The 230,031-nt window shown below is 59.5% G+C and carries 206 protein-coding genes and 2 pseudogenes (2 of these 208 only partly in view); 88 read left to right on the top strand and 120 right to left on the bottom strand.

What is annotated here, in order from left to right; translation table 11 throughout:
* Positions 1-2,328: the 3' portion of an autotransporter outer membrane beta-barrel domain-containing protein gene (locus HKK53_RS20945; protein ID WP_169372408.1), read on the top strand. The gene continues 630 nt to the left of window position 1, outside the view; the window shows 2,328 of its 2,958 coding nt (coding positions 631-2,958); the start codon falls outside the window, past its left edge; it ends in the stop codon at positions 2,326-2,328.
* 200 nt (positions 2,329-2,528) lie between these two features.
* The gene (locus HKK53_RS20940) at positions 2,529-4,847 is read left to right on the top strand and encodes an autotransporter outer membrane beta-barrel domain-containing protein (RefSeq protein WP_169372407.1); all 2,319 of its coding nucleotides are present in this window, start codon (positions 2,529-2,531) and stop codon (positions 4,845-4,847) included.
* A gap of 160 nt (positions 4,848-5,007) precedes the next feature.
* Here the strand turns inward: HKK53_RS20940 and oadA are convergent, their stop codons facing one another.
* On the bottom strand, positions 5,008-6,816 hold the full coding sequence (gene oadA, locus HKK53_RS20935) for a sodium-extruding oxaloacetate decarboxylase subunit alpha (protein WP_169372406.1): 1,809 nt from the start codon (positions 6,814-6,816) through the stop codon (positions 5,008-5,010).
* 11 nt (positions 6,817-6,827) lie between these two features.
* Complete coding sequence (locus HKK53_RS20930; RefSeq protein ID WP_169372405.1) at positions 6,828-8,243, bottom strand: acetyl-CoA carboxylase biotin carboxylase subunit; 1,416 nt, start codon at positions 8,241-8,243, stop codon at positions 6,828-6,830.
* 205 nt (positions 8,244-8,448) lie between these two features.
* Between HKK53_RS20930 and HKK53_RS20925 the strand changes: the two genes are divergently transcribed.
* Positions 8,449-9,396, top strand: a complete 948-nt coding sequence (locus HKK53_RS20925; protein WP_166655962.1) for a LysR family transcriptional regulator — start codon at positions 8,449-8,451, stop codon at positions 9,394-9,396.
* Here the strand turns inward: HKK53_RS20925 and HKK53_RS20920 are convergent.
* The 3 genes from HKK53_RS20920 to HKK53_RS20910 all read right to left on the bottom strand — a co-directional run bounded on the left by HKK53_RS20920 (position 9,338) and on the right by HKK53_RS20910 (position 13,759).
* The gene (locus HKK53_RS20920) at positions 9,338-9,550 is read right to left on the bottom strand and encodes a PA3496 family putative envelope integrity protein (protein WP_169372404.1); all 213 of its coding nucleotides are present in this window, start codon (positions 9,548-9,550) and stop codon (positions 9,338-9,340) included. The genes HKK53_RS20925 and HKK53_RS20920 overlap by 59 nt on opposite strands.
* Before the next feature lie 195 nt (positions 9,551-9,745).
* Positions 9,746-10,612: a transcriptional regulator HexR gene (gene hexR / locus HKK53_RS20915; RefSeq protein ID WP_008027445.1), complete on the bottom strand. Its 867-nt coding sequence runs from the start codon at positions 10,610-10,612 to the stop codon at positions 9,746-9,748.
* Between the two features lie 273 nt (positions 10,613-10,885).
* Entirely contained in the window at positions 10,886-13,759 is a 2,874-nt protein-coding gene (locus HKK53_RS20910) for an EAL domain-containing protein (protein ID WP_169372403.1), read from the bottom strand.
* A 259-nt stretch (positions 13,760-14,018) separates the two neighbouring features.
* Here HKK53_RS20910 and uvrD point away from each other — a divergent pair, with 259 nt between their 5' ends.
* The 4 genes from uvrD (at position 14,019) to HKK53_RS20890 (ending at position 18,372) form a co-directional block, all read left to right on the top strand.
* Complete coding sequence (uvrD, locus tag HKK53_RS20905) at positions 14,019-16,202, top strand: DNA helicase II (protein WP_169372402.1); 2,184 nt, start codon at positions 14,019-14,021, stop codon at positions 16,200-16,202.
* A gap of 127 nt (positions 16,203-16,329) precedes the next feature.
* Entirely contained in the window at positions 16,330-16,770 is a 441-nt protein-coding gene (locus tag HKK53_RS20900; protein ID WP_169372401.1) for an EamA family transporter, read from the top strand.
* 179 nt (positions 16,771-16,949) lie between these two features.
* Complete coding sequence (locus tag HKK53_RS20895; protein ID WP_169372400.1) at positions 16,950-17,816, top strand: Tim44 domain-containing protein; 867 nt, start codon at positions 16,950-16,952, stop codon at positions 17,814-17,816.
* A gap of 148 nt (positions 17,817-17,964) precedes the next feature.
* Positions 17,965-18,372, top strand: coding sequence for an SMI1/KNR4 family protein (locus HKK53_RS20890; RefSeq protein WP_007943369.1), 408 nt, complete (start codon positions 17,965-17,967; stop codon positions 18,370-18,372).
* 147 nt (positions 18,373-18,519) lie between these two features.
* Here the strand turns inward: HKK53_RS20890 and HKK53_RS20885 are convergent, their stop codons facing one another.
* A complete protein-coding gene (locus HKK53_RS20885; RefSeq protein WP_169372399.1) occupies positions 18,520-20,283 on the bottom strand; it encodes a cation:proton antiporter in 1,764 nt (587 codons plus the stop codon).
* Positions 20,284-20,486: 203 nt separating this feature from the next.
* Between HKK53_RS20885 and HKK53_RS20880 the strand changes: the two genes are divergently transcribed.
* Positions 20,487-20,969, top strand: a complete 483-nt coding sequence (locus HKK53_RS20880) for an acyl-CoA thioesterase (RefSeq protein ID WP_169372398.1) — start codon at positions 20,487-20,489, stop codon at positions 20,967-20,969.
* Between the two features lie 115 nt (positions 20,970-21,084).
* On the opposite strand, the gene pdxY is transcribed toward HKK53_RS20880, so the two are convergent.
* The gene (gene pdxY, locus HKK53_RS20875) at positions 21,085-21,957 is read right to left on the bottom strand and encodes a pyridoxal kinase PdxY (protein WP_169372397.1); all 873 of its coding nucleotides are present in this window, start codon (positions 21,955-21,957) and stop codon (positions 21,085-21,087) included.
* Positions 21,958-22,076: 119 nt separating this feature from the next.
* Between pdxY and HKK53_RS20870 the strand changes: the two genes are divergently transcribed.
* Entirely contained in the window at positions 22,077-22,490 is a 414-nt protein-coding gene (locus HKK53_RS20870) for a DUF3301 domain-containing protein (RefSeq protein WP_054048264.1), read from the top strand.
* Between the two features lie 11 nt (positions 22,491-22,501).
* On the opposite strand, the gene HKK53_RS20865 is transcribed toward HKK53_RS20870, so the two are convergent.
* Positions 22,502-23,467, bottom strand: coding sequence for a CobW family GTP-binding protein (locus HKK53_RS20865; protein ID WP_169372396.1), 966 nt, complete (start codon positions 23,465-23,467; stop codon positions 22,502-22,504).
* 27 nt (positions 23,468-23,494) lie between these two features.
* Here HKK53_RS20865 and HKK53_RS20860 point away from each other — a divergent pair, with 27 nt between their 5' ends.
* On the top strand, positions 23,495-23,851 hold the full coding sequence (locus tag HKK53_RS20860; protein ID WP_169372395.1) for an NADH:ubiquinone oxidoreductase: 357 nt from the start codon (positions 23,495-23,497) through the stop codon (positions 23,849-23,851).
* On the opposite strand, the gene HKK53_RS20855 is transcribed toward HKK53_RS20860, so the two are convergent.
* Together HKK53_RS20855 and zigA are read right to left on the bottom strand one after the other, a co-directional pair.
* A complete protein-coding gene (locus HKK53_RS20855) occupies positions 23,848-24,480 on the bottom strand; it encodes a DUF1826 domain-containing protein (RefSeq protein ID WP_169372394.1) in 633 nt (210 codons plus the stop codon). The two genes, HKK53_RS20860 and HKK53_RS20855, sit on opposite strands and share 4 nt — an antisense overlap.
* Complete coding sequence (gene zigA, locus HKK53_RS20850) at positions 24,480-25,685, bottom strand: zinc metallochaperone GTPase ZigA (RefSeq protein WP_169372393.1); 1,206 nt, start codon at positions 25,683-25,685, stop codon at positions 24,480-24,482. Before zigA ends, HKK53_RS20855 begins: the two co-directional genes overlap by 1 nt.
* A 191-nt stretch (positions 25,686-25,876) precedes the next feature.
* Between zigA and HKK53_RS20845 the strand changes: the two genes are divergently transcribed.
* Positions 25,877-26,254, top strand: a complete 378-nt coding sequence (locus HKK53_RS20845) for a glutamine synthetase (protein ID WP_169372392.1) — start codon at positions 25,877-25,879, stop codon at positions 26,252-26,254.
* On the opposite strand, the gene HKK53_RS20840 is transcribed toward HKK53_RS20845, so the two are convergent.
* Positions 26,251-27,441: an N-acetylmuramoyl-L-alanine amidase gene (locus tag HKK53_RS20840; RefSeq protein WP_169372391.1), complete on the bottom strand. Its 1,191-nt coding sequence runs from the start codon at positions 27,439-27,441 to the stop codon at positions 26,251-26,253. The genes HKK53_RS20845 and HKK53_RS20840 overlap by 4 nt on opposite strands.
* Positions 27,442-27,527: 86 nt before the next feature.
* Between HKK53_RS20840 and folE2 the strand changes: the two genes are divergently transcribed.
* The 7 genes from folE2 to HKK53_RS20805 are packed head-to-tail and all read left to right on the top strand — an operon-like array spanning position 27,528 to position 33,662.
* Positions 27,528-28,427, top strand: coding sequence for a GTP cyclohydrolase FolE2 (gene folE2, locus HKK53_RS20835; RefSeq protein ID WP_169372390.1), 900 nt, complete (start codon positions 27,528-27,530; stop codon positions 28,425-28,427).
* Positions 28,424-29,092 carry a metal ABC transporter ATP-binding protein gene (locus tag HKK53_RS20830; RefSeq protein WP_169372389.1) on the top strand — a complete coding sequence of 223 codons (669 nt, stop codon included), beginning with the start codon at positions 28,424-28,426 and terminating at the stop codon, positions 29,090-29,092. The genes folE2 and HKK53_RS20830 overlap by 4 nt, the downstream gene beginning before the upstream one ends.
* Positions 29,092-29,958, top strand: coding sequence for a metal ABC transporter permease (locus HKK53_RS20825; RefSeq protein ID WP_169372388.1), 867 nt, complete (start codon positions 29,092-29,094; stop codon positions 29,956-29,958). The genes HKK53_RS20830 and HKK53_RS20825 overlap by 1 nt, the downstream gene beginning before the upstream one ends.
* A gap of 11 nt (positions 29,959-29,969) precedes the next feature.
* Positions 29,970-30,845 carry a metal ABC transporter substrate-binding protein gene (locus tag HKK53_RS20820; RefSeq protein ID WP_169372387.1) on the top strand — a complete coding sequence of 292 codons (876 nt, stop codon included), beginning with the start codon at positions 29,970-29,972 and terminating at the stop codon, positions 30,843-30,845.
* The gene (locus HKK53_RS20815) at positions 30,842-31,402 is read left to right on the top strand and encodes a gamma carbonic anhydrase family protein (protein WP_169372386.1); all 561 of its coding nucleotides are present in this window, start codon (positions 30,842-30,844) and stop codon (positions 31,400-31,402) included. The genes HKK53_RS20820 and HKK53_RS20815 overlap by 4 nt, the downstream gene beginning before the upstream one ends.
* A 2-nt stretch (positions 31,403-31,404) precedes the next feature.
* Positions 31,405-32,742, top strand: a complete 1,338-nt coding sequence (locus HKK53_RS20810) for a dihydroorotase (RefSeq protein ID WP_169372385.1) — start codon at positions 31,405-31,407, stop codon at positions 32,740-32,742.
* Positions 32,743-32,768: 26 nt separating this feature from the next.
* Positions 32,769-33,662 (top strand): His/Gly/Thr/Pro-type tRNA ligase C-terminal domain-containing protein, encoded by an 894-nt coding sequence (locus tag HKK53_RS20805; protein WP_169372384.1) that lies wholly within the window; start codon positions 32,769-32,771, stop codon positions 33,660-33,662.
* Positions 33,663-33,737: 75 nt separating this feature from the next.
* Here the strand turns inward: HKK53_RS20805 and HKK53_RS20800 are convergent, their stop codons facing one another.
* Positions 33,738-34,259: a DUF3617 domain-containing protein gene (locus HKK53_RS20800; protein ID WP_169372383.1), complete on the bottom strand. Its 522-nt coding sequence runs from the start codon at positions 34,257-34,259 to the stop codon at positions 33,738-33,740.
* Positions 34,260-34,390: 131 nt separating this feature from the next.
* On the opposite strand from HKK53_RS20800, the gene cls reads away from it, so the two are divergent.
* The gene (gene cls / locus HKK53_RS20795; protein WP_169372382.1) at positions 34,391-35,830 is read left to right on the top strand and encodes a cardiolipin synthase; all 1,440 of its coding nucleotides are present in this window, start codon (positions 34,391-34,393) and stop codon (positions 35,828-35,830) included.
* On the opposite strand, the gene cfaB is transcribed toward cls, so the two are convergent.
* The 5 genes from cfaB to hflK (HKK53_RS20770) form a co-directional block, all read right to left on the bottom strand.
* Complete coding sequence (gene cfaB / locus HKK53_RS20790; protein ID WP_169372381.1) at positions 35,827-37,011, bottom strand: C17 cyclopropane fatty acid synthase CfaB; 1,185 nt, start codon at positions 37,009-37,011, stop codon at positions 35,827-35,829. The two genes, cls and cfaB, sit on opposite strands and share 4 nt — an antisense overlap.
* Positions 37,012-37,237: 226 nt before the next feature.
* A complete protein-coding gene (locus tag HKK53_RS20785) occupies positions 37,238-39,148 on the bottom strand; it encodes a heavy metal translocating P-type ATPase (protein ID WP_169372380.1) in 1,911 nt (636 codons plus the stop codon).
* Positions 39,145-40,203 carry a protease modulator HflK gene (gene hflK / locus HKK53_RS20780; RefSeq protein WP_169372379.1) on the bottom strand — a complete coding sequence of 353 codons (1,059 nt, stop codon included), beginning with the start codon at positions 40,201-40,203 and terminating at the stop codon, positions 39,145-39,147. The genes HKK53_RS20785 and hflK (HKK53_RS20780) overlap by 4 nt, the downstream gene beginning before the upstream one ends.
* The gene (hflC, locus tag HKK53_RS20775) at positions 40,200-41,240 is read right to left on the bottom strand and encodes a protease modulator HflC (protein ID WP_169372378.1); all 1,041 of its coding nucleotides are present in this window, start codon (positions 41,238-41,240) and stop codon (positions 40,200-40,202) included. The genes hflK (HKK53_RS20780) and hflC overlap by 4 nt, the downstream gene beginning before the upstream one ends.
* Complete coding sequence (gene hflK, locus HKK53_RS20770; RefSeq protein ID WP_169374270.1) at positions 41,237-43,198, bottom strand: protease modulator HflK; 1,962 nt, start codon at positions 43,196-43,198, stop codon at positions 41,237-41,239. The genes hflC and hflK (HKK53_RS20770) overlap by 4 nt, the downstream gene beginning before the upstream one ends.
* A 224-nt stretch (positions 43,199-43,422) precedes the next feature.
* Between hflK (HKK53_RS20770) and lpdA the strand changes: the two genes are divergently transcribed.
* Positions 43,423-44,823 carry a dihydrolipoyl dehydrogenase gene (lpdA, locus tag HKK53_RS20765; protein WP_169372377.1) on the top strand — a complete coding sequence of 467 codons (1,401 nt, stop codon included), beginning with the start codon at positions 43,423-43,425 and terminating at the stop codon, positions 44,821-44,823.
* A 43-nt stretch (positions 44,824-44,866) separates the two neighbouring features.
* Here the strand turns inward: lpdA and HKK53_RS20760 are convergent, their stop codons facing one another.
* Complete coding sequence (locus HKK53_RS20760; RefSeq protein WP_169372376.1) at positions 44,867-45,343, bottom strand: Lrp/AsnC family transcriptional regulator; 477 nt, start codon at positions 45,341-45,343, stop codon at positions 44,867-44,869.
* 145 nt (positions 45,344-45,488) lie between these two features.
* Between HKK53_RS20760 and HKK53_RS20755 the strand changes: the two genes are divergently transcribed.
* Positions 45,489-46,118 (top strand): LysE family translocator, encoded by a 630-nt coding sequence (locus HKK53_RS20755; RefSeq protein ID WP_169372375.1) that lies wholly within the window; start codon positions 45,489-45,491, stop codon positions 46,116-46,118.
* 3 nt (positions 46,119-46,121) lie between these two features.
* Here the strand turns inward: HKK53_RS20755 and HKK53_RS20750 are convergent, their stop codons facing one another.
* From HKK53_RS20750 to HKK53_RS20725, 6 genes are all read right to left on the bottom strand, one after another.
* A complete protein-coding gene (locus HKK53_RS20750; RefSeq protein ID WP_169372374.1) occupies positions 46,122-48,263 on the bottom strand; it encodes a hypothetical protein in 2,142 nt (713 codons plus the stop codon).
* Positions 48,250-49,446 carry a DUF3142 domain-containing protein gene (locus HKK53_RS20745; RefSeq protein WP_169372373.1) on the bottom strand — a complete coding sequence of 399 codons (1,197 nt, stop codon included), beginning with the start codon at positions 49,444-49,446 and terminating at the stop codon, positions 48,250-48,252. The genes HKK53_RS20750 and HKK53_RS20745 overlap by 14 nt, the downstream gene beginning before the upstream one ends.
* Before the next feature lie 134 nt (positions 49,447-49,580).
* Entirely contained in the window at positions 49,581-50,402 is an 822-nt protein-coding gene (locus HKK53_RS20740) for a class I SAM-dependent methyltransferase (RefSeq protein ID WP_169372372.1), read from the bottom strand.
* On the bottom strand, positions 50,396-51,550 hold the full coding sequence (locus HKK53_RS20735; protein WP_169372371.1) for an acyltransferase family protein: 1,155 nt from the start codon (positions 51,548-51,550) through the stop codon (positions 50,396-50,398). The genes HKK53_RS20740 and HKK53_RS20735 overlap by 7 nt, the downstream gene beginning before the upstream one ends.
* On the bottom strand, positions 51,547-52,851 hold the full coding sequence (locus HKK53_RS20730) for a glycosyltransferase (RefSeq protein ID WP_169372370.1): 1,305 nt from the start codon (positions 52,849-52,851) through the stop codon (positions 51,547-51,549). Before HKK53_RS20730 ends, HKK53_RS20735 begins: the two co-directional genes overlap by 4 nt.
* Positions 52,845-54,422 carry a glycosyltransferase gene (locus HKK53_RS20725; RefSeq protein ID WP_169372369.1) on the bottom strand — a complete coding sequence of 526 codons (1,578 nt, stop codon included), beginning with the start codon at positions 54,420-54,422 and terminating at the stop codon, positions 52,845-52,847. Before HKK53_RS20725 ends, HKK53_RS20730 begins: the two co-directional genes overlap by 7 nt.
* 441 nt (positions 54,423-54,863) lie before the next feature.
* Here HKK53_RS20725 and HKK53_RS20720 point away from each other — a divergent pair, with 441 nt between their 5' ends.
* Genes HKK53_RS20720 through HKK53_RS20685 form a run of 8 tightly spaced genes read left to right on the top strand, consistent with a single transcriptional unit; the run spans position 54,864 to position 63,849 of the window.
* Positions 54,864-55,778, top strand: coding sequence for a GDP-mannose 4,6-dehydratase (locus HKK53_RS20720; protein ID WP_169372368.1), 915 nt, complete (start codon positions 54,864-54,866; stop codon positions 55,776-55,778).
* Positions 55,775-56,746: a GDP-mannose 4,6-dehydratase gene (gmd, locus tag HKK53_RS20715; RefSeq protein ID WP_169372367.1), complete on the top strand. Its 972-nt coding sequence runs from the start codon at positions 55,775-55,777 to the stop codon at positions 56,744-56,746. Before HKK53_RS20720 ends, gmd begins: the two co-directional genes overlap by 4 nt.
* A 3-nt stretch (positions 56,747-56,749) precedes the next feature.
* Positions 56,750-58,192: a mannose-1-phosphate guanylyltransferase/mannose-6-phosphate isomerase gene (locus tag HKK53_RS20710; RefSeq protein ID WP_169372366.1), complete on the top strand. Its 1,443-nt coding sequence runs from the start codon at positions 56,750-56,752 to the stop codon at positions 58,190-58,192.
* A complete protein-coding gene (locus HKK53_RS20705) occupies positions 58,193-58,990 on the top strand; it encodes an ABC transporter permease (RefSeq protein WP_169372365.1) in 798 nt (265 codons plus the stop codon). It abuts the gene before it with no gap.
* A complete protein-coding gene (locus HKK53_RS20700; RefSeq protein WP_169372364.1) occupies positions 58,990-60,240 on the top strand; it encodes an ABC transporter ATP-binding protein in 1,251 nt (416 codons plus the stop codon). Before HKK53_RS20705 ends, HKK53_RS20700 begins: the two co-directional genes overlap by 1 nt.
* Entirely contained in the window at positions 60,237-61,604 is a 1,368-nt protein-coding gene (locus tag HKK53_RS20695; RefSeq protein ID WP_169372363.1) for a glycosyltransferase family 4 protein, read from the top strand. Before HKK53_RS20700 ends, HKK53_RS20695 begins: the two co-directional genes overlap by 4 nt.
* Entirely contained in the window at positions 61,588-62,718 is a 1,131-nt protein-coding gene (locus tag HKK53_RS20690) for a glycosyltransferase family 4 protein (RefSeq protein WP_169372362.1), read from the top strand. The genes HKK53_RS20695 and HKK53_RS20690 overlap by 17 nt, the downstream gene beginning before the upstream one ends.
* Positions 62,719-63,849 (top strand): glycosyltransferase family 4 protein, encoded by a 1,131-nt coding sequence (locus tag HKK53_RS20685; RefSeq protein ID WP_169372361.1) that lies wholly within the window; start codon positions 62,719-62,721, stop codon positions 63,847-63,849.
* 118 nt (positions 63,850-63,967) lie between these two features.
* On the opposite strand, the gene HKK53_RS20680 is transcribed toward HKK53_RS20685, so the two are convergent.
* The 3 genes from HKK53_RS20680 to HKK53_RS20670 form a co-directional block, all read right to left on the bottom strand.
* Positions 63,968-65,998 carry a 2Fe-2S iron-sulfur cluster-binding protein gene (locus HKK53_RS20680; RefSeq protein ID WP_169372360.1) on the bottom strand — a complete coding sequence of 677 codons (2,031 nt, stop codon included), beginning with the start codon at positions 65,996-65,998 and terminating at the stop codon, positions 63,968-63,970.
* A gap of 49 nt (positions 65,999-66,047) precedes the next feature.
* Complete coding sequence (locus tag HKK53_RS20675) at positions 66,048-66,674, bottom strand: glutathione S-transferase family protein (protein WP_169372359.1); 627 nt, start codon at positions 66,672-66,674, stop codon at positions 66,048-66,050.
* A gap of 131 nt (positions 66,675-66,805) precedes the next feature.
* Positions 66,806-67,708, bottom strand: a complete 903-nt coding sequence (locus HKK53_RS20670) for a LysR family transcriptional regulator (protein ID WP_169372358.1) — start codon at positions 67,706-67,708, stop codon at positions 66,806-66,808.
* Between the two features lie 147 nt (positions 67,709-67,855).
* Between HKK53_RS20670 and HKK53_RS20665 the strand changes: the two genes are divergently transcribed.
* The 8 genes from HKK53_RS20665 to pbpC all read left to right on the top strand — a co-directional run bounded on the left by HKK53_RS20665 (position 67,856) and on the right by pbpC (position 81,822).
* Positions 67,856-68,479 (top strand): CDP-alcohol phosphatidyltransferase family protein, encoded by a 624-nt coding sequence (locus HKK53_RS20665; protein WP_169372357.1) that lies wholly within the window; start codon positions 67,856-67,858, stop codon positions 68,477-68,479.
* A 42-nt stretch (positions 68,480-68,521) separates the two neighbouring features.
* Positions 68,522-70,279, top strand: a complete 1,758-nt coding sequence (locus HKK53_RS20660; protein WP_169372356.1) for a bifunctional alpha/beta hydrolase/class I SAM-dependent methyltransferase — start codon at positions 68,522-68,524, stop codon at positions 70,277-70,279.
* On the top strand, positions 70,279-71,592 hold the full coding sequence (locus tag HKK53_RS20655; protein WP_169372355.1) for a phosphatase PAP2/dual specificity phosphatase family protein: 1,314 nt from the start codon (positions 70,279-70,281) through the stop codon (positions 71,590-71,592). Before HKK53_RS20660 ends, HKK53_RS20655 begins: the two co-directional genes overlap by 1 nt.
* Positions 71,582-72,037: a hypothetical protein gene (locus HKK53_RS20650; RefSeq protein ID WP_169372354.1), complete on the top strand. Its 456-nt coding sequence runs from the start codon at positions 71,582-71,584 to the stop codon at positions 72,035-72,037. The genes HKK53_RS20655 and HKK53_RS20650 overlap by 11 nt, the downstream gene beginning before the upstream one ends.
* 11 nt (positions 72,038-72,048) lie before the next feature.
* Positions 72,049-72,669, top strand: coding sequence for a lysophospholipid acyltransferase family protein (locus HKK53_RS20645; protein WP_169372353.1), 621 nt, complete (start codon positions 72,049-72,051; stop codon positions 72,667-72,669).
* A gap of 1 nt (position 72,670) precedes the next feature.
* Positions 72,671-73,603: a phosphatidate cytidylyltransferase gene (locus HKK53_RS20640; protein ID WP_149659352.1), complete on the top strand. Its 933-nt coding sequence runs from the start codon at positions 72,671-72,673 to the stop codon at positions 73,601-73,603.
* Between the two features lie 78 nt (positions 73,604-73,681).
* A complete protein-coding gene (locus tag HKK53_RS20635; protein WP_169372352.1) occupies positions 73,682-79,507 on the top strand; it encodes an alpha-2-macroglobulin family protein in 5,826 nt (1,941 codons plus the stop codon).
* Positions 79,508-79,524: 17 nt separating this feature from the next.
* The gene (gene pbpC / locus HKK53_RS20630) at positions 79,525-81,822 is read left to right on the top strand and encodes a penicillin-binding protein 1C (RefSeq protein WP_237150582.1); all 2,298 of its coding nucleotides are present in this window, start codon (positions 79,525-79,527) and stop codon (positions 81,820-81,822) included.
* A 597-nt stretch (positions 81,823-82,419) separates the two neighbouring features.
* On the opposite strand, the gene HKK53_RS20625 is transcribed toward pbpC, so the two are convergent.
* The 8 genes and pseudogenes from HKK53_RS20625 to HKK53_RS20595 all read right to left on the bottom strand — a co-directional run bounded on the left by HKK53_RS20625 (position 82,420) and on the right by HKK53_RS20595 (position 91,447).
* A complete protein-coding gene (locus HKK53_RS20625) occupies positions 82,420-83,667 on the bottom strand; it encodes an MFS transporter (protein WP_237150581.1) in 1,248 nt (415 codons plus the stop codon).
* A 2-nt stretch (positions 83,668-83,669) separates the two neighbouring features.
* Positions 83,670-84,650, bottom strand: coding sequence for a HesA/MoeB/ThiF family protein (locus HKK53_RS20620; RefSeq protein WP_169372350.1), 981 nt, complete (start codon positions 84,648-84,650; stop codon positions 83,670-83,672).
* Entirely contained in the window at positions 84,643-86,076 is a 1,434-nt protein-coding gene (locus HKK53_RS20615) for a hypothetical protein (RefSeq protein ID WP_169372349.1), read from the bottom strand. Before HKK53_RS20615 ends, HKK53_RS20620 begins: the two co-directional genes overlap by 8 nt.
* A 39-nt stretch (positions 86,077-86,115) precedes the next feature.
* Positions 86,116-87,348: a hypothetical protein gene (locus tag HKK53_RS20610; RefSeq protein WP_169372348.1), complete on the bottom strand. Its 1,233-nt coding sequence runs from the start codon at positions 87,346-87,348 to the stop codon at positions 86,116-86,118.
* A gap of 180 nt (positions 87,349-87,528) precedes the next feature.
* Complete coding sequence (locus HKK53_RS20605) at positions 87,529-88,500, bottom strand: cupin-like domain-containing protein (RefSeq protein WP_169372347.1); 972 nt, start codon at positions 88,498-88,500, stop codon at positions 87,529-87,531.
* 89 nt (positions 88,501-88,589) lie between these two features.
* Positions 88,590-88,736: a hypothetical protein gene (locus HKK53_RS20600; RefSeq protein WP_169372346.1), complete on the bottom strand. Its 147-nt coding sequence runs from the start codon at positions 88,734-88,736 to the stop codon at positions 88,590-88,592.
* Positions 88,737-89,426: 690 nt separating this feature from the next.
* Positions 89,427-89,708, bottom strand: a pseudogene (locus HKK53_RS32675) (transposase); the annotation flags it as partial.
* An 8-nt stretch (positions 89,709-89,716) separates the two neighbouring features.
* Positions 89,717-91,447 (bottom strand): ABC-F family ATP-binding cassette domain-containing protein, encoded by a 1,731-nt coding sequence (locus HKK53_RS20595; protein ID WP_169372345.1) that lies wholly within the window; start codon positions 91,445-91,447, stop codon positions 89,717-89,719.
* 491 nt (positions 91,448-91,938) lie between these two features.
* Between HKK53_RS20595 and HKK53_RS20590 the strand changes: the two are divergent.
* Positions 91,939-92,494: pseudogene (locus tag HKK53_RS20590) on the top strand (efflux RND transporter permease subunit); the annotation flags it as partial.
* A 513-nt stretch (positions 92,495-93,007) separates the two neighbouring features.
* Here HKK53_RS20590 and glmS read toward each other — a convergent pair.
* The 21 genes from glmS to rpmH all read right to left on the bottom strand — a co-directional run bounded on the left by glmS (position 93,008) and on the right by rpmH (position 113,293).
* Positions 93,008-94,843: a glutamine--fructose-6-phosphate transaminase (isomerizing) gene (gene glmS, locus HKK53_RS20585; RefSeq protein WP_169372344.1), complete on the bottom strand. Its 1,836-nt coding sequence runs from the start codon at positions 94,841-94,843 to the stop codon at positions 93,008-93,010.
* Position 94,844: 1 nt separating this feature from the next.
* Positions 94,845-95,621 (bottom strand): DeoR/GlpR family DNA-binding transcription regulator, encoded by a 777-nt coding sequence (locus tag HKK53_RS20580; RefSeq protein ID WP_169372343.1) that lies wholly within the window; start codon positions 95,619-95,621, stop codon positions 94,845-94,847.
* A gap of 199 nt (positions 95,622-95,820) precedes the next feature.
* On the bottom strand, positions 95,821-97,188 hold the full coding sequence (glmU, locus tag HKK53_RS20575) for a bifunctional UDP-N-acetylglucosamine diphosphorylase/glucosamine-1-phosphate N-acetyltransferase GlmU (protein WP_169372342.1): 1,368 nt from the start codon (positions 97,186-97,188) through the stop codon (positions 95,821-95,823).
* Positions 97,189-97,305: 117 nt separating this feature from the next.
* Positions 97,306-97,734, bottom strand: coding sequence for a F0F1 ATP synthase subunit epsilon (locus tag HKK53_RS20570; RefSeq protein WP_169372341.1), 429 nt, complete (start codon positions 97,732-97,734; stop codon positions 97,306-97,308).
* 45 nt (positions 97,735-97,779) lie between these two features.
* Positions 97,780-99,159: a F0F1 ATP synthase subunit beta gene (atpD, locus tag HKK53_RS20565; RefSeq protein WP_123408561.1), complete on the bottom strand. Its 1,380-nt coding sequence runs from the start codon at positions 99,157-99,159 to the stop codon at positions 97,780-97,782.
* 27 nt (positions 99,160-99,186) lie between these two features.
* Positions 99,187-100,047, bottom strand: coding sequence for a F0F1 ATP synthase subunit gamma (atpG, locus tag HKK53_RS20560; RefSeq protein ID WP_123515499.1), 861 nt, complete (start codon positions 100,045-100,047; stop codon positions 99,187-99,189).
* Positions 100,048-100,097: 50 nt separating this feature from the next.
* Complete coding sequence (gene atpA, locus HKK53_RS20555) at positions 100,098-101,642, bottom strand: F0F1 ATP synthase subunit alpha (RefSeq protein ID WP_121732610.1); 1,545 nt, start codon at positions 101,640-101,642, stop codon at positions 100,098-100,100.
* 21 nt (positions 101,643-101,663) lie between these two features.
* Positions 101,664-102,200 (bottom strand): F0F1 ATP synthase subunit delta, encoded by a 537-nt coding sequence (locus HKK53_RS20550; RefSeq protein ID WP_059403768.1) that lies wholly within the window; start codon positions 102,198-102,200, stop codon positions 101,664-101,666.
* A gap of 12 nt (positions 102,201-102,212) precedes the next feature.
* Positions 102,213-102,683 (bottom strand): F0F1 ATP synthase subunit B, encoded by a 471-nt coding sequence (locus HKK53_RS20545; protein WP_008027535.1) that lies wholly within the window; start codon positions 102,681-102,683, stop codon positions 102,213-102,215.
* Between the two features lie 56 nt (positions 102,684-102,739).
* On the bottom strand, positions 102,740-102,997 hold the full coding sequence (gene atpE / locus HKK53_RS20540) for a F0F1 ATP synthase subunit C (RefSeq protein ID WP_002555987.1): 258 nt from the start codon (positions 102,995-102,997) through the stop codon (positions 102,740-102,742).
* 134 nt (positions 102,998-103,131) lie between these two features.
* Positions 103,132-104,001: a F0F1 ATP synthase subunit A gene (gene atpB, locus HKK53_RS20535; RefSeq protein WP_169372340.1), complete on the bottom strand. Its 870-nt coding sequence runs from the start codon at positions 103,999-104,001 to the stop codon at positions 103,132-103,134.
* 16 nt (positions 104,002-104,017) lie between these two features.
* On the bottom strand, positions 104,018-104,425 hold the full coding sequence (locus HKK53_RS20530; RefSeq protein WP_054048155.1) for a F0F1 ATP synthase subunit I: 408 nt from the start codon (positions 104,423-104,425) through the stop codon (positions 104,018-104,020).
* A gap of 148 nt (positions 104,426-104,573) precedes the next feature.
* Positions 104,574-105,446 carry a ParB/RepB/Spo0J family partition protein gene (locus HKK53_RS20525; RefSeq protein WP_123408557.1) on the bottom strand — a complete coding sequence of 291 codons (873 nt, stop codon included), beginning with the start codon at positions 105,444-105,446 and terminating at the stop codon, positions 104,574-104,576.
* A 9-nt stretch (positions 105,447-105,455) separates the two neighbouring features.
* Positions 105,456-106,253: a ParA family protein gene (locus tag HKK53_RS20520; RefSeq protein WP_092275719.1), complete on the bottom strand. Its 798-nt coding sequence runs from the start codon at positions 106,251-106,253 to the stop codon at positions 105,456-105,458.
* Between the two features lie 18 nt (positions 106,254-106,271).
* Positions 106,272-106,916, bottom strand: coding sequence for a 16S rRNA (guanine(527)-N(7))-methyltransferase RsmG (gene rsmG, locus HKK53_RS20515; RefSeq protein ID WP_123515490.1), 645 nt, complete (start codon positions 106,914-106,916; stop codon positions 106,272-106,274).
* Complete coding sequence (gene mnmG / locus HKK53_RS20510) at positions 106,913-108,811, bottom strand: tRNA uridine-5-carboxymethylaminomethyl(34) synthesis enzyme MnmG (protein ID WP_169372339.1); 1,899 nt, start codon at positions 108,809-108,811, stop codon at positions 106,913-106,915. The genes rsmG and mnmG overlap by 4 nt, the downstream gene beginning before the upstream one ends.
* 550 nt (positions 108,812-109,361) lie before the next feature.
* Positions 109,362-110,732: a tRNA uridine-5-carboxymethylaminomethyl(34) synthesis GTPase MnmE gene (gene mnmE, locus HKK53_RS20505; RefSeq protein WP_169372338.1), complete on the bottom strand. Its 1,371-nt coding sequence runs from the start codon at positions 110,730-110,732 to the stop codon at positions 109,362-109,364.
* Between the two features lie 79 nt (positions 110,733-110,811).
* The gene (gene yidC / locus HKK53_RS20500; protein ID WP_169372337.1) at positions 110,812-112,500 is read right to left on the bottom strand and encodes a membrane protein insertase YidC; all 1,689 of its coding nucleotides are present in this window, start codon (positions 112,498-112,500) and stop codon (positions 110,812-110,814) included.
* A 2-nt stretch (positions 112,501-112,502) separates the two neighbouring features.
* Positions 112,503-112,748: a membrane protein insertion efficiency factor YidD gene (gene yidD, locus HKK53_RS20495; protein ID WP_080761984.1), complete on the bottom strand. Its 246-nt coding sequence runs from the start codon at positions 112,746-112,748 to the stop codon at positions 112,503-112,505.
* A complete protein-coding gene (gene rnpA / locus HKK53_RS20490; RefSeq protein WP_202027651.1) occupies positions 112,741-113,142 on the bottom strand; it encodes a ribonuclease P protein component in 402 nt (133 codons plus the stop codon). The genes yidD and rnpA overlap by 8 nt, the downstream gene beginning before the upstream one ends.
* Before the next feature lie 16 nt (positions 113,143-113,158).
* A complete protein-coding gene (rpmH, locus tag HKK53_RS20485; protein ID WP_003213577.1) occupies positions 113,159-113,293 on the bottom strand; it encodes a 50S ribosomal protein L34 in 135 nt (44 codons plus the stop codon).
* A 567-nt stretch (positions 113,294-113,860) separates the two neighbouring features.
* Here rpmH and dnaA point away from each other — a divergent pair.
* The 4 genes from dnaA to gyrB are packed head-to-tail and all read left to right on the top strand — an operon-like array spanning position 113,861 to position 120,077.
* The gene (gene dnaA / locus HKK53_RS20480) at positions 113,861-115,381 is read left to right on the top strand and encodes a chromosomal replication initiator protein DnaA (protein ID WP_169372335.1); all 1,521 of its coding nucleotides are present in this window, start codon (positions 113,861-113,863) and stop codon (positions 115,379-115,381) included.
* 39 nt (positions 115,382-115,420) lie between these two features.
* Positions 115,421-116,524, top strand: a complete 1,104-nt coding sequence (gene dnaN / locus HKK53_RS20475) for a DNA polymerase III subunit beta (protein WP_054048133.1) — start codon at positions 115,421-115,423, stop codon at positions 116,522-116,524.
* Between the two features lie 20 nt (positions 116,525-116,544).
* Complete coding sequence (gene recF / locus HKK53_RS20470) at positions 116,545-117,648, top strand: DNA replication/repair protein RecF (RefSeq protein WP_169372334.1); 1,104 nt, start codon at positions 116,545-116,547, stop codon at positions 117,646-117,648.
* Positions 117,649-117,653: 5 nt separating this feature from the next.
* Positions 117,654-120,077, top strand: a complete 2,424-nt coding sequence (gene gyrB, locus HKK53_RS20465; protein ID WP_169372333.1) for a DNA topoisomerase (ATP-hydrolyzing) subunit B — start codon at positions 117,654-117,656, stop codon at positions 120,075-120,077.
* Between the two features lie 79 nt (positions 120,078-120,156).
* Here gyrB and HKK53_RS20460 read toward each other — a convergent pair whose 3' ends face one another.
* Positions 120,157-120,876, bottom strand: coding sequence for a response regulator transcription factor (locus HKK53_RS20460; protein ID WP_169372332.1), 720 nt, complete (start codon positions 120,874-120,876; stop codon positions 120,157-120,159).
* A 176-nt stretch (positions 120,877-121,052) separates the two neighbouring features.
* Here HKK53_RS20460 and HKK53_RS20455 point away from each other — a divergent pair, with 176 nt between their 5' ends.
* Positions 121,053-122,585 (top strand): sensor histidine kinase, encoded by a 1,533-nt coding sequence (locus HKK53_RS20455; protein WP_169372331.1) that lies wholly within the window; start codon positions 121,053-121,055, stop codon positions 122,583-122,585.
* A gap of 170 nt (positions 122,586-122,755) precedes the next feature.
* Here the strand turns inward: HKK53_RS20455 and HKK53_RS20450 are convergent, their stop codons facing one another.
* The 4 genes from HKK53_RS20450 to glyQ form a co-directional block, all read right to left on the bottom strand.
* Positions 122,756-123,535 (bottom strand): lysophospholipid acyltransferase family protein, encoded by a 780-nt coding sequence (locus tag HKK53_RS20450; protein ID WP_169372330.1) that lies wholly within the window; start codon positions 123,533-123,535, stop codon positions 122,756-122,758.
* An 81-nt stretch (positions 123,536-123,616) separates the two neighbouring features.
* The gene (gene gmhB, locus HKK53_RS20445) at positions 123,617-124,150 is read right to left on the bottom strand and encodes a D-glycero-beta-D-manno-heptose 1,7-bisphosphate 7-phosphatase (RefSeq protein ID WP_169372329.1); all 534 of its coding nucleotides are present in this window, start codon (positions 124,148-124,150) and stop codon (positions 123,617-123,619) included.
* Between the two features lie 6 nt (positions 124,151-124,156).
* Entirely contained in the window at positions 124,157-126,211 is a 2,055-nt protein-coding gene (gene glyS, locus HKK53_RS20440; protein WP_169372328.1) for a glycine--tRNA ligase subunit beta, read from the bottom strand.
* Positions 126,208-127,161, bottom strand: coding sequence for a glycine--tRNA ligase subunit alpha (glyQ, locus tag HKK53_RS20435; RefSeq protein WP_008155694.1), 954 nt, complete (start codon positions 127,159-127,161; stop codon positions 126,208-126,210). The genes glyS and glyQ overlap by 4 nt, the downstream gene beginning before the upstream one ends.
* Positions 127,162-127,242: 81 nt before the next feature.
* Here glyQ and tag point away from each other — a divergent pair, with 81 nt between their 5' ends.
* The 3 genes from tag (at position 127,243) to HKK53_RS20420 (ending at position 129,044) form a co-directional block, all read left to right on the top strand.
* On the top strand, positions 127,243-127,800 hold the full coding sequence (gene tag / locus HKK53_RS20430) for a DNA-3-methyladenine glycosylase I (RefSeq protein ID WP_169372327.1): 558 nt from the start codon (positions 127,243-127,245) through the stop codon (positions 127,798-127,800).
* A gap of 40 nt (positions 127,801-127,840) precedes the next feature.
* Positions 127,841-128,728, top strand: coding sequence for a lysophospholipid acyltransferase (locus tag HKK53_RS20425; protein WP_169372326.1), 888 nt, complete (start codon positions 127,841-127,843; stop codon positions 128,726-128,728).
* Between the two features lie 76 nt (positions 128,729-128,804).
* Positions 128,805-129,044: a PilZ domain-containing protein gene (locus HKK53_RS20420; protein WP_169372325.1), complete on the top strand. Its 240-nt coding sequence runs from the start codon at positions 128,805-128,807 to the stop codon at positions 129,042-129,044.
* On the opposite strand, the gene HKK53_RS20415 is transcribed toward HKK53_RS20420, so the two are convergent.
* From HKK53_RS20415 to def, 5 genes are all read right to left on the bottom strand, one after another.
* The gene (locus HKK53_RS20415; RefSeq protein WP_169372324.1) at positions 129,045-129,359 is read right to left on the bottom strand and encodes a tetratricopeptide repeat protein; all 315 of its coding nucleotides are present in this window, start codon (positions 129,357-129,359) and stop codon (positions 129,045-129,047) included.
* 133 nt (positions 129,360-129,492) lie between these two features.
* On the bottom strand, positions 129,493-130,866 hold the full coding sequence (trkA, locus tag HKK53_RS20410; RefSeq protein ID WP_169372323.1) for a Trk system potassium transporter TrkA: 1,374 nt from the start codon (positions 130,864-130,866) through the stop codon (positions 129,493-129,495).
* A gap of 24 nt (positions 130,867-130,890) precedes the next feature.
* Positions 130,891-132,201, bottom strand: coding sequence for a 16S rRNA (cytosine(967)-C(5))-methyltransferase RsmB (gene rsmB, locus HKK53_RS20405; RefSeq protein ID WP_169372322.1), 1,311 nt, complete (start codon positions 132,199-132,201; stop codon positions 130,891-130,893).
* On the bottom strand, positions 132,198-133,157 hold the full coding sequence (fmt, locus tag HKK53_RS20400) for a methionyl-tRNA formyltransferase (RefSeq protein WP_169372321.1): 960 nt from the start codon (positions 133,155-133,157) through the stop codon (positions 132,198-132,200). Before fmt ends, rsmB begins: the two co-directional genes overlap by 4 nt.
* Positions 133,158-133,214: 57 nt before the next feature.
* Complete coding sequence (gene def, locus HKK53_RS20395; RefSeq protein WP_046056612.1) at positions 133,215-133,721, bottom strand: peptide deformylase; 507 nt, start codon at positions 133,719-133,721, stop codon at positions 133,215-133,217.
* A gap of 167 nt (positions 133,722-133,888) precedes the next feature.
* On the opposite strand from def, the gene HKK53_RS20390 reads away from it, so the two are divergent.
* The 3 genes from HKK53_RS20390 (at position 133,889) to HKK53_RS20380 (ending at position 136,707) form a co-directional block, all read left to right on the top strand.
* Positions 133,889-134,914: a LysM peptidoglycan-binding domain-containing protein gene (locus tag HKK53_RS20390; RefSeq protein WP_169372320.1), complete on the top strand. Its 1,026-nt coding sequence runs from the start codon at positions 133,889-133,891 to the stop codon at positions 134,912-134,914.
* 79 nt (positions 134,915-134,993) lie between these two features.
* Positions 134,994-136,094, top strand: a complete 1,101-nt coding sequence (gene dprA / locus HKK53_RS20385) for a DNA-processing protein DprA (protein WP_169372319.1) — start codon at positions 134,994-134,996, stop codon at positions 136,092-136,094.
* 55 nt (positions 136,095-136,149) lie between these two features.
* Positions 136,150-136,707, top strand: coding sequence for an L-threonylcarbamoyladenylate synthase (locus tag HKK53_RS20380; RefSeq protein WP_169372318.1), 558 nt, complete (start codon positions 136,150-136,152; stop codon positions 136,705-136,707).
* A 126-nt stretch (positions 136,708-136,833) separates the two neighbouring features.
* Here HKK53_RS20380 and HKK53_RS20375 read toward each other — a convergent pair whose 3' ends face one another.
* Complete coding sequence (locus HKK53_RS20375; RefSeq protein WP_169372317.1) at positions 136,834-137,811, bottom strand: NADPH:quinone reductase; 978 nt, start codon at positions 137,809-137,811, stop codon at positions 136,834-136,836.
* A 164-nt stretch (positions 137,812-137,975) separates the two neighbouring features.
* On the opposite strand from HKK53_RS20375, the gene hemF reads away from it, so the two are divergent.
* The gene (gene hemF, locus HKK53_RS20370) at positions 137,976-138,905 is read left to right on the top strand and encodes an oxygen-dependent coproporphyrinogen oxidase (protein WP_169372316.1); all 930 of its coding nucleotides are present in this window, start codon (positions 137,976-137,978) and stop codon (positions 138,903-138,905) included.
* On the top strand, positions 138,905-139,726 hold the full coding sequence (gene aroE, locus HKK53_RS20365) for a shikimate dehydrogenase (protein ID WP_169372315.1): 822 nt from the start codon (positions 138,905-138,907) through the stop codon (positions 139,724-139,726). The genes hemF and aroE overlap by 1 nt, the downstream gene beginning before the upstream one ends.
* Positions 139,727-139,756: 30 nt before the next feature.
* Here the strand turns inward: aroE and HKK53_RS20360 are convergent, their stop codons facing one another.
* From HKK53_RS20360 to betC, 3 genes are all read right to left on the bottom strand, one after another.
* Positions 139,757-141,325 (bottom strand): SulP family inorganic anion transporter, encoded by a 1,569-nt coding sequence (locus tag HKK53_RS20360; protein WP_169372314.1) that lies wholly within the window; start codon positions 141,323-141,325, stop codon positions 139,757-139,759.
* A gap of 168 nt (positions 141,326-141,493) precedes the next feature.
* Complete coding sequence (choX, locus tag HKK53_RS20355) at positions 141,494-142,411, bottom strand: choline ABC transporter substrate-binding protein (protein WP_169372313.1); 918 nt, start codon at positions 142,409-142,411, stop codon at positions 141,494-141,496.
* 16 nt (positions 142,412-142,427) lie between these two features.
* The gene (gene betC / locus HKK53_RS20350; protein ID WP_169372312.1) at positions 142,428-143,942 is read right to left on the bottom strand and encodes a choline-sulfatase; all 1,515 of its coding nucleotides are present in this window, start codon (positions 143,940-143,942) and stop codon (positions 142,428-142,430) included.
* Between the two features lie 114 nt (positions 143,943-144,056).
* Here betC and HKK53_RS20345 point away from each other — a divergent pair, with 114 nt between their 5' ends.
* Positions 144,057-145,007: a choline sulfate utilization transcriptional regulator gene (locus HKK53_RS20345; protein ID WP_169372311.1), complete on the top strand. Its 951-nt coding sequence runs from the start codon at positions 144,057-144,059 to the stop codon at positions 145,005-145,007.
* On the opposite strand, the gene HKK53_RS20340 is transcribed toward HKK53_RS20345, so the two are convergent.
* Positions 144,994-145,665, bottom strand: coding sequence for an NAD(P)-dependent oxidoreductase (locus tag HKK53_RS20340; RefSeq protein ID WP_169372310.1), 672 nt, complete (start codon positions 145,663-145,665; stop codon positions 144,994-144,996). The genes HKK53_RS20345 and HKK53_RS20340 overlap by 14 nt on opposite strands.
* An 85-nt stretch (positions 145,666-145,750) precedes the next feature.
* Here HKK53_RS20340 and HKK53_RS20335 point away from each other — a divergent pair, with 85 nt between their 5' ends.
* Positions 145,751-146,077, top strand: a complete 327-nt coding sequence (locus tag HKK53_RS20335) for a DOPA 4,5-dioxygenase family protein (protein WP_169372309.1) — start codon at positions 145,751-145,753, stop codon at positions 146,075-146,077.
* Here HKK53_RS20335 and HKK53_RS20330 read toward each other — a convergent pair whose 3' ends face one another.
* Entirely contained in the window at positions 146,078-146,479 is a 402-nt protein-coding gene (locus HKK53_RS20330; RefSeq protein ID WP_169372308.1) for a GFA family protein, read from the bottom strand.
* Between the two features lie 320 nt (positions 146,480-146,799).
* On the opposite strand from HKK53_RS20330, the gene HKK53_RS20325 reads away from it, so the two are divergent.
* The 9 genes from HKK53_RS20325 to HKK53_RS20285 all read left to right on the top strand — a co-directional run bounded on the left by HKK53_RS20325 (position 146,800) and on the right by HKK53_RS20285 (position 157,196).
* Positions 146,800-148,107, top strand: coding sequence for a CitMHS family transporter (locus tag HKK53_RS20325; protein WP_149659308.1), 1,308 nt, complete (start codon positions 146,800-146,802; stop codon positions 148,105-148,107).
* A gap of 85 nt (positions 148,108-148,192) precedes the next feature.
* On the top strand, positions 148,193-148,960 hold the full coding sequence (locus HKK53_RS20320; RefSeq protein ID WP_169372307.1) for a TerC family protein: 768 nt from the start codon (positions 148,193-148,195) through the stop codon (positions 148,958-148,960).
* 214 nt (positions 148,961-149,174) lie between these two features.
* Positions 149,175-150,833 carry a Na/Pi cotransporter family protein gene (locus HKK53_RS20315; protein WP_169372306.1) on the top strand — a complete coding sequence of 553 codons (1,659 nt, stop codon included), beginning with the start codon at positions 149,175-149,177 and terminating at the stop codon, positions 150,831-150,833.
* Between the two features lie 52 nt (positions 150,834-150,885).
* Positions 150,886-152,274, top strand: coding sequence for a M16 family metallopeptidase (locus HKK53_RS20310; protein WP_169372305.1), 1,389 nt, complete (start codon positions 150,886-150,888; stop codon positions 152,272-152,274).
* Between the two features lie 312 nt (positions 152,275-152,586).
* On the top strand, positions 152,587-153,615 hold the full coding sequence (locus HKK53_RS20305; protein WP_169372304.1) for a DUF5924 family protein: 1,029 nt from the start codon (positions 152,587-152,589) through the stop codon (positions 153,613-153,615).
* Positions 153,616-153,669: 54 nt separating this feature from the next.
* Positions 153,670-154,818 carry an ABC transporter permease gene (locus tag HKK53_RS20300; RefSeq protein WP_169372303.1) on the top strand — a complete coding sequence of 383 codons (1,149 nt, stop codon included), beginning with the start codon at positions 153,670-153,672 and terminating at the stop codon, positions 154,816-154,818.
* On the top strand, positions 154,815-155,618 hold the full coding sequence (locus tag HKK53_RS20295; RefSeq protein ID WP_054048044.1) for an ABC transporter ATP-binding protein: 804 nt from the start codon (positions 154,815-154,817) through the stop codon (positions 155,616-155,618). The genes HKK53_RS20300 and HKK53_RS20295 overlap by 4 nt, the downstream gene beginning before the upstream one ends.
* Before the next feature lies 1 nt (position 155,619).
* Complete coding sequence (locus HKK53_RS20290) at positions 155,620-156,558, top strand: MlaD family protein (protein ID WP_169372302.1); 939 nt, start codon at positions 155,620-155,622, stop codon at positions 156,556-156,558.
* Positions 156,555-157,196 (top strand): ABC-type transport auxiliary lipoprotein family protein, encoded by a 642-nt coding sequence (locus HKK53_RS20285; protein ID WP_169372301.1) that lies wholly within the window; start codon positions 156,555-156,557, stop codon positions 157,194-157,196. Before HKK53_RS20290 ends, HKK53_RS20285 begins: the two co-directional genes overlap by 4 nt.
* Before the next feature lie 138 nt (positions 157,197-157,334).
* Here the strand turns inward: HKK53_RS20285 and HKK53_RS20280 are convergent, their stop codons facing one another.
* The 5 genes from HKK53_RS20280 to HKK53_RS20260 form a co-directional block, all read right to left on the bottom strand.
* A complete protein-coding gene (locus HKK53_RS20280) occupies positions 157,335-158,564 on the bottom strand; it encodes a nucleoside recognition domain-containing protein (RefSeq protein ID WP_169372300.1) in 1,230 nt (409 codons plus the stop codon).
* Between the two features lie 210 nt (positions 158,565-158,774).
* The gene (gltP, locus tag HKK53_RS20275; RefSeq protein ID WP_169372299.1) at positions 158,775-160,106 is read right to left on the bottom strand and encodes a glutamate/aspartate:proton symporter GltP; all 1,332 of its coding nucleotides are present in this window, start codon (positions 160,104-160,106) and stop codon (positions 158,775-158,777) included.
* A 701-nt stretch (positions 160,107-160,807) separates the two neighbouring features.
* Complete coding sequence (locus tag HKK53_RS20270) at positions 160,808-161,272, bottom strand: inhibitor of vertebrate lysozyme family protein (protein ID WP_169372298.1); 465 nt, start codon at positions 161,270-161,272, stop codon at positions 160,808-160,810.
* A gap of 2 nt (positions 161,273-161,274) precedes the next feature.
* Positions 161,275-161,439, bottom strand: a complete 165-nt coding sequence (locus tag HKK53_RS20265; protein WP_003177151.1) for a DUF1328 domain-containing protein — start codon at positions 161,437-161,439, stop codon at positions 161,275-161,277.
* 97 nt (positions 161,440-161,536) lie between these two features.
* The gene (locus tag HKK53_RS20260) at positions 161,537-161,824 is read right to left on the bottom strand and encodes a hypothetical protein (protein WP_123513275.1); all 288 of its coding nucleotides are present in this window, start codon (positions 161,822-161,824) and stop codon (positions 161,537-161,539) included.
* A 439-nt stretch (positions 161,825-162,263) separates the two neighbouring features.
* On the opposite strand from HKK53_RS20260, the gene algB reads away from it, so the two are divergent.
* Together algB and HKK53_RS20250 are read left to right on the top strand one after the other, a co-directional pair.
* Positions 162,264-163,610: a sigma-54-dependent response regulator transcription factor AlgB gene (gene algB, locus HKK53_RS20255; RefSeq protein ID WP_169372297.1), complete on the top strand. Its 1,347-nt coding sequence runs from the start codon at positions 162,264-162,266 to the stop codon at positions 163,608-163,610.
* Positions 163,611-163,620: 10 nt separating this feature from the next.
* Positions 163,621-165,405 carry a KinB sensor domain-containing domain gene (locus tag HKK53_RS20250; RefSeq protein ID WP_169372296.1) on the top strand — a complete coding sequence of 595 codons (1,785 nt, stop codon included), beginning with the start codon at positions 163,621-163,623 and terminating at the stop codon, positions 165,403-165,405.
* Positions 165,406-165,412: 7 nt separating this feature from the next.
* Here the strand turns inward: HKK53_RS20250 and HKK53_RS20245 are convergent, their stop codons facing one another.
* From HKK53_RS20245 to HKK53_RS20215, 7 genes are all read right to left on the bottom strand, one after another.
* On the bottom strand, positions 165,413-167,026 hold the full coding sequence (locus tag HKK53_RS20245) for an EAL domain-containing protein (protein WP_169372295.1): 1,614 nt from the start codon (positions 167,024-167,026) through the stop codon (positions 165,413-165,415).
* Between the two features lie 76 nt (positions 167,027-167,102).
* The gene (locus HKK53_RS20240; RefSeq protein WP_169372294.1) at positions 167,103-167,885 is read right to left on the bottom strand and encodes an N-acetylmuramoyl-L-alanine amidase; all 783 of its coding nucleotides are present in this window, start codon (positions 167,883-167,885) and stop codon (positions 167,103-167,105) included.
* A 103-nt stretch (positions 167,886-167,988) separates the two neighbouring features.
* Complete coding sequence (locus tag HKK53_RS20235) at positions 167,989-170,055, bottom strand: diguanylate cyclase (protein WP_169372293.1); 2,067 nt, start codon at positions 170,053-170,055, stop codon at positions 167,989-167,991.
* Positions 170,052-170,930, bottom strand: coding sequence for an endonuclease/exonuclease/phosphatase family protein (locus HKK53_RS20230; RefSeq protein ID WP_169372292.1), 879 nt, complete (start codon positions 170,928-170,930; stop codon positions 170,052-170,054). Before HKK53_RS20230 ends, HKK53_RS20235 begins: the two co-directional genes overlap by 4 nt.
* A 14-nt stretch (positions 170,931-170,944) precedes the next feature.
* Positions 170,945-171,589, bottom strand: a complete 645-nt coding sequence (locus tag HKK53_RS20225) for a thiol:disulfide interchange protein DsbA/DsbL (RefSeq protein ID WP_169372291.1) — start codon at positions 171,587-171,589, stop codon at positions 170,945-170,947.
* A 200-nt stretch (positions 171,590-171,789) separates the two neighbouring features.
* Positions 171,790-172,401 carry a c-type cytochrome gene (locus HKK53_RS20220; protein ID WP_169372290.1) on the bottom strand — a complete coding sequence of 204 codons (612 nt, stop codon included), beginning with the start codon at positions 172,399-172,401 and terminating at the stop codon, positions 171,790-171,792.
* A gap of 46 nt (positions 172,402-172,447) precedes the next feature.
* On the bottom strand, positions 172,448-172,738 hold the full coding sequence (locus HKK53_RS20215) for a c-type cytochrome (protein ID WP_169372289.1): 291 nt from the start codon (positions 172,736-172,738) through the stop codon (positions 172,448-172,450).
* Between the two features lie 191 nt (positions 172,739-172,929).
* Here HKK53_RS20215 and yihA point away from each other — a divergent pair, with 191 nt between their 5' ends.
* The gene (gene yihA / locus HKK53_RS20210; protein ID WP_169372288.1) at positions 172,930-173,571 is read left to right on the top strand and encodes a ribosome biogenesis GTP-binding protein YihA/YsxC; all 642 of its coding nucleotides are present in this window, start codon (positions 172,930-172,932) and stop codon (positions 173,569-173,571) included.
* A gap of 295 nt (positions 173,572-173,866) precedes the next feature.
* Here yihA and polA read toward each other — a convergent pair whose 3' ends face one another.
* Positions 173,867-176,641, bottom strand: a complete 2,775-nt coding sequence (gene polA, locus HKK53_RS20205) for a DNA polymerase I (RefSeq protein WP_169372287.1) — start codon at positions 176,639-176,641, stop codon at positions 173,867-173,869.
* Between the two features lie 74 nt (positions 176,642-176,715).
* On the opposite strand from polA, the gene HKK53_RS20200 reads away from it, so the two are divergent.
* Both HKK53_RS20200 and HKK53_RS20195 read left to right on the top strand, forming a co-directional pair.
* Positions 176,716-177,006 (top strand): DUF2782 domain-containing protein, encoded by a 291-nt coding sequence (locus HKK53_RS20200; protein WP_169372286.1) that lies wholly within the window; start codon positions 176,716-176,718, stop codon positions 177,004-177,006.
* 60 nt (positions 177,007-177,066) lie between these two features.
* Entirely contained in the window at positions 177,067-178,017 is a 951-nt protein-coding gene (locus HKK53_RS20195) for a homoserine kinase (protein ID WP_169372285.1), read from the top strand.
* 114 nt (positions 178,018-178,131) lie between these two features.
* Here HKK53_RS20195 and znuA read toward each other — a convergent pair whose 3' ends face one another.
* Entirely contained in the window at positions 178,132-179,052 is a 921-nt protein-coding gene (gene znuA / locus HKK53_RS20190) for a zinc ABC transporter substrate-binding protein ZnuA (RefSeq protein WP_169372284.1), read from the bottom strand.
* Between the two features lie 66 nt (positions 179,053-179,118).
* On the opposite strand from znuA, the gene zur reads away from it, so the two are divergent.
* From zur to HKK53_RS20170, 4 genes are read left to right on the top strand one after another with little or no spacing between them, the layout of a single operon-like run.
* Complete coding sequence (gene zur, locus HKK53_RS20185; protein ID WP_169372283.1) at positions 179,119-179,601, top strand: zinc uptake transcriptional repressor Zur; 483 nt, start codon at positions 179,119-179,121, stop codon at positions 179,599-179,601.
* Positions 179,601-180,386, top strand: coding sequence for a zinc ABC transporter ATP-binding protein ZnuC (gene znuC, locus HKK53_RS20180; protein WP_169372282.1), 786 nt, complete (start codon positions 179,601-179,603; stop codon positions 180,384-180,386). Before zur ends, znuC begins: the two co-directional genes overlap by 1 nt.
* A complete protein-coding gene (znuB, locus tag HKK53_RS20175; protein ID WP_054047998.1) occupies positions 180,379-181,167 on the top strand; it encodes a zinc ABC transporter permease subunit ZnuB in 789 nt (262 codons plus the stop codon). Before znuC ends, znuB begins: the two co-directional genes overlap by 8 nt.
* Before the next feature lie 37 nt (positions 181,168-181,204).
* The gene (locus HKK53_RS20170; protein WP_169372281.1) at positions 181,205-181,921 is read left to right on the top strand and encodes a PA5502 family lipoprotein; all 717 of its coding nucleotides are present in this window, start codon (positions 181,205-181,207) and stop codon (positions 181,919-181,921) included.
* 114 nt (positions 181,922-182,035) lie between these two features.
* Here the strand turns inward: HKK53_RS20170 and katE are convergent, their stop codons facing one another.
* Positions 182,036-184,174 carry a catalase HPII gene (katE, locus tag HKK53_RS20165; protein ID WP_169372280.1) on the bottom strand — a complete coding sequence of 713 codons (2,139 nt, stop codon included), beginning with the start codon at positions 184,172-184,174 and terminating at the stop codon, positions 182,036-182,038.
* A gap of 264 nt (positions 184,175-184,438) precedes the next feature.
* Here katE and HKK53_RS20160 point away from each other — a divergent pair, with 264 nt between their 5' ends.
* The 3 genes from HKK53_RS20160 to HKK53_RS20150 all read left to right on the top strand — a co-directional run bounded on the left by HKK53_RS20160 (position 184,439) and on the right by HKK53_RS20150 (position 186,968).
* Positions 184,439-185,446: a methionine ABC transporter ATP-binding protein gene (locus HKK53_RS20160; protein WP_169372279.1), complete on the top strand. Its 1,008-nt coding sequence runs from the start codon at positions 184,439-184,441 to the stop codon at positions 185,444-185,446.
* The gene (locus tag HKK53_RS20155) at positions 185,446-186,120 is read left to right on the top strand and encodes a methionine ABC transporter permease (RefSeq protein ID WP_169372278.1); all 675 of its coding nucleotides are present in this window, start codon (positions 185,446-185,448) and stop codon (positions 186,118-186,120) included. Before HKK53_RS20160 ends, HKK53_RS20155 begins: the two co-directional genes overlap by 1 nt.
* Before the next feature lie 77 nt (positions 186,121-186,197).
* A complete protein-coding gene (locus tag HKK53_RS20150) occupies positions 186,198-186,968 on the top strand; it encodes a MetQ/NlpA family ABC transporter substrate-binding protein (RefSeq protein WP_169372277.1) in 771 nt (256 codons plus the stop codon).
* A 114-nt stretch (positions 186,969-187,082) separates the two neighbouring features.
* Here the strand turns inward: HKK53_RS20150 and HKK53_RS20145 are convergent, their stop codons facing one another.
* From HKK53_RS20145 to HKK53_RS20125, 5 genes are read right to left on the bottom strand one after another with little or no spacing between them, the layout of a single operon-like run.
* Positions 187,083-187,718, bottom strand: coding sequence for an SCO family protein (locus tag HKK53_RS20145; protein WP_169372276.1), 636 nt, complete (start codon positions 187,716-187,718; stop codon positions 187,083-187,085).
* Positions 187,715-188,614 carry a heme o synthase gene (cyoE, locus tag HKK53_RS20140; protein ID WP_169372275.1) on the bottom strand — a complete coding sequence of 300 codons (900 nt, stop codon included), beginning with the start codon at positions 188,612-188,614 and terminating at the stop codon, positions 187,715-187,717. Before cyoE ends, HKK53_RS20145 begins: the two co-directional genes overlap by 4 nt.
* Positions 188,602-189,681, bottom strand: a complete 1,080-nt coding sequence (locus HKK53_RS20135; RefSeq protein WP_123408482.1) for a COX15/CtaA family protein — start codon at positions 189,679-189,681, stop codon at positions 188,602-188,604. Before HKK53_RS20135 ends, cyoE begins: the two co-directional genes overlap by 13 nt.
* A gap of 10 nt (positions 189,682-189,691) precedes the next feature.
* The gene (locus HKK53_RS20130; RefSeq protein ID WP_169372274.1) at positions 189,692-190,285 is read right to left on the bottom strand and encodes a hypothetical protein; all 594 of its coding nucleotides are present in this window, start codon (positions 190,283-190,285) and stop codon (positions 189,692-189,694) included.
* Positions 190,251-190,991: an SURF1 family protein gene (locus HKK53_RS20125; protein WP_169372273.1), complete on the bottom strand. Its 741-nt coding sequence runs from the start codon at positions 190,989-190,991 to the stop codon at positions 190,251-190,253. The genes HKK53_RS20130 and HKK53_RS20125 overlap by 35 nt, the downstream gene beginning before the upstream one ends.
* Before the next feature lie 70 nt (positions 190,992-191,061).
* On the opposite strand from HKK53_RS20125, the gene HKK53_RS20120 reads away from it, so the two are divergent.
* On the top strand, positions 191,062-191,265 hold the full coding sequence (locus HKK53_RS20120) for a twin transmembrane helix small protein (protein ID WP_133835164.1): 204 nt from the start codon (positions 191,062-191,064) through the stop codon (positions 191,263-191,265).
* Between the two features lie 4 nt (positions 191,266-191,269).
* Here HKK53_RS20120 and HKK53_RS20115 read toward each other — a convergent pair whose 3' ends face one another.
* From HKK53_RS20115 to coxB, 4 genes are all read right to left on the bottom strand, one after another.
* The gene (locus HKK53_RS20115) at positions 191,270-192,157 is read right to left on the bottom strand and encodes a cytochrome c oxidase subunit 3 (protein WP_169372272.1); all 888 of its coding nucleotides are present in this window, start codon (positions 192,155-192,157) and stop codon (positions 191,270-191,272) included.
* A 25-nt stretch (positions 192,158-192,182) separates the two neighbouring features.
* Positions 192,183-192,734 carry a cytochrome c oxidase assembly protein gene (locus HKK53_RS20110; RefSeq protein ID WP_169372271.1) on the bottom strand — a complete coding sequence of 184 codons (552 nt, stop codon included), beginning with the start codon at positions 192,732-192,734 and terminating at the stop codon, positions 192,183-192,185.
* A gap of 27 nt (positions 192,735-192,761) precedes the next feature.
* On the bottom strand, positions 192,762-194,351 hold the full coding sequence (ctaD, locus tag HKK53_RS20105) for a cytochrome c oxidase subunit I (RefSeq protein ID WP_169372270.1): 1,590 nt from the start codon (positions 194,349-194,351) through the stop codon (positions 192,762-192,764).
* An 82-nt stretch (positions 194,352-194,433) separates the two neighbouring features.
* Positions 194,434-195,561, bottom strand: coding sequence for a cytochrome c oxidase subunit II (coxB, locus tag HKK53_RS20100; RefSeq protein WP_169372269.1), 1,128 nt, complete (start codon positions 195,559-195,561; stop codon positions 194,434-194,436).
* A 371-nt stretch (positions 195,562-195,932) separates the two neighbouring features.
* On the opposite strand from coxB, the gene HKK53_RS20095 reads away from it, so the two are divergent.
* Positions 195,933-196,583, top strand: coding sequence for a hypothetical protein (locus tag HKK53_RS20095; RefSeq protein WP_169372268.1), 651 nt, complete (start codon positions 195,933-195,935; stop codon positions 196,581-196,583).
* A 94-nt stretch (positions 196,584-196,677) separates the two neighbouring features.
* On the opposite strand, the gene HKK53_RS20090 is transcribed toward HKK53_RS20095, so the two are convergent.
* The 6 genes from HKK53_RS20090 to HKK53_RS20065 all read right to left on the bottom strand — a co-directional run bounded on the left by HKK53_RS20090 (position 196,678) and on the right by HKK53_RS20065 (position 204,243).
* Positions 196,678-198,204, bottom strand: a complete 1,527-nt coding sequence (locus HKK53_RS20090; protein ID WP_169372267.1) for a SulP family inorganic anion transporter — start codon at positions 198,202-198,204, stop codon at positions 196,678-196,680.
* An 89-nt stretch (positions 198,205-198,293) separates the two neighbouring features.
* Positions 198,294-199,025 carry a carbonic anhydrase gene (locus HKK53_RS20085; protein ID WP_169372266.1) on the bottom strand — a complete coding sequence of 244 codons (732 nt, stop codon included), beginning with the start codon at positions 199,023-199,025 and terminating at the stop codon, positions 198,294-198,296.
* 243 nt (positions 199,026-199,268) lie between these two features.
* A complete protein-coding gene (locus HKK53_RS20080) occupies positions 199,269-200,327 on the bottom strand; it encodes a PA0069 family radical SAM protein (protein WP_169372265.1) in 1,059 nt (352 codons plus the stop codon).
* 70 nt (positions 200,328-200,397) lie between these two features.
* The gene (locus tag HKK53_RS20075) at positions 200,398-201,702 is read right to left on the bottom strand and encodes a c-type cytochrome (RefSeq protein ID WP_169372264.1); all 1,305 of its coding nucleotides are present in this window, start codon (positions 201,700-201,702) and stop codon (positions 200,398-200,400) included.
* Positions 201,703-201,714: 12 nt separating this feature from the next.
* A complete protein-coding gene (locus HKK53_RS20070) occupies positions 201,715-203,499 on the bottom strand; it encodes a GMC family oxidoreductase (RefSeq protein ID WP_169372263.1) in 1,785 nt (594 codons plus the stop codon).
* A gap of 3 nt (positions 203,500-203,502) precedes the next feature.
* Positions 203,503-204,243 (bottom strand): gluconate 2-dehydrogenase subunit 3 family protein, encoded by a 741-nt coding sequence (locus HKK53_RS20065; RefSeq protein ID WP_169372262.1) that lies wholly within the window; start codon positions 204,241-204,243, stop codon positions 203,503-203,505.
* 302 nt (positions 204,244-204,545) lie between these two features.
* Here HKK53_RS20065 and HKK53_RS20060 point away from each other — a divergent pair, with 302 nt between their 5' ends.
* The gene (locus tag HKK53_RS20060) at positions 204,546-205,193 is read left to right on the top strand and encodes a phosphatase domain-containing protein (RefSeq protein WP_169372261.1); all 648 of its coding nucleotides are present in this window, start codon (positions 204,546-204,548) and stop codon (positions 205,191-205,193) included.
* Between the two features lie 50 nt (positions 205,194-205,243).
* Here HKK53_RS20060 and HKK53_RS20055 read toward each other — a convergent pair whose 3' ends face one another.
* Together HKK53_RS20055 and prlC are read right to left on the bottom strand one after the other, a co-directional pair.
* Positions 205,244-205,531: a YheV family putative zinc ribbon protein gene (locus HKK53_RS20055; protein WP_123408468.1), complete on the bottom strand. Its 288-nt coding sequence runs from the start codon at positions 205,529-205,531 to the stop codon at positions 205,244-205,246.
* Entirely contained in the window at positions 205,528-207,606 is a 2,079-nt protein-coding gene (gene prlC, locus HKK53_RS20050; RefSeq protein ID WP_169372260.1) for an oligopeptidase A, read from the bottom strand. Before prlC ends, HKK53_RS20055 begins: the two co-directional genes overlap by 4 nt.
* A 62-nt stretch (positions 207,607-207,668) precedes the next feature.
* Here prlC and HKK53_RS20045 point away from each other — a divergent pair, with 62 nt between their 5' ends.
* The gene (locus tag HKK53_RS20045) at positions 207,669-208,214 is read left to right on the top strand and encodes a gamma carbonic anhydrase family protein (RefSeq protein ID WP_169372259.1); all 546 of its coding nucleotides are present in this window, start codon (positions 207,669-207,671) and stop codon (positions 208,212-208,214) included.
* 28 nt (positions 208,215-208,242) lie between these two features.
* Positions 208,243-208,893 (top strand): HAD family hydrolase, encoded by a 651-nt coding sequence (locus HKK53_RS20040; protein ID WP_169372258.1) that lies wholly within the window; start codon positions 208,243-208,245, stop codon positions 208,891-208,893.
* A gap of 82 nt (positions 208,894-208,975) precedes the next feature.
* Here HKK53_RS20040 and HKK53_RS20035 read toward each other — a convergent pair whose 3' ends face one another.
* Positions 208,976-210,067, bottom strand: a complete 1,092-nt coding sequence (locus HKK53_RS20035) for an aminopeptidase (protein ID WP_169372257.1) — start codon at positions 210,065-210,067, stop codon at positions 208,976-208,978.
* Positions 210,068-210,127: 60 nt separating this feature from the next.
* On the opposite strand from HKK53_RS20035, the gene HKK53_RS20030 reads away from it, so the two are divergent.
* Both HKK53_RS20030 and HKK53_RS20025 read left to right on the top strand, forming a co-directional pair.
* Entirely contained in the window at positions 210,128-210,550 is a 423-nt protein-coding gene (locus tag HKK53_RS20030; protein ID WP_169372256.1) for a PA0061/PA0062 family lipoprotein, read from the top strand.
* A gap of 40 nt (positions 210,551-210,590) precedes the next feature.
* A complete protein-coding gene (locus tag HKK53_RS20025) occupies positions 210,591-211,010 on the top strand; it encodes a PA0061/PA0062 family lipoprotein (protein ID WP_169372255.1) in 420 nt (139 codons plus the stop codon).
* A 5-nt stretch (positions 211,011-211,015) separates the two neighbouring features.
* On the opposite strand, the gene HKK53_RS20020 is transcribed toward HKK53_RS20025, so the two are convergent.
* Both HKK53_RS20020 and HKK53_RS20015 read right to left on the bottom strand, forming a co-directional pair.
* Positions 211,016-211,255 (bottom strand): DUF1161 domain-containing protein, encoded by a 240-nt coding sequence (locus HKK53_RS20020; protein WP_169372254.1) that lies wholly within the window; start codon positions 211,253-211,255, stop codon positions 211,016-211,018.
* A gap of 178 nt (positions 211,256-211,433) precedes the next feature.
* Positions 211,434-211,865: an OsmC family protein gene (locus HKK53_RS20015; RefSeq protein ID WP_008152515.1), complete on the bottom strand. Its 432-nt coding sequence runs from the start codon at positions 211,863-211,865 to the stop codon at positions 211,434-211,436.
* A 240-nt stretch (positions 211,866-212,105) separates the two neighbouring features.
* Between HKK53_RS20015 and HKK53_RS20010 the strand changes: the two genes are divergently transcribed.
* Positions 212,106-213,107 (top strand): LLM class flavin-dependent oxidoreductase, encoded by a 1,002-nt coding sequence (locus HKK53_RS20010; protein WP_169372253.1) that lies wholly within the window; start codon positions 212,106-212,108, stop codon positions 213,105-213,107.
* Positions 213,108-213,174: 67 nt separating this feature from the next.
* Here HKK53_RS20010 and HKK53_RS20005 read toward each other — a convergent pair whose 3' ends face one another.
* Positions 213,175-213,396, bottom strand: coding sequence for a DUF1161 domain-containing protein (locus HKK53_RS20005; protein WP_169372252.1), 222 nt, complete (start codon positions 213,394-213,396; stop codon positions 213,175-213,177).
* Between the two features lie 122 nt (positions 213,397-213,518).
* Positions 213,519-213,734 (bottom strand): dodecin, encoded by a 216-nt coding sequence (locus tag HKK53_RS20000; RefSeq protein ID WP_054047931.1) that lies wholly within the window; start codon positions 213,732-213,734, stop codon positions 213,519-213,521.
* Between the two features lie 157 nt (positions 213,735-213,891).
* Here HKK53_RS20000 and HKK53_RS19995 point away from each other — a divergent pair, with 157 nt between their 5' ends.
* Positions 213,892-214,218, top strand: a complete 327-nt coding sequence (locus HKK53_RS19995; RefSeq protein WP_169372251.1) for a DUF883 family protein — start codon at positions 213,892-213,894, stop codon at positions 214,216-214,218.
* On the opposite strand, the gene HKK53_RS19990 is transcribed toward HKK53_RS19995, so the two are convergent.
* Positions 214,215-215,108: a LysR family transcriptional regulator gene (locus tag HKK53_RS19990; protein WP_169372250.1), complete on the bottom strand. Its 894-nt coding sequence runs from the start codon at positions 215,106-215,108 to the stop codon at positions 214,215-214,217. The genes HKK53_RS19995 and HKK53_RS19990 overlap by 4 nt on opposite strands.
* A gap of 112 nt (positions 215,109-215,220) precedes the next feature.
* Between HKK53_RS19990 and trpB the strand changes: the two genes are divergently transcribed.
* From trpB to HKK53_RS19975, 3 genes are all read left to right on the top strand, one after another.
* A complete protein-coding gene (gene trpB, locus HKK53_RS19985; protein WP_169372249.1) occupies positions 215,221-216,441 on the top strand; it encodes a tryptophan synthase subunit beta in 1,221 nt (406 codons plus the stop codon).
* The gene (gene trpA / locus HKK53_RS19980; RefSeq protein ID WP_133835136.1) at positions 216,441-217,253 is read left to right on the top strand and encodes a tryptophan synthase subunit alpha; all 813 of its coding nucleotides are present in this window, start codon (positions 216,441-216,443) and stop codon (positions 217,251-217,253) included. The genes trpB and trpA overlap by 1 nt, the downstream gene beginning before the upstream one ends.
* A gap of 122 nt (positions 217,254-217,375) precedes the next feature.
* The gene (locus HKK53_RS19975; protein WP_169372248.1) at positions 217,376-217,834 is read left to right on the top strand and encodes an anti-virulence regulator CigR family protein; all 459 of its coding nucleotides are present in this window, start codon (positions 217,376-217,378) and stop codon (positions 217,832-217,834) included.
* A gap of 184 nt (positions 217,835-218,018) precedes the next feature.
* Here the strand turns inward: HKK53_RS19975 and HKK53_RS19970 are convergent, their stop codons facing one another.
* The 10 genes from HKK53_RS19970 to HKK53_RS19925 all read right to left on the bottom strand — a co-directional run bounded on the left by HKK53_RS19970 (position 218,019) and on the right by HKK53_RS19925 (position 227,896).
* Positions 218,019-219,980: a DUF7844 domain-containing protein gene (locus HKK53_RS19970; RefSeq protein WP_169372247.1), complete on the bottom strand. Its 1,962-nt coding sequence runs from the start codon at positions 219,978-219,980 to the stop codon at positions 218,019-218,021.
* Entirely contained in the window at positions 219,977-220,297 is a 321-nt protein-coding gene (locus HKK53_RS19965) for a DUF2388 domain-containing protein (protein ID WP_149661885.1), read from the bottom strand. The genes HKK53_RS19970 and HKK53_RS19965 overlap by 4 nt, the downstream gene beginning before the upstream one ends.
* Before the next feature lie 27 nt (positions 220,298-220,324).
* Positions 220,325-220,642: a DUF2388 domain-containing protein gene (locus HKK53_RS19960; RefSeq protein ID WP_169372246.1), complete on the bottom strand. Its 318-nt coding sequence runs from the start codon at positions 220,640-220,642 to the stop codon at positions 220,325-220,327.
* A gap of 107 nt (positions 220,643-220,749) precedes the next feature.
* Positions 220,750-221,067 (bottom strand): DUF2388 domain-containing protein, encoded by a 318-nt coding sequence (locus tag HKK53_RS19955; RefSeq protein WP_169372245.1) that lies wholly within the window; start codon positions 221,065-221,067, stop codon positions 220,750-220,752.
* A gap of 389 nt (positions 221,068-221,456) precedes the next feature.
* Entirely contained in the window at positions 221,457-221,672 is a 216-nt protein-coding gene (locus HKK53_RS19950; RefSeq protein WP_030129620.1) for a DUF1127 domain-containing protein, read from the bottom strand.
* A gap of 318 nt (positions 221,673-221,990) precedes the next feature.
* Entirely contained in the window at positions 221,991-223,484 is a 1,494-nt protein-coding gene (locus HKK53_RS19945) for an acetyl-CoA hydrolase/transferase family protein (RefSeq protein ID WP_169372244.1), read from the bottom strand.
* Between the two features lie 180 nt (positions 223,485-223,664).
* A complete protein-coding gene (locus HKK53_RS19940) occupies positions 223,665-225,101 on the bottom strand; it encodes an NAD(P)(+) transhydrogenase (Re/Si-specific) subunit beta (RefSeq protein WP_169372243.1) in 1,437 nt (478 codons plus the stop codon).
* On the bottom strand, positions 225,101-225,424 hold the full coding sequence (locus HKK53_RS19935; protein WP_007947884.1) for an NAD(P) transhydrogenase subunit alpha: 324 nt from the start codon (positions 225,422-225,424) through the stop codon (positions 225,101-225,103). Before HKK53_RS19935 ends, HKK53_RS19940 begins: the two co-directional genes overlap by 1 nt.
* Positions 225,425-225,439: 15 nt before the next feature.
* Positions 225,440-226,561 carry a Re/Si-specific NAD(P)(+) transhydrogenase subunit alpha gene (locus tag HKK53_RS19930; RefSeq protein ID WP_169372242.1) on the bottom strand — a complete coding sequence of 374 codons (1,122 nt, stop codon included), beginning with the start codon at positions 226,559-226,561 and terminating at the stop codon, positions 225,440-225,442.
* Between the two features lie 435 nt (positions 226,562-226,996).
* Complete coding sequence (locus HKK53_RS19925; RefSeq protein WP_169372241.1) at positions 226,997-227,896, bottom strand: LysR family transcriptional regulator; 900 nt, start codon at positions 227,894-227,896, stop codon at positions 226,997-226,999.
* 157 nt (positions 227,897-228,053) lie between these two features.
* On the opposite strand from HKK53_RS19925, the gene HKK53_RS19920 reads away from it, so the two are divergent.
* Positions 228,054-229,235 (top strand): acyl-CoA dehydrogenase, encoded by a 1,182-nt coding sequence (locus tag HKK53_RS19920; protein WP_133835126.1) that lies wholly within the window; start codon positions 228,054-228,056, stop codon positions 229,233-229,235.
* A gap of 13 nt (positions 229,236-229,248) precedes the next feature.
* A protein-coding gene (locus HKK53_RS19915; RefSeq protein WP_169372240.1) for a CaiB/BaiF CoA transferase family protein crosses the window boundary here: on the top strand, positions 229,249-230,031 show its 5' portion. 438 nt of this gene lie beyond the right edge of the window; only the first 783 of its 1,221 coding nucleotides appear in the window; its start codon is at positions 229,249-229,251; its stop codon lies beyond the right edge, outside the window.

Below are 230,031 nucleotides of genomic sequence, written 5' to 3'. Positions count from 1 at the left end.
GTGACCAACTACGGCACCATTTCCGCCGGCCGCCACGGCATCACCACCGACCTCGGCGCCACGCTGGTCAACTACGGCCAGATCACCGGGCGCAACGGTTCGGGTTTTGGTTCCGACGGCGACGGCACCGTCATCAACCACGGCACGATTACCGGCGCCTACTCGGGGCTGCAACCCAACGGTGACGGCGATGGCGTGGACATCGACCACATCGCCCACATCGAAAACTACGGCACCATCCAGGGCGTCGGCGCGGGCGGTGTGGACAAGGGTGGTTTCGCCAACGGCAGTGAAGGCATCGCGTTGGGCGGAGGCACGGTAGTGAACGCCAAGGGTGCGCTGATCAGCGGCGCCAACAGCGCCATCCTGGTGGATGATGGCAGCGGCGGCTCAGGCGTGGCGGCGACGACGCTGGAAAACTTCGGCACCATCCAGGGCCTCGACGGTTTCGGCGTGAAGTTCGTTGGCGAATTTGCCGACAACGTGATCAACGGCGGGACCCTCAGCAGCAGCAACGGTCTGGCGCTGGACCTGGGTGGCGGCAACGACAGCCTGACCCTGCGCAACGGCAGCCGCTTCGTCGGCGTGGTCGATGGCGGCAGCGGTTACGACCGGGTGGTGATGGACGATGTGGCGGGCGGCAGCTTCGGCGCCAGTCGCAATTTCGAATGGCTGGAAGTGAAGCAAGGGGCCTGGACGCTGACCGGTAGTGGTGATTTCAGCGATGGCGGCGTTGTGCGCAATGCTGCGACATTGCTTAACCAGGGCAGCATTGCCGGCACGCTGACCGTGGATCAGGGCGGCGTGTATGCCGGCGGCGGCTCGGTGGGCAATCTGCTGGTCAACGGTACGTTGCAGACCAATACGCAACTCGGCACTGCAACCATCACTCACGATTTGACCTTCGGCAGCGGCGGCACCCTGGCCTATGGCGTGAATGCCGACGGTTCGAGCGCCCCTGTAATGGTCGGCGGCGTCGCCAACCTGAACGGCGCGACCCTGGCGGTGAACCCCGGCAGCGGCGCTTACCCATGGCAAAGCCATTACACCGTGCTGCAAGCCGCGAGCATCAACGGCACCTTCGGCAAGGTCACCAGCGACTACGCCTTCCTCACGCCGACCCTCGCTTACACCCCGACCCAAATCGATCTGACCTACACCCGCAACGACATCACCTTCAACGAGTTCGCGGCCACCGGCAACGGCAGCAACGCCGCCAACAGCCTGGCCTCAATGGGCAAAAACAACGCGCTCTACAACGCCTTGCTCAACACCACAAACGCCACGGCCGGCGCGGCCATCGAGCAGCTGGCCGGCGCGAGCAACGCCAACCTGACCAGCGCCACCCTCGGCGCCAGCAGCCAGGTCGGCAGCAGCATGCTCTCGGCGATGCAGCAAATGGGCGGCGGTTCAGGCTTGCTGGTAGGCCTTGATCAGCGGGACACACCAGGCCTCGCGTCCACCGGCGTGCCGTCCGAAGCGCGCAACCTCAACGACCCGAATGCCCAGGGCCGACTCTGGCTGCAAGCCATCGGTGGCTACGGCAAGCTCGACGGCGAACATGGCAACAGCGGTCTGGAACAACGCACCAAAGGCAGCGTGCTCGGTGCCGATTGGGCGCTCAATCCGCAATGGCGCCTGGGCGTGTTGGGCGGTTATTCGAAAACCGACCTGGATGCCACCGGCGTCGACGGCAATGTCGAGAGCTGGCACGCCGGGGTCTACGCCCTGCGCCAAAGCGGTCCGTTCGCGTTACGTCTCGGCGCCGCCTACAGCGGCCATCAAGGGGAAAGCAAACGCACCGTCGCCTTCAACGGTTTCAGTGATCGACCAAAAGGCGACTACGACGCCGACAGCCAACAAGCCTTTGCCGAACTGGGCTACGCGATGGGCAGTGGCCGCTTTAGCGCCGAACCCTTCGCCAACCTCGGCTATCAGCGCTACCACCGCGACAGTTACAAAGAGAAAGGAGGCGTCGCCGCATTGCAGGTCAACGAGCAAACCCAGGACAACTTCAACAGCACCTTCGGCGTACGCCTGGCGCACCTCAGCACCCTGGACAACGGCATGAGCCTGACCCCGCGCATGACCGCTGGCTGGAAGCATACCTATGGCGATGTCAGCAGCTCGACGCGCCAGGCCTTTGTGGTCGGAGGTACGGCGTTCAGTGTCGATGGCAGTTCGCTGGATCGTGACAGTCTGGTGCTGGAAGCCGGGCTGGATCTGGGCATTTCTGCGCGGCATAGCGTCGGCGTTGCCTACAGTGGCGAGATCGGCAGTAACAGCCGCAATCACGGGTTGATTGGACAGTGGCAGATGAGTTTCTGAGTTTTCGCCAATCGAAGCTTCCGGGATTGTTGTAGGGAAAGACGCCTGATGGATGGGTGAAAACGTGCTTGGTCGAATCTCACTGTTGATTCGGCTACAGGCGACGTCTCAACGCCTTGCGCAATGCCCGGAAATGCCCGGCATCCGCAAACCGCATCGAATTTTAGAGTTTGGCCTCCGCTCAATAGAGGTTGAACACGATGCTTATCCGACACAGTTTTCGTCCCCACTGCATGGCCCTGGCCATATCCCTCGCCCTTGGCCATGCAGGTTCCGTGATTGCTCAACAACCCACCTCCACCCCGCCATTGCCGGACGAGCAGCTGGCTCGGCTGGAAGCATTGATCAACGATCCGGCGACCATCAAAACCCCAGTCATCAAGACAGAAACCGGTCCTGATGGTGTGGCATTGAAACTGGGAGATTCCAACGATCTGGTCACTGTCAGCCGACGCGGCCGTTTCGACGGAGTGGTTGATGGCGGTGGCGGCAGCAACGTTCTGCAACTCGATACCGTGAACGGCGGCGAACTCGGGCAAAGCCGCAACTTCGATTTTCTGCACATAAAGCGAGGCCAGTGGGCGCTGACCGGGACAGGTGATTTTCATGACGGCGCCGTAGTGGCGAACAACGCCGCGCTGACCAACCGTGGAAGTATCGTGGGCCAAGTGTCCGTGGATAAACGAGGGACCTTTCGCGGTAACGGCCAGGTCGGTCACCTGAAGGTAGAAGGCAACCTTGAGGTCAACGCCTTGCACGGAGCCCCGCGGGTCAGCGGCAATCTGGATCTGCACAAAACCGCTGTATTGGCCTACGAGGTCAATGCCGATGGCCGCAGTGAAACGATAACAGTCGATGGCACCGCCCACCTCGGCGATGCCACGCTGAAGATTGTGGCGGTGACGGGCGATTACCCGTTGGCCAGCCAGTACAGCGTTATTGAGGCCGGTAAGGTTGAGGGCGAATTCGGCAAGGTCCTAAACGACCTGGCCTTTATGACGCCGGCCGTGCAATACAACGAAAAGACCGTTGGCCTGACCTACGCTCGCAATGACGTTTCGATCGAAAGCGCCGCCACAACCGAAAACGGGCGAGCGTTTGCCCAAGGCATCATCGAGGAGTCAGAAGAAGTTCCGCCAACTCAGTTGCCCGCCGATACGCCAAGCGATGTCACCACGGCTTCGAATTCAATCGACGCCATTGAGCCCTCTGGCGCTGCTCCGATTGCAATGCCTGACATAGAGGTCTTCGTTGCAGCCTCAACGCCAACGACCGTCACTGAAACCGTCGTCACGGCCCCAACACCAACCCCCGTCACTGAAATCTCCGGCCCGGCTGTTGCGCAAACTAACGCCACTGGCCTGGCGCCCTCTGCGGCCACTGCAACCTCAACCAGTGCGTCAGGTACAGCGCCTGCCACCGCTCAAGTGCGCCCTCCGGCCGGCCCGGCAGCGGTCGCCGCTTCACAACCAGCCGCTTCACCGAACGCCGCCATCAACGCCCTGCTCGGTACCGATAAAACCACCGCAGGCCGAGCGATCGAACAACTGGCCGCAGGCAGCAATGCCAATCTGGTCAACGCCACGTTAAGCAGCGTTAATCCCGTCAGTACCAGCATGCTGTCAGCCATGCGCCAGCTGGATAACACCCAGGGTCAAAGCGCTCAGACACCGCGCGTCACGGCAGTCAACGAAACTGGCGCCAGGGTCTGGGTACAAGGGTTGAGTAATGGCGGCACACTGGACCGCAGCCGGGGGAGCAGCGCCTTGCAACATGCCTCCCAAGGGTTGGTAGTCGGTGCGGATTGGGCGCTCGATGAGCAATGGCGCATGGGCGTCATCGGCGGAAAATCGCAGACCCGCCTCGACGGCAACGACATGGACGGTGATTTGAATAGTTGGCACCTCGGCGCCTATGCCCTGTACCAAAATGGCCCACTGGCGATGCGCTTGGGTGCTACACACGGCAACCACGACGGCAGCACCAAACGGCGAGTGGCGTTCAACAATTTCAGTGACCGCCCAAAGGGCAGCTACGACGCCAGCACTCAGCAAGCTTTTGCAGAGGTGGGCTACAACCTCGCCAGCACCAACATCAGCGCCGAACCCTTTGCCAACCTCGGTTACCAGCGCTATCACCGCGATAACTACACCGAGAAAGGCGCGGCCGCGGCCTTGCAGGTTCATGGGCAAACACAGGGTAACTTCAGCAGCACCTTCGGCCTGCGCGTCGCGCAGCTCAACACCCTGGATAACGGCATGCAACTGACGCCGCGCTTCAGTGCCGGCTGGAAACACACCTACGGCGATGTCGATAGCAGGACGCATCAACGACTGGTAACCGGCGGCAAGACTTACACCGTCAAAGGCGCCGCACTGGATCGCGACAGCCTGACGCTCGATGCAGGTCTGGACCTCGCGGTTTCGACTCGGCATACGCTGGGTGTCGGCTACAACGGTGAGGTCGGAAATGACAGCCGCAGCCATGGCGTCATGGGGCAGTGGCGGATGGCATTCTAATCATCGCCTGATTCACCACACACCATTGTAGGAGCGAGGCTTGCCCGCGAAGGCGATGTGTCATTCAACATTGTGGTGTGTGGTGGCCTCAAACGCCGGGCAAAAAAAGGGGAGCACATGCCCCCCCGAGGTTTAAAGCGGTGTTATCTCGGTTGTTAAATCAACCTTCGATCTCGATCAGGATTTCGCCCGGGTTCACCCGGTCGCCCTTGGCCACATGGATGGCGGTGACTTTGCCGGCGATGGCGGCCTGCACTTCGGTTTCCATCTTCATCGCTTCGGTGATCAGCACGGATTGCCCGGCTTTCACGGTGTCGCCTTCCTTGACCAGCACATCGACGATGTTGCCCGGCATGGTGGTGCTGACGTGGCCCGGCGCCGTGGCTTGCTTGCGCTTGCTGCTGCCGCCGCTGACGAATTCGTTGAGCGGTTCGAACACCACTTCTTCCGGCATGCCGTCGATGGACAGGTAGAAGTGGCGCTTGCCTTCGGCCTTGACGCCGACACCGGTGATGTCGACGCGGTAGGTCTCGCCATGGACGTCGATGACGAACTCGGTCGGCACGCCTTCGCCACCGGCCGAGGTCACGCCGCCGGCTTCAGGAATCGGCAGCAGCACTTCTGGTGTCAGGGTGCCGGCGTTGCGTTCCTCGAGGAACTTGCGGCCGATGTCCGGGAACATGGCGTAGGTCAGCACGTCTTCTTCGGACTTGGCCACGGCGCCGATTTCGGCACGCAGCTTGGTCATTTCCGGCTTCAACAGGTCGGCCGGACGAACGTCTATCACCTCTTCGCTACCGATGGCCTGACGGCGCAGTTTTTCGTTCACGGTGCCCGGCGCCTTGCCGTAGCCGCCTTGCAGGTAGAGCTTCACTTCGTTGGTGATGGTCTTGTAGCGCTCGCCGGCCAGCACGTTGAAGAACGCCTGGGTGCCGACGATCTGCGAGGTCGGGGTCACCAGCGGCGGGAAGCCGAGGTCTTCGCGAACTCGCGGGATTTCGGCCAGCACTTCGCTCATGCGGTTGAGTGCGCCCTGCTCTTTCAGCTGGTTGGCCAGGTTGGAAATCATCCCGCCCGGCACCTGGTTGACTTGCACGCGGGTGTCGACGGCGGTGAATTCGCTTTCGAACTGGTGGTACTTCTTGCGCACGGCGTAGAAGTACAGGCCGATCTCTTGCAGCAGTTCCAGGTTCAGGCCAGTGTCGAACTCACTGCCTTTAAGGGCGGCGACCATCGATTCGGTGCCTGGGTGGCTGGTGCCCGAGGCGAAGCTGGAAATCGCGGTGTCGATGTGATCGGCGCCGTTTTCGATGGCTTTGAGTTGGCACATGGTGGCCATGCCAGCGGTGTCGTGGGAGTGAATGAACACGGGCAGCGACTGCTCGGATTTCAATGCCTTGACCAGTTCACCAGTGGCGTACGGGGTCAGCAGACCGGCCATGTCCTTGATCGCCACCGAGTCGCAACCCATGGCTTCCATTTGCCGGGCTTGCGCCACGAACGCGTCGATGGTGTGCACCGGGCTGGTGGTGTAGGCGATGGTGCCCTGGGCATGTTTGCCCGCCGCTTTTACCGCTTCGATGGCCACGCGCAGGTTACGCACGTCGTTCATCGCGTCGAAGATGCGGAACACGTCGATGCCATTGACCGCGGCTTTGGCGACGAAGGCTTTAACCACGTCGTCGCTGTAATGCCGATAGCCCAACAGGTTCTGGCCACGCAGGAGCATTTGCAGGCGTGTGTTAGGCAGTGCCGCACGCAATTGGCGCAGACGCTCCCACGGATCTTCCTTCAGAAAACGTACACAGGCGTCGAAGGTCGCGCCGCCCCAGCATTCCAGCGACCAGTAGCCGACTTTGTCGAGCTTGTCGCAGATCGGCAGCATGTCTTCGGTGCGCATGCGGGTGGCGAGCAGCGATTGGTGGGCGTCGCGCAGGATTGTGTCGGTTACATGGATTTTCTTGGACATTTTGTTATTCCTCACAGGCCTGCGTGGGCGGCGATGGCGGCAGCGATGGCCAAGGCCAGCTCTTCGGGTTTGCGCTTGATCGAGTAGTTGGTCAGTTCAGGGTGAGCTTCAACGAAGCTGGTGTTGAACTGGCCGCTACGGAATTCCGGGTTACGCAGGATTTCCTGGTAGTACGCGGCGGTGGTCTTGACCCCTTGCAGACGCATGTCGTCGAGGGCGCGCAAGCCACGGTCCATCGCCTCTTCCCAGGTCAACGCCCACACCACCAGTTTCAGGCACATGGAGTCGTAGAACGGCGGAATGGTGTAGCCGGTATAGATCGCCGTGTCGGTACGTACGCCGGGGCCGCCGGGTGCGTAGTAACGGGTGATCTTGCCGAAGCTCGGCAGGAAGTTGTTTTTCGGGTCTTCGGCGTTGATCCGGAATTGCAGGGCGAAACCGCGGTGCTGGATGTCTTCCTGCTTCACCGAAAGCGGCAGGCCGGAGGCGATGCGGATCTGCTCACGGACGATGTCGATGCCGGTGATTTCTTCGGTGATGGTGTGTTCCACCTGCACCCGGGTGTTCATCTCCATGAAGTACACCTCGCCCTCGGCGAGCAGGAACTCCACGGTGCCGGCGTTCTCGTAGCCCACGGCCTTGGCTGCACGCACCGACAGGTCGCCGATGTAGGCGCGCTGTTCCGGGGTCAGTTGCGGGCTCGGCGCGATTTCGATCAGCTTCTGGTTGCGGCGCTGGATCGAGCAGTCGCGCTCGAACAGGTGCACCACGTTGCCAAAGCTGTCGCCGAGGATCTGCGCTTCGATATGTTTCGGGTTGACGATGCATTTTTCCAGGAACACTTCCGCCGAACCAAAGGCCTTGGTCGCTTCGGAAATCACCCGTGGAAAGGCTTGTTCAAGATCTTCTCGGCTGTCGCAGCGGCGAATACCCCGGCCGCCACCACCGGAGGTGGCCTTGAGCATGACTGGATAACCAATGCGGTCGCCTTCAACCAGGGCTTCGGCGATGTCTGCGACATTGCCTTCAGTCCCTGGGGTGACCGGCACGCCCGCCTTTATCATGCTGCGACGGGCTTCAGTCTTGTCGCCCATGCGGCGAATCACTTCAGCCGACGGGCCAATGAACTTGATGCCGCGCTCTGCGCAGATATCGGCCAGTTCAGCGTTTTCCGAGAGGAAACCGTAACCGGGGTGCAAAGCATCGCAACCGGTTTCTACCGCCAGATTCACTAACTTGCGCGCATTCAGGTAACCGGCCAGTGGGTCGGCACCGATGCTGTGGGCTTCGTCCGCACGCTTGACGTGCAAGGCATGCCGGTCGGCGTCGGAGTAGACCGCGACCGAGCGAATGCCCATCTCGGCGCAGGCACGCACGATTCGTACGGCAATCTCACCACGGTTGGCGATCAGGATCTTTGTTATCACTTGGAGGTTCCCTTGAGCCGGTGGTACCCACGACCTGCTAGACCAGGTCGACGCGTGACTAAATGTTTCGATTTAGTCGCAGCCCCACACTAGCCCCCATGAGGGATTAACAAAAATGATTAATTATTGGGTCAGGCATAAGTAAAGACTTATAGTTGGCGCACCAGCCTGCGGTGAGAGCGCCTATAAAATGCGTAAGTCATTGATGCGTATGACATTGCGTCAATTGCAGATCTTCAATGAAGTCTGTGATCTGAGGTCCTACAGCCGCGCGGCTGAGGAAATGTCCCTCACACAACCTGCCGTGAGCCTACAGATTCGTCAACTTGAGGAGCTGATCGGTCAACCTTTGTTCGATTACGTCGGCAAAAAGCTCTACATGACCGAGGCAGCGGAAGCGCTTCAGCGCGCCAGCCGGGACATTTTCGGCCGCCTGGAAAACCTCGATATGCAGCTGTCGGACATGCAGGGCTCGTTGCAAGGTCAGCTGAAACTGGCGGTGGAATCCAGCGCCAAGTACTTCGTGCCGCACCTGTTCGCCGCATTCAAACGCCAGCACCCGGAAGTGAACCTGCACCTGACGGTGGTCAACCGTGGTCAGGTCATCCGGCGCCTGTCGGATAACCGCGACGACCTGGTGATCATGTCGATGGTGCCGCAGGACATGGGCCTGGAGTTCCTGCCCTTTCTGAACAATCCGATTGTGGCGGTGGCGCCGCCGGACCATCCGCTGTGCCACATGGGACCGCTGCGTTTGCAGGATCTGGAGCCTTACACGCTGTTGATGCGCGAGCCAGGTTCCGGTACGCGGATGGCGTGCGAAGAGTATTTCAAAGAGAAGCGTGTGCACTTCACCCAGACCCAGGAGGTCGCGTCGGCGGAAGCCCAGCGTGAGTGCGTGTTGGCGGGCCTGGGCCTGGCGCTGTTGACGCGCCACGCCCTGAACCTGGAGTTGGCGACCGGCGCCCTGATTGAGCTGCCGGTCGAAGAGCTGCCGCTGTATCGCAGTTGGTGCCTGGTGCAGGCCAAAGCTAAACGCCTGTCACCGGTGGCGCACGCCTTCCTGGCGTTTATCCGCAGCGAACGGGTGCAGATCAGCGCGTTGGTTGAGCGTTTCGACGGGAAACTACCGGTGCTGCCTGCCAGTAATTGAGTTCCAGCTCGTCAGGAAAATCGCCAATCTCGGCCAGAAGCTGGCGGCGTTCGCAGCGATCTTCGATAGCACGGCGAAATTCCATGCGGCGCTGGTCTTCTTGCTGGCGACGGGTTTTGAGGGCGCTGTTGCGTTCTTCGTAGGGCTGGGCCATTGCAGGTCTCCCAAGTCGAGTACGGGAGTTACACGATGAACGCTGGGGATGACGGTTTGGCGGCGGGTGGGTTACAGAGAGATGAAAGTTGTCGTATTTGAGGACGCCTTCGCGGGCAAGCCTCGCTCCTACAGTTATCGCGTACCTGTAGGAGCGAGGCTTGCCCGCGAAGAGGCCCTCAAGACAAATAAGGAATCAATCGTCCAGCGCTTTCACCGATTTAGGCGAAAGCCGCAAGCTGCGCAGGCTGCGCTTGACGCTCTTGAGGTGGTTGACCAGGCTCGGCCCGCGCGCCATGGCCACGCCCATCGCCAACACGTCGATCACCACCAGGTGGGCGATGCGCGAGGTCAGCGGTGTATAGATTTCGGTGTCTTCGTGCACGTCGATCGCCAGGTTGACGGTCGACAGCTCGGCCAACGGCGTCTGGCTCGGGCACAAGGTGATCAGCGAGGCGCCGCTTTCGCGCACCAGATTGGCGGTGATCAACAAATCCTTGGAACGGCCCGACTGGGAAATACAGATCGCCACGTCGGTCGGCTTCAGGGTCACGGCCGACATCGCCTGCATGTGCGGGTCGGAATACGCGGCTGCCGTCAGCAGCAATCGAAAGAACTTATGCTGAGCATCCGCCGCCACCGCACCCGACGCGCCAAAGCCATAGAACTCGACCCGCTGCGCTTGGGACATCAGCGACACCGCCCGCTGCAATTCCACCGGATCGAGCTTCTCGCGAACCTCCATCAAGGTATGCAACGTAGTGTCGAAAATTTTCAGGCTGTAGTCAGCGACCGAATCGTCTTCATGAATCGCGAACTGCCCGAAACTCGCACCGGCCGCCAGGCTCTGCGCCAGCTTCAGCTTCAAATCCTGGAAACCCGAGCAACCGATGGCGCGGCAAAAGCGCACGATGGTCGGCTCGCTGATGCCCACGCTGTGGGCCAGGTCAGCCATGGAGCTGTGCATCACCGCCGCAGGATCAAGCAGCACGTGGTCGGCGACCTTGAGCTCCGACTTGCGTAACAGGTGACGGGACTGGGCGATGTGTTGCAGCAGATTCAAAGGGGTCGACTCTTTGTTATTGGCAGTTGCCGGGGATGTAGCACGCTTGTAGTTATACTACATGAATCGGCTTTTTGCCTGCTCAATGCGTAACTCAATGTCCCCATTCCACGCGTCGCGCGCTCCATGTAGCACCTTTGGCCCTTGTAGCAGCTGGCGCAGCCTGCGTTCGGCTGCGCAGCAGTCGCGAAACCTGAATACCAAATTTCCCTATTCGATCGCATAACGTCCATTCACGACTGCTTCGCAGCCGAACGCAGGCTGCGCCAGCTGCTACAAAGGGTTTGCGTCCGTGCGCAGCAGCTCACCCAGATCAGCCGCTTCCACCGGCCGACTGATCAAATAACCCTGCACTTCATCGCAGTGCTCGGCTTGCAGAAACTCCAGCTGCTCGACACGCTCCACGCCTTCGGCCACGACTTTGAGCGACAAGCCGTGGGCCATGGCAATGATCGCCCGGGTAATCGCCGCATCCTCGCCACCCTCCCCCAAGCCACGGATAAACGCCTGATCAATCTTCACGTAATCCACCGGGATGCGCTTGAGGTAGCTCAGGGATGAATACCCGGTGCCGAAATCGTCGATCGCCAGCTTCACCCCCAGATCGCGCAACTGTTGGAAGGTCGCGATGATGTGTTCGACGCTGTCCAGCAATTGGCTTTCGGTCAGTTCCAGCTCCAGGTAATGCGGCGCCAGGCCGGTTTCCTCCAGTACCTGACGCACCAGGCTGACCAGTTTGCCCTGGCGTAATTGATGTACCGACAGGTTGACCGATACACGGATCGGCTCAAGCCCCTGGCGCTGCCATTCGCAGGCTTGCCAGCAAGCCTGGCGCAACACGAACTCACCGATCGGGCCAATCAACCCGGTTTCCTCGGCCAGGCCAATGAAATCGTTGGGCGGCACTCGCCCCATGGTCGGATGATCCCAGCGCACCAGCGCTTCGGCAGCGTTCAATCGGCCAGTGGCGAGGCACAGTTTCGGTTGGTAAAACACCTTCAGCTGTTTTTCTTCGATGGCTTTGCGCAGCTGGTTTTCGAGCTGCAAACGCTCAAGCGTGCTGGCTTGCAGACTGTCGGTATAAAACTGGAAGTTGTTGCCGCCCAAGTGCTTGGCGTGCTGCATGGCCATGTTCGACTGACTGACCAACGCGGAAATCTCCCGCGCATTGTCCGGCAACAGGCTGATGCCCATGGACGCGCTGACCACCAGCTCATGCCCTTCAACCGTAACCGGCAAACGCAGTTTGCTCGACAAGCGGGTCGCCACTCGGGCCAGGCTCGACAGGTTGCCGTAGGCATCGAACAACACCGCGAACTCATCGCCGGAAAGCCGTGCGATGGTGTCCGCTTCCGGCAGCGCATTGACCAGCCGCCGGGCCATTTTCTGCAATAACTGGTCGGCGATTTCATGGCCGAGGCTGTCATTGAGCAGCTTGAAACGATCGAGATTGATGTGCAGCAATGCCAAACTGCGTCGCCCGCCCTGTCGCACCCGTTGATGCGCCTCGCGCAGCCGTTCGCGGAACAGCGAGCGGTTGGCCAGGCCGGTGAGTTCGTCGTAATGGGTCAGGTAGCGCATACGCTCTTCTGATTCACGCCGCGCAGAGAGATCGGCGAAGAAGCCGACAATATGGCTGACCTTTCCTCGACTATCGCGCACTGCGTTCAATTGCAGCCATTGCGGATACAGCTCGCCGTTCTTGCGGGTTTCCACCAGTTCGCCTTGCCAACTGCCGTGCTGCTCAAGGGCTTGGTGAATGGTGGCGTAATGTCGACGAGCATCGCGACTGCACGGCAACTCGACGACATTGCGCCCGAGCATGTCGTCGATGTCATAACCGGTGACGCGGCTGAAGGCTTGGTTGACAGCGATCAACGCGTAATTCGGGTCGAAAATCACGATGCCTTCGCTGGCCGCTTCGAACACCGTCGCCGCCAATTGCCGCTGTTCTTCCTGGCCTTTACTGGCGCTGATGTCGCGGCGGGTACCGACCATGCGCACAACCCGGCCGCTTTCGCTGCGCTCAACGGCGCGGCCTCGGTCCTCGATCCAGACCCAATGGCCATCGCCATGGCGCACCCGGTATTCGATCTGGTAATCCTCGCTGCGGCCCTTCAAATGTTCGACCAGCGCTCGTTTGAGGGGCGGCACGTCGTCGGGATGCAGCCGCGGCCGAAGGTGGCTGAGCATGGCGGTCACGTATTCCGGCGCCAGGCCGAACAGTTCCTGGATCTGCGTGTGATGGACTTCGTCGGTTTGCAGGTTCCAATCCCACAGTCCCAGCTCACTGGCCTTGAGCGCCAACGCCAGACGCGCTTCGCTCTTGCTCAAGGCTTGGGTGGCGGTGCTCAGTTCCTGGCTACGCTGGGCAACGCGGTTTTCCAGTTCGATCTGGGCTTCACGCAATTCTTCTTCGGCGCTGCGGCGCTGATCGATTTCCTTGGCCAGTTCGTGATTGAGTTGGTCGCCCTGGGTTTGCGCAAGCTGCAAATGCTCGATCAACGCCTGATTCTGGAAGCGCCGCAACAAGCCACGGTCAATGAGCCGATTGACCTGCCAGGCCACCACGCTCAAGGCGCCCAACAGAATCAGCCCGAACCAGCCCCACCCCTGCTGCTGCTCATCGCCGCCCCAGAACATATATCCGATGGCCGGCAACAGACAGGGCAAAGTAAAGGAGAGAAATGCGGGCAGGCTCACGGCGTAGGCCACGCTGGCCGAAAGCGCCGCCGCGCCGATCAGGCCGAAGACCCAGGCTTGTTGAATGAACGTGTCGGCGGGTACCAGAGCAATGCCGGCACCGGCGAGGGTCAGACCGGTCATGGCCGAACCCAGCAAAAACATGCGAATCCAGATCGGATGGGCCTGGCGGTTGGGGATCGCCGAATCGAAGGCCGCCACTTGAATCACCCGCAGCGCCACCAGTGACAACAACCAGACCAGCCAGACGCTGACCAGGAAGTAGCGCTGCGGGCTCCAGAGCAGACCGGCGCAGACCAGGCCATTGATCAGCATGAACAGCGTCGGCAACAGCGAACCCTGGTACAGCAGGCGCGTGCGTTCGACCGCCATTTCCATGGCGTACTGTTTGCGGATAACCCGGGGCTCTACAGAGGGGCCCGACAGGTCGGAGCTGAGGGTCATAGGCAATATTCTTGTTCTTATAATGAGCGTTGTTGAGCCCGAATTGTGCACGGAGCATACACAAGCAAGGGGCTGGACCAAACAGCTCCAGATCACAAAGTAGACCAAAGTATCGACCGCCGGCATCGCTGAAAAAGCGCCCGAGCGAGCCCCGCCGCCGCTTGCAGCCAGTGACCGACCGGTCGTCCCCCGTCGATCTTTCATCGGCTAATTCAAAGCGATGTTTGCCCGGTGTGGCGCCGCCCCCTAGAATGCCCCGATGCGCGATGATCTCTCCCTTTTGCTGAACTCCCTCAACGATGCCCAACGTCAGGCCGTAGCTGCCTCCGTGGGTCGTCAGTTGGTCCTGGCCGGTGCTGGCTCCGGTAAAACCCGAGTGCTGGTGCACCGTATCGCCTGGTTGATCCAGGTCGAAAACGCCTCACCCCACTCCATCCTGTCGGTGACCTTCACCAATAAGGCTGCTGCGGAAATGCGTCATCGCATCGAGCAGTTGATGGGGCTGAACCCGGCCGGCATGTGGGTCGGCACCTTCCACGGCCTGGCGCACCGATTGCTGCGGGCGCACTGGCAGGAAGCCAAGCTGAGCCAGACCTTCCAGATTCTCGACAGCGACGACCAGCAACGGCTGGTCAAGCGGGTGATCCGCGAGCTGGGCCTGGACGAACAACGCTGGCCGGCCCGTCAGGCCCAATGGTTCATCAACGGGCAGAAAGACGAAGGTCTGCGCCCGCAACACATTCAAGCCAGTGGCGACCTGTTCCTGGCCACCATGCGCAGCATTTATGAAGCCTACGAGGCCGCATGCGTGCGCGCTGGCGTCATCGACTTCTCCGAACTGCTGCTGCGCGCCCTCGACCTGTGGCGCGACAATCCAGGTCTGCTGGCGCATTACCAGAAGCGCTTCCGGCACATTCTGGTGGACGAGTTCCAGGACACCAACGCCGTGCAGTACGCCTGGTTGCGCCTACTGGCCAAGGGCGGCGACAGCCTGATGGTGGTCGGCGACGACGACCAGTCGATCTACGGCTGGCGCGGGGCGAAAATCGAGAACATCTATCAGTACTCCGACGACTTCCCGGACGCGGAAACCATTCGTCTGGAACAAAACTATCGCTCCACCGCCGGCATCCTCAAGGCCGCCAACGCCCTGATCGCGAACAACACCGGGCGCATGGGCAAAGAGTTGTGGACCGATGGCGGCGAAGGCGAAGCCATCAACTTGTACGCCGCATTCAACGAGCACGATGAAGCACGCTACGTGGTGGAAACCATCGAAAGCGCGCTGAAAACCGGCTTGGCCCGCAGCGATATCGCGATTTTGTACCGCTCCAACGCCCAATCCCGCGTTTTGGAAGAAGCGTTACTGCGCGAGCGCATTCCGTATCGCATTTATGGCGGTCAGCGCTTCTTCGAGCGGGCGGAAATCAAGAACGCCATGGCGTACCTGCGCTTGCTGGAAGGTCGTGGCAACGATGCGGCACTGGAGCGGGTGATCAACGTTCCGGCTCGCGGCATCGGCGAGAAAACCGTCGAAGCGATTCGCGACCACGCCCGTCACAGCGATGTGTCGATGTGGGAAGCCATGCGCCTGTTGGTCGCCAATAAAGGCCTGACCGGTCGTGCAGCCGGTGCGCTCGGGGCGTTTATCGAACTGATCGAGAACCTCGCCGCCAAGTGCATGGACATGCCGCTGCACTTGATGACCCAGACCGTCATCGAGCAGTCGGGGCTGATTGCCTATCACGAAGCGGAAAAAGGCGAAAAAGGCCAGGCTCGGGTAGAAAACCTTGAGGAACTGGTCAGCGCCGCGCGCAACTTCGAAAACGCTGAAGAAGACGAAGACCTGTCGCCGCTGTCAGCATTCCTCGGCCATGCGTCGCTGGAAGCTGGCGACACTCAGGCCGACGAGCATGAAGACAGCATTCAGTTGATGACCCTGCACAGCGCCAAAGGCCTGGAATTCCCTTACGTGTTCCTGGTGGGCATGGAAGAAGGCCTGTTCCCGCACAAGATGAGCCTGGAAGAACCCGGTCGTCTTGAAGAGGAGCGCCGCCTGGCCTACGTCGGTATCACCCGGGCCATGCAGAATCTGGTGATGACCTACGCTGAAACCCGACGCCTGTACGGCAGCGAGACCTACAACAAGGTCTCGCGTTTCGTACGGGAAGTGCCGAAAGGCCTGATCCAGGAAGTGCGGCTGTCCAACAGCGTCAGCCGTCCGTTCGGCGGCGGTCAGCAGCAGAGTTCCAGCAGTCTGTTCGGCGGCAGCGAGATCCCGGACACCGGTTTCAGCCTGGGCCAGGCCGTGCGGCATTCGGTGTTTGGCGACGGCGTGATCCTGAACTTCGAAGGCGCCGGAGCCCAGGCTCGGGTGCAGGTGAATTTTGGTGAAGGCAGCAAGTGGTTGATGCTGGGTTACGCGAAGCTGGAAGCGATCTAGTACAGCCAGATCGTTCCCACGCTCTGCGTGGGAATCCATCCCGTGGCGCTCCGCGTCACAGTGAACGCAGAGCGTCCATGGCGGCGTTACCACGCAGAGCGTGGGAACGATCAATGGAGGAACACTCATGGGATCAGGCTTTTTTTCCTCCTGGACATTCTGGGCCCTGTTGTCGGCGGTATTCGCTGCCATGACCGCCATCTTTGCGAAGATCGGCATCGAAAACGTCAATTCCGACTTCGCCACGCTCCTGCGCACAATGGTGGTGCTCGTCAGCCTGGCCTTGATTTTGTATGCCACGGGCCAATATCAGTCATTAGGATCAATCTCTGCCAGAAGCTATCTGTTCCTGCTGCTGTCGGGGCTGGCGACCGGTGCGTCATGGATCTGCTACTTCCGTGCGCTCAAACTCGGCCCGGCCTCGTTGGTCGCTCCCGTCGACAAACTCAGCGTGGTGCTGGTAGCGGTGCTTGGGGTGATCCTGCTGGGCGAAAGACTTGACCTGCGCCAATGGGGCGGCATCGGGTTGATCACGGCCGGTGTGGTCATGCTAGCGCTGCGACGCTAGGTTTCCTTCCTACAAAGCTTATCCACTTGTCCTACGGACGAAAGGTAAAAGGCCCTATTGCGCTGACTGAAGCTGAACGCAACCTGTCAGGCAAAAGCCCGAAACACTCTGCCGCTAGCCAGTGACACTTCAGCTGTGCAACATGGCCCGCGTGCAATCCACAAATGGGAATTCCCCTTATGAAACGTTTTCTTAGCATCGCCATGGCGCTGTGTATCGGCCTGACGATGAGCCTCGACGCCAATGCCAAACGCTTTGGCGGCGGCAAAAGCGCCGGCGCTGCGCCGACCCACCAGACCAGCCAGATGGCGCCTTCTTCGGCTGCGGGCGGCGCTGCTGCTACCGCAGGTGCTGCCGGTGCCGCTGGCGCTGCGGCCAAGGCCGGCGGTGCTTCGCGCTGGCTCGGCCCTCTCGCCGGTCTCGCGGCCGGTGGCCTGCTGGCCTCCATGTTCATGGGCGGCGGCTTCCAGGGCATGCAGATCTTCGACATCCTGATCATGGCTGTCATCGCCTTCCTGATCTTCCGTTTCATCGCCGCACGTCGCCGCAAGCAACAGGAGCACCTGGCTCCGGCCGGCGCGCCGATGCATCGCGAAACGTTCGAGAACAAGCCGGCCGGCGGTTCGATCTTCGGTGGCTCGGCAGCTCCTGCCGCTCGTCCGGTGATCAACGCTCCCGCCTGGTTCAATGAACAGAACTTCATCGAAGCGGCCCGCAACCACTTCCAGTCGCTGCAGCAGCACTGGGACGCCAACGAAATGGACAAGATCGCCGAGTTCGTGACCCCGCAAATGCTGGAGTTCCTCAAGCGCGAACGTGCCGATCTGGGCGACGGTTTCCAGTCGACCTACATTGATAACCTCAATGTTCAACTGGACGGCGTGGATGATCGTGCGGACAAGACCATCGCCACCCTGACCTTCAGCGGTGTGTCGAAAACCTCGCGTTTCGACCAGGGCGAAGTGTTCAGCGAAAGCTGGAACATGGAGCGTGCACAGGGCGAGAACCAGCCTTGGCTGGTCGCCGGTATCCGCCAGAACGGCTGAACCGACGCGCGTTAAGCCTGTCGCAATGTTATCCCCATAAAAAGCCCCGGCCTCGGCCGGGGTTTTCTATTTCGCGGTTGCATCTATAGCGAGCTACTGTATAAACCGCCCCAACTAAACCGCGCCATCAAGCAAGAGGATCCCGGACGTGGAAGAAATCATCGAACAACTGCGTGAAGCCAACGAACCGGTACCGGTCCCCTTGGAGTTGCCCGACGAAGATCAGATCGTGGAAATCGAAGAACAGCTGTTCATCGACATCCCGTTCGTCTTCAGAGAATTTTTGCTGACCGTCAGCGATGTGGTCTACGGCAGCCTGGAGCCGGTCACCGTGACCGACCCGCAATCCCACACCTACCTGCCGGACGTTGCCGCCAACGCCTGGGACGCGGGTGTTGACCGCAGCATGATCCCGATCTGCCAGGACGGTGACGACTACTACCTGGTCGAAGAAGACGGCACCGTGGTGCTGTGGCAAGCCGAAGAAGAACTGATTGCCGAAGAAACCTGGGAATCGGTTTGGCACTGGGCGCGGGACGTCTGGCTGGAAAGCTGATCATTCCGACTTGCACCCTGTAGCAGCCGCCGAAGGCTGCGTCCGGCTGCGAAGCAGTCGTAAGGTTTACCTGGAACACCGCGCTGACTGATTTTACGACTGCTGCGCAGCCGGACGCAGGCAGCGCCAGCTGCTACAGGTCTGACTTCAATGCCCGGACGCATCCTTGTGGTTGTCCAGGGTTTCCAGCAAGGCCACCTGCATGCGCGTGTGCACGCGGATGAACCAGCGCCAGAGCAGCGCCGCTACGGCGGCCGTGACCACGGCGATCAGCACCAGCAACTTGTTGGTCGGCAGAATACTGGCCGACAAGGCTGCCAGCAGCAGGAAAATCACCAGCAGCGAGAGGATCGGGATCACTTCGGCGATTACCCGGCGCACTCGCTGCGTGTGACGGCCAGCCATCTCCGGTTTCACGCCCATCTCCGCCAACAGCATCGACAGCGCCTTGAGCTTGCGATAGGCAGCGATCAGGAACGGCAGCGACAACAGCAACGCCCCGCCCCAGATCAACGCTTTCTGCCAACTCGGCTCGCTGATCCAGGCTTGCAGGTACACCGACATGCGCTCGGCGAAAAACGCGCCCGAAAAGAAGATCGCGATCACCAGCGCCAGATTGACCCCCACCTGCAACAGAATCCGCCGAATCATCGACGCCAGCAGCGCGCCCTCGCCTTGCGGCTGAATGCTGCGCAGCCATTCGCCATACATCCCCAGCACGCGGCTCAGGCGCCCCGGCATGACCGCTGCGAGCTTGATCGACAGTGGGTCGGCGGCGCGGATCAGGTATGGCGTCAGCAGCGTGGTAATCACCGACACCGCCACGGCCACTGGATAGAGGAAATTGCTGGTGACCTGCAGCGTCATGCCCAACGCGGCAATGATGAAGGAAAATTCGCCAATCTGTGACAGACCCATCCCGACACGCAGTGAGGTGCGTCCGTCATTGCCGGCGATAAAGGCGCCGAGGCCGCAGGACAACATCTTGCCCAACACCACCGCCACGGTAATCACCGCGATCGGCCAGGCGTATTGCAGCAGGATCAGCGGGTCGAGCATCAACCCGATGGCGACGAAGAAAATCGCGCTGAACAGGTCGCGAACCGGCTCGATCAAGCGTTCGATTTTCAGCAATTGCCGGGATTCGGCCATGATCGCGCCAATCAGGAAGGCGCCGAGGACCATGCTGTATTCGAGCTTGACCACCAGCAGGCAGAAGCCGAAACACAGGCCCAGTACAGTGATCAGCAACATCTCGTTGCTTTCGAATTTAGCCACGTAGGCCAACAGCCGCGGCACCAGCAGGATGCCGATGACCAGTGCGACGATCATGAACAGCGAGAGTTTGCCGACCGTGGAGAACACTTCGCCCGAGCTGACGGTGCCGCTGACGGCGATGCTCGACAGCAAGGCGATGATGCCGATGCCGAGGATGTCTTCGACAATCAGCACGCCGAAGATCAATTGGGCGAAACGCTCGTTCTTCATCTTCAGGTCGTTGAGGGCCTTGACGATGATAGTGGTTGAGGAAATCGCCAGGATCGCGCCGAGGAACAGCGAATCCATGGTGTTCCAGTCGAACCAGCGGCCGATTTCATAGCCGATCCAGATCATCAGCACGATTTCCAGGAACGCCGCGATAAACGCTGTGGCGCCGACCTTGAACAGTTTGCGCAGGCTGAACTCCAGGCCCAGGCAGAACATCAGGAAAATCACCCCGAGTTCGGCGAGGGTCTTGATGGTCTCTTCATCGTGGATCAGGCCGAACGGCGGTGTGTGCGGGCCGATGATGAAGCCGGCGACGATGTAGCCGAGGACCACCGGTTGCTTGAACCGGTGAAAGAGCACGGTCACCACACCCGCGACCAACATGATCACTGCCAAATCCTGGATGAAACTGATGGCATGCATGGTATGGGGCTCCTTGAAATCGACTTCCCGGAGCGTAACACCGCGACTTCCGGCAGAAAGGCGGTGCAATATATGGAAACAGATCGATCCGCGCGTGACGGCAGCCCCCTGCCCGGCGTCCCGATAACTGTTGGTTTTGAAAAACCGACCACGCACCCGCAGAGGTGCGCTCCCGAAATCCTGCCTTGACCCGTGAGAACGCTATGGAACCCGGAAACGCCCAACTGTCGATGACGGTATTGATGACCCCCGACATGGCCAACTTCTCTGGCAATGTCCACGGCGGCACCCTGCTCAAATACCTCGACGAAGTGGCCTACGCCTGCGCCAGCCGTTATGCCGGCCGCTACGTAGTGACCCTGTCGGTGGACCAGGTGATTTTCCGCGAGCCGATCCATGTCGGTGAACTGGTGACCTTCCTGGCTTCGGTCAACTACACCGGCAACACCTCCATGGAGGTGGGCATCAAGGTGGTGACCGAGAACATTCGCGAGCGCTCGGTGCGCCATACCAACAGTTGCTTCTTCACCATGGTCGCGGTGGATGACCAGCGCAAACCGGCCGTCGTCCCGCCGCTGCAACCGCAGAACAGCGAGGACAAGCGCCGGTTTATCCAGGCTCAGCAGCGTCGGCAGATTCGGCAGGAACTGGAAAAGCGGTATCAGGAGATCAAGGGCGACGCCTGATTTGTTTGACCTTTAGATCGGCATCGCGGGCAAGCCTTGCTCCACGGATTTGAGTCGTACACGCAATAGGCGTACGACTCGGACCCGTAGGAGCAAGGCTTGCCCGCGATTGCTTTTAAAGACTGATCGGCGTTGCTTCGAACCGCACCCGCGGATGCGCGATCCGGTCCTGCGCCCGCACCAGTTCCAGCTCATAGCTGGCACAAGCCTGGGTTTCCAGCAGCACTTCATGCACGGCGGCTGCGGTGAATTCGAACGCCGCCACCAGGCTGTCCCCCAACAGAATACGGGCCAGGAACAACCCGGACGTCAGGTCACCGACACCTACCGGCTGACGCGGGAACGCCAGCAACGGCCTACGCAAATGCCAACTTCCCTCAGCGGTCACCAGCAGCATCTCGAACACCTCTTCAGGCTTGCCGGGATAATCCAGGTGTTTGACCAGCACCGCCTTCGGACCGCGCGCCAACAACGCTCGCGCCATGGCCAGGCAATCGAACAGCGACTGTGGCTTGCGCCCCGAGAAGCTGTCCAGCTCCAACTGATTCGGGCACATGAAGTCTGCCACGGCGGCCGCTTCCTCCAGCAGGAAGTCACTGACCTCGGCCGGCACGCTGCAACCCTTCTCCGGGTGGCCCATCACCGGGTCGCACAGGTACAGCGCCTTCGGGTTGACCGACTTGATCCGCGCCACGCCCGTGAGGATCGCCCGGCCCTGCGCCGCACTGCCAAGATAACCGGACAGCACTGCATCGCAGCTGCCCAACTCGCCAATCGCCGCGATCCCTTCCACCAGTTCGGGGATTTGATGAGGCGGCAATATTTCACCCGCCCATTGCCCGTATTGCGTGTGATTGGAGAATTGCACAGTGTTGAGCGGCCAGACATTCACCCCGACCCGCTGCATCGGGAAAACCGCGGCGCTGTTGCCAGCGTGGCCGAACACCACGTGGGACTGGATGGCGAGCAGATGGGGCGTACGTTTCATGCGGTGAGTTTCCGTAAAACGATTGAAATTCGAGCCGCGCAGTATGCGACTAAACACAGCCTGTACGACAGACCGGCGACACAGTTAAGCTGGCACTATCTTGTTGGAGCACTTTGTTGATGCTGACCCTTGGAAATATCTTCGTGCTGATGCTGCTCGCCACTGGCGCCGCATGGCTGTGGCATAACCATGGCTTGCGCGAGCGCGCGCTGGAGCGGGTCAAGCAGCATTGCGCCAAGCTCGAAATCGAGTTGCTCGATGGCAACGTGGCGCTGAAAAAGATCGGCTTTATCAAAGATGCCAACGGTCGTCGACGGCTGGCGCGGGTGTATAACTTCGAGTTCACCGTGACTGGCGAAACCCGTCATACCGGGACCATTACCCAATTCGGTGCGCACAGCGCGCAGATTGAGCTGGCACCCTACCCGATGCCGTTTGACGACACGCCGCCAGTGGTCGAGGTGGTGAAACCGCGGGGTGAAGTGATTGAGATGAGTCAGTGGCGGCAGGAACACACGAAGTGGCGTCCGTGATCTTTTGACCTTCAACCCATCCGGCAATTGGCCAAATCTCTTTGCAGCGACGCAACATCCTGCGACTCACTAAAAATCAGCTCAATTCGCGAATCCTGCCGCCATTCACTCGTCTGCCAATCCAACACCGAGTTATCCACCGCATTCACTGAAACCCAACCGCCGCCACTGTGGATAACCAGCTTCGCCCGTCGCCAGGCTAGGCTCTCAAGCCATTGAGCAACGAGCGCGATATCGAATATCTGACCCGGATGCCAGCGCCAACCAATACTCCAGCCACCCTCCTGTGCCTGGCTCAAGCAAATCGGAAACGCGGGATCAGTCCAGATCGCCGGCATCTGCGCCAATCCCTTAGGGACGACGAAGTTATCCACACCCACGACAGCCTGACTCTCAAGCCCCGGCAACTCGCTCAATGGCAAGACCGCTTGTTGCGTCCAGTACAGGGCGCGCGCCGGTAACTGCGCGGCGATTCGCTGACGATCAGCGTCATCGAGGTTTTCTGACTTGTTCAACAGCAACAACCCCGCGCTGTTCAACGCCTCCTGTTGCGCCGCCGGCAGCGGTTTCCCGGCCGCCAGCGCCTGGGCATCCAGCACCAGCACACAAGGCTGCACCGCCAACACCCCAAGCCATGGCGCCTCGCTCAACTGCCGCAACAACTGGGCAGGATGCCCCAGCCCGGAGGGCTCTATAAACAGCCGATCCGGCCGCGCCTTGCGCAACAACCGCCCGAGGCCGATCTGGAACGGCGCGCCATTGACGCAACACAAACAGCCCCCGGCCACTTCACCCAGTGCGATACCATCGGCGTCCTGGGTCAGCAACGCGGCGTCGAGGCCGATCTGGCCGAACTCGTTGATCAGCACCGCCCAGCGCTCATTCGCCGGCCGCTGCGCCAGCAGGTGCTTGATCAGGCTGGTCTTGCCGGCGCCCAACGGGCCGGCAATGACGTGAGTGGGGATGTTCTGCAACATGATCGAAGGTTTCTGAGGAGGTAGAGGATGCGGTTGATGGGATTGTCGTTGCTATTGGCATTGACGTCGGGCGAGGTGTTGGCCCAGGCGTGTGTGGTCCATAGCACGGCGGAACGGCTCGATGTGAAAGTCTGCCAGCAGAACCGCAACATCCCGGAAAAACTTTTCGCTGACGGCTTCTGCCAGCCGAATCTTCCCGGGCAGAAAGTCGAGGTGCAATACGTCGACCAATGCCCCACCGGCGCTTTCGGGGTGTGCAGCAACGCCCAAGTCGCCAATATGCCCTACCGCCAGGATATTCACTATTACGGCGTGGCCACCGATGCGACGTATTTGCAGCCGTTTTGCGAGGCACAGAGCCAGGGTCACTGGCTCAAGCCCTAGTTGAGCCAGTCGAGTGTCAGGATCAACCGACGCTCGCCTGGTGCCGGTTCCGGCGAGCGATGGATCAAACCGAAACCTTCATTGCCGTGCCATTTCTCGCCTTTGAGTAGCGCCACATCGCCGCTGCTGACTTGCTGAATCTGCGACTGCGGTTCAGCTTCCGGTTTGCCCAGTTGCCGGCGATCCATCGCGCCTTCTTTCAGCCACTGGCTGCCGACGCCGGCATAGGTGGTGATCAGCCGAACCGGCACGTGATCGACATGGAAGCGTGGGCACATGGCCTTGTCCAGCACTCGCAGGCGCAGGCCGATGCGCTTTGCACCCAACAAACAGGCGAAGGCGCTGACCAGCCAGGAGACGTCGGCGATAAAGCCTTCGTAGCCTTCGAGGTCGCTGAAACTTGAGGCCAGTCCTTTGAGGTTGGGCGCAGCGTCTTCATTGGCGAGTTCCAGAGACAACGCCTCAGCCAATGGTTCGTTCAGTGACAGCAGCAAACGGCCGAAATCGGCGATATGCACCGGAAGTTGGCGCTGCCAGACGGCGAGATTGGCGTCGTCTTGCAGGATTTTTGTCAGCACTTTCGGGCTCGCGTCGTGGTGCTGCCGTATTGGCCGAGTCAGGGTCAGCATCAGGCCGCCTCTTCGTGCCAAGGGCCAAACGGATCCGGCAACAGGCGCCAGCTCTCGATCCCTTGGGCCATTTCATCGTCGGTCAGCAGGCAGTTGTCGAGTTCGGCGGTGAGTTGCGCGAAGTCGATGTTCTGGCCGATGAACACCAGTTCCTGACGGCAATCACCGGTGCTGGCGGTCCAGTTTTCCATGATCCCGGCAGTGCTTTCTTCATCCTGCGGCCATTGGGTTTTCGGCACGAAACGCCACCAGCGTCCGGCGAATCCGTGGCGCATCAAGCCACCAGCCTGGGACCAGCTGCCGGCGTCCATGTGCTTGCTGGCCAGCCAGAAAAAACCCTTGGAGCGCAGTAGTTTGCCGTTGACCCATGGGCGGTCGATAAAGCTGAAAAAACGCTGGGGATGAAACGGCCGACGCGCGCGATAGGCCGTCGAGGCGATGCCATATTCTTCGGTTTCCGCCACGTGTTCGCCGCGCAATTCCTGCAACCAGCCTGGCGCCTGGGCGGCTTTTTCGAAGTCGAAGCGGCCGGTGTTGAGGATCTTTTCCAGCGGAATTTCGCCCATGACCATCGGGATGATTTCCGCCTGTGAGTTAAGCCGTTCGAGGATCGCGATCAGCTCCTGGCGCTCGCTGCTGCTGATCAAATCGATCTTGCTGATCAGGATTACATCGGCGAATTCGATCTGCTCAATCAGCAGGTCAGTGATTGAGCGTTCGTCCTCCTCGCCCAGGGTTTCGCCGCGGGACGCGAGGCTTTCGGCGGCCTGGTAGTCGAGCAGGAAGTTCATGCCATCGACCACGGTGACCATGGTGTCGAGCCGCGCGATGTCGGCCAGGCTCTGGCCTTCTTCGTCGCGGAAGGTGAAGGTTTCCGCCACGGGCAGCGGCTCGGAAATGCCGGTGGATTCAATCAGCAGGTAATCGAACCGACCGTCCCTGGCGAGTTTGCTGACCTCCTCCAACAAGTCTTCGCGCAGGGTGCAGCAAATGCAGCCGTTGCTCATTTCCACGAGTTTTTCTTCGGCGCGGTTCAGGCTGACATCGCGTTGGACTTCGCTGCCGTCGATGTTGATTTCGCTCATGTCATTAACGATCACGGCAACGCGCAGGTTTTCGCGATTACGTAGTACGTAATTGAGCAACGTACTCTTGCCGGCGCCGAGAAAGCCCGACAGGACGGTCACGGGAAGACGATGGGGCATCAGGTATTCCTCACAGGATGTGGCCGGTCGAATCGCCGGTGGATGGCGTTCGCGCAGCTCTTCACGTTCTTGGGGCACAAGGGATGGCGTGTTTTTAATGTTATAGTATAACAACACAAACAAGCCACTCCCTCTTGTCCGCCATGACGAAGAGCACGATGCTTGAACCTGTTCGCTCCTTGAGAAATGCCATGGGAAACGTACTGAAGTGCGCGCTGTTGAGCCTTTCGCTAGTAATCGCCGCCGATGCCTGGGGACAAATCCCGAGCCTGGCCAAATGTACCCGCAGCGCCAATCTGCTCGCGTGTGTCGATCCCGATGGCAACGCCTACAGCGTCAACACCGTCGGCAGCACGATCTACCTGCGAGGTTTTGAGGTGACCGGCAAACGCTATTGGGCGCAGACCAGCAGTCGCTATGGGCAGCTGACATTTTTCACCGGCCTCGCCTCCGATGGCGAAGCCTGGGTCGGCTACAGTCGCCGGGTTGGCTGGACCACCATCAATCGGTTTTCCAGCTCCGGCGGCAGCAGTGGCAAGTTCACGTGTAGCCGGATTACTGGTTGCTAGACCTGCGCCTTTTTCTGCTCCTGCTGCCAGGCGATGTAGCTGTTCATCGGCGGATTCTTCTGGAAATAGCGCTGCAAACCTTCGAACAAACCGTCCGCCACGGCCTGCTGGTGCCGCGCTGTCACCAGCCGCTGACTGTCGCGGGCGTTGGAAATGAAGCCGGTTTCTACCAGGATCGACGGCACGTCCGGCGATTTCAGCACGGCAAATCCGGCCTGTTCCACGCGTTTTTGATGCAGTGTGGTGATGCCCGCCAGGCTGCCGAGCACGGTGCTGCCCAGTTGCAGGCTGGCGGCGATGGTCGCGTTCATCGACATGTCGAGAATCACCCCGGCGAGCATCGGATCCTTGTCCTTGAGATTGAGCAGGCTGGTGGCGCCCAACAGGTCCGCGCCGTTCTCGCGCTGCGCCATGAACCTGGCCGTGGCCGAGGTCGCGCCACCTTCGGACAGGCAGTACACCGAGGCGCCGGACGCGGTGAGCCGTGGCGCGGCATCGGCATGCACCGAGATGAACATGTCGGCATTGTGTTTGCGCGCGATCTCCACGCGTTTGCGTAGCGGCACGAAGAAGTCGTCGTTGCGCACCAGTTTCACGTCGAAGCCCTTCTCGCGTTTCAGTCGTTTGGCCAGCAACTGCGCGATCGACAGCACCACGTCTTTCTCCCGCTCACCTTTGGCGCCGATCGCACCGGGGTCTTTGCCGCCGTGGCCGGGGTCGACCACCACGATGATGTCGCGCTTGGGGTGGGCCTTGTCGATGATCGGCGCAGCGGCGATTTGCAGTGGAGCAGAGGCCTTCAGATCGAGCACCAGCCGATGACCCTGCCCGTCCTGGGGCGGCAATAAAAAGCTGTTGAGCTGCACCGGCTCGCTAAGATCCAGGACGATCCGCGTGTCGCCATGCCCGTAATGCCCGGAGCGAATGGAACGGATCACCGTGTTGTTCAGTGACAGCTGACTGAAATCACCACTGAGGTTCGCGCCACTCAGATCGATGATCAGCCGTTCGGGCGCGCTCAGGGAGAACGTCTTGAATTGCACCGGCCCGCTCAGATCGAACACCAATCGCAACTTGTCATCCGAACGCCAGAGCCGGGCGTTGCGAATCTGCGTGGCCGAAACACTAAAGGGCAAAGCGAAGGCCGCGCTGGCCAGGATCCAGTTGAGCAAGTGACGTCTGTGCATGGTGAAAGCCCGCTCGTGAAAAAGGCATCGTCGATTTGTATGTAATAATATAACATGCCAAATCAACTCCCACGATGGACCTGCTCATGAATGCGCTGACTCTGCCGGATATCGCCGCGCAGGCCTCACGCCAAGCCCTGCCACTGGAGTGGGTGGGCATGTGCGGCATTGCTCTTCCTGTTTTATTCGATGGCCAACGGCTGAGTGCGAAGGCGGATGCTGGCGTCAGTCTCGACGACGGTGAGGCGCGCGGCATTCATATGTCGCGGCTGTATCTGGCGCTGGAAGTGCTTGAGCAGGGAAACCTCACGCCGGGATTACTGCGTAGCGTGTTGCGGCGTTTTCTCGACAGCCATGAAGGATTGTCCTCCAGCGCTTACCTGAAAATTCACACCGATTTGCTGCTAAAAAGGCCGGCGTTGATCAGCCCATTGGCTGGCTGGAAAAGCTATCCCGTGACCATCGAGGCGCGATTAAAAAACGACATGTTCCACGTGGAACTAAAAATCGACGTGCCTTATTCCTCTACGTGCCCGTGTTCAGCCGCGTTGTCGCGCCAACTTATTCAACAACAATTCATCGATGATTTCGCCAATACGCCACTGCAACACGCCGACGTTTTAGCCTGGCTCGGTTCGACAAAAGGCATTGTCGCTACACCTCACAGCCAACGCAGTACCGCGCATTTGCAGCTGCGCCTGGACGATTACCTCGACGATTTACCGTTGATTGCGGTCATCAACGACGCCGAAGCCACCCTCGGCACAGCCGTGCAAACAGCGGTAAAACGCGCCGACGAACAAGCCTTCGCCTTGGCCAACGGTCAAAACCTGATGTTCTGCGAAGACGCGGCGCGGCGCTTGAACCTGGCCTTAAAACGCTCTCCAGGCATCAACGGATTTCACCTGCGAGTCGTGCACGCGGAAAGCCTTCACGCTCACGACGCCGTCGCCGAAAGTCGCTGGAACTGGGAGTCAGCCACATGATCCGTTGCCAATCCCTCCGCTGGGGCGCACCCGGTCAACCGCTAACGCCTGCCTTGGATTTCGAGCTATCCAAGGGCAGCCTGACCGCCGTAATTGGTGCCAACGGATCTGGCAAAAGCAGCCTGTTGAAAGTCATCGCCGGGCTGCAAAAACCCCTGGCCGGGAAAATTGAGCTGGGTGTTCCCCGCAAGGGAAGCCTGTCGTTCCTGCCCCAGCAACAACACCTGGACCGGCAATTCCCCATCAGCCTGCAAGAGCTGGTGGCTGCCGGATTCTGGGGCAGCAAACAACCCCCGGAAGTCCGCAGCCAACGCCTTACAAACGCCCTTGGCGATTGGTGCCTGAGTGGCCTGGAACATCGCCCATTAATGGCCCTCTCCGGCGGCGAATTACAGCGCGCCCTGCTCGCCCGATTAAGCCTCGCCGAAGCCCCCCTGCTGCTACTCGACGAACCCCACGCCGCCCTCGATGAACTCGGCCAGGAGCTACTGTGGAAACACATCCACACCTGGCACGCCGACGGTCGAACCCTGGTCGTCGTATGCCATGACCTCGCCGCCGTTCGCCAACACATCCCACACTCCCTGCTGATCAAAAGCAGCGGCTGCATCCTCGGCCCAAGCACTGAACTGATCCGCCAACAACCGCGAACGCAGGTGGCCTGATGCTCGCCGCCGCGCAACTTTGGCAACCGTTCCACGAGTTCGTATTCATGCGCCGGGCGCTGATCGGCGGTTTGGTTCTGGCGTGCAGCACCGCGCCGCTTGGCGTTTTTCTGATCCTGCGCCGCATGAGTCTGATCGGCGATGCGGTCGCCCACGGCATCTTGCCCGGTGCGGCATTGGGCTTCTGGTTCGCTGGGCTGAGTCTTCCTGCACTGACCATCGGCGGCCTCGGCGCCGGCCTGAGCATGGCCGGACTCGCGGCATGGATCACCCGCCGCACCGGCCTGCGAGAAGACGCCAGCCTCGCGGCGATCTACCCGATTTCCCTGGCCAGCGGCGTGCTGATTCTCGGCATCGCCGGCAAGCGTCTCGACCTTTTGCACCTGCTGTTCGGCTCCGCACTGGCGGTCGATGGCCCGACATTGACCGGCATGTTGTGGGTCTCCGGCTTCAGCCTGATCGCCATGGCGTTGATCTACAAGCCGCTGCTGCTGGACACCCTAGACCCGCTTTTCCTGCAAACCGTCAGCCGTCTCGGGCCACTCGCCCATGGGGTGTTTCTGACGCTCGTGGTGCTGAACCTGGTGATCGGTTTCCAGGCCATCGGCGCGCTGATGGTGGTCGGTTTGATGATGTTGCCCGCGGCTGCTTCGCGATTCTGGAGCCGACGATTACCGGTGTTGATGGCGATCGCCGCCCTGCTCGGCTGCCTCTCGGTGTGGTTCGGTTTGCTGCTGTCGTTCTACTACTCGCTGCCTAGCGGCCCGGCCATCGTGCTGGTGGCTGGGGGTTTGTATCTGCTGTCCGTGGTGTTCGGTCCGGTGCACGGCTTGCTGCGCCGCCCGCCTTTGCTCACATCCCAATGAGGTGTTTCCCGATGCGCGCTTTACTCGTGCTGTTCAGTTTGATGCTGTCGATGTCGCTGTCTGCCGCGGAAAAACTGCAGGTGGTCACCAGTTTCAGCATCCTCGCCGACATGACCCATCAGGTCGGCGGCGAGCATATCCAGATCACTAACATGGTTGGCCCGGACGCCGATGCCCACACCTACGAACCGACCCCGGACGATGCCAAAGCGCTGCTCAAGGCCAAGCTCATCATCAAAAACGGCCTCGGCTTCGAACCCTGGCTGGATCGCCTGGTGACCAGCACCGAAACCAAAGCGCCGGTGATTAGCGCCAGTCACGGCGTGATCCCTCGCTCGCTGGATGAAGACGGCGAAACCGTGCCCGACCCGCACGCCTGGCACAACCTCGCCAACACCGAGTTGTACATCGCCAACATCACCAAAGCGCTGATCGCGGCCGATCCGTCGAACAAGGCCGACTACCAGCGCAACAGCCAGGCCTACCTGAAACAGATCTACGCCCTGCTCGCCGAAGCCAAGGCCAAGCTCGGTTCGCTGCCACCGGGCAACCGCAAGATCGTCACCTCCCACGATGCGTTCGGCTACCTCGGCCAGGCTTACGGCATCGACTTCATGGCGCCGCAAGGTCTGTCCACCGAGCGTGAACCTTCCGCTGCGGAAGTAGCGGCGCTGATCACCCAAATCCGCCAAGCGAAAGTCAAAGCGGTGTTCATGGAAAACATCAAGGACGCGCGCCTGCTCAAACAGATTGCCGATGAAAGCGGCGCGCACATTGGCGGTACGCTGTACTCCGATGCACTCGCTGCGACTGGTCCGGCCAGCACCTTCGCCGGGTTGTTCGAATACAACCTCAACACCCTGTACGACGCGCTGAGCAAACCATGATCCGCAAGAATCCATCAGGTGATCTGCCGCTGATTGCGGAGTCCGCGTACGTGGATAAAACCGCGATCATCTGCGGCAAGGTGGTGATCGGCGAGAACGTCTTCGTCGGCCCCTACGCGGTAATCCGCGCCGACGAAGTCGATGCCTCGGGCGAGATGGAGCCGATCTCAATCGGCGCCAATTCGAACATTCAGGACGGCGTGGTCATCCATTCGAAGTCCGGCGCAGCGGTGACCATCGGCGAGTTCAGCTCCATCGCCCACCGCTCCATCGTCCACGGTCCCTGCACCGTCGGCGACCGGGTGTTCATTGGCTTCAACAGCGTGCTGTTCAACTGTTCGGTGGGTAACGGCTGTGTGGTGCGGCACAACTCGGTAGTCGACGGCCGGGACTTGCCCGCAGCCTTCTATGTGCCGTCCACTACTCGCATCGGCCCCGGCACCGACCTGTCGCAGTTCCCGCCGGTGAGTGTCAGCGCCTCGGAGTTTTCCGAGGATGTGGCGCGCACTAATGTCGATTTGGTGCGCGGCTACAAAGCGCTGCAGAACGAGTTCTGACCATGAGCAGCGTGCTGATTCGCAATGCCCGGTTGGTGAACGAAGGTCGCGCTTTCGATGGCGATCTGCTGGTGAGCAATGGTCGTATCGTCAAGATCGCCGGCAGCATTGAAGGCGAGAAGGCGAACGTGGAAATCGATGCCCGAGGTCAGTGGCTGCTGCCAGGCATGATCGACGACCAGGTGCATTTCCGTGATCCGGGGGCGCCGGACAAAGGCAGTTTCTACACCGAATCCCGAGCCGCAGTGGCCGGTGGCATTACCAGTTTCATGGACATGCCCAACACCAATCCCGCCACCCTGACGCTTGAAGCGCTGGTCGATAAAAAGCGCCGGGCGGCCATCAACTCCGTGGCCAATTACGGCTTTCACTTTGGTGTGAGCAACGACAACCTCGACACGGTTGCCGCGCTTAATCCTTGCGAAGTCGCCGGGGTGAAGGTGTTCATGGGCGCGTCCACCGGCAACATGCTGGTGGACGATCCGCGGATTCTCGAGCGGCTGTTCGCCGAAGTGCCGACGATCCTGTTGGCCCACTGCGAACACACGCCCAGCATCGACGCCAACGCGGCCACCCTGCGAGCGCTGTACGGTGAAAACATTACGGCCGAAGCCCATCCATTGATCCGCAACGCTGAGGCCTGCTTTCGCTCCTCCTCAATGGCCGTGGACCTGGCCAAACGTCACGGCACCCGCCTGCACGTTTTGCACCTGACCACGGCGCTGGAACTGGCGTTGTTCGAAGACAAACCACTGAGCCAGAAACCCATCACGGCCGAAGTCTGCCTGCACCATTTACTGTTCGATGATCGCGATTACCCGAGCCTCGGCAACCTGATCAAGTGCAACCCTGCGATCAAGTCCCGGACCGACCGCGATGCTTTACGCCAGGCTTTGTTAAGCAACCGATTGGATGTGATCGGCAGCGATCATGCGCCCCACACCTGGGCCGAAAAACAACGGCCGTACAACCAGGCGCCGTCCGGTCTGCCGCTGGTGCAACACGCCCTCCCCGCACTGTTGGAACTGGTGGCGGATGAAGTGCTGCCCATCACTACCCTCGTGGCCAAGACCAGTCACCGGGTTGCCGATCTGTTCGCCATTCCCGATCGCGGCTATCTGCGTGAAGGCTATTGGGCCGACCTGGTGCTGATCAAACCCGAGCCCGACGGTGTCGCCGTGTCCCAGCAACCGATCCTTTCGCAGTGCGGCTGGACGCCCTTCGCCCAGCAGCGTTTTCGTCACAGCGTCAGCACCACGCTGGTGTCGGGGCAAATTGCCTGGCACGCCAATCGTCTACATGACAGCTGCCAGGGTCTGCCCCTGCGCTTCATGCGCTAACCACCCAAGCCCCGAGAACAGCGATCATGATCCACATCACCCTGCCCGACGGCTCTTTGCGTGAATACGATCAACCACTGTCGGTCTATGAACTGGCGGCGAGTATCGGGCTCGCACTAGCCAAAGCGGCTGTGGCCGGGCGAGTGGACGGGGTGTTGGTGGACTGTGGGTTCATAATCCAGGGCGATGCGCGGGTCAGTATTGTCACGCCTCAGGAGCCGGATGGGCTGGAGATACTGCGCCGCTCCTGTGCGCTGATGCTGGCCATGGCGGTCAAGCAGCTCCATCCCAGCGTCCTGTTGCTCAAGGGCTCGGCAATGGGCGACGGGTTCTTTTATGAGTTTGCGTTGCAGCGGATGTTAACGGTGGCTGACCTGACGCCGATCGAGGCGCGGATGCGCACGCTGGCGGCGACCAACCACTCCATTCGACAGCGGCCATTATCCGCAACCGAACAGCATTCGGTGTACTGCCTCGGCGACGGCGAGTACTTGTCCAAGGGACCGCACGTTCCTGCCACCAGAGTGCTGCAAGCCTTTACCCTGGATCATGTCGGCGGCACGTCGCTGCAACGGATATACGGCACTTGCTGGCCCAGCCAGGAAGAGTTGCAGCATTGGCGCGCACCACCGCACGTGATGGTCGTGAACATTGATGAGCACCAGATCGATTACACCCAATCGGTGACTGAACAGCTGCGACGCAGCGGGGTGCGCGCCCATGCGGATCTGCGTAACGAGAAGATCGGCCACAAGATTCGCCTGCACAGTGAACGCAACGTGCCCTATCTGTTAGTCGTCGGAGCGAAGGAAAAGGACGGCGGGTTTGTCAGTGTGCGCAGTTGTGGCGGGGAGGATTTTGGGCGGATGCGGATTGATGAGGTGTGCGGGTTTTTACATCCGAAAGATTGTGGGGTTTGAGCTGACGCTTTCGCGGGCAAGCCTCGCTCCTACAGACGGTGATCTCCGTAGGAGCGAGTCTTGCCCGCGAAGCTTTTAAGCTCTTGGCTTAACAGTCCCGCAATCCTGCCCCAGCCAAACCGCACGGGTATCCAGACTGCCCTTCTGCTGAATCCCGGTCGCATTGAACGTGCCGTTGACCTTGGTGGTGAACTCACGATCACTGAGGAACGTAGCCACACCCGCACCTTGCGCTTTCGGGCAGCTGAAGCGGAATTTCCACTGGTTGCCGGTGCGGTCAGTGATTTCCTGCTTGCAGCCCGATTGCGGATCCGTCAGCGGAATATTATCGGAGGCGACTTGAGCCTGCGTCAGGCACGCACGAATTCCTTTGCCGCCCATGGTGATGCCCTGCTTTTCCAGTTGCGCCCGTTGTTCCGGGGTCATCTGGCTTTGCAACTGGCCGAGGATCAGTTGCAGATCCGGCAGGTTTTGGTTATCGACCTGCATGTTGCTCGTGGTCAATTCCCACAGACCCGGCTGCAGCATCTGCGCCTGAGCAGCCACGGGGAGGGACAAACCAAGGGCCATGGCCAAACCCAGCAGACGAACGTTCATCGAGTAACTCCTGATCAATAGTGGCCGTTAGACGTCAGCCATGTGCTTCGGTTCATGGGCCAATTAAATAGCGACATTCTGCACGGAACATGGTCTTTTACGTATTGAATCTTCAGGAGCAAGGTTGCCCCATGGATTATTTTGGACCGCATGTTTTCGGTTATCTGATCGCACTATTGCACTCGCTGGGCCTGATTGCCGCCATTCACGCCGTGCTGACCGTTCGGACCGCCCAAGGCTCGATCGCCTGGGCCCTGTCGTTGCTGTTCATTCCCTACCTGACACTCATTCCTTACCTGGTCTTCGGCCGTAGTACCTTCGATGGCTACATCAACGCGCGGCGCCAGGCCAACGAAGAAATGCGCAAGGCCATCTCCGAGCTGAACTGGCGTCCCTGGGTCGAAGAAGCCCTGACCGCCCGCGCTTCCAATGCCTACGCCTCCTTGAGAGCGATGCCGAAACTGGGGCGCATGCCGTGCCTGGCGAACAATGAAGTGCGCCTGCTGATCAACGGCACGGCCACCTTCGAAGCGATTTTCGAAGCCATCAGCAACGCGAAGGAAGCAGTGCTGATCCAGTTCTTCATCATCCACGACGACCGCCTCGGCCAGCGTCTGCAAACCCTGCTGCTGAAAAAAGCCGCCGAAGGTGTGGCGGTTTATCTACTTTACGACCGCATCGGCAGCCACTCGTTGCCCCACAGCTACGTGCAGCCATTGCGTGACGCCGGCGTCGAGGTCAAAGCCTTCGCCACCCGCAGCGGCTGGCTCAACCGCTTCCAGGTCAACTTCCGTAATCACCGCAAGATCGTGGTGGTGGACGGTGTGCTCGGTTTTGTCGGCGGGCACAACGTCGGCGACGAATACATGGGCGAGAAACCACCCCTGGCGCCGTGGCGCGATACCCACGTGCAAGTGCGCGGGCCGGTGGTGGCGTGCATGCAGGAATCCTTTGCCGAAGACTGGTTCTGGGCCGCGCGCTCACTGCCGCCGTTGATCCTGCCGGACGTTTACCCGGACGACGGCGTACTGTGCCAATTACTCGCCAGCGGTCCGGCGGATTCCTACGAAACCTGTTCACTGTTCTTCGTCGAAGCCATCCATGCCGCGACGGAACGGGTGTGGATCACCAGCCCTTATTTCATCCCGGACGAAGCCGTTTTCGCTGCCTTACGCCTGGCGGTGCTACGCGGCGTCGATGTGCGATTGCTGCTGCCGTCACGACCGGATCACCGCATCGTCTACGCCGCGTCCAGCCTCTACGCTTTCGAAGCCGTGCGCGCAGGCGTGCGCGTGTTCCGTTACGAACCCGGATTCCTGCATCAGAAAGTGGTGTTGATCGACAGTGAGATCAGCGCCATCGGCAGCGCCAACCTGGACAACCGTTCATTCCGGCTGAATTTCGAAGTGATGTTGCTGACCGTCGACAGCGCGTTTGCCGCCGAGGTGGAGCAGATGCTCAACGATGACTTCGCCCAGGCCCATGAGATCGCCAAAGAAGAAAGCCGGGAGACCCACCGCCTGCAACAGATCGGCATGCGGGTCGCCCGGCTTATATCCCCGATACTTTAAGGGGTGTAGATGTCGTCGCGGGTCCAGGGCAGTTCATGGCTGCCATCCGGATGCGCTTTGACCGCGAGAATCTGGTGCAGGTTGATCCAGCCCTTGGCGAACGCATAAGCGCAGCCGGCCAGGTACAGTCGCCAGATCCGCAGCGCCTGTTGCGGCACCTCTTTGGCGGCGGCTTCCAGGTTGTCTTCCAGGCGTTCGCTCCAGTGGTCGAGGGTGCGTGCGTAATGCAGGCGCAGGCTCTCGACATCGACGATCTCCAGCCCGGCTTCGCTGATCTCGGCAGAGATCATCGACAGGTGCGGCAGCTCGCCGTTGGGGAACACATATTTCTCGATGAAATCGCCGGCACCGCGTCCCACCGGACGGCCATCGGTGTATTTGGCGGTGATCCCGTGATTCATCACCAGACCGCCCTCCTTCACCGCGCCGAACAGGATTTTGCAGTACTCGGCCAGGTTCGCATGACCGACGTGTTCAAACATGCCGACGCTGACCACCTTGTCGAAACGACCGTCCTGGGGCAAATCGCGGTAGTCGAGCAGTTGCAGCTCAATCAAATCCTCCAGGCCTTCTTCTTTAACCCGTTCCCGGGCCAGGGCCAGTTGCTCTTTACTCAGGGTGATCCCGAACACTTTCGCGCCAAATTCCCGGGCCGCATACCGCGCCAAACCGCCCCAGCCGCAACCGACATCCAGCAGGTACTCGCCCGGTTGCAGCCGCAACTTGCGGCACAAGTGCCGGAATTTAGCTTGCTGGGCTTGCTCCAGCGTTTCACTGCCGGTCTCGAAATAGGCGCAGGAATACGCCATGTCGCTGTCGAGCCACAACTGATAAAACGCATTGGAAAGGTCGTAGTGGTAGGAAATCGCCTTGGCGTCGGTTTCCTTGTCGTGGACGAGGCGAACCGGTTGACTGTCGGCGTCACCCAGCAATGCCTGGCTCCACTCATCGCAGACGCGGATCACATCGCTGATGGAGCCTTCCAGCTCAAGTTTGCCTTCGACAAACGCCGCTCCTAGCGCATCAAGGCTTGGATGGGTTAACTGGGAAACCATTTGTGGGTCCTTTACCACAATGGTGACGCTGGGCGTCGGGCCCAGATTGAATTCATGGCCGTCCCAGAGTCGCAGGCGAAGCGGTAACTGCAGATTCTGTAACGCCGGTGGAAGTTGCGCGAGCATGGAAAATCCCCCTTATTTCAGACGTCTGATGTGAGGGTAGACCATCCTAGAAAAATAGCTGGCTATCGATTTAATAGCCTTTTTCTATATAGCTCGCGACGCTTCAACCCGCCGTCGTGACTCTGAAAAACAATGGTCCACACCTAGATGACTACGCAGTGAGCACACAGTTCTAAAAAGTTTATGTCGACGATATCTCCCGGTTTAGAGCGTTCGCTACCGTATATCAGGCTTCATCTTTCAATTTGAGTAACGGCTCCTGAAATCGCAACAAACGCCCGGCGTTGCCCAAGACCAACAGCGTGCTCAAATTGTGCAGCAACGCGGCAATCATCGCCCCCGCTGCGCCGAGCCAGCCGAATGCGGCGAAGGCGACAATCGCCAGGGTCCAACCCAGGCCGATGATTACATTGACCTGCAACGTCTGGCGGCATTGGCGACTCAAGCGCACGCAGGTGCCGAGCCGCCGCAGGTCACTGCCGATCAACACGATGTCCGCAGACGCCAGCGCAATGTCTGCCCCACCGGCGCCCATCGCCACGCCGACGACGCCGGCCTTCAGCGCCAGGGAGTCGTTGATGCCATCGCCGACCACCATCGGCCGGAAGCCGTTACCGATTTCCATCATCACCCGATTGAGTTTGTCTTCCGGCAAAGCCTGGGCTTCAACATCGCTGATACCGACATCCCGGGCCAGGGTATGCGCAACGCTTTGCCGATCCCCCGTGAGCAGCAACTGCCGTCCCAAACCGAGCTCGCGCAATTCATTCAAGGCAAAGCGTGCTTCCGGTTTGATGGTATCGGCCAGCAACAGCCAGGCGAGGAATTCACCGTTCAATGCCAATCCGGCAATCGGCCCGTCATGTTCCGGAACGGCCGAAGTGACAATACCCAATTGCGCGAACAGTTCGGGTCGCCCGAGCGCCGCCTCGCCCTGCTCGGTCATCGCCACCACGCCCAAACCCTGGCGCTCGTGAATGTCCGAGAGCAGCAGGAAATGCTCCTGAGTGACCAGGCTGGCCAACGCGCGACTGACCGGGTGACTGCTCGCCGAGCCAAGACTGGCAGCCAGTTTGAGGACGTGACTGCGGTCCTCCAACGGACTGTCGATGGATTGCAGGCGCAACGTGCCGAAGGTCAGCGTCCCGGTTTTATCCACCACCAGTGACGTCAGGTCCGCCAGCTCTTCGAGGAACGCCGAGCTGCGAATCAGGATCCCGTGACGCGCCGCCACCGCGACCCCGGCAATCGCCGTGGCCGGTGCCGACAACACCAGCGCACAGGGGCAAGCGGCGACCAACACCGCGAGCATCGCCTGAGCATCATTGGTGACGAACCAGGTTACCGCCGCCAGCAACAACACCAGCACCATGTAGCTGCCGGCGTATCGCTCGAGCAAACGGGTGATCGGCGGCTTGGAACGCTCGGCGCTTTGCATTAGCGCGATGACTTTGCCGAGGGTCGATTCGTTGCCAGTACGGGTCACTTCAATGCGCAGTAGGCCATCGAGGTTGATCGCGCCGCCGAATACAGTCATGCCGACCACCGCTTCCAACGGCACTGACTCACCAGTGATCGATGCCGTGTCGAGACTCGCTTGACCGGACAACACGCGGCCATCCGCCGGCACTCGATCACCGGCGCGCACCTCAACGAGGTCGCCAGCCTTGAGTGTGCCGTTATCGACTTCGATGATCACGCCATCAGCCTGAACCTTGCGCGCATGGCTGCGGGTCAGTTTGCCGAGGGCATGAATCGCTTCCTGGGAACCGATCACACTGCGCTCCTCCAGCACGTGGCCGAAGATCATGATGATCGGCAGCAACGCGGCGGTCAGCAAATCACCAGTGGCCCAAGCACCGAGCATCGCCAAGGCAATCAACTGATCGGTGATCCCGTGCAGGCTCGGATATCGCAAGCTGTACCAGGCCGAGCGCATCACCGGCACGGCCACCAGGATCGATGCAAAACCCAGCAGCAATTGGCTGACGCCGGTTTGCTCCGGCGACATCCAGCGCCAGATCAGACCTAGTGCGAGCAAGCCCAGAGCAAGCATGGCCAGGGTCAGTTGGCGCGCGGCGCTGCGTTGCTCGGCCGAGGACAACATGCTCGGTGCGGCGGCGGTGTGGGCGGTCATTGTGCAGCTCCCTGAATGATCAGGCGGGAATCGTCTTTCGGATCGACCGTGGTTACCGAGCCGGCCTGGCCGAGAATTTTCGGCATCCGCTCACGGTAAATGCGCAGCAGCATTTGTGGGTCAGTGCCCTGCTGTTGCGCGTTAGCCAGGCTCAATACTGTCGCGGTATCCGCCGAGGCTTTGGCCAGCCGTTCACTGGCTTGGGCGTGTGCAACTTGCAGCGCTCGGTCGGCTTGTTCGTTGGCGGCTTGGGTGAGTTTCTCGGCGTCGGTGCGAGCGTTAGCCACGGCTTTGTCGGCCTGCTGACTGGCGGTGAGTACGGCGTTGAATGCGTTGACCGCAGGGCCGGGCAGACTCGATTGCACATCGACTCGCGCGACTTCGATGCCGATCCCCTGCCCGGTCGCGGTCAATTCGGCGAGGCGTTGGTTGATGCCTTGCACCAGATCACCGCGCAGGCGTTCACGACGTTCGGCGGCTTTGTTACCGGCGCCGATCAGCTCGGGACGGGCCACTAGAATGGTGTCCAGATCTCGCGCAGCCGTGAGCGCCACAGCGCTGCGCGTGACCAGACGATCCAGCGCCGGCAGTACATGTTCACCTTGCAGCACGAAGTCGTACGGCGCAGTGACTTTATAAAACACCCGCACATCCAGTTGCACCACACCGGCATCACCGGTCAACAAATAACCGGAGCCGGCGAGCGCATCACTGAGCGGCGTGGCAAATGTCGCCACGCGATCCGCCTGCAACGCCACATCACTTCGCAGCAGATTTTCCACTCGACGCTCAATGACGCGATCCGCTGCCGGCAACAAAATCACCTGCTCAAATGGGCGCGGCCACGCCAACAACAGACCGGCATTTTGAATGCGATCCAGCGCACCAAAGTGCAAAACCACGGCGCGATTCTGCGGATCAATCTGCCGCACATTGGAGAATGCCCAAGCCAAAGCAGCCAGCACTGTGACCGCGTAAAGCGCCAAAAAAGCCAGACGCCCGGCCTGGATCCAGGGACTGCTTAACTCATTTGTTCCACGTGGAACCAAATTCATGGCTGCGACCCGGACTTGTTTTCGAGGCTCGGCGGACCGTCAACCAATACGCGGAACGGCGCGGCATCGGTGCGCAGAATCAATTTGGTGCCCGGTGAAACAATCGTGCCCAAGGTGTCGAGGGAGCGCAGCAGGTTGTAGAGCTGCGGCGATCCGGCATAGGCACGGCCGTAAATTTGCGCAGCTTCGACGCGGGATTGCGCTTCAATGTCGGCGGCTTTTACCGTGGCATCAGCCTGCACGATTCGCGCATCACGCTCGGCGGCGGAACGGATTTGCGCCGCTTCACGTTTGCCGATAGCCGTGCGTTCGGTGGCGATTGTTTCACGCTCGGCGCGCATGCGATCGACGGTGGCGGTGAGCGTTACCGATGGCAGCGTAAGACGTTCGATGCCAACTTGCAGTACGCGCACGCCATAAGTGGTGAGCAACTGCTGATCGATCTGCTGGCGCAACTGCGCTTCGAAATCGGCGATGTGCACTTGATTGGCATCGGTGTTCACCAGGTTCGCCAGGTCAAAACTGCTGGCGGTGGTTTCCAGCGCCGAACCGACGAAGGTGCGAATCTGCCGCGCCGCTTCATCCGGCTGGTTCTGCACGGCGCGCATAAAGCGCTGCACGTTGTCCGGATCACCCTGCACCTGCCACGCCACGTACGCCTGAACGATGATGCGCAAACCGTCCCGCGTGCCGACATCCTGCAAACCGCTGGACGTGGTTCGCAAGCGCAGGTCCACGGGAATCGCCGCTTCAAACGGCGCCGGCCAACGCCAGCCCAGGCCCGGCTCCAGCAATACCCGCGACGGATTGCCAAAACGGGTAATCACCGTGGCCTCCCCCGACCGCACTTGCACCAGGCTTGCCGCCGCGACGGCGAACGCCACCAGCAACGCCGCCCAGCCCATGCGTCGCCACGGAAATGGACCGGCTTCTTGTGGATCGCCATGGTGGTGATGGTGATGACCGTGGTGATGCCCGCCATGGCCGTGATCGTGGCCAGTGTGGTCATCGTGATCGTGAGTGTGGGACTGGCTCAATGGGTGGCTCCTGGCTGAGCGGTGTTACGCGGCGACGCGGGGTCAGCCGGCAGCGTGAACGTACGCAGGTCAATGGTCGGCGCATTGCTGCTGCCGCCCAGGCGATGATCGAGCACCAGTAGCTTGGCGTTCGCCAGGCCCTGGGTCAGTTGACTGAAATATTGCTCCAGCACAAAGGCCTGGCCAGCGCTGGCGTAAGCCTTGCGCTCGGCGCTGAAGCGCAGGTCCGATGCCTGCGCGGTCGCGTTGATTTCACGGGCATTGGCGGTGGCTTGATCGTGGGCGATGCTGGCCTGCAACTGCGCCTGATTGGTCGCCTCCGCCGCCGCACCGCGTTCACGGGAAATCAACGCCTGGGCGCCAATCTGCGCAGCCTGCACACCGTGATAGGCATTGGCAGCACCGGCCGGTGGATGAATCGCTTCGACCACGGTGGCGAGAATTTCCACGCCGCTGTCGAGTTTTTGCAGGTCCGTTTGTACGGCGCGACCGATCTCTTCGCCCAGCCCTACCCTGTCCTCGCCGAGCAAACCATCAAGCGTTCGCGAAGCAAAATCGTGCACTAGAATCCGGCTGGCGGTGCTGCGAATCAGCGTCGGCACATCAGCGCTGTTGTAGGTCGCGGCCAACGCATCCTTATCGCTGAGGCCAATGCGATAGACGAAACGCACGTCCATGTTGACGATCTGGAAGCTCTGTTTGTCGGCACGACTGCTGGCGATGACTTGGGATTTATCGTTCACATGACTGGCATCCCACAAGCGATTGGCAATCGCCGGGGCCGGACCTTCTGCCGGTTCGGTCACCACGGGTGCGGTGGCTTCACTGCTGGTGGCCAACTCATGGACCACGCCGTTCTCGACGCTCAGCACCCGACCCCACGGCCATGGCAAACCCGCATGCAAACCTGGGCCGAACACCTTGACCGGCTTACCGAAACGTTCATAGATCCCCCGTCCTTGCAGCGGTATTTCGTGAATACCGGTCAGCGCCCAACCGACAATCGCCACCACCGCCAGCACCGGAAAAAACGCCCGGCGCATGTAGGTGAAGGCCCAGATTTGTCGCAAGTCGATGCCGAAGCGGTTATGCAATTCATGCTGCAACGCCAGCAAGGGTTGCGGCGGCCAGCGCAGCATGTCGGCGACGAAGCTGCGCGCCAGCAATGACGGCTCAAGTTGTTCACGTTGCGGACTGAACAGCGACAGCACCGCGCGCAACAACAGTTCGACGGCCACCAACCCCGGCAGTAAACCAATCAGCACCGCCAGACGTACGGGCCAGACTGAGGCGTCATTGCCGAACAGCAGGCACAGCGCGCTCAGTACCAAACAAATAATCGCAACACGTGTGAGCTGCGCCAACGCCCCGGCCTCGGGCCATTCGGCGGTGTTTTCCTGGGCCAGTTGACGCTCCAGCACCAGCAAACCAAACGCCAGCAGCAGCGACAGCGCCGCGCCAATGCTGGCGGATAAACCCAGCGTGTCCGGCGTCAGCCCCAGGTTCCAGAACTGTTCGATGCTGAACAACGTCAACAACGCCCATCCCGCCAGCCAAAACGTCGGCGCACCAATCTGCGCCAGCATGTGCAGCCAACGCTGACTGAGCCGATCCAGCCATCGTTCGTACCAGCCCACCGGTGCGACCATTTCTTCGTCGACGACGACCGGCACCGACACGCTCGGATGCATCGCCTGCGCGCGCCATTGAGTTACCCACCACGCCGATTGCAGCCCAGCGACCAGCACCAGCAAACCGGCGCTCTGACTCACCAGCAGCGCAGCCCATAGCGACTGCGGCGCAAACAGCCCGGTGAAAAACGCCAGCAACAGCCCTACCGCCGCCACGGCGCTCAGGCCGATTGCGTACTGACGCAGCCGTCGCCCGTGAAACAGCGCTTGCTGAAAGCGCGGCAACCCGGCTACTTGCGTTCCATCGACATCAAGATCGACTTGCATACCACCCCAGTGTTTATCGTTGCTGACGTCGAACCCCGTCACATCTCGTTACCTTATAACGAAAGTGGTGAAATTTTCGTTCTAAATAGCTGTATCTAAAAGCGCGCAACCTGTCGATTAGCTGAAGCCTTGACCGAAATACCGCGCAACGCACATATTACGCTCGTAATTTTTATCAACAGCTACGGTTATCGATCCGGTCCCTTCACTCCAGGAGTAACAGCATGAGCACCTATGACATCGTGATTCTGGGCGGAGGCCCGGGCGGTTATAACGCGGCGATTCGCGCCGGCCAGTTGGGCCTCAAAGCCGCTTGCGTCGAAGGCCGCGTCACCCTCGGCGGCACCTGCCTGAACGTCGGCTGCATGCCGTCCAAGGCGCTGCTGCACGCCTCTGAACTGTATGACGCAGCCATGGGCGCGGAATTTGCCAACCTGGGGATCGAGGTCAAACCGACCCTTAACCTCGCGCAAATGATGAAGCAGAAAGATGAAAGCGTTGCCGGGCTGACCAAGGGCATCGAGTTTCTGTTTCGCAAGAACAAAGTCGACTGGATCAAAGGCTGGGGCCATATCGACGGGCCGGGCAAGGTCACTGTCACCGACAGCCAGGGTGCCAAGACCGAGCTGAGCGCCAAGGACATCATCATCGCCACCGGCTCGGAGCCCACTCCCCTGCCCGGCGTGGACATCGATAACCAACGCATTCTCGACTCCACCGGCGCGCTTTCCCTGGCTGAAGTGCCGAAGCATCTGGTGGTGATCGGCGCCGGGGTGATCGGCCTGGAGCTGGGTTCGGTCTGGCGGCGCCTGGGCGCGCAGGTGACGGTGGTCGAGTTTCTCGACCGGATCTGCCCCGGTGTCGACGGCGAGGCCGGTAAAACCCTGCAGCGCTCGCTGGCCAAGCAAGGCATCAGCTTCAAGTTGAGTTCGAAAGTCACCAGCGCCACCACCTCGGCCAACGGCGTGCAGCTCAGCGTCGAACCCGCCGCCGGGGGCACCGCCGAGTTGCTCGAAGCGGATTACGTGCTGGTGGCCATCGGGCGCCGGCCTTACACCCAAGGCCTGGGGCTGGAGAACGTCGGCCTCGCCACCGACAAACGCGGCATGCTCGCCAACAAAGGGCACCGTACCGAGGCGGCTGGCATTTGGGTGATCGGCGACGTCACGTCCGGGCCGATGCTCGCGCACAAGGCCGAAGACGAAGCCATGGCCTGCGTCGAGCAAATCGTCGGCAAGGCCGGCGAGGTCAATTACGACCTGATCCCCAACGTGATCTACACCAAACCGGAGCTGGCCAGCGTCGGCAAGACCGAAGAACAGCTCAAGGCCGAGGGCCGCGCCTACAAGGTGGGCAAGTTCCCGTTCACCGCCAACAGCCGGGCGAAGATCAATCACGAGACCGAAGGCTTCGCCAAAGTGCTGGCCGATGAGCGCACCGATGAAATCCTCGGCGTGCACCTGGTCGGCCCGAGCGTCAGTGAAATGATCGGCGAATATTGCGTGGCCATGGAGTTCAGCGCCTCCGCCGAGGACATTGCCCTGACCTGCCATCCGCACCCGACCCGCTCCGAGGCGTTGCGCCAGGCGGCGATGAATGTGGAGGGGATGGCGACGCAGATGTAATTTTTCGCAGATGATCGTTCCCACGCTCCGCGTGGGAACGATCCTAGCTCGCGGGTAAATGTTCTAAAGGCAACGCCCCTGGCGTCTTCACCGTGTGAATCGCAAAGTTGCTGCGGATATCACTCACCCCGGGCAACTTCAGCAACCGCCCGGTGAGGAACCGGTCATAGGCGCGCAGGTCCGGCACCACCACTTGCAGCAGAAAGTCCGATTCCCCGGACACCAGAAACGCCGAAATCACCTCCGGCAGCGCCGTCACCGCCTCGCGAAACGCGTCCGCCTGTTCATCGTTGTGCCGTTCGACCTTGACCCCGACAAACACCGTCAGCCCCAGCCCCACTTCGTCGCGATCGAGGTTGGCTTGATAGCCGCGAATCACCCCAGCCTCTTCGAGCATCCGCACTCGGCGCAAGCACGGTGAAGCCGACAAACCGATCTCATCCGCCAATTGCACATTGCTCAGGCGCCCGTCCCGTTGCAGAGCGGCGAGGATCTTGCGGTCGTAGGCGTCCAGTTTCATGGTTTGGCAGATTCCGATAGTCAGTGCGTCATAACGTGGCAGGTTATGCCAATCCAAACGGTTTTAGAAGCGAACTACGCAAGCACCTGCCCTGCCCTCCCGCCCTAGACTGACCCTACCAAATCGACAACGAATGGGGTGCAACGTGGCGGGACTCTGGCTGTTTTTCATGGCGCTGGCAGTGGTGTATCTGTTGCCCGGGCCGGACATGATCCTGCTGCTGCAAACCGGTGCCCGCCAGGGCAAAGGCGCGGCGCTGGCCACGGCGATTGGCCTGGGGATTGCGCGGGGTTGTCATGTGGCGTTGGCGGCGCTGGGGCTGGCGGCGCTGTTCAAAGCGGCGCCCTGGACGTTTGATGTGGTGCGCCTGGCCGGGGCCGCGTACCTGTTGTGGATCGGCATTCAATGCCTGCGCAGCACGATGCTGCCGAACCTGAATGGCGCTGGCACTACGGCCGAAAAACCACGCTGGCGCGAATCGATCCAGCGCGGTTTGCTGACCAACCTGCTCAACCCCAAGGCGTTGCTGTTCTGCTCGGTGTTGCTGCCGCAGTTCATCAATCCCCAGGCAGGGCCGGTGCTCGCGCAGTTCGCTACCCTTGGCGTGATGCTGGTCGGCGTTGGCTTGCTGTTCGACAGCGCCTACGCACTGGTCGGCGCCGCGCTGGGCCGCTGGCTGCAACGCAGTCCATCGGCCCAACGGGTCCAGCAATGGCTGTTCGGCAGCCTGTTGATCGGCTTCGCGGTGAGGCTGACCTTTGTTCAACAGGCTTGAACGTTACTGCGCCTTACGGCGACGGCGGTTGATCAGCAACAAGGCCGCCGCCACCACGATCACCACTGCGCCAATCTGCACCGGCTTCTTGTACGGCCGCAGCGTCGAACGCACGGAATCCGTGGCCTGGGTCACGTAGCGTTTGCTGGCGTTTTGAAAGTCCGGAGAAGGGCACTGATGGCCAAAGTCTGCGGCCCAGGTCACGTAAGGGCCTTCCTTGACGTAGCGTTGATAGAACGCGCTTTGCTCCTCAAGACTGGAATTCCACCCCGACGCCGCGCACAGCACTGCGGCGAAAGCCTGACTGGTGTGGGGTAAATTGTCGGCGGCGCGACTGGCCAAGGCCGTGGCGACGAATCGGTAGTGAAAGCGCACGTCTGGCTGAGCCGCGCTGGCCTGTTGGCGCTGGACTTCGCCCTCGGACACTAGCGGTCCGACTTTGAGCTCGGCAGTCTCCAGGCTGTAGTTACCGCCGAACAAACTGGCGTAATCCGGCGACATCTCATAGCCGAGGATCTCCATCCCCCACTCCCGCGCCAAGGCACCGGCGTTGAACAACGCGGCGGCCCGAGTGGTGGGCCACCAGGCAGCGTCGGCCTCTTGACGTAACTGTGCGTAGGCCTTGGCCTTGTTCTGCAGATCGACGTTGTCGAAGTAGCCCGGCGCTTCGTCGTAACGCTCCTCACGCAACAACCGCCGCCCGAGCAAATCGCGCAGGCTCGCGGCCACCGGCAACGGCACATAGTTGTCGCGTTCCGCCTGGGTCTGCGGCGGTACGGCCGGCACTTGCGTGTCGACGTAATGCTTGAGTTCATCCACGGTCAGCACTCGCTCGGCAACGGTGGCCGCATCGAGCCAGTAGATGCCCTTGCTGCGATAGAGCTGATCGAAGGCTTGCAGGTAATCACCGCGCTGCAAGGCGAGGATCGCGCTCTCACCCTCGACCCGGCATTTGGGCTGGACGATGATGCCTTCAAAATCCCAATCAGGCGTGGGCCGCTCGCCCCAGGATTCATTCTGCGGGAACGCCTGGGCCGCTTTCGCATAGGCTGCGGTGGCCGCGGTTTTGTCGCCCTCGCGCAGCGCCAGTTTGGCCCGCACCCACCAGGCCAGGCCGCCGTCGCCGGCGTGTTCGACGAAGGCCTTGGCGCTGGCGTAGTCGCCCTGTTGATAATTCAGGGCGGCCAGGCGATCGGCATTGTCGAGGCTGCCGCGGGTGCTGCCTTGCAGCAATTGAATGAGCTTTTTCTCGCCCGGCGGTTGTTCACCAAATGACCAGCCAACGCGACTGAGCAACGACGCAGTGACCAATTGCTGCACGGTTTTGCCTTTGAGCAACGCAGTCAATTCAGCATCGGGCAATGCCGTGAGTTCGCCCATCAACTGCTTGAGCGAGGCGTAACCCACCGCCGAACCGTGGATGTTTTGCGTGGCATAGAGTTCGATCGCGCGGTTCCAGTCACCCGCGGTGCGCACGACTCGCGCTTCTTCGCCGAGACTGGCGACGCCCAGTTCCAGCGGATCGCTGAAGCCATCGATGCTCAGCTGGCGAGTCTGCTCGAAGGCTTTTTGCGCCTGGGCCAACAGATCTGGCTCGGCGTCTGCCTCAGCACTCATTTCATACAGCGCCCGACCCAATGAATACGCCGCCCAAGTGCTGCGCAACGGCCGTTGCTCCGCCGGCAGGGCCAGCACTTTCTGGAAATACTCGGCAGCGACCTGATGATCCCCGGCGTTGAACGCCACGGCGCCTGCCAGGTACAGCCGCAGATCAACCGGCAGGCTCGCGCCCTGAACTTCCACCTGATGCGCATCGGTCAGGCTGCGCAACTGCTTGACCAGCGCCTGTTGTTCAGCGCTCAAACCGGTTTGCTCGGCGTTGTCCCGTTGCGCGGTGTAGGACGGCGTCTCGCCGTAGCCGTTGTCCGGGGTGTTAGTGGCGGTCGTGACATTTTTCAGCCCGGCGATGGCATGCCCGAGGCGATTGATCTCGAATTTGAAGTTACCTTCCGGCAACTCCGCCAGTGACTCGGCCCGGTCATCCAGCAGGCGCATCGGGAAATCCGGCCCGCAGGCCAGCGCCGAACCCAGCGGCAAACCCAGGCTCAGGCAGAGCAGATGGCGGGGCCAGTTACGGGTGAACATTCGAAGCTCCTTGATCAATATGAGTGCAGCGTGCCCAACCGATAGCGCGTTGTCCGCCGGCGGCAATTCGACCGTCGCGCAGCCGGGTGAAGGTAAGCAGATCCGGGCTTTGTTGCAACGCATAACCGGCCAGCGCATCGGCGCCGTCACAGCCTTGCACCGCCAGTGTCAGGCGTTCGGGCCAGGCATTGTCGAGATTGCCCTGGTTGGTGACGGCGATGTCATAGAGGCCGCCCTGTTCGGAGAGTTGCAGGCGCAGGCGACTGTCGAGGGCATCGCCGCGGGCCACGGCGCCGAGGGTGGTCAGGCTCCAGGCACGGCGATCACCAGCCAACGGCAGGCGGAACCAGATCAGCCCGGCGAGGTGCGGCGGCGGATCGTTGCGCAAGTCCAGGGCCAGCGTGCTCAATTGCAGCGGATCGGCCAACAGCTCCCGGCGCTCACCACCGCGTTCGATGGGCACTTCGCTTTCCACGACCGGTGCGCCGCTGGCCCCCGGCAACAACGCCACACCATAGGCCGGCAGGGCCAGATAGAACGGTTTAACCGTAACGCGGCCCCAGGCCTTGGCCCATTGCCGGGCCTGATCCGCGTCGAACAAACCCCGACGCGGATCACTGACCGCATGCACCTGCAAGACGCTGCTATCGACTGTCGCCAACAACCCGGGCAGTTCCGGGCTGTCGAGCCAGGCCGGCAACGCGGTGATGCCCAGCGGTAAGGAGGCTGGCAGTGCGGCGCGCAGCTGCGTGAGGAAGGCTCGATAGGCCGGCAGTCGAGCGTTGCCGGCATCGTGGTCGATTTCCACGCCGGCCACGGTCAAGCCTTGGGTTTGCCAGTCGCCAAGCACTTGCCGGACTTGCGCAATGACCTCGTCCTGATCCAGCGCCTTGAGCTGGCCATCCAGGCGAATCACCGCAATCAGCGGCCGCGCATCCTGTTTGAGCAACGCCGGATCGATCCGCGCCCGCTTCCAGCCTTCCTTGGGAAAAGCCTGCAACGCCAGCACGCGTAAGGTCGAGAAATCGGCACGACTGTCCCGCAGTGCGGCTTCGTGGGCCGGGGTCCATTGCCGTTGCCAGACATAGAGTTGTTGATCGAGTGGCGCGGCGTTGTGTTGCTCACAACTGTTCAGCAACAACATCGCAGCCAGCAGGGCCGAGAGGCGAACGAAAAACGACATGAAATCCCTGACCCTTACAAAACAGGGCTACAGGGTAATGCAGTCTCAGGTCAGACAGATAACCTGTGGCATGAGGGCTTTTGTGGCGAGGGGGGCAAGCCCCTCGCCACAAAAGCGCCCACAGTGAATCGCCGCTAGGGCTTACGGGCGATGATCACCTGACTTTTCGCCACCACCGCATCCAGCGCCTGCTTGATCTGCGCGCCCCGTGGCGAATCGAGGATCGCCTGCCAAGTATTGGCCCAGTGGTTGAGCAGCGGGTGGTCGGCGTTGCTGAAATCGACCTTGGCTTCCCAGAACAACAGCATCCACATCGACCAGTAGAAGCCGTACTGGCTATGGCTCAGTACTTCCAGCCCGGCGTTGCTGACCATTGCCTTGAACTGTTCTTCGCTGATGATGCGAATGTGGTTGGGCTTCTGGAAGTACTCCGGCGCGGCGATGTCCTTTTGCAAATCCTCGGAGCTTGGGTGCGGGACGCTGAGCAAGTACAGCGCCCCCGGCTTGCCGACCCGCACCAGCTCGGCGAGGAACTGTGCCGGATCGTCGACGTGCTCGATGACTTCGGTGGACACCACGCGCGTCGCGGTCGCATCAGCGATCGGCAATGGGTTGCAGTCGGTGACGTGGCATTCGACGCCGCGGGCCGGGGTGTCGCCCAGGCGCTGGCGAGTCGCTTCGACCTTGGCCCCATCGATGTCGGCAATGATGATTTTGGCCCCGCGCATGCCGCAGAAATGCACGTTGCCGCCGTCACCGCAGCCGACGTCGAGCAAGGTGTCCTCGGCCGTCACCGGGAAACCGGTGAACAGCTCGCCGGTTTCCTGGTTGAACCAGCCGCTGAGCATCGCATCGTGCAGGCCGAGCATATACGGGTCGACCTTGTCGGCGACCGGTGCCACGGGCTGCGCGGGAGCGGGCGCGCCCGCCGTGAGTTTCTTCAAAATACTCAGCATGAGGTAGCTCCAGAGGATGTGACGGCAGTTCGGGACGTGCTCAGGCGTTGCACCAGCGAGGCGCCGCGATTGCGCATGGGCATTTCGACGAAGCGGTAATTGAATTCGCTTAACAGGGCGATCAGCCCGCCAGCGATCAGGATGGTCAGGATCGGATGGCCGCCCGGGCTGGGCAGACCGGCCGCCTGCAAGCGGAAGATCAGCTCGCGCACCAACGAATAGGCGGGAATGTGGATCAGGTAAATCCCGTAGGAGCGACTGCCGACCCACACCATCAGATTTTTCAACAGGCCCCGTGGCAACAGATAGTCACGGTCGTAGGACGCGACCCACACCAGCACCGCGCCGAGCACGGCAATCGCGCCGATCCGGTAATGAGTGAAGGTGAAGCGATCAGTGGCCATCACACTCAGCGCCAACGCCATCAGCACCAGGAACGACACCCCGGCCCAGGGCCGGCGCAAGAAAGTCGGCTCCCAGCGCACATAATCCGGGCGTGCACTCCACATCGCCAACAGGATGCCGAGGGCCAATGCGTCGGTGCGCACCACCATCAGGATCGGCGTGCGCAAGGTCAACAACTGCACCGCGACCAACGCCAGCAAGGCCCAGACCAGATGCTTGCGACACAGCAGGATCAGCAACGGGAACAGCAGGTAGAACTGCTCCTCCAGCGACAGGCTCCAGTAAACGAAACTGGTGCCGTACTCATAGTTATAGAAGCTGTCGGCAAAGCGGAAGTTGGCGTACTGCGCGACCCCGGCCAGCGTCGCCTGCAGGTTGGCGTGCAACGTGCCGAACGCCCCGGAACGGTTGATCAACACGCAGGCCAGCAGCATCAGCGCCAGCCACAGCCACGCCGACGGCAACAAGCGAAAGGCCCGGCGCAGCCAGAAGTTGCGCGTCTGCTGCCAGTATTCCTGGCGTGTGCGGCAACCTTGCAACGCCGGGATCAGGCTGCGGGCGATGACGAAACCCGAGATCGCGAAAAACAGATCGACGCCCCACCAGGGCTGCCCCCAGCCGTGGATTTTTTCCAGCAGCGGCACCGGGTCGGTGAACAGACTGCCCGTCAGGTGATGGAACAACACGCCGAGCACCGCAATGCCGCGCAACAGCTCGATGTCCATGATCCGTTTGCTGGTCATGTCTCGGGGGTTTCCACGGCAGATGCAGCGCGGGTTTCGAACAAATCGGCAAAAAAGACGTTCAGGCGTTGCTCGGCGGTGGCCTGGCTGCAGAAGGTCTTGAGACTGGCCACCGCATGGGCGGACATCTGTGCATAACGTTCGGAATCACCCTTGGCCACCTCATAGCTGGCCCGGTACGCCGTGCACAACGACGCCCAGTTGGTGATGTAGCGCAACGTGCGAAAGGCCCGGCGCGGGTCGTGGGGCCAGGCCGTCAGTTCGTCCGTGGTGTCGATGAGGAACGCGTTGTCAGCATCCAGGTAATCGAGCATCGCCGTCGTGCGCGGCGCTACCGCCGGTTTGCCGCAGGACATGAACTCCATCAGCGGCAGGCACTGGCCTTCACCATAGGCGGTGTTGACCACGTAGCTGGTGGCCTCGACCAGGCGCTCGTAATCCGCATCCGCCAAGTAGCCATAGATCAGCACGATGCGGCAGCGGTAAGACTGGTTTTTGTACAAGTGATGAAGGATGTCGGCCAGCGCTTCCTCGGCATCGTGGTGGGTCAGTTTGAGCACCAGGGTCGCGTCTTGCGCTTCGCGGAAGGTCACGCAGAAGGCACTGAGCATGTCTTCCCAATTCTTGCGCCCGTCGCTGGGGTTGAACACCGAGGTGTAGATCACGCCGTCGAGGACGATCTCGTGTTCGCTGGCCGGCGCCTCGAAATCGATGCCCTCGCCGCTGCGCAAGTGCTCCGGGCCGAAGGCTTGCAGATCGAGTTGACGGCTGTCCGCCACCACCCCTTTGATCTTCAACGCCACCTGACGGGCCAGCGGCTGACGCTGCAACTGCGCGCCACGGGCGGCGAAACGGTCCCACACCGGCGCGGGCACGGCGACGATCGGATAATCCGCGCCCATCGCCTCGCGCACGGCGTTAACCGTGTAGCTGGAGTGCGTGATGGCCGCGCCTGAAGCCCGCAACACGGTGCGCCAGTCATTGCGCGGCTCACCGGCGAACGGTTCGTTGGGAATGGTGCTGAACTCCCAGGCGAACACCGCCAGGGTCGGACAGGCCAGATGTACCGGCGTGCGATGGGGCGGCGAGAACGACAGGAATACGCAGTCTTCGCCGCGAGCCAGGCAGTCGAGGTACAGGGCATCGACTTCGGTTTGCGGATCGCTGACTTCGATGACCTGCCCCAATCGTTCCAGCACAGGCCGGTATTCCTTGAGCACGAAGTAATAGCTGTACTCCGAACGACCGAGATTTTTGGCGATGGTGTGCCGGTTGGTTTCCGAATGAATGATGATCAGCATGAGGCGTTATCCATCACGGTTGCCGACGTCGATGCCTGTGGCGCCAGCCCGAAGAAATCCGCCAGGCGTTGCTGCACCGGGGCGAACCCGCAGTAATCGTGCATGCGCTCGACAGCGGCCCGGGACATGCGCTGGTAGTCCTGCGGTTGCGCCTTGGCCATCCGGTAGCTGTGTTCGTAGGCGCTTTTCAGCGAGCCCCAGTCCGGCCGATAGCGCAGGGTGCGGTAAATGATGCGAGTGTCTTGCGGCCAGATGGTCAGCTCTTCGCTGGACTTGAGCACAAACGCCACGTTCTCGTCGATGTAGTCCTCCATGGCCGTGTGGTTCGGGGCGATCACCGGTTTGCCACTGGCCATGAACTCCATCAGCGGCAGGCACAGGCCTTCGCAACGTGAAGCATTGACGTAAAAACTCGCCGCTTCGTAGAGCCGGGCGTACTGCGGATCGTCCAGGTAGCCGTGCATCACCACCACCCGACAGGCGAACGGCGACAACTGCGCGAGCAACGTCATGAGTTCGTCGTAGTAGGACGACAGATCGCTCTGGGTAATCTTCAACACCAGCGTGGCGTCATCCGTTTCGCGGAAGGCCCAGCAGAAGGCGGTGATCAGTTGATGCCAGTTCTTGCGACCGTCCCTGGGATTGAACACGGTGGCGTAGACCACGCCATCGACCCGGGTTTCGACTCGGGCGGTGGTGTCCGGCCACACTCGTGGTTCGGGCTCGGGCACGGCAATCGTCTGCGGGCCGGCGATGGCCGGCAGGTACTCGGCCAGTCGCGCATGGGCGGTGTCCGACAGTAGATCGCGGACGCCTTCCCAATACCACTGGCTCAGGAAGTGCGTGCGATGGACCGGGATCGGCAGTGATTTGCCCATGTCCCGACGCCACATATGCAGGTAGTGGCGGGCAATGACGAAGCGCCGTTTCAGGGTCAGCGGTGGCGGCTTCGCCGCTTCCAGTTCGGCTTCCCGCGCCGCCAGTTCCTCGGCGGTCGGCGGCACCGGAATCAGCGCATCGGCACTGAGCCCGAGGGTGCGGGTGTCGAAGATGCAGCCCTTGATGTCCAGGGTCGAACCGGGGTTCACCGGTGCGCTGGTATGTCGACTACGAATGTCGGCGAAGTTTTCCCACAACGGCGTCGGCAAGACCAGCACCGGGAAGTCTTCGCCCATGGCCCGGCGAATCGCCCGGGCGGTATGACTGGAAAGCGTAATGACCCGCCCCTGGCGCGCGAGCATCTGCGTCCAGTCCTGGCGGGGGTCGTTGTCCCACTGCTCATCGGGAATCGAGTCGAACTCCCAGGCCACCACGCAAATCGTCGGGCATTCCAGGTCGTCCGGGGTTTTCTGCGGTGGCGTGAAGGACAGGAACAGGCTGTCTTCGCCAGCGGCGAGCAGTTGTCGATAGAGGGGGTCGACCTCGGCGACAGAGGACACCACATGGACCCGTCCCAGGCTTTCGAGCACCGGCCGGTACGCCTTGAGCACGAAGTAGTAACTGTATTCGGGACGACCGAGGCTCTGGCTGATGGAACTGTCGTTGACGTCCGAGTAAAGAATGAAATTCATGGCATCCCACGATGAAACCGCCAACCCGGCGGCCCCACTCTATGACGGCAAAGCCACGGATCGAGTCGGTACTTACCGGCCGTCGTCCATCGTCTTCTTGCCCGTCTACGTTCTTGTTTTAATGGTCAGCTTCGCGGGGTCTGGAAACGACTTTCGTAACACCCCGGACGAACGCTGGATAATCGTGACGAGGGGCATTCTAAACACATCCGTTGAGGATTCGTGAACCGCCCGGCGAGAATAAATCAAGCTACGCTGACGAGAACTGACCAGTCACGGTTGGACCTGTTGAAATTGCCGAGCAATTGGCACAGATTGGCTACCAAACAACTACAACAAATCACTTCGCCTGCCTTTCGACCAGGAAATCCACCCGGTCTGACAGACATCTCCGTAAAGCCTGTGGGGAATGGACGAAGTGAATGACCAAGGGGCCGCTGTTTGAAAAAGCGTCTGTTCGTTACGGGTCTCAGTGGATTCGTAGGACAACACATCCAATCCCGTCTGAAGGCTGATGCCGCGGAATGGGAACTTCTGCCGGTTCCGTCCCGGTACGATCTCGGCGAGCCCGGCAGCCTCGAAGGCCTGTGGCCCGAGATGCCCGACGCGGTCATTCACCTGGCCGGCCAGACGTTCGTTCCCGAAGCCTTCCGGGATCCGGCGCGCACGCTGAACATCAACCTGCTCGGCACCCTGAACCTGCTGCAAGCCCTCAAGGCTCGCGGGTTCAACGGCACCTTCCTGTACGTCAGCTCCGGCGACGTCTACGGCCAGGTCAGCGAAGCCCAATTACCCATCACCGAACTCCAGCCGCCCTGCCCGCGCAACCCGTATGCCGTGAGCAAACTGTCGGCCGAATTCCTCAGCCTGCAATGGGGCCTGAGCGAAAGCTGGCCGGTGCTGGTCGCCCGCCCGTTCAACCACATCGGCACCGGGCAGAAAGACAGCTTCGTCATCGCCAGCGCCGCGCGCCAGATCAGTCGAATCAAACAAGGCCTGCAAGCGCCACAACTGGAGGTCGGCGACATTGATGTCAGCCGCGACTTCCTCGATGTCGGCGATGTGGTCTCCGCCTACCTGGCGTTGCTTGAGAGGGGCACGCCGGGACAGGTCTACAACATTTGCTCGGGGCGCGAGCAAAGCATCCGCAGTCTGATTGAACAGCTAGGGGACCTCGCCCAGGTCGACATGCAATTGATTCAGGACCCTGCGCGTCTTCGCCGCGCGGATCAGCGTCGCGTTTGTGGCAGCCATGCCAAGCTTGCCCAGACCACAGGATGGACGCCTGAAATCACAACACAACAATCCCTGCGGGCGATCCTGTCCGACTGGGAGAAACGAGTAAAAGAACAATGACTAAAAGTGCACTGATCACAGGGATCACCGGCCAGGATGGCGCGTATCTGGCCAAACTGCTGCTCGACAAGGGCTACAAGGTCCATGGCCTGGTCGCACGGCGCAGCAGCGATTCGCGTTGGCGCCTGCGCGAGATGGGGGTCGAGGGCGACATCGTTTACCTGGACGGCGACATGGCCGATGCCTGCTCGGTACAGCGCGCGGTGATCAAGTCGGCGCCGGATGAGGTCTACAACCTGGCGGCGCAAAGTTTCGTCGCCGCGTCCTGGGACCAACCGGTGACCACCGGCATCGTCGACGGCCTGGGGGTGACTCACCTGCTGGAAGCGATCCGCCAGTTCAGTCCACACACGCGTTTCTATCAAGCGTCCACCAGCGAAATGTTCGGCCTGATCCAGGCCGAGCAGCAGGACGAGAACACGCCGTTCTACCCGCGCAGCCCTTACGGCGTGGCCAAGCTCTACGGCCACTGGATCACCGTGAACTACCGCGAAAGCTTCAACCTGCACGCCAGCAGCGGAATCCTGTTCAATCACGAATCGCCGTTGCGTGGCATCGAGTTCGTGACCCGCAAGGTCACCGACGCTGCCGCGCGCATCAAGCAAGGCAAACAGCACGAGCTGCGCCTGGGCAACATCGACACCAAGCGCGACTGGGGCTTTGCCGGTGACTACGTCGAAGCCATGTGGCTGATGCTGCAACAGGACAAGGCCGACGACTACGTGGTCGCCACCGGCGTGACCACCACCGTGCGCGAAATGTGCCGCATCGCCTTCGATCACATTGGCCTGAACTACCGCGACTACGTGAAGATCGACCCGGCGTTTTTCCGCCCGGCCGAAGTCGACGTGTTGCTCGGCAATCCGGCCAAAGCCCAGCGTGTACTGGGCTGGAAGCCAAAAACCGATCTGGATACCTTGATCCGCGCAATGATGGATGCGGACATGAAACGCGTCGCCAAGGAGTAGGCCATGCTGATTCCTGTGATCCTCTCCGGCGGTGCCGGGACCCGTTTGTGGCCGGTATCGCGTGAAGGCCATCCGAAGCCGTTCATGACCCTGCCCGACGGCCAGTCGCTGCTGGGCAAGACGTATCGGCGCGCGGCAGGCCTGCTCGATGGCTGGGGCGACATCGTCACGGTGACCAACCGCGAGTATTACTTCCAGAGCAAGGATCACTATCAGGACGCGCAACTGGCCCGCCATCGCGGCCACTTCCTGCTGGAGCCGACGGGCCGCAACACGGCCCCGGCCATCGCCGCGGCGGCGTTGTCGCTGCAAGCGCTGCACGGTGACGAGGCGATCATGGTGGTGATGCCGGCCGATCACCTGATCGTCAATGTCGAGGCGTTGCAGAGCGCGGTCGAGCATGCGGTGACGCTGGCCAAATCCGGGCATCTGGTAACGTTTGGCGTGGTGCCGACGGCGCCGGAGACCGGCTTCGGTTACATCGAGACCGGCGCCCCACTGGACGACAAAGGCGCGGCCAAGGTCCAGCGTTTCGTCGAAAAACCCGACCTGCAAACCGCGACCCATTACCTGGAAAGCGGCAACTTCCTGTGGAACTCGGGGATGTTCTGCTTCTCGGTGGCCACGTTGCTGGCCGAGTTGCAGGTTCACGCCCCCGAGTTACTCGAACAGACCCGTGCCTGCATGGACGTCAGTGCACCGGTGGAAACCGGTGGCTGCCTGCAACAGGAGCTATCGCCGGCGCTGTTTGCCGAAATCACCGACATCTCTATCGACTACGCCTTGATGGAGCGCTCGGACAAGGTGGTGGTAGTGCCCGCCGGTTTCGACTGGAGCGATATCGGTTCCTGGAGTGCGCTGGCCGCGTTGATACCACCGGATGCGCAAAACAACCGCGCCAGCGGCGACGCCGTGTTTGTCGACAGCCACAACAACTTCGTCCAGAGCGAAGGCCGGCTGGTCGCCGCCGTGGGTGTGGATAACCTGATCATCGTCGATACCGCCGACGCGGTGCTGGTGGCCCATGCCGACCGGGCCCAGGATGTGCGCCGGGTGGCCAAGCAACTCAAGGACAAGCAACACGAAGCCTATCGCCTGCACCGCACCGTCAGCCGGCCTTGGGGCACCTATACCGTGCTCGAGGAAGGCAAGCGTTTCAAGATCAAGCGCATCGTGGTCAAGCCGGGCGGCAAGTTGTCGCTGCAAATGCACCACCACCGCAATGAACACTGGGTCGTGGTCGAAGGCATGGCCAAGGTCACCAACAACGGCACCGGCACCCACCTGGTGGCCAAGAACGAATCGACCTTCATTGCCGCCGGGCACAAGCATCGGCTGGAGAACCCGGGGGTGATCGACCTGGTGATCATTGAAGTGCAAAGCGGCGAATACCTGGGAGAGGACGACATCGTCCGCTTCGAAGATCAATACGGCAGGACGGTTTAAATGCTGCTTTCCCTGTACCGCTCGCTGTGGGGTTATCGGGGGTTCATCCTCGGTAGCGTCCAGCGAGAGTTTCAAGCGCGTTATCGCAATTCGCTGTTCGGGGCCCTGTGGCCCGTGCTCAATCCGCTGTCGATGATCATCGTCTACACCGTGGTGTTTTCCCAGATCATGCGCGCGCGCCTGCCTGGGGTGGATGACGGCATGGCCTACAGCGTTTACCTGTGTGCCGGCCTGCTCGCCTGGGGACTGTTCACCGAAATCACCCTGCGCAGCCAGAACATGTTTCTGGAAAACGCCAACCTGCTGAAGAAAATCAGTTTCCCGCGGATCTGCCTGCCGGCGATTGTATTGATCAACGCCAGCATCAACTTCGCGATCATCATGAGCCTGTTCCTCGGCTTTCTGCTGATCACCGGACGCTGGCCGGGCACGGCGATGCTGGCACTGATACCGTTGATGGCGTTGCAAATGATGTTCTGCGCCGGGCTGGGGATGGTGCTTGGCGTGCTGAATGTGTTCTTCCGCGATGTCGGGCAACTCTTCGGCATCTGCCTGCAATTCTGGTTCTGGCTGACGCCCATTGTGTACCCGATCAGCATCCTGCCGGACTGGGTCCAGCGCCTGCTGCAACTCAATCCGCTGACCAACCTGATCGCCAGTTATCAAAACCTGTTCCTCTACGGGCAATGGCCGGTCTGGAGTTCGCTGCTGCCGATTTTCATCACCGGTGTGGTGTTCTGTCTGATCGGATTGCGGCTGTTTCGCCAGCGGGTCGGCGAAATGGTGGATGAACTCTGATGGGGCATATTCGCGTCACTGGCCTGGGCAAGGCCTACAAGCAATACCCGAACCGCTGGAGCCGACTGGCCGAGTGGCTGATCCCGTTTTCTCCTCTGCGCCACCACCAGCACTGGGTGCTGCAAGACGTCGAGTTCGAGATTGCCTCCGGTGAAGCGGTGGGCATCGTCGGGGTTAACGGTGCGGGCAAAAGCACCCTGTTGAAGATGATCACCGGCACCACCCAGCCCACGTGCGGCAAGATCGAAACCGTGGGCCGCGTCGCGGCGCTGCTGGAACTGGGCATGGGCTTTCACCCGGACTTTACCGGTCGCCAGAATGCGTTCATGGCCGGGCAACTGCTGGGCATGCAGGTCGCCGAGATTGAAGCGCTGATGCCCGAGATCGAGCACTTCGCGGAAATCGGCGACGCCATCGACCACCCGGTCCGCACCTATTCCAGCGGCATGCAGATGCGCCTGGCCTTCAGCGTCGCCACCGCGCGGCGCCCGGACATCCTGATCGTCGACGAAGCGCTGTCCGTGGGCGATGCCTACTTCCAGCACAAGAGCTTCGAACGCATCCGCAGCTTCCGCAAGGCCGGCACCACCCTGCTGATCGTGTCCCACGACCGCTCGGCGATCCAGTCGATCTGCGATTCGGCGATCCTGCTCAAGGACGGTCGCATGGCCATGCACGGCAAACCCGAAGCGGTCCTGGACTATTACAACGCCTTGATGGCCGAGCGCGAAGGTCAGGTCGTGCGCCAGGAAATGCTCGCCGGCGGCGAAGTGCAAACCGTCTCCGGTACCGGTGAAGCTGGCATTCTCAGCGTGCGCCTGCTGGACGAAAACGACCGCTCCATCGACGCCGCCGAGGTCGGGCAAGCCGTGGTGCTGGAAGTGCAGGTCGAAGTGCGCCAGAACATCGAGCGCCTGGTCCTGGGCTTCATCCTCAAGGACCGCCTGGGCCAGATGATGTATGGCATCAACACCCATCGCCAGGACAAGGCGCTGACCGATCTGCACGCCGGCGAACGGTTCACCTATCGCTTTGCCTTCGTCATGGGCCTGGGCAAGGGCAACTACTCGGTGTCCCTGAGCCTGTCGCGGCTGGACTCGCACCTGGATCGCAACTACGAATGGCGCGATTACGGGCTGGTGTTCCACGTGATCAACAACCGGCATGAAGACTTCGTCGGCTGCTCGTGGCTGGCGGCGAAAACCACCGTTGCCCGCACCGACTCGACTGTCACGGAACGTTCGCCATGACCCGTCTACTGGTGGAGTGCACCCACGTGTTCCAGCACCCCAAGGTCAACTCGGGCATTCAGCGGGTGGTGCGCAATGTCGTCAATCAACTGCCGCCCAGCGTGGACGGGGTGGAGTGTATTCCGGTGGTGATGCTCAAGGGCAAGCTCTATCGAGTGCTCAAGCTCGGGGCCTTGAACATACCGTTTTTCGATCATTTGATGATCTTTGGCGGGCGTCTGGGTCGGCTGGCCCATCGTTTCTGGCAGTTGCACCAACGCCTGCACAACCGCAGCCATTCGCGGGTGATCAAGCGTTTGCTGCACGTGGCCTACCGCGTCACCGCGATCACTTGTTTCAGCCTGCCGTTGCGCCTGATCGACGGCCTCAACCAGTACCAACTGCCCAAGCGTTGTGCGCCGCTGCAACATCAACCCGGGGATCAACTGGTGTTGCTGGATTCCTCCTGGCATACCGACTTCTTCCCGTTTGCCGAACAGCTCAAGCGCGAAGGCGTAGGCATTGTGTCGGTGATCTACGACTTGATTCCCCTGACTCACCCGCAGTTCTACGACACACGGCTGGTGCAGGTTTTCAACGAGTGGTTCGACTGGATCATTAAGACCGCCGATGGCTATGTGGCGATTTCCGCCACGGTGCGCGACCAGGTGCGTGAAGAGTTACAACGGCGGATCGGCCCGGCGAAAGCCGACGCCTTGTGGTTCGACTATTTCCACCTCGGCTCCGAACTCGACCTGCGCGAAGCCAATGCTGCCGTCGAGCCGCGCCTGCGGCGAATGTTCGACTCCCCGGAGCCAGTGTTCCTGATGGTCAGCACCATCGAACCACGCAAGAACCACGACTACCTGCTGGACGCCTTTGAACTCGCCTGGGCGGCGGGTTCCAAAGCCCGGTTGTGCATTGCCGGGCGCATCGGCTGGAAGTGCGACGCCCTGCTCGCCCGGGTGCGCAATCATCCGCAGTTGAATAAACGGTTATTCATGTTCAACGACCTGAGCGATACCAGCCTCGAATACGCTTACGCCCACGCCCGTTCGCTGGTGTTTCCGTCTTGGGTCGAAGGCTTCGGCTTGCCCCTGGTGGAGGCCATGCAGCGCGGTTTGCCGGCGATGGGCAGCGATATCCCGGTGTTCCGCGAAATCGGCGGCGAGTTCATGGCTTACTTCGACCTGGCCACGCCGCAAAGCCTGGCGGACCTGGTCACCCGTTTCGAAAGCAGCGGCCAATTCCCGGCCGCCCGCCACGTCGCAGACTGGTACTGGATCAGCTGGCGCGAAGCCAGTGCGCAACTGGCTGAACGGACCCTGCGTAACCTGGAAGCACTCCCGGCCGAGTCAGAGAGGCAACATGCAAATTGCCCTTAACGCCCGGATCCTCCAGGCCCCGCGCACCGGCATCGGCCACTACGTCGCCGAGCTGGTAGGCGCCCTCGCCTGCGAGCCGGACGTCGAGCTGGCGTTGTTCCACGGCTGGGGCTGGAGCTCTACGCTCCCCGACGCGGCCATGCCCGGCTATTCGCGACTGACTCCATTGCTGCGGCAAATTCCCGGGGCCTACCAGGCGCGACGCTGGCTGGCGCAGAAACGCTTCGATCAAGGTCGCCCGCCGTCGATCGACCTCTATCACGAACCCAGTCTGTGGCCGCTGTCGTTCGACGGCCCGACGGTCATCACCTTGCATGACCTGACACACCTGCATTACCCCGAGACGCAACCACCGGCACGCCTGCGCGAAATCGAACGGCGACTGGCTGAAGGCGTGCAGCAGGCGCAGTTGATTCTGACCGACTCGCAGTTCATTGCCGACGAGGCCCAGGACTTTTTCGCCCTGCCGGCCGAGCGTTTCATCGTTGCACCGTTGGGTGTGGCGGCACGTTTCCATCCGCGCGACGTCACCGACATCGACGCGGTGCTCAAGGCCCATGGCGTCGAGGCGCGGGAATATTTCCTGTGCGTCGGCACTCTGGAGCCGCGTAAAAACCTGACCCTGGCCCTGCGCGCCCACGCCTTGCTGCCGGAGGCGCAGCGCCAGCAATTTCCGCTGTTGATCGTCGGCATGGCCGGGTGGCAGCGTGAGCAATTCAGCGAAGAGTTGCGTCAGGCGCTGGCCGCCGGTCACGTGTGTTTGCTCGGTTATCTGCCGGACGAGCATGTGGCACAACTACTGGCCGGGGCGCGGGCGCTGATTTTTCCGTCGATTTACGAAGGCTTCGGCCTCCCCGTGCTGGAAGCCATGGCTAGCGGCACCCCGGTGATCCTGGTGCGACATTCGGCGATGCCGGAGGTCGCCGGCGCGGCGGGCAACTATATTGAACCCGACGATCCACAAGGCTTGCGCGATGCCATGAGCCGACTGATCGACGATAAAACGCATTGGCAGGTATGCCGAGAAGCGGGACTGCAACAAGCGAAGCTTTTTTCCTGGGAGCGTTGCGCGAAGATCACAGCTCGCGCCTACCGCCAGGCTTTGGGAGGTTGAATGCGCGTACTTCATTTTTTCAAGACGTACTTGCCCGACTCCGTGGGGGGTATCGAACAAGTCATCTTCCAGCTCTGCGAAAGCGGCGCCCAACACGGCATCGAGGGTCAGGTGCTGACGCTGAGCACCGACCCGACACCGCCAGTGGTGCAACTCGGACAGCACGAAGTGCATCGAGCCAGACTCGATATTCAGTTCGCCTCCACCGGGTTTTCCTGGAGCGTGTTCAAACAATTTCGCGAACTGGCGGCCGAAGCGGACGTGGTCAATTACCACTTCCCCTGGCCGTTCATGGACCTGGTGCATTTCGCCAGCGGCATGAACAAGCCCTGCGTGGTCACCTACCACTCGGACATCATTCGCCAGAAACACCTGCTCAAACTCTATCGGCCACTGATGAACCGCTTTCTCGCCAGCGCCGACCGCATTGTCGCGGCCTCGCCCAACTACCTGCACACCAGCGATGTGTTGCAGCAGTTCCAGGACAAGACCCGAGTCATTCCCTACGGCTTGAACAAGGCCGGTTATCCACAGCCCGATAGCGCGCGCATGGACCATTGGCGGCAGAAGCTTGGGGATAAGTTTTTCCTGTTCGTCGGCGTGATGCGTTACTACAAAGGCCTGCACATTCTGCTCGACGCCTTGAAAGACGTGGACTACCCGGTGGTGATCGTCGGCGCAGGACCGCTGGAAGCAGAACTGCACGCGCAAGCTGCGGCATTGGGTCTGCGCAACATTCACTTCCTCGGCCGGTTGGGCGATGAAGACAAAGTGACGCTGCTGCAACTGAGCTACGCCATCGTGTTCCCGTCACACCTGCGTTCCGAAGCGTTCGGTATTTCGCTGCTGGAAGGCGCGATGTATGGCAAGCCGATGATCTCCAGCGAGATTGGCACCGGCACCAGCTACATCAACATCCACAACGAAACCGGGCTGGTGGTGCCACCGAGCAATCCACTGGCGTTCCGCGAGGCGATGCGAACCTTGTGGGAAAACCCCGTTCGCGCGGCGGAGATGGGGGTGAAGGCGGAGGCGCGGTATCGGCAGTTGTTTACCGCCGATGAGATGGGGCGCAAGTGGACGGCGCTGTATCAGGAATTGCTGGAAGAGAAATCGCTGTCCTATGCCTGAACCCGCCACAACCTGTAGGAGCCGAGCTTGCTCGCGATGGCGGCTCCAGATGCACCATGGTTGTCGACTGATACACCGCTTTCGCGAGCAAGCTCAGCTCCTACAAGGGATCAACGGGTTATAAGTCCAGCACCAGTGGCTGCGAACTCTGGGCCGGAATCGCACAACAAATCAGCACCTGCCCGGCATCCGGCACCTCCGCCGGGGGCTGTGGATAATTCACCTGGCCGCTGATCAACCGGGTCTTGCAGGTCCCGCACGAGCCGCCGCGGCAACTGAATTCCGGACGCAAACCCCGGCTCTCCGCCAGCTCCAGCAAACTGCCGCCGTCCGGTTGCCAGCGAGCCTCCTTGGCCGAGCGCTGGAACACCACCGGCACCGATGTGGTGGCAGCAGGCGGTTGTTCGATGACGATGGCGTCCGGGTCCGGCCGCCGACGCAATGTCGAGGGGCCAAATGTCTCGGCGTGAATCCTCGAATCGCGGACATCCAGCTCCCGCAAGCCGTCGTACAGCCCTTGGGTGAATGCCCCCGGCCCGCACAGGACAAAATCCACTTCATCGAAGTCTTCGACCTCAAGCATGCCGTGCAGCAACGCGGTGTCGATGCGTCCGGTCAGGTCGAAGTCCTCGCCCTCCCGTGCCTCGGGTTCCGGCTGACTGAGCAAGCGCAGCACGCGCACGGTATCGCCAGCGCCTTCCAGCAAACGGTCCAGCTCTGAACGAAACGGTTGATCGGCCAGGGTCCGCGAACTCTGGAAGAACCAGGTCGGCCGAATGTGCCGCGTGCGCCAGCCCTGATAAACCACCTCGCGCACCATCGACAGCAACGGCGTGATGCCAACGCCGGCGGCCAACAACACTAATGGCCGCCGCTCGTGGGGCGCCACGGTGAAGTGCCCCTGGGGTGCGCGGGCTTCCAGCACATCGCCGACGCGGATCTGTTCATGCAGGTGCGAAGAGACCAAGCCGTCGCGCTTCACGCTGATGCGGAAAAAGTCATCGGACGGCGCACTCGACAGGCTGTAGGTGCGGATATGCACCTCATTGCCAATCTTGAAGCGCAGCGGCAAATGCTGCCCAGCCTGGAACACCGGCAATCCGGCGCCATCGGCGGGCTCCAGATAGATCGAACGGATGTTCTGGCTTTCCGCTTCGATGCGCGTCACCCGCAGTGGCCGCCAGGCATCACCCAGGGCTTGTGCTTGCAGACGAGCGGCGGCCTGTTCCCAGGTGCCGGTCATCAAACTGTTGGGCGACATACCGTCGAAACGCCAGCGCAGGGCCAACGCCGCAGGCCGGCGCACGACGCGTTCAACGTCCAGCGTCCACAACCGCTCGGCGCCCTGGAAGGCCTCGATCTGCGGGCCGTCGAGGATCACTTCGGTACGCCCGCTGAGCTGCAGCAGGTCGCCGGAATTGAAGTCGATGAACAGCAAACCGGCCTGCGGATTGACCAGCAGATTGCCCAAGGTATTGAAAAACAGGTTGCCGGCAAAATCCGGAATGGTCAGGCGATTGCCTTCGATGCGGACGAAACCGGGCTGGCCACCGCGATGGGAAACGTCCACCGAGCGTTGGCCATCGACGTCCACGTAACTGGCGACAAACAACGTATCGGCCTGGCTGATCATGGCGCTGGCCGCATCATCCAGCGCGTTGAGGTGCTGGGCGACGCGGGTCGACGGATCGGCCAGCGGCACCGAGCGAAACTGCCGCAGTTGAATGTATTGCGGGCAGTTGCCGAAGGACTGTTCCACCAAAACGCCGAAGCCGCCCGTGGTCATGGCGCCGACTCGACCGTTGAGACGATTACGCCGCCGTGTGTGCAATTCGATGCCCAGCAGGCCAATCGCGGCCCCGGCCTGCAACTGTGCCGGATCATCGGCCGCCGGCAAGCGCTCGAACTGCAACCCGGCAGGCGCAGGAGAATGCGCGAAACCCGGCGGCCCTTCGAGGATGCTTGCCCACGGGTGACCGTCCGCATCCACCGCGCCGTACAGCATGAACGGCAGTTGCTGATAGAACTGGCGATGCTGGTCCGGCATCTCGCTGCGAATCACCCTGCGACCCAGGGTTTCCATGCGCTCGGCAACACCCACTTGCTCCTGCAACTGTTTCTCGCCGGCGTGCCACGGTGAATGTTCCATCACAGCCTCTCCCTTGCGCCCAAGGCGCAGTGTGAACAGCTCAAGAAGGTCAGGCGGTTTGTTGCAGGCCAGCGACGGTGCGCGGCATGCCGACAAACCCGGGCAAGGCTTCGATCCGTGCCAGCCAGGCACGCACGTTGGCGTAGTCCGCCAGGGACACATTGCCTTCCGGGGCATGGGCGATGTAGCTGTAAGCCGCGACGTCGGCGATGGTCGGCTCGTTGCCCACCAGATACTCGGCGTTGGCCAATTCCTGATCGATGACCTTGAGCAGGTCATGGGCGCGGGCGATCGCTTCTTCAGCGTTGTAAGGCGCACCAAACACGGTGATCAACCGAGCTCTCGCCGGGCCAAAGGCAATCTGCCCGGCCGCCACCGACAACCAGCGCTGCACTTTGGCCGCGCCGACCGGGTCGGCGGGCAACCAACGGCCGTTGCCATACTTCTGCGCCAGGTACACCAGGATGGCGTTGGAGTCGGCCAGTATCACGCCTTGATCATCCAGCACCGGTACTTGGCCAAACGGGTTGATCGCCAGGAACTTCGGCTGTTTATGCTCTCCTTTGGCCAGATCGACCAGGATCAGCTCGGTCGGCAGTTGCAGCAACGACAGCATCAACTCGGCACGGTGCGCGTGGCCGGAGCGGGGGAAGTTGTAGAGTTTGATGGCGTGCATGAGCGGCTCCGCTGGGTGATTGCGCCGTTCAGACCTTGAACAGCAACGATGGGGGCCATCATCTACCCATCGCCAAAACAACAGAATCACCAGCCAATGCAATCCATTATTTCAGCCAGCGCAATAAACCGTCAGCCTTGCAAGGCCGGGTGCTCACGCAGGGCCTTCACCGCAAAATCCACAAAACTGCGAATACGCGCCGGGGCTTTGCGTCCGCCCTGGTAGACGATGTGGATCGGCAGCGGCGGGAGTTCAAAGTCCGCCAGGACGATTTCCAGTTCCCCGGCCGCGACTTTGCGCGCCACTTGATAGGACAGAACGCGGGTCAACCCCAAGCCCAGGCTTGCTGCATTGATGGCCGCCTGATTGGACGTCACCACCAGCCGCGACTCCGGACGCACGCCGAGCGGCTGCCCGCTATCGAGAAAGGGCCAGGTCCTTAGCTGCCCGATGGCCGATGTGGCAACGACCGGCACGCCGTTTAAATCCTGGGGATGACAAGGTCGACCATGGGCATCCAGATACGTCGGCGATGCACAGATCACCCGCCGTACCTCACCCACGCGAATCGCGTGCTGGTTGCTGTCGGGCAACTCACCAATGCGCACAGCGACATCGATGCCCTCCTCGACCATGTTGACGATGCGATCCACCAACACCCCGTTGATCGTGACATCGGGAAACTGGTTGAGGTAATCGACCATCACCGGCGTGACAAACAACTCGCCGAACAACACCGGCGCCGTCACGGTCAGTTGCCCACGGGGTTGCGCGTGACTGCCTGCCGCCGAATCCTCGGCTTCCTGCACCTCGGCGAGAATTCTCCGACAATCCTCCAGATAACGCTGGCCCGCCTCGCTCAAATGCACGCTGCGGGTGGTGCGCGTCAGCAGCAGCGTGCCGATGCGTTGCTCCAGCGCCGCCACTGCGCGGGTGACGCTGGCCGCCGACATGCCCAAGCGCCGCGCCGCCGCCGAAAAGCCCTGGTCCTGGGCGACGGCGGCGAAGACCTGCATTTCCTGGAAGCGGTCCATCGATGAACTCCTGAGCGCTGAAAAACCCGAGGCCGAGTGTTCACGATTGGCCCTGGATTCGCGGGAAGATGGTTTTTGCTGGCATTCTGATTATTGTGACGTATAACCCTGAACGTTCGCGCTTTCAATTATTGAGACCGTCTCCCGATGCCTTCCATTTACCAGCTCAAACCTGCCTTCCAGAATCTGTTGCGCCCGCTGGTGCAACGATTGTTCGATAACGGCACCACCGCCAACCAAATCACCGTGCTGGCCGCCGTCATTTCGGTAGCGGTGGGCGTGGCGATTGCCAGTTTCGCCCAGCACCCGTGGGTGTTTATGTTGATTCCGGTGTGGATGATCCTGCGCATGGCGCTGAACGCCATCGACGGTATGCTCGCCCGTGAGTTCGGCCAGCAGTCGCGCCTGGGTGCCTACCTCAATGAACTGTGCGATATCGTCGCCGACTGCGCGCTGATCCTGCCGTTTGCGCTGATTCCCGAGGTGAATCTGCTGGTTGTGTTGTTGGTCACGCTGCTGGCATTGTTCAGCGAGTACAGTGGCGTGCTCGGGCCGATGGTCGGCGCTTCGCGCCGGTATGACGGGCCGATGGGCAAAAGCGATCGCGCGTTTGTCCTCGGTGTCGTGGCCACCGGCATTGCCATTGGCTGGTTCAGCGCGTTGTGGATTAACGTTGTGTTTGGGGTGGTCGCCGTCCTGCTGGCATACACCTTGGTCAACCGGGTCCGTCAGGGCCTCAAAGAAGTGCAGGAAACCGCTCCCTCGGCATAAGGCCTCTTCAGCATAAGGCCGCTCTAGCATAAGGAAAGTGCAATGCGTGAACCCCAGCAGCAGACCTTCACCACCCACGACGGCGTCGAGCTGTTCTACCGTCACTGGCCGGCCACCGCCGCCAATCCCGACGAACCGCGCAAAGCCGTGCTGCTGTTTCATCGCGGCCATGAACACTCCGGGCGTATCGCCCACCTGGTGGATGAACTGGATCTGCCGGGGTTCGACTTCTTTGCCTGGGATGCCCGTGGCCATGGTCAATCGCCCGGTGCGCGCGGTGACAGCCCGAGTTTCGCCACCAGCGTGCGCGACGTGCAGACCTTCTGCGATCACCTGAGCGCCGCCCACCAGATCGACGAAGAAAACATGGCGGTGATCGCCCAGAGCGTCGGCGCCGTGATCGTCTCGACCTGGGTCCACGACTACGCGCCGCGCATCCGTTCGTTGGTGCTCGCCTCGCCCGCGTTCAAGGTCAAGCTCTACGTGCCGTTCGCCCGCTCGGGCCTGGGGCTGATGCGCAAGTTTCGCGGCAATTTTTTCGTCAACAGCTACGTCAAGGCCAAGTTCCTCAGCCACGACCCGGAACGCGTGGCGTCCTACGACAGCGACCCGCTGATCACCAAAGCGATTTCTGTGAACGTGTTGCTCGGCTTGTACGAAGCCGCCGACCGCGTGGTGGCCGATGCCCAGGCGATCCAGGTGCCGACCCAGTTGCTGATTTCCGGCTCGGACTTCGTGGTGCATCGCAAACCCCAGGAGCAGTTTTTCGAACGCCTGGGCAGCCTGAAGAAGGAAAAACACATCCTCCCTGGCTTCTTCCACGACACCCTCGGCGAACGTGATCGCGCCGTGGCGGTGGCCAGCGCCAAGCGTTTTATCCTGCAAAACTTCGACTATCCGCTGGACCGCGCTTCGCTGCTCGATGCCGACAAGATCGGCCTGACCTGCGCCGAATCCGAATCCCTCGCCGCCCCGCTGCCGCGCAACTCGTTGCGTGACCTGTACTGGCGCATGACCCGCGCCAGCATGCGTTTGGGCAGCAAAGTGTCCGAGGGCGTGAAGCTCGGTTTCGACACCGGTTTCGACTCCGGCAGCACCCTCGACTACGTGTACCGCAACCAGCCCACCGGCAAGGGCGGACTCGGGCGGATGATCGACCAGAACTACCTGAACTCGATCGGCTGGCGCGGCATTCGCCAACGCAAACTCAACGTCGAAGAACTGCTGCGCCTGACCATGGCCAAACTGCGCGACGAAGGTCGCCCGGTACGCATCGTCGACATCGCCGCCGGCCATGGCCGCTACATTCTCGAAGCCTTGCAAGGCGTCAGTCCGCTGCCGGAATCGATCCTGCTGCGCGACTACAGCGACATCAACGTGCGGGATGGCGGTGCGCTGATTCGCGATAAAGGCCTGGGCGACATCGCGCAATTTGTGAAGGGCGATGCCTTCGACCGCGCCGACCTGGCCGCGCTGGAGCCCAAGCCAACGCTGGCAGTGGTCTCCGGCTTGTATGAATTGTTTGCCGACAACACCATGGTCGGCGATTCGCTGGCAGGTTTGGCCGAAGCGGTGGAACCCGGCGGTTATCTGGTCTATACCGGCCAGCCGTGGCACCCGCAACTGGAACTGATCGCCCGCGCCCTGACCAGTCACCGTCAGGGCCAGGCGTGGGTGATGCGTCGGCGCAGCCAGGCGGAAATGGATCAACTGGTCGAAGCCGCAGGTTTCCGCAAAATCACCCAGCGTGTGGATGAATGGGGGATCTTCACTGTGTCCCTCGCGCAACGGGTGCAATGATGCCGGACGCCTCAAGCGCAAGAGAGCCGGGGTTGCTGAAACCGGCGGTGCTTTGGTTGCTGCTGCTGGCGCCGTTGTTTTTCGCCAGCTACGGCTTTGCCACGTGGTATACGACCCAGCGCAGCGATGTCAGCACCTTCGTTTTCGAGTGGGAAAGCGCCATGCCCTTTTGGGCGTGGACCATCGTCCCCTACTGGACAATTGATCTGCTGTACGGCTTTTCGCTGCTGCTGCCCAACAGCCGGCATGAACTCAAACGCCATGCCTTGCGCTTGCTCAGCGCCCAGGTGATTTCGGTCAGTTGCTTCCTGTTGTGGCCGCTGCGCTTCACCTTTGAACGGCCGGAGCTGGACGGAGTATTCGGCTGGCTGTTCGCGGTGCTGGCAGGGTTCGACAAGCCGTTCAATCAGGCGCCGTCGCTGCACATCGCACTGCTGGTGATTCTGTGGGTGATGTACCAACGACACTCGCAGGGCGTGTGGCGCTGGGTGGTGCATGGCTGGTTCGCACTGATCGGGATTTCGGTGCTGACCACTTATCAACATCACTTTATCGACTTACCCACAGGCGCCCTCGCCGGTTGGCTGTGCGTGTGGTTGTGGCCGCTGGATCGGTCTAGCCCGTTGAACAGCCTGCGGTTGGCCAAGGACCCGAAACGCTGGAGCCTGGCCGTGCGTTATGGCCTCGGCGCCGCCGTGTTCGCCATTCCAGCCTTTGGCCTGGGCGGCGGATGGTTGTGGTTGATCTGGCCCTCCGTGGCGTTGCTGTTGGTGGCGCTGAATTACGCAGTGCTCGACGCTGCCGGGTTTCAGAAACGCGCCGACGGCCGTCTGAGCCCGGCCGCCCGCTGGTTGTTTGCGCCTTACGTGGCGGCGGCGTGGATCAATTCACGGCTGTGGACTTACAAGCATCCACAGCCCAATGAGGTTGTGGATAACGTTTGGCTAGGCAGGCTGCCGAGTGCCGAGCAGTTGACGCCGTTTAAAGCGGTAGTCGATCTGTGCGCTGAGCTGTCGCTCGATCCCCGAGGTCGCGCTTATCAAAGCATCCCGGTCCTCGACCTGACGGCACCCAACGCAGAGCAATGTCTCGCCGCCGCCCAGGCCATTGAACAACTGCGCCAGCAAGGCCCGTTGCTGGTCTGCTGCGCGTTGGGTTATTCGCGCAGTGCCACGGCGGTGGCGGCGTGGTTGCTGCACAGCGGCCGCGCGAGCACGGTCGATGCCGCCGTGGCGATGATCCAGGCCGCGCGTCCGCGAGTGGTATTGCACCCGGCCCATCGTCAAGCGCTGGAGACTGCCTATGCCGGTTGATATGGAACTGCAGGTGGTCGCCAGTCTGCTGCGCCGAGGCCGTTCCCTCGATCAGTTGTCCACAGTGCTGACCGTCCTCGGGGTGTTGTTCGGTCTGTTGCAATTGCTGCTGATCACTCCGGTGACGTTCGGCCTGTTACTCAGTGCCTGGCTGATCGTCACGGGTTTGTGGCAAAAATATTGGGCGTTTCGCGTCGCCTTCGACGCGGATCTTTTTACCCTGATGGCTCGCGATGCTGACGCCTTGCCGGACCGCACTCAAGCCCTCGACCACGCCCTGCAAAGCCTCGGCCTGCAACCGGCCAACCGTGCCGGGCGGCCCTGGGCCGAGCGCCAGCGCGGAGCGCTGAGCCTGCTGCGTAAACAAGCTGTCCTACTGGCCGTGCAGGTGCTGCCGACATTGGCGGTGATCCTGGCCAGCCCTTGGCTGTCCTTCGCCGGATAAGGAAATCATTCATGTTCGAACCTGTGGTTGCCACCCTCATCACCTCCATGGCCCGCACCGTCACTGGCGCCCGCAGCCTGTGGATGGGCTGCGCGCCGGAACCGGTGCAGCGGATCTATTTCGCCAACCACAGCAGCCACGGCGACTTCGTGCTGCTCTGGGCCTCGCTGCCTCCCGCCCTGCGCAAACTCACGCGCCCGGTGGCCGGCAGCGACTACTGGAACAAAAGCGCGATCCGCCGCTACATCATCAACCGGGTGTTCAACGGCGTGCTGATCGACCGCGAGCGCAAAGACCCTGTGGATAACCCCTTACAGCCGATGCTTGATGCCTTGGCGACGGGTTATTCGCTGATTATCTTTCCCGAAGGCACACGCAATCCGGAAGACGGGCTGCTGCCGTTCAAAAGCGGGCTGTATCACTTGGCCAAAAGTTATCCACAGGCCCAAGTGATCCCGGTGTGGATCGCCAACCTCAATCGGGTCATGCCCAAGGGCCGAGTGCTGCCATTGCCGCTGCTGTGTACCACCAGTTTCGGCACGCCCCTGCAATTGGAAGAAGACGAGAGCAAAGAGCATTTCCTGACACGCAGCCGCGACGCGCTGCTGGCCCTCGCCCCGGAGCATTCCTGACATGGATAGACAAACCCTGATGCTGTTCGGCGGGATCGGCCTGATTCTGGTGCTGGCTTCGCTGATCGGCCTGATCCTCAAGTTGCGCACCCGCGGCACGCCGAACCCGGTTGTGGATAACCTCAACGCCCGCATCAATGCGTGGTGGGTGATGGTAGTGGTGATCGGCCTCGCCTTCTGGCTGGGCACCGGCGCGGTGATCCTGCTGTTTTACGCGGTGTCGTTCTATGCGCTACGGGAATTCCTCACCCTTACGCCGACGCGACGCAGCGACTATCCGGCGCTGGTGGCGGCGTTTTACCTGGCGTTGCCGCTGCAATACCTGCTGATCTATTTCGATTGGTACGGGCTGTTTTCGATCTTTATCCCGGTGTACGTGTTCTTGCTGCTGCCGATCCTCGCCTCGCTGGGCGGCGACAGCACGCACTTCCTCGAACGGGCGTCGAAAGTGCAGTGGGGCTTGATGATTGCAGTGTTCTGCGTGTCGTTCGTGCCCGCCCTGCTGACCCTGGACATCGCCGGTTATGAAGGCCGCAACCTGTTGCTGATCGCTTATCTGGTGATCGTGGTGCAGCTGTCGGATGTGTTGCAGTACGTGTGCGGCAAGTTGTTCGGCAAACACAAAATTGCACCCAACCTATCGCCGTCGAAAACCGTCGAAGGCTTTGTCGGCGGCGTGCTGCTGTCCTCGTTGATTGGCGCGGCGTTGTGGTGGACCACGCCGTTCAACCCGTGGCAGTCGTTCCTGATTGCCCTGCTGATCAACCTGCTGGGGTTTGCCGGCGGCATCGTGATGTCGGCGATCAAGCGCGATCGCGGCGTGAAGGATTGGGGGCACATGATCGAAGGCCACGGCGGCATGCTGGATCGGCTGGATTCGGTGTGTTTCGCGGCGCCGATCTTCTTCCATCTAGTGCGCTACTGGTGGACTTGAGAGCCTTGATCTAAAAGCCCCGTAACACTTTTCAGGTTCACGTGTAGGATATGCCGCACTTTGCCAAGGATGCGCACCATGTTCGACACGTTCAAAAAAACCTGCCGCCGTTTTTTCGGCGTTTTTTTAACCGTGATGGGTGCGCTTTTCAGCCTCATGGGCTGGCTGCTTAAAGCGGTCTTTGGCCAATGGCAGCCGCCGTCCTGGATGGCTGCCCTCGGCAAACGCCTGGTCGCGCTGGGGCACAAGGCCCGGCCCTATCCAAAGCAGATTGCGGCGGCTGTGCTGGGTGTTGCCCTGCTGGTGGCGGCCGGTGTGTATGGCTGGCACTGGTATTCCCACCTACCGCAACCGCACACCGTGACCTACTCGGTGCAATCGCCGAGCCTGACCAACTACGCCGTAACGCCGCCCACCTTCAATAACGTGCGAGTGCGCTTCACTGAATCCGTGGCGCCGTTGCAGGACATCGGTAAACCGGTCACCAAGGGCATCACCCTTAAACCCGCCGTCAAAGGCGTCTGGCGTTGGGAGGATGATCGCAACCTGGTGTTCGTGCCGGATCAGGATTGGCCGATCAACGCCGAATACAACCTCGACCTCGCGAAGAAAGGCCTGCTGGCTGGCGGCGTGCTGCTGAACCAGTACAGCAGCAAGATTGCCACTGACGCTTTCCGCGTGCGTTTGGTCCAGAACGAGCTGTACCAGGATCCGGTCAACCCGACGCTTAAACAGCAAGTCACGACCTTCGGCTTCACCCATCCGGTGGACGAAGACAGCGTGCGCAAACGCGTGACCGTCACCCTGGGCAAAGGCCTGGCTTACCGCGATACCCAGGCTCCGAACAAGCCTGAAATCACCTTCGACGAACACAAGATCAACGTCTACATCCGCTCCGCCGCCCTCGCCACACCGCTGGAAAGCGTGGCGGTGGCAATCAAGCTCGATGAAGGCATCAAGGCCCGGGACGGCGGCAATGCCAGCCCTGCTCCGCTGAGCGCTGAAGTCACCGTACCCGGCCGCTATCGCCTGACCTTCGGCAACGCCGACGTGCAGTTTGTCGACAACGAACGCGGCGAGCCGGAACCGGTGCTGATGTTCAGCAGCTCCAGTGCCGTGGCCGATGAAATGCTCGCCGGCAAGGTGCAAGCCTGGCTGCTGCCGGAAAAACCCGCCGACGATCAAACGCCCTGGTACGGCCAAGACATCGACGAAAAACTGCTGGCCCGCAGCACCAAGGTCGCGCTGACCCACGTCCCGAGCATCGAACCGCTCAATACCCAGCACGCCTTCAAGTTCAAGGCGCCGGCGGGTCGTGCGTTGTACATCCGCGTCCCGGCCAACCTCGAAGCCATCGGCGGTTACCTGGCGAAGAATCCTACGGTGTCGCTGGTCAGCATGCCGGCCTATCCGCGCAGTTTGCGCTTCCTGTCCGACGGCGCACTGCTGAGCCTCACCGGCGAGAAACGCCTGGGCTTTATGTCCCGTGGCGTGCCCGGCGCCCATGTGGAAATCGCCCGTTTGCTGCCCAACCAGTTGCAACACCTGGTGGACCAGAGCAGCGGCAGCTTCGCCCGGCCCAACTTCAGCAATGACTATTTCGACCGGATGGTCGAGCGTATGTCCCTCGACATCCCGCTGAACGCCGCCGACCCGTCGAAAACCGTTTACGACAACGTCGACCTCAGCCGCTACCTCAACGCCAATGGCGGGCGTCGCGGGATTTTCGTGCTCAAGTTGAGCTCCCAGGATGATCAGTCCGAGCGCACCTTCGACCGCTATTCCGACAACACCACCAGCGACTTGCGCTTCATTGTGGTCACGGATTTGGGAATCATCGCCAAGCGTTCCAGCGACGGCAGCCATGATGTCTACGTGCAGTCCATCGGCAATGGCTCGCCGGTAACCGAGGCACAGGTCGACATCATCGGGCGCAACGGCTTGCCGGTAAGCAGCGGTAGAACCGACGCCGAGGGCCATGTGCACTTCGCCAAGCTCGATGAGTTGCGTCGCGAAAAAACACCGCTGATGTACGTGGTGACCCGTGGCAACGACCAATCTTTCCTGCCAATCGCCCGCCAGTCCCAGCAACTCGACCTGTCGCGCTTCGACATCGGCGGCCTGGAAGAAGACGGCGCCACCGAGCGTCTTAGCGCTTACCTGTTTACCGATCGCGGCCTCTATCGTCCCGGCGAAACGGCGCACTTGGGCATGATCGTCCGTAGCGGTAACTGGAAAGGTGGTTTGCAGGGCCTGCCGGTGGAACTGAAAATCCTCGACCCACGGGGCATGGAAGTCATCCGCCAGCCGCTCAAACTGTCGGCTTCGGGCTTTGAAAGCTTTGATTTCGCCAGCAGCGAAGTCGCGCCAGCCGGGGATTACAGCGCGACCCTGCAATTGATCGGCGAGAAACAGTCGCGCACCGACCTGGGCAGCGTCAGTTTCAAGGTTCGCGATTTCGAGCCGGACCGCATGAAGGTCAGCCTGACCCTGCACGACACACCAGTAGTCGGCTGGATCCCGCCCGACCAAGTGGTGGCCAAGGTCACCGCCCTGCACCTGTTCGGTGCCCCGGCGACGGGCCGGCGGGTGACGGCAAAAATGTCCCTGAACCCGACGGCGGCGGCGTTTGACCGTTACCCGGATTATCGATTCCACCTGCGCGATTCCCTGGAAGAAGCCAGTTCCGAAGACCTGGCGGAAGCCGAGGCCGACGATAACGGTCAGGCGGTGCTCGACCTCGACCTGCAACGTTTCGCCAACAGCACTTATCGCCTGCAAGTCATGACTCAGGTCTATGAGGCCGAAGGTGGCCGTAACGTCGCGGCCCAGAGCAGTCTGCTGGTGTCCTCCGCGCCGTATCTGGTGGGTGTAACCAGCCCGGATGCCCTCAACTACGTCGCCAAGGACGCCCCGCGCCAGGTGCAATGGCTGGCCATCGCGCCGGACCTCACGCCACGGGCCGTGGATGGCCTGAGCACCGAACTGGTGGAGCATCGCTACGTTTCGGTACTGATCAAGCAAGCCAACGGCACCTTCAAATACGAGTCGCGGGTCAAGAACATCAGCCAGCCTGCCGTACCCCTGACTTTGGGCAAGGCCGGCGCCAAGCAGACGCTGAACACCACCACCCCGGGCGATTACACCCTGAAATTGAAGGACCCCAACGGCAACGTCATCAACGCCATCGACTACAGCGTCGCCGGGCGAGCCAACACCTCGCGCTCCCTGGAGCGCAACGCCGAACTGCAACTGCGCCTGGACAAGCGCAGCTACGCCACCGGCGATGAGATTGCCATCAGCATTCGCGCGCCTTACACCGGCGCCGGGCTGATCACCATCGAACGCGACAAGGTCTACACCCAGCAATGGTTCAAGGCCGACAGCACCAACAGCGTGCAGCACATCCGTGTACCGGCCGGGATTGAAGGCAACGCCTACATCAACGTGCAATTCGTGCGCGACATCGGTTCGTCCGAGGTCTACATGAGCCCGCTGTCCTACGGGGTGGTGCCGTTCAGCATCAACCTCGATGCGCGGCGCATGGCGCTGAAGGTCGAAGGCCCGGCGAAAATCGAGCCGGGGCAAGTGCTGGATATCAAGGTCACGGCGGATCGGCCTTCCCGTGCCGTGGTTTACGCGGTGGACGAAGGCATCCTGCAAGTCGCGCGCTACAAGGCGCCGGACCCGCTGAGTTTCTTCTTCCAGAAACGCGCGCTGGAGGTCAACACCAGCCAGATCCTTGACCTGATCCTGCCGGAATTCAGCCGTTTGCTCAGCGGCGCAGCACCGGGCGGCGATACCGAAAACGCCCTGGCTTCGCACCTCAACCCGTTCAAGCGCAAACACCAGCCACCCGTGGCCTGGTGGTCGGGGCTGATCGACCTGCCGGCCGGGGAAACCGTGCTGCATTACCAGGTACCGGACAGCTTCAACGGCAAGTTGCATCTGTTCACCGTGGCCGTGGATGCCGACAGCGTTGGGGTCAGCGAGGCCGCCACCGAGGTGCGCGGGCCATTGGTGATCACGCCGAACGTGCCGGCGTTTGTCGCGCCGGGCGATGTGTTCAGCGTCAGCGCCGGGGTGTTCAGCAACCTCGACACGGCCGCCAAGGTGAAATTCGAGCTGCAAACCAGCAGCGGCCTGAAAGTCGAAGGCGCTCAGGACAACACCCTGGAACTGCAACCGCGCAAGGAAGGCGTGGCGCAGTTCCGCATCAAAGTCCTGGAAAACCTCGGCTCGGCCGACCTGCGCTTTATCGCGGTACTGCCGGACGGCAAACGGATCCAGGTCGCGGAAACCACCTCGATCCGCCCATTGACCGAACACCGGGTAGCCCTCAGCCTCGGCCGTTTCGACAGCGCCAGTAAAGAGCTGAAGCCGACTCGCGACCTGTTCGGGCAACTGCGCAATGTGCAAGTGGGTGTCGCCGCCTCGCCGCTGGTCTGGGCCAATGGCCTCAAGCATTACCTGGATGACTACGGTTACGCCTGCACCGAGCAATTGGTGTCCAAGGCCATGCCGGCGTTGATCTGGGGCGGCACCGCACCCGAAGCCGAACAAGCCTTTACCGGCGCGGTACGGATGCTCCGTCAGCGGCAGAATCAGGCCGGTGGTTTTGGTTTGTGGGCGGCCAACCCGGACGTCGCGCCTTACGCCAGCCTGTACGCCACCGACTTCCTGATCGAAGCCAAGGAACGTGGTTTGGCAGTACCGGAAGACCTGCTGGTGCGCGCCAACGCTTACCTCACCGACCTGGCCAACGGCCCGAGTGAAGGCTTGTCGGAGTTGCGCAACCGCGCCTACGCCAGCTACTTGCTGAGTCGTCAGGGGATTCTGGTCAGCGGCGCCGTGAGCGATATCCGCGAGCGTTACGAGACCTACTTCAAAGCCACCTGGACCAACGACCTGGGCGCCGCTTACCTCGCCGCCAGCTACAAATTGCTCAAGCAGGATCGCCAGGCCGATGCGCTGTTCCGCAAGATCCCGTGGCGCTCCGTCGCCGATGCCTGGGACAGCGACGGTTTGTATTACGACCCGCTGGTGCATGACGCCGAGCACCTGCATTTGCTCAGCCGCCATTTCCCCGAGTTGCTGGACGATGTGCCGGTGGCCTTGCTGGATAAACTCGGCAAGCGCCTCAACGAGCAGCGTTACAACTCGCTGTCCGCCGCGCTGTTGTTGCGTGGCCTGGACAACTACGGCCAGCGCGCGCAAAGCGACATGACCCTCAAGGCCTCGGCCTGGTTGGGCGACAAACAGCAACAACTGTTGGAGATGGCCGGTCAGCCGCCGCGCGCCGCCGTACCGGTCGGCACCAAGAAACTGCTGATGGAAAAAACCGACGGCCCGGCCGCGTTCTACATGCTCAGCGAGGCCGGTTTCGATCGCGGCACCCTCAAGCCAATCAGCAATGGCCTGGAGATCATCCACGAATACCTCGACCTGGACGGCAAAGCGGTCAGCAAGGTCAGTGTCGGCGATGAGTTCCTGGTGCGCCTGCGCCTGCGCGCTACCGATCGCGACCAAGTGCAGCAAGTGGCTGTCGTCGATTTGCTGCCGGGCGGGATCGAGCCGGTGTATCGCCTGCCACCGGAGCCGAAAGCTGCCAGCGAGGAAGACGATGAGTCGCAATACAGCGAAGACAGCGAAGAAGCCGAAGCCTGGCAACCCCCGGTCGGTGAAAGTGCATTGAGCGACTGGGCGCCGAACTACATCGATGTGCGCGATGACCGCGTGGTGTTCTACGGTATGGCGCGGCGCGATGTCGGCACTTTCGTTTATCGGGTGCGCGCCACCAATGCCGGGACCTTCAAGACGCCACCGGCCTACGCCGAAGGCATGTACGAAACCACCCTGCAGGGCCGTGGCAAAGTCGGTCAGCTGGAAATCGTCAAACCTTGAGGAAACCGGGGCGACGATTGAAACGCCTGCTGGCCGTTGGATTGACGGCGGGGGCGGTGTTGCTGGGGCTGAGGCTGTGGCCCCATGCGCCGCTGAGCGAAACGACGTCATCGTCACGCCAGGTGTTGGCGGACGATGGCTCGCTGCTGCGCATGACCCTGGCCGCCGACGGCCAGTATCGGCTTTGGCTGCCGTTGGAGCGCCTCTCGCCGACGTTGGTCGAAGCACTGCTGCTCAAGGAAGACCGTAACTTCTTTTGGCATCCGGGGATCAATCCTCCGGCGCTGCTGCGGGCGGCCACGGCGACTTACAGCGGTGGCCAGCGTCAGGGCGGCTCGACGCTGAGCATGCAACTGGCGCGGCGTCTGTGGGACCTCAACACCCGGCAGATCCCCGGCAAGCTGCAACAAATGGCCCTGGCCTTGTGGCTGGAGGCGCGCTACGGCAAACACGAAATTCTCGAGGCTTACCTCAATCTGGCGCCGATGGGCGGCAACATCGAAGGCGCGGAGGCGGCGAGCCGGATTTACTTCGGCAAACCGGCGGCGCAGTTGTCGCTATCCGAAGCCCTGGCTCTGGCGGTGATCCCGCAGCAACCGGGACGCCGCGCCAGTTTCGGGCCCTCATTGCAGAACGCGCGACTGCGCTTGATGGCAGAGTGGCGCGACACCTACCCCGATGACCCACGTAACAGCAGTTTGCTGGAGCTGCCGCTGGAAGCGCGCAACCGCCAGCAGATTCCGTTTCTGGCGCCGCATTTGAGCGAGCAGTTACTGGCCGCCCAGACGGGCAATGAGCTCAACAGCACGTTGAATTTGCCCTTGCAGCAGTTACTGGAACGGCTGATTGGCGGATTCATTGCCGAGCGCAAAAGCACCGGTGTCGAAAACGCTACGGCGATCCTGATCGACAGTCGCGACCAGAGCGTCAAGGCGCTGGTCGGCTCGGCGGACTACTTATCCACAGCGCTTCACGGCCAGGTCAACGGCATTCTGGCGCGGCGCTCGCCAGGTTCGACCCTCAAGCCGTTCCTTTACGGGCTGGCGTTGGACCAGGGGCTGATCCATCCGATGAGCATCCTTAAGGACATGCCGAGCAGCTTCGGCTACTTTCAGCCGGAAAATTTCGACGGCAGTTATGTCGGTCCGCTGACCGCCCGCGATGCCCTGATCCGCAGCCGCAACATTCCGGCGGTGTGGCTGGCTAGCCAGGTCAAATCCCCATCGTTGTACGGCTTTTTGCAGCAGGCCGGGATCAAGGGCATGCGCGGCGAAAGCCATTACGGTCTGGCCTTGGCCCTGGGCGGCGGCGAGATGACGCCCGAGGAGTTGGCGCGGCTGTACCTGATGTTGGCCGGCGACGGCCATTTGCGGCCACTGCGTTACTTGAGCGAACAACCGCAGAGCAGCGGCGATGCATTGTTGACGCCGCAAGCCGCGTTCATGGTCCGCGACATGCTCAGGCGTAACCCACGCCCCGACGGCCTGCCCGCCGACAGCCGTGGCCGGCATTGGCGCACCGCGTGGAAAACCGGCACCTCATGGGGCTTTCACGATGCCTGGAGCGCCGGCATCGTCGGGCCCTACGTGTTGGTGGTGTGGGTCGGCAACTTCGACGGCCGCCCCAACCCGGCGTTCATTGGCGCAAAAACCGCGGCACCGCTGTTCTTTCGTATCGCCGATGCGCTGCCCCTGGCCTTACCCACGGTGGCGGATCGAGTCGACAAACCGCCCACGGGCCTCACGCGCATCGACATCTGCGCCGCTTCCGGCGAGTTGCCGAACCGCTGGTGTCCGTTGACCCGCAAAACCTGGTACGTCCCCGGCGTCTCGCCGATCCGCGTGTCCAACCTGCACCGTCCGGTGCTGATCGACACCCGCACCGGCAAAGCCGCCTGCGCGCCGTTCGATCCGCAGTACACCCGCGAAGAAGTCTTCGAATTCTGGCCCAGCGACGTACAACGCCTGTACCGCGCCGCCGGCCTGCCCCGGCGCACACCGCCCAACGTGGTCAAGAACTGCCAGCCCAACCCCTCCGGCGGCCAGAGCGAAGCACCACAAATCAGGTCGCCACTCACCCAGGTCAGCTATCAGCTACGGCTTTCCCAGCCACAGGACAGCATCTCCCTGAGCGCCAATGCCGCCAGTGATGCGTTAAAGCTTTATTGGTTTGCCGACCAGACCCTCATCGGCCAAGGCCCGCCGCAGACCACGTTGAACTGGCGGCCGGGCAAGTCAGGGCAGTATCAATTACGCGTCACTGATGATCAGGGCCGCAGTGCGAGCAGAGGGCTGCGGGTGGAGTTTGTGCCTTGAGCGGCTGTATTGAACAGCCGCTCGATTAAGGCACTGCGTAGTAACCTCTATAGTGATCTAAGGAATAAAAACTTTCGCAGCCCTCCAGCCACCTGACTTCCGAATCACCAACATGCCATAGACGGGTGGTGTGGCGGATCAGACATCATGCCGATAGCCAAGGCCACGAAGGTCGAAATCCCCAATTTCTTGGGGACATCGCACAGGTGTACTGAGCATGAGCCGGATACGACTAAACCGCCCCCGCCGCTGAACCCAAGGCGCCGCCGATAAAGTAGACCACCATAAACACCGTGTTGAGGCGGCTGGTGGCGGACGGTTCCAGCGCCAAGACGCAGAGCTGGTTGGCCAATTGGTTGATACGGTTACCCAGGTCAAGAAAGGTCGCCGCGATCAGAATCGGCCATCACAAGCCGCTCGGCCCGAGGGTGTAGATCAGGATAAACGCCACCAGCACGGTGGTAATCCCGACGCGCTCGAGCAAACGCCCATGGCGCCGGGAACGACGCTAGGGTTACCAATATCCAGCTGCCACCGGTAGCGTTTTAAACGCTTTACGCAGTGAGTCTGGAAAGCGTCTAGAAAATTCGAGACGATTTAAGCTTCTTGTTTTTTCAAATGGACTTTTTGCCCACCTAACAGCAATGTTGTACCTACGCCAAATAAGCCAACAAAACAAGTGGCTGCAACTATAATCAAAGTCAACGAGAAACCATATAGGTCTAATAGTCCACCGAAAACAGTATAGGAGATGCCGATAATAACTGAGTTAACTAGGTTTGCTACAGAGAGGCAAGATGCTCGGATACGTGACTCAACATTATCATGAATATAGGTTTCATATGAGGTCTCATAGATGGCGGGGAGCGACATGATTAACAGAAAAGTGACAACTGAAGTAATGATTCCAATATTCAATGACAAAATGAAAAGAAGAAAAGTAACAACAACAGTAGTAGTGAAAGCAATGATACCGAGAGAGAATCTAGTACATATAAAGCCGGCAGCCACAAACATGCCAGCAGATATAGCTTCAACGGCAGCATAAATACCAGCAATGATAGGGACCTCTAAGCCTTGCATGGAAAAAAATGGCTGCCCATAAATAAACAAAGGGATTGTTGAAAGTTCGAATAAGGCATACCCAATAAATAAAGGCATAAGAAAAGCGCCTTTTTTAGAGCGGAAAAAATTAATTAATAAAGTAAAAATCCCCTCTGTTTTTTTGTCGCTCATGACGCTTATTTTATTGGCGTTCAGTGAAATAGACGGGAGCTTGATTTCGGGAATGAGTGTTACAACAATAGCGCCAACAAGCTTTGATATCGCAAAGAAAATATATACAGTATTCCAAGACCAAGTGTCTTGTAATACGCCACCCAATAGCATAGACAAACCTAATGACACAGCACCAATGGCACGGGCACGCGATAATATTTTAGGATACTCTTCTGCTCGATTTTCAGCTAGTAAGTTATCATACAATAACGCCCTGTCTGAACCGGAGCCCATAGCAATACTAGCGCCGAATAAGCAAAATATAATTGCGAAAGGAATAAAAGATGAAAACAGCAAAAAACCAATACCACTTATAAATAACCCTAAAAAACCGATTATAAGAGAGATTTTTCGACCATATCGATCTGCGAGTAAACCAGATGGAATTTCTAACGCTACGGAAGAAAAGAATAGAAACGATTGAAGAATACCTATCTCTCCTTGTGTGATGCCAAGTTGCAGCAAGTAAAGCACAAACAAACTTCTCTGAACATCCAAATTCATAAAAATCGACAAGGAATAATATAAGTTATCGTTCTTATTTTTGAAAAAATTTAATGCGCCCATTTTTATTCAAATACCTGTTTTTTTGTAAATTCAAAAGAATTGAAATTTAAGTTCAAGGTACATGCATCTGTTTTTGAAGGCCCCATTTTTGCCAAATACTGAAAAGCTTCCCACGCGATAAGGTTAGCAACAATGGAATTTGTTATTCCATTGGACGGAAAACGTGCAGGAACAATTGTTTTTTTACAAACGCTGCGCACCTCTCTAATCCAGCGTAGATAGGCCTGAAATGAAGATCTCTCTCTAAGAAGCGGCCCAAGTATACCGTTGTTAATACCAACGGCACCGAACAGCGCCGATGTGCCTGCTTTTACTGCTGCGTTAGCGACGTAACTTTGAATAGCTCCTTTAGGTTCGTCAGCGCAACAGATTATTAAATCCGCGCCCTTCGCTAACTTCGCCAACTGTTTACTAGACGTTATCTCAGCTATAACGGATGTAGCGTCTACTACTTTTTGATTTTCTATTAATCGCTGAGCAAGTATATCTGCTTTATATTGACCAATATCGTGTGCACCAAAAACAAATTGACGATTAAGATTGTTCATGCTCACCTTGTCAAAATCAATCAAAACAAAAGACCCCACACCTGAACCGGCAAGGCTTTGTGCAACTAAAGCTCCTGTACCACCGCATCCAACAACTACTATGGATGAGTTTTTTAGCTGCTGACTCATTTCTTGATTTGGTGCAACAGCTTCATTCCACGACCATTGCATAGTCTGTAACGGCGTCATCCCATAAGGCGGGGCAGTATGAATGAGATTAGCATCTTTTAGTTTCCGAAGAAGGCTTCCGTCTGGCTCTTTATCAACTTCTACTGCTACGCCTACTGTACTCAGTAGATGAAGTAATTTCGCAGTATCTGAATTAGGGGGCTTGATACTTTTTATGCCATTCTCTGTGATCAGCTTAAGTTGATTGTCATCACTAAGGATAACAACATCACCACGTAATACCCACAGGCTTTCTTTTTTAAGCAAGGCGGGAATCCTCTGCTACATTCGTATCACTTATATTTTTAACAAACATAGCCATAGGTCTATAAACCGTTTCAGCCAACATCATGGGTAAAACTTCATTGCTGGACTTGGAATAAAGCTTTAGAAAAATAGCTTTAATAAAGCTTATGGACTCAGCGGAGGTATCCAAGCCAGATATTTTTCTTTGAAAGAGCGCCAGACGCAAACTTTTCTCACTGGCGGCATCTACAATTAACGTCTTCAATATTTTCTTTTCTTCATTTGTGAGCTCTTGCCAGAGTTGACTGCACTCCATATTGAGGTGAAGTGATTTTTTTTTATTTTTTTGTCGGGGCTCAACAAATGCTTGAAGCAAGGTCTCTGCGTGGCTCATTGTTTCAAACGGGCTATTTAACCGTTGATAGCTTGCAAGAATAGGGAAAGAGTAATATGAAGAAAATGCAGACCAGGATAATAGTACTTTTGTGTTGGCGTTAGGAATGACATCTAATGCCTTCGTTAGTCCAATGCCGCGATACTGTGGATGTACAATGACCCGGAATGATTGCAATACATATTTATTGATTTCTGAAAACTCAGGAAATATGTCAAATGCTTTTGGCCACGGGCGAATACACAAATTAACACCCACCAACTCTCCTTTAGAGTAAGCGGTGACAACATGATCAACTAGAGGTGCTAACATATCAATGTCGTTCGGGTTGTCATTTTCATAATGATAGCGAGAAAGTTTTTTATAATCGTCTATAGTGCCTTTTTTAATTTTTATTTCCAGACTTTTTAATATATTCGTGCTTTTTGGTTTTTTATTAAAAATACGGTGCTTCCCATTAGAGCACAGTTTAATATGAACATCAGGGTTCAAGAAGTCGACAATGTCATCATGGCAACTTGCAATAAAAGCACTTTGTTTATTGGAGCGAAGAATTTTCCCTAAATTCATGGCTACAATTAGAGCTGTGCGCCTGTCCAATCGTGTAGTAAATTCGTCAAGGATAAGTGGTCCTACTCCCTGGAGTAAAGCTAACGCAATAAGGAAGCGTTCTTTTTGTCCATCAGAAAGGTGAGAAAAAGGACCAATCAGGATACGTGGTTCTCCCAACCCAAATTTTGAAAGATAACGGATGACGTCACCTGCATCTCCATAAGATATAATTTCCGCGATAGATTTCTCTTTATCAATATCATTTGTTATTTCTCTTATATCTGAAAAATGTCGAGAAATATCTCTTAATAGTAGACTTTTACCAACACCACTTGCCCCTGTTATTAGAACAACCCCATCTGTAGGAATGTCTAAATTTGATAGCGACTCCATCCACCCTTCTTCGGACAGGCCAAAAGTTTTAATTATATCTTCGCAAACCTTGCTCGAACTATTTAGCGGGGGAATATGTAAATCTACTTTTGTATGTATCATATTCATAGCTTGGCCCTCATTAGCTGAATAGTTGCAATGGATATATCAATTTTTAAAATTAACATTGCTCAAGCAAATGCTTGGAATAGCACCAATTATCACACTTGGACATAAATCATCTAATAAATCATCAAGCAATTGTCTATGCGCATTACTAAACACAGATGACTTTAATGTATTAACATATAATTGTTGCGCTTGTGATTCACTTCGCCAGGCTGGGCATAATATTAATGATGCATATCTACCCCAAGCATCATCAGTTGGCCCAGAAACTATCATTAGTCGCATAGCTGCTTTAACTTTAGGCGCTGAATAGCTGTCAGAAACGGGAGTGCACGGTATGCCATTTTGATGAAGAGTCGTTGCAATAGACCAAGCTACTGTGGCATTAGGATAATAATCGGAAAAAGCTAGAGTAAGACCATTTCTCGAGGCTATCGGCGACCAATCTAAAGGTATTAAATTTCTTAGCGGTACTGGATCATCAAATGGTGTAGAGGCTGTTGCCCAACCTACGTGTTCTCCGCAGTTGGTTTTTTCTATAATATTTTTAATTTCTTTGCGAATTGATTTTTTGTCATCTCCAATAAGCTCACCTGAGAAAACAATAATAGCTCTAAGAGATGTTTTTTTAACGATACGCTTTCCATTTGCTGATGGCATTGAGTTAAATGGAGTAGCGGTGTCTGCAGTCTGATTAATGATTCCCTTTTCGTAAAGAGTGATATTCTCTTCAGGGTTACGAACAACTTCTATAAGAATAGAAGGGACGCTGTCTTGAGGGCAAAAAGCCTCCCACCGATTAGGGGCAATTTCACAGACTTGTCGGGCTCCTGGCCATTTATCAGTACGAAACGGTATCCAAGCGGGGGAGGATAGCAATCCTTCAAAGGCTGAAACTTTTTCCTTAAATCTGATAATAGCACTGCCATCTTGTGTTAACCCTAACGTTGCTTTACTCATGATTAGATGACGGACAATGAGATCATGGCTAGCTAGATAATTAAGTCCGTTTAAATAATCTTTTCCTGAAATATTATCCAGGTTACGGCTGCTATTAGCGTTGGGAGAAAGGATGTAGGTATGCCCCTCATCTTCAATATTTATATCACAGCCGCCTTCTATACTCACGTTTGGGAGTGGCGTAGACAATGGTGCTCGTGGAGGAAGCGCTCCCAAACTGGCTAACTGTAGCGCCCCATAGTTGCGAGGAGATTTTAATGATCCAGGAGGTGCATCCACAGCAATTCTAATTAATTTATCTTTCTCCGTCACACAGCCTCCTTACTTAGTGCCAGTTTTCCAGGAACATTTAATTATTAATTTTTTGTGGAGCGAGTCATCTGAGGGTGATTTAGATAACATTTACCGCAAACTAGCGTACCAAAAGATCATTTAGTTAATGCGTTGTCAATGTAGGTCTTATGAATCCGTTGTTCCTTAACCACTAGAATTCTACTGATGATAACCACTTAGGTAATCTTCAGATTTTTTTGCTGATTTTTTAAGAAACATAATATAATTTTTTTCATGCTCAACAAACGCCCCGATCTTATGAGATAAGGGTGGGGATAGTGTCTTTTCTGCTTTAAATAATTCTTCCCTAGCCTCCCTCCCTAAATCTTCGATTTTACTTAATAGGGGTAGAACGAATCCACGCATTTGTTGTTCAAAAAGTGGAAATCTATAAGTGTCTACATGTAAATTTTGAACAGCTATAGTGAATCCACAGTTGATTACGTTATGCCACCAACCAGGGGGAATATATAATGCATCACCTGCCGATATTGCACCTTCAAAAATATCGGCACCGTGCTTCAGTACCTCATTAGCAATGTCAGAATTAAATAAATCTTGTCCATTCGAAACTGCAAACGTGTGAGATGGCGATACCAAGCGTGCTTTTTTTTCACCCACAATCATTGTTAATACAGAATTAACAAAAAAAGAATCTGTATGGAGAGGGCTTGATACATGTTGATAGCCGATAAGCAAATTTGTCGGTGGTATTGAAATCGAAGACGGTAGTTTGTATAACCAATTATCAGGAAAACAAGGTAGGGTCATGTCTATATCATCTAGAAGCTCAGGAAACTCTTTATGATAAATCCATCCACCCAAATAGGGTAACTCAGCGTTATTATCAAAAGCGTTATTTCTTTCTGCTAAATATATGTATTCTCCCAGAGTCATTTTAGTTTGGTCTTTATAAAGTTCTTGCCGTTTTGTCTTGTAGTAACAGACAGGCACTTTAACGTGCCCATAAGTATTTCTGAAAAAATCTGCAGACCAGCGCCTAATGGCAGGCCAATCCTTTCCCATTCCTTTTAGAATGACTGGCTTTTCATTCATGAGGTAATTTTTTTGAAATGACATTGCGTCACTAGCATCAATGCTCTCAAGAAGAATTATATTTTTATTTTCCAAAGGAATAATCCTTGCTCAATAGATTGCTATTGGTATAAAAAAGGTCAAACATAATGAATGACCTTTTTTATCATAGTCCTAGCGAACTATTAACAGCGGCCGAAAACAGCTTGAAGCATCAGTTCATCATCTGCTAAATCCATGAAGAAAGAGACATCTTCATTCTCAGTGGTAGCAGAAAAAGCATTAGGGTTGTCTGATTCCAATACATATTCAATCACTTCTTCATTTTTCATTTTGTATTCTCATTAGTTAAAAGATGAGGTAGTAACAATTTTAGATTTAGCAGCCACTGATTAGTTTGGCTTTTCGGTCCGGAATCAAGCAGGAGGTCCTGTTTTATCAGAGAGAAGCCGCGTAATGTCGGAACTAATCAGCGCCTCTCTGAATAAAGACCATGTTCCAGTATTACGCAAATGTACTCTTTGTAAGTGTATGTGTCAGTCCATCCGTAATAGGAGAAATAGCTGCTGTAATTCGCCCGCAGCGGTAAAAAAACATGGCGGCCGCAGAGACTGAGTGCAGCACCCGACCTTTCCGATACGGTGCTGCGACATTTCTCGTCACGAACTGAGCGCAGAAAAGCGCGCCACCATTTAAATCGGTGATGTCCAGGGCCTCAGCGTCGGATTGCATAGATCGACCATCAACCGCGAGTTGCAGCAAAACCGAGAGGTTTGTGGTCGTTACTTGGTTTCCGGGTGGTGCTAGAAGGCTCCAGTTTCAATGAGGTTCAGTTGGCAGAGTATGGTCGGTACAAAGACCTGTATGTTGAGCAGATCAAGGTCTATCGTTGCACAGTCTGCAGCGCTGGCAGCATTGCGGGGAGGATCGGCGTCCATCGGTACCACGAGCGGCTGCGCGGTCGTAGTCACCCACCAACGAAGTGAGCACTGACGTCCCATGTTGTCGATGATCCGAAACGACTATGGTGAACACACACCGCGTTTCAAGCGGATTGATTCCACAGCGTGTTGCAAGTACCTCTTGGTCAGCATCAGTTTGGCAAAACCGAACAGGCTGAATAATTGCGCTGTATTCTTTTCCAATCCGTGGTGACCAACGTTGCGGTGATTGAAGCGCGCCTTAATCACCTGGAAGAGTTGCTCGACCTTGGCAACGCAGTTGCGCCTTGGCGTATTCGAATTGCGCCTGACCCAGAACAGCACACTGTCTTTGTCGTGATGTTTATAGCTGCTTGGCCGTGCTCTACCCTCTACCCTAAATCTAGCAGAACGCCGAGCTGAGCAATCTGTTGCTGCCACTCGCGCTGTAACTCAGGCTTCTGGTGCTTGACTTTTCGAGCTAGGTCCTCCTCCAGTTTACTTTCCAGATCCAACAGAGTCGCCAGTAGGAGTTCTTCTGTTTCTGGCAATACAAACGATCGTTCATCCTGTAACGGCGCGGCTAACATGGCGGGCACATGAGCATTTGCCAGATTGGCATACACTGGCGCTAGCGCGTGCCAGTCTCTTAGCCGATGTTTATCTATTAACCAGAAACGATTACAGCTGTGCTCAATCAGTGTGCGGTCGTGAGAAACCAGCAATACAGCGCCGCTGAACATCTTCAGCGTTTCCGCCAGTTCCTCTTTGCCTTCCATATCTAGGTGGTTAGTCGGCTCATCAAGCAACAACAACGAATAGTTTGCCAGTGTGAGACCGATAAACAACAACCGTGAACGCTCGCCGCCGCTCAGGGTGCTCACCTTTTGTTGATGGCGCAGGTACGGGAAACCGGCACTAATTAGTGCCATTTTCCTCTGGTCTTCTGTAAGCGATGAAAAAGGGACAAGTGCTTCGTTTAAGGTGTCATCATCACGCAGCTGCTGCAGGCTCTGATCATAGTAACCGACGCGTACTTTCGGGTGGAATACCACGCCATCCTCCATTGTCTCTGGATAGCAGAAGGCTCGCCATAACGTATGCAGGAGTGAAGATTTACCACAGCCGTTGCGGCCGACCAGTGCAATCCGGTCACCGCATTTAACCCGGATTTCGTCCAGTTCGAACAGCACTGGCGCATCTAACGCAGGTCGAACCTGCAAATGAGATAGCTCTAACAACCGGTCGGCTGTTAACGCTTCGCCATTAAGACGCAACTGCCACTGAGTACCGGCAGTGACCTGAGTTTGATCATCCTTCATCCGGTCGACCTGTTTCTCCATTTGTTTGGCTTTGCGCGCCAGCTTCTCGCTATCGTAGACGCTGCCCCAGATTGCCAGCCGTTTAGCGCTTTTCGTAACTCGGTCAATCTCTTTTTGCTCGGCCTGACGGCGGTGGGTATCTGCAGTATCTTTCTCTGCTAGAGCTTCACGCGCCTGCGTGCAGGGTAGTCGAATAAATTGCAGGGTCTTGTCGCGCAATACCCAGGTGCAGTTGGTGACGTTATCTAAAAGACTGCGGTCATGGGATACCAAGACAAAGCTGCCCCCCCAGGTTTTCAGAAAGTTCTCAAGCCAAAGTAACGTCGGCAGATCTAAATGGTTACTGGGTTCGTCCAACAACAATAAGTCCGGCTGTCGGATCAGTGCACGGGCCAGCAGAAGGCGCGTGTGCTGCCCTCCGCTGAGCGTTCCGGCGGTCAGTTTCCAAGCAGCTTCATCAAACCCCAAACTGGCCAGCAGCGCTTCGACCTGCCAGCGTTCGTATTGATGCAAACTGTCTGGAGCATGGTTGATTACCGCCTCGAGGAGTGTGTAAGCATTCAGGTCGGCGGGCAGATGCTGCTCAACCCGTGCCATCCGGCATTGGCTTGACAGGGTAATGGTGCCGGAAGTGGCAGCGAGCTCGCCGCTGAGGATTCTCAACAAGCTACTTTTGCCACAACCGTTATGACCAATCAGGCCGATGCGGTCACCTTTTTTAAGGCCGAAGGAAATATCAGCGAACAAAGGGCCAAAGGTACTTTCGTAACTGATAGATTGTGAGGAAAGTAAGGTAGTCATTATCAGGCTTACTCAAGTTTACAAACATGGAAATAGAAATTATGAGCGTCAAAAATGCTGACGATAGTCGATAATGAATCGCCCCGGGTTTTCTAGACACTCTCCAGGCGTCTCTGCGTAACGCCTTTCAAACTCTATCGTAAGCGTCCGGCCGACCCACCTTCTGCTAAAGGATTCCAGCCCGCATCCTGTGCTTTTCCCAACGAGAGATTCGCATGGAAACGACGCACGCGCGGCGCAAATATTTGGCAAAACATGTCCAGGCCCGGCGACCAGCCAACATCCTCAGTCCGCTTACTGCTAACAACATGATCTTAAACCCAAGACCCTCGCCTACTGGATTCGCTACCACAAACAGGACGTCCCCCCGTAACCCTGATTCCGTTGGTGGTCCAGGAGCCCTCCGTCAATCGGGAGTTGTTGTTGCAATATGCCAGTGGCTGGCAGTTGGCATTGCCGACGCGAGCGTCGAGGCCGCTTGGCTCGCTGGATTGGCGCAACTGCGCGCCTTGCAGGCTGGTTCCTCAAGTTCGAGCTCAAGACCTTACCGAACGTTGCGGAAGTGGCCACCGTGGGTGTCACGCAGTCTGAGGTGACCGAGGCGATCGGCAAGGCCAATCATAAAAACGGTGGGGCCGTGCTGGAGATGGCGGAGACCGAGTTCATCGTGCAGGCTTCCGGCTACCTGAAGACCCTCAATGACTTTCGAGCAATTCCGCTCAAACTGGGTCCGGGTAGTGTGACGGTCACCTTGATGATGTCGCCACGATTCAACTAAGGCCAGAAATGCGTCGCGGCAGAACCGAACTCGATGGCGAGGGCGAGACCGTCGGCGGCATGGTGATCCTGCGCAGCGGCAAGAATGCTCGCGAGACTATCGAGGTGGTCAAGACCAGACTCGAAGAGGTGAAAAGCAGTCTGCCGGCCGGCGTAGAAATCGTCACGACCTGCGACCGCAGCGAACTGATTGACTGCGCCGTGAAAAACCTCAGCCATAAGCTGATTGAAGAGTTCATCGTTGTCGCGTTGGTCTCCGGAATCTTTCTGAGGTCTTCGCCAGTAAGAGAACCCAAGACTCTTTAAATCTCCTCTGGCACACTCCGGGCAGAGCCTGCTGTCATTCGATCAAAGCCGTAGCAATATCCAGCGGAGATGTATTTCCTTTGGGAATATGACAAATCCTGAATATTTTTAAAGTTTGAATATTGAGGATAGTTAGTGTGATGGTGCAATTAACGATTAAAGCCATAACAACCTCTCTAGTTAAGAACTGAAGCTATAACTTTAACATCCGCAGTTCCAATGGAATATTTTGAAAGGCGTTCGAATAGTTCCATATGTGGCTGTTTCCAGCCCATGTATATATTTCTTTCAACGTACGAACGTAGTGATTCTTCGTTTTGTATTTGGAGGAGCATGTCAAAACAAAGGAGGGACCGATTTGGCGGCACTGGTTGACCGGGTCAAGCGCAGGCATAAAGCTTGGAGACCCAGCAGGTCTCCAAGCTTCGACAGTTTTTATTACTTGAGACCACTATATAAGTGACGTCTGTGGATAACTTATTCCACCGTCACCGACTTCGCCAGGTTGCGCGGCTGATCAACGTCCGTGCCTTTCAACACCGCGACGTAGTACGACAGCAGCTGCAACGGGATGGTGTAGAGGATCGGCGACAGGATGTCGTGGATGTGCGGCATCTGCACCACGTGAGTGCCTTCGCCATTGGTCATGCCAGCCTTTTCGTCAGCGAAGACAATCAGCTCGCCGCCCCGGGCGCGGACTTCCTGGAGGTTGGATTTCAACTTCTCCAGCAATTCGTTGTTCGGCGCCACGGTGACCACTGGCATGTCGTTATCCACCAGCGCCAGCGGGCCGTGTTTCAGTTCGCCGGCCGGGTAGGCTTCGGCGTGGATATAGGAGATCTCTTTAAGTTTCAGAGCGCCTTCCATCGCCACTGGATACTGCGCGCCACGACCAAGGAACAAGGTGTGGTTCTTGTCGGCGAACAGCTCGGCGATTTTTTCCACGGTGCTGTCCATGGCCAGGGCTTCGCCCAGACGGGTTGGCAGGCGACGCAGTTCTTCGACCAGGGTGGCTTCGACGCCTTTGGCCAATGTGCCACGTACCTGACCGAGGGACAGGGTCAGCAACAGCAGACCGACCAGCTGAGTGGTGAAGGCTTTGGTCGAGGCCACGCCGATTTCGCGACCGGCCTGGGTCAGCAGGGTCAGGTCGGATTCACGCACCAGCGAGCTGATGCCGACGTTGCAGATCGCCAGGCTGGCGAGAAAGCCCAGTTCCTTGGCATTGCGTAGCGCGGCCAGGGTGTCGGCGGTTTCACCGGACTGGGAAATGGTCACGAACAGGGTGTCGGGTTGCACCACCACTTTGCGGTAACGGAATTCGCTGGCGACCTCGACCTGGCACGGAATGCCGGCCAGCTCTTCGAGCCAGTAACGGGCAACCATACCGGCGTGGTAGCTGGTGCCGCAGGCGACGATCTGCACATTGCGAACCTTGGCGAACAACTCGGGCGCCTCTGGACCGAAGGCTTGCACCAAAACTTGTTGCTGGCTCAGACGCCCTTCCAGCGTGCGTTGCACGACCGTAGGTTGCTCGTGGATTTCCTTGAGCATGAAGTGGCGGTACTCGCCCTTTTCGGCGGATTCGGCATTGTCACCGTATTGCACCGCTTCACGCTCAACGACTTTGCCGTCAATGTCCCAGATCTGCACGCTGTCGCGGCGAATCTCGGCGATATCGCCTTCTTCGAGGTACATGAAGCGGTCGGTCACCTGACGCAGGGCCAGTTGATCGGAGGCGAGGAAGTTTTCCCCCAGGCCCAGACCGATCACCAGCGGGCTGCCACTGCGGGCGGCGACCAGGCGATCCGGTTGGTCGGCGCTGATCACCGCCAGGCCGTAAGCACCGTGCAACTCTTTGACAGTCGCCTTGAGGGCCACGGTCAGATCATGCAGATCCTTGAGTTTATGCGCCAGCAGGTGGGCAATGACTTCGGTGTCGGTGTCTGAGGTGAACACGTAACCCTGAGCCTTCAATTGCTCACGCAGGGCTTCGTGGTTCTCGATGATGCCGTTGTGCACGACGGCCAGGTTCTGCCCGGAGAAGTGCGGGTGAGCGTTGCGTTCACAAGGGGCGCCATGGGTGGCCCAACGGGTGTGGGCGATGCCCAGGCGACCGACCAGCGGCGTCTCGGCCAGGGCCTGATCCAGCTCGCTGACCTTGCCCGGACGGCGCAGGCGATCAAGGATCCCGTCATTGGTGAAAACCGCCACACCGGCGCTGTCATAACCACGGTATTCCAGGCGTTTGAGCCCTTCGAGCAGGATGGCGGTGATGTTACGTTCTGCGACGGCGCCGACAATTCCACACATGCTATTTCTCCTGACTGACAGCCGCGAGGATCAAATTGATCCCGCGAGCCTGAATCTGATCCCGTGCCTCACGTGGCAGGCGATCATCGGTAATAAGGGTATGGACGCTGCTCCAGGGCAGTTCCAGGTTGGGAATCTTGCGGCCGATCTTGTCGGCTTCGACCATTACCACCACTTCCCGGGCGACTTCGGCCATGACGCGGCTCAAGCCCAGCAATTCATTGAAGGTAGTGGTGCCACGGACCAGATCGATGCCATCGGCACCGATAAACAACTGGTCGAAGTCGTAAGAGCGTAGTACCTGCTCGGCGACTTGCCCCTGAAAGGATTCGGAATGCGGGTCCCAGGTGCCACCGGTCATCAACAGCACCGGTTCATGCTCCAACTCGCTCAGGGCGTTGGCCACATTCAGGGAATTGGTCATCACCACCAGGCCCGGCTGCTGGCCGAGTTCCGGAATCATGGCGGCGGTGGTGCTGCCGCTGTCGATGATGATCCGCGCATGCTCACGAATCCGCAGCACGGCGGCGCGAGCGATGGCTTGCTTGTACTTGGACACCGGTTGACCAAGGTCAGCGACCAATTCCTGCGGCATGGTGATCGCGCCACCGTAACGGCGCAGCAGCAGGCCATTGCTCTCAAGGGCGGCGAGGTCTTTGCGGATCGTCACTTCCGACGTCTCGAAGCGCTTGGCCAATTCGTCCACGCTGACTTCCCCCTGCTCGTTGAGCAAGGCGAGGATGTTGTGACGGCGTTGAGGTGTATTGCGCTTTGACATGAGCGGGTAAGTTTCGATTCGAAAGATAACGAAAGCAATCAAAACCTATTGGCGAAACTTCGTCAAGCCAGCGCAAGAAAAAAGATCTGTGGATAAAAGCATCGCGGGCAAGCCTCGCTGCTACAGACGGTGATATCTGTAGGAGCGAGGCTTGCCCGCGAAGGCGATCTAATGATTGCCACGATGCTCTGTGGATAACTCAGCTCTGCTTGATTTTCTCCGGCCGCTTCCAGCCATCGATGTTCTTCTGCCGTGCCCGGCCGACGGCCAACTGCGCGTTATCCACATTCTGCGTAATAGTTGAACCGGCCGCGGTGGTTGCACCCGACGAGATATCCACAGGCGCCACTAACGAATTGTTGGAACCGATAAACACATCTTCACCCAACACGGTTTTCCACTTGTTGGCGCCGTCGTAGTTGCAGGTGATGGTGCCGGCACCAATGTTGGTGCGCGCGCCGATTTCGGCATCGCCCAGGTAAGTCAGGTGACCGGCCTTGGCACCCTCGCCCATATGCGCGTTCTTCAGTTCGACAAAGTTACCCACATGGGCGCGCGCCTCCAGCACGGTGCCAGGACGCAAACGCGCGAACGGGCCGGCATCGCTGCCCTCGCCCAGAATCGCGCCTTCGATATGACTGTTGGCCTTGATCACCACGCCTTTGCGCAGGGTGCTGTCCTTGATCACACAGTTCGGACCGATGACCACGTCGTCTTCGATCACCACGTTGCCTTCGAGGATCACGTTGATGTCGATCAGCACATCGCGGCCGACGGTGACCTCACCGCGCACATCGAAACGGGCCGGATCGCGCAGGGTCACGCCCTGGGCCATCAAGCGACGACCGGCGCGCAACTGATAGTGACGCTCAAGCTCGGCGAGTTGCTTGCGATCGTTGGCACCCTGCACTTCCATGGCATCAACCGGTTGTTCGGTGGCCACCACCAGACCATCACTAACCGCCATGGCAATCACGTCGGTCAGGTAGTACTCGCCCTGAGCGTTGTTGTTGGAGAGCCGGCTCATCCAGTCGCCCAGACGCTCAAACGGTACCGCCAGAATCCCGGTGTTGCCTTCGGTGATCTTGCGCTCGGCTTCGTTAGCGTCTTTCTGCTCGACGATGGCCGTGACCTTGCCGTCGGCATCACGCACGATACGGCCGTAACCGGTCGGGTCATCCAGTTCGACGGTGAGCAAGCCCAGTTGCTGCGGTGCCACCTGCTTGAGCAGGCGTTGCAGGGTCTCGACTTCGATCAGTGGCACGTCGCCGTAAAGGATCAGCACGGTGTCGGACTTGATGAACGGGACGGCCTGCGCCACCGCATGCCCGGTGCCCAGTTGCTTGTCCTGCAGCACGAAATTCAGATCATCCGCAGCCAGACGTTCACGCACCGCATCGGCGCCATGGCCGATCACGACATGGATGCCCTGCGGATCGAGTTGCCTGGCGCTGTGGATAACATGGCCCAGCATTGAGTTGCCGGCAATCGGGTGCAACACCTTGGGCAACGCCGAGCGCATGCGCGTGCCTTGGCCGGCAGCGAGGATTACGATTTCAAGAGACATGACTGGCTACCAATCCTGGGTGGTCAGCAACTGCGACCGGGTTATGAAAGGCGAAAAAGAAAAAAGGGTAGCCGAGGCTACCCTTTTTAATCAATCGCACAACAAGTCGACGACGAATTAACCGCCGCCGAACTTCTTGCGGATCTGCTGGACGGTGCGCAGCTGAGCTGTCGCCTCGGCCAGACGTGCAGCAGCAGAACCGTAATCGAATTCCGCGCCACGTTCATGCAAGGCCTTCTCGGCAGCCTTAACGGCTTCCTGAGCGGAGGCTTCATCCAGGTCGGCAGCACGTTGCACGGTGTCGGCAAGAACCTTGACCATGTTCGGCTGAACCTCGAGGAAACCACCGGAGATGTAAAACACCTCGGTTTCCCCGCCCTGCTTGATCAGGCGGATCGGGCCCGGCTTGAGATTAGTGATCAGCGGCGCGTGACCCAGGGCGATACCAAGATCACCCAGTGCACCGTGCGCAATCACCATCTCGACCAGGCCGGAAAAGATTTCTCCTTCCGCGCTGACGATATCGCAATGGACTGTCATAGCCATCTGATTGCCTCAACCTAAATTAGCGCCCGTTGCCGGGCGCCGGGATTACAGTTTCTTGGCTTTCTCGATCGCTTCTTCGATGCCGCCGACCATGTAGAACGCTTGTTCTGGCAGGTGGTCGTAGTCACCGTTGAGGATGCCTTTGAAGCCAGCAATGGTGTCTTTCAGGGAAACGTATTTACCCGAGGCACCGGTGAAGACTTCAGCCACGAAGAACGGCTGCGACAAGAAACGCTGGATCTTACGAGCACGGTTTACCAACTGCTTGTCGGCTTCCGACAGCTCGTCCATACCCAGGATCGCAATGATGTCCTTCAGTTCTTTGTAACGCTGCAGAACGTACTGGACGCCGCGAGCGGTGTCGTAGTGGTCCTGGCCGATCACGTTCGGGTCCAGCTGGCGCGAAGTCGAGTCGAGTGGATCGACCGCTGGGTAGATACCCAGGGAAGCGATGTCACGGGACAGAACGACGGTGGCGTCCAAGTGGGCGAAAGTGGTCGCTGGCGACGGGTCAGTCAAGTCATCCGCAGGTACGTATACCGCTTGGATCGAGGTGATCGAACCGTTTTTGGTCGAAGTGATACGCTCTTGCAGAGTACCCATCTCTTCGGCCAGGGTCGGCTGGTAACCTACTGCGGAAGGCATACGGCCCAGCAGTGCGGATACTTCAGTACCGGCCAAGGTGTAACGATAGATGTTGTCGACGAACAGCAGAACGTCGTTACCTTCGTCACGGAACTTCTCGGCCATGGTCAGGCCGGTCAGTGCTACGCGCAGACGGTTACCCGGCGGCTCGTTCATCTGACCGTAAACCAGTGCCACTTTGTCCAGAACGTTGGAATCCTTCATCTCGTGGTAGAAGTCGTTACCCTCACGAGTACGCTCACCCACACCGGCGAACACGGAATAACCGCTGTGCTCGATGGCGATGTTACGGATCAGTTCCATCATGTTTACGGTTTTGCCTACACCGGCACCACCGAACAGACCGACTTTACCGCCCTTGGCGAACGGGCAAACCAGGTCGATAACCTTGATGCCGGTTTCCAGCAGGTCGTTGCCGCCCGCTTGTTCAGCGAAGGTTGGCGCAGGACGGTGAATGCCCCAGCGCTCTTCGGTGTCGATCGGGCCAGCTTCGTCGATCGGGTTACCGAGGACGTCCATGATCCGGCCCAGGGTCGCTTTACCGACCGGTACGGAGATGGCTGCGCCAGAGTCGGTGACTTCCAGACCGCGCTTCAAGCCCTCGGTGGAACCCATCGCAATGGTACGAACCACGCCGTCGCCCAGCTGCTGCTGAACTTCCAGAGTGGTGCCGGCATCGCTTTGTACTTTCAACGCGTTGTAGATGCTCGGTACGCTGTCGCGTGGAAATTCCACGTCGATAACGGCGCCGATGATTTGAACGATACGTCCGCTACTCATAGCTGGATCCTCTGAATATTTGAACCGTTAAACCGCGGCAGCGCCGCCGACGATTTCCGAGATCTCTTGGGTGATCGCAGCCTGACGCGCCTTGTTGTAGATCAGCTGCAAATCGCTGATCAAATCACCGGCGTTGTCGGTAGCGTTCTTCATCGCGATCATCCGCGCAGCTTGTTCAGCCGCGTTGTTCTCGACCACCGCCTGGTAAACCTGCGACTCCACGTAGCGAACCATCAAGCCGTCAAGCAGCTCTTTGGCATCCGGTTCGTAGAGATAATCCCAGTGGTGCTTGAGTTCTTTATCCGGGGTCGCCACCAGTGGAATCAACTGCTCCACGGTAGGCTGTTGCGTCATGGTGTTGATGAACTTGTTGGACACAACGCTCAAACGGTCGATACGACCATCGAGGTAGGCATCCAGCATCACCTTGACGCTGCCAATCAGATCATTGATCGATGGCTCTTCACCCAGGTGGCTGATAGCTGCTACGACGTTACCGCCGAAGTTGCGGAAGAAAGCCGCACCCTTGCTACCAACTACACACAGATCGATCTCGACGCCGTTTTCACGGTTTTTCGCCATGTCCTTGACCAAGGCCTTGAACAGGTTGGTGTTCAAGCCACCACACAGACCACGGTCACTGCTCACTACAACATAACCAACACGCTTGATTTCACGGTCGATCATGAATGGGTGGCGATATTCCGGGTTAGCGTTGGCCAAATGACCAATAACCTGGCGGATGCGCTCCGCGTAAGGACGGCTAGCAGCCATGCGCATTTGTGCCTTGCGCATTTTGCTGACCGCCACTTTTTCCATGGCGCTGGTAATCTTTTGCGTGCTTTTGATGCTCGCAATCTTACTGCGAATCTCTTTTGCGCCTGCCATGTAACACCTATCAGGTTAGCAAGCGGGAGCCTTGCGGCTCCCGCTGCGGCTTACCAGGTTTGGGTGGCCTTGAACTTCTCGATACCGGCTTTCATGCCAGCGTCGATTTCGTCATTGAAGTCACCCTTCACGTTGATCTTCGCCATCAAATCGGCGTGATCGCGGTTGAAGAAAGCAATCAGCGCTTGTTCGAAGCTGCCGATCTTGGCGATTTCAATGTCAGTCAGGAACCCACGCTCAGCGGCATACAGCGACAGCGCCATGTCAGCGATCGACATTGGTGCGTATTGCTTCTGCTTCATCAGCTCGGTAACGCGCTGACCATGCTCAAGTTGCTTACGGGTCGCTTCGTCCAGGTCAGAAGCGAACTGGGCGAATGCCGCCAGTTCACGATACTGAGCCAGAGCGGTACGGATACCACCGGAGAGCTTCTTGATGATCTTGGTCTGAGCGGCACCACCCACACGGGATACCGAAACACCGGCGTTCACAGCAGGACGGATCCCGGAGTTGAACATGGCCGATTCCAGGAAGATCTGACCGTCGGTGATGGAAATCACGTTGGTCGGAACGAACGCGGAAACGTCGCCAGCCTGGGTTTCGATGATCGGCAGTGCGGTCAGGGAACCGGTTTTGCCGGTCACTGCGCCGTTGGTGAACTTCTCTACGTATTCTTCCGAAACGCGGGATGCGCGCTCCAGCAGACGGGAGTGGAGATAGAACACGTCGCCTGGGTAAGCTTCACGGCCTGGTGGACGGCGCAGCAGCAGGGAAATCTGGCGGTAAGCCACTGCTTGCTTGGACAGATCGTCATAAACGATCAGCGCGTCTTCACCGCGGTCGCGGAAGAATTCACCCATGGTGCAACCGGAGTACGGTGCCAGGAATTGCAGTGCTGCAGATTCCGAAGCGCTCGCTGCCACGACGATGGTGTTAGCCAGTGCGCCGTTTTCTTCCAGCTTGCGAACAACGTTGGCGATGGTCGATTGCTTCTGACCGATCGCTACGTAGACGCAGAAAATGCCGCTGTCTTTCTGGTTGATGATCGCGTCGATCGCCAGAGCGGTTTTACCGATCTGACGGTCACCGATGATCAGCTCACGCTGGCCACGGCCGACAGGAATCATGGCATCGACAGCCTTGTAGCCAGTCTGTACAGGCTGGTCTACCGACTTACGCCAGATCACGCCTGGAGCAACTTTCTCGACCGCGTCGGTCTCGGTGTTGCCCAGTGGACCTTTGCCGTCAACAGGGTTACCCAGTGCGTCGACTACGCGACCCAGCAGTTCCTTACCAACCGGAACTTCGAGGATGCGGCCAGTGCACTTGGCGCTCATGCCTTCAGCCAGAGACTGGTAGGAGCCCAATACAACGGCGCCTACAGAGTCTTGCTCAAGGTTGAGGGCCATACCGAAGACGCCGCCCGGAAACTCGATCATCTCGCCGTACATGACGTCGGCCAGACCGTGAATCCGCACGATACCGTCAGATACGCTGACGACTGTGCCTTCGTTACGGGCTTGGGAGGTCACATCGAGCTTGTCGATGCGGCCCTTGATAATTTCACTTATTTCGGAAGGATTGAGTTGCTGCATTGCTCTGCTGCCCCTTCAAACTCAAGATTTCAATGCTTCGGCAAGGCTCGCGAGTTTGCCGCGAACCGAGCCATCGATAACCAGGTCGCCGGCGCGGATGACAATGCCCCCAATAAGGGATTTGTCTTCCTCGACTTGCAGGCGCACTTCCCGGTTGAGTCGTGCACTGAGAACCTTGGCGAGTTTGTCTTGCTGTTCTTGGTTCAATGCAAAAGCACTGGTCACTTCAACGTCTACCGACTTCTCTTGTTCAGCCTTGTACAGGTCGAACAGAGCGGAAATCTCCGGCAAAAGCGGGAGACGGTCGTTTTCGGCAACGACGTGAATGAAATTCTGTGCCTTGGCATCGAACTTGTCGCCGCACACGTCAATAAACGTGGCGGCCTTGTCTGCGCTCGTCAGTCGCGGGGCCTTGAGCACGCGCTGCATGGTGTCGTCTTGCGACACTGCTGCAGCCAGGCCGAGCATGGCTGACCAAGAGGCCAGTTGCTGGTGGGCCTGGGCGTGCTCGAAGGCTGCCTTAGCGTAAGGTCGGGCCAACGTGGTCAATTCTGCCATGATCGCCCTCGCTTAAATTTCAGCAGCCAGTTTGTTTACCAGCTCCGCGTGCGCGTTTTGATCGATTGTGGCACCCAGGATCTTCTCGGCGCCGCCGACAGCCAGTGCACCCAATTGGGCACGCAGCGCGTCTTTGACACTGTTCAGTTCCTGTTCGATCTCGGCCTGAGCCTGAACCTTCACACGGTCAGCGTCGATACGGGCCTTTTCAACGGCCTCTTCAACAATCTGGTTACCGCGTTTCTTGGCTTGCTCAATGATTTCAGCTGCCTGAGCCTTAGCTTCGCGCAGTTGCTGACCCGCTTTATCTTGGGCCAGCTCCAGGTCGCGAGCTGCTCGGGCGGCAGCGTCCAGTCCATCCGCGATCTTCTTCTGACGTTCGTGCAAAGCCGCGATGACCGGAGGCCACACGAACTTCATGCAAAACAGTACAAAAATGAAGAACGCAACGGACTGGCCAATCAGGGTTGCATTAATGTTCACGCCAACACCTCGCTCGTTCGTTGCACATCAAACCAATCACTCGAAGGTTCGAGTGATTAGCCAGCGAGTTGACCAACGAATGGGTTCGCGAAGGTGAAGAACAGAGCGATACCAACACCGATCATGGTTACGGCGTCGAGCAGACCGGCAACGATGAACATTTTGACTTGCAGCATTGGAACCATTTCTGGTTGACGCGCTGCGCCTTCCAGGAACTTGCCGCCCAACAGGCCGAAACCAATTGCGGTACCCAGTGCGCCCAGGCCGATCAACAGTGCAACAGCGATAGCGGTTAGACCAACTACAGTTTCCATCTTTCCTCCCGACTTTTACGTCGTATGGTTTAGGTTTTTTAGATTTTAAAGCGGTAAAACAAATCGTTTCATAAGCCCTGTTCGGGCACCCACTCGTTTGACCGAGTGGGACATCAGACTAGTCGAGACTGGTCTTAATGGTTCTCTTCGTGCGCCATCGACAAGTAAACGATGGTCAGCATCATGAAGATAAACGCCTGCAGGGTGATGATCAGGATGTGGAACACAGCCCACGCCCACTGCAGAACTACGCCCAGGCCGCTAAGCCAGAGCAGACCGCTGCCGAACATCACAGCAATCAGAATGAAGACCAGCTCGCCGGCATACATGTTGCCGAACAGACGCAGTGCCAGAGAGATTGGCTTGGCGATCAGGGTGACGAATTCCAGCAGGAAGTTCACCGGGATCAACAGCGCTTGCAGGAAAATGTTCTTGCTGCCGAAAGGATGCAGGGTCAGTTCGCCGATGAAGCCGCCGATGCCCTTGACCTTGATGCTGTAGAAAATGATCAACGCGAACACCGACAGGGCCATGCCCAGGGTAGCGTTCGGGTCAGTGGTCGATACGGCACGGAATGGAATGTGCGCATCGCCAGTAATCAGGATGGCCAGCTGAGGAATCCAGTCGACCGGGATCAGGTCGACGGCGTTCATCAGGAAGACCCAGACGAAGATGGTCAGTGCCAGCGGTGCAATCACCGGGCTACGGCCATGGAAGCTGTCTTTCACGCTGCCATCGACGAATTCGACCAATACTTCAACGAAGTTCTGCAAAGCACCTGGTTGACCGGAAGTCGCCTTCTTTGCCGCCATGCGGAAAATCAGAACGAAGATCAGACCCAACGCGACCGACCAGCCGAGGGTATCGACATGGAAAGCCCAGAAGCCCATTTCCTTGGCCTCTGCTGCGGTGTGGGCAAAGCCCCAGCCGCCGGTAGGATGCTGACCGAAGGTCAGGTTCTGCAAGTGGTGCTGGATATAGCCCGAAGCGGTTGTCTCTGCCATGGTTGCCTCAAACGCCCTAAGGTCTCGAAAGTCTTGTTCTCATCAGCAGGGGCGCGAACCAGCTGACCAGTTGGGTCAACACGAAGACGCCGAATACAGCTAACGGCGCCAATGGCTTCACACCTGCAAACGTCAATGCAAAGAGCACTGCCGTCAGAATTAATTTGCCCGCCTCGCCGGCATAAAAAGACCGGACGATGGCTTGAGCTGCTCGGGCGCCGGAAAACCGAAATGCCCTGTGAGCGAAATAAACATTGGGTAACAAGGCTATCAGGCCTCCGCAGAGTCCTGAGTACCCGGCAACGACTCCGTACCATTGCCACAACGCCAAAGCGGCGATGAGCAAAACGATAAATTGAGCCATTAACACCGGAAAAACTGCCAGGCGATGGAACGGCAAGCGGTTTGGCGTGCGGGTTTCCATCACTTTTACTCCCCAATGGTCGGCTGCCAGAATTCAATAACTTGGCATAATTTGTGCCGACAAAATGCGCGCAGAGTATAGGGGCGGTTCAGCCCCTATTCAACTGTCAGGTAGTGATTTCCGACTGCGCGCTACATGAGGAAATGTTTCAGCGGATGTGTGCAAGCACGCCTTGAAGCTCGTCGAGAGAGTTGTAGCCAATCACCAACTGCCCTTTGCCCTTCTTTCCGTGGCGGATCTGCACCGCAGAGCCTAGGCGCTCGGCCAGGCGCTGCTCGAGTCGGGCGATATCCGGGTCTGGTTTTGCAGCTTCCACCGGCTCCGGTTTGCCACTCAGCCACTGGCGAACCAGTGCCTCAGTCTGGCGCACGGTCAGTCCGCGTGCGACAACGTGTCGCGCCCCCTCAACCTGCTGATTCTCCGGCAGACCCAGTAAAGCACGTGCGTGGCCCATTTCAAGGTCGCCGTGGGAAAGCATGGTCTTGATGACTTCCGGCAACGCGATCAAACGCAACAAATTGGCGACGGTAACGCGGGACTTACCCACAGCCTCGGCGACCTGTTGCTGGGTCAACTGGAATTCCTGCTGCAAACGCTGCAGGGCTACCGCTTCCTCGATCGGATTGAGGTCTTCGCGCTGAATGTTCTCGATCAGCGCCATGGCGATGGCGGTTTCATCCGGCACATCGCGAACCATCGCCGGGATGGTTTCCTGGCCAGCCTGCTGGCTGGCACGCCAGCGGCGTTCGCCGGCGATGATTTCGAAGCGGCCGTTGCCAATCGGGCGAACCACGATCGGCTGCATCACGCCCTGGGCCTTGATCGACTGCGCCAGTTCTTCGAGCGCCTGGGGGTCCATGTCCCGACGCGGCTGGTACTTGCCACGCTGGATCAGGTCCAGGGGCAGGTGTTGCAGCTCACGCTGATCGGCTTGTACCGCTTGCTCTTCGAGCGAGCTGACAGTCGGACCACTCAGCAGTGCATCCAGTCCACGTCCGAGACCTCGTTTCTTGACGGCCATGGGGATTCCTTAAGTTGCCTGGGCGGCGGCGGTGCGTGAGTTTTTGCGCTGACGGCGAACCAGTTCGCCAGCCAATGCCAGGTAGGCGATGGCGCCACGCGATGATTTGTCGTACGCCAGCGCCGGCATGCCATAGCTTGGCGCTTCGGCCAGGCGGATGTTGCGTGGAATCACGGTGTCGTAGAGCTGCTCGCCAAAGTGTTCCTTGAGCTGGGCCGAGACATCGTTCATCAGGCTCAGGCGCGGGTCATACATGGTCCGCAACAGGCCTTCGACTTTCAGGTTCGGGTTCAGCAGTTCGGCGATGCGCTTGATGTTATCCACAAGGTCGCTCAAACCTTCGAGCGCGAAGTACTCGCACTGCATGGGGATAATTACCCCATCGGCTGCCACCAACGCGTTCAGAGTCAACATCGACAGCGACGGCGGGCAGTCGATCAAAATGTAATCGTAGTTTTCACGGATCGGCGCCAACGCGCTGCGCAGACGACTTTCCTTCATCTGCATTTCCAGCAGCACCACTTCGGCCGCCGTCAAATCGCGGTTGGCCGGCAACAGCTGGTAACCACCGTGTTCGGAGTAGTGCATGGCCTGGGCCAGGTCGCACTCACCGATCAACAGGTCGTAGACCGAGTTTTCCAGGCCGTGTTTATCCACACCGCTACCCATGGTGGCGTTGCCCTGTGGATCGAGATCGATCAACAACACCCGGCGCTTGGTAGCGACCAGGGAAGCTGCGAGGTTGATGCAGGTGGTGGTCTTGCCCACACCACCCTTTTGGTTCGCTATCGCGAATACCTTAGCCATTCTTGCTTGTGTTCCCAATCATGCCGTGCGGCGCAGTATCAGCAGATGGCGTTGGCCTTGGCAACCGGGTACGGCCAGGGCGTGTTCGCTATCGAGGTGGAAGTCTGCCGGCAATGCTACCAGCTCATCGGCGGGATGAACGCCCTTCATTGCCAGCCAGCGTGTATCGCGGTCGCCGAGGTGGCGAGTCCAGTTGCTGAAATTTTCCATGCTGCTGAACGCCCGGGAGATGATCCCGTTGAACGGCTGTTCTGGCTGGAAACTTTCAACGCGACTGTGGATAACTTGCAGGTTATCCAGTTTGAGTTCGAGTTTGACCTGGGTCAGGAAGCGGGTTTTCTTGCCGTTGCTGTCCAGGCAGGTTACCTGGGACTCTGGAAACAGGATGGCCAGCGGAATACCCGGCATGCCGCCGCCGCTGCCAACGTCCAACCAGCGACCGTTTTCCACAAACGACATCACACTCAGACTGTCGAGCAAGTGACGGGAGACCATTTCGTCCGGATCGCGCACGGCGGTCAGGTTGTAGGCCTTGTTCCATTTGATCAACAGGGCCAGATAACCCAGCAGCAACGCGTGCTGGGTTTCTGTCAGTGTGACACCGAGCTGGCGAGCACCTGTGGATAACTCTTCTGCATGTTGCGAGGTGACCAACGAACTCAAGCGCTTTGCTCCAACTGACGGCCCGCGCCGCGTTTTTTCAAATGAATCATCAACAGCGAAATGGCTGCCGGGGTCACGCCCGGGATACGCGACGCCTGGCCCAATGTCTCCGGACGGGTCGCACCGAGCTTGCTCTGGATCTCTTTTGAGAGACCGGAGATGTTCGTGTAATCGATATCCACCGGCAGTTTGGTATTTTCGCTGGCCCGCAGACGAACGATTTCATCCTGCTGGCGATCGATGTAGCCGGCGTACTTGGTCTTGATTTCGACCTGTTCGGCGACCTGTGGGTCTTCTGCGCCACCGCCCGTCACGGCGATCAGACCAGCGTAGTCGATTTCCGGACGGCTTAGCAGATTGAGCAAGTTGTATTCGTGGGTTAGCGGTGTACCGAACTTCTCGGAAATCGCATCGCCTTGCTCGGTGCCCGGGCGAACCCAGGTACTTTTCAGGCGCTGCTCTTCGAGATCGATGCTTTCGCGTTTCTTGCAGAACGCTGCCCAACGGGCGTCATCCACCAGACCCAGTTCGCGGCCTTTTTCGGTCAAACGCAAGTCAGCGTTGTCTTCGCGCAGGATCAGCCGGTATTCGGCCCGGGACGTGAACATCCGGTACGGTTCCTGGGTACCCAGGGTAATCAGGTCATCGACCAACACCCCGATGTACGCCTCATCGCGACGCGGACACCAGGCATCTTTGCCCTGAGCACGCAGCGCAGCGTTGGCTCCGGCCAGCAAACCCTGGGCGCCGGCTTCTTCGTAACCGGTGGTGCCGTTGATTTGTCCGGCGAAGAACAGGCCGCCAATCACTTTGGTTTCCAGGCTGTACTTCAGGTCACGCGGATCGAAATAATCGTATTCGATGGCGTAGCCCGGACGAACGATGTGCGCGTTTTCCATGCCACGGATCGATTGCACGATCTGCAATTGCACGTCGAACGGCAAGCTTGTGGATATCCCGTTCGGGTACAGCTCGTGTGTGGTCAAGCCTTCCGGTTCGATGAAGACCTGATGGCTTTCCTTATCGGCAAAGCGGTGGATCTTGTCTTCGATCGACGGGCAATAACGCGGGCCGATGCCTTCGATCAGCCCGGCATCGGAATACATCGGCGAACGGTCGAGGTTCGCGGCAATGATTTCGTGGGTGCGGGCGTTGGTGTGGGTAATCCAGCAACTGACCTGTTTCGGGTGCTGCTCTTTGGACCCCATGAACGACATCACCGGGATCGGCGTGTCGCCGGCTTGCTCGGTCATCACCGAGAAATCCACGGAACGACCGTCGATGCGCGGTGGCGTACCGGTTTTCAAGCGACCGACACGCAGTGGCAATTCACGCAAACGGTGAGCCAGGGCAATCGATGGCGGATCACCGGCGCGACCGCCGGAATAATTCTGCATCCCGATGTGGATAAGTCCACCGAGGAAGGTGCCCGTGGTCAACACCACGGAATCGGCGAAGAAACGCAGACCCATTTGGGTGACAACACCACGCACGGTTTCCTGTTCGACGATCAGGTCATCGGCGGCTTGTTGAAATATCCACAGGTTCGGCTGGTTTTCCAGGGCTTCACGGACAGCGGCCTTGTACAGAACCCGATCGGCTTGAGCACGAGTGGCTCGCACGGCCGGGCCTTTGCGGCTGTTCAACACGCGAAACTGAATACCACCCTTGTCGGTAGCCATGGCCATCGCGCCGCCGAGGGCATCGATTTCCTTGACCAGGTGGCTCTTGCCAATCCCGCCAATGGCAGGGTTGCAACTCATGGCACCGAGGGTTTCCACGTTATGCGTCAGCAACAGGGTTTTTGCCCCCATACGTGCTGACGCCAGTGCTGCCTCGGTACCGGCATGACCGCCGCCGATGACGATCACTTCAAAACGGGAAGGGAAATCCACCACGCACCTCGTGCCTGCTTCAGTTAGGTAATCCGGAATAGGTTGGTCTCAGGTTTTTGGACCTGGTCGGCAAGTATAGGGACTTCGCCCTTCCTAAAGAACCCTTTGCACAAAATTTAACCAGCTGTGGAGAAGTCGGGGTTATAGAAATTAAAAAGAGAGAAATTTATTAAATCTTTGTTTTTATGTTTATTTCTACTGAGCACCATTTCTGTGGATAGATCTCTACGGCCCTTTATATTCAATGTGTACAGAGATTCAAAACCCTGTGGTCATGTGCCAAGGAGGCCCTTGGATAACCGGTGTAAGCCTGTGGATGAAAGGGGTGGTTATCCACAGAGGGGTTTATCTTCAGTTTTCAGGCCCTGTTATCAACTGCCCTTAGTGGCAGTTATTCACAGGGCTTAATCCACAGAAAAGCTTCAAATGAGCGAATCCCGGGCACGGGAAAACCGCTCAAGCAAAAAGAATCTGCTCGGCACTTGGGGAAGTTTTCAGAAAAGGAGGGAACAGACAGGCACGAATGGCCTGTCTGGGAACATCGAAGGGACTATTTACCGATGCAGAAGCTGGAAAAGATGCGTCCCAACAAGTCATCGGAGCTGAAGGCGCCGGTGATTTCGCCTAAAGAGTGCTGCGCCTGACGCAGATCTTCAGCCAATAGCTCACCAGCACCTGCCAACGTCAGCTGTGCACGACCATGCTCGAGGGAGGCACTGGCATGGCGCAGCGCCTCCAGGTGACGTCGGCGTGCGCTGAAGCTGCTTTCCGAGGTCTGCTCGTAGCCCATGCAGGTCTTGAGGTGTTCACGCAGCAACTCAAGGCCCTCGCCTGCTGACTTGGCACTCAGGCTGATGGTGACATGACCATCTTCGCTGACTTCCAGGGCAATCGCCTCACCCGTCAAGTCTGCCTTGTTACGGATTAGCGTGACTTTGGCCGGGTCGGGACGGGTTTCGAGGAATTCCGGCCACAAGGCGAACGGATCAAGGGCTTCCGGGGCGGTGGCATCGACCACCAACAACACCCGATCCGCTTCGCCGATGGCTTTCAGCGCCCGTTCTACCCCGATTTTTTCCACCTGGTCATCGGTATCACGCAGGCCTGCAGTGTCGACCACATGCAACGGCATGCCGTCGATGTGGATATGTTCACGAAGAATGTCCCGGGTGGTGCCGGCGATCTCGGTAACGATCGCCGCTTCACGACCGGCCAAGGCATTCAGCAGGCTGGATTTGCCGGCGTTCGGCCGTCCTGCGATAACGACGTTCATGCCGTCCCGCAACAAGGCACCCTGCCCGGCTTCGCGAAGCACTGTGGATAATTCATCGCGGACTTTGTCGAGCATGCTCAGGACGTGGCCATCGGCGAGGAAGTCGATTTCTTCTTCCGGGAAGTCGATGGCGGCCTCAACGTAGATCCGCAGGCCGATCAATTGCTCGGTGAGGTTATGCACACGCTGGGAAAACGCGCCTTGCAAGGAACGTAGGGCATTTCGCGCAGCCTGTGCAGAACTGGCTTCGATCAGATCGGCAATCGCCTCGGCCTGGGCCAGGTCGAGTTTGTCGTTGAGGAAGGCGCGTTCGCTGAATTCACCTGGCCGTGCCAGTCGGCAGCCCAGTTCCAGGCAGCGCTTGAGCAGCATATCCAGCACGATTGGACCGCCGTGACCCTGGAGTTCCAGCACGTCTTCGCCGGTAAACGAGTTCGGACCGGGAAAATACAGGGCGATGCCTTCGTCCAGCACCTCTTCGTTTTCACTTAGGAACGGGCCGTAATGGGCATACCGCGGTTTCAGTTCGCGGCCGCTGATGGCTTTGGCCGCCGCACTCGCCAGCGGCCCGGAAATACGGACGATGCCCACACCGCCGCGACCTTGAGCGGTGGCGACGGCAGTGATGGTTTCACGAGGAACGCTCATAAACCGGTATCCAGACAAAAGTGACAGATAGCAAAACGCCCCACTAGGGGGCGTTTTGAGTGGTTATCCACAGAGTAAGTTACGCAGCGGCGTTTTTGGTAGCAGCTTCGATCTTACGGGTGATGTACCACTGTTGGCTGATGGACAGGACGTTGTTGACCACCCAGTACAGCACCAGACCAGCCGGGAACCACAGGAAGAAGAAGGTGAAGATGATTGGCATCAGCTTCATCACCTTGGCCTGCATCGGATCCGGAGGTGTTGGGTTCAACCGCTGCTGGATAAACATGGTTGCACCCATGATGATCGGCAGAATGAAGAACGGGTCCTTGATCGACAGGTCAGTAATCCACAGCATGAACGGCGCTTGGCGCATTTCCACGCTTTCCAGCAGAACCCAGTACAGCGAAAGGAAAACCGGCATCTGCACCAGGATCGGCAAGCAGCCGCCCAGTGGATTGATCTTCTCTTTCTTGTACAGCTCCATCATGGCTTGAGACATTTTCTGCCGGTCGTCGCCATGTTGCTCTTTCAGCGCAGCCAGTTTCGGTGCCACTGCACGCATGCGCGCCATGGATTTGTAGCTGGCAGCCGACAGAGGGAAGAAAAGCCCTTTGATCAGCATGGTCAGGAAGATGATCGACCAGCCCCAGTTACCAACAATGGCGTGGATGTGTTGCAGCAGCCAGAAGATTGGCTGGGCAATGAACCACAGAATGCCGTAGTCGACGGTCAATTCCAGACCTGGGGACAACTCTTTCAGCACAGCCTGGCTTTTCGGGCCGGCGTACAGAACAGCGCTGATTTCACCCTTGGCACCTGGCGCAACGGTCACTGCCGGAGCGGTGTAACCGATGATGTAGTTGCCTTTGCTGTCTTTACGGGTCTGGACGACATTGTTTTCGCCCTTCGCCGGGATCCACGCGGTCACGAAGTAGTGTTGCAACCAGGCAACCCAACCACCGTTAACGGTTTCTTTCAGCTGAGCCTTGTCCATGTCCTTCATCGACACTTTCTTGTACGGCTCGTTGCTTGTCCACAGGGCGGCGCCCAGGTAAGTCGCGGTGCCGGTGGCAGTGCTGGAAGAAGGATCGGAGCTGGCATCACGCTTCAGTTGGGCGAACATCGCACCCGACCAAGGCTTGGCGCTTGCATTGTCGATCAAGTAGGAAACGGTTACGTCGTACAGGCCACGTTTCACGGTGAAACGCTTGATGTAGTTGACGCCGTCCTTGCTGAACTTCAGATCGACTACCAGTTGGTTGTCGTCCTTGCCCAGTTGATAAATCTTCTTCTCCGAGGAGTAGACCGGACGACCGGTTGGACTACCGTCCGGACCGTCGGTGCCGATCAAACCGCTCTGGGCCAGATAAGTCCGCTCGTTGCCGTTATCGAACAACTGGAATGGAATTTCCGGATGGTCCTGGCGACGTGGATACAGCGGCAACGTCAGCTGGGCAACATCACCACCTTGTGGATCGATGGCCAGGTTGAGCACATCCGTTTTGATCTGGATGAGGTCTTTGCTTACAGCTACTGGCGTTTCAGCAGGTGCAGTGGCACTGGTATCGCTTGCGGCGCGGGGAATGTCGTCACTGACAGAAGCATTATTGCCAGTCGCCGTGTCCGGTAGGCCCGGTGCGGTAGTACTGGAAGCAACATTCTGAGTCGGCAGGGCAGCCTGGCCATAGTCCTGGTTCCATTTAAGAACCATAACGTAGGACACGATTGCCAGGGCGACGATCAGGATCGTGCGTTTGATATCCATGATTACTCGGCCATCGAAGAAGAACGGGAGGTAGGGATAGGCGGAACCGGGTCATAACCACCGGGATTCCACGGATGACAGCGACCTAAACGACGAAAGGCCAGCCAGCCACCGCGCAGAAGGCCATGATTTTCTATGGCTTCATACGCGTAGCAGGAACAACTGGGGTAGAAACGACAGTGACTGGCCATCAGAGGACTAATGGCATAGCGATAAAACTGGATCGGAACGAGTGCCAGTTTACGCATCGGTACTGTCTACCCCTACAGTTTCGGTTTTGACTGCTGGTACCGGCGTGCTGCGTGCCAGACGCTTCCAGAGTTTGCCGAAATGCTGAATCAATTCGGGGTTTTCTACGTCGCCCAAACCTTTGCGCGCGACGATAACAATGTCCCAGCCGACCAGTGAATCCTGGTGCAGGCGAAACGATTCGCGCATCAGACGTTTGAGGCGGTTGCGCTCGACGGAGAGCTTTACGCTCTTTTTCCCGATAACCAGCCCGAGACGGGGGTGATCAAGATCGTTGTTGCGCGCAAGGAGCAGGAGATTTTTCCCCGGAACCTTGCCGGTAGGGGAGTCAAAGACTGCCTTGAAATGCCGGGGGGTAAGCAAACGCTTTTCCCGACTGAAGTCCTGACTCACCTCCAGTGCCGGATTATCAAACTGCCAGACGCGCACGACCTTTGGCGCGACGACGCGACAGGACGGCACGACCGTTTTTGGTTGCCATGCGAGCACGGAAACCGTGAGTACGAGCGCGTTTGATAGTGCTTGGTTGGAAAGTACGTTTCATTGTCGTGTTACCTGGTTCGTCCACAACGGGCCGGAATGGCCCCCGTTTTAAGAGACCGGGGATTCTAGAGAAAGCAAGCCTCTAGGTCAATTTCCAACCAGCGTTTCCTTATAAATAGATCTCCAGAGGTTTTCTCGCTCGACGGTCCTTGGCTAGATATAGAAATAAAGAAGGGAATTATTTAAAGCTTTTCTGTAAAGCTTATAAAAGCTAGGGAGGCCATCTGCTGTGGATAACTGCCTTAAGCCCTTCTAACCCGTGATGTACAGAGAATGACAACTACGGTGGAAAACGGTGGTCAGCCTGTGCTGCGCTGTCGGATAAGCTGTGTGTGGAATGGTCAGTTATCCACAGGCCAGTTATCCACCGAGTTTACCCCCCACTTGTCCAATGCCCTCATGGGCGGTTATCCACAGAGCTTATGCACATACCGCTGGTCGCCTTTTCAGTGGTTAACGCATTGATAATTCATGGCCTGTGCGCAACCTGCATGTGGATAAGTGGGCGTCTGGCCGCTACAATGGCCGCTTGTTTTTGCCTCACCGGCTTTCAACTTAGGGGATATCCGTGTCAGTGGAACTTTGGCAGCAGTGCGTGGAGCTTTTGCGCGATGAGCTGCCTGCCCAACAATTCAACACTTGGATCCGTCCACTACAGGTCGAAGCCGAAGGCGACGAGTTGCGTGTTTACGCACCGAATCGTTTTGTTCTCGACTGGGTTAACGAAAAGTACCTGGGCCGCGTCCTCGAACTGCTGGATGAGCATGGCAATGGCATGGCGCCGGCGCTTTCCTTATTAATAGGCAGCAAACGCAGTTCGGCACCGCGTGCGGCACCCAATGCTCCGCTGGCCGCGGCAGCGTCCCAGGCTCAGGCTGCTCAAGTACCAGCCAGCGCACCAGCACCGGCCCCGGTCGCTACCCAGACCAAACGCGCAACCCAAAAGATTGCCGACGTCAGTGAAGAGCCGTCCCGCGACAGCTTCGACCCAATGGCCGGCGCCAGTTCGCAACAGGCCCCGGTCCGTGCAGAACAGCGCACCGTGCAGGTCGAAGGCGCGCTCAAGCACACTAGCTACCTGAACCGTACCTTCACCTTCGAGAACTTCGTCGAAGGTAAGTCCAACCAGCTGGCCCGGGCTGCGGCCTGGCAAGTGGCGGACAACCCGAAGCACGGTTACAACCCGCTCTTCCTTTATGGTGGCGTCGGCTTGGGTAAGACCCACTTGATGCACGCTGTGGGTAACCACCTATTAAAGAAGAACCCGAATGCCAAGGTCGTGTACCTGCATTCCGAGCGTTTCGTGGCCGACATGGTCAAGGCGCTGCAACTGAATGCCATCAATGAGTTCAAGCGCTTCTACCGTTCGGTGGACGCCCTGTTGATCGATGACATTCAGTTCTTCGCCCGCAAGGAACGTTCCCAGGAAGAGTTTTTCCACACCTTCAACGCCCTGCTTGAAGGTGGCCAGCAGGTCATTCTCACCAGTGACCGCTACCCGAAAGAAATCGAAGGCCTCGAAGAGCGTCTCAAGTCCCGCTTCGGCTGGGGCCTGACGGTGGCCGTCGAGCCGCCGGAGCTGGAAACCCGCGTGGCGATCCTGATGAAAAAGGCCGATCAGGCCAAAGTCGATCTGCCACACGATGCGGCGTTCTTCATCGCCCAGCGTATTCGCTCCAACGTCCGCGAACTGGAAGGCGCGCTTAAGCGCGTGATCGCCCACTCGCACTTCATGGGCCGCGACATCACCATCGAGCTGATTCGCGAATCCTTGAAAGACTTGTTGGCGCTGCAAGACAAACTGGTCTCTGTGGATAACATTCAGCGCACCGTCGCCGAGTACTACAAGATCAAGATTTCCGACTTGCTGTCCAAGCGTCGTTCACGCTCGGTCGCCCGTCCGCGTCAGGTTGCAATGGCCCTCTCCAAAGAGTTGACTAACCACAGCCTGCCGGAAATCGGCGATGTGTTTGGCGGCCGCGACCATACGACTGTTTTGCACGCCTGCCGCAAGATCAACGAACTTAAGGAATCCGACGCGGACATCCGCGAGGACTACAAGAACCTGCTGCGTACACTGACCACTTGATGAACACCAGCGCAGCTTATTAAGGCAAGGGACTAGACCATGCATTTCACCATTCAACGCGAAGCCCTGTTGAAACCCCTGCAACTGGTCGCAGGCGTCGTCGAGCGCCGACAGACCTTGCCGGTGCTATCCAACGTGCTGCTGGTTGTCGAAGGCCAGCAACTGTCGCTGACCGGTACCGACCTGGAAGTCGAGCTGGTCGGTCGTGTGCAACTCGAAGAGCCGGCTGATCCAGGTTCCATCACCGTGCCTGCGCGCAAGCTGATGGACATCTGCAAAAGCCTGCCGAACGACGCGCTGATCGACATCAAGGTCGATGAGCAGAAGCTCGTGGTGAAGGCTGGCCGTAGCCGCTTCACCCTGTCGACCCTGCCGGCCAACGATTTCCCTACAGTGGAAGAAGGCCCGGGTTCGCTGACGTGCAGCCTGGAGCAAAGCAAACTGCGTCGTCTGATCGAACGCACCAGCTTCGCCATGGCCCAACAGGACGTGCGTTACTACCTCAACGGTATGTTGCTGGAAGTCTCCGAAGGCATCATCCGCGCCGTGGCCACCGACGGTCACCGTCTGGCCATGTGCTCGATGAAGGCTGATATCGGTCAGCCGGATCGTCATCAGGTGATCGTGCCGCGCAAGGGTATCCTTGAGCTGGCGCGTCTGCTGACCGAGCCGGACGGCCTCGTCAGCATCGTCCTCGGTCAGCACCACATTCGTGCGACCACCGGCGAGTTCACCTTCACCTCGAAACTGGTCGACGGAAAATTCCCGGACTACGAGCGTGTTCTGCCGAAAGGTGGCGACAAGCTGGTACTCGGCGACCGCCAGGCCCTGCGTGAAGCCTTCAGCCGTACCGCGATCCTGTCCAACGAGAAGTACCGCGGTATCCGTCTGCAACTGGCCAACGGTCAGCTGAAGATCCAGGCTAACAACCCGGAGCAGGAAGAAGCGGAAGAAGAAGTGGGCGTTGAATACAACGGCGGCAATCTGGAAATCGGCTTCAACGTGAGCTACTTGCTCGACGTGCTGGGCGTGATGACCACCGAGCAGGTTCGCCTGATCCTGTCTGACTCCAACAGCAGTGCGCTGGTGCAAGAGTCCGATAACGACGACTCGGCTTACGTTGTCATGCCGATGCGTCTGTAATCATGCTCAGCAGAAGCTAGATGTCCTTAAGTCGCGTCTCGGTCACCGCGGTGCGCAATCTGCACCCGGTGACCTTCTCCCCCTCTCCCCGAATCAACATTCTTTACGGCGCCAACGGCAGCGGCAAAACCAGTGTTCTGGAAGCCATTCATCTGCTGGGGCTTGCCCGTTCGTTTCGTAGCAGCCGCCTTTTACCGGTGATCCAGTACGAGCAATTGGCGTGCACGGTGTTTGGTCAGGTGGAACTGGCCGAGGGCGGGCATAGCGCTTTGGGGATTTCCCGGGATCGGCAAGGCGAGTTCCAGATCCGTATCGACGGGCAGAACGCCCGCAGCGCGGCGCAACTGGCGGAGATCCTGCCGTTGCAACTGATCAACCCCGACAGCTTCCGGCTGTTGGAGGGGGCGCCGAAGATTCGTCGGCAATTTCTGGATTGGGGTGTGTTCCACGTGGAACCGCGTTTCATGTCCACTTGGCAGCGCTTGCAGAAGGCCCTGCGCCAGAGAAACTCTTGGCTGCGGCATGGTACACTTGACGCCGTTTCGCAAGCGGTTTGGGACAGGGAACTGTGCCAGGCCAGCGCTGAAATTGATGAATACCGCCGCGCTTACATCAAAGCCTTGAAACCAGTCTTTGAACAGACCTTGAGCGAACTGGTTGAGCTCGAGGGCTTAACGCTTAGCTATTACCGAGGTTGGGACAAGGACCGCGAGTTGAGTGCAGTGCTCGCCGGGTCCCTGCATCGGGATCAGCAAATGGGTCATACCCAGGCCGGACCACAACGCGCTGATTTGCGTCTTCGATTGGGCGCACATAACGCCGCGGACATATTGTCCCGGGGTCAGCAGAAGTTGGTGGTCTGTGCATTGCGGATTGCCCAGGGGCATTTGGTTAGCCAGGCCCGACGCGGCCAGTGTATTTATCTGGTGGATGACCTGCCGTCCGAGCTGGACGAGCAACACCGCCGTGCGCTTTGCCGCTTGCTGGAAGACTTACGCTGCCAGGTGTTTATCACCTGTGTAGATCACGAATTATTGAGGGAGGGCTGGCAGACGGAAACGCCAGTCGCTCTGTTCCACGTGGAACAGGGCCGTATCACCCAGACCCACGACCATCGGGAGTGAAGGCATTGAGCGAAGAAAATACGAATACCTACGACTCAACGAGCATTAAAGTGCTGAAAGGCCTGGATGCCGTACGCAAACGTCCCGGTATGTACATTGGTGACACCGACGATGGTAGCGGTCTGCACCACATGGTCTTCGAGGTAGTCGACAACTCCATCGATGAAGCGCTCGCTGGCCACTGCGACGACATCAGCATCATTATCCACCCGGATGAATCCATCACCGTTCGCGACAACGGCCGTGGCATCCCGGTAGACGTGCATAAAGAAGAAGGCGTTTCCGCAGCCGAGGTCATCATGACCGTGCTGCACGCTGGCGGTAAGTTCGACGACAACTCCTACAAAGTATCCGGCGGCTTGCACGGCGTAGGTGTTTCGGTAGTGAACGCCCTGTCGGAAGAATTGGTCCTGACCGTTCGCCGCAGTGGCAAGATCTGGGAACAGACCTACATCCACGGTGTTCCGAAAGAGCCGATGAAAATCGTTGGCGAAAGCGAAACCACGGGTACGCAGATTCACTTCAAGCCGTCCGACCTGACCTTCAAGAATATCCACTTCAGCTGGGACATCCTGGCCAAGCGGATTCGTGAACTGTCCTTCCTCAACTCCGGTGTCGGCATCGTCCTCAAGGACGAGCGCAGCGGCAAGGAAGAGCTGTTCAAGTACGAAGGCGGCCTGCGTGCGTTCGTTGAATACCTGAACACCAACAAGACTCCGGTCAACCAGGTGTTCCACTTCAACATCCAGCGTGAAGACGGCATCGGCGTGGAAATCGCCCTGCAGTGGAACGACAGCTTCAACGAGAACCTGTTGTGCTTCACCAACAACATTCCACAGCGCGACGGCGGTACTCACCTGGTGGGTTTCCGTTCCGCACTGACGCGTAACCTGAACACCTACATCGAAGCGGAAGGCCTGGCGAAGAAGCACAAAGTCGCCACCACCGGTGACGACGCCCGTGAAGGCCTGACCGCGATCATTTCGGTGAAGGTTCCGGATCCGAAGTTCAGCTCCCAGACCAAAGACAAGCTGGTTTCTTCCGAAGTGAAGACCGCGGTCGAACAGGAAATGGGCAAGTACTTCTCCGACTTCCTGCTGGAGAACCCGAACGAAGCCAAACTGGTCGTCGGCAAGATGATCGACGCGGCGCGCGCGCGTGAAGCGGCGCGTAAAGCCCGTGAGATGACCCGTCGTAAAGGCGCGCTGGATATCGCCGGCCTGCCGGGCAAACTGGCTGACTGCCAGGAAAAAGACCCTGCCCTGTCCGAACTGTACCTCGTGGAAGGTGACTCTGCTGGCGGCTCCGCCAAGCAGGGTCGCAACCGTCGCACCCAGGCCATCCTGCCGTTGAAAGGCAAGATCCTGAACGTCGAGAAGGCGCGCTTCGACAAGATGATCTCTTCGCAAGAAGTGGGCACCTTGATCACCGCGCTGGGCTGCGGCATCGGCCGTGACGAGTACAACATCGCCAAGCTGCGTTACCACAACATCATCATCATGACCGATGCTGACGTCGACGGTTCGCACATCCGTACCCTGCTGCTGACCTTCTTCTTCCGTCAGTTGCCGGAGCTGATCGAGCGCGGTTACATCTACATCGCTCAACCGCCGCTGTACAAGGTCAAGAAAGGCAAGCAAGAGCAATACATCAAAGACGACGACGCCATGGAAGAGTACATGACGCAGTCGGCCCTGGAAGATGCGAGCCTGCACTTGAACGAGGACGCTCCGGGTATTTCCGGACCTGCCCTTGAGCGCCTGGTGAATGACTTCCGTCTGGTGATGAAGACCCTCAAGCGTCTGTCCCGCCTGTACCCGCAGGAACTGACCGAGCACTTCATCTACCTGCCAGCGGTGAGCATGGAGCAACTGTCCGACCACGCAGCGATGCAGGACTGGATGGCCAAGTTTGACGTTCGCCTGCGCACCGGCGAGAAGTCTGGTCTGGTGTACAAAGCCAGCCTGCGTGAAGACCGTGAACGTAACGTCTGGCTGCCAGAGGTCGAACTGATCTCCCACGGCCTGTCGAACTACATCACGTTCAACCGTGACTTCTTCGGCAGCAACGATTACAAGACCGTTGTTTCCCTGGGCGCTCAGCTGAGCACCTTGCTCGACGACGGCGCGTACATCCAGCGCGGCGAGCGCAAGAAGCCGGTCACCGAGTTCAAGGAAGCCCTTGAATGGCTGATGGCTGAAAGCACCAAGCGTCACACCATCCAGCGCTACAAAGGTCTGGGCGAGATGAACCCGGATCAGCTGTGGGAAACCACCATGGACCCAGCGCAGCGCCGGATGCTCAAAGTGACCATCGAAGACGCCATTGGCGCGGACCAGATCTTCAACACCCTGATGGGTGATGCGGTCGAACCCCGTCGTGACTTCATCGAAAGCAACGCCCTGGCCGTTTCCAACCTGGACTTCTGATCCAGCGGTAACGCCAAAACGAAAAAGGCCAACGCACATGCGTTGGCCTTTTTTATGGCTTCCAGAAAATCAAAAGATCTTATTCGCTTACCGCCCCCACACTCTCCAACCGATACCCATACCCATAAATCGTCAGCAGCTGCCAACCGCGATCCGCCGTCAGTCCCAACTTATTTCGCAGGCGATAGATGTGCGTATCCAGCGGCCGCGAAGAGACCATTTCTTCATGACTCCAAAACCGCTCATACAGGTATTCCCGAGACAGCGGTCTGCCTAGATTGGTGAACAGACAGTGGGCCAGCCGGTATTCTTTTTCGGTCAGGCTGATGGGGCTGCCGGCACGGGTAACCGTCAACTCGGCATCGTCGAACACCAGATCATTGAAATTCAATATTTCGGCAGCGATCACGCGTTGCTGGCTATGCCTGCGTAATACGGCAGCGACCCGGGCTTTCAATTCGTTGGGACGGAACGGCTTGCTCACGTAGTCATCGGCCCCGGCGTTCAGCGCCTGGACGATGTCGCTCTCGGCGTCGCGACTGGTGAGCATGATCGCCGCGGGAGGCGCGTCCATGTGTTCGCGGGTCCAGCGCAGCAGCGAGAGGCCACTGAGGTCCGGCAGTTGCCAGTCGAGGATCAACAGGTCGAAGGTTTCCCGACGCAGCTGACGCAATAGATCTTCTCCACGCTCGAAACTGTGCAATGACCAGGACTGTTCTGCCGGTTCGGCCATTTGTCGCAGAGTCTGTTCCACCCGGCGCAGTTCGGCGGGTTCATCGTCCAGTATCGCGACACGCATGTGCGGTAGTTCCTTGATGGCTGGTGGGCGGTAGACGATACCGGCTCGACCAGGGGAGTGAAAGTAAGCTGCGCCCCGCTGGTCGCCGTCCGCTATGATTCTTCAGGTTCAATCCTTCTTTCAGACCCGTGACTCATGAACCTAATTCCCCCTCCCCTCCTTTATCCGACTAGCCCATGACGAATTTGCGTCGCCGTGAGAGCCGCGAGCCGACTCAGGTCCAGCGCTTGTTTGGGCAATTGGTTCGAGAATGGCTGTGGATAATTGTGCTTCTATTACCGCTGACGGCGCTGCTTTCATTCGGCGCCCAGTCCGATGAACTTGAAGGTTCCGGAATATTGGGTGCGTTGCTGTCGGTCAGCCTGGTGGCCTGCGTGCTTGGCTTGCTGTTACTGCGGCCGCGCCTGGCACTGTGGCTGACGCTGGGTGGCATGTGTTGTGCGCTGCTGATCAGCGCCTGTCTGGCCGAGATGCGATGGTGGTGGTCACCGGCGGCGAGCCTGTTTGGCATGCTGTTCGGTTACCTGATCTGGAACTGGCGCCGGCTGAGTGTGGTACTGACCTATTTCGGTTGGGAGTTGGCGCGCCTGGACGACGAACCGAAAGTATTCCCTGAGCGTCGTCGGGCACAGTCTCCCGCTGGCGATCATTTGCAGCGCCAAGTCATGGCGCTGGAACAAGCCATGAGCCGGACCCGTGATACCCGGCGCTTCATCGCCGATGGTCTGGAATACTTGCCGGTGGCCACGTTGATCAGTGATCCCCAGGGCCGGATTTTGCTGGGCAACCGTAATGCTCGTGACCTGTTCGGCACTGATCTGGTGGGCGATGACGTTCTTGAACAATTGGAACGGCTGGGTTATCCGGAACTGCTCGATGGCTCGCGTCCGCTGTTGTCGACCTTGGCGTTGCTGGAGTTCAGAGACATCAAGGGGCGCAGTCTGCGCCTGGAACGTGCGGCATTGCTGCCAGTGGACGGTGAAACACCGATCGGCTGGCTGTTGAGCCTCACTGACCTGAGTGTCGAACGCGAGGCCGAGGAACAACGGACCGTGCTGTTGCGCTTTTTATCCCACGACTTGCGAGCGCCGCATTCGGCGATCCTTGCGCTGCTCGATGTGCATCGACAGCAAGTGGGCGGGGACACGCAACTGTTTGATCAGATCGAGCGCCAGGTACGCCGGGCCCTGGACCTCACCGACGGCTTCGTGCAATTGGCCAGGGCCGAGTCCGCGGCTTATGAATTCCAGCCAAGCCTGTTCGCGATGCTGGTGCTGGACGTCTTTGACCAGGCGCTGAGCATCGCGCAATTGAAACAGATCGAGTTGGTCCATCATCTGGATGACGATGCCCAGGAAAGCCTGATCATGGCCGATCAAGGGTTGCTGACCCGGGCGTTGTTCAATCTGCTGGAAAACGCGATCAAGTACAGTGATTCCGGTACGTGTATCAGCCTGCGAGTCAGTTGCAGCGAGGGATGGCTAGCGTGCGAGTTGATTGATCAGGGCAAAGGCATCGCCGCCGGAGAATTGCCCGAGCTGTTCAGTCAATATCGACGGTTTTCCTCGGCTCAAGGCATCGATGGCGTGGGGCTTGGGTTATCGATGGTTAAAGCGGTGGTGGATCACCACGGTGGGCGCATCGAGTGTCAGAGTGAGCTCGGCAAAGGCACCCGCTTCAGCCTCTTGTTTCCGCTGTTGGCAGACTGAATCGCGGGTATAAAAAACCGGCTATAACAGCCGGTTTTTTTACGTCCGAAAAAAACTTATGCACCTTTTCCGGTGTTTTATCAGCTTAAGAAATATGTATATAAATCATAAGCCTATAGACGGAATTCGCTGTTTTTCAACAAAACGGTACACAGGTTATCCACAGAATCTCAGACAGCCACTTGATCGGTTTCGACCGGGGCTTGTGGAGTCGGTGGCAGCGAACCCATGTCCCGCTGCATCTGTTCGTTCCACGCCTGGACCCGATCGTTCAGCGCGGCAATGGCTCGCGGCCCGCTGCCCTCGGCATACATCGGTTCGCCAATGATGACGGTGATCACGCCCTGCTTCTTCGCCCACCCGGCTTTCGGCCAAAATTTGCCGGCATTGTGTGCAATCGGCAGCACTGGAAGCGCGGCGTTGACCGCCAAAGCGGTTCCACCGCGAGAGAATTTGCCGACAGTGCCGTAGGGAACGCGAGTGCCCTCAGGGAAGATCAACACCCAGACGCCATCCTTCAGCAACTCGTCGCCCTTTTTCGCCACATGCTTGAGGGCGGCTTTCGGGTTATCGCGATCGATGGCGATCGGTCGCAGCATCGCCATGGCCCAGCCGAAGAACGGGACGAAGAGCAGCGAGCGCTTGAGCACTTGGCTCAATGGCTCGAAGTACGCTGAAAGAAAGAACGTCTCCCACGTGCTCTGGTGGTTCGACTGAATCACGCAAGGTTGGTCAGGTACGTTCTCGGCACCCTTCACTTCATAGCTGATGCCCAGAAATACTTTGCTCAGCCACAAGGCGCAGCGGCACCAGTACACGTTGATAAAGCGATAACGCGCCTTGAACGGCAGAAACGGCGCGATAAAAAAGCTCAGGCTGCACCAGAGCAACGAGCTGGTGCCCAGCAGCAGGTAAAAGAGGAAGGTTCTGATGGCCTGCAATATCGACATGGTGACGTTTACCGTGCGGGCGCTGCCCGTCTATATAAAGCGCACTCCCGATCAATCCTTAATCGGAACAATCGAAGCACTCTAATTGTGGATAAGTTCTGCGGCAATCGCCGCCAGATCGTCAAAAATCAAGGTGCCAACCGGTAGGGTCTTGCCCAAAGTCTTTTCGCCTTTCCCGGTCTTTACTAAAACTGGCTGAGAATCGACGGCTTTTGCGGCTTCCAGGTCACCAAGGGTGTCGCCGACAAACCATAGATTTGCCAGCGACACGTTGTAACGCGCGGCGATGGTTTTCAACATCCCGGGTTTTGGCTTGCGGCAATCGCAGCCGTCGTCCGGCCCGTGGGGGCAATAGACGATCAGCCCGACCTCACCGCCCTGCTCCGCCACCCGCTCACGCAAGCGCTCATGCATGGCTTCCAGGGTGGCGATGTCGTAATAGCCGCGAGCGATGCCCGACTGGTTGGTGGCGACTGCCACCGTCCAGCCGGCCTTGCTCAACTGCGCGATGGCTTCGATCGAACCCGGGAGCGGAATCCACTCCTCCACCGACTTGATGTAAGCGTCGGAGTCGTAATTGATCACCCCGTCCCGATCGAGAATCAGCAGTTTCAAACCGTCTTACCCCAGCAGCGAAATGTCGGCAACGCCGAGGAACAGCCCACGCAAGCGGGACAACAGGGCATAACGGTTGGCGCGCACCTTGGCGTCATCCGCGTTGACCATTACCGCTTCGAAGAACGCATCCACAGGCTCGCGCAAGGCAGCCAGGCGCGCCAGCGATTCGCTGTACTGACGAGCAGCGGCCATCGGCTGGACAGCCTGGTCAGCCTGCTGGATCGCCGAGTACAGGGAGAACTCGTTGGCATTGTCGAAGTACTTGGCCTCCACCACCGATGGAATCGAGCCTTCGGCTTTGCTCAGCAGGTTCGAAACACGTTTGTTCACGGCGGCCAGGGCAGCGGCTTCCGGCAATTTGCGGAACGCTTCTACCGCTTGAACGCGCTGATCGAAGTCCAGTGCGGAACCCGGTTTCAGCGCACGCACCGACAGGTAAGTGCCGACATCCACGCCTTCGTCTTCGTAACGGGCACGCAGACGGTCGAAGATGAATTCCAGCACCGACTCGTTCAGGCCGGCAGCCTTGATCTTGGCGCCGAATGCATTCACGGCGAACGCCACGGCGTCGTTCAGGTCGAGGTCGAGCTTCTTGTCGATCAGGATGCGCAACACACCGAGTGCAGCACGGCGCAGGGCATACGGGTCTTTGCTACCGGTGGGCAGCATGCCGATGCCGAAGATGCCAACCAGGGTGTCGAGCTTGTCGGCGATGGCCACGGCCGCACCGGTCAGGGTGGTCGGCAGTTCAGCGCCGGCTCCGCGAGGCATGTATTGCTCGTTCAGGGCCAGGGCGACTTCTTCCGGCTCGCCGTCGTTGAGGGCGTAGTAGTAACCGGCGACGCCTTGCATCTCCGGGAACTCACCGACCATCTCGGTCGCCAGGTCGCACTTGGACAACAGACCGGCACGGGACGCCCAGGCTGCGTTGCCACCAATGCGCTGCGCGATGTACGCGGCCAGTTTGGAAACGCGCTCGGCCTTGTCGTAGACGCTGCCGAGTTTTTCCTGGAACACCACGTTTTGCAGGCGCAGGTTGAAGTCTTCGAGTTTCTGCTTCTTGTCTTGCTTGAAGAAGAACTCGGCGTCGGTCAGGCGTGGGCGAACCACTTTCTCGTTACCGGCGATGATCTGCTGCGGGTCTTTGCTTTCGATGTTGGCCACGGTAATGAAACGTGGCAGCAACTTGCCGTCGGCATCCAGCAGGCAGAAGTACTTTTGGTTGTCCTGCATGGTGGTGATCAGCGCTTCTTGCGGCACATCGAGGAAACGTTCCTCGAACGAGCACACCAGCGGCACCGGCCATTCAACCAGCGCGGTCACTTCGTCGAGCAAGGCCGGAGGAACGATGGCGGTGCCTTCCTGCAGGGTCGCCAGTTCTTCGGTGCGCTTGCTGATGATGGCGCGACGCTCGTTGGCATCGGCCAGCACGTAGGCTGCACGCAGGTCGGCCAGGTAGTTGGCCGGCGCGCTGATGCGCACGCTTTGCGGGTGATGGAAGCGGTGGCCACGGGAGTCGCGGCCAGCCTTCTGGGCGAGGATCGTGCAATCGATGACCTGGTCACCGAGCAGCATCACCAGCCACTGGGTCGGACGGACGAATTCTTCCTTGCGAGCGCCCCAACGCATGCGCTTCGGGATCGGCAGGTCGTTCAGGGAATCTTCGACGATGGTCGGCAGCAGGCTCGCGGTCGGTTTACCGGCGATGCTCTGGCTGTAACGCAGTTTCGGACCACTCTGATCGATTTCGCTCAGGTCGACGCCGCACTTCTTGGCGAAGCCCAGGGCGGCTTGAGTCGGGTTGCCGTCGGCATCGAACGCAGCCTGACGCGGCGGACCATCGAGGTTGATGCTGCGATCCGGTTGCTGGGTAGCCAGCGCAGTGATCAGCACAGCCAGACGACGCGGCGCGGCGTAGACGGTTTTGGCTTCGTAGTTCAGGCCAGCGGCTTGCAGGCCCTTGTCGATACCGGCGAGGAACGCGTCGGCCAGGGTGTTCAGGGCTTTGGGTGGCAGTTCTTCGGTGCCCAATTCAACCAGGAAATCCAGAGCACTCATTGTGCAGCCTCCAGCTTAGCCAACACTTCATCACGCAGGTCCGGGGTCGCCATCGGGAAGCCCAGCTTGGCGCGAGCCAGCAGGTAGGCTTGCGCAACGGAACGCGCCAGGGTGCGTACACGCAGAATGTATTGCTGACGTGCAGTCACCGAGATTGCCCGGCGCGCATCCAGCAGGTTGAAGGTGTGGGACGCCTTCAACACCATTTCGTAGCTCGGCAACGGCAGCGGCTGGTCGAGTTCGATCAGGCGCTTGGCTTCGCTTTCGTAGAAATCGAACAGCTCGAACAGCTTCTCGACATTGGCGTGTTCGAAGTTGTAGGTCGACTGCTCGACTTCGTTCTGGTGGAACACGTCGCCATAGGTCACTTTGCCCATCGGGCCGTCAGCCCAGACCAGGTCGTAGACCGAATCCACGCCTTGCAGGTACATGGCCAGACGCTCAAGACCGTAGGTGATCTCGCCGGTCACCGGGTAGCACTCGATGCCGCCCGCTTGCTGGAAGTAAGTGAACTGCGTCACTTCCATGCCGTTGAGCCAGACTTCCCAGCCCAGACCCCAGGCGCCCAGTGTTGGCGACTCCCAGTTGTCTTCGACGAAGCGGATGTCGTGGACCAACGGGTCCAGGCCAACGTGCTTGAGGGAGCCCAGGTACAGTTCCTGGAAGTTGTCCGGGTTCGGCTTCAGGACTACCTGGAACTGGTAGTAGTGCTGCAGACGGTTCGGGTTTTCGCCGTAGCGGCCGTCAGTCGGGCGACGACTGGGCTGCACATAAGCGGCGTTCCAGGTTTCCGGGCCGATGGCGCGCAGAAACGTGGCTGTGTGGAAAGTGCCGGCGCCTACTTCCATATCGTAGGGCTGAAGTACCACGCAACCTTGCTCGGCCCAGTATTGCTGGAGGGCGAGGATCAAGTCTTGGAAGGTACGCACGGCTGGCGTAGGCTGGCTCACGAAATTCACCTGTTTCTTGGGCTGCGATTTAAAGAGCGGGAGTATACCCGATTCGTTGCTGCGCACGCCCCCTGGAGCCTTATGCCACGCTGCTTTTGGTGTTCCGAAGATCCGCTGTACATGGCTTATCACGATCAGGAGTGGGGCACGCCGCTACGCGATGCGCAGGGATTGTTCGAGTTGCTTTTGCTCGAAGGGTTCCAGGCCGGCCTCTCATGGATCACCGTGTTGCGTAAACGTGAGCGCTATCGCGAGGTGTTGTTCGGCTTCGACGTCCAGCGTGTGGCGCAGATGAGCGACGCGGAAATCGATGAATTGATGCTCGATCCCGGCATCATCCGCAATCGCCTCAAACTCAACGCCGCCCGGCGCAACGCCCAGGCTTGGCTGGCGCTGGAGGACCCGGTGGGGTTTCTCTGGTCGTTCGTTGGCGATAAGCCGGTGATCAATCATTTCAAGGATCGCAGCCAGGTACCGGCCGTGACACCGGTTGCCGTGGAGATGAGCAAAGGCCTGAAAAAGGCCGGCTTCACGTTCGTCGGCCCGACCATTTGCTACGCGCTGATGCAGGCGTCGGGCATGGTCATGGACCACACCCAGGATTGCGATCGCTACGCGACGCTGGCGAACGGCGGTTAGAATGGCCGCCTCGCACACAGCACAAGATCAGGAGTGACCTGTGGATAAGTTTAAAGGCGCCTTGCTGGTAGGCGCTCTGCGGCTGTTTGCCCTGCTTCCGTGGCGGGCCGTGCAAGCAGTTGGCGCGGCCATTGGCTGGATGATGTGGAAAACCCCCAACCGTTCCCGCGACGTGGTGCGGATCAACCTCGCCAAGTGCTTCCCGGACATGGACCCGGCCGAACGCGAGCGTCTGGTGGGCCAGAGCCTGAAAGACATCGGCAAGTCCCTGACCGAAAGCGCCTGCGCCTGGATCTGGCCGGCCCAGCGCTCCATCGACCTAGTGCGTGAAGTCGAAGGCCTCGACGTGTTGAAGGATGCGTTGGCGTCCGGCAAAGGCGTGGTCGGCATCACCAGCCACCTCGGCAACTGGGAAGTGTTGAACCACTTCTATTGCAACCAGTGCAAACCGATCATTTTCTATCGGCCTCCGAAATTGAAAGCGGTGGACGATTTGCTGCGCAAGCAGCGGGTGCAGTTGGGCAACCGCGTGGCCGCTTCCACCAAGGAAGGCATCCTCAGCGTCATCAAGGAAGTGCGCAAAGGTGGTGCAGTGGGCATTCCCGCTGACCCGGAACCGGCCGAATCCGCCGGGATCTTCGTGCCGTTCTTCGCCACCCAGGCGCTGACCAGTAAATTCGTACCGAACATGCTCGCTGGCGGCAAAGCGGTCGGCGTGTTCCTGCATGCCCTGCGCCTGCCGGACGGTTCAGGGTACAAAGTGATCCTCGAAGCCGCGCCAGAAGCCATGTACAGCACGGATACCGAGACGTCCTGCGCGGCGATGAGCCAGGTGGTCGAGCGTTACGTGCGGGCGTATCCGAGCCAGTACATGTGGAGCATGAAACGCTTCAAGAAGCGTCCACCGGGTGAAGAACGCTGGTACTGACATAAATGGCACGATCTGTGGATAACCCTGACCTGTAGGAGCGTTATCCACAACCGTTCATTCAAGGGCGCAGAAGATGTCCGAACTCCGCAAGTCATTCCGCATCAAGATCAGCCACGAAAGCTTCGGCGAGTGCCTCGGCCAAACCCGCCATCTTTCGACGACGGGCGTCTACGTCAAGCATCCAACCCTGTCGGCGTTGCCCACGGGCGCGGTGGTCTACGGCCAGGTCCAGGACTTACCCACAGGCGCACCGCGAGTGCGCATGGAAGTGGTGTTGGTGGATGCCGAGGGTATTGGCCTGCGCTATCTCTGATCACTGGGCCTGACGAGCAAGCTTCTTCAGGAACACAGTCATTTCCTTTTCCGCCTGCTTGTCGCCGTGGGCGCGAGCGGCTTCCAGGCCTTGTTCCCAGGCCTGACGCGCGGCGGCATGATCCGCCAGTGCGAGATGGGCCTTGCCCAACAGCTTCCACGCTGCCGAATACTTCGGATCGAACTCGACGCAACGCTGGAAATGCTCAGCGGCCTTGGCGTTTTCCCCAAGATCCAGATAACCCTTGCCCAAGCCAAAGCGCAGCAATGAGTTATCCACACCCTTGGCGAGCATTTTTTCCAGGGATTCGAGCATGGGTGTTTCCTCTCTACAGTGATCGTTCCCACGCTCCGCGTGGGAATGCCTCAACGGACGCTCCGCGTTCGGCTTTGGATGGGACGCGGAGCGTCCCGGGCTGCATTCCCACGCAGAGCGTGGGAACGATCAGTTAGAAGAAGCTCAACCCGACGTGAAACAGCTTCTCCACATCCCGAATATGCTTCTTATCCACCAGAAACAGAATCACATGGTCGCCGGTTTTGATCACCGTATCGTCGTGGGCAATGATCACTTCTTCATCACGAATAATCGCGCCAATCGTCGTGCCCGGCGGCAAACCGATGTTCTCGATGGACTTGCCAATCACCTTGCTCGACTTCGCATCGCCATGGGCAATCGCCTCGATGGCTTCCGCCGCGCCCCGGCGCAGTGAGTGCACGCTGACGATATCGCCACGGCGCACGTGGGCCAGCAGCGTACCGATGGTCGCCAGTTGCGGGCTGATGGCGATGTCGATGTCGCCGCCCTGGATCAAATCGACATAGGCCGGGTTGTTGATGATCGTCATCACCTTCTTCGCGCCCAGGCGCTTGGCCAGCAACGACGACATGATGTTGGCTTCGTCATCATTGGTCAGGGCCAGGAAGATGTCGGCGTCGGCGATGTTCTCTTCCAGTAGCAAATCGCGGTCCGACGCGCTGCCCTGCAACACCACGGTGCTGTCGAGGGTGTCCGAGAGATAGCGGCAGCGCGCCGGGTTCATCTCGATGATCTTCACCTGATAACGGCTTTCGATGGCCTCGGCCAGTCGCTCGCCGATCTGCCCGCCGCCAGCAATGACGATGCGTTTATAGCTTTCATCGAGGCGGCGCATTTCGCTCATCACCGCACGAATATTCGCCTTGGCCGCGATGAAAAACACTTCGTCGTCGGCCTCGATCACCGTATCGCCCTGGGGCAGGATCGGCCGGTCGCGGCGAAAAATCGCCGCTACGCGGGTTTCAACGTTCGGCATGTGCTCGCGCAACTGCCGCAGTTGCTGGCCCACCAATGGTCCGCCGTAGTACGCCTTCACCGCTACCAGTTGCGCTTTGCCTTCGGCGAAGTCGATCACCTGCAAGGCGCCGGGGTGTTCGATCAGGCGCTTGATGTAATTGGTGACCACTTGTTCCGGGCTGATCAGCACGTCCACCGGGATCGCTTCGTTGTTGAACAGCCCGCCGCGCGTCAAGTACGCGGCTTCGCGGACTCGGGCGATCTTGGTCGGGGTGTGGAACAGGGTGTGGGCGACCTGGCAGGCGACCATGTTGGTTTCGTCGCTGTTGGTTACAGCGACCAGCATGTCCGCGTCGTCGGCGCCGGCCTGACGCAACACGGTCGGAAACGACGCGCGGCCCTGCACGGTGCGGATGTCGAGGCGATCACCGAGGTCGCGCAGGCGTTCACCATCGGTGTCGACCACAGTGATGTCGTTGGCTTCGCTGGCCAAGTGCTCTGCCAGCGAACCGCCAACCTGCCCCGCGCCGAGGATGATGATTTTCATCCAGTCACTCCCTTGAAAATCCGGTTAACCGCGTGCGGCGGCAATTTTGATCAACTTGGCGTAGTAGAACCCGTCATGCCCGCCCTGCTGGGCCAGCAATTGGCGACCATGGGGTTGCTTGATCCCGGCCGTGGTGGCCAGGTCCAGCTCACGGGCGCCCGGCGTGCGGGCGAGGAAGGCTTCGATGACTTCGGTGTTCTCGGTCGGCAGCGTCGAGCAGGTGGCGTAAAGCAGAACGCCGCCCACTTCCAGAGTTATCCACATGGCGTCGAGCAATTCGCCTTGCAGCACCGCGAGCGCGGCGATGTCGTCCGGTTGGCGGGTCAGCTTGATGTCCGGGTGACGACGGATCACGCCGGTGGCCGAGCACGGCGCGTCGAGCAGGATGCGCTGGAACGGCTTGCCGTCCCACCAGGTCGCGGTGTCGCGGCCGTCGGCGGCGATCAGTTCGGCGCTCAGGCCCAAGCGTGCGAGGTTCTCCCGAACCCGCACCAGACGCTTGGCTTCCAGGTCCACCGCCACCACGCCGGCCAGTGCAGGCTCGGCTTCGAGGATGTGGCAGGTCTTGCCGCCGGGGGCGCAACAGGCGTCGAGCACCCGTTGGCCCGGCGCGAGGTCCAGCAGATCGGCGGCCAGTTGCGCGGCTTCGTCCTGCACGCTGATCCAGCCTTCGGCGAAACCCGGCAGGCTGCGCACGTCGGCGGCGGCGTCGAGGATGATGCCATCGCGGCTGTACACGCACGGCGTGGCGGCGATGCCCGCGTCACTCAGCAAGCCGAGATACGCATCGCGGGAATGATGACGACGGTTGACCCGCAGAATCATCGGCGGATGGGCGTTGTTCGCCGCGCAGATGGCTTCCCACTGTTCAGGCCAGAACGCTTTCAGGGATTTTTGCAGCCAGCGCGGGTGGGCAGTGCGCACCACCGGGTCGTGTTCCAGCTCGGCCAGCAACGCTTCGCTTTCCCGTTGGGCGCGGCGCAACACGGCGTTGAGCAAGGCTTTGGCCCAAGGCTTTTTCAGCTTGTCGGCGCAACCGACGGTTTCGCCGATGGCGGCGTGGGCCGGGACGCGGGTGTAGAGCAATTGATAGAGGCCGACCAGCAACAACGCCTCGACATCGGCATCGGCGGCTTTGAACGGCTTCTGCAACAACTTGGCCGCCAGCGCCGACAAACGCGGCTGCCAGCGTGCAGTGCCGAACGCCAGGTCCTGGGTAAAACCGCGGTCGCGATCTTCAACCTTGTCCATTTGCGTCGGCAGCGAACTGTTGAGCGAAGCTTTTCCGTTCAGGACAGCGGCAAGTGCCTTGGCGGCAGCCAGACGCGGGTTCATTGAGCGTCCGCCACGTGACCGAGCACGGTGCCGACAGCGAATTTCTCACGACGGCTGTTGAACAAGTCGCTGAAATTAAGTGCCTTGCCGCCGGGCAATTGCAGACGGGTCAGGCACAGGGCTTGTTCACCGCAGGCGACGATCAGGCCGTCCTTGCTGGCGCTGAGGATTTGCCCCGGATTGCCCTGCCCTTCGGCAAGGTTCGCGGCCAATACCTTCAGTGCTTCGCCATTCAGCGTGCTGTGGGTGATCGGCCACGGGTTGAAGGCGCGGACCAGGCGTTCCAGCTCAACCGCCGGACGGCTCCAGTCGATGCGCGCTTCGTCTTTGTTCAATTTGTGAGCATAAGTGGCGAGGCTGTCGTCCTGCACTTCGCCTTCCAGCGTGCCGGCAGCGAGGCCGGCAATCGCTTGAACCACTGCCGGTGGGCCCATTTCAGCCAGACGGTCGTGGAGGCTGCCACCGGTGTCTTCGCCAGTGATCGGCGTGGTGACTTTCAACAGCATCGGGCCGGTGTCGAGGCCCAGTTCCATGCGCATCACGGTCACGCCGCTTTCGCTGTCGCCCGCTTCAACGGCGCGTTGAATCGGCGCCGCACCACGCCAGCGTGGCAGCAAGGACGCATGGCTGTTGATGCAACCCAGGCGCGGAATATCCAGCACCACTTGCGGCAGGATCAGGCCGTAGGCGACCACCACCAGCAAGTCGGGCTTGAGTGCGGCCAGTTCAGCCTGGGCATCTTCGTTGCGCAGGGTCGGCGGTTGCAGCACCGGGATGTTGTTTTCCAGAGCCAACTGCTTGACCGGGCTCGGCATCAGTTTTTGCCCACGGCCCGCCGGACGGTCCGGTTGGGTGTAGACCGCGACGATCTCGTAAGGGCTGGCGAGCAGGGCCTTGAGGTGTTCGGCGGCGAATTCCGGGGTGCCGGCAAAGACGATGCGCAGTGGCTCAGTCATGGGAGCAATCTCTGAAAAGAAAAAGGCTTGCCGCAGCAAGCCTTTGAAAGGAGGGCATCAAGCGTTCTGGCGATGGAGCTTTTCCAGTTTCTTCTTGATTCGGTCGCGTTTGAGGTTCGACAGGTAATCGACGAACAACTTGCCGTTGAGGTGGTCGCATTCGTGCTGGATGCACACGGCGAGCAGGCCTTCGGCGATCAGTTCGTAGGGTTGGCCATCGCGGTCCAGGGCCTTGATCTTGACCTTCTGCGGGCGATCGACGTTTTCGTAGAAGCCCGGTACCGAGAGGCAGCCTTCCTGATATTGCTCCATCTCGTCGGTCAGGGTTTCGAACTCGGGGTTGATGAACACCCGAGGTTCGCTGCGGTCTTCGGAGAGGTCCATCACGACGATACGTTTGTGCACGTTGACCTGGGTCGCGGCGAGGCCGATGCCTGGCGCTTCATACATTGTTTCAAACATGTCATCGACCAACTGACGCACTTCGTCGTCCACTACGGCCACAGGTTTGGCGATAGTGCGCAGGCGCGAGTCGGGAAATTCGAGGATGTCTAAAATGGCCATAAGCTTAATTGCTGCACATGTGAGGTAAAGTCGGGTCGATGGCCTGGCGGGTCCGAAGATGCAGGCTACCGTTGTAAAACGTAGCTCCTTTCTTTGTGAAGAGCCAGGAGCGAGCCACGGGGGCTCTGGCGTTTTACGCGAACGCACATAATAAAGGGATTCACCGCATGAGGAAATCACTACTCGCCTTGCTCCTTCTGGCCTCGGCCGGTTTGGCGCACGGGCAAGTGCAACTCAAGGAAGGTTTTCCGCAGCAATACACAGTGGTAAGGGGCGACACACTTTGGGACATCTCCGGGAAATTCCTGCGTGAGCCGTGGAAATGGCCCGAACTCTGGCAGGTCAATCCGCAAATCCAGAACCCTAATCTGATCTATCCGGGCGATTCGCTGACACTGACCTACGTCAACGGCCAGCCGCGACTGACCCTCAATCGCGGCGAATCCCGGGGCACCATCAAGCTCTCGCCCCGGATCCGCAGCAGCCCGGTGGCCGATGCGATCCCGAGCATTCCACTGCAATCGATCAACAGCTTTCTATTGAGCAACCGCATCGTCGACAAGGTCGAGGACTTCGATAAGGCGCCCTACATCGTCGCCGGTGATGCCGAACGCGTGCTTAGCGGCACCGGTGATCGCATCTTCGCCCGCGGGCATTTCGACCCGAATCAGCCGGTGTACGGCATCTTCCGCCAGGGCAAGGTCTACACCGATCCGCAGAGCAAGGAGTTCCTGGGGATCAACGCCGACGACATCGGCGGCGGTGAGATTGTCGCGACGGAAGGCGATGTCGCCACCCTGGCGCTGCAACGCACCACCCAGGAAGTGCGTCTCGGCGACCGCCTGTTCAGTGGCGAAGAGCGGGCGATCAATTCGACCTTCATGCCCAGTGCGCCGAAAAGCGACATCAATGGCCTGATCATCGATGTGCCGCGCGGGGTCACGCAGATTGGCGCGATGGACGTGGTCACGCTGAACAAAGGGCAACGGGATGGCCTGGCCGAAGGCAACGTGCTGGTGGTGATGAAAACCGGCGAAACGGTGCGTGATCGCGTAACCGGCCAGCCGCTGAAAATTCCCGATGAGCGCGCCGGTTTACTGATGGTTTTCCGCACCTATGACAAACTTAGTTACGGGTTGGTCCTCAACGCATCGCGCTCGTTGGCGGTGATGGATAAGGTGCGAAATCCTTAGCCTGCTCCACAAGTTACCAACAGAGTTATCCACAGCTTATTCCCGTTTGAACGGGGCTCATAACGATCAAGGATGATCCATGTCGCTCTCTGCATTTACGCCGGTTTCCCCTGCGGAACTGGAAGCCCGTCTACGCCTGCATCGCTTACCTGAGCTCGGCCCGGCGCGATTTAAAAAACTCCTCGAAGCCTTTGGCTCTGCATCCAAGGCCATCAGCGCCCCGGCCAGTGCCTGGCGTTCGTTGGGCTTGCCGCTGACCTGCGCGGAGGCCCGACGCAGCAATGAAATCCGCGACGGCGCCAGCCACGCATTGGCCTGGCTAGAGCGTCCGGGCCAGCATTTGCTGATGTGGGACCAACCCGAGTACCCGGCGTTGCTGGCGGAAATCAGCGATGCACCGCCGCTGTTATTTGTCGCCGGGGATCCGGGCATCCTCGAACAACCGCAACTGGCGATGGTTGGCAGTCGCCGTGCTTCGCGGCCGGGCATGGACACGGCCGCTGCGTTTTCCCGCAGTCTGGCCGGCGCCGGATTCGTCATCACCAGCGGTCTGGCCCTAGGCATCGACGCCGCAGCGCACCAAGCCGCATTGGACGTGGGCGGGCGAACGGTCGGGGTACTTGGCACGGGACTTGAAAAGTTTTATCCACAGCGCAATCGTCGCTTGGCGGACGCCATGATTGCTTCGGGCAGCGCGGTGCTTTCCGAGTTCCCGCTGGACGCTGGCCCGAGCGCCAGCAACTTCCCCCGGCGCAACCGGATCATCAGCGGTTTATCCCTCGGCGTGCTGGTGGTCGAGGCCAGTGTTGCCAGTGGTTCGTTGATTACGGCGAAGCTTGCGGCGGAACAGGGGCGCGAGGTGTATGCGATTCCGGGGTCGATTCATCACCCTGGCGCAAAGGGCTGTCATCAACTGATCCGCGACGGTGCGATGCTGGTGGAAACCATCGACCATATTCTCGAAGGCCTGCGCGGTTGGCAGCGGTTGCCGTTATCCACAGAAGCACCGCAGACGACTCATCCCTTGCTGATGTTGCTGCATGCGGCGCCGCACACCAGTGAAGCGTTGGCACACAGCAGCGGCTGGGCCTTGCCCAAAGTGCTGGCGGCGTTGACGGAACTGGAAATGGACGGCCGGGCGGTGTGCGAAAGCGGACGCTGGTTTGCGCGGGTGAGCTAGGTTTTATAAGGAAGATCGGTAAACTGCGCAGAGCCTTATTCCGGAGAGTTTTTTCATGGTCAACAGTTGGCGTGTGCAACAAGCCGCGCAAGCCGTTCGCGCAGGGGCGGTGATTGCCTATCCAACCGAAGCCGTCTGGGGCCTGGGTTGTGATCCGTGGAACGAAGAAGCGGTTAGCCGTTTGTTGATGATCAAGGGCCGGGCCATGGGTAAAGGCCTGATCCTGGTGGCCGACAATATTCGCCAGTTCGACTTCCTCTTCGAAGATTTCCCTGAACTGTGGCTGGACCGCATGGCCAGCACCTGGCCAGGGCCGAACACGTGGTTGGTGCCACACCAGAATCTATTGCCGCAATGGATTACCGGCGTGCATGAAACCGTGGCGCTGCGGGTCAGCGATCACCCGTTGGTGCGGGATTTGTGCGCAGCAGTGGGGCCGCTGGTGTCGACGTCTGCCAACCCGCAAGGCCGGCCGGCGGCGCGCACGCGGATTCGCGTCGAGCAGTATTTCCGTGGGCAAATCGATGGCGTGCTGGGCGGCAATCTCGGTGGGCGCAAGAACCCGAGTGTGATTCGGGATGTGGCGACCGGGCATGTGGTGCGCCCGGGCTAACACCTGAGTGACTTGTGGCGAGGGAGCTTGCTCCCGTTGGACTGCGCAGCAGTCCCCTTCTTTTTAGGGAGAAGCGGGGCCGCTTCGCAGCCCAGCGGGAGCAAGCTCCCTCGCCACAGTGCGGCGTTACGGCAACAACACCGTAGAACCCGTCGTACGCCGCGCCGACAGCTCGGTCTGCGCCTTCGCCGCTTCCGCCAACGGATACTTCTGGCTGATATCAACCTTCACTTTGCCGCTGATAATCATCTCGAACAGCTCATCCGCCATGCGCTGCAGGTTCTCGGCATTGTTGGCATAAGTCGCCAGGGTCGGCCGGGTCACGTACAGCGAGCCCTTCGCCGACAGAATCCCCAGGTTCACCCCATCCACCGCGCCTGACGCATTGCCGAAGCTCACCACCAAGCCTCGCGGCTGCACGCTATCGAGCGACGTCAGCCAGGTGTCCTTGCCCACGCCGTCATACACCACTGGGACTTTTTTCCCGTCCGTCAATTCCAGCACTCGTTTTGCGACATCTTCGTGGCTGTAATCGATGGTCGCCCAGGCGCCGTTGGCCTTGGCCAGCGCGGCTTTTTCCGCTGAACTGACGGTTCCGATCAACTTCACGCCCAAGGCCTTGGCCCACTGGCAGGCCAGGGAACCGACCCCACCGGCCGCGGCGTGAAACAGGATGGTTTCGCCACCCTTGAGTTCATAGGTCTGACGCAACAGGTACTGCACGGTGAGGCCCTTGAGCATCACGCCGGCGGCCTGTTCGAAGCTGATCGCATCCGGTAGTTTCACCAGATTGGCTTCCGGCAGCACGTGGACTTCGCTGTAGGCACCCAGCGGTCCGCTGCCATAAGCCACGCGATCACCGACCTTGAAACGAGTGACTTCGCTGCCAACTGCTTCGACAATGCCGGCGCCTTCGGAGCCCAGGCCGGACGGCAGGGCTGGCAACGGATAGAGGCCGCTGCGGTAATAGGTGTCGATAAAGTTCAGGCCGATGGCCTTGTTGGTCACGCGCACTTGCTGCGGGCCGGGCTCGGCGGGTTGGTAATCGACATACTCGAGCACTTCGGGGCCGCCATGGGCGCGGAATTGAATACGCTTTGCCATCAGAACTCTCCTTAGGTCGCATTACGAAGCTCCCTATCGGACTCCTATGCTTGATCTTCGTCAACTGCGGCAGGTGTATCTGCGATGTTATGCTACGCGCCCATTTGCGCCGGCCCCCGCTCCCGTGGCGCGCCGCGTAGTTTTGCCCGATTCAAGGTGATGACATGACGACCCGCACCGAGGCCGTAAAAGCCTACCTGCTCGACCTGCAAGACCGCATTTGCGCCGCCCTGGAAACCGAGGACGGCGGCACGCGCTTCGTCGAAGACGCCTGGACCCGCCCTGCCGGCGGTGGCGGTCGCACCCGTGTGATCGAAAACGGCGCGGTGATCGAAAAGGGCGGCGTCAACTTTTCCCACGTCTTCGGCAGCGGTCTCCCACCGTCCGCCAGCGCTCATCGGCCGGAACTGGCCGGGCGCGGCTTCGAAGCGTTGGGCGTGTCGCTGGTGATTCACCCGCATAACCCGTATGTGCCGACGTCCCACGCCAACGTGCGTTTCTTCATCGCGGAAAAAGAAGGTGAAGAGCCGGTCTGGTGGTTCGGCGGCGGCTTCGACCTGACCCCTTACTACGGCAATGAAGAAGACTGCGTGCACTGGCACCGTATCGCCGAACAGGCCTGCGCGCCGTTCGGGGCGGACGTTTACCCGCGCTACAAGGCCTGGTGCGACTCGTACTTCCACATCAAGCACCGCCATGAGCCACGAGGTATCGGCGGGCTGTTTTTCGATGACTTGAATGAGTGGGACTTCGACACCAGTTTCGCCTTCATGCGCGCCATCGGCGATGCGTTCATCGATGCGTACCTGCCGATCGTGCAGCGGCGCAAGAACGATGCGTTCACGGAGAAGCAGCGGGAATTCCAGGAATTCCGCCGTGGCCGTTATGTCGAGTTCAACCTGGTTTACGACCGTGGCACGTTATTCGGTCTGCAATCGGGTGGGCGTACCGAGTCGATCCTGATGTCCCTGCCGCCGCAAGTGCGCTGGGGTTATGACTGGAAGGCCGAGCCGGGCAGCGAAGAAGCGCGGTTGACCGAGTATTTCCTGCAAGATCGTGATTGGCTGGCCAAAGGTCTGAACGAGGAATCCTGATGGATCGTTATGTCGTATTCGGTAACCCGATTGGTCACAGCAAGTCGCCGCTGATCCATCGCCTGTTTGCCGAGCAGACCGGTGAGCAATTGGACTACAGCACCTCGCTGGCACCCCTCGACGACTTTTCCGACTTTGCCCGGGCATTTTTTGCTGAAGGTCGTGGGGCGAATGTCACGGTGCCGTTCAAGGAAGACGCCTTTCGTCTGGCCGACAGCCTGACCGAGCGCGCGCAACGGGCCGGTGCGGTGAACACTTTGAGTAAACTGGCCGACGGCACATTGTTGGGCGACAACACCGACGGTGCTGGGCTGGTGCGCGACCTGACGGTCAACGCCGGTTTCAGCCTCAAGGGCAAACGCATCCTGCTGCTGGGTGCCGGCGGTGCAGTGCGTGGCGCACTGGAACCGTTATTGGCCGAGCAACCGGCGTCGCTGATCATCGCCAACCGCACCGTGGAAAAAGCCGAGTTGCTGGCGCAACTGTTTGCCGACCTGGGGCCGGTGTCCGCCAGTGGTTTCGACTGGTTGCAGGAACCGGTGGACCTGATCATCAATGCGACGTCCGCCAGCCTGTCAGGCGATGTACCGCCGATTGCCGGAAGTTTGATCGAGCCGGGCAGGACGCTGTGCTACGACATGATGTACGGCAAGGAGCCGACTTCGTTCTGCCGGTGGGCCCGCGAACACGGCGCGGCGGTGACGATGGATGGCTTGGGGATGCTGGCCGAGCAGGCGGCGGAAGCCTTCTACCTGTGGCGCGGCGTGCGGCCGGATACGGCGCCGGTGTTGGCCGAGCTTCGCCGCCAACTCGTCGCATAATCCTGCTCTTGTAGGAGCGAGGTCTGCGTTTCAATCTTCGAATCGGATCGGGCATTTCTCTGCCCCTTCCAGCTTCCGCAACTCCTCCACCACTGGCGGCCGCGCTCCGCGCAATGTCAGGCTGCGATCCTGTTTGAGCAATCGCCGCGCTTCCTGATGCAGCATCTCCACCCCCGAATAGTCGATAAAGTTGATGTGCTGCGCCTCGATCACCACGCGTGCACCGTGCATCCGTTGCAGGCGCACTTGCAGGTAATGGCTGGCGCCAAAGAAGATCGACCCGCCGACCCGCAGAATGTCTTCATCGCCGTCGCGCCAGTGCTGCACTCGCGGCTGCGAGGTGCGCTTGAGGTAGAAGAACAGCGACGCCAGCACCCCTGCGTAAATCGCCGTCTGCAATTCCAGCAGCAACGTCGCGACACAGGTCAGGGCCATGACCACGAATTCGGCACGACTGACCCGCAGCAATGCGCGAATGCCGCGATGGTCCACCAGCCCCCAAGCGATCAGCAGAATGCTGCCGGCCATGGCCGGGATCGGAATGTGCGCGATCAACCCGGCGCCGAAAATGGCGAACAGCGCCACCCACAACGCCGAAAACACCCCGGCCAGCGGCGAGCAGGCGCCCGCTTCATAGCTTAGACCCGAGCGAGTGAACGAGCCGGCCGACAGCGACCCGGAAAAAAACGCACCGACGATATTCGATAAACCCTGTGCGCGGACTTCCTGGTTGGCGTCGAGCAATTGCTGTGAGCGGGCCGACAGCGAGCGGGCGATCGACAGACTCGTCACCAACCCGAGCATTCCGACTGCTACGGCACTCGGCAGCAGACGCAGGATCAGTTCGAGGTCCAGCGGCAGCGCGCTGAAGGGCGGTAATCGTCCGAAAAACGCGCTGACCAATTTCACATGGCCGAACATCGACGGCCACAGCCACACCAGCAAACCGCTCAAGACCAGGGCGATCAACAACGTCGGCCAGCGCGGCAAGAGCTGCTTCAAGACGATACCGACCACCACCGTGGCCAGGCCCAGCACCAGCGAAGGTTTATCCACAGCCCCGAGATGAGAGAGCAACGTCACCAGGCTGTTGAGCGCCGTGGCCTGGTTGGGCAAGTCCAATCCCAGCAGGTTGGGCATCTGCCCGATGGCGATCACCACTGCCGCGCCGAGGGTGAACCCCAGCACTACCGAGTGCGAGACGAAATTCACCAGCGCGCCGAAGCGCAGCATGCCCAGCAACCACTGGAAAATGCCGGCCAGCAGTGTCAGCAACAGGATCAGGGTGATGTAGTCCTGGGATGCAGGCACGGCCAGAGGACTGACGCTGGCGTACAGGACGATGGAAATGGCCGCCGTAGGACCGCAGATCAAATGCCACGACGAACCCCAAAGGCAGGCGATCAGCACCGGGATGATGGCGGCATACAAACCGTATTCCGGTGGGAGACCGGCGATCAGCGCGTAGGCAATGGATTGCGGCAGCGCGAGAATTGCACCGCTGAGGCCGACGATCAGGTCGCGACCGACGCTGGCGCGGGTCTGCCGGGGCAGCCAGCTGAGAAACGGGAAGAGTGAATGGCGGCTGGGGAAGGCCATGGGTCCTCTCAGGTGGGAGTTTGCGCAAGGGTAGCAGGACGAGACTGATCGTTCCCACGCTCCGCGTGGGAATGCCGCCATGGACGCTCCGCGTCCGCTTCGGGAAGTGACGCGGAGCGTCACGGGATGCATTCCCACGCGGAGCGTGGGAACGATCAGCGTTGAGAGTTAAAGCTTGGCCTTCACCGCCCCCAACGCATCCTTGCCATCCACGGTCTTCACCCCATCCAGCCATTTATCCAGCACCGCCGGGTTGGCCTTGATCCACGCCTTCGCAGCCTCGGCATTGCTGACCTTCTTGTTCACCACCTCGGCCATGATGCTGTTCTCCATTTCCTGGGTGAAACTCAGGTTGGTCAGCAGCTTGCCCACGTTCGGGCAGGCCTGTGCATAACCTTTGCGGGTCAGTGTATAAACCGCGCCGGTGTCACCGAAGTACTTCTCGCCGCCCTTCAGGTAATGCATTTTCAGCTGCACGTTCATCGGGTGCGGGGTCCAGCCAAGGAAGGTCACGAACTTCTGTTTCTTCACCGCGCGGGACACTTCGGCCAGCATCGCCTGCTCGCTGGACTCGATCAGCTTCCACTGGCCCAGTTCGAAATCGTTCTTCTTGATGATGTCCTGCAGCGAAATGTTCGCCGGCGCGCCAGAGCCGATGCCGTAAATCTTCTTGTCGAACTTGTCGGCGTATTTGTTCAGGTCGGCAAAGTTATGCACACCCGCGTCCCACACATAATCCGGGACCGCCAGCGTGAATTCGGTGCCATCGAGGTTTTTCGCCAGTTGCGTGACATCCCCGGTGGCCACGAACTTGTCGTAGAAGCCTTGCTGCGCCGGCATCCAGTTACCCAGGAACACATCGACCTGCCCATCCTTCAACCCGCCAAAGGTAATCGGCACCGCGAGGGTGTCGACCTTGGCCTTGTAGCCCATGCCGTCCAGCAGAAACCCGGTGATGGCGTTGGTTGCGGCGATGTCGCTCCAGCCAGGATCGGCCATTTTCACCGTCTCGCATTGATCGGCATAAACCGACGCACTGCCCAGAGCCAGCAGCCCGACCGTCAGTACTGTGGATAACCTTTGCATGGACTTCCCCTTCACATTATTGGTTTTGGCAGGGTTGTGGATAACGTGCTTTGCGCTCCAGATCATCAAGGTCGATGTGGTTGCGCATGTACTGCTGACTGGCGTCCACCAGCGGCTGGTGATCCCAGCTCTTCAGCTTGCCGATGGTCAGGGCCTCGGCGACGAAACGCCGGCGCCGTTGGCTATCGAGCACCTGTTGGTGGATCGCCGGAATATTCCATTTGGCCCGGGCTTCGGCGAGAAAATCGTCGAACAGCTGGCGATGTTGCGGCGATTGGCTGAGTTCTTCCTGCTCACGCGGGTCGTTGTGTACGTCGAAGAGTAGACAAGGGTCGTCTTCGCTGTAGATGAATTTGTAGGCGCCACGGCGGATCATCATCAGTGGGCTGATGGTGCCTTCGGCCATGTATTCGCCGAACACTTCGTCGTGACCACCCTGCCCTTGCAGGTGCGAAACCAGCGAGCGGCCGTCCAGCGGCAGATTGGCTTCCAGCGTTCCGCCAGCCAATTCGACGAAGGTTGGCAGCAGATCCGCCGTGGAAACCGCCGCGCTGACCCGACCTGCCCCGAACTGCCCCGGCGCACTGATCAACAGGGGCACGCGAGCAGCCATCTCGAACCAATGCATTTTGTACCAGAGGCCTCGTTCGCCGAGCATGTCGCCATGATCCCCGGAGAAAACGATGATCGTGTCGTCGATCAAGCCCGTTTCTTCGAGGGTTTGCAGAAGTTTGCCGACGTTGCTGTCGATATAGCTGCACGCTCCGAAGTACGCCCGGCGTGCGTCGCGAATCTTATCCACAGGCAGTGGCTTGTCCCACAGGTCGTAGACCTTGAGCAAACGCTGGGAATGCGGGTCGAGTGCAGCCTGGGCCGGCGTTGTAGGCAACGGGATATCTGCGTCGTCGTACATATCCCAAAACGCCTTGGGAATGGTGTACGGGTCGTGTGGGTGCGTCATCGACACGGTCAGGCAGAAAGGCTGGTCGCCGTCCTCGCGGATGTGGTCGAACAAGTACTGCTGGGCCTTGAACACCACCTCTTCGTCGAAATCCAGCTGATTGGTGCGCACACACGGCCCGGCTTGCAGCACCGACGACATGTTGTGATACCAGGTCGGCCGCACGTCCGGTTCGTCCCAGTTCACCGACCAGCCATAGTCGGCCGGGTAAATGTCACTGGTCAGGCGTTCTTCATAGCCGTGGAGCTGATCCGGGCCGCAAAAGTGCATCTTGCCCGACAGCGCCGTGCGGTAACCGAGGCGCCGCAGGTAGTGGGCGTATGTCGGAACATCGGCGGGGAAATCGGCCGCGTTGTCGTAGGCGCCGATCTTGCTCGGTAACTGCCCGCTGACCAGGGTAAACCGCGACGGCGCGCACAACGGGCTGTTGCAATATGCGGCGTCGAACACCACGCCTTCGGCGGCGAGGCGGCTGAGATTCGGGAGTTTGATTGGCGAAGGACCGTAGAACGGCAACATTGGCGCGGCCATCTGATCGGCCATGATGAAAAGAATATTCTTGCGCTTCATGTGATCGCGGCATTCCATAGTGAATATTTATGCGAGAGTGCTGCGATCGAGCATGAAGTCCATGCAGTTTGTGGTAAAGCCCATGCAAGGCAATGACTAGGATAAGCACAGCTTATGTATGACGCCCTTGGTGATTTGTCTCTGGACCTGCTGCGTGCCTTCGAATCGGCGGCCCGTCAGCACAGCTTCACCGCCGCAGCGGTGGAGCTCGGCACCACGCAGCCGGCGATCAGTCAGCAGATCAAACGGTTGGAGGAACAGCTCGGCACCCGGCTGTTCGACCGTATCTATCGCGGCATTGAATTGACCGAGACCGGCATGATCCTTTTCGAGCAGGTTCAGCTCGGTTTGCAGAATATCGACGCAGGATTGACCGCGATCAGCGCACAGCAGTCCCATGAGGTGTTGCAGGTCGCCACTGACTTCGCCTTCGCCGCCTATTGGTTGATGCCGCGCCTGCACCGCTTTCACGAAGCCAATCCGCAGGTGGATGTCAGTCTGGTGACCAGCGAACGCAATCACAACATGTTGCGCACCGATATTGATGTGGCGGTGCTGTTTGGCGACGGGCGTTTTAAACAGGGCGAAAGCCATTGGCTGTTTAGCGAAGAGGTGTTTCCGGTGTGCAGTCCGTTGTTGTTGAAGGAGCGCGCCCTGCCCTTGCCGGTCCAGTCGCTGCTGGATTTGCCGCTACTGCACCTGCGCGGTGAAAACAGCAGCAACTGGTTCGACTGGAGCGGCGTGTTTCGTGAATTGGGGATAACGTCGGCGCCAGCGCCGGGGCAACTGCGTTTCGACAATTACACCTTGTTGATCCAGGCTGCGATTGGTGGTCAAGGCGTCGCCATCGGCTGGCGCCACCTTGTGGATAACTTATTGGCCCAAGGGTTGTTGTGCCGGCCGATTGCCGACACGGTGATTTCCAGGTTGGGTTATTACGTTGTGCTGCCCCAACGCAAACGCCGTGGCGTGTTGATTAAACAGTTTGTGGATTGGTTGATGGCGGAACAGGCCAGCAGTGCGCAATCGCTGACGGGCCTGGCCCTGCCGTCTATTGCGGTGTAGGGCCTGCTGCCACAAAACTCACATGTTCCCCGAGATGCAGATTCAACCGCATCTCATCGGCTATACCGACGGCCACCCGATTCAACCGCTCAAGCGGTTCGGCCAACCCCGGCTCCAGGCTGCTGCTGATCTGGCTGAAATGCTCGATGGTCAGCCCGGCCACCCCGCGCGGTGCGTCCACCAACGTCCAGTGCAGGCCGCTGCTTTGCAGGGCTTCGAGGATTTCTTCGGCGGCATGGTGTTGCAGGTCGTCCTCGACTTCCGGTTCGTCGAGTTCGGCAAAATCCCCCACCACAAAAAGCCGGCCAATGCCGGCGGCTTGCATCCCGTCGATCAACGCATCCACCGCCAGCACTTGCTCGACTGGCCCGGGCACGATGGTTTTTTCCACATGCTCGCTGTTGATCGGCAGCCCTGGCGCGTCCAGCAGACAGATCACCACCGAACACCCGGCTACGCTTTGCTTGACCCGTTCAGCGTCGAACAGATCGCCGTTCTTGGTGCGCAGGCCAGGCCGCGGCGCCAGTGCCGTCAGGTCATCGAGAATCGCGATCACTTCATGCTGGCGCCGCAGCATTTCAGCCATCAGCGCACTGCCCAGGCTACTCATGGCACCATAGAGCACCACTTTCACCACCGGGGTTTCGGCATTTTTCATGGCTGAGTTCCTTGTTTCCTACCTATATGGCGTGTGACCCGTAGGAAGCGGTGAGGGTTCTACCGGGTTTTTTCGAGAGGTTCAGATGCAGCAGATCAGCGGCTACCACGCTCACGTCTATTTCGACGCCAGCACCATCGACCAGGCCCGGGCCTTGTGTGAGCAGGCCGCAAAGGTGTTCCCGTTGAAAATGGGCCGCGTGCACGAACGCCCGGTCGGTCCGCACCCGGACTGGAGCTGCCAGTTGGCGTTCGGGCCGGAACTGATCGGCGAGGTGTTGCCGTGGCTGGCGCTCAACCGCAAGGGGTTGGTGGTGTTCCTGCACCCGGACACCGGCGATGACCTGCTCGACCACACCGAACACGCGGTGTGGATGGGCGCGATCCGGCCGTTGAACCTGTCTATTTTCTGATCAGATCTTTTCCTCGGCTTCACTGGGCAGGTGTTCATCCAGGTGCAGCCAGGGCAAGCGACTGTCGGTCCAGATGTGCCGGTCGGCCGGGGCCTGCTCCGGGTGATCGAGGGTGGCGATGGTCAGGTCGATGCTCTCGGGGCTGAGCTGCGTGATCAGGGCAATCTGCGCCCCACAGGTCGGGCAGAAATATCGCACGCAGCTTTCGGAAGAGTTGTACTGCGCCGGTTGCCCCGCCAGCCATTTAAACGTGGCGCTGGGCACGGTGATCCAAGTGGTCACGATCCCGCCGCTGACCCGGCGGCAAATCGAGCAATGACAGTGGGCGATGTCGTGCAACGGCCCGCTGAATTGATAGCGCAGATGCCCGCAATGGCAGCCGCCCGTATGAATCTTGCCCATGTATTTTGCCTCCTGCCCCGTGTTTCGGGACGTTGAGCCCGTCCGACGACCGGTTGCACATCCGGTCAATGCTTTCAGCGGCGAAAGCTGGCTGAAAGCTTTGCCCATTAGGATCGCCCCCACTACCGGCAACAGACCGGTTGGCCACTGCCTGTGTTTTATCGCTCGCATGGCCCAATTAACAACAACAATGGTGATTCTGATGTCTTCCGCTACCCGCCGCTTTGCCGCAACTCCCCCCGTACGCCTCGTGCTTCCCGTTCTGCGCTGACCCCCCCGGTTCGCCCATTCCCTAGCCGCGCTACGCCTGGAGTATTCCCATGCTGACTTTCCTTGGCTTTGCCATGGTCATCACGTTCATGTTCCTGATCATGACCAAGCGCCTGTCCGCGCTGATCGCCCTGATCATTATTCCAATCGTCTTTGCCCTGTTCGGCGGTTTTGCGCCGAAGATCGGCCCGATGATGCTCGAAGGCATCACTAAGCTTGCGCCGACCGGCGTGATGTTGATGTTCGCGATTCTGTATTTCGCCCTGATGATCGACTCCGGCCTGTTTGACCCGGCCGTGCGCAAGATCCTCAAACTGGTCAAGGGCGACCCGTTGAAAGTTTCGGTCGGTACCGCCGTTCTGGCGCTCGTTGTTTCCCTCGATGGTGACGGCGCGACCACTTATATGATTTGCGTGGCCGCCATGCTGCCGCTCTACAGCCGCATCGGCATGAGCCCGCGAATCATGGCCGGCCTGATCATCCTCGCCGGCGGCGTGATGAACATGACGCCATGGGGCGGCCCGACCGCTCGTGCGGCGAGTGCGCTGCACGTCGATCCGTCGGACATTTTCGTGCCGATGATTCCGGCGATGCTGGCTGGTGTGGTGGCGATCCTGGCGATTGCCTACTTCTACGGTAAACGTGAGCGCGCGCGTCTGGGTGAATTGCACCTGGCGGGCGACGAGGTGGACCACAGCGAAATCAGCGTTTCGCAGTTCCCGGATGCCCGTCGTCCGAAACTGATCTGGTTCAACGGCGCCCTGACTCTTGCCCTGATGGGCACCCTGATCGCCGGCCTGTTACCGCTGCCGGTGCTGTTCATGGTGGCTTTCAGTATCGCGATGATCGTCAACTACCCTTGCCTGCAACAGCAGAAGGACCGTGTCGCGGCCCACGCCGGTAGCGTGCTGGCAGTGGTCGGTTTGATCTTCGCGGCGGGTATCTTCACCGGTATTCTGTCGGGCACGGGCATGGTTGATGCCATGTCGAAAAGCCTGTTGGCGGTGATCCCGGATTTCCTCGGCCCGTACCTGGCGGTGATCACGGCGCTGGTGAGCATGCCGTTCACCTTCTTCATGTCCAACGATGCATTTTATTACGGCGTGTTACCGGTGCTGGCCGAAGCCGCCAGTCATTACGGCATCACTGCAGTGGAAATGGCACGTGCCTCGATTGTCGGCCAGCCCGTCCACCTGCTTAGCCCGCTGGTTCCATCGACTTATCTGTTGGTGGCCCTGGCCGGTATTGAATTCGGTGACCACCAGCGCTTCACCCTGAAATGGGCCGTGCTGGTGTGTCTCTGCATATTGGTTGCAGCGTTGCTGATGGGGATTTTTCCGGTTTTCAGCACTCTATAAACCAAAGACTCACGCCGACGGGGCCGCGCTTCGCGGGTTGAAGCCCGGACTCTTCGGTGTTTAACACTCGCTCAAAGGATTACATATGGAATGGCTGACCAACCCTGAAATCTGGGTTGCCTTCTTCACCCTGACTGCCCTGGAGATCGTCCTGGGCATCGACAACATCATCATGATTTCGATCCTGGTCAGCCGCATGCCCAAGCACATGCAAAAGCGCACCCGGATTTTCGGCCTGGCCCTGGCCATGGTCACGCGGATCCTGTTGCTGCTGTCGATCACCTGGGTCATGCGCCTTACCGCCGACCTGTTCGAAGTGTTCGGCCAGGGCATTTCCGGGCGTGACCTGATTCTGTTCTTCGGTGGTCTGTTCCTGCTGTGGAAGAGCTCGCAAGAGATGTACCACGCGCTGGAAGGCGAAGACGAAACCAACGAAGAGCCGGGCGGCAAGGGCGGCAACTTCCTCTACACCATCATCCAGATCGCGATCATCGACATCGTGTTCTCCCTGGATTCGGTGATCACCGCCGTCGGCATGGTCTCCCACGTTCCGGTCATGGTCGCGGCGATCATCGTCGCCGTACTGGTGATGATGTGGGCTTCGGGCAACATCAGCGAGTTCATCGACAAGCACCCGTCGCTGAAAATGCTGGCGCTGTCGTTCCTGTTGATCGTCGGTACCGTGCTGATTGCCGAGTCCTTCGACGTCCACGTACCAAAAGGCTACGTCTACTTCGCCATGGCGTTCTCGCTGGCCGTGGAAGCGATCAACATCAAGATGCGCACCGCAATTGCGAAAAAGAAGAAACAGCAGGACCCAGTGAAACTGCGCAAGGACATTCCGGGTCAATAACCCGAATACCGCGCAACCCGAAAGGGGCCTTCGGGCCCCTTTTTCATCTCCGCATCAAGCTGTTTTTATGACAGTTTTGTTTCAATCACTTCTTTAGCTATGCGATGCTGGCGCCCAGACCGTTAGCCAACTACAGCTTAAGTACAGAACGTAGAACGTCGCGCGGCACCGTCAACTTGTCCCTTTGGGACGCTACCACCACAGGGGGCCCAGCATGCTGACCCTGCTCAATTTGCTTTCTGCCGTGACCTTGCTGATCTGGGGCACGCACATCGTCCGAACCGGCATCCTGCGGGTCTACGGTTCCAATCTGCGCCATGTGATTGGCCAGAACATGTCCAAACGCGGGCTGGCGTTCATTGCCGGCATTGTCGTGACCGCCATGGTCCAGAGCAGCAACGCCACGGCGATGCTCGTCACTTCCTTCGTCGGCCAGGGCCTGATGGCGCTGACCCCGGCCCTGGCGACCATGCTTGGGGCCGACGTCGGTACCGCGCTGATGGCGCGAGTACTGACGTTTGACCTGTCGTGGCTGTCGCCGCTGCTGATCTTCCTCGGGGTGATTTTCTTCCTGTCGCGCAAACAGACCCGCGTTGGACAAATGGGCCGGGTCTCCATCGGCCTGGGGCTGATCATCCTCGCGCTGCAACTGATCGTCGAAGCCGCCGCACCGATCACCCAGGCGCAAGGGGTGAAGGTGATCTTCGCCTCCCTGACCGGCGATATCTTGCTCGATGCCCTGGTCGGTGCGCTGTTCGCGATGATTTCCTACTCCAGCCTGGCGGCGGTGCTGTTGACCGCAACCCTGGCCGGTGCCGGCGTGATCAGTTTGCCCGTGGCCATTGGCCTGGTGATCGGCGCCAACATCGGCAGCGGCGTGCTGGCCTTCATGAGCACCAGCATGCAGAACGCCGCCGGCCGTCAGGTGGCGCTGGGCAGCCTGCTGTACAAACTGATTGGCCTGTTGCTGATCATTCCGGTACTCGACCCGTTGGTGCACTGGATCGACAGCCTGGACTTCAGCTCGCAGGAAATGGTCATCGGCTTCCATCTGCTCTACAACACCACGCGTTGCCTGATCCTGTTGCCCAGCGTCGGACCGATGGCCAAGCTCTGCGCCTGGCTGTTGCCGGAGCGGCCGGAACTCAACGGCATGGCCAAACCCCGCCACCTTGATGCCACTGCGCTGGTCACCCCGAGCCTGGCGCTGGCCAACGCCGCCCGGGAAACCCTGCGCATTGGCGACCTGATCGACAACATGCTCGAAGCCATGCTCGACGTGCTGCGCGGCAAACAAACCGCGGTCACCCAGGAAATGCGCCGGCTGACCGACGATGTCGAAGCGCTCTACAGCGCGATCAAACTCTACCTGGCGCAGATGCCCCGGGAAGACCTCAGTGATCAGGACAGCCGGCGCTGGGCGGAAATCATTGAACTGGCGATCAACCTCAAACTCGCCAGCGACCTGATCGAACGCATGCTGCGCAAGGTGCAGCAACAGAAGACTTCGCAACGCCGCTCGTTTTCCGAAGTCGGCTTGGAAGAGTTGGCTGGCCTGCACAGTCAGCTGATTTCCAACTTGCGCCTGGGGCTGTCGGTGTTCCTCAGCAGCGATCCGGAAAGCGCCCGCCAGTTGCTGCGTGAGAAACGTCGCTTCCGCGCACAGGAACGCCGCTTGGCCCATGCCCATGTCAGCCGTTTGCAACGTAAGATCGTGCAAAGTATCGAAACCAGTTCGTTGCACCTGGAGCTGATCGCCGACATGAAACGTTTGAATTCGCTGTTTTGCAGCAGCGCCTACGCGGTATTGGAAACGTCCGACACTGGAGCATTGGCGGCTGACGATTTGGCTGACATCACACATTCGCCTTGAACGTCTGGCGGTGTGGTCAGTCAGTAACAGTGGTTCAGCCTGGAAGCTTGTTATGCGTTGCCTGTTGTTCGCCTGTCTGTTGTTCGGTTCATTCCCCTCGTTCGCCCTGGATCGTTTCCAGGTCGAAGGCTATGCGCTGCCCAATGGTCTGCAATTGCTGCTAAAGCCTGGCAATGATCGTGGGCATGTAGCGATTCGTCTGGTGGTCGGGGTCGGCATCGATGACTTCAACTGCGATGACAAGGAACTGCCGCACCTGCTCGAACACTTGCTGTTCAGCGGCATCGACGCCAGCGGCGAAGGTGGTCTCGAGGAGCGCATGCAGGCCTTGGGCGGTGAGTGGAACGCCTTCACCAGTAACGCCGACACCACCTTCGTCATCGAAGCTCCGGCGAAAAACCAGCGCAAGGTCCTCGACCTGCTGCTGGCGCTGCTGACCCAGACCCGATTCGACGACAACGCGATCAACGCCGCCAAGCAAGTGGTCGAGCGCGAGGACGGCGGCCATTATTCGCACCTGCAGCGCTGGATGGATCGTCAGGACCTGGGCCACACCGCCAGTAATCAACTGGCCGTGGAACTGGGCCTCAAATGCCCCGAGCGGGCCGAAGTCGATAACCTGACCCGCGAACAACTGGATAAGGTGCGCAAAGCCTGGTACGCGCCCAATAACATGACACTGATCGTGGTCGGCGACCTCGACAAGTTGCTGCCGGCCTATCTGGAACGGGCCTGGGGCCCGCTCGAGGCGGTCGATCCTTCCGAGCATTTGCCGTTGCCGGACATCAAGACCAGCGCCGCCCATGAGCGCAGTCTGATTCACGGTTTTGTTGGCGGTGGCGCCAAGTTGCATTGGCTGGTGCCGGAACCGGTGCTGGAAGATATCCCCGATCAAACCTTCGACTTGCTCAAGGATTATCTGGACTGGGCGCTCTATCGCCAGATGCGCCTGGCCCATGGTTTGTCCTACGGCCCGTGGGCCGAGCGCGAATTGTTCGGCAGCGTCGGTTTCATGAGCCTGAATGCCGACCTTGAACGCGAAAACGTCGCCGAAGCCGAGCAAGTGCTGGAGGACATGAAGGCCGAGCTGCTCAAGAACGGCCTCGATGCCGAGACCTTCGACCGCCTCAAGCAGGCCGCCATCGCTCGCCAGTCCTGGGCCGTGCAAGGCAACAGCGCCCTGGCTGATTATTACTGGAGCGCATTGGGGGATTACGAGGATGGGCGTTTCACCAACCCGGCCAAGGAACTGCAAGGGGTGACGCTGGAAGAAGCGAACAAAGCCATGCGCGAGTTGCTGCTGCAACCGGGGTATTTGCGGATCGAGAAGCCGTTGATCAGTGATGATCAGTTGTTGTGGGCGTTGGGTGCGGTGTTTGGGTTGCTGGTGCTTGGGGTGCTGGGTTTGCGCACTTATCGCCGAGTGCCGCGACCCAAGTAGCAGCTGCCGAAGCCCGGGTACGGTTTGTAGCAGCTGCCGAGGCACGAGGCTGCGTTCGGCTGCGAAGCAGTCGTCAAACCTGAGCGCACGGTCTCCCAGAAACACCACGCCGCCTGATTTCACGACTGCTTCGCAGCCGAACGCAGCCTCGTGCCTCGGCAGCTGCTACAAGCCGAACGCGGCCTCGTGCCTCGGCAGCTGCTACGAGCCGAACGCAGCAGCTGCTACGAGGGCTAACGTCGCCTCTCGCCACACCGACTCGCCAGCGTTACCCTGTCGAGGATTTTTCCTACGACTAGTGTGAACCGCCGAATGCCTACCCTGCCCCTTATCGTCCAGCGCGGTCTTGAATTGATGAAGCGCTATCCGGGGGTCATTGCGCTCGGTGGTTTTATCTCCGGGGTCGGCAGTTTCATGCTGGTGGATCGCCAACAAGGCCTGGCGACCTGGATCACCACCATCATGCTGATCAGCTGGATCTGGCTGATGCTGGAAAACAGCCTCACCAAGCTGTTCGCCAAAGTCTTCAAACGCGAAATCCCCCAGCCGCTGCTGCGTTACGCCACGCAGATGATTCACCAGGAAAGCCTGTTTTTCGTCCTGCCCTTTTTCTTCATCACCACCACCTGGAACAGCGGCCAACTGTTCTTTACCGGATTGCTGAGTATCGCGGCGCTGATATCCATCACCGACCCGCTCTACTACAAATGGCTGGCCCCACGGCGCTGGGCGTTCCTGGCGCTGCACACCCTGACGCTGTTCGCCGCCCTGCTCACCGCCCTGCCCGTCATCCTGCACCTGACGACGTCCCAGAGCTTCAAGCTGGCCCTGGGCATCTCCGTCGTGCTGTCGTTCCCGAGCCTGGCGTCGATCTTCCCGATTCGCACCGTGCGTAACGCCTTGGCGATCCTGAGCATCACGCTGGGCATCGGCGCCCTCGGTTGGGTGCTGCGTTCGTGGGTGCCGCCGGCCACGTTGTGGATGACCGACGTCGCCATCAGCACGCAAATGCAGGACCGCACCCCCGGCGAAAGCCTGGACGAGGTCAGTGCCGAGCAAATTCGCGGCGGCGGGCTCTACGCCTACACCGCAATCAACGCCCCGCGCGGCTTGGATGAGCGGATTTATCACGTGTGGCAGTTCAACGGCAAAGAAGTCGACCGTATCCCGCTGGATATTCACGGCGGGCGCAAGGAAGGCTACCGGGCCTGGACCCACAAGCAGAACTTCCCCGGCAACCCGGCGGGTAAATGGCAGGTCCGGGTGTTGACCGAAGATGGCCAGGTGATCGGCGTCCTGCGCTTCGTGGTCACGGACAGCACACCGATCAAAGAAAAGTAATCCGGTTCGTGCTATTACGTAGTTCTGCGTAACAGCCGAACAAGCACGGAGCTTATGACCAGCAGCACATTGCCCGGCAGTGCCCAACTGGACACCTCCCACACCCCCGCACAATTGCGGGTCACGGGTGACTGGACGCTCGCCCATTACGCTGACCTCAAGCGCCTGGGCGACAAGCTGCGCGGCCAGTACGACGACAGCACTCACATCGACCTCAACGGCCTCGGCGCGCTCGACACCGCCGGCGCCTCGCTGCTGGTGGAGTTGCTTGGCTCCGAGCGCCTGGGCCGATCGGCTGAACACCCCGAATGCACAATCTCCAGTGCCGATCGCGCGTTGCTGCACACCGTCTACTGCTCGCTGACCGATTTCTGCGTACCGCTCAAGGAACAGGAAACCAGCACTGGCATTCAACTGCTGACCCGCATCGGTCGCGCCGTCGACACCGTCTGGCAAGACACCCTGCAACTGCTCGGCTTCGTCGGCCTGATCCTCGAAACCATCGCCCGTGGGCTGTTCCGGCCCAAGCGCTGGCGCATCACGCCGATGGTCGCGCACATCGAACAGACCGGCCTCGACGCGGCGCCCATCGTCGCCCTGCTGACCTTTCTGGTGGGCGCGGTGGTGGCGTTTCTCGGGGCGACGGTGCTGGCCAGTTTCGGCGCGAGTATTTTCACTGTCGACCTGGTGGCGTTCTCGTTCCTGCGCGAGTTCGGCGTGTTGCTGACCGCGATCCTGATGGCCGGCCGCACCGCCAGTGCGTTTACCGCGCAGATCGGCTCGATGAAGGCCAACGAAGAAATCGACGCGATCCGCACCTTGGGCCTCGATCCGATGGAATTGCTGGTGGTGCCGCGTGTATTGGCGCTGCTGGTGGCGCTGCCGATGCTGACCTTTCTGGCGATGATTTCCGGGATTATCGGCGGCGGCGTGGTCTGCGCCGTGTCGCTGGGGATTTCCCCTGCGATGTTCCTCTCGCTGCTGCAAACCGATATCGGCGTTCAACATTTTCTAGTGGGGATCGTCAAAGCGCCGATCTTCGCCTTCCTGATTGCCGCCATCGGCTGCCTGGAAGGCTTCAAGGTCAGCGGCAGCGCTGAATCCGTCGGCGCCCACACCACGTCCAGCGTGGTCCAGTCGATTTTCGTGGTGATCGTGCTTGATGCCGTGGCCGCGTTGTTTTTCATGGAGATGGGCTGGTGAGTCGTCTACCCCGAGCGCCCTCCGAGGCGGTGATTGAAGTGCGCGGGCTGTGCAATCGCTTCGGCAGCCAGAGCGTGCATGAGAACCTCGACCTCGATTTGTACAAGGGCGAAATCCTCGCAGTGGTCGGTGGCTCCGGCAGCGGCAAGTCAGTGTTGCTGCGCAGCATCGTTGGCTTGCGCCAGCCCAGCGAAGGGGTGGTGAAAGTGTTTGGCAAGAATCTGCCGACGCTGTCCGAACACGAACGCTCGATGGTTGAACGGCGCTTCGGCGTGCTGTTCCAGAAAGGCGCGCTGTTCTCGTCGCTAACCGTGACCGAGAACGTCGCCCTGCCCCTGATCGAACACGCCGGCCTCAGTCGCGCCGACGCCGAGCACCTGGCTGCAGTGAAACTGGCGTTGGCCGGGTTGCCGCTGTCGGCGGCGGACAAGTACCCGGCGTCCCTGTCCGGCGGCATGATCAAGCGCGCGGCGCTGGCCCGGGCCTTGGCGCTGGACCCGGACATCCTGTTTCTCGACGAACCCACCGCCGGCCTCGATCCGATTGGCGCCGCGGCTTTCGATCAACTGATCCTGACCCTGCGCGATGCCCTGGGCCTGAGCGTGTTTCTGGTGACCCACGACTTGGATACGCTTTACACCATCACCGACCGGGTGGCGGTGCTGGCGCAGAAGAAAGTGCTGGTGGCGGACGCCATCGACAAGGTCTCGGAAACCGACGACCCGTGGATTCACGAATACTTCCATGGCCCACGCGGCCGCGCGGCGCTGACAGCCGCTCAACAGCTTAACGAGGTCTGACATGGAAACCCGAGCCCATCACGTATTGATTGGCCTGTTCACCGTGATTGTGGTGGCGGGCGCCCTGCTCTTCGGTTTGTGGCTGGCCAAGTCCAGCGTCGATACCGAGTTCAAGGATTACGAAATCGTCTTCAACGAAGCGGTCAGCGGTCTGTCCAAGGGCAGCGCCGTGCAGTACAGCGGGATCAAGGTCGGTGACGTGGTGACCCTGCGCCTGGACCCGAAAGACCCGCGCCGGGTGTTGGCGCGGATTCGTTTGGGTGGCGATACGCCGATCAAGGAAGACACCCACGCGATCCTGGCGCTGACCGGGATCACCGGCACCTCGATCATCCAGCTCAGTGGCGGGACTCCGCAGAGTCCGAAACTCAAAGGCAAGGACGGTGAACTACCGACAATCATTGCATCGCCCTCGCCGATCGCCCGCCTGCTGAACGACAGTGGCGACTTGATGGCGGGTGTGAACATGCTGATGCACAACGCCAATCAGATGTTTTCTTCGGAGAATGTCGAGCGCATCAGCAAGACCCTTGAGCATCTGGAGCAAACCACCGGCACCATCGCCGACCAGCGTGGCGATATTCGTCAGGCCATGCAGCAACTGGCGTCGGTCGGCAAACAGGCCAACACCATGATGGAACAGACCTCGGCGCTGATGCGTAACGCCAATGGCTTGCTCAACGATCAGGGCAAGCAGATGTTCGGCAGTGCCGAGCAGGCGATGAAGTCGCTGGAACAGAGCAGCGCGACCATCAACACATTGCTGACGACCAATCAGGATTCCCTCAACAGCGGTATGCAGGGCCTCAATGGCCTGGCCCCGGCGGTGCGTGAACTGCGCGACACCCTGAGTTCGCTGCGGGCCATTTCCCAGCGCCTGGAAGCCAACCCCAGCGGTTACTTGCTGGGCAGCGACAAGAACAAGGAATTCACGCCATGAAGCTGACTCACCTCGCCCTCCTCGCCGGTTTTGCGCTGCTCAGTGCCTGCTCGATTTTGCCCAAGTCCGAGCCGTCGGATGTTTATCGTTTGCCCTCGGCGCAGAGCGGCGTGATGGGCAAATCCGGCGCGACGCAAGCGTGGTCGCTGCGTCTGGCCAAACCGCAGGCCAGCGAAATATTGAACAGCCCGAAAATCGCGGTGATCCCGCAGGGTGATGTGATCAGCAGCTACAAGGCTTCGCGCTGGAGCGATCCGGCGCCGGTGCTGCTGCGCAACCGCTTGCTTGATGGTTTCCAGCGCGATGGCCGGGTGACGTTGTTGAGCACCGACGACAGCAACTTCCAGGCAGATCTGGAGTTGGGCGGCAATCTGCAGGCGTTTCAGACCGAATATCAGGGCACTGCGGCCAGTGTGGTGATTCGTCTGGACGCGTTGCTGGTGCGCGGTTATGACCAGCGCATCCTCGCCAGTCGACGCTTCGAAGTGCGCCAGCCGCTAAACGATGTGCAAGTCCCGGCGGTAGTCACCGGGTTCGGCCAGGCCAGCGATCAACTGACCGCGCAAGTGGTGAACTGGGCGGTTGAGCAAGGGCAGAAAGCCGCGCCGCGCGTCAGGAATGCCGCCGATCCCCTGTAGCAGCTGGCGCAGCCTGCGTTCGGCTGCGAAGCAGTCGCTAAACCAGGCACCGCAATCCTCCTGATAGATCCGGGAGAATGAACTGACGACTGCTTCGCAGCCGAACGCAGGCTGCGCCAGCTGCTACAGGGATCTTTATTAACCAAAGAACCAATAACAAACCCCGATCGCACCAACCACCCCGGCAAACTCCGCCAGCAACGCACACCCCACCGCGTGCCGCGCCCGCTGGATCCCCACCGCGCCGAAGTACACCGCCAGCACGTAGAACGTGGTTTCGGTACTGCCCTGAATCGTCGCCGCCACCAGCGCCGGGAAGCTGTCGACCCCGGAAGTCTTCATGGTTTCGATCAGCATCGCCCGGGCGGCGCTGCCGGAGAACGGCTTGACCATCGCCGTCGGCAAGGCATCGACGAAGCGCGTGTCCCAACCGGCCCACTCCACCAGATGACGAATCCCGTCCAGCCCGAAGTCCAGCGCCCCGGACGCGCGCAATACGCCCACCGCACACAGCATCGCCACCAGGTACGGCAGTAGATTTTTCGCCACGTCGAAGCCTTCCTTCGCACCTTCGACGAACGCTTCGTAGACCTTCACTTTGCGTAGCGCGCCAATGATCAGGAACAGCATGATCAGGCCGAACAGCGTCAGGTTGCCGAGGATCGAGGACAGCCCCGCCAGTGCCGTGGCTGAGAGCGTCGCCAGCAGCGCCATGAAGCCACCCAGTGCCAAGGCACCGGGAATCAGATACGCAAGCACCACCGGGTCCCACAGGCGCAGGCGTTGCATGAACGCTACCGACAACAGGCCGACCAGGGTCGAGCAACTGGTGGCGAGCAGGATCGGCAGGAACACTAGCGTCGGGTCCGGCGCGCCTTGCTGGGCGCGGTACATGAAGATCGTCACCGGCAACAGGGTCAGGGACGAGGCGTTGAGCACCAGGAACAGGATCTGCGCGTTGCTGGCGACCGTGGCGCTGGGGTTGAGCTCCTGCAGCGCCTTCATGGCCTTGAGGCCGATCGGCGTCGCGGCATTGTCCAGGCCCAGGCCGTTGGCGGCGAAGTTGAGGGTGATCAGGCCGATGGCCGGGTGACCGGGCGGCACTTCCGGCATCAGGCGCAGGAACAACGGGCCGAGGGCCTTGGCCAGCCAGTCGACGATGCCGGCCTTCTCGGCAATCCGCAGAAAGCCCAGCCACAGGGTCAGGGTGCCGAACAGCAGGACCATGACCTCTACCGACAGCTTGGCCATGGCGAAGATGCTTTCCACCATCGCCGCGAAGATCCCGGCATTGCCGCCGATCAGCCACTGCGCCAGCGCCGACACGGCTGCGACGATGAAGAAGCCAAGCCACAGGCCATTGAGCATCAGTTAAATCCCCCGAAGAATGCGGCGAATGATAGCGGGGTCGCCAGAAACGACAAACCCCGGATTTCTCCGGGGTTTGTTTTGGCACTGCACTGATCCACTTACCCCCTGTAGGAGCGAGGCTTGCCCGCGAAGGCGGTGTGTCAGTCAACATAAATGTTGAATGTTCCAGCCTCTTCGCGGGCAAGCCTTACTCCTACAGGGGTGTCATCAGCTCTTGGAAACTTCACCCGCCGGCAATTTTTCCTTGCTGCGCCAGTGCGGCAGGGAGTTCCAGTAGCGCTCGCCCTTGGCATCGTCGTACATGCCTTCCCAGCGCGAGATAACCAGCACGGCCAGGGCATTGCCGATCACGTTCAGTGCGGTACGCGCCATGTCCATGATGCGGTCGACACCGGCGATGAACGCCAGGCCTTCCAGCGGAATACCGACGCTGCCCAGCGTGGCCAGCAACACCACGAACGACACGCCCGGTACACCGGCGATGCCTTTGGAGGTGACCATCAGCGTCAGCACCAGCAGCAATTGCTGGCTGATCGACAGGTCGATGCCGTAGAGCTGGGCAATGAAGATCGCCGCGATGCTCTGGTACAGGGTCGAACCGTCGAGGTTGAACGAGTAACCGGTCGGCACCACGAAACTGCAAATGGCTTTCGGCGCGCCGTAGGCTTCCATCTTCTCGATCACGCGCGGCAGCACGGTTTCGGAACTGGCGGTGGAGTAAGCCAGTACCAGCTCATCCTTGAAGATGCGCATCAGCTTGATCACCGAGAAGCCGAACAGCCTGGCGATCAGGCCCAGCACCACGAAGGCGAAGAAGGCGATGGCGAAGTAAACCAGCACCACCAGTTTGGCCAGTGGCAGCAAGGAAGCGAAACCGAAGTTGGCCACGGTCACCGCGATCAGGGCGAATACGCCGATCGGGGCGTAGTTCATGATCATGTGGGTGACTTTGAACATGCTCTCGGACACGCCCTGGAACATCTTCACCAGCGGCTCGCGCAGGTCCGATTGCAGGCTCGACAGACCGAGGCCGAACAACACGGAGAAGAAGATGATCGGCAGCATTTCGCCGCGGGCCATGGCCGCGAAGATGTTCGACGGGATCAGGTTGAGGATGGTTTCGATGAACGCGTGTTCATGCTGAACCTCGGCGGCCGTCGCCTGGTACTTGGAAATATCCACAGTACCCAGGGTGCTCATGTCGATGCCGGTGCCCGGATGGACCACGTTCGCCAGCACCAGACCGACCAGGATGGCGATGGTGGTAACGACTTCGAAGTAAAGGATGGTCTTGAGGCCGATGCGCCCGAGCTTCTTCGCATCACCCACGCCGGCAATACCGACCACCAGCGAGGAGATCACGATCGGGATCACGATCATCTTGATCAGACGGATAAAGATATCGCCCGCAGGTTGCAGGACGTTGCTGATCCACCAGGCTTTTTCGGCGCTGAAATGGTTGAGCAGCGCACCGATTGCTATCCCCAATACCAGACCGATGAGGATCTGCCAGGCGAGGCTAAGCTTTGCCTTCTTCATATCATTACCCTTACTTCAGTTGGACTCGGGCAGATGCGCGAACTGGAACGCTCAGTAGCGGAAAAGTTTGTGCATCTGCCCCCGTATAAGGTGCCCCGCGAGCACGTATTTACGGCTCTTCGGCAGGCGAAAAAAGGCGCAACTATTCCGATGCAAGGAAGCGACGTCTAATGCCGTAAACGCCTACCCTATGCCGAATCGGCATGAGCTTTTTTTTATGAAACTGACGTCCCAACCGGTTCGAATACGACATTTCGGCAGGCATAAGTGCCGTGAACCGGCCATTTCAGAGCAGGTTGGTTGTTTTTTAAACAGGTTGATTCAGGCAAAAACTTGGGAAATTTCCTACGTTTAGCGTCGAAAATTCATCGCAAGAAAGGCTTGGGTTTCTCGATATACGGTCGCGAAGAAACACCGCGAAACGGTTTTGCGGGGAATATGCAGCAGAGGGGAAACAACGGAGTGCTCTAGATCAACGTTTTGCACGTTGAAGCTCTTCGCAAGTCCGTCGAGCCGCTCGGGGCCGGCGAACTTGCGTCGCAGCTTTATTACCTGACCTGGCCCTTGCGCAAGCACTCCATGTGCCCGTAGGTCACTCCGACCCTGAAACAGTCAGAACGTCCCGACCCCTTGGTCATGCGCCTGCCTTCCTCGGGTGGCGCACTGGAAAGAAGCAAGGCTGCTTCTCTCGTGTTTCAAACTCAGTACCACTTAGGATCTTTTTTCAGTGTTTCCATCAAAAGATTCTGCATGCCTTCGTCAGGCTTCCCAAGGAAGCGGTAGTCGGCATGGCGCGTCGGTGACTTGTCGGCAGGCAGACCCGCTGGCACTTGCACCCACATCGCGTACGCATCTTTCTTGTCGAGACTGAATGCGAGGATCAAGCGATTGTTCAGGCAGGTGTCCTGTGCTTCACACAGTTGCCCGACCAAATACTTATCGCCGTCTTCAGTGACAGCATTCATTTGCTCGGATGTGCCGCTCAGGTTCATCACCCATTCCGGCAGACGCTCTTCCTTTTTAACGACTTTAGTCCACGTTTCACGGTACTGCGGGTCCGAGCTCAACAGCTCGTTGGCCCGCGCCTGGCCATCATTGGCCGCCATCGCCATGGCACTACCGCCCAGAAGCAGGGCGGCTGCCAGTGTCTTAAACAGAACGCTCATAGTCAGCCTCGACCACGACGGCCAAAGAAGAACGATGCAATGAACATCACCAGGAACACGACAAAGAGAATCTTGGCGATACCCGTGGCGGTGCCCGCGATACCACCGAAGCCCAATACGGCGGCGATGATGGCAATGATCAAGAATGTGATTGCCCAACTCAACATGGTGATTCTCCTTACGCTTCTATTTAGAAGTGGTGCTTATTAAAGGGTCATGCGTGTGGTGCTTTTCCCGGCGCAGCGATCGCGCCAAGTCCGGTGCTTAGAACACCCAACGTTCCTGACGGGGCATCTGATCCACAGGCTGGGCCTGGTCGACGTCCATCATTCGCATCGGGGCGCTGTCAGCGAGGTTGCTGCTGACGGCACTGAAGTGGGTCTGGGTGGCGTGTTGAATCGACAGGCGTGGCGCCTCTGGCTGCTGGCTCTGCTCCCAGCGGGCAAACTGCTGGCCGCCGATCAACGTGATCGAAAGGGCGAGCATGGCGAACAGGCCCTGCTGGATATGCAGTGGCGAGATACGCAGTTGCGCGGCACGTTGGCGATTCATCCTGTAGCTCCTCCACCTGGGTGGTCATCTTGTTGAGAGCGCTCATTCCGTGAATGCCCTGCGTTAACAAGACTATTGCAGCCTGCATGCCAGCTTTTCGTAAGAAAAAAATCTAATAAAATCAAATAGTTATGTTTGTGATGGAAATCGTTCCGCGCGCATCCTGCACGATGGACCTCTGGCGGTCGTGCGTAATGCACGAAAGATTCGCAGGAACTTTCAAAAATTTTGAATTGAGAGGAGGGCGTAGATGTCAGACGTTCACGTAGGCCATTGCCGAAATGCTGGTGTTTTTACAAAAAACTAATGAAATCAGGCTATTAGCGAAATGGTTAGTAGATATCTACCCCGCCGGCGCTGGAATAGACCAGAATCAACCATGCAACTTGCCCGATTTGTCCGGGACTAACCAAAATCATTCAGTAAGGAGCGTAGGAAAATGGAATCAGCCGCTGAGCATCAAGGCCGCATTCTGCTGGTAGACGACGAGTCCGCCATCCTTCGTACCTTCCGCTATTGCCTCGAAGACGAAGGCTATACCGTCGCCACCGCCAACAGTGCGGCCCAGGCTGATGCACTGTTGCAACGTCAGGTGTTTGATCTGTGCTTCCTGGATTTGCGCCTGGGCGAGGACAACGGCCTCGATGTACTGGCGCAGATGCGTATTCAGGCGCCGTGGATGCGCGTGGTGATTGTGACCGCACATTCCGCCGTCGATACCGCGGTCGATGCGATCCAGGCCGGCGCCGCCGACTACCTGGTCAAACCTTGCAGCCCGGATCAATTGCGTCTGGCCACCGCCAAGCAACTGGAAGTGCGTCAACTCTCGGCGCGCCTGGAAGCCCTGGAAGGTGAAGTGCGCAAGACCAAGGATGGCCTGGACTCCCACAGCCCGGCGATGAAGGTGGTGCTCGAAACCGCCCGGCAAGTGGCCGGCACCGATGCCAACATTCTGATTCTTGGTGAATCCGGGACCGGTAAAGGTGAACTGGCCCGGGCCATTCACGGCTGGAGCAAGCGCGAGAAGAAATCCTGCGTCACCATCAACTGCCCCTCGTTGACCGCAGAACTGATGGAAAGCGAACTGTTCGGCCACAGCCGCGGTGCTTTTACCGGCGCCAGTGAAAGCACTTTGGGTCGAGTCAATCAGGCGGATGGCGGCACGCTGTTTCTCGACGAGATCGGCGATTTTCCCCTGACATTGCAACCCAAGTTGCTCCGGTTCATTCAGGACAAGGAATACGAGCGGGTGGGCGATCCGGTGACCCGTCGCGCCGATGTGCGGATTCTCGCCGCGACCAACCTCAACCTTGAGGACATGGTGCGCGACGGTCGTTTCCGTGAGGATTTGCTCTATCGCCTGAACGTCATCACCTTGCACCTGCCGCCGTTGCGCGAGCGCAGCGAAGACATCCTCAATCTGGCGGATCGCTTCCTCGCGCGCTTCGTCAAGGAATATGCGCGTCCGGCCCGGGGCTTCAGCGATGAGGCACGGGAGGCGTTGCTCAGCTATCGATGGCCGGGCAACATCCGCGAGCTGCGTAACGTGGTGGAGCGGGCGAGCATCATCTGCCCGCAGGAGCGCGTCGAGATCAGTCACTTGGGCATGGCCGAACAACCGGCCAATAATTCGCCACGGGTGGGCGCCGCGTTGAGCCTGGATGAGCTGGAAAAAGCGCACATCGGCGCCGTACTGGCCACCGCCGGAACCCTGGACCAGGCGGCCAAGACCTTGGGCATCGATGCCTCGACCCTTTACCGCAAACGCAAGCAGTACAACCTGTGAGCGACATCCGATGAAACTGGCGATGAAGTTGCGGACCCGGCTGTTCCTGAGTATTTCCGCACTCATCACCGTGGCGCTGCTCGGGCTGTTGCTCGGGCTGGTCAGCGTGATGCAGATGGCCGGGAGCCAGGAGGCTTTGGTCCGCAACAACTTTGTCACCCTCGACCTGGGCCTCAAGCTGCGCCAGACCCTGGGCGATCAACTGATCATTATGCTCAGCGAGAAACCTGATCCCGCGGCATTCGAAGCCTCCAAGCAGCATTACTTTCAGTTGCTCGATGAAGGCATCGCCCATGAGGGCGAGGGCGCCCAGTTTGGTTTCAATCAAGCCAAGACGGATTACCTGAGTTTTCTCCAGGCGTTCAACGAATCCCGCGATCCGACCCACGTGTTGATTGGCAATGAAGCACTCACGGAAAAATTCAACACCCTGCGCAACGGCCTGATCGCCGAACACAAGCGCGCGCTGGACAACATCAACGATACCCAGCGCCAGGCCCGTGACCGGGCATTGTTGATCGCCGGCCTGCTCGGCTTGGTCGGGTTGGCGGTGCTGATCATCGGTTTCATCACGGCCCATGCGATAGCCCGGCGCTTCGGCGCGCCGATCGAGGCGTTGGCCCAGGCCGCGGACAATATTGGCCAGGGCAATTTCGAAGTGACGCTGCCGATTTCCTCGGCGGTGGAGATGAACCAGCTGACCAAGCGCTTCGGGATCATGGCCGAGGCGCTGCGTGAGCACCAGGCGACCAATGTCGACGAACTGCTGGCCGGCCAGCAACGCTTGCAGGCGGTGCTCGACAGTATCGACGACGGTTTGCTGATGATCGACCGCGCAGGCCAGCTGGAGCACCTTAACCCGGTAGCGCAGCGGCAATTGGGTTGGGACACCGATCGTCTTGGCCAGGGTTTGGGTACGGCGCTCGAACGTCCCGAGCTGGATGCGCAACTGCAACTGGTCTTGCGTGGCGGCACGCTGGAGCGGGCACCGGAAGACTTGGCGATCGAAGTCGACGGCGAGTCGCGGTTGTTGACCTACAGCCTGACCCCGGTCAGCCATATCCAAGGCCATATCCTCGGCGCGGTGATGGTGTTGCATGACGTCACCGAGCAGCGCGCATTCGAGCGGGTGCGCAGTGAGTTCGTGTTGCGCGCGTCCCATGAGTTGCGCACGCCGGTCACCGGAATGCACATGGCGTTCGGCCTGTTTCGCGAGCGGGCGAAATTTCCAGCGGATTCCCGCGAAGCGGACTTGCTGGATACCGTGAATGAAGAAATGCAGCGCTTGATGCAGTTGATCAACGACTTGCTGAACTTCTCCCGCTACCAGAACGGCTTGCAGAAACTCACGCTGGGGCCGTGCTCCATCGACGACTTGCTGGAGCAGGCTCAAGGCCGTTTTGCGGCGTCGGCCGCAGAGCGCGGCATTGATTTGCTGGTGGAAGTGCAGGGGCCTTTGCCGCGCTTGCAGGCCGATCAGGCGCAACTGGACCGCGTGCTCGACAACCTGATCGACAATGCCCTGCGCCATACCGCCGAGAACGGGCAGATCCGCTTGCAGGCCCGGCGCCATGGCGAGCGGGTGATTATCAGCGTCGAGGATAACGGCGAAGGCATTGCTTACGGTCAGCAGGGGCGGATTTTCGAGCCGTTCGTGCAGGTCGGGCGCAAAAAGGGCGGCGCCGGGCTGGGATTGGCGTTGTGCAAGGAGATCGTGCAATTGCACGGCGGGCGGATGGGCGTTTATTCGCGGCCGGGGCAGGGCACGCAGTTCTATATGGCGTTGGCGGTCTAAGGCGTTTTTACGCTTCGTCATCCAGGCGTCGGCCCGTTAGCCGGCGGCCACGGGTAATCAGCTCGATGAACTGCACCGCGCTCAGCGCATGGGCGAACAACCAGCCCTGCCCGAACTTCACCCCCTCGCTGCTCAGGAATGCCGCCTGGGCTTCATGCTCGATGCCCTCGGCGATCACCTTGAGTTGCAGGGCCTGGGCCATGTGAATGATGTGCGGGGCCACGCCACTGCTGGCAGCGTCATGGCCCAGGGCATCGATAAAGGCCTTGTCGATTTTCAGGCAATCCACCGGCAAGGTTTGCAGGTAGGCCAGGCTGCAATAGCCGGTGCCAAAATCGTCGATCAGCACCTGATGCCCGACATCGCGCAAGGCTTGCAGGTTTTCCCGGGCCACAACCACGTCGATCAAACCGCGCTCCGTCACTTCGAAGGCAATCTGCTTGGCAGCGACCCGGTGCAAGGTCAGCAGACGCGCCATGACTTGGCCGATACGCGGCACCATGACATCGCAGGCCGCCAGGTTGACCGAGATGTACAGCTGCGGATTGGCCCGTAGCAGTTGCCCCAGTTGCTCCAGCAGACGCTGCAGGACGAAGTCGGTCATCTGGCGAATCTGACCGGTGTTCTCTGCCATCGGGATAAACAGATCGGGGCTGGTCAGCGTGCCATCCGGCCTGCGCCAGCGCAGCAGGGCTTCAGCGCCAACGCAGTTGCGACTGTCGAGGTCGAAGATCGGTTGATACAACACCTGCAACTCGCCTCGGCGTATTGCGCCCTGCAGTTCGACGTCCAGCGACTGACGTTGGCGCACCAGCAGAAATACCAGGAAACCCACGATAATCCCCAGCGCCAGACTTGCTGGCAGGAGCCACCACCAGACCGCCGGCACATGCATGGCGGTGCGCGGAGTGATCAGTACCAACTGATATTCCGGATTATTGGTGGGCATGCGGTAAATCAGGCGGCTTTGAGTCACTTGCAGGGCATCGAGGCTTTTCGGCGGCCAGGGCTCCGTGGGCGGCCAGGCCTGCTCGACGCCCAGCACCGGGATTGCCCGCTTCCCGTTGTCGAGCACCACCAGAAGGCTGCTACCGGGAGAGAGGTCGACCATGTCGGTCAGGTGCCCGCGAGAAGTCGCCACCCGGAAATTGCCGCGACTGAGCATCAGCGCGGCGCGGTTCTCATCGGGTTCGGTGGTGGTGTTCAGCCAATAGCTGTAGACGGGGCCTTTGATGTCCGACGGCCGAATCATCGATAACCCTTCCTGGCGAGGGCGGTTGGAGCAAATCCGGGTGGAATCCATATAGGCGGCTTCGTAGACGAAGCGATAACTGAAGCTGATCTGCTGCAAGGTGGCGATCATTTCATCGTTGCAACTTCGCAGCGGTTGGGCTTCCAGATCATCAAGGCTTTCGCGCAGTTGCCCGAACATCTGCTCAAGACGGGCGAGGAAGCGCTCGCCCTGGGCGTTCATTTCCCGGCTTTCGTTCTGCTCGACTTGATGCATCGCGATAAACAGACTGCCGGCCATCAGCAGGGTGGCACTCAGGGCAGCCGCTAACATCGCCAAAAACAACGGGCGATAGAACCAACTACGCAACCTCTCTCGAGCAGCAGGCATATTGGAAGATCCCAAGAATTACCAATGAGTTATAGCTGCTGATTGAGAAAAAGCGCTGACCGTCGGGCGGGCGTCATTATTTTGTCTGATTCAATACCAGCAGCATGGCAGCGGTTTGCGCATCCGGCATGCCGTCGAAGCGAGAAGGGCGGTAGTGCATCTGGAAGGCCGCCAACACATGGCGTGTCGCCACATCCAGTTCGCCGGTTTGCGGCGTCGCGTAACCCAGGCGCGCCAGTTGCTCCTGGAACCAGCCGATGCTCGGCAGCTCTACCTCGAATTGCACTTGCCGACGGGCGACGGCCTGCTCGTTTGGCCAGATGCCCAGGCCTTCGGCGGCCAAGCGCTTCCAGGGAAACAACGGACCCGGATCCAGCTTGCGCAGCGGGGCGATGTCGCTATGACCGATGATGTGCCGGGGGCTGATGCCATTGCGTTTGCTGATGTCCTTGAGCAGGACGATCAAGGATTGGACCTGGGCTTCGCTGTAGGGGTACCAGAAGCGACCGCCGGTCGGCATGTCGCGGAAGCCCGGATTGACGATTTCGATGCCGATGGAGCTTGAGTTCAGCCACGTCCGGCCTTGCCATTCGCTTTCCCCGGCGTGCCAGGCGCGCAAATTCTCATCCACCAGTTTGTAGATGGTCGCGCCGTTATCGTCACCGATCAGGTAGTGGCTGCTGACCTCGCCATGGGTCAACAGCTGCAGCGAACGCTCCAGCGAGGCGGAGGTGTAATGCACCACCACAAACTGCACGCGGCTGTCGAAGTTGGCGGAAGGGTGACTGGTATCGAAGCGCGGACCGCTGGCACAACCGGCCAGCAGCAGAAGCGACAGAGCGAGGGCAAGATATTTCATGGCAGAAGGCAATACACGCAGGACTGTAATGCAACAGTGTAACGTAATGCCTTGCGCCACGAAGGCCGAAGAGCCACTTTAAACAAAATGGAACAATTGGCGCTTAGCCCAGTTCCACTCGGTTACGCCCGGCATTTTTGGCCCGATAGAGCGCCTGATCGGCTCTTTTAAGCACCATATCGCTATGTTCCCCAGGTTTGAACGCGGTCAGTCCCATGGAAATAGTGATGGTTACGCGCTCGCCCTTGAAGTGAAAAGGGCAGGCTTCGATCGATGCACGCAGGATTTCCAGCAGTTTTGCGCCGGCTGTCGGTACAGTCGCAGGCATTAACAGCACGAACTCTTCACCGCCGAAGCGAGCAATGAAATCCGAACCGCGCAGGCGTTTGCGCAGCACGCTGGCGATGATTTTCAGCACCTTGTCACCCGCCAAGTGGCCGTAGTTATCATTGATGCGTTTGAAGTGGTCGAGGTCGAGCATGGCCAGCATCAGCGTATTGCCGTGCTGCTGCCATTCGCCGATTTCGTGCTCCAGCCGTTCGCTCCAGGCGGCGCGATTGGGCAGGCCGGTCAGTGGGTCGATCAGAGCTTTTTGCCGTTGTTCTTCAAGGTGCTCACGGTAGCCCAGCGCCTCTTGCTCCATGTGCGCGACCCGTTCGGCGAGGCCATGCAGGCGCGCAGCGACTTCCTGCTCGCGTTCATCGCGCTGCTTCTGATGCTGGTCCATGGTGCCCAGCAGGCCTTCGAGATGGTTTTCCAGTACGTGCTTGAGGTCTTCCAGGTCTGCGGCGTCCTGCATGCTGGTTTGCAAACCGTCAACCTGCTCGCGGATCTGCGTGTCCATCTCGCGCGCGGCGGAGCGGTTATCGGCATGACCGTCGCTGGCGGCTTGCAGGTTGCTCTGGAACGACTCGAGGCGCTCGTTGAGTTGCTGCAAGTACGCTTCGAACTCATGCTGGCCGCTGTCGGTAATCGCCAGCATCAGGGTCGCCAGATCGTCGAGAATCGGCAGCAACTCATACCAGTTCAGGCCATTTTGCAGGCGTTCGCGCATTGCTTCGGCTTGCGGGCGATGGCGTTCCGGTAGCGTCAAGTCGTCGAGCAAGCCCAGCAGCGTCTCTTCGATGTGCGTGGCAACGGAACTGTAGGACGGCTCCGGTGAGTCCGGCAATGCATAGAGGATGTCTTGCTCGGGGTGTTCAGGATCGATGGCGGCCAGTGCTTGAGCCATTGCGGCAGGCAGGGGCAGGCTGTCGAGGAATACCGGTGTTTCGGGAGTGGCCGCCGGGGTCAGTTCGTCCGGATTGAAGGCCGGCTGAACCTGGGCGGCAGGGGCGATGATCGGTGGCGCTGGCTCTTCAGGCCGTTCAGGCTCTGGCTGCGGTACTGGCGGTTGGGCGCGGACTACTTGCGGCTCCAGAACCGGTGGGACAAATGCCACGATATCGGGCGCCGGTAGTGTCTGCGGCGTTGGCGGTTCCGCTATGACGGCGGCGGTGGGTGCGACTGGGGCTATCGACGGCACCGGCTGCGGCACATCAGCGACGGGAGCGACATCGGCCTTGGGCTGTGTCGGTTCCGCGATGGGGGCTGAAACCGGCGCCTGCACTGTGGGGGCAGCGACCTGCGGCGCTGCTTCCTCCACGTCCCGACTGCCGAACAGCCGCTGGAGCAAACCCGGGCGGCCAGGTTCGGCAGGGTTCTCCAATTGGTTCAGGGCCTTGCCCTGCAAGCCGCTCAGTTCGCTGAGCAGCAGAGGAATCTCGCGAGCCTGACCGACGCGCCCGTCCAGTTGCTTGGCAAAGGTCTTGAGCGGCCGGCTGACTTCCCGGGGGAGCGGCAATGCCTGGAGTTGCGAGACCAGCGCGTTGAGTGCCGCGCTGACTTGGTCGGCCCGGGTTTCGCGACGCTGCTCGGAGTCTAGAACGGCTTTTTCCAGGCGTGGCAGCAGTGCGGCGAGGCCGGCATCCATGTCATCGGTGCGCACCACTTCGCGCATTTCCTTCATGCACAGGTCAACGGCGCGGTCGGTGCCCTCGGCCGCCAGGGTGCTGCGTACCAACCCGCGACGCAACAGGTCGAGTCGGGCGTCCCAGCGACGCTCGAGTTTTTCCTGTTGTTCGATGCTTTTGAGGTACTTCTCTTTCCAGCGTTGTGCTTCGTCGCTCATTCATGGGATCCGCGAGGGGCAGGACTCAACGCGGGGAATGCATCGGCCGTGAGCGAACCCGGCAAACGAATCTCTACCGCGACCGGCAGGTGATCGGAAATCGGTTGTGCCAGCACTTCGACTCTTTCCAGGGTCAGCGTCGGGCTGAGCAGAATGTGGTCCAGGCAGCGCTGCGGGCGCCAGCTGGGGAACGTCGCTTCCAGTTGCGGCGCCAGCAGGCCGAGGTCGCGCAACGGGGAGTTTTGCAGCAAGTCGCTGGCGTGGGTGTTCATGTCACCCATCAGCACCTGGTGTTTGTAGCCACCGATCAATTCGCGGATGTAGGCCAGTTGCAGGCTGCGCACACGGGCGCCGAGGGCCAGGTGCATCATCACGACGATCAACGCCTCCGGACCTTCGCCGAAGCGCACCAGGATCGCCCCGCGGCCTTTGGGCCCCGGTAGCGGGTGATCTTCAATCGCCCATGGGCGCAGGCGGCTGAGCACGCCATTGCTGTGCTGGCCGAGGCGACCGAGGTTGCGATTGAGTTGTTGATACCAGTAGGGGAAGGCCCCGAGTTGGGCCAGGTGTTCGACTTGATTGACGTAGCCTGATCGCAGGCTGCCGCCATCGGCTTCCTGCAAGGCGACCAGATCGAAGTCGCCCAGCAGATTGCCGATCTTTTGCAGGTTGTCGGCGCGCCCGGTGTGCGGCAACAGGTGTTGCCAGCCGCGGGTCAGGTAGTGCCGATAGCGCTCGGTACTGATGCCAACCTGGATGTTGAAGCTGAGCAGACGCAAACGGCTGTCTGCGGGCAGGCCCGTCGATTCCAGGTGATGCGAGTTGACCCGCGCTTCATGCAGGCCAACGACGCGTTCAGTACCCCAGCGGCGCATGGCAGGGGCCGCGCTTAGTTGGCGGCAGCCTTGTTAGCCGCTCGCTCTTGGTCGACCAGTTTGTCGGCCAGTTTCAGGGCTTGTTCGGCACCGCCGGCAGAGCCCACGTCAAAGCGATATTTGCCGTTGACGATCATGGTTGGAACGCCGGAGATCTCATACTTCTTCGCCAGCTCTTTGGCTTTGACGATTTGACCTTTGATGGCGAAGGAATTGAAGGTGGCCAGGAACTTGTCTTTGTCGACGCCCTGAGTGGCCAGGAATTCCGCCATGTCTGCTGGATCAGTCAGCTTCTTGTGTTCTTTCTGGATCGCTTCGAACACGGCCGAATGCACCTTGCTCTCGACACCCATGGCTTCCAGGGTCAGGAACATTTGCCCGTGAGCATCCCAAGGGCCGCCGAACATGGCAGGGATGCGGACGAAGTTCACGTCAGAAGGCAGTTTTTCAACCCATGGATTGATTACTGGCTCGAATGCGTAGCAATGCGGGCAACCGTACCAGAACAGCTCCACCACTTCGATCTTGCCAGGGACAGCGACGGGAACCGCGTTGGCGAGTTCGACATAAGGTGCTGCAGGTGCTTCGGCGGCCTGGACCGCGTTCATGCCGAACAGGCTGGCAGCGACGAGTGCGGCGCTGATGATCAGATTACGCATGCTTTACTCCTGGACAATTTGGGTCGCCTCGCGCGACCTGTTTTCAGACAGATCCTGGCGGGCTTGAGTTCTGTAGTGTAACGGCAGCAGCCACAAAAAAGGGCGGCCTAAGCCACCCTTTTTATACTTGCTGCGACGGATTAATAGAGCGTTAACGTTGCTGGAGATGTCCGCCCAGCGTAACGCTCGATCCGCAGGCCCTAGTGCAGGCCCTGGATGTAGCTGGAGACCGCGGCGATATCTTCGTCGCTCAGCCGTTTGGCGATGGTCTGCATGGTCTTGGTGTCGCCATCGTTGGCGCGGCCGCCTTCTTCCTTGCGGAAGTCGGTCAGTTGCTTGGCAATGTATTGAGCGTGCTGGCCACCTAGGTGCGGGAAGCCGGCGGCGGCGTTGCCTGCGCCATTTGGCGAATGGCAGCCGGTGCAGGCTGGCAGGCCCTTGGCCAGGTCACCACCGCGGAACAGTGCTTCACCGCGAGCCACGACTTTAGGGTCGGCGGCGCCAACGCTGCCTTTCTGGCTGGCGAAGTAGGCGGCGATATCGGCCAGGTCCTGATCGCTCAGGTTGGTCAGCAGGCCGGTCATTTCCAGTACCGTGCGTTTGCCGGACTTGATGTCGTGCAACTGCTTGTTCAGATAACGCTCGCCCTGACCTGCCAGTTTCGGAAAGTTAGGCGCCATGCTGTTGCCATCCGGGCCATGACAGGCGCCACACACTGCGGCTTTCGCCTGGCCAGCGGTTGCATCACCTGCAGCATGGGCAATGCCGGAGATCCCCACGGTCAACAGCAGACTCACGATCAATTTGTTCATCAGCTAATCCAACTACGGCTAAGGGTTAAAGAGTTATGGGCCGGGTTTACTCGCTCATCCAGTGGATGATGGCTTGGTAATCCTCGGCACTGCAGTCCATGCACAAACCACGCGGCGGCATCGCCTTGAAACCCTGGGTTACGTGTTGCACCAGCGTCTCCATACCTTTCGCCAACCTCGGCGTCCAAGCTTCCTGATCGCCCTTCTGAGGCGCCGAAGGTAGTTGGCCGGAATGACAGGCACCACAAACACGGTTGTACACAGCTTCCGGATCCTGTGTAGCCTGAGCGCTGTAAAGCGGCATCAAGACACCGGCAGCTAGCAGCCATTTCGTCATAAAACGACCTTTTCAGGGTAGAGAGCGTTCTGCGTTCTAGTGCGCAATCAAGGTCTTTCGCTCTCGTGAACTTCATCCTACGCTGGGACAAAGCGCACACAAAATCTGCGGCATTATATACTGGCGCCACTGAAACGGAAACGACACTGCTCGCCGCGTCCATTCCCGGCGCCGCCCACATCGGAAATCCCATGCAACTCAAGAACCCCATCCTCGGCCTGTGCCAACAGTCCACCTTCATGCTCAGCGCTGCCAAAGTCGACCAATGTCCGGACGACGAGGGCTTTGAAGTAGCCTTCGCCGGGCGTTCCAACGCCGGTAAATCCAGCGCGCTGAACACCCTGACTCACGCCAGCCTGGCGCGGACCTCGAAAACGCCGGGTCGCACGCAGTTGTTGAACTTCTTCAAGCTAGACGATGATCGGCGTCTGGTCGACCTTCCGGGCTACGGTTACGCAAAAGTACCTATCCCGTTGAAGCTGCACTGGCAGCGTCACCTGGAAGCTTATCTGGGCGGTCGCGAGAGTTTGAAAGGTCTGATCCTGATGATGGACATCCGTCATCCAATGACCGACTTCGACTTGCTGATGCTCGATTGGGCAGTCGCCAGCGGCATGCCGATGCACATTTTGCTGACCAAAGCCGACAAGTTGACCTACGGCGCAGCGAAAAACGTCCTGCTCAAGGTTCAGGCCGACATTCGCAAGGGTTGGGGTGACGCGATCAGCATCCAGTTGTTCTCGGCGCCAAAACGCCTGGGCCTGGAAGACGCCTACACTGTATTGGCAGGTTGGATGGAATTGGCGGACAAGGGCACTGAGATTGCCGAGTAAGGCTTTCCTGCAGGCAAAAAAAACCCCGGACTTCTTATGGGGAGGGGGAAGTTCCGGGGTTCAAGCTCCGGACCGCTAGGGCGGGGTCCAGATTTATCTGCCAACACTTAACACAACATAGGAGCATCGAAGGGCTTCACCAGCCATTCAGTAACTCTGAGTGGCGATTCACGAGATTAGTTCAGAAATTTTTCAAATGCCTTTGGAATAACCCGACGCATTTTTCGAACTAAGCGCCCCTCGAGCCCTGTCTGCCGCGGCACTATGCCGCGGCAGAAAGCCCTCTACCGACGGCTTAGTGCGCCTCGTCCCAGTTATTGCCTACGCCAACTTCGACCAGAAGCGGCACATCGAGCTTCACGGCGTTGCTCATGTGCGCGCGAATTTCTTCACGCACCTGGTCGACCAGGTCCTCACGCACCTCAAGCACCAATTCATCGTGTACCTGCAGGATGACTTTGGCGTCCAGGCCTGACGACGTCAGCCAGTTATCCACTGCCACCATGGCTTTCTTGATGATGTCGGCCGCAGTGCCTTGCATCGGGGCGTTGATCGCCGTGCGCTCGGCGCCTTTGCGCAGTGCCGGATTCTTCGCGTTGATCTCCGGCAGGTACAGGCGACGACCGAAGATGGTTTCGACGAAGCCTTGTTCGGCAGCCTGGGTTCGGGTGCGTTCCATGTACTGGAGAACGCCAGGGTAGCGGGCGAAGTAGCGATCGATGTACGCCTGGGATTGCTTGCGATCGACGCCGATCTGCTTGGCCAGGCCAAACGCGCTCATGCCGTAGATCAGGCCGAAGTTGATCGCCTTGGCGCTGCGTCGCTGATCGGTGGTGACCTCTGCCAATTCAACCCCGAAGACTTCCGCCGCCGTGGCCTTGTGCACGTCCAGGTCGTTGCGGAAGGCGTGCAGCAACCCTTCGTCCTTGGCCAGGTGGGCCATGATCCGCAGTTCGATCTGCGAGTAATCCGCCGCCAGCAGTTTGTAGCCTTTTGGCGCGACGAATGCCTGACGAATCCGCCGGCCTTCCGCGGTGCGGATCGGGATGTTCTGCAGGTTTGGATCGCTGGAGGACAAACGACCGGTAGCCGCGACAGCCTGATGATAAGAGGTGTGTATCCGCCCGGTGCGCGGGTTGATCTGCTCCGGCAGGCGGTCGGTGTAGGTGCTTTTCAGTTTGCTCATCGAGCGGTATTGCATCAGCACCTTGGGCAGCGGGAAATCCTGCTCGGCCAGTTCCGCCAGCACGGCTTCGGCGGTCGAGGCCTGGCCCTTGGCGGTTTTGCTGAGGATCGGCAGGCCGAGCTTTTCGTACAGGATCGCGCCCAATTGCTTCGGCGACCCGAGGTTGAATTCTTCGCCGGCGATGGCGTACGCCTCACGCTCCAGCTCGACCATTTTCGTGCCCAACTCAATGCTCTGGATGCCCAGCAGGGCAGCGTCAACCAGTGCGCCCTGGCGTTCGATCCGTGCCAACACCGGCACCAGCGGCATTTCGATCTCGCTCAAGACCTTGCTCAGGCTCGGAATCGCATTGAGCTTGGCCTGCAAGGTTTGGTGCAGGCGCAGGGTCACGTCGGCGTCTTCGGCGGCGTAAGGCCCGGCCAGTTCCAGGGCAATCTGATCGAACGTCAGCTGCTTGGCACCCTTGCCGGCGATGTCGGTAAAACCGGTGGTGGTGTGATTCAGGTACTTGAGCGCCAGGCTGTCCATGTCGTGGCGGGTCGCGGTGGAATCGAGCACATAGGATTCGAGCATGGTGTCGAAGGCGATGCCTTGCACCGTGATGCCGCAGTTCTGGTCGCCACCGATGGCGCAGTTGGCCAGGATGTTCATGTCGAACTTGGCGTGCTGGCCGACCTTGAGCTTGCTCGGGTCTTCGAGGATCGGTTTCAGCGCGCGCAGAACGGTGTCGCGATCCAGCTGCTCCGGCGCGCCCATGTAGGAGTGGGTCAGCGGGATGTAGGCCGCTTCGTTGGCTTGCACGGCGAAGGACAGGCCCACAAGTTGCGCCCGCTGCGCGTCAATGCCGGTGGTTTCGGTATCGAAGGCGATCAGTTTGGCGTCGTTCAACTTCTTCAACCACAGATCGAAATCGGCCTGGGTGAGGATCGTCGTGTACTTGAGTTCAGCCGCAGCAGCGACCTCTTCTTCAGCCACTGGCGCAACCACTTCCTGGCCGGAACGCTTGGCATCGCGCTGGTTGTCTTCGAACCAGCTCTTGAATTCGAGCAAGGTGTAGAGCTCGGCGAGTTTGTCGTGGTCCGGCTGGCCCATTTGCAGGTCGTCGAGGCCGATGTCCAGCGGCACGTCGATCTTGATGGTTGCCAGGCGATAGGAGAGGAACGCCATCTCCTTGTGCTCTTCGAGCTTGGCCGGCAGGGTCTTGGCACCGCGAATCGGCAGGGTCGGCACGATGTCGAGTTGCGCGTACAGCTCGGTCAGGCCGCCGTTTACGCCGACCAACAAACCGGACGCGGTTTTCGGGCCGATGCCTGGAACGCCCGGGATGTTGTCGGACGAATCGCCCATCAGCGCCAGGTAATCGATGATCTGCTCGGGAGCGACGCCGAATTTCTCCTTCACGCCCTCCACGTCCATGCTGCTACCGGTCATGGTATTGACCAAGGTAATGTGCCCGTCGACCAGTTGCGCCATGTCCTTGTCGCCAGTGGAGATCACCACCGGGCGGTCGGCGGCCGCGCTGCTGCGGGCCAGGGTGCCGATCACGTCATCGGCCTCGACGCCTTCGACGCACAGCAACGGGAAGCCGAGGGCGATCACGCTCTGGTGCAGCGGCTCGATCTGCACGCGCATGTCGTCGGGCATGCTTGGGCGATTGGCCTTGTACTCGGCGAACATTTCGTCACGGAACGTCCCGCCCTTGGCGTCGAACACCACGGCGAACGGGCTCTCCGGGTACTGCTTGCGCAGACTCTTGAGCATGTTCAACACACCCTTGACCGCGCCGGTCGGCAGGCCTTTGGAAGTGGTCAGTGGTGGCAGCGCGTGAAAGGCGCGGTACAGGTAAGAAGAACCGTCCACCAGGACGAGGGGGGCTTGGCTCATGAGCAGGATCAACCTTTTCGGCGGGTCCGGCGCTAGAATAGCGGGACCGTTGACGACAAAGGGACAAGGTTATCATGCGCACACTAAATCGCCTGTTGCTGGCTGGGTTGTTTGCAACCGCTCCATTGGCCGTCATGGCGGCGGACGATGCGCCGACGCCGGAGCCGGAAGTCACGATCCGCACGGAAGGGGACAAGGTCATTCAGGAGTACCGGCAAAACGGTTTCCTGTATGCGATCAAGGTCACGCCCAAGGGCGCACCACCGTATTTTCTGGTGCGCGCGGACGGGACCGATGCAAACTTCATCCGCTCCGATCAGCCGGATATGCTGATTCCGTCGTGGAAGATCTTTGAGTGGAAGTAGTTTCTTAACTTTAATCGGCGCCGGCTCAATCGCGGCGCCCGAACTGAGCAGTTTTTAACCATGTCTGTGTTCACCCCCCTGGCTCGGCCCGAGCTGGAAACCTTTCTCGCCCCATACGGGCTCGGCCGCCTGCTCGATTTCCAGGGGATTGCCGCCGGTAGTGAAAACACCAATTTCTTTATCAGCCTGGAGCAGGGCGAGTTTGTCCTGACCCTGGTTGAACGCGGCCCGGTTCAGGAAATGCCGTTCTTCATCGAACTGCTCGACGTGTTGCACGACGCCGACCTGCCGGTGCCCTACGCGCTGCGCACCATTGACGGCGTGGCTTTACGTGAACTGGCCGGCAAACCGGCGCTGCTGCAACCGCGCCTGGCCGGCAAGCACATCAAGGAAGCCAACGCCCAGCATTGCTCTCAGGTCGGCGAGCTGCTCGGCCACCTGCATCTGGCGACTCAGGCCAACATGATAAAGCGCAAGACCGATCGTGGTCTGGACTGGATGCAGGAGGAGGGCACGCAGTTGCTCTCGCATTTGAACGCCGAGCAGAGCGATCTGCTGCAGCGGGCATTGGACGAAATCACTCAGCAGAAAACCAAAATTCTGGCGCTGCCGCGGGCCAACATCCACGCCGACCTGTTCCGCGATAACGCGATGTTCGAAGGCACGCACCTGACCGGGCTGATCGACTTCTACAACGCCTGTTCCGGACCGATGTTGTACGACGTGGCAATTGCCTTGAATGACTGGTGCTCGGACGAGCAAGGTGTGATCGACGGGCCGCGTGCCCGCGCCTTGTTGGGTGCTTATGCGGCACTGCGGCCATTCACGGCGGCGGAGGCCGAGTTGTGGCCGACCATGCTGCGCGTGGCGTGCGTGCGATTCTGGCTGTCGCGATTGATTGCCGCGGAATCGTTCGCCGGGCAGGACGTGTTGATTCACGATCCGATGGAGTTTCAGCAGCGCTTGGCGCAGCGGCAGAAGGTCAGCACACCGTTGCCTTTCGCCCTTTAAAAGCTTCGCGGGCAAGCCTCGCTCCTACAGGATATGGGTCGTTCGCGACGTTTTGAACGACAAAAATCCGTAGGAGCGAGGCTTGCCCGCGAATGGGCCGCCTCAAATGTCCGGTTACAACGACTCCAGACACCCCGCCAAATCATTCCCCAACTTCTCCAGCACCTGCGCATACCCCTGAGCGGTCGCCGGGGTATAGCCGCCCAACGCATCCAGTTCCGCCAGTTTCACCGGCAGACCGGCCACCAGGGTTTCCGCCAGCCGCGGGCGCAACGGCGGCTCGCTGAACACGCAGGTCTTGCCCACTTCCTGCAAACGCGTGCGCATCGCCGCGACATGCTGTGCACCCGGCTGCACTTCGGCGGCGACGCTGAATACACCGGTGTGCTTGAGACCGTAGGCATCTTCGAAGTAGTCGAACGCTTCGTGGAACACGAAGTACGGCTTACCGGCAATGCCTGCCAGCCGAGCCTTCAACCGCAAATCCAAAGCATCCAGACGTTCATCGAAGGCCTTGAGGTTGCTCTGATAGCGCGCCGCGTTGGCGGGATCGGCAGCACTCAGGTCAGCGGCCATTTTCGTGGCGATCACCCGAGCATTGACCGGCGACAACCACAAATGCGCGTCCAGGGTGCCTGGACGGTGATCGTGGTCATGTTCGTCGGCATCTTCGGCGTGCGACTGACTATCTTCGGCGAAATGGCGCAGTTTCAGGTCAGGCAAATCCTGCACGGCCACGGTCGGCAATGTGCGACCTTTCAGCACGCGGGGCAGGAAACCTTCCATATCCGGACCAATCCAGTACACCAGATCCACCGACTGCACCTTCCGTACGTCGGAAGGGCGCAATGCATAGTTATGCGGCGATGCACCCGGTGGCAGCAACACTTCCGGAATCGCTACACCGTCCTGCACCGCTGCGGCGATCAGCTGTAGCGGCTTGATACTGGTCAGCACTTTGACTTCGGCCTGGGCCGAACCGATCAGCAGGAAACTGGCGAAAAATGCGATGAAGATAGAAAAAAGTCGGGACACGATGACCACTCGAAGAGGCGAGAACGGGTAACATAATAACGTCTCTCACAAAATGCGTCGCCGCTCATGCCTAAAACACCGATTGCCAGCCGTCCCCACGACCACTCTCATTGCGTCCATAGCGCATTGTCCGAGGCCGATACCCTGTGTGCGCGTCAAGGCTTGCGCCTGACCGCCCTGCGTCGGCGGGTGCTGGAACTGGTGTGGCAAAGCCATAAGCCGCTGGGTGCCTACGACATCCTGGCGGTGCTCAGCGAGCAGGACGGTCGCCGCGCCGCGCCGCCGACCGTGTACCGCGCGCTGGATTTCCTCCTGGAAAACGGCCTCGTGCACCGCATCTCCTCGCTGAACGCCTTCGTTGGCTGCAATCATCCGGGACATGCGCACCAGGGCCAGTTCCTGATTTGCCGCGAATGCCACGCCGCCATCGAGCTTGAGCAGAAATCCATCAGCGACGCGATTGTCAGCAGCGCTAAAGACGTCGGCTTTATCGTCGAAGCCCAGACCGTTGAAGTGATTGGTCTTTGCTCGGGTTGCCAGGGGGCTTGATGAGCAATGCGTTGATCCGTCTCGAACAGGTCGCCGTCACGTTTGCCGGGCAAAACGTGCTGGAAAATATCGATCTGAGTGTCGAACCGGGGCAGATCGTCACCCTGATCGGCCCTAATGGCGCGGGTAAAACCACGTTGGTGCGCGCCGTGCTCGGCCTGTTGAAGCCGGACAGCGGTAGCGTCTGGCGCAAGCCGAAATTGCGCGTTGGCTACATGCCGCAAAAACTTCACGTCGATCCGACCCTGCCGCTGTCAGTGCTGCGCTTCTTGCGCCTGGTGCCCGGTGTGGACCGTGCGCGGGCGTTGGCGGCACTCAAGGAAGTCGGCGCCGAACAGGTGATCGACAGCCCGGTGCAAAGTGTTTCCGGTGGCGAAATGCAACGCGTGCTGCTGGCCCGGGCGTTGTTACGCGAGCCTGAATTGTTGGTGCTCGATGAGCCGGTGCAAGGCGTCGACGTAGCCGGTCAGGCCGAGCTGTACAGTCTGATCACCCGCCTGCGGGACCGTCACGGTTGCGGCGTGTTGATGGTTTCCCACGATTTGCACCTGGTGATGAGCACCACCGACCAGGTGGTGTGCCTGAATCGCCATGTCTGCTGCTCCGGGCATCCGGAACATGTCAGTGGCGATCCTGCTTTCGTCGAGCTGTTCGGCAAGAACGCCCAAAGCCTGGCGATTTATCACCACCATCACGACCACGCCCATGACCTGCATGGCGCGGTGGTCAGCGCGGCCCCGTCGGCCCAACCTCACGTTCATGGAGATAGCTGCAAGCATGGCTGATTTTCTGCTCTACGCCCTGCTTGCAGGTCTGGCCCTGGCCTTGGTCGCGGGCCCGCTGGGTTCATTCGTGGTCTGGCGCCGCATGGCTTATTTTGGCGACACCCTGTCCCACGCGGCGTTGCTCGGCGTGGCGCTGGGCTTCCTGCTGGATGTCAGCCCTACAGTGGCCGTCACCGTTGGTTGCCTGCTTCTGGCGGTGTTGCTGGTGACTTTGCAACAGCGCCAACCGCTGGCGTCCGATACCCTTTTGGGAATTCTCGCACCGAGCACGCTCTCGTTGGGCCTGGTGGTACTAAGCTTCATGCACGAAGTACGGATCGACCTGATGGCCTATCTGTTCGGCGATCTGCTGGCGATCAGTCCGACCGACCTGGCCTGGATCCTCGGCGGTAGCGCGGCGGTACTGGCGTTGCTGGTGACGTTGTGGCGGCCATTGCTGGCAATCACCGTGCACGAAGAATTGGCCACGGTGGAAGGTTTGCCGGTAGCGGCATTGCGCCTGACGTTGATGTTGCTGATCGCCGTCGTGATTGCCGTGGCGATGAAAATCGTCGGTGTATTGCTGATTACGTCACTGTTGATCATCCCGGCGGCTGCGGCACAACGTCACGCCCGCTCGCCGGAGCAAATGGCACTGGGCGCGAGCCTGCTGGGCATGCTCGCGGTGTGTGGCGGCTTGGCGTTGTCGTGGTTCAAGGACACCCCGGCGGGCCCATCGATTGTGGTGACGGCCGCCGCGCTGTTTCTGCTGAGTTTTGTCCTGCCCCGTCGAGGGGTGTAGACTTGCTCGTTTTTTGCGCAAATAGAGAGTCGCAGGAATGAAGCCGTTCGCCTCCCGTTATCTGCTCCTTGTCGCATTTTCTCTGCTACTGGGCGCTTGCCAAAGCACGCCACCGACGGCCCCCGAGGTCCCCGATGGACGGGCCGCGGCCATCGCACAGCTGGAACAAAACCTGGCCAGCAGCGAACTGGCTACCGCCGAAGATCAGCTGGCTACCTTGCAGGCTCAATCGCCCGACGACCCAAGCCTTGTGCAATACCAACGGCAACTGGCCGAAGCCTATCTGCAACGTAGCCAGATCGTCCTGCAAAAAGGTGACGTCAACGCTGCCGCGACGGCCCTGAGCCGTGCCCGGGCGTTGATGCCCAAGGCCCCGGCGCTGACCGGCGGCGTGAACAATGCCATCGTCAATGCACGCAAGGCCGAGCTGGACAGGGCCGAAGCGGCGCTCATGGCGGCGGAGGCCAAGCCGAAAGCGAAAGTGATCGATCCGACGGCTGAAAGCACGACGGTTGCGTTGAATCTCACCGATATGGGCAAACTTCGCCGCCAACTGGATGCGATCGCCGCTGACGTGGTGAATTATGAATGTGCCGTGAGCATTCAGGCGCCGCGCACCCAGGATTACCCTTGGTTGGCAACGCTGCTGACCAAGCGAGTGAAGAAGCTGGATTCCGAGTTCGAATTGAAGATTGAAAAGCAGATCTTGCGCAATATTCCGGCGCAGATGGTTTTGAGTCCGCGTAAGCCCTGAAAAGCTTCGCGGGCAAGCCTCGCTCCTACAGGTTTCGTGTCATTCAGAACACCACACGAACCCTGTAGGAGCGAGGCTTGCCCGCGAAGGCGTTCTCACTCGCAATGCATCTCTTTAGGCCGGAATCGCCTTGGCCTTAGGCTCCCGATCCCAAACCCGGTGCTGGCCGATCGCCGCGAAGAATGGCTTGATCAACTTCGCATCCGCGCCAACCACCAGTCCCGCATCCACTTCCAGCTTCAACACATCCAGCAACTGCTTGGCCTCGCCATGCAGCGCAATTGCCTTCAAGTGCTTGTACGCCTCGAGCAAGTAATGCAGCGCCACGCCATCGGTGCTCAACGCCTTGATCGACGCCGCGCCACCCGGCACGAACACCGCGTCGAAGGCCACGGACGGCAACCCTTCCATCGACGCATCCACCGGCAACGATTTACCATCGGCGGTGGTCACCGGTGCGGACGTCGGGCCAAGCAGTTTCGCATGAGCCCCCTCTGCGGCCAATGCCTTCTTCATTGCGTCAATCGCTGCACCATCGACGCCGTTGGCCGCAAGGATCGCGACTTTCCGCGTTTTGATGTTCTCTGGCAGCAAGTTGGCCTGGCTCAGGGCTGGCGAGCGATCCAGCGAGATTTTCGGCACGTCCACCGTGCCGGCCTTAGGTGCCGGAAGACCAAGGTTCTGCGCCACACGCTTGGCCAATTCCAGGTCGATATTGGCCAGGATCTCGTTGACCTGACGTTCACGAATCCACAACCGATCAACCTTGCCCAGCTCAAAGCTGTAGGCCGAGATGATGTGTTCCTGCTCATGCTTGCTCATGCTGTGGAAGAACAAGCGAGCCTGGGAAAAGTGATCACCGAACGACTCACTGCGCTGACGAATCTTGTTCGCGTCAATGCGTTCCGGATACGTCTCGAAACCGCCGTCCTGCGCGGCCGGAGGGGTTTCTTTCGGCCAGCCACCGTCAATCGAATTCGGCTCGTAGGACGCGCGGCCCTTATCGATGGTCATGCGGTGCAAGCCATCGCGCTGGCCGTTGTGGAACGGCGCAACCGGACGATTGATCGGGATCTCATGAAAGTTCGGCCCACCGAGTCGGCTGATCTGCGTATCGGTGTAGGAAAACAGCCGACCTTGCAGCAGCGGATCGTTGGAGAAATCGATCCCCGGCACGATATGCCCGGGGCAGAACGCAACCTGTTCGGTTTCGGCGAAGAAATTGTCCGGGTTGCGGTTGAGGGTCATTTTGCCTAACGGCGTGATCGGAACGATTTCCTCGGGAATGATCTTGGTCGGATCCAGCAGGTCGAAATCGAAGTCGTGCTCGTTTTCTTCCTCGACGATCTGTACGCCCAATTCCCATTCCGGGTAGTCCCCGATCTCGATCGACTCCCAGAGATCGCGACGGTGGTAGTCAGTATCTTTGCCGGCGAGCTTCTGCGCCTCATCCCACACCAGCGAGCAAGTACCGGCGGTAGGGCGCCAGTGGAATTTGACGAAGCGCGATTTGCCCTCGGCATTCACCAGGCGGAACGTATGCACGCCGAAGCCCTGCATGCTGCGCAGGCTTTTCGGGATCGCCCGGTCGGACATCGCCCAAATGACCATGTGCGCCGATTCGGGTTGCAGCGAAACGAAGTCCCAGAACGTGTCATGGGCCGAACCACCGGTAGGAATGTCGTTGTGCGGCTCGGGTTTGACCGCGTGGACGAAGTCGGGAAACTTGATCGCGTCCTGAATGAAGAACACCGGCATGTTGTTGCCCACCAGGTCGAAGTTGCCTTCGTCGGTGAAAAACTTCACGGCAAAACCTCGTACGTCGCGCACGGTATCGCCTGACCCGCGCGGGCCTTGTACCGTGGAAAAGCGCACGAAAACCGGGGTTTTCTGCCCTGGGTCTTGTAGGAATCCGGCCTTGGTCAGTACCGAATGATTTTCGTAGGTCTGGAAGAAACCATGGGCGCCGGTGCCACGGGCGTGGACGATGCGCTCCGGGATGCGCTCATGGTCAAAGTGCGTGATTTTTTCACGCATGATGAAGTCTTCCAGCAGCGACGGCCCGCGAGCACCCACTTTCAAGGTGTTCTGGTTATCCGAGACTTTCACGCCCTGGTTGGTGCGCAGGGCCTGTTCGGTGGCGTCGGAGCGAAACTTCTCCAGGCTGTCGAGCTTGGCGTTGGTGTTGCCGCGGTCCAGGGTATCGGTCCCGGCCAGTGCGCTTTTAGGTGCGGCAGGCTTTTTAGTACTCATCAGTCGTAAACTCCTCGTGGCGATTCCTGCCTTAGCCAGGACGCTTATGCATTCCCCTGGCACGGCACCGGGGGTGTTTTCGAGTTGCCTTATTAGTGACTGATGGGATTTTTTGCCGTTCCTTTTTTATGACCTTTGATCGCGTTATTGCCAAATGAAAGGTTGAATGCCGAATAAATGCTAATAACCTCTATACGGACAGGCTAAAATGCGCGCCCGGCTAACCGCTGATCCCATTCCAACGCGCCCCACAAGGTTCGCTACGTGATCGAGTTTCAAAACGTCCACAAGACTTACCGCGTCGCCGGTAAGGATATTCCCGCCCTGCATCCGACCAGTCTGACGATTGATAACGGTCAGGTCTTCGGTCTGATCGGTCATTCCGGCGCGGGAAAAAGTACCCTGCTACGTCTGATCAATCGCCTGGAAGAGTCCAGCGGCGGCAAGATTTTCGTCGATGGCGAAGAAGTCACCGCGCTCGATCCCAATAGCCTGCGGCGCTTTCGCCAGCAAGTCGGGATGATTTTCCAGCACTTCAACCTTTTGGCGTCCAAGACCGTAGCCGACAACGTCGCGTTGCCGCTGACCCTGGCCGGTGAACTGTCCCGCAGCGATATCGACCGGCGTGTGGCCGAGTTGCTCAAGCGTGTCGGCCTGTCCGACCACGCCAAGAAATACCCGGCGCAGTTGTCCGGTGGCCAGAAGCAGCGCGTCGGCATCGCCCGCGCCCTGGCGACCAAGCCGAAAATCCTGCTGTGCGACGAAGCCACCAGCGCCCTGGACCCGCAGACCACCGCGTCGGTCCTGCAATTGCTGGCCGAGATCAACCGTGAGCTGAAACTGACCATCGTCCTGATCACCCACGAGATGGACGTGATTCGTCGGGTCTGCGACCAGGTGGCGGTGATGGATGCCGGCGTGATCGTCGAGCAAGGTTCGGTCGCCGATGTATTCCTGCATCCCAAGCACCCGACCACCAAGCGCTTCGTGCAGGAAAGCGAGCAGATCGACGAAAGCGAACAGCGCGACGACTTCGCTCACGTGCCGGGCCGTATCGTGCGTCTGACCTTCCAGGGCGAAGCGACCTACGCGCCGTTGCTGGGTACCGTCGCTCGGGAAACCGGTGTGGACTACAGCATCCTCGCTGGTCGTATCGACCGCATCAAAGACGTCCCTTACGGGCAACTGACCCTGGCCGTCACCGGCGGCGACATGGAGGCGGCGTTCGCCCTCTTCACCGCGGCTGACGTCCACATGGAGGTGCTGCGCTGATGGAAGCCTTGATGAGTTTCTTCGCCAATATCGACTGGTTCGAAATCTGGCTCGCTACCGGTGACACGCTGTTGATGCTCGGCGGATCGCTGTTGTTCACCATTTTGCTGGGCCTGCCGCTGGGCGTGTTGTTGTTCCTGTGCAGCCCGCGTCAGTTGCTGGAATCCCGGGGCGTCTACGCCGTGCTGTCGCTGGTGGTGAACATCCTGCGTTCGCTGCCGTTCATCATTCTGCTGATCGTGATGATCCCGTTCACGGTGCTGATCACCGGCACTTCGCTCGGCGTCGCGGGTGCAATCCCACCGCTGGTGGTAGGCGCCACGCCGTTCTTCGGCCGTCTGGTGGAAACCGCCCTGCGTGAAGTCGATCGCGGCATCATCGAAGCGACCCAGGCCATGGGCGCGACGACCCGCCAGATCATCACCAATGCCTTGCTGCCGGAAGCCCGCCCGGGCATCTTCGCGGCGATTACGGTGACGGCGATTACACTGGTGTCCTACACGGCGATGGCCGGTGTGGTCGGTGCCGGTGGTCTGGGTGACCTGGCAATCCGTTTCGGCTACCAGCGTTTCCAGACCGATGTGATGATCGTCACCGTGGTGCTGTTGCTGGTGCTGGTGCAGGTCCTGCAGATGGTTGGCGACAAACTGGTCGTACACTTTTCCAGAAAATAAATGGTTCACGTAACCAAGACATGAGCCGGCCATTCGCTGGCAGGCGCCACACGGGCGCCTCACAAGGAGTTAGCTGAATGAAAAAACTACTCGTTGCATTGGCTGCAGTCGCAGCGTTTTCCGCCCAGGCCGATGAACTGACCGTTGCCGCAACCCCAGTCCCGCATGCGGAGATTCTGGAGTTCGTTAAACCGGCCCTGGCCAAAGAAGGCGTGGACCTGAGGATCAAGGTCTTCACCGATTACATCCAGCCGAACGTGCAAGTTGCCGAGAAACGCCTGGACGCCAACTTCTTCCAGCACCAGCCGTACCTGGATGAGTTCAACAAGGCCAAGGGCACCAACCTGGTAGCCGTTGCCGGTGTGCACCTGGAACCGCTGGGCGCTTACTCCAGCAAGTACAAGGCGCTGACTGAACTGCCTGGCGGCGCCAACGTGGTAATCCCGAACGACGCCACCAACGGCGGCCGTGCGCTGTTGCTGCTGGCGAAGGCTGGCCTGATCAAGTTGAAGGAACCGAACAACATCCTCTCGACCATCAAGGACATCACCGAAAACACCAAAGACCTGAAATTCCGCGAACTGGAAGCCGCGACCATCCCGCGTGTGTTGACCCAGGTCGATCTGGCGCTGATCAACACCAACTACGCGCTGGAAGCCAAGCTCGATCCGTCCAAGGATGCGCTGGTGATTGAAGGCAACGACTCGCCGTACGTGAACATCCTGGTCGCCCGTCCGGACGACAAGGACAGCGACGCGATGAAGAAACTGGTTGCTGCGCTGCACAGCCCGGAAGTGAAAGCGTTCATTCTCGAGAAGTACAAAGGCGCGGTATTGCCGGCGTTCTGATCTGACCCGCTACACGATCATACCGCTCACGCCGATCGTTCCCACGCAGAGCGTGGGAACGATCAGGTACAAAAAAACCGCAGCCTTGAGCTGCGGTTTTTTTTGCCTGCTTGATTACTGGCGCTTGAGCATCACCGGCAACTGCGCCACCAGTTTCGTGTTGTTCAGCGGCGCACGAATAAACCCGCGCTGCGTGCCATCCGGCCCGATCACCGCGAGGTTGCCGCTGTGATCAACGGTGTAGTTAGGCTTGCTGGTGTCCGCGGGGATAAACGGAATGCTCACGGCGTTGGCCAGTTTCTGGATGTCATCCACGCTCGACGCGGTCAGGCCCTGAAACTGCGGATCGAAGTAGCCCAGGTATTGCTTGAGCTGCTTGGGCGTGTCGCGGTTCGGGTCGACGCTGACCAGGATGATCTGCAACTTGGCCACCGCTTCCGGTGGCAGTTCGCTCTTGATCTGGCGCAGTTGGGCGAGGGTGGTCGGGCAGATGTCCGGGCAGAAGGTGTAGCCGAAGAACAGCAGGCTCCACTTGCCTTTCAGCTCGTTGACCGCCACCGGTTTACCGTCCACGTCGGTCATGGTCACGTCTGGCAGATTGCGGCTTTGCGGCAGCAGGATAATCCCGGCGTCGATCAGTGCCGTCGGGTCGCCCTGGCCTTTGCCGGACAGCACCTTGTTGACGGTCAGGCCCAGAACCAGCGCGATCAGGGCGACGAGGATGAAGACGGTTTTCTGAGTTCGAGTCATAGGTTCAACAGTAAGTAGTGGTCTACGAGCAGGGCGATAAACAGCAGGAACAAGTACCAGATAGAGTACTTGAACGTGTTGATCGCCGCGTGCGGCCGAGTGCCACGGTACAGCACCACGGCCCATTGCAGAAACCTCGCGCCCAGTCCCAGGGCACAAACCAGGTAGAGCACGCCGCTCATGTGGATCACATAAGGCATCAGGCTGACCGCCAGCAGCGCGAAGGTGTAAAGCAGGATGTGGATTTTGGTGTAGTGCTCGCCATGGGTCACCGGCAGCATCGGGATGTCAGCCTTGGCGTATTCCTCTTTGCGGTGAATGGCCAGGGCCCAGAAGTGCGGCGGGGTCCAGGCGAAGATGATCAGCACCAGCAGCAACGGTTCGGCGCTGACGTGACCGGTAGCCGCGACCCAGCCGAGCAGCGGCGGCGCGGCGCCGGCGAGGCCGCCAATGACGATGTTCTGCGGCGTCGCACGTTTGAGGAAACCGGTGTAGACCACGGCGTAACCGAGCAGGGAGGCGAGGGTCAGCCACGCCGTCAGCGGGTTGGTGAAGGCCAGCAACACGGCTTGGCCCAATACGGCGAGCACCAGAGCAAAGGTCAGCGCCGCCCTCGGTGACACCCGGCCTTCAGCCAGTGGCCGCTTGTGCGTGCGGGCCATCACCGCATCGATCCGCCGGTCCACCACATGATTGACCGCCGCCGCGCCCCCGGCACACAACGCGATCCCCAGGTTGCCGAACACCAGCACCGTCCACGGCACCCCCGCGCGGGTCGCGAGGAACATGCCGACCAAGGACGTGATGAGCATCAGCACCACCACTTTGGGCTTGGTCAGCTCCAGATAATCGCGCCAGATCGCTTGGCTGTGACGCTCGCCAATCAGAACCGCCATGGCATTTCTCCTTTTATTGTTATGGGCCCGGCTGAATGTTTACGCGGGCTGAACCGCCAGCGCGCAGGAGCTTGTTGCTTGACCCGAACCAGACTGGTTCGCGCGTGATAATTGACCAGCACCATGGTCAGCAACAACGCCGCACCGCCAGCGTTGTGGGCGACAGCGATGGGGAGCGGCAGGTGAAACAGCACGTTGCTGATGCCGAGGGTGATTTGCGCGCCGAGGGCGATCAGCACCAGGCCCGCGAGGCGGGTCATGCCGACCACTTTCAATTGCCAGGCCAGGCCCAGTAGCACCAGCGTCACTAACAAGGCGCCGATGCGGTGAGTCAGGTGAATCGCCGTGCGGGCATCGCTGTCCAGTTGCCCGCCGAGGTAGTTCGGGCCGATGTGTTGGGTCAGGTGAAAGCCGTTGGCGAAATCGGCGGGTGGCAGCCATTGGCCGTGACAGGTCGGGAAGTCGATGCACGCCACCGCCGCATAGTTGGAACTGACCCAGCCGCCGAGGGCGATTTGCAGGATCACAAGGAGCAAGCCTGCGGTTGCCCAGTACTGCAAACGCTTGGGCACGGTCAGCGCCGGCAATACGCCGGACAATCGCAAGGTCAGTAAAAACAGCAGGCTCAAGGTCGCAAAGCCGCCGAGCAAATGCCCGGTGACCACCTGCGGCCAGAGCTTGAGCGTCACCGTCCACATACCGAATGCCGCCTGAGCAAAGACGACAGCCAATAGAAACAGCGGCAACTTCACCGGTTGCCCAGGATGCCGCCGATGCACCCAGGCGCGACCGGCCAGCACCGAGATCAACAGCCCCAGGGTACCGGCGAAGTAGCGGTGGATCATCTCGTTCCAGCCCTTGTGGGCAACGACCGGTGTGTCAGGGAAATGCAATTCGGCATGGGCCAGTTGGGCTTCGCTTTTCGGCACGCTGATAAAGCCATAACAGCCCGGCCAGTCCGGGCAGCCGAGGCCAGCGTGGGTCAGGCGAGTATAGGCGCCGAGCAACACCACAATCAGTGCCAGCAAGGTGGCAAACAGCGCGAGGCGAAATCCAGGTTTGGCCATGACGATGCCCTTATCCGATGTTCGACAGTTTCAACAGGTGACGCAGGTCGTTGAGCAGGTCCTTACCCTTGACCGTCGGGTCGTAGCGCAGCACCAGATTGCCGTGGGGATCGATGATCCACAGTTGCGGCGCGGTCTTGTCGCCCGTCGTCTTGCTAAAAGTCGTGAGGTCCATGGGGTAGCGTTGCAGCTGCGGATACTCGTGGGTCAGCTTGGCTTCGTAGTCGCTGCTCAGCGGTTGCGCGGCGGCCAGTGCGTGGCTGGCACGAGACGCATCGCGACCGAGGCCGATCTGGATTTGCCGTGCCAGGTACACCAACTGCTGGCAATCCACCGAACAATCCTTGGGCGCGGTCACCAGCATCTGCCAGCGATCTTCCTGGGCCTGCACGCCGAGGTCGGCGCGGGTCTGGCCGTTGCCGATCAGTTCGCCGTGATAGCTGCGACCGTCCGGCACCCAGAAATTCAGTTTGTACATGCCGGTGGCAAGGATCATCGGACCGATCACCCCGAGCAGGATCAGCAGCAGCTGCAAACGACCCTTACGCCGACTCGCCGGGGTTTTCGCCTCAGACATGTTGGGTGGATTCATGGCCGCTCCCATGGTGTTTCTCCTTTGCGTTGTGCCAGCCGAGATAGATAAAAAGGCCGAGCAGGGCGATCGCCATGGCGAACCACTGCACGGCATAAGCGATGTGTTTCTCCGGCCCCATGGCCACCACCGGCCAGTCGGCCTGGTAGGACGCGGGGCCGGTTTCTTCACGTAATTCGTAGGCAAAGCCTTCACGGTTCAGTGTCGTCCAGAGTTTGGCGGGCTCGACGGCGGTGATGACCTGAGGCCAGGTTGTGGTGCTCGGATCAGCGTGCAGCTGGAAAGTCGCGCCGGGGGACACGTAGACCCAGGCATCAAGGCTCAATGCCTGAGTGGGCGTTTTGAATTGCGGCGGCGTGCGCCGGTCCGGCCACGGCAGCCAGCCGCGATTGACCAGCAGCCAAAGGCCGGTGGCCTGATCGTGAAACGGTTGCAGCAGCTCAACGCCAACCTTGCCGTCGCGCTGACGGTTATCCAGCAGCAGGCTGTGCTCGGCATCGAATTCACCGTGCAGACGCACCCGGCGAAAGGCTGGATCTTGTGTGTTCAGCAGCTCGGCACTGGCCATCGGCTCGGCCGCCCGGCGCTCGGCGTAGGTTTGCAGCAGCGCGCTTTTCTCCGCGCCCCGGCTCAACTGCCAGAACCCCAGTGACACCAGCAGCGGCAACAGAAACGCCACGACGATGGTTGGCACGACGCCCGGCCGAAAGCGCTTCATGACGTCGCCAGAAAGTCGGTGATCGCGATAGCTATACTCAACTGCATCGCCTTTCCCCCGGAGTCCCACCATGCTCAAAGCAGCCATCGTCCTGATGCTGATTGCCACGGTTGTCAGCCTGTTCAGCGGCCTGTTTTTTCTGGTCAAGGACGACAGCAGCTCGAACCGCCTGGTCATCGCCCTGAGTATTCGTGTGGCCCTGGCCGCGACCACCGTCGGCTTGATTGCCTGGGGGTTTTTCAGCGGCCAATTGGTTTCTCATGCGCCGTGGTAACGCCTCACAGCACGTAGACGAAAACGAACAATCCGATCCACACCACGTCCACGAAGTGCCAGTACCAACTCGCCGCTTCGAAGGCGAATTGGTGCTCGTTATCGAAGTGCCCGCGCATGATCCGCATCAGCATCACGAACAGGATGATGGTGCCGATGGTCACGTGGGCGCCGTGGAAGCCGGTGAGCATGAAGAACGTCGCGCCGTAAATGCCCGAGCCCAGGGTCAGGCCCAGTTCGTGGTAGGCGTGAATGTATTCTTCGGCCTGCAGGGCGAGGAAGCCGCAACCCAGCAACACGGTAATCGCCAGCCAGATTTTCAGCGCGCCGCGATGACCCTTTTTCAAGGCATGGTGGGCGATGGTCACGGTGACGCTGGAGCTGACCAGCAAAATGGTGTTGATCAGCGGCAGGCCCCAGGGGCTGATGACTTCCTTGGGTGGCGGAAAGAGTTTCGAATCGGGGTTGTTCAGCAGTGGCCAGACAAACTCGAAGTTCGGCCAAAGCATGTGGGCGATGCCTTTCGGACCTTCACCGCCGAGCGCCGGGCCGGACACGTGGCGCACATAAAACAGCGCACCGAAGAAGGCGATGAAGAACATCACCTCGGAGAAAATGAACCAGCTCATGCCCCAGCGGAACGAGCGATCCATCTGCGCGCTGTACAAGCCCTGGCGACTTTCCTTGATCACCGTGCCGAACCAGCCGAACAGCATGTACGCCAGTAGCAGGCCGCCGACGAAAAAGATCAGTGGGCCGTGGGATTCCGGGCGGGCGGCCTTGAGGTCGTTGAACCAGGTCGCCAGGCCGAACACCGTGACGAACATACCGACCGTGGCGATGATCGGCCATTTGCTCTGGGCCGGTACGTAATAGTGTTCATGAGTTGCCATTTATTGTTCTCCTTATCGGGCACGCTCAACCGCCAGTGTTTACAGCGACCGGTGGATGTCGGGCGGTGATATCGAACAGCGTGTAGGACAGCGTCAGGTGCTTCACATCCTTGGGCATGTCACGGTCAACGATGAAACGTACCGGCATCTCGATCCGTTGACCGGGCTGCAGCACTTGCTGGGTAAAGCAGAAACATTCGGTCTTGTGGAAATATGCCGCCGCAGCGCTGGGCGCGATACTCGGCACGGCCTGGGCGCTCATCGGGCGATCAGTCGGGTTGTGGGCGATGAAAATCATCTCGTTCACCGCCCCCGGGTTGGCCGTCAGTTCATCGCCCTTGGGATAGAAATCCCAGGACATATCCGCGGCATTGGTCGACAGGAACTGCACGCGAACCTGGCGCGAGGTATCGACCGTTTGCTCGCCCTCGTACTGCCCGGCGGTCTTGCCGTTGATGCCGAACGCCTTGCACATCACGTCGTAGATCGGCACCAGGGCAAAGCCGAATACAAACATGGCGACCACCACCATCAGCAGGCGGGTGACCAGCTTCTTCAACGAAATGGAGTCAGCCATGGCGGCGGCCCTCGAGGGCTATAGCGTTCATTTCACTTCCGGCGGCGTGGTGAACGTGTGATACGGCGCTGGTGACGGAATACTCCATTCCAGGCCTTCGGCCCCATCCCACGGTTTGGCCGGTGCAGGCGGGCCGCCGCGAATGGTTTTGATCACAATGAACAGGAAGAACAGCTGCGTGGTGCCGAACATGAACGCACCAATCGACGACACCATGTTGAAGTCGGCGAATTGCAGGTTGTAGTCCGGAATCCGTCGCGGCATACCCGCCAGGCCCACGAAGTGCATCGGGAAGAACGCCATGTTCATGCCGATGAACGAGAGCCAGAAGTGCAGCTTGCCGAGGGTTTCGTCGTACATGTGGCCGGTCCATTTCGGCAGCCAGTAGTAGGCCGAGGCGAAGATCCCGAAGATCGCCCCCGGCACCAGCACGTAATGGAAATGCGCGACCACGAAGTAGGTGTCCTGGTACTGGAAGTCCGCCGGGGCGATGGCCAGCATCAGCCCGGAGAAGCCGCCGATGGAGAACAGGATCACGAACGCCACCGCAAACAGCATCGGTGTCTCGAAGGTCAGCGAGCCTTGCCACATGGTGCTCGCCCAGTTGAACACCTTCACGCCCGTGGGCACCGCGATCAGCAGCGTCGCGTACATGAAGAACAACTCGCCCACCAGCGGAATGCCGACCACAAACATGTGGTGCGCCCAGACGATGAACGACAGGAACGCGATGCTCGCCGTGGCGTAGACCATCGAGGTGTAGCCGAACAGCGGTTTGCGCGAGAAGGTCGGGATGATCGAGCTGACGGCGCCGAAGGCCGGCAGGATCATGATGTACACCTCGGGGTGACCGAAGAACCAGAACACATGCTGGAACAGCACCGGATCACCGCCGCCGGCGGCACTGAAGAAACTGGTGCCGAAGTGGATGTCCATCAGCATCATCGTTACGCAACCCGCCAGTACCGGCATCACCGCGATCAGCAGGAACGCGGTGATCAGCCAGGTCCAGACGAACAGCGGCATTTTCATCAGCGTCATGCCGGGCGCGCGCAGGTTGAGGATGGTCGCGATCACGTTGATCGCGCCCATGATCGAACTGATCCCCATCAAGTGGATGGCGAAGATAAAGAAGGTCACGCTTTCCGGGGCATAGGTCGTGGACAGCGGGGCGTAGAAGGTCCAGCCGAAGTTCGGCCCGCCACCGGGGGTGAACAGGGTCGAGACCAGCAGGATGAACGCCGCCGGCAACAGCCAGAAGCTGAAGTTGTTCATCCGCGGCAGGGCCATGTCCGGCGCGCCGATCATCAACGGGATCATCCAGTTGGCGAGGCCGACGAAGGCCGGCATCACCGCACCGAACACCATCACCAGGCCATGCATGGTGGTCATCTGGTTAAAGAACGCGGGTTCGACGATTTGCAGGCCCGGCTGGAACAGCTCGGCGCGAATCACCATCGCGAACGAGCCACCCAGCAGGAACATGGAAAACGCGAACCACAGGTACAGCGTGCCGATGTCCTTGTGGTTGGTGGTCAGCACCCAACGCATCAGGCCTTTGGCGGGACCGTGGGCGTGATCGGTGGCATGACCATGGTCATCGATGACGGCGCTCATGGCGTGTCTCCTGCAAACAGATGGGCTGGGCAGGCCGGGGCGCGCTGCCCCGACCGGTTCCTTACGTGCGCAATAGACCGGGTCATTTGCTTTCCGCCTGTTTCAGCTCCAACACTTCTTTAGGAGTGACCATGTCGCCTTTGTTATTGCCCCAGGCGTTACGTTCGTAGGTCACGACCGCCGCGATATCGACTTCCGAGAGCTGCTTGCCGAACGCCGCCATGGCAGTGCCGGGCTTGCCGTGGAAGACAATGCTCAGGTGACCTTCTTTCGGTCCTGTAGCGATTTTCGAGCCTTTGAGTGCCGGGAACATTGGCGGCAGACCCTGGCCTTCGGCCTGGTGACAGGCCACGCAGGTGGTGTGGTAGATCTTGTCGCCGCGCTCCTTGAGCTCGTCGAGGGTCCATTCCTTGCTGGTCAGCTCTTTGAGCTGCAGGGCTTCAGCCTTGCGCTCGGCCAGCCACTTGTCGTAATCGGCTTTTTCCTTGACCTCGACCACGATCGGCATGAAGCCGTGATCCTTGCCGCACAACTCGGCGCACTGGCCACGGTAGAGGCCGGGCTTGTCGATGCGGGTCCAGGCTTCGTTGACGAACCCCGGAATCGCATCGCGCTTGACCGCGAAGGCCGGCACCCACCACGAGTGGATGACGTCGGCGGAGGTCACGAGGAAGCGCACCTTGGCGCCGATCGGCAGCACCAGCGGCTTGTCGACCTCGAGCAAGTAATGCTCGCCCTTGGCTTCCTTGTTGTGGATCTGGTCGGCGGGGGTGGCCAGGTTGCTGAAGAACTCGACGTCCTGGCCCAAATATTTGTAGTGCCACTTCCACTGATAACCGGTGATCTGGATATCGATATCCGGCTCACTGGCGTCGTACATCTTGATCAGGGTGGCGGTAGCGGGAACCGCCATGGCCACCAGGATGATGAAGGGCACGATGGTCCAGAGGATTTCGACGGTGGTGCTTTCATGAAATTTGGCGGCCACCTGCCCGGTCGAGCGGCGGTGGACCATCATCGACCAGAACATGGCGCCGAAGACGATGATGCCGATCACTACACAGATCCAGAAAATGGTCATGTGCAGGTCGAATACTGCGTGACTGATTTCAGTCGCTCCCGGCGCCATATTCACAGTCCAGGCCGCTTGTGCCTGGCTGAAAATTGACCACAACAGGAGGCCCATCCAGACGTGTGGATGTCGCATCATTGCGGGTTCCCCTTATCGTTCTTGTTATCCCGCCGGCTTTCACCTGCGGCAAGGGAGCGGCTTTTTCAGACTACGAACTTGAATCGCCGAGCCTTGCTGCATATGCAGTCGGGCGTCATCAGCTAACTCCATTCCCACCCGAGTATAGACAGCGACTGCTACCTCGCAATGTGAGGGCGTAAATGATCTGAAACAGCTGGGACTTGCGTTCAAGGTCACGAATGGAGAAGGATGCAGACGAGTGGTGGCAAATCGATATAACTTTCGTGTCTCAAGGATGAAATAATTATGACAAATGCGTCTTAGCCTTTTTCATAAGCAAGCTAAGTTATGTCTTCCCTATTTCATTGCCGTTGTTTCCTGGAGTTTTCATGAACACCGCCGCATTGCGCGAGCAGATCCAAAAAGCCCAACAACACGAGGCCGAGACCGGCCTGTTAACTCGTCAACTGGAAACCCAACTGCCTCACCTGCACGCCGCCATCCAACTGCCGGATGTCGATGCCAAGGGCGTGATGACCCGTTTTGTGACTGCTTATATAGAACAAGTGCCGGACCTGCTGGACGCCGCCAATGATGTCGCACGGGAAGCGGGCATCGAATCGCAGATCAAGCCAGTGCTGAAAATCGCCGAGCAGTTCTTCCTCCAGCCGCCGGCGATCATGACCGGGCATATCGGCCTGGACGGTCTGCTGGACGAAGCCTATCTGGCGCATCGGTTGGTTGAAGAGGTCAATGACCTGTACATCAAGCATTTTGGCCAGCCACTGATCCCATTGGACATGACTGTCGCCAACCTGATTGCCCACCAATTGATCGGCGAGGAATTTGCCAACCAACTGGATGAGGCGGTGCATCACGCCGTGGACGAGATGCTGAACGAAGACAGTTTCGCGCTGGAATCGGTGGAAGCCTACCGCGAGAAACTCAACAGCCCGGACACCGGCGCCGCATGGAAACGCTGGCCGTGCCTGTCGCGCCAGTTGGGCGTGGGCCTGGAGCTGGATCAGCCAGCAGCCTAAGCGACACACATCCCTGTAGGAGCGAGGCTTGCCCGCGAAGCTTTTGGCGCATTCAAGGACGCCATCGTGGGCAAGCCATGCTCCTACAGATTATTTACCCGGCTGAGCCTACTCCGGACGTGGTCCGTAAACGCCCTTCCAACCGACGCTTCAACCCCCGCGCTTCAATCACCAACTTCGAACCCTTGGCCGCATTCGCCCGGCCCCACTCCTCAAGCAATTCCAGACACGAATGGTCGATGTAGCTCAGGTTATTGAGCGGCACATGCACCGTCGCGCCCGCTGGAATGGTCCCCAGTACCTGCGTCAGCGCCGGCACCTTGAGAAAGGTCGCTGCACCGATCAAACGCAGCTCCATCTCACCATCCTTGGGCAGATCGATCAGGCTGATTTTCAGCCGCGAAGCTTTCCACGCCAGTTTGGCCAGGGTCAGGCCGAAGCCGATCAGCACACCGGTCAACAGGTCAGTGAAGATGATCGCCAGCGCGGTCGCCGCGTAGGTGAACATCGGCATCCGGCCATAACGACCCAGGCCGCGAAAGGCCTTGAGGTCCACCAGTTTGAAACCGGTGTAGACCAGCACACCCGCCAGGCTCGCCACCGGAATGCTTTGCAGCACGCTGGACAGCAACAACACGAACGCCAGCAGCCAAAGGCCATGGAAGATCGCCGAATAGCGGGTTGTTGCACCGGCCTGGACGTTGGCCGAGCTGCGCACGATCACGCCGGTCATTGGCAAGGCGCCGAGCAAACCGCAGAGCATGTTGCCTACGCCTTGTGCCGACAATTCCCGATCAAAGTCCGAACGCTCGCCGCTGTGCATGCGGTCCACGGCGGCGGCCGAAAGCAGCGTTTCGGCGCTGGCGATAAAGGCCACGGCAAATGCAGCGATCAGAATCGTCGGATCGGCCAGGTTGAGCAGGTCCGCCGGTTTCAGCCAGTCGATGGCTTCCGCCAGGTTGGCCGGGACTTCCACGCGCTTGACCTGCAAGGCGAGCATCAGGCTGGCAACCGTCGCCAGACCGACACCGAGCAAGGCGCCGGGCACGAATCGCAGGGAATGTGGGCGGAATTTTTCCCACAGCCACATCACCGCAATCGTCGACAGCCCGAGCAAACCGGCCTGCCAGCCAAAGGACGGCAAGGCCTGGAGCACCGCCGCCGGGAAAGCTGCGAGGTTATCCAGCCCGGACGGTTTGGGCACGGCATCGAGCATCACATGCACCTGTGATAGCACGATCAACACGCCAATCCCGGCGAGCATGCCGTAGACCACCGCCGGTGCCGTCACCCGAAACCAGCAGCCCAATTTAAAGCGCCCGGCCAGCAGTTGCAGAAAACCCGCCAGCAACAGGATCGGTCCGAGCATGGCAATACCATGCTGGCGCACCAGCTCGAACACCAACACTGCCAGACCCGCCGCCGGGCCGCTGACTTGCAGCGGTGAGCCGGCAATCCAACCCACCACCAGGCCACCGATGATCCCGGTGATCAGGCCTTTGGCCGGCGGCAACCCCGAGGCGATGGCGATGCCCATGCACAAGGGCAGGGCCACCAGGAACACAACCACCGAAGCCAACAGCTCCCGTGGCAGAACAGCTTTCAGTTGCGCAGCACGCATAGGGATTCTCCCGAACTTTTCTTCAGGCGTGAAAAAGCCAGGCTGCTCAATCGGCAGCTTGGCTAAACCACACAGGGATTTAGGAGGACTTAGAAGCGCGCTTTAGGCGTCGCTACCGGGATCGGATGGCTGCCATCGAGCGGCAGGAAACAACCTTGATCCGCGTCATACGCTCTGATTTCGCTGGTTTCAATGCTGTAGACCCAGCCATGGATAAACAGCTGACCGTTGGCCATGCGCGAGGCCACCGATGGATGTGTGCGTAGATGCTGCAACTGGGCGATCACATTCTCTTCAGTGAGGATGTGCATGCTTTCGCTTTCGTTGGCGCAATTGCAGTTTTCCTGGACCATGGTTTTCGCCACTTCGGCGTGCCGCAGCCAGGCTTTGACCGTCGGCATTTTTTCCAGGCTCTGGGGGTTGAGTACCGCGCGCATGGCGCCGCAATCGGAGTGGCCGCAAATGATGATGTGTTGCACACCGAGGGCCAGCACCGCGTATTCGATGGCCGTGGAAACGCCGCCGTTCATTTGCCCATAAGGTGGCACAACGTTGCCGACGTTACGGGTCACGAACAAATCGCCCGGGGAGCTTTGGGTAATCAACTCCGGCACGATGCGCGAATCAGCGCAGGTAATGAACATCGCCCGGGGATTCTGGGCCGTGGCGAGTTTCTTGAAGAGCTCTTCCTGCTGCGGAAAGATCTCGTGATGAAAATGCAAAAAGCCGTCAACGATATGCTTCAGCGCTGCATCGGCGGATTCCGCCTCGGGAAGCGCTTGCGCCGACGCAGCCAACGGCTGTTTATCCTTGTCACTCATAATTCATCCTCTTTGACGGAGTCGGGGGAAGTGTCCCGTTTTGTCCGATATGAAGCCAGTGGCTGTTTAAAAAACGTCCAGGTCGTACATCCAGACCCGTCAGTCACTCGATGAACAAGGTAACCGTCGAAACTTAACTCAAACTGAATCAAACGCTCTAGAACGTGTGTTCCAGGTCACAAAAAACGTGACTGCGTAATGGCGCAGTGCCTTTTACCCTACTCAACATTAGACCAATTGTCCCTAAATCAACGACATTTGGCGACCCGGCGGACAGAAGGCTTCGCAATCGAGATTAAACCCTTCGCGGCGATTGAGCCCCAGACGCTTGATGGTCTTGGCGAAGCGTTGGGCCAACAGGTCGGCGAACGGCCCTTCACCACGCATCCGCGCACCGAAACGGCTGTCGTAGAGTTCGCCGCCGCGACTCTGGCGAATCAGGCTCAGCACATGGGCCGCACGCTGCGGGTAGTGGGCGGCCAGCCATTCTTCGAACAGCGGCGCGACTTCCAGGGGCAGGCGCAACATCATGTAGGCCGCGCTCTGGGCTCCCGCCGCGTGGGCTTCGGTGAGCAGGCTTTCAAGCTCGCTGTCATTGATCATCGGAATCATCGGCGAGCACAAGACACCCACTGGAATCCCCGCTTCGCGCATCACCCGGATCGCTCGCAGCCGTGCCTTCGGCGCCGCCGCCCGGGGTTCGAGGATGCGCTTGAGTTCATCGTCCAGGGTAGTGAGGCTGATCATCACCGCCACCAGTCGCTGCTCAGCCAGTTCAACCAGCAAATCCAGGTCGCGCAGGATCAGCGAACCCTTGGTAATGATGGTCACCGGATGCCGGTAACGCAGCAGCACTTCCAGGGTTTGGCGGGTGATCTTGTGTTCGCGCTCGATCGGCTGATACGGGTCGGTGTTGGAGCCCAGATTGATCGGCGCGCATTGATAACCGCGTTTGGACAGTTGCTCTTCCAGCACGTCGGCGGCGTTGGTCTTGGCGATCAGCTTGGTTTCGAAATCCAGCCCCGGTGACATGTCCCAATAGGCGTGGCTGGGCCGCGCGTAGCAATAGATGCAGCCGTGCTCGCAGCCGCGATAGGGATTGATCGAACGGTCGAAGGGTAGATCCGGCGAGTTGTTGCGGGTGATGATGGTCTTCGCCGTCTCGATCCGCACTTCGGTGCCCTGGGTGACCGGCGCTTCCTGATACCAGCCGTCATCCTCGGCCACCGAACGGTTCGGCGCGAAGCGGTTGTGCGGGTTGGTGGCGGTGCCGCGGCCGCGTGGTGGAAGAGGAGTGGACATGAAAACGCCTCGATACTGGTTTTATATACAGTAACGAGGCGTTGTTCATCTGGCTAGTGCCGCTGGGCGATCAGTTCTTCTGGGTGACCTGGCCCAGGTCGTCCCCCGAAGTGGTTTTCATATCATCCTCGCGCAGGTCGGCCACGGTGCTCGCCTTGACCGGCGCACCTTTGTTGCCCCAACTGCCACGGATGAAACTGACCACATCCGCCACTTCCTGATCTGACAAACGCCAGGCAAACCCAGGCATGGTGAAGGTTGACGGTGCCGTATGCGTGGCCGGCAAGGTGCCGCCCTTGAGCACGATGTGAATCAGCGACGTCGGGTCGTCCGACTGCAACACCGGGTTGCCCGCCAGCGCCGGGAACACCCGCGTATAGCCATGGCCGTCCGTCCGGTGACAGGCCGCGCAGTTGTCGATGTACACCGAGGCGCCAGGCTGGCTGTCGTCACCCTTCCACAGTGCCTGGGCGACTTGCTTGTCGTACTGGTGCGGCTTGTCGTTCGGGTCGTTGGCCGGTAGCGACTTGAGGTAGCGGGCAATCGCCGTCAGGTCCGCATCGGTCATGTACTGCATGCTGTGGGTCACCACATCGCTCATGCCGCCGAATACTGCGCTGCGGTCGCTGCGTCCGGTCTTGAGGAACTGCACCAATTGCTCCTCGCTCCAGCTGCCGAGGCCATCCTTGTGGTCGCCCCTCAGACTTTTCGCGATCCAGCCTTCCAGCGGCGCGCTGCCTGACAGAAACGTACTGCCTTCACCGGCATTCAGGGATTTTTCCTGCATGGTCAGGGCACGCGGCGTATGGCATGCGCCGCAATGTCCCAGACCTTCCACCAGATAAGCCCCACGACTGACGACGGCATCTTCACCGTCCGGCGCCTTGTAGTCGGCTACGGCCGGAGCAAACAGCCAGCGCCAGCCCATGAGCGGCCAACGCATGCTCAACGGCCAGGGAATATCGCTGGCCTTGTTCTCCTGCGTGACCGGCGCCACCCCGTGCATGAAATAAGCGTACAAGGCCTGCATGTCAGGTTCGTTGACGCTGGCGTAGGACGGATACGGCATCGCCGGGTACAAGGTGCTGCCATTCTTGGCGACACCGTGGCGCACGGCTTTGTCGAAGTCTTCGAAGCTGTAGTCACCGAGGCCGGTTTTGTCCGGGGTGATGTTGGTGGAGTAGATCGTGCCGATCGGCGTTTCCATCGGCAGGCCGCCGGCGAACGGCTTGCCGTCCTTGGCGGTGTGACAGGCCACGCAGTCACCGGCACGGGCCAGGTATTCGCCTTGTTTGATCAGGTTTTGATCAACTTCAGCCGCGTTGATCGAGGCGCTGCCGAGCAGCGCGAAGGTCGCGATAACAAGTGCTTTCATGGTTATCGCTCCTTATGCCTGAACCAGCGGGCCGGGGTTTTTCAGGTACTGCTCGCGGATCGCCCGGGCCGACCAATAGGTCAACGCGGCGACCAGGCCTGTAGGGTTGTAGCCCAAGCCTTGTGGGAAAGCCGACGCCCCTGGGACGAATACGTTGTGCACGTCCCAGCTCTGCAAGTAGCGGTTCAGGGCACTGGTTTTCGGGTTGGTGCCCATGATCGCGCCACCATTGAGGTGGGTGGTCTGGTAAGCCGCGGTGTTGAAGTGATCACCGACCTGCTTGCCGATCACCGCGATAGCCTTGGGACCCATGGCTTCGGCGATCTTGCCCATTTTTTCGACCATGAAGCGGTTCATCTTGATGTCGTTTTCCTGCCAGTCGAACGTCATCCGCAGCAGCGGCAAGCCATAGGCATCGCGGTACACCGGGTCGAGATCGAGGTAGTTGCCACGGTAGGACTGATGCGCGCCGTGGGCGTCCATCGACACTTGGTGGGTGTAGTAATCGGCGGTGGCGCGTTTCCAGGCACTGCCCCAGGCCGGGGTGCCTGGCGGGTTGGAAGTCCCGGCAATCGGCCGGCTGCCGGCCTGGTTGACCCACATCGGCGAGCCGCCGACGAAGCCATGCGGGCCGTGATCGAAGTTGTCGGCGTTGAAATCATCGATCGCCACGCCGTTGCCGCCGGCACCGATGAAGTTGTTGGTGTGGGTGTCCTTGTCGAAGAACGCCTTGATCGTGGCCATGTTCTGGTAGGCAAAGTTCTTGCCGACGACGCCTTCGCCGCTGATCGGGTCGTACGGCTTGCCGATGCCCGAGAGCAACATCAAGCGCACGTTATGGAATTGGAAAGCGCCGAGGATCACCAGGTCGGCGGGTTGCTCGATTTCCCGCCCCTGGCCATCGATGTAGGTCACGCCGGTGGCTTTGCTCTTGGTGCTGTCGAGGTTGACCCGCAGCACGTGGGAGTTGGCCCGCAGTTCGAAATTCGGCAGCGGCTTGAGCGCCGGCAGAATGTTCACATTGGGCGATGCCTTGGAGTACATGTAGCAAACGTAACCGCTGCAAAAACCGCAGAAGTTGCACGGCCCCATCTGTGCGCCGTAAGGGTTGGTGTACGGGCCGGAGGTATTGGCCGACGGCAGGTTGTAGGGTTTGTAACCCACGGCTGTGGCGGCTTTCTGAAACAGCTGTGCGGAAACGGTGTTCTTCTGCGATTCCAACGGGAAGTGATTGGAGCGATCCGGTGCGTAGGGGTTGCCGCCCTTGCCTTCACCGACCAGTTGACCGTTCACCGTCCAGGCCTGGCCCGAGGTGCCAAAGACCTTCTCGGCATAATCAAAAAACGGCTCCAGCTCTTCATAGCTGACGCCGAAGTCCTGGATGGTCATGTCCTTGGGGATGAAGTTTTTGCCGTAGCGTTCTTCGTAGTGGCTGCGCATCCGCAGCTCGATTGGATCGACGCGAAAGTGCACGCCCGACCAGTGCAGCCCCGCGCCACCCACGCCATTGCCGGGCAGGAACGCACCAAGTTGGCGGTTCGGCAGGGCGATGTCATTCACGCTATGGCGAATGGTCACGGTCTCTTTGGAGATGTCCTGAAAGAGTTTTTTCCGCACGCTGTAGGTGAGTTCGTCGATCACCTGCGGATAGTTACCGTCAGGGTAAGTGTCCTGCATTGGCCCGCGCTCCAGCGCCAGCACGTTCAGGCCCGCTTCCGTCAGCTCTTTGGCCATGATCGCGCCTGTCCAGCCGAAACCGACGATCACTGCGTCGACTTTCTTCATTACCGTTGCCATGGCTTAAGCCCTCTCCCCGCGAATCGAAACTGCCGGGAAGGGGTATTGCTCGTTGCGTTCCACCCAATCCATGAAATCGGCGCGGGCGCCGGGGAAGCCGATCATGGTCCAGCCGACCATGCCTTTGTTGCCGCCGTGGATCGGGTCGCAGAAGAACCCTTCCTTGGTGTTTTGCAGCAGCAGGTTGAAGAAAATCTTCGACGGCACGCTGGCGAATTCGGGTTTTCCGGCTTCGAGCTGCTTCAGCAAATCGTCTCGGGTAGCGCTGTCTTGCTCAGCAAATACTTTGCCATTGAGCGCTTTCGACCAGGCATCCGTGGCAGCAATGCCCAGGCGATAGATCTCTTTGGGTACCAGTTTGCTCTGCCAGCCCATCTCCGCCGGGGCGTCGGCGTTGAACGGTCCTTGCATGAACCACAGGGCGCCGGCGGCGTACGGGGTGTTCATCTGACGGTCGATGTATTCTGGCACGCCAGCTTCCAGGGCGCCTGGCCCTTGGGCATCGTTCGGGATCAGTTGAGCGACGGCGGACTTAATGAACGTCCATTCTTCGGCGGTGAAGTAGGTGGGTTCATAGGCGCTGCTGCTGACAGGTGTTTTGCCGGGGCTGGCAGGCGCCGACTCTGGCGCGGCAAGCAGGACTGAACTGCCCAGCGCGGTGCTGGCGACGGTGACCACCGGGATCAAGGTCAGGGATTTGCGCAAAAACTCACGCCGGGGGTTGTCTCGATCTTGATCAGACATGGGGTGCACCTCATCAGGCATTGACGGTTTTCAGCCATTTCGTAGAACGGCTTTTCGTTTTGGCAGCGACGCGGGTCGGGGCTATCGGTGAATAAGCCACGCATCGGCAAACTTTGGTAACAAATGGTAGCAGCCTAAGTATCAAGATGAACCGATTCAGCTTAAATAAACCGGGCTTTTGCGACGAAAGTAGCCTACGGCGCGATGGATTCACGATTCTTTGACAGGCGGCTCACGGCCCTTTGACCGCTCAAGGCTGAAGCTGAGCGTCATCACTCCGCTTCCTCCTCCACGGTCCCAGCATGTCTAAAACCCGTCTTATCCTTGCGATGTGCCTGTCGCTGGTTGCCCTCTTCACTCTATCGGGGGCCATGGCCGACGACGCCCCCTCACCTCGACCTGCGGAATGGGCGCAGTCGGTGGAGACGAAGTACAACCTCTTTCAGATGTCCCCGACCCTTTACCGCAGCGCCTTGCCCGATAGCGGAATAGTGCCGCTGCTGGAAAATCTCAAGGTTGGAACCGTTATCAACTTCCTGCCTGAATCGGACTCCCGCTGGCTGACCTCGCCTGGCATCAATCAGGTCCAACTGCCTTACCGCACCAATCACGTGGATGACGCGCAGGTACTCGCCGCCCTCCGTGCCATTCAGGTGGCGGAGACCAAAGGCCCGGTGTTGATGCATTGCAAACACGGCTCTGATCGCACCGGCCTGATGGCGGCGATGTATCGGGTGGTCGTGCAGGGCTGGAGCAAGGAAGACGCGCTGAAGGAAATGACCGAGGGCGGTTTTGGCGACAGTACCCATTTCAGGGATGGCGTTCGCTACATGATGCAGGCTGATGCCGACAAACTGCGCACCGCCCTGGCCAATGGTGATTGCAGTACCAGTCCGTTTGCCATGTGCTCGATGAAGAGCTGGTTCAAATCGGCCAATGTCGAGAAGTAGTCAAGCGGACCACCGCCCACACCGTGGCGGCATGGACGGCGGTTATCGACTTAGTGTTGCTCGTCGGGCTTTTTCTTCAGTTTCGGGTTCGGGAAGAATTGCACTGCCTGAACCTTGGCGTCCGGCACTTTCAGCGCCGAGACGTTGACCCGCGTGCCCAATTCCTTGGGCACCGACAGGCCTTGTTCATTGAGCGTGTCGGAATAACCGCAGGCCACGCACTCACGGTGCGGGACCTCGTCTTCGTTCCACATCATCAACTTGTCCGGCTCGCTGCACGCCGGGCAGACCGCCCCGGCGATAAAGCGTTTTTTGGTGATCACAGGCCCCTCGCTCATGCTGCCGCGTCCTCACTCAGGCCGCTATGGCGCAAGAGTGCGTCAATCGATGGCGCACGGCCACGGAAGTCGACGAACAGCACCATCGGTTCCTGGGAACCACCGCGCGCCAGGATCGCTTCGCGGAACGCGCGGCCGGTTTCGGCATTCAGCACGCCGTCTTCTTCGAACTTCGAGAAAGCATCGGCGGACAGCACTTCAGCCCACTTGTAGCTGTAATAACCCGCCGCGTAACCGCCGGCGAAGATGTGGGCGAAGCTGTTCGGGAAGCGGTTGTAGGCCGGTGGACGCATCACCGAGACTTCGTCGCGCACGCCTTCGAGCACTTGCGCCACGCTGCGGCCGTCGCCGTGGGTGGCGTGCAGTTCGAAGTCGAACAGCGAGAATTCCAATTGGCGGACCATCATCAGGCCGGACTGGAAATTCTTCGCCGCGAGCATTTTGCCCAGCAGGTCCTGAGGCAGCGGCTCGCCGGTTTCGTAGTGACCGGAAATCAGCGCCAGGCCTTCCGGCTCCCAGCACCAGTTTTCCATGAACTGGCTTGGCAACTCGACCGCATCCCACGCCACGCCGTTGATGCCGGACACGCCAGCATGCTCAACGCGGGTCAGCAGGTGATGCAGGCCGTGGCCGAATTCGTGGAACAGGGTGGTGACTTCATCGTGGGTCAGCAGCGCAGGTTTGCCGCTGTCGGCCGGGGTGAAGTTGCACACCAGGTTCGCCACCGGACTCTGCAGCACGCCGCCAGCGGTGCGACGACGGTCGCGGGCGCCGTCCATCCACGCGCCGCCACGCTTGTTGGCGCGGGCATAAAGGTCGAAGAAGAAGCGGCCGACGTGCTGGCCGTTTTCCTTGATCTCGAACAGGCGAACGTCCGGGTGCCAGGTGTCGAAACCTTTCTGCTCGGCAATCTCGATGCCGTATAGACGCTGAACAATGGCGAACAGGCCGCCCAGTACTTTGTCGATCGGGAAGTAGGCGCGCAGGGCTTCCTGGGCAACGCTGTAACGCTGTTCACGGAGTTTTTCACCGTAGAAACCGCTGTCCCAGCTTTGCAGGTCCGGGCAGCCTTGTTCGGCGGCGTAGGCCTTGAGTTGGTCCAGGTCCTGAGCGGCGAACGGCTTGCTGCGCTTGGCCAGGTCACGTAGGAAACTGAGGACTTGATCGCTGGATTCAGCCATTTTGGTCGCCAGACTCAGCTCCGAGAAGCTGGCGAAACCCAAGAGTTTTGCCAGCTCCTGACGCAGGTCGAGGATTTCTTCCATGACCGGGCCGTTATCGTTCTGACCGGCATTCGGGCCTTGGTCCGACGCACGGGTGCAGTAGGCGGCGTAGACTTCTTCGCGCAGGGCGCGGTCATGGGCGTAGGTCATCACCGCGTAGTAGCTCGGGAATTCCAGGGTGATCAGGAAGCCTTCCAGGCCTTTGGCCTGTGCCGCAGCGGCCATTTGCGCCTTGGCCGAATCGGTCAGGCCGGCAAGAGCGGTTTCGTCGGTAACGTGTTTGGTCCAGGCCTGGGTGGCGTCGAGCAACTGGTTGGAGAAACGGCTGCCCAGCTCCGACAATTTACTCTGTACTTCGGCGTAACGCTTCTGCTCAGCTTCCGGCAGGTCGATACCCGATAGACGGAAGTCACGCAGGGCGTGTTCCAGGATAGTTTTCTGCGCCACGTCAAAACCGGCGGCTTCCGGGCTGTTGGCCAAGGCTTCGAAGGCCTGGAACAGTTCGCGGTTCTGGCCCATCTCGGTGGAGTAGGCGCTCAGGGCCGGCAGGCAAGACTCGTAGGCTTCACGCAATTCAGCGCTGTTGCACACGGCATTCAAGTGGCTGACCGGGCTCCAGGCGGCGCCCAGGCGATCATTGAGTTCGTCCATCGCCAGCACCAGGCCGGCCCAGGTCGGTTGTTTGCCCTGGGTTTTGAGGATCTCGATAATGGCGGCGCGGTTGTCAGCCAGGATCTGTTCAATGGCCGGTTGCACGTGCTCGGCGCGGATCGCCGAGAACGGCGGCAGGTCGTAGGACTGCAAAAGAGGGTTGTTCACGCTCACGGTTGGCACCTTGGCTGGAAGAAACATGCGGCCATCTTAATTACAATCGACGCTCACCGCAGCTATCAGCGACAGAGAGAGAACCTATCGTGACCCTTCGCAAGTATCTGAACCACACGCCGCTACTGGGCAAAGGCGCTTTTGTCGACGGCTCGGCGGTGGTGATCGGCGACGTCGAAATCGGCGAAGACAGCTCCGTCTGGCCGCTGACGGTGATCCGCGGCGACATGCACCGCATCCGCATTGGTGCGCGCACCAGCGTCCAGGATGGCTGCGTGTTGCACATCACCCACGCCGGGCCGTTCAACCCGGATGGCTTTCCGTGTTTGATCGGCGATGACGTGACCGTCGCTCACAAAGTCATGCTCCACGGCTGCTCGGTGGGCAGCCGGGTGTTGATTGGCATGGGCAGCATCGTCATGGACGGTGCGGTGGTCGAGGACGATGTGATCATCGGCGCCGGCAGCCTGGTGCCGCCGGGCAAGCGCCTGGAAAGCGGTTTCCTGTACGTCGGCAGCCCGGTGAAACAGATCCGCCCGCTGACTGACAAGGAACAGGCCTTTTTCACCTACAGCGCGGCGAACTACGTGAGGCTCAAGGACCTGCATTTGGCTGAAGGCTACGACCAGCTCTGAACCGTCCCACTATTGCCCAGGATTTTTCATGCATTACCAAACTGTTCTGTTCGACCTCGATGGCACCCTGACCGACCCGCGCGAGGGCATTACCCGTTCGATCCAGTTTGCGTTGGCCAAACTGGGCATCGATGAACCCGACCTGACCAAGCTCGAACACTTCATCGGCCCGCCGCTGTTGCAGGCGTTCATGCAGTTCTACGAATTCGACGAGCCGAAGGCGTGGGAAGCGGTGAATTTCTATCGCGAGCGCTTCAAAGTCACCGGCCTTTATGAGAACCGCGTGTTCGACGGCGTTACACCGCTGTTGGAAACCCTGAGCGGGCAAGGACGACAGCTCTTTATCGCCACGTCAAAACCCTGGGTGTTCGCCCGCGAGATTGCCCGGCACTTCGACTTCGCCAGGCACTTCAAAGTGATTTACGGCAGTGAATTGGACGGGACACGAACCAATAAAGTCGAATTGATCGCCCATTTAATCGCCGAGGAAGGCCTCGACCCGGCCCAGACCCTGATGATTGGCGACCGCAAACACGATTTGATTGGCGCCCGGAGCAATGGCCTGGACGCCGCGGCGGTGGGTTATGGGTTTGGCAGCCGGGAAGAACTGAGCGCCGAAACACCGGCTTATCATTTCGAAACGCTGGAAGAGATGCATCAGGCGTTTTTGCGGCGTTAATCAGTACGCCTTCGCGGGCAAGCCTCGCTCCTACAGATATCAGTGACCTGTAGGAGCGAGGCTTGCCCGCGAAGAGGCCGGATCAGCCAGCGCTACTCCCTGATCCTGCCAACACTTTTAATGCTGCCTTGCGCTCCGCAACCGGCAACCCACCCAGCTTCTCAACCTCGGCATAAAACCTCACCCAATCCCCATCAACCTGCCTGAACAACGCCGCAAACGCCGGCACCCACTGGTCATACAAACCAAACGGCAGCAGCCTGGCATTGTTCATCGGCGCGTTGATCCACGCGTCATAGCGTTTATCCCCGGCCCATCGGCTGTCACGCATCGCCCGATAATCGCTGCGTAGCCTTTCGAATTCTTCGACTTTGCGTTGGCGCATCTGCTCGGCGGCCATGGGTTGTGCGTATAGGCGTTCAAGGCGTGCGCGGGTGTCCAGAATCAGTTGGATGAACTGATCGCGCTGCTGCATCAGCGCGCCATTGTCCGGGGCGAGCCCGCGGCTGGCGCGCCATTGGCGGGTGCCTTCCTGCTCAACGAACGTGGCGAAGGATTCGTTGAACTCGGTGTCGTCCTTCACATAAACACGCTGATGCGCCAGTTCATGAAAGATCAGCGTGGCCAGCCGTTCATCGCCCCAGTTCATCATCGAGCTAATGATCGGATCGTTGAACCAGCCCAGCGTCGAATAGGCCTCGACCCCGCCAATCGACACGTCCATGCCTTCCAGCTGCTGCAACGCCGCTTCACCCCGGGCCGCGCTCTGGCTGTAATAGCCGCGATAGGCGACGCAACCGGCGATGGGGAAGCAGTGGTTTTGCGGCTTTAGGGAAAACTCCGCCGTGGCGAAGACATTCCAGACGACGTACGGCCGGCCAATGTCGGCGTACAAACGGTAACTTTGGTTGTCCGGCAGGTGCAGTTGCTCGCTGGCGAATACCCGGGCCTTTTGCGACTGGGCCAGATGCGCACGCAGTTTTGGATCGCGTTGGGGATCGGCAATCACTTGGGAAACCGGCTCCCGGGCCCGCAGCAATTGCAGCTGCCCCTCGGCCAATTGGCCGTAGTAGCCGACGCTGGCGCAACCGTTGAGCAACAAAAACAACACACCCGGAAACAAAACGCGCAAAACGCGATCAAGTAACCCAAGGCTTGGAAGCGGCCTGATCAAAATAAGAACATCCCTGGAAAGTCTGCCCACAAGACTATCCCGCCACACTGGAGCTCCGCTATGCGCAAGTTGATGCTGACAGGGGGCCTGCTGACGCTGGCCGGCTGTGCCGGATTCGGAATGCCCGACCCGGATCCGAACCAGGCGTGGATCGACCTGAATTCAAAGCAGGAAGACGCCGCGCTGCAAGCGCTGAAGGTCGACGACAAGGCCGCCACTGACAAACGCTTCTTCGAAGTGCAGCCCGGCAGCCATGAACTGAAGGTTCGCTACCAGTTCGCCGTGCAGCCCACCAACATCGGCACCGACGCCGAGCCGCTGTGGCGCGATTGCCAGTTGAGTGTGAAATTCAAGGATTTCAACGCCGGTGAGCGTTATCAGCTGCAAGCGGGGAATATCGGTTTCCGGCCCTGGGCCAAGCTCTACGACCAGCAGCGCAAAGTGATCGGGCAGGGCACCCCGGCAGGCTGCCAACGCACGTGATCGGCGTTATGCTGAATGCCCAATCCTCGGGACATTCATCATGCGCAGGTTCTTGCTATTGCTCAGTGCGGGCGTTATTGCCGGTTGCGTAAGCCCGTTGCCCAGCGTCAATCCGCAGATGGCGTGGATTGACCTCGCGACCCCGACGCCGGGCGGCAAATTACTGATGGCGGAGCGCTTGGATAATCAGCGCCTGACTGATGGGCGATTCTTCCAGGTAACCCCTGGCAGCCACGAACTGACAGTGCGTTTCGACTTCGAAACGTTTGCCGGAGGGCTGGGGATGCTGAGCGATCCGCAGGAGCGGTTGTGCTACATGACCGTGCCTTATGATCACTTTGAGGCCGGCCAGCACTATCGACTGGAAGGACGCTCCCTGTCCTTTACCCCGAGCGCCCGACTGATAAACGCCAAGGGTCAGATCGTCGCCACGGAGCGGCAGATCAACTGCGTGCCGTAGACCAATCAGCGATCGTTCCTTTGGTAGATGACGGCTTTGGTGCCATTCTCACAGGTGCCAACGATCATGGCGGCGTCGTGCTTGTCGGCTTCCTCTTTCGTGACAATCTCCAATGTGTAGGAGGGCACGGAGTTAGCCTGAATCTTCAATTCAATCTCATTCTTGAGTTCTTCACATGATTTCGGTGCCGCCAGGGCCGAAGTGGCCAACGCGCAACAGATAATCGCCAAGGCAAAACGTTTCATGGTTGAAGCTCCCTTGAGGCAGCGCGCAGGTTGATGCGCTTTTGGCTGCTGTCATTTATTCGACCACAGTTTCGCCAGTCAGGTTTTGTTTCAGCGCAAAAAAGATCGCAGCCGTCGCCAGCCCCAAGTCATCTGTAGGCGCTGCCGAAGGCTGCGATCTTTTCATTCCATCTTCGATTTAGCTAACCAGCGTCGCATCCAGGCTGATCTTCGCATTCAGCACTTTGGATACCGGGCAGCCTTCTTTGGCCTTGTTGCTCAGCTCCTCAAATTGCGCCTGGGTCGCCCCCGGAATTTTCGCCTTGAGGATCAGTTTCACCGCCGTGATCGCGAAACCACCGTCTACCTGATCCAGCGTGACCTCGGCATTGGTATCGATGCTGTCAGCCTTGAGGCCGGCGTCGCCGAGGATCATCGAAAACGCCATGGAGAAACAGCCTGCGTGGGCCGCGCCGATCAGCTCTTCCGGATTGGTGCCCTTGCCGCCTTCGAAACGTGCCTTGAAGCCGTAGGGCGCTTCTCTGAGGACACCGGTTTCCGTGGAAATCGAACCGATGCCGGTTTTCAGATCACCTTCCCAATGAGCCGATGCTTTCTTCGTGATAGCCATGTCTGCCTCCTCAAGATCCGGCGCGGAACGTCGCGCCTTCGTGGTTTTCGGTTGCTAAGGGTTCTGAGGATAGAAGACTTGGCAAAGTTCACCTTGTCGGATCAAACCGCTTATCTGGTAAGCAAATTCGTCTGTGCTATTGAAACTCGGGTATATGCCCTCATTGCATAGGGAACGCTTTTAGACTCGGCAGGTTTTCGTTCGTGAAAAAACCTGCGCCCCCATTGGAGAAGCAGGTTTATGAAACGACTGTCCGATATCAAGTACTCCACTCTCGACCTGGTGCCCGTGCGCGAGAACGGCAGCGCGGCCCAGTCGCTGCGCAATTCCCTGGACCTGGCCCAGCACGTTGAAAAATTTGGCTACAACCGTTTCTGGGTGGCCGAACACCACAACATGGACGGCATCGCCAGTTCCGCGACCTCGGTTTTGCTCGGTTACCTGGCGGGCGGCACCTCGACCATTCGCGTCGGTTCCGGTGGCGTGATGCTGCCCAATCACGCGCCCTTGGTGATCGCCGAACAGTTCGGCACCCTTGAAAGCCTGTACCCCGGCCGTATCGACCTGGGCCTGGGCCGCGCACCGGGTTCCGATCAGATGACCGCCCGCGCGCTGCGTCGTGAGCGCTCCGGCAGCGCCGACGAGTTCCCGGAAGACGTGGCAGAACTGATGCGCTACCTCGGCCCACGCACGCCGGATCAGCGGATCATCGCGATGCCGGGCACTGGCACCAACGTCCCGGTCTGGCTGCTGGGTTCGAGTCTGTTCAGTGCGCAACTGGCCGGTGAGCGCGGATTGCCGTACGCCTTCGCCTCGCATTTCGCACCGCGTTTCATGCACGAGGCGATTCGCGTCTACCGCAATCACTTCAAGCCTTCAGCGGTGTTGGACAAGCCCTACGTGATGCTCGGCGTGCCACTGGTGGCTGCCGACACCGACGAGCAGGCCGATTACCTGGCGACCTCGGTCTACCAGCGAATTCTTGCGCTGATGCGTGGCCAGAGCCTGGTGCAACGGCCGCCGGTGAAAACCATGGACGGCCTGTGGTTGCCCCATGAGAAAGAAGCGGTTGGCGATTTCCTCGGCCTGGCCATGGTCGGCAGCCCACAGAAAATCCGCGCCAAACTGGACGTGTTGATCGAGCAGACCCAGGCCGATGAGCTGATTTTCACCTGCGACCTGTATGAACACGCCGATCGTGTGCATTCCTACGAGTTGCTGGCGCAGGTCATGAAGGGCTGACGCTCAAACGACGGGCATAAAAAAGCCGACGCATTGTGTCGGCTTTTTCATTTGTGCAGAAATCAGCCTACTTGGTGTAGACGATGACTTTGGTGCCTTTCTCACAAGTGCCGACGACTTTTCCGCCAGCCGCTGTGCCTTTATCGGCAATTTCCAGCGAATAACCGGCAACGCCCTTGGCATCCAGTTTCGCGGCGATTTCGGCTTTCAGCTCTTCGCACGACTTGCCGTCAGCAAAGGCTGTTCCTGCAAGGCTCAACAAACCTACTGCCAAAATAAACTTCTTCATCGGTCGCATTCCCTGGTCGGATCAATAGGGGCACCCGGCGATCAGCCAGGTGCACACATGTAGCGCTTTGCCATTCCCTATGGCATTCGGCCAGCGCGCAAGTTCAGAAGACTAGCTCAAACTCAGCTACTGGCAATCCTGAACCCGACTTTGAGCGTCACCTGGAAGTGGGCAGCCTTGCCATCCTTGATGTGGCCGCGGGTTTCGGTCACTTCGAACCATTCCAGATGCTTGAGGCTTTTACTGGCTTCGGCCAGCGCGTTGTTGATCGCATCTTCGATGCTGGTAGGGGACGAGCCGACCAGCTCGACTTTCTTGTAGGTGTGATGGTCAGTCATGGCGTTCTCCTTGGGGTATGAAATACAGCCTAGCAGTGATTTTTCGTATTACTTCTGTCGCCCATTCCCACACCGAAGTTCAGATTTACTGCACTTTCTCGAACCCCTGAAGTCCCAACCAACACACGCTACTCATCACCAATGAAGGAGAGCCACCATGGCCAACACCTCTTTACGTAAAGCCTCATTGCAAAGCATGGAAGCCGAGATCGAGAGTCTTCTCAAGTCGCTGGAAAGCCTGAAGGACGATGCCTCGGACGAGTCGCGTAAAACCCTCAAGGCCCTCAAAAGCAACGCCGAGAGCGCGCTGAAGCATTCGCGTCATCTGCTCGCCGATGCCTATGAAGAAGTGAAAGTGAAAACCCGCGAAACCGGGATCGCCACTCGGGACTACGCCCAGGAACACCCTTGGACTACAGCCGGTGTCGCCGTGGGTGCACTCGGCCTGCTCGCGGCTTACCTGTTGTGCAAACGCGGCGACTAATCCGCTTGGCGCAGCTCGTTTTTGAGCCATTGCGCCAACTGCCGAGCGCGTCCGTCCGCGGCGCGCTTGGGTAGCCAAAGCGCCAGTTGCGCCGGGGTTTCACAGAAACCCCACGGCGCGACCAGGCGACCGGCCTTCAAATCCTCGGCCACCAGCGGCTCAGGGGCAATCGCCACACCCAGCCCCGCCACCGCCGCTTCCAGCAAATAATACAAATGCTCAAAACCCTGACCGAACTTCAATGCCTTGGCGTCGAGGCCGCTTTGCTGTGCCCAGCTCGGCCAAGCTTGAGGGCGTGAGGTGGTGTGCAGCAGCGGCTCGGCCAACAACGCGCTTGCCGGCGCCTGCAGCAGCCTTTGGTAACCGGCGAAGCGCGGGCTCATGACCGGGCCGATACGTTCGCTGGCCAGTTCGTAGACCTGCATGTCCGCCGGCCAGGGCGGCTCGGCAAATACCAGCAAGGCGTCCAGCCCCGGCCGTCGAGGGTCAAGATCGCCTTCCCCGGCCGACAGGTGCAAGCGCAGGTCCGGCAGGTCCGCATTCAATCGTCCGAGGCGCGGGATGAACCAGCGCGCGAGCAAACTCCCGGAGCAGCCAAGCACGAACGGCGCATCGGCGGTGCTTTGGGTCAATTCGGCACAAACGGTGCGCAAGCGCTCAAACGCTTCAGTGCTGGTGTCACGCAGACGAATGCCGGCATCTGTGAGTTTAAGGCCGCGCCCGTCCTTGATGAACAGGCTGACGCCAAGGTGTTCTTCAAGCACCTTCAATTGCCGGCTGACCGCCCCGTGGGTGACGTGCAGCTGTTCGGCAGCCTGGCTGACGCTGTTCAGGCGGGCAGTGGCTTCGAAGGCGCGAAGGGCGTTCAGCGGAGGGAGGTCGTGGCTCATGGGATCTGTGAGTTTTCCTGACAGGTTGCAGCGATCTTATCGGTTTTCAGCTCGGGACGTCAGGGGTAGAGTGAGCGTCATTGTCATCTCACGAATCCAACTGGAGCGACCCATGACCCAGACTAATCTGCGCAACGGCCCCGACGCCAACGGCCTGTTTGGCTCGTTCGGCGGCCGTTACGTCGCCGAAACCCTGATGCCGTTGATCCTCGACCTGGCCCGTGAATACGAACTGGCGAAGGAAGATCCTGCCTTCAAAGAAGAATTGGCCTACTTCCAGCGCGACTACGTCGGACGTCCAAGCCCTCTTTATTACGCTGAACGCCTGACCGAGTTCTGTGGCGGCGCGAAGATTTACCTCAAGCGCGAAGAGCTGAACCACACCGGCGCGCACAAGATCAATAACTGCATCGGCCAGATCCTGCTGGCGCGGCGCATGGGCAAGAAACGCATCATTGCCGAGACCGGCGCTGGCATGCACGGCGTGGCGACTGCCACCGTGGCCGCGCGTTTTGGCCTGGATTGCGTGATTTACATGGGCACCACTGACATCGAACGTCAGCAGGCCAACGTATTCCGCATGAAGTTGCTGGGCGCTGAAGTGATCCCGGTAGTGGCCGGCACCGGCACCCTGAAAGACGCGATGAACGAAGCCCTGCGTGACTGGGTGACCAACGTCGACAGCACCTTCTATCTGATCGGCACCGTCGCCGGTCCGCATCCTTACCCGGCCATGGTTCGCGACTTCCAGGCCGTGATCGGCAAGGAAACCCGTACTCAACTGCAAGACCAGGAAGGCCGCCTGCCGGACAGTCTGGTGGCGTGCATCGGCGGCGGTTCCAACGCCATGGGCCTGTTCCACCCGTTCTTGGACGACACGAGCGTCGAGATCATCGGCGTCGAAGCCGCCGGCTACGGCATCGAAACCGGCAAACACGCCGCCAGCCTGAACGGCGGTGTACCAGGTGTGTTGCACGGCAACCGCACCTTCCTGTTGCAGGACGACGACGGCCAGATCATCGACGCGCACTCGATCTCCGCCGGCCTCGATTATCCGGGCATCGGCCCTGAACACGCCTGGTTGCACGACATCGGCCGCGTCCAGTACACCTCGGTGACTGACGACGAAGCCCTCGACGCATTCCACAAATGCTGCCGCCTGGAAGGGATTATTCCCGCACTGGAAAGTGCCCATGCCCTGGCCGAAGTATTTAAACGGGCACCGAATCTGCCAAAGGATCACCTGATGGTGGTCAACCTGTCCGGCCGTGGCGATAAAGACATGCAAACCGTGATGCACCACATGGAACAATCCCAGCAGGAGAAACACTGATGAGCCGCCTGCAAACACGTTTTGCTGAACTGAAAGAACAGAATCGCGCTGCCCTGGTGACCTTCGTCACCGCCGGCGACCCGAGCTACGACACCTCCCTGGCAATCCTCAAAGGCTTGCCCGGTGCTGGCGCCGACGTGATCGAGCTGGGCATGCCCTTCACCGATCCGATGGCCGACGGCCCGGCGATCCAGTTGGCCAACATCCGCGCCTTGGGCGCCAAGCAGAACCTGGCGAAAACTCTGCAAATGGTTCGCGAGTTCCGTGAAGGCAATACCGAGACGCCGCTGGTGCTGATGGGTTACTTCAACCCGATCCACATGTACGGCGTGCCGCGTTTCATCGCTGACGCCAAAGAGGCTGGTGTTGACGGTCTGATCGTGGTTGATCTGCCGCCCGAGCATAACGGCGAGCTGTGCGACCCGGCTCAGGCTGCGGGCCTGGACTTCATTCGCCTGACCACGCCGACCACTGACGATGTGCGCTTGCCGACTGTTCTGAACGGCAGCTCCGGCTTCGTCTACTACGTGTCGGTCGCCGGTGTGACCGGTGCCGGTGCGGCAACGTTGGAACACGTAGAAGAAGCGGTCGCCCGTCTGCGTCGCCACACCGACCTGCCAATCAGCATCGGTTTCGGTATCCGCACACCGGAGCAAGCGGCCTCCATCGCGCGTCTGGCCGACGGTGTGGTGGTGGGTTCGGCCTTGATTGACCACATCGCCAATGCGTCGACGCCGGATCAAGCCATCGATGGTGTGTTGAGTCTTTGCGCAGCGTTGTCCGAGGGCGTGCGTAAGGCCCGGGTCAGTTGAAGGTAAAGTTCTTGATACAGAGGAATTAGCGCCTCGCAGCACACACTAATCAGCAAGACCGAGGGTTTCAGGACTACGTTCTGAAGCCCTTTTTGCTGTATGTGCAGTGAGGAAACTCCCCGATGAAAATGCCGAAACGTCTGATTGCCAGCCTGGGCGTACTGATGCTCAGTGCGACCCCGTTGCTGCACGCCAGCGCCGATCAGCGCGACGATCACGACCACGGCGGCCCGCAGCAGGGCCAACACGATAACCGCGGTGACAATCGCGGTGATGATCACCGCGGTCCGCAAGACAATCATCGTGGTGGTCCGCCGCCACGGGATTTTGGCCCGGTGCGTCAGAGCATTCATGACAATCATGGTTATTTCGTTCGCGGGGCGCCGCCACCTCCAGGCATTCGTCTGGAACGTGGCCGGCCGTTGCCTCATGGTTATTATGGCGAGCGCCTGGATAATCGCGCGTTGTCGCATCTGCCGTATTACCAGGGCTACGAATGGCGTCGGGCCGGTAGCGACATTGTGTTGATCGCGGTAGGGACGGGGATTGTTTATGAGATTCTGGATAACGTGTTGAACTGATCGATCCCATCTTTGCAGGCTGAGCACAGCTTATGTAGCAGCTGGCGAAGCCTGCGTTCGGCCGCGAAGCAGTCGCAAACCATCCAACTCGGTCTGTCTGACGTACCGCAGCGTCTGATTTTACGACTGCTTCGCAGCCGAACGCAGGCTTCGCCAGCTGCTACAAGTTCCTGCGGTGATTGGGTCAGGGCAGTTCTAAACCGCCCGCCGCCTTATGCAACGCCCGCAAATGCTCGCCAACCTGCTTCAGGTTGGCTTCATTGGCTGCAATCTCCGCCGCACGGGCCGGTTCAAGCAGCGCACGCACTTCCTTATCCAGATCCCCGGTCAGCGACTGCAACTGTTTCTGACGCAGGCTGCTTTCCGCTTCCAGTCGCTCCGACTCGCTCGGCTGGGGCAAACCATAACCGCCGGAACCGAGCAATTCGGCTGGGCGGCTGAGGAAGCCGCTGTTGGCGAGAATCTGCTGCAAGGTCGCGTTGGCCTTGTCCATGCCGCCGTTCTTCAGTTCGCGAGCACCCAGATAGCGCTGCTTCACTTCATCCTGGGCCAACTGCAGTTGGCGGCGGAAACTGGCTTGCTCCAGCAACAGCAACGCTGCACTGGTGCGCAGATCCGCCTGATCGATCCATTGCCGACGATCTTCGGCGCTCAATGACAGCCAGTCTTCGACGGTGACCTGCTTGATCGGCAAGTGTTTCTTCAGCACTTCGAACATCGCCTGGTAGCGATCGCGGAAGGAGTCGAAGCGATAACCCAGGCGCAAGGCTTCGCGCGGGTCATCCAGTACGCTGGTGTCCGCCAGTCCGCGGCCCTTGAGGACTTCCAGCAAGCCGTTGGGCATGATGCTGTCCAGACCCGTCAACTGCGCGTTGTTGCTGCCACTGCGCAGCAATTTCAGGCTTTCCACCGCGCAATTGTTGGAGAGGAAGAAGTAGTTGCCGTCGTAACTCCAGTGCATCTCCGCTGCGTGTTCCACCACTTCTTCGATTTCGGTGCGCGAGAGATTCAGCGGTACCGAAGCCAGGCTGCGCAGTTCGGTCTTGGTGTATTCGTCGATCACTTGGGCCAGCGGCAGGACAAACAGGCGCGACGGGTATTTGCCGACCAGGCCGTCCCAACTCGATAACTGCACGTCACCGACGAAAGCGCGGTAGGACAGCACCAGGTGCTGATCCAGGTCCAGTCGGCAATCCGGCCCACGTGGGCGGCCCGGGGCGCAAATCACCAGGCGCAACATGCTGTGGCCCCAGCGGCTGACCCAGTTCTGATTGGCTTCGGCCAGCAAGTAGTCGACGGCGTAAACCCGTTCCGGGTCGACCTGGCCCAACGGCGTCTTGGCGAAATCGTTGCCGGCATTAAGGAAGGCGAAGGATTTGGCGCAGGTGTCTTTGGCGGCGGGCGCCCAGCCGAAATGATCTTTGTAGTAGCGGTACAGCGCAGGACGACGGCAGGCATAGCTTGGGTCGAGGAGGAAATACTCCATGTTGACCGCCACGAACTCCTTGGGATTGGTCGTCTCGTAGATGTCCGGGCTGCGCGCGACTTGCCGATTGTGCGCTTCGCGTTCGCCACGACGACCGACGTATTGTGGCCAGCCAGCCAGGTCCAGCAGGCGCGGATCGTCACTTAGGGTAAAGCGCCGCGCGGTCTGACCGCGGCATTGATCGGGAATACCGATCAGCCCGGAGCTGCTGTTGCGCCGGCTGCAACGCTGTATCAGCGTGCGCTCGGCGTCCGGCCACAGACGCGAGCGATCATAAATGTGGGTGAGTTCGTGCAGGACCGTGGCGAGCATTTCCCGGCGCACGGTGCCGTGGGGGCGATACGTCTTTTTTGTCGCGGCGCTGCCGTCGGTGAGGCTGGCGAGCAGGTTGCGATTGAGGTCGAGTTCGGACACCAGCGAAGCCTGGCCGTAGGCATTGCCGGGCATGTCGTCGGTCCAGCCGACATCGATGCGCCGATCCAGTTGCTCGACGAAACGCGGCGGCAACGCCTTCATGGCTTCATCGAGCAGCGCCTGGCTGGCCTGCACTTGCGCGGGGCTCAGACCGTCGGTCTTGAGGCGTAATTGCAGGCTGGCCTGGGCGGTGTTGCCGAGCAGCAACACCATCCCAGCCAGCAGCCAGGCGTTGAGCGACCTCACAGTGCGAGGATGGCTTCGGCGAGAACCTGATCACTGGCGTCACGGGCTTCCGGCACGCGGGTGCGCAATGTATTGAAGGCGGCTTCCAGGTGCGCGCCACGAATATCGCCGTCGCTGGCGATAAAGCTCGCCGCATCGTCATGGGCTTCGCGGACGATTTTCGAATCGCGAATGGACGTGGTGGTATCGGACGTGAAGTCGAGTGTGCGCTGGGTGGCGCGAATCAGGATATTACTGGTGGCAACCAGGGTGTGTGCCTGGGCCACGTCGGCCAACAACAGCAGGCCAAGGGTGGCAGCAATCAGCGGGCTACGCATGGAACGACTCCGGAGGAACGATGATAACTATTGGACGAGAATTGCCTGTGCCAGTTCAAGGTCGCTGGCATGAAGTTTTGGCTGGGTCCGACGCAGATAATTCAGGGCGGATTCCAGTTGCGCTCCTCGTAGTTGGCCGTCACTGGCGATGAATGCCGCAGCGTCATCCTGAGCGGCGATCAGCAGTTTATGGTCGAAGGGCGCGGAGGTCACCATGCTTGTGGCGTAACCACTGACGACGGTGCCTTGGGTAGACAGGTTAAAGGCGTCGAAGGCATGGGCCGAGCCCGACCAGGAGGCCGCAACAATTACTTGCGTGAGCAACAGTTTTGAAAGAAAACGCATGAGACTCGATAGCTGAAAGCGAGTCCCAAGGCTAGCGCAATGCCCGGGCTAGAGCCAGCGCCGAAACATTGGGACACGTTGGATGTGTCCCACTGTTGAGCTGACGCTTAGATGGCCAGGATGGCCTGGGCCAACTGTGCGTCGGTCGCGTTCAGTTGAGGCGCCTGGTGGCGGATTTCGTCGAACGCGCTTTCCAGTTTCACGCCACGGATATCGCCGTTGCTGGCGACAAAGCTGGCGGCATCATCCCGCGCAGCGCGCACAATTTTATTGTCGCGTAGCGAAGAAGAGACATCGGAGGTCGCATCGGAACTGGATTTGAGGGCGCCAACGACGGCGTCGGTGGTCACGATAAAACTGGTGGCGTGGGCATTGGCAGCCACGGCGAGCAGGGCTGCGGCGCTCAGCAGACGAAGACGGGACATGGGGTAGCTCCTTTGGATAAACCGATTGAGAGGTGGCGCAGTGTCTGATGGATCAGACGCCTCTTGTGTAGCGATCGCCACGTTCTGATTGGATATTAGGCTGGAGGGGATGAATTCGAATAGCCCATCTAGATGAAACGGTATGTAAGAACTGCCGAAGGCTGCGATCTTTTGACTTGGCTTTTATTAAATCAAAGATCAAAAGATCGCAGCCTTCGGCTGCTTCTACAGAGGTGTACAGCCTTGTTTATAGTTTTATGAAACTGTACTGGTCTTACGTTTTACAACGCTGAAACGACAAAACCCGTCGTGGTTTCCCACGACGGGTTTTGTTTGTTCAATTCGGGTGCTGGCGGTGGACCCTACAGGTCAGGGCCAGCGACGCTAACTTAGCGCCAGAACGGCTTGCTCAGCTCTTCGTAGCGTTGTGCTTCGCTAATCCCGGCATCAGCCAGCAGACGCGAATCCAGGCGAGCCAGTTGATGGCGGCTGGTAATGCGGCGCTGCCACAACATCAGGTTGGCGATAACGCGAAGAGGCATGGAAGCCTGGGTTTTTGCAGCGGTATCTTCGAAGAACAGTTCGGAACTGAGTGTACGTTCCATGGTTAGCATCCTTCCGCTTGTGGCGGGATTAGGTAGTGGTTTAACTGATGCCAATGATCCTCTCGTTTGGCCAGTCTCCCTAGATACAGTTCACTTGTATTGTGAGGGACCAGTTAACTGTTTATAGGGGGTGTACTGGTCGAAATTGAGGCAACTGTACCTGTCGGCACTAATACAGTGCGTTTTCGACGGAAAGGCAGGGAAAGGTAGGCAAATCCTGTAGGAAAAGACCGGTACAGCAGTACAGTTTTCGACAGAATAGGGCATTGCAAGAACCAGCTGGCGCAATTGTGTTTGCGTCAGCTGTTTTGAGACCGATCAGACCGCCAGCATCCGCCCGGTTTCTTCCAGGTTAATGTGCCAACTCAGGGCGTCACGCAGGATGTGCGGGGTATGCCCACCGATTACGCAAGCCGCGGTGAAGTAGTCATTCAGGGCTTCGCGATAGTCCGGGTGCACACAGTTGTCGATAACCACCCGAGCCCGCTCCCGCGGCGCCAGGCCGCGCAGGTCGGCCAGGCCAATCTCGGTTACCAGGATGTCGACGTCGTGCTCGGTGTGGTCGACGTGGCTGACCATTGGCACCACGCTGGATATTGCGCCGCCCTTGGCGATCGACTTGGTGACGAAGATCGACAGGTGCGCATTGCGCGCGAAGTCCCCGGAACCGCCGATGCCGTTCATCATCCGCGTACCGCAGACATGGGTGGAGTTGACGTTGCCGTACAGATCGAATTCCAGCGCAGTGTTGATGCCGATGATGCCCAGGCGTCGCACCACTTCCGGGTGGTTGGAGATTTCCTGAGGACGTAGCACCAACTTGTCTTTGTAATGCTCCAGGTTGCCAAACACATCGGCGTTACGCCGGGCCGACAAGGTGATCGAGCTGCCCGAAGCAAAGCTCAGTTTGCCGGCGTCGATCAGGTCGAAGGTCGAATCCTGTAGCACTTCGGAATACATGGTCAGGTCTTCGAATGGCGAGTCGATCAAGCCGCACATCACCGAGTTGGCAATGGTGCCGATCCCGGCCTGCAGTGGGCCGAGCTTGTTGGTCATGCGCCCGGCCGCCACTTCCTGCTTGAAGAAGTCGATCAGGTGGTCAGCGATGGCCTGGGTCTCGGCGTCCGGCGGCAGCACGGTGGACGGTGAGTCGGACTGATTGGTGATCACGATCGCGACGATCTTTTCCGGCGGGATCGGGATGGCGGTGCTGCCAATGCGATCATCGACCTTCACCAGTGGAATCGGCGTACGGGTCGGGCGGTAGGTCGGGATATAGATGTCGTGCAGCCCTTCGAGATTCGGGTTGTGCGCCATGTTGATCTCGACGATGACGTGCTTGGCGAAGATTGCGAAGCTCGCCGAGTTGCCCACCGACGTGGTCGGCACGATATGGCCCTGCTCGGTGATCGCCACGGCTTCAATCACCGCGATGTCCGGCCGCGTGAGTTGCTGGTTGCGCAGCATTTCAACGGTTTCTGACAGGTGCTGGTCGATGAACATGACCTCGCCAGCATTGATTGCCTTGCGCAGTGTGCTGTCGACCTGGAACGGCATGCGCCGCGACAGTACGCCGGCTTCGGTCAGTTGTTTGTCGAGGTCGTTGCCCAGGCTCGCGCCGGTCATCAGAGTGATTTTCAGCGGGGTGATTTTGGCGCGTTCGGCCAGTGCGTGGGGCACTGCCTTGGCTTCACCGGCGCGGGTGAAACCGCTCATGCCGACGGTCATGCCGTCCTCAATCAGAGCGGCAGCGTCAGCGGCGCTCATCACCTTATCCAACAACGAAGGCAAGCGAATACGATCACGGTACATGGATTGTTATCTCGGGCAACGAAAGCAAGGTACGCAGTCTAGTGATTTGAAAAACATCCGTCCCGCTACCATGGTCGAATGCCAAGCCCTGATTTAGAGCCTTTGGTCGGGTTTCACGGGGAATAAAAAAACCCCAGCCTACTAAAGGCTGAGGTTTTGGGTATTGCGTTGGAGCAGGTTTTACTCGACAGCTTTGACCATGTCTTCGATGACCTTCTTCGCGTCGCCGAAGACCATCATGGTTTTGTCGAGGTAGAACAGTTCGTTGTCCAGACCGGCATAACCGCTGGCCATCGAGCGCTTGTTGACGATGATGGTCTTGGCCTTGAACGCTTCGAGGATCGGCATGCCGGCAATCGGCGATTTCGGATCGTTCTTGGCGGCCGGGTTGACCACGTCGTTGGCGCCCAGCACCAGCACTACGTCGGCCTGACCGAACTCGGAGTTGATGTCTTCCATCTCGAACACCTGGTCATAAGGCACTTCGGCTTCGGCCAGCAAGACGTTCATGTGGCCAGGCATCCGCCCGGCCACCGGGTGGATCGCGTACTTCACGGTCACGCCGCGATGGGTCAGCTTCTCTGTCAGCTCTTTCAGCGCATGTTGCGCCCGTGCTACCGCCAGACCGTAGCCCGGAACGATGATCACGGTGTCGGCGTTGGTCAGCAGGAAGGTCGCGTCATCAGCCGAACCGGATTTCACCGGGCGGGCTTCTTTTGAGCCAGCAGGGCCGGCCGCATCCGCCGTGTTGCCGAAACCGCCGAGCAGTACATTAAAGAAAGAGCGGTTCATCGCCTTGCACATGATGTACGAGAGGATCGCACCGGACGAACCCACCAGCGAACCGGCGATGATCAGCATCGAGTTGTTCAGCGAGAAACCGATGCCCGCCGCTGCCCAGCCGGAGTAGCTGTTGAGCATTGAGACAACCACCGGCATGTCCGCGCCGCCAATCGGGATGATGATCAGCACGCCCAGCACGAAGGCCAGGGCCAGCATCAACGCGAAGGCATTGAGATTGCCGGTCAGCATGAAGGTGAGGCCGAGTGCCAATGTCGCCAGGCCCAGCACCAGGTTCAGCTTGTGTTGGCCGCCGAACTGTACCGGTGCGCCCTGGAACAGGCGGAACTTGTACTTGCCCGACAGCTTGCCGAAAGCGATCACTGAACCGGAGAAGGTAATTGCACCGATGGCTGCGCCGAGGAACAGCTCCAGACGGTTGCCTGCTGGGATTGCGTCGCCCAGCTGTTTAACGATACCCAGCGACTGCGGCTCAACCACAGCAGCGATGGCAATGAATACCGCGGCCATACCGATCATGCTGTGCATGAAGGCGACCAGTTCCGGCATCTTGGTCATTTCAACGCGCTTGGCCATGATCGAACCGGCGGTGCCGCCGACCAGCAGGCCAACGATGACGTAGCCGATACCGGCAGTGGCCAGCTCAGCGCCCAGCTTATAGATGAGGCCGACGGTGGTGAGAATTGCCAGCGCCATGCCGAGCATGCCGTACACGTTGCCGCGTCGGGATGTCGTCGGGTGCGACAGGCCTTTGAGGGCCTGGATAAAGCAGATCGACGCGATCAAGTAGAGCGTCGTGACAAGGTTCATGCTCATTACTTGGGCGCCTCTTCTTTTACGACTTTCGGGGCTTTTTTCTTGAACATCTCAAGCATCCGGCGAGTGACTAGGAAGCCACCGAACACGTTTACCGCCGCCAGAGCCACCGCCAGGGTGCCCATGGTCTTGCCCAGAGGCGTCACGGTCAGCGCCGCCGCCAGCATGGCGCCGACGATCACGATCGCGGAGATCGCGTTGGTCACCGCCATCAGTGGCGTGTGCAGTGCAGGTGTAACGTTCCAGACCACGTGATAACCGACATAAATCGCCAGCACGAAGATGATCAGGTTGTAGATACCGGGGGAGATAAGCTCTTCCATCGTCTGAATCCCTGCTTAGGCGTTTTTGCGGATGACTTGGCCGTCGCGGCACATCAGGCACGCGGCGACGATGTCGTCTTCGAGGTTCACTTCGAACTGACCTTCTTTGTTGAAGACCAGCTTCAGGAAGTCCAGCAAGTTGCGGGCGTACAGCGCCGAAGCGTCTGCGGCGACTTCACCGGCCAGGTTGGTCGGGCCGCAAATGGTCACGCCATTCTCGACGACGACTTGATCGGCCACGGTCAGCGGGCAATTGCCGCCCTGAGCGGCGGCGAGGTCGATGACCACCGAGCCTGGCTTCATTTGCGCCACGGTTTCCGCGCTCAGCAGCGTCGGTGCCTTGCGGCCCGGGATCAGTGCGGTGGTAATGACAATGTCGGCCTGCTTGGCGCGTTCGTGCACGGCCAGGGCCTGCCGTTGCATCCAGCTGGCTGGCATTGGACGCGCGTACCCGCCGACACCGACGGCGCATTCACGCTCTTCATCGGTCTCGTAAGGCACGTCGACGAACTTGGCGCCAAGGGATTCGATCTGCTCTTTTACCGCTGGGCGTACGTCAGACGCTTCGATCACCGCACCCAGGCGTTTCGCCGTAGCGATTGCCTGTAAGCCCGCCACGCCGGCGCCGAGAATCAGCACGCGCGCCGCTTTCACGGTCCCTGCAGCGGTCATCAGCATTGGCATGAAGCGTGGGTAATGGTGAGCAGCGAGCAACACGGCTTTATAGCCGGCAATATTCGCTTGAGACGACAGCACATCCAGGCTCTGGGCGCGGGAGGTGCGCGGCGCGGCTTCCAGCGCGAACGCGGTAATACCGCATTCGGCCAGCTTGGCGATGGTTTCATTGCTGAACGGATTGAGCATGCCCACCACAACGGCGCCGCTCTTGATCAGAGCCAGCTCGCTGTCGCTGGGGGCGACCACCTTGAGAATCAGCTCGGCACCAAACGCGTCGTTGGCGCCGCCAATGGTCGCGCCTGCCGCTTCATAAGCACTGTCGACAACGCTGGCTTTAACGCCGGCGCCGCTTTGTACAGTGACCTTATGACCCTGGCCGATCAACTTCTTGATGGTTTCCGGGGTTGCAGCAACCCGTGTTTCACCCGTCTGGGTTTCGAGAGGAACACCAATGTGCACGTCAAATCTCCTGCGTGATCTTATTGAGTAAACCCAGGCACTTCGGATGGTGCGACTGGGGCGGCCGATCAGCACGATCCCGCCAAATCAGGGCGGGGCGCGGCATTTTGCAGGCGAACTTTGTGCCCTTCAAGGGATTATGACGGGTGACGGAAAATTAACTACAAGTCACCCCGTGACCGAATGTCGCAACTAACCGGCTCAATCCCTTGCAGGCCGTGCCTTGTAAGGATTCTGCTAGAAATTCAAGAATTTCCACATCGGTGCGGTGAATGAGCGGTCATTGCTTCGAAATAGCGGCTCAAGGCCACGTCTTCAGGCACTTGTGGGACGTTTGTACAGCTTGTCAGTACAGTCTATGGATATGCGACAAATACTTATATCTGTAGTGTTTTTGTTTTGCTGACTACGGGGTCAGTTAATCGGCTGTAGCCTTTATCCTTCTAGGCTGTAGCTATGCGCCTGATTTACCAGCCAGTCGCGAAAAGCCCTTAAAGAAGCCGATTCGACTTTTCGCTCAGGAATCATCAGGTAATACGCCTTGATGCTCGACAGTGCCTGAGGGTTGGCGATCACCAGGCGCTTCTCCGCCAGCTCACGTTGAATCAGAAATGGTGGAATCAGTGCAATCCCCATGTCGTGCATGGCTGCCTGGGCGAGCATGGAGAATAGCTCGTAACGCGGGCCTGTCATGTCGCGGGGGATATTCAGGTTCTGAAAGTTGAACCACTGGCGCCAAGCGTACGGGCGGGTGGTTTGTTGCAGCAAAGGTAATTCCGCGATTTCAGCCGGTGTCAGATGTGTCTTCTTGCCCAGTAGGGCGGGGCTGCACACCGGCATCGGGTTTTCTCCCATCAGCCTGTGGGATTCGGTACCAGACCAGTCCGCATCGCCAAAATAAATCGCGGCATCGAATTCGGTGTCGGCGAAGAGAAATGGGCGAGTGCGGTTGGTGAGGTTGACCGTCACTTCCGGGTGCTGGTGCTGGAAGTCCTTAAGGCGGGGCAGCAGCCATTGGGTGCCGAAGGTCGGCACCACCGCCAGTTCGATCACGTTGGCGCCTTGCTGGCCCATCACCGACAAGGTGTCCCGTTCAACGGCATCGAGTTGCGTGGCCACCCGACGGCTGTAGGAAAGTCCGGCTTCCGTCAGCTTCACACCACGCCGGGAGCGTCGGAACAGTTCGACGCTGAGGAATTCCTCCAGGCTGGCGATCTGTCGGCAAATCGCTCCCTGAGTGAGGGAAAGTTCCTGTGCGGCCTTGGTAAAGCTCTCATGGCGCGCCGCGGCTTCGAAGCTGATCAGGGCGGTTGTACTGGGGATCTTCCTGCGCATGTACGTGAACCTCACTAATACATCGCATTAATGACCTTTCGCGATGTTTCGGAGTGAGAAATTAGCACAACAGTATGCGAAATCCTCGTTTGCCGTGACGCCGAACCGGGCCTAGGATCAGTCCACGTTATTTGACCCGATTCGAGAGGACACACTCATGGGCGGTAAAGCTAGCTTCAACTGGATCGATCCCCTGCTGCTGGATCAACAGCTCACCGAAGAAGAACGCATGATCCGCGACACCGCCGAGCAGTTCGCTCAGCAGAAGCTCGCGCCGCGTGTTCTGGAAGCTTTCCGCCATGAGAAGACCGACATCGCAATCTTCCGTGAGATGGGTGACGTGGGCTTGTTGGGCGCAACCATTCCTGAGGAATATGGTGGTAGCGGCCTGAACTACGTCAGCTACGGGCTGATCGCCCGTGAAGTCGAGCGCGTCGATTCCGGCTATCGCTCGATGATGAGCGTGCAGTCCTCGCTGGTCATGGTGCCAATCAATGAGTTCGGTACTGAAGCGCAAAAGCAGAAGTACCTGCCGAAACTGGCGTCGGGCGAATGGATCGGTTGCTTCGGTCTGACAGAGCCGAACCACGGTTCCGACCCGGGCGCGATGATTACTCGTGCACGCAAAGTCGAAGGCGGCTACAGCCTGACCGGCAGCAAGATGTGGATCACCAACAGCCCGATCGCCGATGTGTTTGTGGTCTGGGGCAAGGACGATGCCGGCGACATCCGTGGCTTCGTGCTGGAGAAGGGTTGGAAAGGCCTGAGCGCTCCGGCGATTCACGGCAAGGTTGGCCTGCGTGCGTCGATCACGGGCGAAATCGTCATGGACAACGTGTTTGTCCCTGAAGAGAACATCTTCCCGGATGTCCGTGGCCTGAAAGGTCCGTTTACCTGCCTCAACTCCGCGCGTTATGGCATCTCCTGGGGGGCGCTGGGTGCGGCCGAGTTCTGCTGGCACACTGCGCGTCAGTACACCCTGGATCGTCAGCAGTTTGGTCGCCCGTTGGCCGCTACTCAGTTGATCCAGAAGAAGCTGGCCGACATGCAGACCGAAATCACCATGGCGCTGCAAGGCTGCCTGCGGCTGGGGCGCATGAAGGATGAAGGCACGGCTGCGGTAGAGATCACGTCGATGATGAAGCGCAACTCTTGCGGCAAGTCCCTGGATATCGCGCGCATGGCTCGCGACATGTTGGGCGGCAATGGCATCTCCGACGAGTTCGGTGTCGCTCGCCACCTGGTCAACCTGGAAGTGGTGAATACCTACGAAGGTACGCATGACGTGCATGCACTGATTCTTGGTCGCGCGCAGACCGGCATCCAGGCGTTCTATTAATAGGAGAACGGCCATGGGCGCGCTTTCGCATCTACGGGTACTGGATTTATCGCGGGTGCTGGCCGGGCCTTGGTCCGGGCAGATTCTTGCGGACCTTGGCGCTGAGGTGATCAAGGTCGAGCGCCCGGGCAATGGCGACGACACTCGCGCCTGGGGGCCTCCGTTCCTGAAAGACGCCTATGGCGAGAACACCAGCGAAGCGGCTTATTACTTGTCGGCCAATCGCAACAAGCAATCGGTAACCATCGACTTCACCCGGCCTGAAGGGCAGAAGCTGGTGCGTGATCTGGCGGCGAAGTCGGACATCCTGATTGAGAACTTCAAGGTTGGTGGTCTGGCGGCTTATGGGCTGGACTATGAGTCGCTCAAGGCGATCAATCCGAATCTGATCTATTGCTCCATCACGGGTTTCGGTCAGACCGGGCCGTACGCCAAGCGCGCGGGTTATGACTTCATGATCCAGGGTCTGGGCGGCTTGATGAGTCTGACTGGGCGCCCTGAAGGCGATGAGGGCGCCGGGCCGGTAAAAGTCGGCGTAGCGCTGACGGACATTCTGACCGGGCTCTATTCGACCGTGGCGATCCTCGCGGCGCTGGCGCATCGGGACCATGACGGTGGCGGCCAGCACATTGATATGGCGTTGCTGGATGTGCAGGTGGCATGCTTGGCTAACCAGGCGATGAACTACCTGACCACAGGCAATGCGCCTAAGCGTCTGGGCAACGCTCACCCGAACATCGTGCCTTATCAGGACTTCCCTACGGCGGATGGCGATTTCATTCTTACTGTGGGTAAC

The sequence above is a fragment of the Pseudomonas sp. ADAK7 genome (assembly GCF_012935675.1).
Classification (GTDB): domain Bacteria; phylum Pseudomonadota; class Gammaproteobacteria; order Pseudomonadales; family Pseudomonadaceae; genus Aquipseudomonas.
Note: the sequence above shows the minus strand (reverse complement) of the source record. Positions and strands in the feature narration are given on the sequence as shown.

What these genes read in the sequence shown, in the direction of transcription:
- HKK53_RS19945 (WP_169372244.1), bottom strand. Translation starts at nt 223,484, where the DNA reads ATGTACCGTGATCGTATTCGCTTGCCTTCGTTGTTGGATAAGGTGATG.
- HKK53_RS20810 (WP_169372385.1), top strand. Translation starts at nt 31,405, where the DNA reads ATGAGCAGCGTGCTGATTCGCAATGCCCGGTTGGTGAACGAAGGTCGC.
- prlC (WP_169372260.1), bottom strand. Translation starts at nt 207,606, where the DNA reads ATGTTTCTTCCAGCCAAGGTGCCAACCGTGAGCGTGAACAACCCTCTT.
- HKK53_RS20910 (WP_169372403.1), bottom strand. Translation starts at nt 13,759, where the DNA reads ATGACCCTCAGCTCCGACCTGTCGGGCCCCTCTGTAGAGCCCCGGGTT.
- HKK53_RS20805 (WP_169372384.1), top strand. Translation starts at nt 32,769, where the DNA reads ATGATCCACATCACCCTGCCCGACGGCTCTTTGCGTGAATACGATCAA.
- HKK53_RS19935 (WP_007947884.1), bottom strand. Translation starts at nt 225,424, where the DNA reads ATGGAAGAGCTTATCTCCCCCGGTATCTACAACCTGATCATCTTCGTG.
- HKK53_RS20235 (WP_169372293.1), bottom strand. Translation starts at nt 170,055, where the DNA reads ATGAGCGACGAAGCACAACGCTGGAAAGAGAAGTACCTCAAAAGCATC.
- HKK53_RS19940 (WP_169372243.1), bottom strand. Translation starts at nt 225,101, where the DNA reads ATGAGCATGAACCTTGTCACGACGCTCTACTTGATCGCGTCGATCTGC.
- betC (WP_169372312.1), bottom strand. Translation starts at nt 143,942, where the DNA reads ATGAAGCGCAAGAATATTCTTTTCATCATGGCCGATCAGATGGCCGCG.
- hemF (WP_169372316.1), top strand. Translation starts at nt 137,976, where the DNA reads ATGACGACCCGCACCGAGGCCGTAAAAGCCTACCTGCTCGACCTGCAA.
- katE (WP_169372280.1), bottom strand. Translation starts at nt 184,174, where the DNA reads ATGAGTACTAAAAAGCCTGCCGCACCTAAAAGCGCACTGGCCGGGACC.
- glyS (WP_169372328.1), bottom strand. Translation starts at nt 126,211, where the DNA reads ATGAGTGCTCTGGATTTCCTGGTTGAATTGGGCACCGAAGAACTGCCA.
- HKK53_RS20525 (WP_123408557.1), bottom strand. Translation starts at nt 105,446, where the DNA reads ATGGCCGTCAAGAAACGAGGTCTCGGACGTGGACTGGATGCACTGCTG.
- atpB (WP_169372340.1), bottom strand. Translation starts at nt 104,001, where the DNA reads ATGGCAGAGACAACCGCTTCGGGCTATATCCAGCACCACTTGCAGAAC.
- HKK53_RS20625 (WP_237150581.1), bottom strand. Translation starts at nt 83,667, where the DNA reads ATGGGCGCATTAAATTTTTTCAAAAATAAGAACGATAACTTATATTAT.
- cfaB (WP_169372381.1), bottom strand. Translation starts at nt 37,011, where the DNA reads ATGCTCGCGCAACTTCCACCGGCGTTACAGAATCTGCAGTTACCGCTT.
- HKK53_RS20750 (WP_169372374.1), bottom strand. Translation starts at nt 48,263, where the DNA reads ATGTTCACCCGTAACTGGCCCCGCCATCTGCTCTGCCTGAGCCTGGGT.
- trpB (WP_169372249.1), top strand. Translation starts at nt 215,221, where the DNA reads ATGACCCAGACTAATCTGCGCAACGGCCCCGACGCCAACGGCCTGTTT.
- HKK53_RS20005 (WP_169372252.1), bottom strand. Translation starts at nt 213,396, where the DNA reads ATGAAGAAGTTTATTTTGGCAGTAGGTTTGTTGAGCCTTGCAGGAACA.
- HKK53_RS20700 (WP_169372364.1), top strand. Translation starts at nt 58,990, where the DNA reads ATGGGGCATATTCGCGTCACTGGCCTGGGCAAGGCCTACAAGCAATAC.
- rpmH (WP_003213577.1), bottom strand. Translation starts at nt 113,293, where the DNA reads ATGAAACGTACTTTCCAACCAAGCACTATCAAACGCGCTCGTACTCAC.
- HKK53_RS20195 (WP_169372285.1), top strand. Translation starts at nt 177,067, where the DNA reads ATGTCTGTGTTCACCCCCCTGGCTCGGCCCGAGCTGGAAACCTTTCTC.
- HKK53_RS20685 (WP_169372361.1), top strand. Translation starts at nt 62,719, where the DNA reads ATGCGCGTACTTCATTTTTTCAAGACGTACTTGCCCGACTCCGTGGGG.
- HKK53_RS20840 (WP_169372391.1), bottom strand. Translation starts at nt 27,441, where the DNA reads ATGCACAGACGTCACTTGCTCAACTGGATCCTGGCCAGCGCGGCCTTC.
- HKK53_RS20460 (WP_169372332.1), bottom strand. Translation starts at nt 120,876, where the DNA reads ATGCGTGTCGCGATACTGGACGATGAACCCGCCGAACTGCGCCGGGTG.
- HKK53_RS20595 (WP_169372345.1), bottom strand. Translation starts at nt 91,447, where the DNA reads ATGACTACCTTACTTTCCTCACAATCTATCAGTTACGAAAGTACCTTT.
- HKK53_RS20360 (WP_169372314.1), bottom strand. Translation starts at nt 141,325, where the DNA reads ATGGCCTTCCCCAGCCGCCATTCACTCTTCCCGTTTCTCAGCTGGCTG.
- uvrD (WP_169372402.1), top strand. Translation starts at nt 14,019, where the DNA reads ATGCGCGATGATCTCTCCCTTTTGCTGAACTCCCTCAACGATGCCCAA.
- HKK53_RS20375 (WP_169372317.1), bottom strand. Translation starts at nt 137,811, where the DNA reads ATGGCAAAGCGTATTCAATTCCGCGCCCATGGCGGCCCCGAAGTGCTC.
- HKK53_RS20830 (WP_169372389.1), top strand. Translation starts at nt 28,424, where the DNA reads ATGATCCGTTGCCAATCCCTCCGCTGGGGCGCACCCGGTCAACCGCTA.
- HKK53_RS20220 (WP_169372290.1), bottom strand. Translation starts at nt 172,401, where the DNA reads ATGAACAAATTGATCGTGAGTCTGCTGTTGACCGTGGGGATCTCCGGC.
- ctaD (WP_169372270.1), bottom strand. Translation starts at nt 194,351, where the DNA reads ATGAGCGCCGTCATCGATGACCATGGTCATGCCACCGATCACGCCCAC.
- HKK53_RS20680 (WP_169372360.1), bottom strand. Translation starts at nt 65,998, where the DNA reads ATGGAACATTCACCGTGGCACGCCGGCGAGAAACAGTTGCAGGAGCAA.
- HKK53_RS20230 (WP_169372292.1), bottom strand. Translation starts at nt 170,930, where the DNA reads ATGCGCCGCTGGGGTACTGAACGCGTCGTTGGCCTGCATGAAGCGCGG.
- HKK53_RS20740 (WP_169372372.1), bottom strand. Translation starts at nt 50,402, where the DNA reads ATGCTGAGTATTTTGAAGAAACTCACGGCGGGCGCGCCCGCTCCCGCG.
- HKK53_RS20920 (WP_169372404.1), bottom strand. Translation starts at nt 9,550, where the DNA reads ATGGCCCAGCCCTACGAAGAACGCAACAGCGCCCTCAAAACCCGTCGC.
- HKK53_RS20420 (WP_169372325.1), top strand. Translation starts at nt 128,805, where the DNA reads ATGTCCGAACTCCGCAAGTCATTCCGCATCAAGATCAGCCACGAAAGC.
- HKK53_RS20030 (WP_169372256.1), top strand. Translation starts at nt 210,128, where the DNA reads ATGCGCAAGTTGATGCTGACAGGGGGCCTGCTGACGCTGGCCGGCTGT.
- HKK53_RS20800 (WP_169372383.1), bottom strand. Translation starts at nt 34,259, where the DNA reads ATGAACGTTCGTCTGCTGGGTTTGGCCATGGCCCTTGGTTTGTCCCTC.
- HKK53_RS20170 (WP_169372281.1), top strand. Translation starts at nt 181,205, where the DNA reads ATGAAGCCGTTCGCCTCCCGTTATCTGCTCCTTGTCGCATTTTCTCTG.
- glmS (WP_169372344.1), bottom strand. Translation starts at nt 94,843, where the DNA reads ATGTGTGGAATTGTCGGCGCCGTCGCAGAACGTAACATCACCGCCATC.
- aroE (WP_169372315.1), top strand. Translation starts at nt 138,905, where the DNA reads ATGGATCGTTATGTCGTATTCGGTAACCCGATTGGTCACAGCAAGTCG.
- HKK53_RS20310 (WP_169372305.1), top strand. Translation starts at nt 150,886, where the DNA reads ATGCGTTGCCTGTTGTTCGCCTGTCTGTTGTTCGGTTCATTCCCCTCG.
- HKK53_RS20320 (WP_169372307.1), top strand. Translation starts at nt 148,193, where the DNA reads ATGGAATGGCTGACCAACCCTGAAATCTGGGTTGCCTTCTTCACCCTG.
- HKK53_RS20135 (WP_123408482.1), bottom strand. Translation starts at nt 189,681, where the DNA reads ATGGCCAAACCTGGATTTCGCCTCGCGCTGTTTGCCACCTTGCTGGCA.
- HKK53_RS20265 (WP_003177151.1), bottom strand. Translation starts at nt 161,439, where the DNA reads ATGTTGAGTTGGGCAATCACATTCTTGATCATTGCCATCATCGCCGCC.
- HKK53_RS20115 (WP_169372272.1), bottom strand. Translation starts at nt 192,157, where the DNA reads ATGGCAACTCATGAACACTATTACGTACCGGCCCAGAGCAAATGGCCG.
- HKK53_RS20940 (WP_169372407.1), top strand. Translation starts at nt 2,529, where the DNA reads ATGCTTATCCGACACAGTTTTCGTCCCCACTGCATGGCCCTGGCCATA.
- dnaN (WP_054048133.1), top strand. Translation starts at nt 115,421, where the DNA reads ATGCATTTCACCATTCAACGCGAAGCCCTGTTGAAACCCCTGCAACTG.
- HKK53_RS20615 (WP_169372349.1), bottom strand. Translation starts at nt 86,076, where the DNA reads ATGAATATGATACATACAAAAGTAGATTTACATATTCCCCCGCTAAAT.
- HKK53_RS20745 (WP_169372373.1), bottom strand. Translation starts at nt 49,446, where the DNA reads ATGTCGTTTTTCGTTCGCCTCTCGGCCCTGCTGGCTGCGATGTTGTTG.
- HKK53_RS20705 (WP_169372365.1), top strand. Translation starts at nt 58,193, where the DNA reads ATGCTGCTTTCCCTGTACCGCTCGCTGTGGGGTTATCGGGGGTTCATC.
- lpdA (WP_169372377.1), top strand. Translation starts at nt 43,423, where the DNA reads ATGAGCACCTATGACATCGTGATTCTGGGCGGAGGCCCGGGCGGTTAT.
- HKK53_RS19920 (WP_133835126.1), top strand. Translation starts at nt 228,054, where the DNA reads ATGGGCGGTAAAGCTAGCTTCAACTGGATCGATCCCCTGCTGCTGGAT.
- HKK53_RS20335 (WP_169372309.1), top strand. Translation starts at nt 145,751, where the DNA reads ATGCAGCAGATCAGCGGCTACCACGCTCACGTCTATTTCGACGCCAGC.
- pdxY (WP_169372397.1), bottom strand. Translation starts at nt 21,957, where the DNA reads ATGAAACGTACGCCCCATCTGCTCGCCATCCAGTCCCACGTGGTGTTC.
- HKK53_RS19960 (WP_169372246.1), bottom strand. Translation starts at nt 220,642, where the DNA reads ATGCGTTTTCTTTCAAAACTGTTGCTCACGCAAGTAATTGTTGCGGCC.
- HKK53_RS20330 (WP_169372308.1), bottom strand. Translation starts at nt 146,479, where the DNA reads ATGGGCAAGATTCATACGGGCGGCTGCCATTGCGGGCATCTGCGCTAT.
- gmd (WP_169372367.1), top strand. Translation starts at nt 55,775, where the DNA reads ATGACTAAAAGTGCACTGATCACAGGGATCACCGGCCAGGATGGCGCG.
- HKK53_RS20865 (WP_169372396.1), bottom strand. Translation starts at nt 23,467, where the DNA reads ATGTTGCAGAACATCCCCACTCACGTCATTGCCGGCCCGTTGGGCGCC.
- yihA (WP_169372288.1), top strand. Translation starts at nt 172,930, where the DNA reads ATGCAACTCAAGAACCCCATCCTCGGCCTGTGCCAACAGTCCACCTTC.
- HKK53_RS20340 (WP_169372310.1), bottom strand. Translation starts at nt 145,665, where the DNA reads ATGAAAAATGCCGAAACCCCGGTGGTGAAAGTGGTGCTCTATGGTGCC.
- hflK (WP_169374270.1), bottom strand. Translation starts at nt 43,198, where the DNA reads ATGCAAGTCGATCTTGATGTCGATGGAACGCAAGTAGCCGGGTTGCCG.
- HKK53_RS20860 (WP_169372395.1), top strand. Translation starts at nt 23,495, where the DNA reads ATGCGGTTGATGGGATTGTCGTTGCTATTGGCATTGACGTCGGGCGAG.
- HKK53_RS20345 (WP_169372311.1), top strand. Translation starts at nt 144,057, where the DNA reads ATGTATGACGCCCTTGGTGATTTGTCTCTGGACCTGCTGCGTGCCTTC.
- HKK53_RS20000 (WP_054047931.1), bottom strand. Translation starts at nt 213,734, where the DNA reads ATGACTGACCATCACACCTACAAGAAAGTCGAGCTGGTCGGCTCGTCC.
- HKK53_RS20225 (WP_169372291.1), bottom strand. Translation starts at nt 171,589, where the DNA reads ATGCGTAATCTGATCATCAGCGCCGCACTCGTCGCTGCCAGCCTGTTC.
- gltP (WP_169372299.1), bottom strand. Translation starts at nt 160,106, where the DNA reads ATGAAGAAGGCAAAGCTTAGCCTCGCCTGGCAGATCCTCATCGGTCTG.
- HKK53_RS20120 (WP_133835164.1), top strand. Translation starts at nt 191,062, where the DNA reads ATGCTCAAAGCAGCCATCGTCCTGATGCTGATTGCCACGGTTGTCAGC.
- HKK53_RS20015 (WP_008152515.1), bottom strand. Translation starts at nt 211,865, where the DNA reads ATGGCTATCACGAAGAAAGCATCGGCTCATTGGGAAGGTGATCTGAAA.
- HKK53_RS20665 (WP_169372357.1), top strand. Translation starts at nt 67,856, where the DNA reads ATGCCTTCCATTTACCAGCTCAAACCTGCCTTCCAGAATCTGTTGCGC.
- HKK53_RS20040 (WP_169372258.1), top strand. Translation starts at nt 208,243, where the DNA reads ATGCATTACCAAACTGTTCTGTTCGACCTCGATGGCACCCTGACCGAC.
- HKK53_RS20065 (WP_169372262.1), bottom strand. Translation starts at nt 204,243, where the DNA reads ATGTCTGATCAAGATCGAGACAACCCCCGGCGTGAGTTTTTGCGCAAA.
- HKK53_RS20895 (WP_169372400.1), top strand. Translation starts at nt 16,950, where the DNA reads ATGAAACGTTTTCTTAGCATCGCCATGGCGCTGTGTATCGGCCTGACG.
- HKK53_RS20900 (WP_169372401.1), top strand. Translation starts at nt 16,330, where the DNA reads ATGGGATCAGGCTTTTTTTCCTCCTGGACATTCTGGGCCCTGTTGTCG.
- HKK53_RS20125 (WP_169372273.1), bottom strand. Translation starts at nt 190,991, where the DNA reads ATGAAGCGCTTTCGGCCGGGCGTCGTGCCAACCATCGTCGTGGCGTTT.
- HKK53_RS19995 (WP_169372251.1), top strand. Translation starts at nt 213,892, where the DNA reads ATGGCCAACACCTCTTTACGTAAAGCCTCATTGCAAAGCATGGAAGCC.
- HKK53_RS20305 (WP_169372304.1), top strand. Translation starts at nt 152,587, where the DNA reads ATGCCTACCCTGCCCCTTATCGTCCAGCGCGGTCTTGAATTGATGAAG.
- HKK53_RS20670 (WP_169372358.1), bottom strand. Translation starts at nt 67,708, where the DNA reads ATGGACCGCTTCCAGGAAATGCAGGTCTTCGCCGCCGTCGCCCAGGAC.
- HKK53_RS20055 (WP_123408468.1), bottom strand. Translation starts at nt 205,531, where the DNA reads ATGAGCGAGGGGCCTGTGATCACCAAAAAACGCTTTATCGCCGGGGCG.
- HKK53_RS20885 (WP_169372399.1), bottom strand. Translation starts at nt 20,283, where the DNA reads ATGCATGCCATCAGTTTCATCCAGGATTTGGCAGTGATCATGTTGGTC.
- HKK53_RS20095 (WP_169372268.1), top strand. Translation starts at nt 195,933, where the DNA reads ATGAACACCGCCGCATTGCGCGAGCAGATCCAAAAAGCCCAACAACAC.
- HKK53_RS19965 (WP_149661885.1), bottom strand. Translation starts at nt 220,297, where the DNA reads ATGCGTAGCCCGCTGATTGCTGCCACCCTTGGCCTGCTGTTGTTGGCC.
- hflK (WP_169372379.1), bottom strand. Translation starts at nt 40,203, where the DNA reads ATGAATTTGGTTCCACGTGGAACAAATGAGTTAAGCAGTCCCTGGATC.
- HKK53_RS20580 (WP_169372343.1), bottom strand. Translation starts at nt 95,621, where the DNA reads ATGTCAAAGCGCAATACACCTCAACGCCGTCACAACATCCTCGCCTTG.
- znuB (WP_054047998.1), top strand. Translation starts at nt 180,379, where the DNA reads ATGGCTGATTTTCTGCTCTACGCCCTGCTTGCAGGTCTGGCCCTGGCC.
- trpA (WP_133835136.1), top strand. Translation starts at nt 216,441, where the DNA reads ATGAGCCGCCTGCAAACACGTTTTGCTGAACTGAAAGAACAGAATCGC.
- HKK53_RS20530 (WP_054048155.1), bottom strand. Translation starts at nt 104,425, where the DNA reads ATGGAAACCCGCACGCCAAACCGCTTGCCGTTCCATCGCCTGGCAGTT.
- HKK53_RS20080 (WP_169372265.1), bottom strand. Translation starts at nt 200,327, where the DNA reads ATGTCCACTCCTCTTCCACCACGCGGCCGCGGCACCGCCACCAACCCG.
- HKK53_RS20675 (WP_169372359.1), bottom strand. Translation starts at nt 66,674, where the DNA reads ATGCACGCCATCAAACTCTACAACTTCCCCCGCTCCGGCCACGCGCAC.
- HKK53_RS20200 (WP_169372286.1), top strand. Translation starts at nt 176,716, where the DNA reads ATGCGCACACTAAATCGCCTGTTGCTGGCTGGGTTGTTTGCAACCGCT.
- zur (WP_169372283.1), top strand. Translation starts at nt 179,119, where the DNA reads ATGCCTAAAACACCGATTGCCAGCCGTCCCCACGACCACTCTCATTGC.
- HKK53_RS20655 (WP_169372355.1), top strand. Translation starts at nt 70,279, where the DNA reads ATGCCGGACGCCTCAAGCGCAAGAGAGCCGGGGTTGCTGAAACCGGCG.
- algB (WP_169372297.1), top strand. Translation starts at nt 162,264, where the DNA reads ATGGAATCAGCCGCTGAGCATCAAGGCCGCATTCTGCTGGTAGACGAC.
- HKK53_RS20260 (WP_123513275.1), bottom strand. Translation starts at nt 161,824, where the DNA reads ATGAATCGCCAACGTGCCGCGCAACTGCGTATCTCGCCACTGCATATC.
- HKK53_RS20870 (WP_054048264.1), top strand. Translation starts at nt 22,077, where the DNA reads ATGCTGACCCTTGGAAATATCTTCGTGCTGATGCTGCTCGCCACTGGC.
- HKK53_RS20285 (WP_169372301.1), top strand. Translation starts at nt 156,555, where the DNA reads ATGAAGCTGACTCACCTCGCCCTCCTCGCCGGTTTTGCGCTGCTCAGT.
- HKK53_RS20735 (WP_169372371.1), bottom strand. Translation starts at nt 51,550, where the DNA reads ATGACCAGCAAACGGATCATGGACATCGAGCTGTTGCGCGGCATTGCG.
- HKK53_RS20600 (WP_169372346.1), bottom strand. Translation starts at nt 88,736, where the DNA reads ATGAAAAATGAAGAAGTGATTGAATATGTATTGGAATCAGACAACCCT.
- folE2 (WP_169372390.1), top strand. Translation starts at nt 27,528, where the DNA reads ATGAATGCGCTGACTCTGCCGGATATCGCCGCGCAGGCCTCACGCCAA.
- HKK53_RS20085 (WP_169372266.1), bottom strand. Translation starts at nt 199,025, where the DNA reads ATGAGTGACAAGGATAAACAGCCGTTGGCTGCGTCGGCGCAAGCGCTT.
- HKK53_RS20710 (WP_169372366.1), top strand. Translation starts at nt 56,750, where the DNA reads ATGCTGATTCCTGTGATCCTCTCCGGCGGTGCCGGGACCCGTTTGTGG.
- HKK53_RS19955 (WP_169372245.1), bottom strand. Translation starts at nt 221,067, where the DNA reads ATGTCCCGTCTTCGTCTGCTGAGCGCCGCAGCCCTGCTCGCCGTGGCT.
- dprA (WP_169372319.1), top strand. Translation starts at nt 134,994, where the DNA reads ATGTCGCTCTCTGCATTTACGCCGGTTTCCCCTGCGGAACTGGAAGCC.
- HKK53_RS20845 (WP_169372392.1), top strand. Translation starts at nt 25,877, where the DNA reads ATGGGAAACGTACTGAAGTGCGCGCTGTTGAGCCTTTCGCTAGTAATC.
- HKK53_RS20855 (WP_169372394.1), bottom strand. Translation starts at nt 24,480, where the DNA reads ATGCTGACCCTGACTCGGCCAATACGGCAGCACCACGACGCGAGCCCG.
- HKK53_RS20415 (WP_169372324.1), bottom strand. Translation starts at nt 129,359, where the DNA reads ATGCTCGAATCCCTGGAAAAAATGCTCGCCAAGGGTGTGGATAACTCA.
- tag (WP_169372327.1), top strand. Translation starts at nt 127,243, where the DNA reads ATGCCACGCTGCTTTTGGTGTTCCGAAGATCCGCTGTACATGGCTTAT.
- coxB (WP_169372269.1), bottom strand. Translation starts at nt 195,561, where the DNA reads ATGATGCGACATCCACACGTCTGGATGGGCCTCCTGTTGTGGTCAATT.
- glmU (WP_169372342.1), bottom strand. Translation starts at nt 97,188, where the DNA reads ATGTCTCTTGAAATCGTAATCCTCGCTGCCGGCCAAGGCACGCGCATG.
- HKK53_RS20215 (WP_169372289.1), bottom strand. Translation starts at nt 172,738, where the DNA reads ATGACGAAATGGCTGCTAGCTGCCGGTGTCTTGATGCCGCTTTACAGC.
- rsmB (WP_169372322.1), bottom strand. Translation starts at nt 132,201, where the DNA reads ATGAACCCGCGTCTGGCTGCCGCCAAGGCACTTGCCGCTGTCCTGAAC.
- HKK53_RS20315 (WP_169372306.1), top strand. Translation starts at nt 149,175, where the DNA reads ATGCTGACCCTGCTCAATTTGCTTTCTGCCGTGACCTTGCTGATCTGG.
- HKK53_RS20820 (WP_169372387.1), top strand. Translation starts at nt 29,970, where the DNA reads ATGCGCGCTTTACTCGTGCTGTTCAGTTTGATGCTGTCGATGTCGCTG.
- HKK53_RS20695 (WP_169372363.1), top strand. Translation starts at nt 60,237, where the DNA reads ATGACCCGTCTACTGGTGGAGTGCACCCACGTGTTCCAGCACCCCAAG.
- HKK53_RS20025 (WP_169372255.1), top strand. Translation starts at nt 210,591, where the DNA reads ATGCGCAGGTTCTTGCTATTGCTCAGTGCGGGCGTTATTGCCGGTTGC.
- HKK53_RS20825 (WP_169372388.1), top strand. Translation starts at nt 29,092, where the DNA reads ATGCTCGCCGCCGCGCAACTTTGGCAACCGTTCCACGAGTTCGTATTC.
- HKK53_RS20155 (WP_169372278.1), top strand. Translation starts at nt 185,446, where the DNA reads ATGGAAGCCTTGATGAGTTTCTTCGCCAATATCGACTGGTTCGAAATC.
- HKK53_RS20145 (WP_169372276.1), bottom strand. Translation starts at nt 187,718, where the DNA reads ATGACTCGAACTCAGAAAACCGTCTTCATCCTCGTCGCCCTGATCGCG.
- HKK53_RS19925 (WP_169372241.1), bottom strand. Translation starts at nt 227,896, where the DNA reads ATGCGCAGGAAGATCCCCAGTACAACCGCCCTGATCAGCTTCGAAGCC.
- HKK53_RS20325 (WP_149659308.1), top strand. Translation starts at nt 146,800, where the DNA reads ATGCTGACTTTCCTTGGCTTTGCCATGGTCATCACGTTCATGTTCCTG.
- HKK53_RS20570 (WP_169372341.1), bottom strand. Translation starts at nt 97,734, where the DNA reads ATGGCTATGACAGTCCATTGCGATATCGTCAGCGCGGAAGGAGAAATC.
- HKK53_RS20880 (WP_169372398.1), top strand. Translation starts at nt 20,487, where the DNA reads ATGGAACCCGGAAACGCCCAACTGTCGATGACGGTATTGATGACCCCC.
- HKK53_RS20730 (WP_169372370.1), bottom strand. Translation starts at nt 52,851, where the DNA reads ATGCTGATCATCATTCATTCGGAAACCAACCGGCACACCATCGCCAAA.
- HKK53_RS20380 (WP_169372318.1), top strand. Translation starts at nt 136,150, where the DNA reads ATGGTCAACAGTTGGCGTGTGCAACAAGCCGCGCAAGCCGTTCGCGCA.
- HKK53_RS20650 (WP_169372354.1), top strand. Translation starts at nt 71,582, where the DNA reads ATGCCGGTTGATATGGAACTGCAGGTGGTCGCCAGTCTGCTGCGCCGA.
- HKK53_RS20635 (WP_169372352.1), top strand. Translation starts at nt 73,682, where the DNA reads ATGTTCGACACGTTCAAAAAAACCTGCCGCCGTTTTTTCGGCGTTTTT.
- HKK53_RS20690 (WP_169372362.1), top strand. Translation starts at nt 61,588, where the DNA reads ATGCAAATTGCCCTTAACGCCCGGATCCTCCAGGCCCCGCGCACCGGC.
- HKK53_RS20300 (WP_169372303.1), top strand. Translation starts at nt 153,670, where the DNA reads ATGACCAGCAGCACATTGCCCGGCAGTGCCCAACTGGACACCTCCCAC.
- HKK53_RS19950 (WP_030129620.1), bottom strand. Translation starts at nt 221,672, where the DNA reads ATGGAACGTACACTCAGTTCCGAACTGTTCTTCGAAGATACCGCTGCA.
- HKK53_RS20520 (WP_092275719.1), bottom strand. Translation starts at nt 106,253, where the DNA reads ATGGCTAAGGTATTCGCGATAGCGAACCAAAAGGGTGGTGTGGGCAAG.
- HKK53_RS20550 (WP_059403768.1), bottom strand. Translation starts at nt 102,200, where the DNA reads ATGGCAGAATTGACCACGTTGGCCCGACCTTACGCTAAGGCAGCCTTC.
- HKK53_RS20390 (WP_169372320.1), top strand. Translation starts at nt 133,889, where the DNA reads ATGAGGAAATCACTACTCGCCTTGCTCCTTCTGGCCTCGGCCGGTTTG.
- recF (WP_169372334.1), top strand. Translation starts at nt 116,545, where the DNA reads ATGTCCTTAAGTCGCGTCTCGGTCACCGCGGTGCGCAATCTGCACCCG.
- yidD (WP_080761984.1), bottom strand. Translation starts at nt 112,748, where the DNA reads ATGCGTAAACTGGCACTCGTTCCGATCCAGTTTTATCGCTATGCCATT.
- HKK53_RS20725 (WP_169372369.1), bottom strand. Translation starts at nt 54,422, where the DNA reads ATGAATTTCATTCTTTACTCGGACGTCAACGACAGTTCCATCAGCCAG.
- zigA (WP_169372393.1), bottom strand. Translation starts at nt 25,685, where the DNA reads ATGCCCCATCGTCTTCCCGTGACCGTCCTGTCGGGCTTTCTCGGCGCC.
- HKK53_RS20150 (WP_169372277.1), top strand. Translation starts at nt 186,198, where the DNA reads ATGAAAAAACTACTCGTTGCATTGGCTGCAGTCGCAGCGTTTTCCGCC.
- yidC (WP_169372337.1), bottom strand. Translation starts at nt 112,500, where the DNA reads ATGGATATCAAACGCACGATCCTGATCGTCGCCCTGGCAATCGTGTCC.
- HKK53_RS20240 (WP_169372294.1), bottom strand. Translation starts at nt 167,885, where the DNA reads ATGAAATATCTTGCCCTCGCTCTGTCGCTTCTGCTGCTGGCCGGTTGT.
- HKK53_RS20250 (WP_169372296.1), top strand. Translation starts at nt 163,621, where the DNA reads ATGAAACTGGCGATGAAGTTGCGGACCCGGCTGTTCCTGAGTATTTCC.
- HKK53_RS20270 (WP_169372298.1), bottom strand. Translation starts at nt 161,272, where the DNA reads ATGAGCGTTCTGTTTAAGACACTGGCAGCCGCCCTGCTTCTGGGCGGT.
- HKK53_RS19990 (WP_169372250.1), bottom strand. Translation starts at nt 215,108, where the DNA reads ATGAGCCACGACCTCCCTCCGCTGAACGCCCTTCGCGCCTTCGAAGCC.
- HKK53_RS20660 (WP_169372356.1), top strand. Translation starts at nt 68,522, where the DNA reads ATGCGTGAACCCCAGCAGCAGACCTTCACCACCCACGACGGCGTCGAG.
- atpA (WP_121732610.1), bottom strand. Translation starts at nt 101,642, where the DNA reads ATGCAGCAACTCAATCCTTCCGAAATAAGTGAAATTATCAAGGGCCGC.
- HKK53_RS20130 (WP_169372274.1), bottom strand. Translation starts at nt 190,285, where the DNA reads ATGGGAGCGGCCATGAATCCACCCAACATGTCTGAGGCGAAAACCCCG.
- HKK53_RS20110 (WP_169372271.1), bottom strand. Translation starts at nt 192,734, where the DNA reads ATGGCTGACTCCATTTCGTTGAAGAAGCTGGTCACCCGCCTGCTGATG.
- trkA (WP_169372323.1), bottom strand. Translation starts at nt 130,866, where the DNA reads ATGAAAATCATCATCCTCGGCGCGGGGCAGGTTGGCGGTTCGCTGGCA.
- polA (WP_169372287.1), bottom strand. Translation starts at nt 176,641, where the DNA reads ATGAGCCAAGCCCCCCTCGTCCTGGTGGACGGTTCTTCTTACCTGTAC.
- choX (WP_169372313.1), bottom strand. Translation starts at nt 142,411, where the DNA reads ATGCAAAGGTTATCCACAGTACTGACGGTCGGGCTGCTGGCTCTGGGC.
- HKK53_RS20020 (WP_169372254.1), bottom strand. Translation starts at nt 211,255, where the DNA reads ATGAAACGTTTTGCCTTGGCGATTATCTGTTGCGCGTTGGCCACTTCG.
- fmt (WP_169372321.1), bottom strand. Translation starts at nt 133,157, where the DNA reads ATGACTGAGCCACTGCGCATCGTCTTTGCCGGCACCCCGGAATTCGCC.
- HKK53_RS19975 (WP_169372248.1), top strand. Translation starts at nt 217,376, where the DNA reads ATGAAAATGCCGAAACGTCTGATTGCCAGCCTGGGCGTACTGATGCTC.
- HKK53_RS20815 (WP_169372386.1), top strand. Translation starts at nt 30,842, where the DNA reads ATGATCCGCAAGAATCCATCAGGTGATCTGCCGCTGATTGCGGAGTCC.
- HKK53_RS20450 (WP_169372330.1), bottom strand. Translation starts at nt 123,535, where the DNA reads ATGTCGATATTGCAGGCCATCAGAACCTTCCTCTTTTACCTGCTGCTG.
- HKK53_RS20090 (WP_169372267.1), bottom strand. Translation starts at nt 198,204, where the DNA reads ATGCGTGCTGCGCAACTGAAAGCTGTTCTGCCACGGGAGCTGTTGGCT.
- znuC (WP_169372282.1), top strand. Translation starts at nt 179,601, where the DNA reads ATGAGCAATGCGTTGATCCGTCTCGAACAGGTCGCCGTCACGTTTGCC.
- HKK53_RS20925 (WP_166655962.1), top strand. Translation starts at nt 8,449, where the DNA reads ATGCGTATGACATTGCGTCAATTGCAGATCTTCAATGAAGTCTGTGAT.
- mnmE (WP_169372338.1), bottom strand. Translation starts at nt 110,732, where the DNA reads ATGAGCGTTCCTCGTGAAACCATCACTGCCGTCGCCACCGCTCAAGGT.
- HKK53_RS20280 (WP_169372300.1), bottom strand. Translation starts at nt 158,564, where the DNA reads ATGCTCAATGGCCTGTGGCTTGGCTTCTTCATCGTCGCAGCCGTGTCG.
- oadA (WP_169372406.1), bottom strand. Translation starts at nt 6,816, where the DNA reads ATGTCCAAGAAAATCCATGTAACCGACACAATCCTGCGCGACGCCCAC.
- HKK53_RS20785 (WP_169372380.1), bottom strand. Translation starts at nt 39,148, where the DNA reads ATGACCGCCCACACCGCCGCCGCACCGAGCATGTTGTCCTCGGCCGAG.
- HKK53_RS20245 (WP_169372295.1), bottom strand. Translation starts at nt 167,026, where the DNA reads ATGCCTGCTGCTCGAGAGAGGTTGCGTAGTTGGTTCTATCGCCCGTTG.
- HKK53_RS20070 (WP_169372263.1), bottom strand. Translation starts at nt 203,499, where the DNA reads ATGGCAACGGTAATGAAGAAAGTCGACGCAGTGATCGTCGGTTTCGGC.
- HKK53_RS20645 (WP_169372353.1), top strand. Translation starts at nt 72,049, where the DNA reads ATGTTCGAACCTGTGGTTGCCACCCTCATCACCTCCATGGCCCGCACC.
- cyoE (WP_169372275.1), bottom strand. Translation starts at nt 188,614, where the DNA reads ATGGCGGTTCTGATTGGCGAGCGTCACAGCCAAGCGATCTGGCGCGAT.
- cls (WP_169372382.1), top strand. Translation starts at nt 34,391, where the DNA reads ATGGATTATTTTGGACCGCATGTTTTCGGTTATCTGATCGCACTATTG.
- HKK53_RS20075 (WP_169372264.1), bottom strand. Translation starts at nt 201,702, where the DNA reads ATGAAAGCACTTGTTATCGCGACCTTCGCGCTGCTCGGCAGCGCCTCG.
- HKK53_RS20290 (WP_169372302.1), top strand. Translation starts at nt 155,620, where the DNA reads ATGGAAACCCGAGCCCATCACGTATTGATTGGCCTGTTCACCGTGATT.
- HKK53_RS20060 (WP_169372261.1), top strand. Translation starts at nt 204,546, where the DNA reads ATGTCTAAAACCCGTCTTATCCTTGCGATGTGCCTGTCGCTGGTTGCC.
- HKK53_RS20760 (WP_169372376.1), bottom strand. Translation starts at nt 45,343, where the DNA reads ATGAAACTGGACGCCTACGACCGCAAGATCCTCGCCGCTCTGCAACGG.
- atpD (WP_123408561.1), bottom strand. Translation starts at nt 99,159, where the DNA reads ATGAGTAGCGGACGTATCGTTCAAATCATCGGCGCCGTTATCGACGTG.
- atpE (WP_002555987.1), bottom strand. Translation starts at nt 102,997, where the DNA reads ATGGAAACTGTAGTTGGTCTAACCGCTATCGCTGTTGCACTGTTGATC.
- HKK53_RS20010 (WP_169372253.1), top strand. Translation starts at nt 212,106, where the DNA reads ATGAAACGACTGTCCGATATCAAGTACTCCACTCTCGACCTGGTGCCC.
- def (WP_046056612.1), bottom strand. Translation starts at nt 133,721, where the DNA reads ATGGCCATTTTAGACATCCTCGAATTTCCCGACTCGCGCCTGCGCACT.
- atpG (WP_123515499.1), bottom strand. Translation starts at nt 100,047, where the DNA reads ATGGCAGGCGCAAAAGAGATTCGCAGTAAGATTGCGAGCATCAAAAGC.
- HKK53_RS20640 (WP_149659352.1), top strand. Translation starts at nt 72,671, where the DNA reads ATGGATAGACAAACCCTGATGCTGTTCGGCGGGATCGGCCTGATTCTG.
- HKK53_RS20455 (WP_169372331.1), top strand. Translation starts at nt 121,053, where the DNA reads ATGACGAATTTGCGTCGCCGTGAGAGCCGCGAGCCGACTCAGGTCCAG.